This window comes from Pedobacter sp. KBW06, from assembly GCF_003852525.1.
In the GTDB taxonomy this organism is placed as follows: Bacteria; Bacteroidota; Bacteroidia; order Sphingobacteriales; family Sphingobacteriaceae; genus Pedobacter.
Genome location: NZ_QAJL01000006.1, coordinates 116,843 through 347,528 on the forward strand (window position 1 = coordinate 116,843; position 230,686 = coordinate 347,528).

At 44.0% G+C, this 230,686-nt stretch carries 153 protein-coding genes (2 of these 153 cut by a window edge); 60 read left to right on the top strand and 93 right to left on the bottom strand.

All coding sequences use genetic code 11. The features are described 5' to 3' along the window. From DBR43_RS30450 to DBR43_RS30475, 6 genes are all read right to left on the bottom strand, one after another. Positions 1–487 carry the beginning of a SusC/RagA family TonB-linked outer membrane protein gene (locus DBR43_RS30450; protein ID WP_124587126.1) on the bottom strand. The gene continues 2,780 nt to the left of window position 1, outside the view, so the window shows 487 of its 3,267 coding nt (coding positions 1–487); it begins with the start codon at positions 485–487; the stop codon falls past the left edge of the window. Positions 488–910: 423 nt separating this feature from the next. Then, a complete protein-coding gene (locus DBR43_RS30455; RefSeq protein ID WP_158622640.1) occupies positions 911–2,035 on the bottom strand; it encodes a FecR family protein in 1,125 nt (374 codons plus the stop codon). A gap of 126 nt (positions 2,036–2,161) precedes the next feature. Next, complete coding sequence (locus DBR43_RS30460; RefSeq protein ID WP_124587128.1) at positions 2,162–2,737, bottom strand: RNA polymerase sigma factor; 576 nt, start codon at positions 2,735–2,737, stop codon at positions 2,162–2,164. A gap of 115 nt (positions 2,738–2,852) precedes the next feature. Further along, complete coding sequence (locus DBR43_RS30465; RefSeq protein WP_124587129.1) at positions 2,853–3,308, bottom strand: META domain-containing protein; 456 nt, start codon at positions 3,306–3,308, stop codon at positions 2,853–2,855. 83 nt (positions 3,309–3,391) lie between these two features. Continuing rightward, positions 3,392–3,880, bottom strand: coding sequence for a hypothetical protein (locus DBR43_RS30470; protein ID WP_124587130.1), 489 nt, complete (start codon positions 3,878–3,880; stop codon positions 3,392–3,394). A 121-nt stretch (positions 3,881–4,001) separates the two neighbouring features. Beyond that, the gene (locus DBR43_RS30475) at positions 4,002–5,018 is read right to left on the bottom strand and encodes a LacI family DNA-binding transcriptional regulator (protein ID WP_124587131.1); all 1,017 of its coding nucleotides are present in this window, start codon (positions 5,016–5,018) and stop codon (positions 4,002–4,004) included. A gap of 158 nt (positions 5,019–5,176) precedes the next feature. Between DBR43_RS30475 and DBR43_RS30480 the strand changes: the two genes are divergently transcribed. Further along, complete coding sequence (locus tag DBR43_RS30480; RefSeq protein ID WP_124587132.1) at positions 5,177–6,067, top strand: inositol oxygenase family protein; 891 nt, start codon at positions 5,177–5,179, stop codon at positions 6,065–6,067. A gap of 138 nt (positions 6,068–6,205) precedes the next feature. Beyond that, entirely contained in the window at positions 6,206–7,834 is a 1,629-nt protein-coding gene (locus DBR43_RS30485; RefSeq protein WP_124587133.1) for a sodium/sugar symporter, read from the top strand. On the opposite strand, the gene DBR43_RS30490 is transcribed toward DBR43_RS30485, so the two are convergent. The 4 genes from DBR43_RS30490 to DBR43_RS30505 all read right to left on the bottom strand — a co-directional run bounded on the left by DBR43_RS30490 (position 7,794) and on the right by DBR43_RS30505 (position 10,440). Beyond that, positions 7,794–8,270 (bottom strand): luciferase family protein, encoded by a 477-nt coding sequence (locus DBR43_RS30490; RefSeq protein WP_233603283.1) that lies wholly within the window; start codon positions 8,268–8,270, stop codon positions 7,794–7,796. The genes DBR43_RS30485 and DBR43_RS30490 overlap by 41 nt on opposite strands. Beyond that, entirely contained in the window at positions 8,257–9,171 is a 915-nt protein-coding gene (locus DBR43_RS30495) for an SRPBCC family protein (protein WP_124587134.1), read from the bottom strand. Before DBR43_RS30495 ends, DBR43_RS30490 begins: the two co-directional genes overlap by 14 nt. An 82-nt stretch (positions 9,172–9,253) precedes the next feature. Further along, entirely contained in the window at positions 9,254–9,760 is a 507-nt protein-coding gene (locus tag DBR43_RS30500; RefSeq protein WP_124587135.1) for a GbsR/MarR family transcriptional regulator, read from the bottom strand. 158 nt (positions 9,761–9,918) lie between these two features. After that, positions 9,919–10,440: a sigma-70 family RNA polymerase sigma factor gene (locus DBR43_RS30505; RefSeq protein ID WP_124587136.1), complete on the bottom strand. Its 522-nt coding sequence runs from the start codon at positions 10,438–10,440 to the stop codon at positions 9,919–9,921. A gap of 687 nt (positions 10,441–11,127) precedes the next feature. Here DBR43_RS30505 and DBR43_RS30510 point away from each other — a divergent pair. Then, positions 11,128–12,300: a GNAT family N-acetyltransferase gene (locus DBR43_RS30510; RefSeq protein WP_124587137.1), complete on the top strand. Its 1,173-nt coding sequence runs from the start codon at positions 11,128–11,130 to the stop codon at positions 12,298–12,300. Between the two features lie 7 nt (positions 12,301–12,307). Here DBR43_RS30510 and DBR43_RS30515 read toward each other — a convergent pair whose 3' ends face one another. The 5 genes from DBR43_RS30515 to DBR43_RS30535 are packed head-to-tail and all read right to left on the bottom strand — an operon-like array spanning position 12,308 to position 21,910. Next, positions 12,308–12,997 carry a DUF5703 domain-containing protein gene (locus tag DBR43_RS30515; RefSeq protein ID WP_124587138.1) on the bottom strand — a complete coding sequence of 230 codons (690 nt, stop codon included), beginning with the start codon at positions 12,995–12,997 and terminating at the stop codon, positions 12,308–12,310. Then, entirely contained in the window at positions 12,997–15,333 is a 2,337-nt protein-coding gene (locus DBR43_RS30520) for a family 20 glycosylhydrolase (RefSeq protein ID WP_124587139.1), read from the bottom strand. Before DBR43_RS30520 ends, DBR43_RS30515 begins: the two co-directional genes overlap by 1 nt. 13 nt (positions 15,334–15,346) lie before the next feature. Continuing rightward, positions 15,347–17,719: a glycoside hydrolase family 36 protein gene (locus DBR43_RS30525; RefSeq protein WP_124587140.1), complete on the bottom strand. Its 2,373-nt coding sequence runs from the start codon at positions 17,717–17,719 to the stop codon at positions 15,347–15,349. A 52-nt stretch (positions 17,720–17,771) separates the two neighbouring features. Next, complete coding sequence (locus DBR43_RS30530; protein ID WP_199757174.1) at positions 17,772–19,985, bottom strand: glycosyl hydrolase family 95 catalytic domain-containing protein; 2,214 nt, start codon at positions 19,983–19,985, stop codon at positions 17,772–17,774. A gap of 17 nt (positions 19,986–20,002) precedes the next feature. Further along, positions 20,003–21,910 carry a right-handed parallel beta-helix repeat-containing protein gene (locus tag DBR43_RS30535; RefSeq protein WP_124587142.1) on the bottom strand — a complete coding sequence of 636 codons (1,908 nt, stop codon included), beginning with the start codon at positions 21,908–21,910 and terminating at the stop codon, positions 20,003–20,005. A gap of 419 nt (positions 21,911–22,329) precedes the next feature. Between DBR43_RS30535 and DBR43_RS30540 the strand changes: the two genes are divergently transcribed. Together DBR43_RS30540 and DBR43_RS30545 are read left to right on the top strand one after the other, a co-directional pair. Next, entirely contained in the window at positions 22,330–23,073 is a 744-nt protein-coding gene (locus DBR43_RS30540) for a helix-turn-helix domain-containing protein (protein ID WP_124587143.1), read from the top strand. Positions 23,074–23,105: 32 nt separating this feature from the next. Next, complete coding sequence (locus DBR43_RS30545) at positions 23,106–23,537, top strand: YjdF family protein (RefSeq protein ID WP_124587144.1); 432 nt, start codon at positions 23,106–23,108, stop codon at positions 23,535–23,537. A gap of 60 nt (positions 23,538–23,597) precedes the next feature. Here DBR43_RS30545 and DBR43_RS33365 read toward each other — a convergent pair whose 3' ends face one another. From DBR43_RS33365 to DBR43_RS30635, 19 genes are all read right to left on the bottom strand, one after another. Next, positions 23,598–23,918, bottom strand: coding sequence for a hypothetical protein (locus DBR43_RS33365; RefSeq protein WP_233603285.1), 321 nt, complete (start codon positions 23,916–23,918; stop codon positions 23,598–23,600). Then, positions 23,851–24,384 carry a hypothetical protein gene (locus DBR43_RS33370; RefSeq protein ID WP_233603286.1) on the bottom strand — a complete coding sequence of 178 codons (534 nt, stop codon included), beginning with the start codon at positions 24,382–24,384 and terminating at the stop codon, positions 23,851–23,853. The genes DBR43_RS33365 and DBR43_RS33370 overlap by 68 nt, the downstream gene beginning before the upstream one ends. Before the next feature lie 233 nt (positions 24,385–24,617). Then, positions 24,618–26,174, bottom strand: coding sequence for a glycoside hydrolase 43 family protein (locus tag DBR43_RS30555; protein ID WP_124587145.1), 1,557 nt, complete (start codon positions 26,172–26,174; stop codon positions 24,618–24,620). Between the two features lie 27 nt (positions 26,175–26,201). Then, positions 26,202–27,566: a hypothetical protein gene (locus DBR43_RS30560; protein ID WP_124587146.1), complete on the bottom strand. Its 1,365-nt coding sequence runs from the start codon at positions 27,564–27,566 to the stop codon at positions 26,202–26,204. A 38-nt stretch (positions 27,567–27,604) separates the two neighbouring features. After that, on the bottom strand, positions 27,605–28,864 hold the full coding sequence (locus DBR43_RS30565) for a DUF2264 domain-containing protein (RefSeq protein WP_124587147.1): 1,260 nt from the start codon (positions 28,862–28,864) through the stop codon (positions 27,605–27,607). Between the two features lie 97 nt (positions 28,865–28,961). Further along, a complete protein-coding gene (locus DBR43_RS30570; protein ID WP_233603288.1) occupies positions 28,962–30,248 on the bottom strand; it encodes a glycoside hydrolase family 105 protein in 1,287 nt (428 codons plus the stop codon). A 350-nt stretch (positions 30,249–30,598) separates the two neighbouring features. Beyond that, positions 30,599–32,332, bottom strand: coding sequence for a RagB/SusD family nutrient uptake outer membrane protein (locus tag DBR43_RS30575; protein WP_124587149.1), 1,734 nt, complete (start codon positions 32,330–32,332; stop codon positions 30,599–30,601). 6 nt (positions 32,333–32,338) lie between these two features. Next, positions 32,339–35,377: a SusC/RagA family TonB-linked outer membrane protein gene (locus DBR43_RS30580; RefSeq protein WP_124587150.1), complete on the bottom strand. Its 3,039-nt coding sequence runs from the start codon at positions 35,375–35,377 to the stop codon at positions 32,339–32,341. A 30-nt stretch (positions 35,378–35,407) separates the two neighbouring features. Next, the gene (locus DBR43_RS30585) at positions 35,408–37,042 is read right to left on the bottom strand and encodes a RagB/SusD family nutrient uptake outer membrane protein (RefSeq protein ID WP_124587151.1); all 1,635 of its coding nucleotides are present in this window, start codon (positions 37,040–37,042) and stop codon (positions 35,408–35,410) included. A gap of 11 nt (positions 37,043–37,053) precedes the next feature. Beyond that, positions 37,054–39,984: a SusC/RagA family TonB-linked outer membrane protein gene (locus tag DBR43_RS30590; RefSeq protein ID WP_124587152.1), complete on the bottom strand. Its 2,931-nt coding sequence runs from the start codon at positions 39,982–39,984 to the stop codon at positions 37,054–37,056. A gap of 252 nt (positions 39,985–40,236) precedes the next feature. Next, positions 40,237–44,232, bottom strand: a complete 3,996-nt coding sequence (locus DBR43_RS30595) for a hybrid sensor histidine kinase/response regulator transcription factor (RefSeq protein ID WP_124587153.1) — start codon at positions 44,230–44,232, stop codon at positions 40,237–40,239. A 131-nt stretch (positions 44,233–44,363) separates the two neighbouring features. Beyond that, complete coding sequence (locus DBR43_RS30600) at positions 44,364–45,575, bottom strand: FN3 domain-containing metallophosphoesterase family protein (RefSeq protein WP_124587154.1); 1,212 nt, start codon at positions 45,573–45,575, stop codon at positions 44,364–44,366. Between the two features lie 566 nt (positions 45,576–46,141). Continuing rightward, positions 46,142–48,427 (bottom strand): hypothetical protein, encoded by a 2,286-nt coding sequence (locus tag DBR43_RS30605; RefSeq protein ID WP_124587155.1) that lies wholly within the window; start codon positions 48,425–48,427, stop codon positions 46,142–46,144. 254 nt (positions 48,428–48,681) lie between these two features. Continuing rightward, positions 48,682–51,237 (bottom strand): hypothetical protein, encoded by a 2,556-nt coding sequence (locus DBR43_RS30610; RefSeq protein WP_124587156.1) that lies wholly within the window; start codon positions 51,235–51,237, stop codon positions 48,682–48,684. Positions 51,238–51,306: 69 nt separating this feature from the next. Beyond that, positions 51,307–53,325, bottom strand: a complete 2,019-nt coding sequence (locus DBR43_RS30615) for a glycoside hydrolase domain-containing protein (RefSeq protein WP_124587157.1) — start codon at positions 53,323–53,325, stop codon at positions 51,307–51,309. A 13-nt stretch (positions 53,326–53,338) separates the two neighbouring features. Beyond that, a complete protein-coding gene (locus DBR43_RS30620; protein WP_124587158.1) occupies positions 53,339–55,066 on the bottom strand; it encodes a discoidin domain-containing protein in 1,728 nt (575 codons plus the stop codon). Between the two features lie 6 nt (positions 55,067–55,072). Continuing rightward, positions 55,073–57,685, bottom strand: coding sequence for a glycoside hydrolase family 3 C-terminal domain-containing protein (locus DBR43_RS30625; protein ID WP_124587159.1), 2,613 nt, complete (start codon positions 57,683–57,685; stop codon positions 55,073–55,075). A 193-nt stretch (positions 57,686–57,878) separates the two neighbouring features. Continuing rightward, positions 57,879–59,678, bottom strand: coding sequence for a RagB/SusD family nutrient uptake outer membrane protein (locus tag DBR43_RS30630; RefSeq protein WP_124587160.1), 1,800 nt, complete (start codon positions 59,676–59,678; stop codon positions 57,879–57,881). A 20-nt stretch (positions 59,679–59,698) separates the two neighbouring features. Beyond that, positions 59,699–62,830: a SusC/RagA family TonB-linked outer membrane protein gene (locus DBR43_RS30635; protein ID WP_124587161.1), complete on the bottom strand. Its 3,132-nt coding sequence runs from the start codon at positions 62,828–62,830 to the stop codon at positions 59,699–59,701. Positions 62,831–63,498: 668 nt separating this feature from the next. Between DBR43_RS30635 and DBR43_RS30640 the strand changes: the two genes are divergently transcribed. Beyond that, a complete protein-coding gene (locus DBR43_RS30640; protein ID WP_124587162.1) occupies positions 63,499–64,365 on the top strand; it encodes an AraC family transcriptional regulator in 867 nt (288 codons plus the stop codon). 9 nt (positions 64,366–64,374) lie between these two features. On the opposite strand, the gene DBR43_RS30645 is transcribed toward DBR43_RS30640, so the two are convergent. Genes DBR43_RS30645 through DBR43_RS30665 form a run of 5 tightly spaced genes read right to left on the bottom strand, consistent with a single transcriptional unit; the run spans position 64,375 to position 70,821 of the window. Beyond that, on the bottom strand, positions 64,375–64,827 hold the full coding sequence (locus tag DBR43_RS30645) for an L-rhamnose mutarotase (RefSeq protein ID WP_124587163.1): 453 nt from the start codon (positions 64,825–64,827) through the stop codon (positions 64,375–64,377). An 8-nt stretch (positions 64,828–64,835) separates the two neighbouring features. Continuing rightward, on the bottom strand, positions 64,836–66,395 hold the full coding sequence (locus DBR43_RS30650; RefSeq protein ID WP_158622641.1) for an SLC5 family protein: 1,560 nt from the start codon (positions 66,393–66,395) through the stop codon (positions 64,836–64,838). Positions 66,396–66,410: 15 nt separating this feature from the next. Further along, positions 66,411–67,583, bottom strand: a complete 1,173-nt coding sequence (locus tag DBR43_RS30655) for an enolase C-terminal domain-like protein (protein ID WP_124587165.1) — start codon at positions 67,581–67,583, stop codon at positions 66,411–66,413. Continuing rightward, positions 67,584–68,492 carry an aldo/keto reductase gene (locus DBR43_RS30660; protein ID WP_124587166.1) on the bottom strand — a complete coding sequence of 303 codons (909 nt, stop codon included), beginning with the start codon at positions 68,490–68,492 and terminating at the stop codon, positions 67,584–67,586. 7 nt (positions 68,493–68,499) lie between these two features. Then, on the bottom strand, positions 68,500–70,821 hold the full coding sequence (locus tag DBR43_RS30665) for a hypothetical protein (RefSeq protein WP_124587167.1): 2,322 nt from the start codon (positions 70,819–70,821) through the stop codon (positions 68,500–68,502). Positions 70,822–71,281: 460 nt separating this feature from the next. Between DBR43_RS30665 and DBR43_RS30670 the strand changes: the two genes are divergently transcribed. From DBR43_RS30670 to DBR43_RS30745, 16 genes are all read left to right on the top strand, one after another. After that, entirely contained in the window at positions 71,282–71,719 is a 438-nt protein-coding gene (locus tag DBR43_RS30670) for a response regulator (RefSeq protein WP_124587168.1), read from the top strand. Positions 71,720–71,731: 12 nt separating this feature from the next. Beyond that, positions 71,732–72,481, top strand: coding sequence for a polysaccharide biosynthesis/export family protein (locus DBR43_RS30675; protein ID WP_124587169.1), 750 nt, complete (start codon positions 71,732–71,734; stop codon positions 72,479–72,481). A 5-nt stretch (positions 72,482–72,486) separates the two neighbouring features. Next, on the top strand, positions 72,487–74,607 hold the full coding sequence (locus DBR43_RS30680; RefSeq protein ID WP_124587170.1) for an exopolysaccharide transport family protein: 2,121 nt from the start codon (positions 72,487–72,489) through the stop codon (positions 74,605–74,607). Then, positions 74,604–75,854, top strand: coding sequence for a lipopolysaccharide biosynthesis protein (locus DBR43_RS30685; RefSeq protein WP_124587171.1), 1,251 nt, complete (start codon positions 74,604–74,606; stop codon positions 75,852–75,854). The genes DBR43_RS30680 and DBR43_RS30685 overlap by 4 nt, the downstream gene beginning before the upstream one ends. After that, entirely contained in the window at positions 75,836–76,951 is a 1,116-nt protein-coding gene (locus DBR43_RS30690) for a glycosyltransferase family 4 protein (protein WP_158622642.1), read from the top strand. The genes DBR43_RS30685 and DBR43_RS30690 overlap by 19 nt, the downstream gene beginning before the upstream one ends. After that, a complete protein-coding gene (locus DBR43_RS30695; protein ID WP_124587173.1) occupies positions 76,948–78,231 on the top strand; it encodes an O-antigen ligase family protein in 1,284 nt (427 codons plus the stop codon). The genes DBR43_RS30690 and DBR43_RS30695 overlap by 4 nt, the downstream gene beginning before the upstream one ends. A gap of 201 nt (positions 78,232–78,432) precedes the next feature. After that, positions 78,433–80,772, top strand: a complete 2,340-nt coding sequence (locus DBR43_RS30700) for a hypothetical protein (protein WP_124587174.1) — start codon at positions 78,433–78,435, stop codon at positions 80,770–80,772. Further along, a complete protein-coding gene (locus DBR43_RS33470) occupies positions 80,769–81,506 on the top strand; it encodes an acyltransferase (RefSeq protein WP_124587175.1) in 738 nt (245 codons plus the stop codon). The genes DBR43_RS30700 and DBR43_RS33470 overlap by 4 nt, the downstream gene beginning before the upstream one ends. Next, positions 81,503–82,780: a glycosyltransferase family 4 protein gene (locus DBR43_RS30710; RefSeq protein WP_124587176.1), complete on the top strand. Its 1,278-nt coding sequence runs from the start codon at positions 81,503–81,505 to the stop codon at positions 82,778–82,780. Before DBR43_RS33470 ends, DBR43_RS30710 begins: the two co-directional genes overlap by 4 nt. After that, positions 82,767–83,915, top strand: coding sequence for a glycosyltransferase family 4 protein (locus DBR43_RS30715; protein WP_124587177.1), 1,149 nt, complete (start codon positions 82,767–82,769; stop codon positions 83,913–83,915). The genes DBR43_RS30710 and DBR43_RS30715 overlap by 14 nt, the downstream gene beginning before the upstream one ends. 85 nt (positions 83,916–84,000) lie before the next feature. Beyond that, a complete protein-coding gene (locus DBR43_RS30720) occupies positions 84,001–85,212 on the top strand; it encodes a DUF1972 domain-containing protein (RefSeq protein ID WP_124587178.1) in 1,212 nt (403 codons plus the stop codon). 38 nt (positions 85,213–85,250) lie between these two features. Then, positions 85,251–86,336, top strand: a complete 1,086-nt coding sequence (locus tag DBR43_RS30725) for a glycosyltransferase family 4 protein (RefSeq protein WP_124587179.1) — start codon at positions 85,251–85,253, stop codon at positions 86,334–86,336. Between the two features lie 60 nt (positions 86,337–86,396). Beyond that, the gene (locus DBR43_RS30730) at positions 86,397–87,743 is read left to right on the top strand and encodes a sigma-54-dependent transcriptional regulator (RefSeq protein WP_124587180.1); all 1,347 of its coding nucleotides are present in this window, start codon (positions 86,397–86,399) and stop codon (positions 87,741–87,743) included. 138 nt (positions 87,744–87,881) lie between these two features. Next, a complete protein-coding gene (locus DBR43_RS30735) occupies positions 87,882–89,024 on the top strand; it encodes an FIST signal transduction protein (protein ID WP_124587181.1) in 1,143 nt (380 codons plus the stop codon). After that, a complete protein-coding gene (locus DBR43_RS30740; protein WP_124587182.1) occupies positions 89,011–91,653 on the top strand; it encodes a PAS domain S-box protein in 2,643 nt (880 codons plus the stop codon). The genes DBR43_RS30735 and DBR43_RS30740 overlap by 14 nt, the downstream gene beginning before the upstream one ends. Positions 91,654–91,665: 12 nt before the next feature. Further along, complete coding sequence (locus DBR43_RS30745; RefSeq protein ID WP_124587183.1) at positions 91,666–94,005, top strand: PAS domain S-box protein; 2,340 nt, start codon at positions 91,666–91,668, stop codon at positions 94,003–94,005. Between the two features lie 5 nt (positions 94,006–94,010). Here the strand turns inward: DBR43_RS30745 and DBR43_RS30750 are convergent, their stop codons facing one another. Further along, complete coding sequence (locus tag DBR43_RS30750; protein WP_124587184.1) at positions 94,011–94,922, bottom strand: lysophospholipid acyltransferase family protein; 912 nt, start codon at positions 94,920–94,922, stop codon at positions 94,011–94,013. Between the two features lie 167 nt (positions 94,923–95,089). Here DBR43_RS30750 and DBR43_RS30755 point away from each other — a divergent pair, with 167 nt between their 5' ends. From DBR43_RS30755 to DBR43_RS30780, 6 genes are all read left to right on the top strand, one after another. Then, entirely contained in the window at positions 95,090–95,698 is a 609-nt protein-coding gene (locus DBR43_RS30755) for an RNA polymerase sigma factor (RefSeq protein ID WP_124587185.1), read from the top strand. Positions 95,699–95,759: 61 nt separating this feature from the next. Continuing rightward, positions 95,760–96,740, top strand: a complete 981-nt coding sequence (locus DBR43_RS30760) for a FecR family protein (protein WP_158622643.1) — start codon at positions 95,760–95,762, stop codon at positions 96,738–96,740. A gap of 126 nt (positions 96,741–96,866) precedes the next feature. Continuing rightward, on the top strand, positions 96,867–100,061 hold the full coding sequence (locus DBR43_RS30765) for a TonB-dependent receptor domain-containing protein (protein WP_124587187.1): 3,195 nt from the start codon (positions 96,867–96,869) through the stop codon (positions 100,059–100,061). 10 nt (positions 100,062–100,071) lie between these two features. Beyond that, positions 100,072–101,496, top strand: coding sequence for a tetratricopeptide repeat protein (locus DBR43_RS30770; protein WP_124587188.1), 1,425 nt, complete (start codon positions 100,072–100,074; stop codon positions 101,494–101,496). Between the two features lie 8 nt (positions 101,497–101,504). Continuing rightward, positions 101,505–102,854 carry an alkaline phosphatase family protein gene (locus tag DBR43_RS30775; protein ID WP_124587189.1) on the top strand — a complete coding sequence of 450 codons (1,350 nt, stop codon included), beginning with the start codon at positions 101,505–101,507 and terminating at the stop codon, positions 102,852–102,854. Between the two features lie 166 nt (positions 102,855–103,020). Beyond that, the gene (locus DBR43_RS30780) at positions 103,021–103,371 is read left to right on the top strand and encodes an RNA recognition motif domain-containing protein (RefSeq protein ID WP_124587190.1); all 351 of its coding nucleotides are present in this window, start codon (positions 103,021–103,023) and stop codon (positions 103,369–103,371) included. Positions 103,372–103,395: 24 nt separating this feature from the next. On the opposite strand, the gene DBR43_RS30785 is transcribed toward DBR43_RS30780, so the two are convergent. Beyond that, positions 103,396–104,520: a hypothetical protein gene (locus DBR43_RS30785; RefSeq protein ID WP_124587191.1), complete on the bottom strand. Its 1,125-nt coding sequence runs from the start codon at positions 104,518–104,520 to the stop codon at positions 103,396–103,398. Then, on the bottom strand, positions 104,504–105,091 hold the full coding sequence (locus DBR43_RS30790) for an RNA polymerase sigma factor (RefSeq protein WP_199757175.1): 588 nt from the start codon (positions 105,089–105,091) through the stop codon (positions 104,504–104,506). The genes DBR43_RS30785 and DBR43_RS30790 overlap by 17 nt, the downstream gene beginning before the upstream one ends. A 235-nt stretch (positions 105,092–105,326) precedes the next feature. Here DBR43_RS30790 and DBR43_RS30795 point away from each other — a divergent pair, with 235 nt between their 5' ends. From DBR43_RS30795 to DBR43_RS30805, 3 genes are read left to right on the top strand one after another with little or no spacing between them, the layout of a single operon-like run. Beyond that, positions 105,327–105,686 carry a c-type cytochrome gene (locus tag DBR43_RS30795; RefSeq protein WP_124587192.1) on the top strand — a complete coding sequence of 120 codons (360 nt, stop codon included), beginning with the start codon at positions 105,327–105,329 and terminating at the stop codon, positions 105,684–105,686. Between the two features lie 11 nt (positions 105,687–105,697). Further along, positions 105,698–106,243: a YceI family protein gene (locus DBR43_RS30800; protein WP_124587193.1), complete on the top strand. Its 546-nt coding sequence runs from the start codon at positions 105,698–105,700 to the stop codon at positions 106,241–106,243. Continuing rightward, positions 106,243–107,196, top strand: coding sequence for a DUF5777 family beta-barrel protein (locus DBR43_RS30805; protein WP_124587194.1), 954 nt, complete (start codon positions 106,243–106,245; stop codon positions 107,194–107,196). Before DBR43_RS30800 ends, DBR43_RS30805 begins: the two co-directional genes overlap by 1 nt. A 75-nt stretch (positions 107,197–107,271) precedes the next feature. On the opposite strand, the gene DBR43_RS30810 is transcribed toward DBR43_RS30805, so the two are convergent. The 3 genes from DBR43_RS30810 to DBR43_RS30820 are packed head-to-tail and all read right to left on the bottom strand — an operon-like array spanning position 107,272 to position 109,740. Further along, positions 107,272–108,093: an alpha/beta fold hydrolase gene (locus DBR43_RS30810; RefSeq protein WP_124587195.1), complete on the bottom strand. Its 822-nt coding sequence runs from the start codon at positions 108,091–108,093 to the stop codon at positions 107,272–107,274. Positions 108,094–108,140: 47 nt separating this feature from the next. Further along, positions 108,141–108,821 (bottom strand): YoaK family protein, encoded by a 681-nt coding sequence (locus DBR43_RS30815; protein ID WP_124587196.1) that lies wholly within the window; start codon positions 108,819–108,821, stop codon positions 108,141–108,143. 49 nt (positions 108,822–108,870) lie between these two features. Further along, entirely contained in the window at positions 108,871–109,740 is an 870-nt protein-coding gene (locus tag DBR43_RS30820; protein ID WP_124587197.1) for a hypothetical protein, read from the bottom strand. 97 nt (positions 109,741–109,837) lie between these two features. On the opposite strand from DBR43_RS30820, the gene DBR43_RS30825 reads away from it, so the two are divergent. After that, positions 109,838–110,680: an XAC2610-related protein gene (locus DBR43_RS30825; protein WP_124587198.1), complete on the top strand. Its 843-nt coding sequence runs from the start codon at positions 109,838–109,840 to the stop codon at positions 110,678–110,680. Here the strand turns inward: DBR43_RS30825 and DBR43_RS30830 are convergent. The 6 genes from DBR43_RS30830 to DBR43_RS30855 form a co-directional block, all read right to left on the bottom strand. Continuing rightward, positions 110,677–111,354 (bottom strand): Imm19 family immunity protein, encoded by a 678-nt coding sequence (locus DBR43_RS30830; RefSeq protein WP_124587199.1) that lies wholly within the window; start codon positions 111,352–111,354, stop codon positions 110,677–110,679. The genes DBR43_RS30825 and DBR43_RS30830 overlap by 4 nt on opposite strands. Before the next feature lie 64 nt (positions 111,355–111,418). Continuing rightward, positions 111,419–112,816 (bottom strand): SusD/RagB family nutrient-binding outer membrane lipoprotein, encoded by a 1,398-nt coding sequence (locus DBR43_RS30835; RefSeq protein WP_199757176.1) that lies wholly within the window; start codon positions 112,814–112,816, stop codon positions 111,419–111,421. Between the two features lie 17 nt (positions 112,817–112,833). After that, entirely contained in the window at positions 112,834–115,839 is a 3,006-nt protein-coding gene (locus DBR43_RS30840; RefSeq protein WP_124587201.1) for a SusC/RagA family TonB-linked outer membrane protein, read from the bottom strand. 169 nt (positions 115,840–116,008) lie between these two features. After that, positions 116,009–116,989 (bottom strand): hypothetical protein, encoded by a 981-nt coding sequence (locus DBR43_RS30845; protein ID WP_124587202.1) that lies wholly within the window; start codon positions 116,987–116,989, stop codon positions 116,009–116,011. After that, entirely contained in the window at positions 116,986–117,915 is a 930-nt protein-coding gene (locus DBR43_RS30850) for a hypothetical protein (protein ID WP_124587203.1), read from the bottom strand. The genes DBR43_RS30845 and DBR43_RS30850 overlap by 4 nt, the downstream gene beginning before the upstream one ends. A 21-nt stretch (positions 117,916–117,936) precedes the next feature. Continuing rightward, positions 117,937–119,214 (bottom strand): hypothetical protein, encoded by a 1,278-nt coding sequence (locus tag DBR43_RS30855; RefSeq protein WP_124587204.1) that lies wholly within the window; start codon positions 119,212–119,214, stop codon positions 117,937–117,939. A gap of 210 nt (positions 119,215–119,424) precedes the next feature. On the opposite strand from DBR43_RS30855, the gene DBR43_RS30860 reads away from it, so the two are divergent. From DBR43_RS30860 to DBR43_RS30880, 5 genes are all read left to right on the top strand, one after another. After that, the gene (locus tag DBR43_RS30860) at positions 119,425–120,048 is read left to right on the top strand and encodes a hypothetical protein (RefSeq protein ID WP_124587205.1); all 624 of its coding nucleotides are present in this window, start codon (positions 119,425–119,427) and stop codon (positions 120,046–120,048) included. Positions 120,049–120,146: 98 nt separating this feature from the next. Then, positions 120,147–120,698 (top strand): hypothetical protein, encoded by a 552-nt coding sequence (locus DBR43_RS30865; RefSeq protein ID WP_124587206.1) that lies wholly within the window; start codon positions 120,147–120,149, stop codon positions 120,696–120,698. Further along, complete coding sequence (locus DBR43_RS30870; RefSeq protein ID WP_124587207.1) at positions 120,674–121,450, top strand: sensor histidine kinase; 777 nt, start codon at positions 120,674–120,676, stop codon at positions 121,448–121,450. The genes DBR43_RS30865 and DBR43_RS30870 overlap by 25 nt, the downstream gene beginning before the upstream one ends. Beyond that, entirely contained in the window at positions 121,440–122,075 is a 636-nt protein-coding gene (locus DBR43_RS30875; protein WP_124587208.1) for a response regulator transcription factor, read from the top strand. Before DBR43_RS30870 ends, DBR43_RS30875 begins: the two co-directional genes overlap by 11 nt. Positions 122,076–122,204: 129 nt before the next feature. After that, positions 122,205–124,148, top strand: coding sequence for an oleate hydratase (locus DBR43_RS30880; protein WP_124587209.1), 1,944 nt, complete (start codon positions 122,205–122,207; stop codon positions 124,146–124,148). A 42-nt stretch (positions 124,149–124,190) separates the two neighbouring features. On the opposite strand, the gene DBR43_RS30885 is transcribed toward DBR43_RS30880, so the two are convergent. The 5 genes from DBR43_RS30885 to DBR43_RS30905 form a co-directional block, all read right to left on the bottom strand. Then, on the bottom strand, positions 124,191–125,078 hold the full coding sequence (locus DBR43_RS30885; RefSeq protein WP_124587210.1) for a helix-turn-helix domain-containing protein: 888 nt from the start codon (positions 125,076–125,078) through the stop codon (positions 124,191–124,193). Between the two features lie 28 nt (positions 125,079–125,106). Then, on the bottom strand, positions 125,107–126,123 hold the full coding sequence (locus DBR43_RS30890) for a zinc-binding alcohol dehydrogenase family protein (RefSeq protein ID WP_124587211.1): 1,017 nt from the start codon (positions 126,121–126,123) through the stop codon (positions 125,107–125,109). Further along, positions 126,120–127,133, bottom strand: a complete 1,014-nt coding sequence (locus DBR43_RS30895; protein ID WP_124587212.1) for an aldo/keto reductase — start codon at positions 127,131–127,133, stop codon at positions 126,120–126,122. The genes DBR43_RS30890 and DBR43_RS30895 overlap by 4 nt, the downstream gene beginning before the upstream one ends. A 9-nt stretch (positions 127,134–127,142) precedes the next feature. Then, positions 127,143–128,798: an alpha-L-fucosidase gene (locus DBR43_RS30900; RefSeq protein WP_124587213.1), complete on the bottom strand. Its 1,656-nt coding sequence runs from the start codon at positions 128,796–128,798 to the stop codon at positions 127,143–127,145. Positions 128,799–128,993: 195 nt separating this feature from the next. Next, the gene (locus tag DBR43_RS30905; protein WP_124587214.1) at positions 128,994–129,785 is read right to left on the bottom strand and encodes a PhzF family phenazine biosynthesis protein; all 792 of its coding nucleotides are present in this window, start codon (positions 129,783–129,785) and stop codon (positions 128,994–128,996) included. Between the two features lie 116 nt (positions 129,786–129,901). Between DBR43_RS30905 and DBR43_RS30910 the strand changes: the two genes are divergently transcribed. Continuing rightward, complete coding sequence (locus tag DBR43_RS30910) at positions 129,902–130,345, top strand: DoxX family membrane protein (protein ID WP_124587215.1); 444 nt, start codon at positions 129,902–129,904, stop codon at positions 130,343–130,345. A 46-nt stretch (positions 130,346–130,391) separates the two neighbouring features. Here DBR43_RS30910 and DBR43_RS30915 read toward each other — a convergent pair whose 3' ends face one another. Beyond that, positions 130,392–130,844, bottom strand: coding sequence for an SRPBCC family protein (locus DBR43_RS30915; RefSeq protein ID WP_124587216.1), 453 nt, complete (start codon positions 130,842–130,844; stop codon positions 130,392–130,394). A 237-nt stretch (positions 130,845–131,081) separates the two neighbouring features. Here DBR43_RS30915 and DBR43_RS30920 point away from each other — a divergent pair, with 237 nt between their 5' ends. After that, positions 131,082–131,492: a hypothetical protein gene (locus DBR43_RS30920; protein WP_124587217.1), complete on the top strand. Its 411-nt coding sequence runs from the start codon at positions 131,082–131,084 to the stop codon at positions 131,490–131,492. A 50-nt stretch (positions 131,493–131,542) separates the two neighbouring features. Beyond that, positions 131,543–132,958 carry a PLP-dependent aminotransferase family protein gene (locus DBR43_RS30925; protein WP_124587218.1) on the top strand — a complete coding sequence of 472 codons (1,416 nt, stop codon included), beginning with the start codon at positions 131,543–131,545 and terminating at the stop codon, positions 132,956–132,958. Here the strand turns inward: DBR43_RS30925 and DBR43_RS33385 are convergent. From DBR43_RS33385 to DBR43_RS30945, 4 genes are all read right to left on the bottom strand, one after another. Continuing rightward, a complete protein-coding gene (locus DBR43_RS33385; RefSeq protein ID WP_233603290.1) occupies positions 132,878–133,276 on the bottom strand; it encodes a hypothetical protein in 399 nt (132 codons plus the stop codon). The genes DBR43_RS30925 and DBR43_RS33385 overlap by 81 nt on opposite strands. A 328-nt stretch (positions 133,277–133,604) precedes the next feature. Continuing rightward, positions 133,605–135,020: an APC family permease gene (locus tag DBR43_RS30935; protein WP_124587219.1), complete on the bottom strand. Its 1,416-nt coding sequence runs from the start codon at positions 135,018–135,020 to the stop codon at positions 133,605–133,607. 33 nt (positions 135,021–135,053) lie between these two features. Next, positions 135,054–136,829: a DUF885 family protein gene (locus tag DBR43_RS30940; RefSeq protein ID WP_124587220.1), complete on the bottom strand. Its 1,776-nt coding sequence runs from the start codon at positions 136,827–136,829 to the stop codon at positions 135,054–135,056. A 130-nt stretch (positions 136,830–136,959) separates the two neighbouring features. Further along, on the bottom strand, positions 136,960–137,862 hold the full coding sequence (locus tag DBR43_RS30945; protein WP_124587221.1) for an AraC family transcriptional regulator: 903 nt from the start codon (positions 137,860–137,862) through the stop codon (positions 136,960–136,962). 270 nt (positions 137,863–138,132) lie between these two features. On the opposite strand from DBR43_RS30945, the gene DBR43_RS30950 reads away from it, so the two are divergent. Continuing rightward, positions 138,133–138,834 (top strand): DUF4240 domain-containing protein, encoded by a 702-nt coding sequence (locus DBR43_RS30950; protein WP_124587222.1) that lies wholly within the window; start codon positions 138,133–138,135, stop codon positions 138,832–138,834. An 18-nt stretch (positions 138,835–138,852) separates the two neighbouring features. Here the strand turns inward: DBR43_RS30950 and DBR43_RS30955 are convergent, their stop codons facing one another. From DBR43_RS30955 to DBR43_RS31010, 12 genes are all read right to left on the bottom strand, one after another. Further along, entirely contained in the window at positions 138,853–141,243 is a 2,391-nt protein-coding gene (locus DBR43_RS30955) for a glycoside hydrolase family 127 protein (protein ID WP_124587223.1), read from the bottom strand. Positions 141,244–141,378: 135 nt separating this feature from the next. Then, positions 141,379–143,226: a glycoside hydrolase family 35 protein gene (locus DBR43_RS30960; protein WP_124587224.1), complete on the bottom strand. Its 1,848-nt coding sequence runs from the start codon at positions 143,224–143,226 to the stop codon at positions 141,379–141,381. A 66-nt stretch (positions 143,227–143,292) separates the two neighbouring features. Then, on the bottom strand, positions 143,293–144,855 hold the full coding sequence (locus DBR43_RS30965) for a glycoside hydrolase (RefSeq protein ID WP_124587225.1): 1,563 nt from the start codon (positions 144,853–144,855) through the stop codon (positions 143,293–143,295). A gap of 97 nt (positions 144,856–144,952) precedes the next feature. After that, positions 144,953–146,650, bottom strand: coding sequence for a RagB/SusD family nutrient uptake outer membrane protein (locus DBR43_RS30970; protein ID WP_124587226.1), 1,698 nt, complete (start codon positions 146,648–146,650; stop codon positions 144,953–144,955). 11 nt (positions 146,651–146,661) lie between these two features. After that, entirely contained in the window at positions 146,662–149,838 is a 3,177-nt protein-coding gene (locus DBR43_RS30975; RefSeq protein ID WP_124587227.1) for a SusC/RagA family TonB-linked outer membrane protein, read from the bottom strand. A gap of 236 nt (positions 149,839–150,074) precedes the next feature. After that, positions 150,075–154,193 (bottom strand): two-component regulator propeller domain-containing protein, encoded by a 4,119-nt coding sequence (locus tag DBR43_RS30980; protein ID WP_124587228.1) that lies wholly within the window; start codon positions 154,191–154,193, stop codon positions 150,075–150,077. Positions 154,194–154,354: 161 nt separating this feature from the next. Further along, entirely contained in the window at positions 154,355–155,593 is a 1,239-nt protein-coding gene (locus DBR43_RS30985; protein WP_124587229.1) for a hypothetical protein, read from the bottom strand. A gap of 16 nt (positions 155,594–155,609) precedes the next feature. Next, positions 155,610–156,434 (bottom strand): family 16 glycosylhydrolase, encoded by an 825-nt coding sequence (locus DBR43_RS30990; protein WP_124587230.1) that lies wholly within the window; start codon positions 156,432–156,434, stop codon positions 155,610–155,612. Between the two features lie 96 nt (positions 156,435–156,530). Further along, positions 156,531–157,784, bottom strand: a complete 1,254-nt coding sequence (locus tag DBR43_RS30995) for a DUF4998 domain-containing protein (protein WP_158622644.1) — start codon at positions 157,782–157,784, stop codon at positions 156,531–156,533. Between the two features lie 30 nt (positions 157,785–157,814). Next, positions 157,815–159,017 (bottom strand): DUF5000 domain-containing lipoprotein, encoded by a 1,203-nt coding sequence (locus DBR43_RS31000; RefSeq protein WP_124587232.1) that lies wholly within the window; start codon positions 159,015–159,017, stop codon positions 157,815–157,817. A 19-nt stretch (positions 159,018–159,036) separates the two neighbouring features. Next, entirely contained in the window at positions 159,037–161,010 is a 1,974-nt protein-coding gene (locus DBR43_RS31005; protein WP_124587233.1) for a RagB/SusD family nutrient uptake outer membrane protein, read from the bottom strand. Positions 161,011–161,016: 6 nt separating this feature from the next. Beyond that, positions 161,017–164,220, bottom strand: coding sequence for a SusC/RagA family TonB-linked outer membrane protein (locus DBR43_RS31010; RefSeq protein WP_124587234.1), 3,204 nt, complete (start codon positions 164,218–164,220; stop codon positions 161,017–161,019). 522 nt (positions 164,221–164,742) lie between these two features. Between DBR43_RS31010 and DBR43_RS31015 the strand changes: the two genes are divergently transcribed. Then, a complete protein-coding gene (locus DBR43_RS31015; protein ID WP_124587235.1) occupies positions 164,743–168,789 on the top strand; it encodes a two-component regulator propeller domain-containing protein in 4,047 nt (1,348 codons plus the stop codon). A gap of 20 nt (positions 168,790–168,809) precedes the next feature. Here DBR43_RS31015 and DBR43_RS33390 read toward each other — a convergent pair whose 3' ends face one another. Genes DBR43_RS33390 through DBR43_RS31040 form a run of 4 tightly spaced genes read right to left on the bottom strand, consistent with a single transcriptional unit; the run spans position 168,810 to position 176,450 of the window. After that, positions 168,810–171,314 (bottom strand): BNR-4 repeat-containing protein, encoded by a 2,505-nt coding sequence (locus DBR43_RS33390; RefSeq protein WP_233603291.1) that lies wholly within the window; start codon positions 171,312–171,314, stop codon positions 168,810–168,812. Then, positions 171,311–173,467 carry a family 43 glycosylhydrolase gene (locus tag DBR43_RS31030; protein WP_124587236.1) on the bottom strand — a complete coding sequence of 719 codons (2,157 nt, stop codon included), beginning with the start codon at positions 173,465–173,467 and terminating at the stop codon, positions 171,311–171,313. Before DBR43_RS31030 ends, DBR43_RS33390 begins: the two co-directional genes overlap by 4 nt. 39 nt (positions 173,468–173,506) lie before the next feature. Continuing rightward, positions 173,507–175,489 (bottom strand): alpha-L-arabinofuranosidase C-terminal domain-containing protein, encoded by a 1,983-nt coding sequence (locus DBR43_RS31035; RefSeq protein ID WP_124587237.1) that lies wholly within the window; start codon positions 175,487–175,489, stop codon positions 173,507–173,509. Position 175,490: 1 nt separating this feature from the next. Next, positions 175,491–176,450 (bottom strand): glycoside hydrolase family 43 protein, encoded by a 960-nt coding sequence (locus tag DBR43_RS31040; protein ID WP_124587238.1) that lies wholly within the window; start codon positions 176,448–176,450, stop codon positions 175,491–175,493. A gap of 190 nt (positions 176,451–176,640) precedes the next feature. On the opposite strand from DBR43_RS31040, the gene DBR43_RS31045 reads away from it, so the two are divergent. From DBR43_RS31045 to DBR43_RS31070, 6 genes are all read left to right on the top strand, one after another. Next, positions 176,641–177,351, top strand: coding sequence for an NUDIX hydrolase (locus DBR43_RS31045; RefSeq protein ID WP_124587239.1), 711 nt, complete (start codon positions 176,641–176,643; stop codon positions 177,349–177,351). An 82-nt stretch (positions 177,352–177,433) separates the two neighbouring features. Continuing rightward, positions 177,434–179,143 carry a ribulokinase gene (locus DBR43_RS31050; RefSeq protein WP_124587240.1) on the top strand — a complete coding sequence of 570 codons (1,710 nt, stop codon included), beginning with the start codon at positions 177,434–177,436 and terminating at the stop codon, positions 179,141–179,143. After that, entirely contained in the window at positions 179,130–179,828 is a 699-nt protein-coding gene (locus DBR43_RS31055; RefSeq protein WP_124587241.1) for an L-ribulose-5-phosphate 4-epimerase, read from the top strand. The genes DBR43_RS31050 and DBR43_RS31055 overlap by 14 nt, the downstream gene beginning before the upstream one ends. Next, complete coding sequence (locus tag DBR43_RS31060) at positions 179,788–181,173, top strand: glycoside hydrolase family 27 protein (protein ID WP_233603292.1); 1,386 nt, start codon at positions 179,788–179,790, stop codon at positions 181,171–181,173. The genes DBR43_RS31055 and DBR43_RS31060 overlap by 41 nt, the downstream gene beginning before the upstream one ends. A 35-nt stretch (positions 181,174–181,208) precedes the next feature. After that, positions 181,209–182,699 carry an L-arabinose isomerase gene (gene araA, locus DBR43_RS31065; protein ID WP_124587242.1) on the top strand — a complete coding sequence of 497 codons (1,491 nt, stop codon included), beginning with the start codon at positions 181,209–181,211 and terminating at the stop codon, positions 182,697–182,699. 35 nt (positions 182,700–182,734) lie between these two features. Continuing rightward, positions 182,735–184,420, top strand: a complete 1,686-nt coding sequence (locus DBR43_RS31070) for a sodium/sugar symporter (protein ID WP_124587243.1) — start codon at positions 182,735–182,737, stop codon at positions 184,418–184,420. A gap of 83 nt (positions 184,421–184,503) precedes the next feature. Here DBR43_RS31070 and DBR43_RS31075 read toward each other — a convergent pair whose 3' ends face one another. The 3 genes from DBR43_RS31075 to DBR43_RS31085 form a co-directional block, all read right to left on the bottom strand. Beyond that, complete coding sequence (locus DBR43_RS31075; RefSeq protein ID WP_124587244.1) at positions 184,504–186,012, bottom strand: hypothetical protein; 1,509 nt, start codon at positions 186,010–186,012, stop codon at positions 184,504–184,506. 186 nt (positions 186,013–186,198) lie between these two features. After that, positions 186,199–187,374: an aldose epimerase family protein gene (locus DBR43_RS31080; protein ID WP_124587245.1), complete on the bottom strand. Its 1,176-nt coding sequence runs from the start codon at positions 187,372–187,374 to the stop codon at positions 186,199–186,201. Between the two features lie 132 nt (positions 187,375–187,506). Further along, a complete protein-coding gene (locus DBR43_RS31085; RefSeq protein ID WP_124587246.1) occupies positions 187,507–188,988 on the bottom strand; it encodes a PLP-dependent aminotransferase family protein in 1,482 nt (493 codons plus the stop codon). 75 nt (positions 188,989–189,063) lie between these two features. Between DBR43_RS31085 and DBR43_RS31090 the strand changes: the two genes are divergently transcribed. Further along, positions 189,064–189,669 carry an FMN-binding negative transcriptional regulator gene (locus tag DBR43_RS31090; RefSeq protein WP_124587247.1) on the top strand — a complete coding sequence of 202 codons (606 nt, stop codon included), beginning with the start codon at positions 189,064–189,066 and terminating at the stop codon, positions 189,667–189,669. Between the two features lie 19 nt (positions 189,670–189,688). Here the strand turns inward: DBR43_RS31090 and DBR43_RS31095 are convergent, their stop codons facing one another. Further along, positions 189,689–190,729, bottom strand: coding sequence for a LacI family DNA-binding transcriptional regulator (locus tag DBR43_RS31095; protein ID WP_124587248.1), 1,041 nt, complete (start codon positions 190,727–190,729; stop codon positions 189,689–189,691). A gap of 119 nt (positions 190,730–190,848) precedes the next feature. On the opposite strand from DBR43_RS31095, the gene DBR43_RS31100 reads away from it, so the two are divergent. The 3 genes from DBR43_RS31100 to DBR43_RS31110 all read left to right on the top strand — a co-directional run bounded on the left by DBR43_RS31100 (position 190,849) and on the right by DBR43_RS31110 (position 195,485). Then, positions 190,849–192,327 (top strand): xylulokinase, encoded by a 1,479-nt coding sequence (locus DBR43_RS31100; protein ID WP_124587249.1) that lies wholly within the window; start codon positions 190,849–190,851, stop codon positions 192,325–192,327. 117 nt (positions 192,328–192,444) lie between these two features. Next, positions 192,445–193,776, top strand: coding sequence for a xylose isomerase (gene xylA / locus DBR43_RS31105; protein WP_124587250.1), 1,332 nt, complete (start codon positions 192,445–192,447; stop codon positions 193,774–193,776). A gap of 20 nt (positions 193,777–193,796) precedes the next feature. Continuing rightward, on the top strand, positions 193,797–195,485 hold the full coding sequence (locus tag DBR43_RS31110; RefSeq protein ID WP_124587251.1) for a sodium/sugar symporter: 1,689 nt from the start codon (positions 193,797–193,799) through the stop codon (positions 195,483–195,485). A gap of 53 nt (positions 195,486–195,538) precedes the next feature. Here the strand turns inward: DBR43_RS31110 and DBR43_RS31115 are convergent, their stop codons facing one another. From DBR43_RS31115 to DBR43_RS31135, 5 genes are all read right to left on the bottom strand, one after another. Then, positions 195,539–196,792 carry a YdcF family protein gene (locus DBR43_RS31115; protein ID WP_124587252.1) on the bottom strand — a complete coding sequence of 418 codons (1,254 nt, stop codon included), beginning with the start codon at positions 196,790–196,792 and terminating at the stop codon, positions 195,539–195,541. A gap of 115 nt (positions 196,793–196,907) precedes the next feature. Continuing rightward, entirely contained in the window at positions 196,908–198,278 is a 1,371-nt protein-coding gene (locus DBR43_RS31120; protein WP_124587253.1) for a RagB/SusD family nutrient uptake outer membrane protein, read from the bottom strand. Between the two features lie 13 nt (positions 198,279–198,291). Beyond that, complete coding sequence (locus DBR43_RS31125; protein ID WP_124587254.1) at positions 198,292–201,585, bottom strand: SusC/RagA family TonB-linked outer membrane protein; 3,294 nt, start codon at positions 201,583–201,585, stop codon at positions 198,292–198,294. A gap of 89 nt (positions 201,586–201,674) precedes the next feature. Further along, positions 201,675–202,700: a FecR family protein gene (locus DBR43_RS31130; protein WP_124587255.1), complete on the bottom strand. Its 1,026-nt coding sequence runs from the start codon at positions 202,698–202,700 to the stop codon at positions 201,675–201,677. A gap of 60 nt (positions 202,701–202,760) precedes the next feature. Further along, the gene (locus DBR43_RS31135; protein WP_124587256.1) at positions 202,761–203,309 is read right to left on the bottom strand and encodes an RNA polymerase sigma factor; all 549 of its coding nucleotides are present in this window, start codon (positions 203,307–203,309) and stop codon (positions 202,761–202,763) included. A 300-nt stretch (positions 203,310–203,609) separates the two neighbouring features. Between DBR43_RS31135 and DBR43_RS31140 the strand changes: the two genes are divergently transcribed. Continuing rightward, a complete protein-coding gene (locus DBR43_RS31140) occupies positions 203,610–204,644 on the top strand; it encodes a GntR family transcriptional regulator (protein ID WP_124587257.1) in 1,035 nt (344 codons plus the stop codon). A gap of 121 nt (positions 204,645–204,765) precedes the next feature. Here DBR43_RS31140 and DBR43_RS31145 read toward each other — a convergent pair whose 3' ends face one another. The 4 genes from DBR43_RS31145 to DBR43_RS31160 are packed head-to-tail and all read right to left on the bottom strand — an operon-like array spanning position 204,766 to position 212,145. Continuing rightward, on the bottom strand, positions 204,766–205,872 hold the full coding sequence (locus DBR43_RS31145) for a DUF4998 domain-containing protein (protein ID WP_124587258.1): 1,107 nt from the start codon (positions 205,870–205,872) through the stop codon (positions 204,766–204,768). 24 nt (positions 205,873–205,896) lie between these two features. Then, entirely contained in the window at positions 205,897–207,072 is a 1,176-nt protein-coding gene (locus DBR43_RS31150) for a DUF5000 domain-containing lipoprotein (protein ID WP_124587259.1), read from the bottom strand. A 15-nt stretch (positions 207,073–207,087) separates the two neighbouring features. Next, positions 207,088–209,010, bottom strand: a complete 1,923-nt coding sequence (locus DBR43_RS31155) for a RagB/SusD family nutrient uptake outer membrane protein (protein ID WP_124587260.1) — start codon at positions 209,008–209,010, stop codon at positions 207,088–207,090. A gap of 15 nt (positions 209,011–209,025) precedes the next feature. Then, positions 209,026–212,145: a SusC/RagA family TonB-linked outer membrane protein gene (locus DBR43_RS31160; protein WP_124587261.1), complete on the bottom strand. Its 3,120-nt coding sequence runs from the start codon at positions 212,143–212,145 to the stop codon at positions 209,026–209,028. 393 nt (positions 212,146–212,538) lie between these two features. On the opposite strand from DBR43_RS31160, the gene DBR43_RS31165 reads away from it, so the two are divergent. The 4 genes from DBR43_RS31165 to DBR43_RS31180 all read left to right on the top strand — a co-directional run bounded on the left by DBR43_RS31165 (position 212,539) and on the right by DBR43_RS31180 (position 217,725). Further along, positions 212,539–213,192 (top strand): DUF1349 domain-containing protein, encoded by a 654-nt coding sequence (locus DBR43_RS31165; RefSeq protein ID WP_124587262.1) that lies wholly within the window; start codon positions 212,539–212,541, stop codon positions 213,190–213,192. 289 nt (positions 213,193–213,481) lie between these two features. Next, complete coding sequence (locus DBR43_RS31170) at positions 213,482–214,444, top strand: hypothetical protein (protein ID WP_124587263.1); 963 nt, start codon at positions 213,482–213,484, stop codon at positions 214,442–214,444. 92 nt (positions 214,445–214,536) lie between these two features. Further along, entirely contained in the window at positions 214,537–216,699 is a 2,163-nt protein-coding gene (locus tag DBR43_RS31175; protein ID WP_124587264.1) for a TonB-dependent siderophore receptor, read from the top strand. A gap of 9 nt (positions 216,700–216,708) precedes the next feature. Next, entirely contained in the window at positions 216,709–217,725 is a 1,017-nt protein-coding gene (locus DBR43_RS31180; protein ID WP_124587265.1) for an ABC transporter substrate-binding protein, read from the top strand. 53 nt (positions 217,726–217,778) lie between these two features. Here DBR43_RS31180 and DBR43_RS31185 read toward each other — a convergent pair whose 3' ends face one another. Beyond that, complete coding sequence (locus tag DBR43_RS31185; protein WP_124587266.1) at positions 217,779–222,437, bottom strand: DUF3320 domain-containing protein; 4,659 nt, start codon at positions 222,435–222,437, stop codon at positions 217,779–217,781. Between the two features lie 322 nt (positions 222,438–222,759). Here DBR43_RS31185 and DBR43_RS31190 point away from each other — a divergent pair, with 322 nt between their 5' ends. Next, positions 222,760–223,152, top strand: a complete 393-nt coding sequence (locus DBR43_RS31190) for a DUF1801 domain-containing protein (RefSeq protein WP_124587267.1) — start codon at positions 222,760–222,762, stop codon at positions 223,150–223,152. A 46-nt stretch (positions 223,153–223,198) separates the two neighbouring features. Here the strand turns inward: DBR43_RS31190 and DBR43_RS31195 are convergent, their stop codons facing one another. Further along, positions 223,199–224,797, bottom strand: coding sequence for a hypothetical protein (locus DBR43_RS31195; RefSeq protein WP_124587268.1), 1,599 nt, complete (start codon positions 224,795–224,797; stop codon positions 223,199–223,201). 219 nt (positions 224,798–225,016) lie between these two features. Here DBR43_RS31195 and DBR43_RS31200 point away from each other — a divergent pair, with 219 nt between their 5' ends. Further along, entirely contained in the window at positions 225,017–225,547 is a 531-nt protein-coding gene (locus DBR43_RS31200; protein ID WP_199757177.1) for a cupin domain-containing protein, read from the top strand. Positions 225,548–225,701: 154 nt separating this feature from the next. Here the strand turns inward: DBR43_RS31200 and DBR43_RS31205 are convergent, their stop codons facing one another. Next, positions 225,702–228,005 (bottom strand): S9 family peptidase, encoded by a 2,304-nt coding sequence (locus tag DBR43_RS31205; protein ID WP_233603294.1) that lies wholly within the window; start codon positions 228,003–228,005, stop codon positions 225,702–225,704. Between the two features lie 300 nt (positions 228,006–228,305). Between DBR43_RS31205 and DBR43_RS31210 the strand changes: the two genes are divergently transcribed. Continuing rightward, positions 228,306–230,686 carry the 5' portion of a beta-L-arabinofuranosidase domain-containing protein gene (locus DBR43_RS31210; protein WP_233603295.1) on the top strand. The gene runs 679 nt beyond the window's last position, so 2,381 of the gene's 3,060 nt are visible here — the first part of the coding sequence; its start codon is at positions 228,306–228,308; the stop codon falls past the right edge of the window.

Genomic DNA, 230,686 nt, shown 5'->3' on the forward strand with positions numbered 1-230,686 from the left:
AGATCACCAGGGTGGCCTGCTCATCTACATTTTTCAATGCAAAATTTCCATTTTCGTCTGTGCTGACTACCTTATTCGTTCCTTTGACACTTACAGAGGCACCCGGCAACGGCTTTTTGTCTTTATCCATTACCGTTCCGCTGATGTCGATATTCTTAAGGACCGTATTGATTTGCTCAAAGGCATTTGGCCGGATCTTAATCAGGATATTCTTACGCTCCATTTTGTAAGTCAGGTTTTGGTCCTTTAATAAAAATTCCATCACCTGGGCCAATTCTGAATCTTTAAAATTGGCATTGATTTTCGTCTGACTGTTTAGGTTCTGATCAGAATAGAGCACCCTGAAACCAGTTTGTTTTTTGATTTCCAGAAAGACCTGCTGAAGGGTGGTATTCTGTTTTACATAATTGACTTTTTGAGCAAAACCTGCCGCACTGACTTGTAATAAGCAGGTTGTAATGATGGCGATGATCAAATTAACTCTCATTAATAGTCTTCTTTTATTTGTTGCCAGCGCTTGCGCAACAACAAAGTTCATAGCTGATAAAAGTCCAGGCAGCAGCCACCGGCAGAGCACACCTAGGTTAAAAGCATTTAATTTCATACTTTTGTTGGATTGGGTTAATACGTGAACGGATCTCAAATTTGTTTTTTGGGTTAACTCAGATCTTTGCCATGGAAGTGCTGATACACTTTCATGGCTTTTTTCTTAAAAACCTCCTGAAGTATTAACTGGCTTTGTGTTCGGTTCTTTTCATGTGGTTTGGTTAGTTTTTGATGGTTTGGTTAGTTGTGTTGATGGATCTCTTGCTTGTCTTGATGGATCTGTTGGTTGTGTTGATGTTTTTTTTGCTTCTGTTGATGGATAGCTTGGTTAACTATCGGACTGGTTAGGCCCTGGTCATCTCTTTTATTTGGTGCTTACGCGTACTTGTTTTCCTGCGATCGTAAAACGCACATTACTCGTTTCTTCTAACATATTTAAAACACTGGAAATATTTTCAGCGCGGGAAACAGAGCCCGTAAATGTGGGGATTCTGACCAGCTCATTGGTATAGACAATCTCGACGCCATACCAGCGGGCAGCTTTTTTCATGATGCTCGTTAAAGGCTCATTATTGAATACAAACTCCCCGTTTTTCCAGTCGGCCGCATCATTGGCATTCACTTCTTTCACATTGAACTTTCCATCGCTGAGCACAGATTGTTCACCCGGTTTTAAAGTCAGCTGTCCGTTTAATTTCACGGAGCCTTCCATTAAGGTTGTCTTAATACCCTGCTCATCCGCATAGGCATTCACGTCGAAATGGGTGCCCAAAACTTCCACTTCCTGCCCCCTGCTTTTTACGAGGAAGGGTTTCGTTTTATCTTTTGCCACTTCGAAGTAGGCTTCACCGGTCAATTCTACGCTACGTTCTTTGAGTGCAGAGAAAGAGGCCGGATATTTTAAAGAGGAAGCTGCATTTAGCCAAACTTTGGTACCATCCGGCAATTGCAGTTCGTACTGCCCCCCGATCGGTGTTTCGATGCGGTTGTATTTTCCTGTTGATTTTGTTCCTTCATCCGCAATGGTATACACCAGTTGCCCGTCCGCAGTTTTGGTAATCTTTACCCCTCCCTCCTGGGCAAGCATCCCGTTGGTCGCACTGTTCAGCAGGATCTTTTTTCCGCTGGCCAGGGTGAGGTAAGCTTTATTGCTTCCTGCGGGAACATCATTGGCATATTGTTGAGGAGCTTTTACCGGATCAGCAGTTGGGGCCTTGTAAAAATACAAACCCAGTCCTGCCACCAAAACTACCGATGCTGCAACTGCAATATATGGCCACAATTTTCCGGTCTTAGGCAAGGATGGACTACTGTTTCTTTCCAGCGATGCCCACATTTCTTCACTAACTTCGTTGAGTTCTTCTTCTGAAAGTCCGGCTTCATCATTTTGATGCAATTGATGCAGCCAAAGTCTGGCCATCGCTTCTTCTTCAGGACTTGCATTTCCCGAACTGACTTTTTCCAATACTTTTTTGATGTCTTTCTTCATTGAATTCCGTTGCTCTTGTTGCTCAACAATAAGTAAAGGCGATTCAGGAACAGGGATTAGGTACATCCAAATAAAAAAAATTGAATAAAAAACCTAAAACACTGATATACAGTTAAATATTTTTTCCTAATGAAGGATCCATAGAATGAACACTACAGTCCCAAGTCTTACCTTAAGGTGCTTCAGTGCTCTTTTGAGTTGAGTGGATACGGTATGGGCAGAGAGCCCCAGTTGGCCTGCGATTTCTTTGGTACTTAAAAACTCTCTTCTTTTTAAAGTATAGATCTCCCTCATTTTAGGAGGCATGGCGGCAATTTCATTTTCTATTAAGGCGGCGATATCTTTTTCCCGGATCAGGTAATCCGCTTCTGTAGCATCCAGCTCGATATAATGCTCCCCGCTTTCAGCGTATTTTTTAATGATGCCTTTATGCTTAAAGATATCCAGAATCTGATGCAGGACCGTTTTATAAAGATATCCCGACAGACTGCTGTTCAGCTGAACCTCATTACGGTGATTTAGAAGCCAGGTAAAAGAATCCTGCACCACATCTTTGGCCTCCTCTCTGTTTCTCAGCTTTTTATAGGCATATAAGTAAAGCAGCTTGTCGTATCGCAGATAAATTTCTCTAAATACGGCATCATTACCTTCTTTCCATAAAGCAATCAACTCGCTATCAGTACAGGTACTATAATTGGCCATAAAGAATACAAGTTATTGAATTTATCAGCAATAATATAAATTAAATTGGAAAGCCATAAAAAAAGCCCGCACCCTTTTTTGCGAAAATGGTACGGGCTGTAATTTAAATCCTATTTTATTTGACCGCCTTAAAACGGGCTAAGGGAGCCATTCTGGCTTTATTTAAAGAGAGGTTGTCCCCGCTAAGGCTATAATTATCTGCAGCGATTAGCGCAGCGTTCAGCCCATGCTCGATCTCCATATTTTCACAAGCCATCATCGTCGACATGCCCTGCTCAAATTTTATTCTGCCATTGTTTTCCAGGGTATAAGCACCTCCTATTCCGTTACAACCTCCGGAAGCAGAATAACGCCCCTCGCTTTTCTGAAGCAATAGAAATGGTTCTTTGCCATTTACTTTATCAGCTACCGGCTTACCGGCAAGCTCCACCAGTTTCCATTTCCGGTCGGTGATGACATTGCTTTGTTTGCTGTCTTCAGCAGTTTTTTCTTTAGCTGGTTTTTTAAACATACTACATGCGCTCAAAGAGAGTACGCATAAGGCTAAACTTAAGTATTGGGTTGTTTTCATAACAGGGTAAATTAAAGGTAAAAAGCAATTAACTACTACAAATTAATAAATTTCCGGCACATCTGTGTGATTGTTCCCGCTGCTTAGCTACTGGTATTCAAAAATTGAAGACGCTCCTTATGCGCAGTTGAAATACCTTTTAGCCTAAATTCGACATTGGTACCGATAAAGCCTGGCTGAACAAATTCAATGTAAATGTCTCCGCCAAATGAATTGAGGTTTATAGTTTTTGGTTTTATGAGTTTGGCACCAGGTAATTTGAATACATAACCTGCTGAGTTGCTGGTTAAAATTAACGGATCGCTAAGCTGCCTGAGCCATTTTATTCTGCCCAGTCCGAAAATAACCAGGGCATCTTCAGTAATAAACAGTTCACAACGGGAAAAGTAATATCCCTTCCCCTTCATGCCTGAAGAAAATGTTTCACATTTAACATGGTCAAGATGTATGGCATCCAGCCCTGCAAGCACATCCGCTGATAAGGCATAATTTTTATCGCGATTCTTATTCCTCAGGTAAAGGATCAGCAGAACGATTCCAAAAAACAACACATAAAACAGTACAATATCCATATCGCTAAATGACCATCATTTCTTTTATACTACAATTAAAAGACATCTTTTTTATGGGTGTAATTTAAGTTTATTTTTCGAATCCTGCAGCCAGTCCGGCTTCCAAATTCTGGAGATTTACTCAAAAAGCAGCCGACGTGGAATTCCTCAAAATCAGCTGAGAAGGAACAACGGTACTTTCTTCGCTCAATACCAGATACTTTTTCTTCAATGCTTTAAACAGGACTTTGGCAGCCAATTCCCCCATTTCAAATGCAGGCTGGGTAATGGTCGTTAAGGAAGGGTTAAGTATGGCAACAGTAGCGTCGTTAGAGAAAGAAACCACTTTTAAGTCGTCCGGGATCCGAAGGCCCAGTTCCATACAGACCAGATAAATGTCTGTCGTCATTTTACTGACGGTAGCCACAATACCATCAGGTGGCTCTGCGGTCCGAAAACATTTTCTGAGCTGTTCCAAACTTTCATCCGGATCTTCGCTGTAATCAATGATACAGGATGCCTCAGGTTTTCTGCCATTGTCCGATAGCGCCCGCTGATAGCCCTGAATTCTTTTCGCATTGATCGACAGGGACTCTGAAACGGAAAGGATGGCGATCTTTTTACAGCCCCGGTCTATCAGATGCTGAGTGGCCTGATAACCACATTCCTCATCATTTGTGGTGATCTTTGCCGTATCGATTTCCTCGCATACCCGGTCAAAAAAAACCATTGGAACCATCTTATTCAAAGATCTCAAATGGTCAAAAGTATTGGTTTTCGTGGTCACAGACATGATCACACCATCCACCCTTCCGGATTCCAGGTCTTTCAGAATCGTTTTTTCTCGTTCAAAACGCTCATGGGTAAGGTAAATCAGGGCATGATAGCCATTTTCTATCGCGACCGATTCAATGCCGTTTAAAGCGAGGGAGAAAAAACTGTCTGCCACTTCTGGAATGACCACTGCAATGGTATTGCTTTTCTTTTCACGTAAGCTCCCTGCATAGGGATGCGGTACATAATTTAAAGCGGCGGCCAGTTCCAGTACGCGTGTTTTAGTGCGCTCACTGATCTCGTGGCTATCCCTTAAAGCTTTTGACACAGCAGCAGTTGACAGGTTCAGTTCTTTAGCCAACATTTTAATGGTGATGTTACCCATTTTACTAAAAGTGCTTTGGTTAATTTGGTTAGGTTGACCATTTACTTAATCGGTTAAGTAAATAAATCCGGATAGAAATGAACATCTACCCTTTCAAAACTACAACTTTAATACTATTAAATGGGCTGAATTAACAATTAAGATTAATCTACAATCCTATGAATACTAACCAAATCAATGCGACAGCACAAGACAATAGTCCTCTGGAGAACTTAGATGAATGGGAACACGATGTGTTGAACCGATACCCGGATCCCGCTGAAATCAACAAAGAGAAAAAAGAAGAAGAATTCAGAAATTATGAAGAAACGGTAAAAGACGGGGTAAAGGAATTTTACCGCCTCAACCATACTTACCAGACCTATGATTTCGTGATTCAGAAAAAAGCAGATTACCTGAAGTTCGATAAAAAAGAAATGCCGATCTGGAAAGCGTTCGACTTTTTAAATGAACTGGTAGACGATTCTGATCCGGATACAGACCTGGACCAGATGCAGCACCTCCTTCAAACCTCAGAAGCCATCAGAAATGACGGACATCCGGACTGGATGGTATTGGTGGGCCTGATTCACGATATGGGAAAGGTACTTTGTCTGTTTGGCGAGCCGCAATGGGCAGTAGTAGGTGATACTTTTCCGGTTGGATGTGCCTATTCCGATAAGATTGTTTTTCCTGAATTTTTCAGTCAGAACCCGGATTTCAATAATGAAATTTATCAAAACAAACTCGGTGTTTACAAAGAAAACTGCGGTCTTGATCAGGTCCATATGTCCTGGGGACATGATGAATATGTATACCATATGATGAAAGATTATATTCCTGAACCGGGTTTATACATGCTTCGGTACCACTCCTTTTATGCCCAGCACCGGGAACACGCTTACGATCACCTGATGACTGAAAAAGACCATGAAATGTTTAAATGGGTGGACCTGTTTAATCCCTACGACCTCTATTCCAAGAATCCCAACCAAAAAAGCTGGGAGGAACTGAAACCTTATTATCAGGCACTGGTCAGCAAATACCTGCCTGCTACACTAAAGTTCTAAGCCACTGAGCTGAGATACCCCTGCCTGCTGTTGTACGAAAGCGCCACATTCGTGCAGCAGCAAGGTATTTTGTGAGCGATCACCACGTATACTGAAACCACCACCACGCCAAATATAAATTTCCGGAAAGCTCAAACCATGAACCAATTACAAACTTCAGACTACATTGTTTTTTTTGTTTACCTGATTGCCGTATCTGCCTATGGCTATTACATTTATCATAAGAAAAAATCCGCCAACATCAGCTCAAAGGATTTTTTCCTCGCCGAAGGTTCCTTAACCTGGTGGGCAATCGGGGCTTCCTTAATTGCGTCGAACATTTCCGCAGAACATTTTATTGGGATGTCAGGTTCCGGCTTTGCATTGGGACTCGCCATTGCCTCTTACGAATGGATGGCGGCGGCGACTTTAATTATTGTGGCCATCTTTATCATTCAGGTTTACCTGAAGAACAAGATCTTTACCATGCCCCAGTTTTTATCGAAACGTTACAACGATAAGGTAAGCACGGTCATGGCCGTATTCTGGTTACTGGTGTATGTTTTTGTAAACCTGACCTCCATTATTTACCTCGGTGCACTGGCCATTTCGTCGATCTCTACCCTGAGTTTTGAGTGGTGCATTGTTGGCCTGAGTGTTTTTTCAATGCTGGTCACCTTAGGAGGAATGAAGGTGATTGGCTATACTGATGTGATCCAGGTCGTTGTGTTGATTCTTGGCGGTTTGATCACCACCTATCTTGCGCTTTCCCTTCTGGCTCAGGAGTATGGATTTGGTCAGGATATTTTCAAAGGACTCTCCATTTTAAGGTCAGAAGCTCCAGGGCATTTTCATATGATATTTGATTCCTCTCACAAGTACTATAAAGAACTTCCGGGCCTCTCTGTACTGATCGGCGGAATGCTGATCAACAACCTCGCCTACTGGGGCTGCAACCAATACATTGTACAACGGGCTTTGGGGGCAGACCTCAAGACGGCGCGCAAGGGCATTCTTTTTGCTGCATTTTTAAAATTGCTGATTCCGGTAATTGCCGTACTTCCCGGAATTGTGATGTATGTGCTGCACAATAAAGGATTGTTTCATGCAGAAATGTCTGATGGAGGGATCATTAAACCTGATCATGCCTATCCGACGCTAATGAATTTATTGCCGCCTGGTGTAAAAGGGATCGCATTTGCCGCACTTACTGCAGCGATTGTGGCTTCACTGGCAGGTAAAGCAAACAGCATATCTACCATTTTCTCTCTGGACATTTATAAGAAATACTTTGAAAAAGAGGCCAGTGATAAAAAGATGGTCCGCGTGGGCCGTTGGGCAGTTGTGGTTTCCCTCACGGTTGCAGCGCTGGTTACCCCCGCGCTAAAATCACTCGATCAGGCTTACCAGTTTATCCAGGAATATGTCGGATTTATTTCTCCGGGTGTATTGGCCATTTTCCTACTTGGCTTTTACTGGAAACGCACTTCAGCAGCAGCGGCCATGACCGGGGCCCTATTGACCATTCCCATTTCTACGGTATTGAAATTTCTTCCGGTATGGACAAATGGCGCATTTCCCGATTATGCGTTCCTGGACCGGATGACCATTGATTTTGTTTTAATCCTGGTCATTATGGTGATGATTAGTCTCTGGAAACCAGAAAAAGAAGCCGACAGAAAGGCCATAGAAGTGGATCCGTCCATGTTTAAAGTCAACACCGGCTTCATCATTGGGTCTATCCTGATTATGGGGATACTGACTGCGCTGTATACGGTTTTCTGGTAGCAAATTTCTTTTGAACCTGGTCATAGGCTATTTTTAAAAGCTCCTTAGCATAATTTTTATCCTCCTTAGTCAGGATGTAAAAACTGATCCAGCCCGATTTTTCAAAAACATGATGGGGCTGGATCCTGCCTTCTTTCAGCAATAACAACTTCATCTCTCTGGTATATAAAACATCCAGTAATCCATTGCTATGTAAGTGCCCGATTTCCTTTCCCTTATGGTCAAACTGAATTCCGCCATATTGATGCAGGCCAACCACCGTTCCCTCCCATTGCAAGACCTCTGCTTCGATTTCGTCCAGCCAGTCCAGAAGGACCGGATTCCTTAGAAACACCCTGAATTTCAGCAAGCTATCGAACACATGGGGCAACAATGGAACATCCTTTAAAAAGCCCAGATGCCGGACGACAAATGAAAATACCTTATCCTTTTTCACTTAACATTTTAATGTGTTCCATTACCCTCAAATGCACATTTCTGGTGATGCTTTTTGCCCAGATATCATAATACCAAATGGGAAAAACATGGAGGCGGTACCAACTGTTGCCAATTAAGGTAGTGGTTCCGTTTCCGTTATCTTTCAACAGAAATTGCCCCCGGAGGATATCGATATGCCCCATAATTTCCGGGTCAAGAGGTTGGCCAATGATGTCAAAAGTAAGGTCCTTATTGGGTTCATAGGTGACAATCTTTTCATCAAAAGTATAACCGTTGCTAAAAATACATTTTCGCCCAGCGCCTTTATAGTACCCCTCTACGGTGGTTTGGGCCGGACTCGGCATTCCGATCTGAAACAACCAGTAATCATCTTTCTTTTCTATCTTTTCAAAGGCAACAACATGCTTCCAGATTTGTTCCGGTGTGGCATTGATGACCATTTCATCAGCAACGAGATTTACATAATTGTGCTCAGATAAGGAATCGGTTACAAAAACGACAAAGAGCAGGGAGAATACGCTGACGTTTAGCGTCTGGTTATTTTTTTGAAACATCCGTTTCCCCAGAAAAGCTCCGGCAATGATAAATACAAAAATAAGCGGCGAGACGATCAGCAGACAAATTACCCCTTCACGCAGAAAAACATAACTGAACAGAATGGCCAGGGAACCATTTATCAGAGAATATCCAACAAGCGCATTGCTCTTCAGATTAATTTTCATCCAGAACCAGGAACTGACAATCCCCATTAATATAGGCACAATCACAAATATCGAAAACACCAGTGCTCCGCTGTCCTGTAATTTGGTGTATTTAAACAGGCCTACCATTAGGAGTGCCAAAAGATTGGACATAGCAAAGCCCTTGAGCAAGGTTGCTCTATAAAAATTCGTTGTCATATTTTTTTATTTTGAACCACTGGTAATAGGAAAATCCCGGTACTCAGAATGTCTTTTGTCTAAATTTTAGCCTGAAAAATGGTTATCTGAACATTTTAACAATAGATCCCCAAAACCAGCTCTCCTCTGCCTTGATCATGGTATCCAGTGTTTTATCTACGTTCTTAGCCAGTTTATTAATGTCGGTCACCGATTTATGGAAGGTCAGGTATTCCGGATCTTTAGGGTCTCCTTTTACATTGGAAAGTTCGTCCAGAATTTTCACAACCGGATCAAGTTCTCTCTTTCTTCTTTCTTTAGCGACTTGTTTAGCAATGTTCCAGGTGTCTTTATCTGCAAAGAAATACTCTTTACGCTCGCCCGCCCGATGTTGCTTTTCGACCAGACCCCATCCGATCAGGTCCCTCAGGGTCATGTTTGCATTGCCCCTGGAAATACTGAGGGCATCCATGATCTGTTCTGTAGTGAGGGCCTCAGGCGAGACCAGCAACAAGGCATGCACCTGAGCCATGGTACGGTTTATCCCCCATTCTGAACCCAGTTTACCCCAGGCTTCTATAAATTTCTGTTTTGCTTCTGCCAGTTCCATAATACAAACATAACATAAGTTATCAAACTTTCAAAATATACTGAAAGTTTAATTAAAAAAATAGAGCGTGGATTGGAGCGTGCTGCCAAATGAGTGTTGAAATGACCAGCAAATAAAAAAACCCGCCTGAGCGGGTTTATGTATGAAGTCAGCCTCGGTTAATTCAGTTTAACCCGATCCTTGTACATTTTTAATTGTTCTTTCAGTACCTGTCTGGCCACATGGATTCTTGTTTTCACCGTACCGATCGGGATCTCGAGTTCTTCGGCTATTTCATGGTATTTATATCCCTCAAAATACCTTAAAAAAGGACCGGAATATTCAGGCTGTAATTTCGCCAGCGCCCTGTGGATATCCTCCATCACAAATTTATTCTCCGCCTGGTTGTTCGCAGCACTGTTGCGCAGCTGGTAAGGAGTTAAATCGTCTGTGGTATCAATCAACGCGAGTTTTCTGCTGCTTTTACGGTAATCATTAATGAAAGTGTTTCTCATGATGGTATACAGCCAGCCCCTCAGATTGGTACCTTGCTTATACATGGCATGATAACGGATGGCTTTGATCAGGGTATCCTGAACCAGGTCATTAGCGTCCTCCACATCATTCGTAAACTTCATGGCGAAAGCTTCAAGGCAGGAACGGTGATCACAAATCTGATGATTTAAAGAAATATTTTTCATAGGTAGATGATTTTTAATTGCTTTTCAATAGGTAAGCTGTCAGATTCAAATGATGTACCAAATTCAAGCTCAAAAAACAGCCAAAACATACAAAAATTTATTAATACACCTCTTTTTCTCAATTTCAGGCTTAGTTTCAATGAAATTTCCGGTAAGCTGCGATAAAAGAGCAGAAAAAAAACCTCCGGGAACACAAATTGGCATCATTGATGTCTGGGGCGCAGGTGTATATTATCCAAGACCCAATCCCCCCTCCTTTCGATCTTAGTGTTCCGGATTTCCGAAAAACAAGAGATGAAGATCTGATAAACACCCGGTAGGCATCCCATAGACCGGGAAGCATAAATCCGGGGGGATTTACAATGACTATCAGTGAACATAAGAGAACCGTAAAGTAAAACAGGCCAGCTCCATGCCCTTCCCGGAACACAATGGGGCTGGCTTTAAAGATTAAGCGCTTGCTTCCTGACTGCAACTGAGATGCCCATCATTTCCTTTTAATTTTTACTGACGATCATTTGATCATTAACAGGTAGTTGATAGGTCTGTCATTGGTCAAACTGACCTGTTAACCATGCATTTAAAGTGAGGTGAATATTAATTTTAATAGACAACATATCATCATCATATAAAAAACATTTCGTAACTTGTGTTAAAACAAATTAATAACTTAATTAATCAACAGATATGGGAAAATTAATAAACGGTATATTTGGCGGTTTTCATGGCAAAATCGGCAACCTCGTAGGTTATACCTTAAAGGGTAAATACGTCATCAGAAAAATAGGGAAAAGTTCCAAACCGCTTACTCCGGGCAGACAAGCAAACTGTCAAAAAATGACCCTCGTAAATGAGATGCTGAGCCCTTCGCTCGAGGTGATCCGCAAAGGATTCCGCATGAAGGTAGCAGGAACGGACAAAAACGAGTACAATGAAGCAGTTTCTTACAATAAAAAGAACGCCATTCAGGGAGATTATCCAAACATCAGCCTGGACTATACCAAGGTAATGGTGAGTATGGGAACACTTCCTGTAGCCATCCATCCTACCCTTAGTCAAACAGACGATAAAATCACCTTTAACTGGGAAGTATTAGCCGATCAGGCCGATCAGTATGGGAAAGATCGTGCGATGCTGCTGATCTATTTTCCGGATTTAAAAATATCCTGGTACGAATTGATCGGTTCAACAAGAACTGAAGGTACATATACAGTCGAGATGGGTGAAGGATTGGCAGACAAAAGGATGGAAACCTATATCTCTTTTGTAAAAGACAATGGAAGGGCTGTTTCGGACAGTGTCTATGTGGGTGCCTTAAATGCAGATAAAGAGATCACAATTTCAGAGAAAACCGATCCGGAAAAGGCGCAGTCAAACCGGGATTTCAGTTATGCAGGCCAGGATTTTGACATCATCAGCTATAGGAACTATCTTTTGGCCTCGGGTATAGAGATCCTGCCACCCGCCAAAAGGCATCAGAACAAGATCATATCTGATTCCTGGTTTAAACATGTGCTAAAAAACACCGTCAACCAGGAGGTTATTGGCGATTGCTCCTTTAAACTCAAAAAGAACGAGCACTGTATCGCCGAAATGAAAGTCAATATTTTTCCTGCCGAAAAACGCAAAGGTTATGCAAAAGAAGCTTCATCAGCCATGATCTCCTATCTGTTTGAAAAAACAACAGTAAACCGGATTGTGAAAATCGTGGATGCTCAGGATGAGGCCGCAATGGCTTTGCTGAAAAGCCTGGGCTTCAGGGAAGAAGAATATTTCAAAGACAGTGTATTTTCAGATGGTAAATGGGTTAGTGAATACCAGTTTGCGCTATTAAAATCGGATTGGGATTTACGCGGATAGCAGGTTGCTATAAGATCAAATTTGCAGAGATCAGGGCAAGCAATTCCGAAATTGTTACTGTAAAGGGAATCCGTTGGCTATTGACCAGTTCTATCAGTTTATTTTTCTTGTCTATTAATTTAATGCAATCCCTGTTTATCACTACACCCTCACTGAAAGCACGGGTGAACCAATCGGCTTCCCCGGATTTTCCCTGCTCCAGCCTGGCCATGTTGTTTTTTGGAGCGCTGAGTCCAATTGAAATCTTCGTTGCGTTTTTTATCGCTTTCAACTCCATAAAAATAAGGTTCTCCGTAGCGGAGACCCATGATTTCAATTCCAGTTCCTGATCATTTTTCTTCAAGTGAACGGTCGTTACCCCATTACTCAATAATTGTTCGGCGGTAAAATCTGCCTTTTCAAAACCTTCGGTCTTCAGTACCAGAATACCAGCTAAGCGTGGCCCGGATAAACCGTCGGCTTTTGACTGTAAGCGCCAAAAGTCATTTTTAGCCAGGTAAAAAGACAACTGTTCTCCTTTGTAACCAACGCTCATGGTTAGATCGCCATTCCCCATTAAAGGTGCATCTATTGCGACATCAGATGGTGTTCTGGCCAGTGCTTTTGTCCAGCTGTTTTTATAGCCGGGCGATTGGGCAAAAGCAGATAAGCTCAGTAAATGAGCAAAAATAATTACGGACCAAATTTTAAACCTCATTATTTCGTTATTTTTGAAATGGATAATTCGCCCAAACGTTTGTTATAAACCTGAATATCCGAAATCATTTGACTGGCTTTGGCGCCTTCAGGCTGACTTAACGGAAATACCAGGGTTTGCATGCGGCTGATTTTTCCATCTGTATTTTCAAAGCTGATTTTCTTTCCTTCCATTTTCTGCACCAGCTTTCCATCTACGTATAACCAGGTGCCTTTTTCATTTCCCGTCAGCAAAATTTTATAAGCTTGATTTGCGGTAAACAGGAAGTCAAAAAGATCGGTATAATTCTCCCTGCTAAAACCTAACCTTAGGCCCTCTTTCTGATCTAAAAATACCTGCGCATTTTCAGATTCAAACAGCGTCACCTCTTTATTATCTCCCGGATTGGGTTTGAAGGTAAACGAAACAGAATATGGGTAACCGATTTCTTTAAGTGGTAAGGACAAGGCCTCAAATCCTTTAGCGGGTTTACCATCCTGCAAAACCAGGGAATCTGCGGTAGCCGAACGAACAACCGCACGCATGTTCAATCCAGGGCCTTCTCCTGTTCCTGCACTGTTTTTAGCAAAAGTATCCCAATCGGCATGATCTGATTTTCCGGTCCACATTTTCTCCGACAAAACCTGCATCGCCGGAAAAACCCGCTGATGGACATCTTTCATCGTAATCCCATTGCCAACATGGTCATTCCATACCGCAAACATCCCTCCTCTGATTTTAGGATGTCCCATCAAAAAGACTTCTTTGCCAATCTGGTTTGGTTCCCAGCTCTGATAAATGCGTTTGACATTCAGGAAATCGTAATAATAGCCTGCCGCCGGAACGATGTACAACCACCCATCCGGTGTACTGATCTGGTCGTAACCCAGACGGACCATTTCTTTCGGCTCTGCGTAACCATTGTACCAGGCGTTCATGGTTACCCCTTCAACGCTGACCTTTGTGTTGCCCTGTGCATGAGTTAATGCACCCCACATACGTACCTTTTTGCTATAACCCTGTACAAAACGGATATAATGATCTGTAAATGCCCTGAAACTCTCTGCTTCCTTTTTTGAATATTCATCTGTTCCGATATGCACTTCCGGATCTACAAACACAGGATCCTTTCCACTGATGTATTCTTTAAAAACCTGGTCTATGACCTCATAGGTTTTGGGATTATTGATGTCCAGGTGATCCATTCCATAAGCCTTGCTTCCGATTTCCGGAAAGGCTTTGGTAAAAGCCAGGGAATGCGCAGGTACATCAATTTCAGGAATGATGCGCATGCCGTACAACTGAGCTGTTTTTTGCAATTCGCGGAAATCGGCTTTCGTATAATGGCCGTCTGTGGCCGTCAGCTGAGGATAAGTCGTGCTTTCCAGTCTGAATGCGGAGTAGGTTTTATCCCAATCACCACCAAAAAACTGCTTGAAACCATTGTCGTTCAAATGAATATGAAAATCACCCATTTTGTAATAAGCCATCATCTTCACATAGTGTTTTAAAAAGTCGAGGGTGAAAAACTTACGGCCAACATCAAGCACCAGGCCCCTTACTTCATATTTCGGATAGTCATGTGCCTTCCCTTTTACAATCATACGATGTGCAGGATCCTGCTCCAACAACTGCAAAATAGTTCTCGTTGCCCAAAAAGCCCCTTTATAATAGGCGGCACTAATGCGCAGGCTCTGATCAATATCCAGGGTATAGCCTTCCTCGCCTAAATTTTTCAGCTGTGGGTTGAGGCTAAGTATAATGTCACCCGGTTTTGCTTTACCTGTAGCAATGCTTAAAGCAGTATATCCTGTTAATTTTTTAAGGTCTGCCAGGAAGATCTCAGCTGCTGATCCCAGCAGCTTCCGGTCTGCTGGGATCAGCACAATGCGACTGCCGGATAACAATTTAAAATTCCCCATTCCGCCATTCCATTCCCGCAGAGAAGGAATGACAAAAGGTTGCTTGTTGATCCCTGTCTCCGGACGAAATTGCCCCCTTACCTTTATCACCTGTGGAAATTCATAAGAACGGTTGTTCTGCGTATTTTTTAGTTTCAATACCAGTTGGACTTCACAATCGGTTAGGGGACGATGTACTTTTCCATCTGTACCTATGACTGGTCTTCTATCCGAACCGTAAAGCGAGAGTTCATACCCCTGCCCCACTTTTGGGAGCGTTAATGAATGGGTATCCCCGGCTATTTCATCCGGAAAAGAAAGCGTGGAGACCAAAGCTTTAAAGGCAACTGAATCCCCGGCGCTGAGTTTTTCTTCCTGTGCATGGACCCCGCTGCAGGTAAAGAGTAAAAGCACAATGGCAGGTGTTATTTTTTTAACAAAAACAGATAACTTCATTTATGATTAATTTTTACTTTTTAAATTCCAGGCTCCACTTAACAACCTGACTGTCTTTACTTTTAATGAGCACCCTAATCCAGCCACTTTCTGTCTGAGGCAAGACTTTAATCGTTACGCCGTTCGCATTTCCAAGGATAGCGGCCTTATTTAGCTTCCATTTTCCGCCATCATTCATTCCTGCAATGCGAAGTTCATAGTCGTCCCCGGCAATGAGCTTACTTGTTCCTGAAAGGTGGTTTCCCTTCCAATCTTCTTTAAGCAAATCGATCATACCCTGAGTGATGTGCTGAGAAGTGGAAACCACTACCGGATGATTTGAGCTGGCACGAAGGGCGATCACTTTGCAGGATTCTGAAGGAAGTTCTTCTTCAATTGGGCCATGAATGTCCTGAAGTGCTTTGTTTCCCCAGAAATCAAAGGCATAATAGCGGGTTTTAGCATTTAATCCGGCATAGCTCAGCGAAGTACGAATCTTTTGTGTACTGGTTTCCCAATTAAACAAGCCTAGTACGGTACGGTCTGTACCCGACTTTTTATCCTTTGCCAGCCAGATCGAAGGCAGCATTTTATCAAAGGCATCAACTGGTCTGGCAATCCCGGTATGGGAAGCCATACAACGCTTCATAATTTCCAATCTGTCTGATGGAAGGTCCGGAAGCCAGTCGCTGCTTAAAAAGAATTGTCCGGAAACCGCAACGAAAGAAGGAAGCAAACGGGCCCTGGTCAGGCTGCCAATTCCCTCTGCCGCACCATCAGCTGTTGACTTGCCTTTTTCTCTTAACATCGAAGGATCAGGATCATTCCACCATACTCTTCCGTTTAAGAAATAAAGTCTGGAAGCGCGAATTGCTCCGGTGCGGATACTTTGTCCGTCGTGGTTAAAATCCGGCCCGATCCGCATGGCATTGACCAGGCCAATAGAAGCCCCGAAAGACCTCATGTTCTGACTCACGCAGCATCCGGAAAGGAACATATTTTCACCCGTACATTTTCTTATCATTTTCAAACCATCTCTGAAGGATTCAATCTGCGTTTTAAATGGATCGAAAAGCGGCTTATTGTTCCCTATGCTGTCATTTTTGTATCCATCATTGATGTAAATCTGTTCGGTCACCGTTCCGGTCCATAATCCGTCCATTTTGAAATAGTCATAGCCCCATTTCTGCATCGTACTGGCATAATGGGCAAGGTGTTCCTGAACTTCCGGATTGGTCAGGTCAAGAGAGGTCCCACCCCAGGTGGTTTCATAAGGTTTGCCATTTTTTCTTTGCGCAAACCAATGCTGACGGTCTTTATATTCCGGGGCCTGATGGTTACGGCTAAAAGGCATCCACCAGATTCCTGCCGTCAGCCCTGCCTCTTTAATGGCAGTGGCAGTGGTGGTCATTCCATTGGGATAGCCACCCTTTGGATCTACCCGGTCAAAGCCGCGGTGAGGACCATTGTATTGACCTCCTGCCTGCCATTGATCGTCGATCTGAAGCACGCCCAATCCAAAAGGTTTCAATTCTTTTTTAATAAAACCAGCCAGTTTAATCGTTTCAGATTCTGTACCGGCACCTCCATTTTTTTCGGAGTACCAGGTGCAATACACGGCGGTTCTTGGCTTCAGTTTAATCTGTTGCTTTTTGGCGATGGCATCGGCAAATTGTTCTTCACCCAAACGCGCATCATCAAAATAGCCGACCAGCAAGGTTTCTGTGTTTTCCGTTTTGGCCAGCGGGATATTAAAACGGCCATAATCGATCTGAGGAGTGATTTCCACCAGGTTATTTTTCACCTGGGAAAACAACACCCCGCTTCCTTTTTCGTTCGTTAACCAGCCGCTGACTACCCCATTTCTGGAAGCAGGATCAACCGTGGTCAGAAAGACATAACTTCCCGGGTTTTTGTCCGGATCCAGCAGCCCTCCGGTTCCCAGTGTTTTCAACCTGTTGACCGGTTTTCCCAGATCTACCAGAAAAGAAACCGGGTTAAGCTTAGGAATGTCAAGAATATTGTTCCCGGCATTTCTTACCTTTTGAGTGATAAAAAGAAAAGGTTGCGAGGGGTACAGGACAAAAGATACGGAAGAACCGTCGGGGCTGCCTGCAGTTAAAGCCTGGCCAATACCGAAAATCGGATCTGAGATCTTTTCGTTGGTCACTTTAATGAAGTTCAGGTTTGGAACGAGCTTTTTAACAAATGCTTTCCCCGTAGACCTGGAGCTGATGTTAAAATCACGGGTTTGGGGATTGTAGGTCAGGATTAAACCCGAATTGCTGATGCGGTTACCGCTCCCCTCCCGAAGCTCAATGTGAGGAGCGGATGCTTTGGCCAATGGACTCTGAAAGCTCAAAGCACAAAAGACGATTGCCGCTGAATGTAAAAAGAATCTGATCATTATGTTTGGTTTTTGTGGTTTATGGTGAATGTGGTTTAGGTGTGGATTCGTTTCATTTCAGTTTTGAAGAAAGCAGCTCCTTTAGCTCGCCGTTGATGCGGACTTTTACTTTCTCCGGTTGTTTGGAATAGATCTGATAGCTCGTCACTTTCCCCTTCTGCCATTTACAGTTTACCGTAAAGCCACCTCTTGCTTTAAGTCCGTAAAATGCGCCTTCTGTGGCCCATTCTGCTGGAATTGCAGGCAATAGCTGGATTTCTCCGGCATGACTTTGCAACAGCATCTCTGCCATCGCTCCGCTGATTCCAAAATTTCCATCCAGCTGGAAAGGAGGATGATTGGCAAATAAGTTGGGCAGTATATTATAGGTCAATAAACCCCTGATCATCATCCCTGCTTTTTCCCCCTCACCTAACCTTGCCCATAAGGCACATCTCCAGGGCCAGGTCCAGGAACGCCGGCTATCCCCCACCGTTGATTCAACGGTGAAGGGTGTATTTATGTTTTTACCATAATTTCCGCTTCTGCTTCTTAAGGAAATGATGGCTGCATTTGCTAAATCCGGTGTATTCTTCCTGCTGATTTCCCGTCCAGGAAAGACCGCAAAAAGGTGGGAAGTATGGCGGTGCTGATCGTCCGGATCATCCCGGTCTTCCTGCCATTCCTGCAGCTGTCCCCATTTCCCGATTTTATTTGGCGCAAGCTGATGCTGCATTGAAGCAATCTTTCTTTGATAAGCCGTGTCAATATCAAGTGCTTTAGCCGCCTGGAGGTAATTTTGAAATAAATCCCAGACCAATTGCTGGTCGTGCATCACGCCGTCTTCTCTTGGTCCATGTTCCGGCGACCAGCCATTGGGAACCATTAAGGTTCCATCTTTGGAAAGCTTTAAACGATCTTCCCAAAACTGACAAATTTCTTTCAGGACCGGGTAAGCGGTTCCCTGCAAATACGACCTGTCTCTGGTAAAATCCCAGTGTTCAAATACGTGCTGGGCATACCAGGCACTGGCCGGAATATTCCATTCCCAGCCATTTCCGCCAAAAATACTCTGACTTGTTCTTGCCGTCCATCCCCGGGTCTTTTCCCCAAATGCTTTACGTGTGGCGATCCGGCAAGGTTCCTGTCCGGCCACAATGAAATCAATCAGCGGGACATGACATTCCGATAAATTGGTCGATTCGGCAGCCCAGTAATTCATTTGAATATTGATGTTATTGTGATAGTCGCTGGCCCATGCAGGCGTATTGCTGTTGTTCCACAGTCCCTGCAGGTTTGCAGGCAAACCGCCCGGTCTGGAAGAACTCACCAGCAGATAACGGCCGTATTGAAAAAGTAAGGCTTCGAGCGCAGGATCTTTAACTCCATTTGCATATGCTTTTAACCTGGCATCAGTTGGGAGGTCCAGCTGTGTTTGCGCTGTTTTCCCAAAATGAATACGGGCAGCATCAGTCAGTTTGCTGATGTCATGAATATGGCGGGCCTGTAATTTAACATAGCCGATTCTTTGGGCAAGTGTCAATTCTTTTTCTATCTGCGGCATCGGATCATCCCTCCGCCATCCGGAATGATAATCAGGTTTATAATTGGTCCGTACATCCAGGTACAGGGTGATGGAATTACAGTTTTTAAAATCCAGGGTGTTGCCTTCGACCGCAAGGACTCCACCTTCCTTTATCAGTTTTAGCTTTGCGGCATATTTCAAATGATTGGGCATCTCCCCATTGAAACTCAATCCATCCGGACTTGCAGTACTCACTGCACCTTGCGCAGATTGCATTGCCATTTTGCCGGATAGGGCTCCTTTTTTACTGGCAGTATACCTGAACACCATCACCTGATCAGGATAACTGGCGAAAGCCTCACGGGTAAAGATCACGCCGTTGACCACAAAGGTAGTGGTATGAACACCTGTCCGGATATTCAATTCCCGACGGTAGGCTTTTGCACCTTCTATTCCATCAAAATTCAGGCTGAACTCTCCGAAGTTCCTGTAAGAGCCAAATCCATGATCACCAGTCTGGTAACCACCGTCCCAGTTGTTGTCTCCAGACCAGAGGCTTTGTTCATTAAACTGAATCCGCTCTGTCCGGATGCCCGCAAACAACATCGCACCCATGCGGCCATTACCAATCGGCAAGGCTTCGGCATCCCATTTTTCGGCAGGTTTATGATACCATATTTTATCGTCATTTCCCCTGTCGGCTTTTACTGCGGTTGTGATGACCGACAGCAAAAAGATCACTACATATATAAGTTTTTTCATTGTTCTCATCACTATAGCTATTTTAAGGTTACCTTCAAATTAGTTTTCAGCTCTTTATTCGTCATCTTAGCGGCGTTCAGCACAGGAAGTTGAGCGGTGTCAAAGTTATTCTTCCTGATCGACACGTTTTTACAGGCCGTCAGGTTCATCACCGGAGCGGTATTTTTTCCTGGCAAGAGACTTGTCCAGCTAATTTTATTGCCCTCAAATACGAGACCGTCGACACTTCTGGCATTGAGGACTCCATCTCTATACAAAATGAACGTATTGTCAATGATGCGGATATTGCGGTGTACCATATTCCCAGCCAGCAGTTCATGATTTTCGGGGGCAATATTTATGGCGCCGCTCCCCGAGTTAAGGCCGCACTCCTGGAAAACATTATTTCGGATCAGCACATCCCTGACTGCCCCGGATTCAAACCAGCTGGAAGCATCATCGGCAATCAGAATGGGATACATTCCGGTCCGGTAAAAGAGGTTGTTTTCAATGCGCACTTTGCCTCTCGTGGTGAGCAGCAAACCCCGGGTATTTGTTCTTTCAAAGCGACTGTTCCTTACGATGACATCCGGAGTCCAGGTCAGGTTCTCGATGCAAAGTCCGGCAGCAACAAAGGGGGCTAAAGGACCTTCCAGTTCAATTTCCATTTCCCGCTTGTTGATCAGTTTTGCGGTTTTTAATTTTCCTGTTCCCAAAGGCATTAATGTTTTCGGATGGATGAATGCAATGCTGTCGCCGGCAAAAAAAGCTTCAAACCCATAGGTTTGATGGTGCATGAAACGAAGGGTAATTTTATGCTCCTGAACTGAACTGATCTGCAAATGTGTACCATGCACATTCACCGGATCGTCATGAGAACCTGAGGTAAAACAACTGTCTAACTGAACCAATCCTTTACATCCGGAAAAATGAAAACAATCTGCAAAAGAAGCAATGATCCGGCCTGAGTTTTCTCTCGGCGCCACCACCACTTTCAGCAAAGAAATGTTTTCTGAGAACTGGGATACAATGCCCAATCCATGCATAAAATGCATTTTTAGATTTTCCAGTTTGACGTCTTTACTTCGGGAGATAAATCCACCGCAATTGTCGCGGTATGGGTCCCTGATCGTGAGTACATCTCCTGCCTTTAAAGAGGTTTTACTAAAGTTGCCTTCAAATCTCACCTGGAAAGGACCCGTCTCGATGGCCTTACTTTCTAACAAAGGATTAAAGGAGCTGTAGTGCATCGAGTTTTTCAGCGGGTCAAACAGGATGGTATGGTAAGATCTGGTTTTCCAGCCTTCTCCATATAAGCTGATCCGGCCGCTGTCGATGGCGTACCTGGTATCCCGGTGAATCGTAGTTTCCAATGCATTTGAAGATACTGACTTTATCGTCAATTCTGAAATGGTTGGCCTTTCATAATCAAAACTGATGTTCTTCAATTTCACATGCTTACTGTTAAGAATGGCAAATGAAACCATTTTACCATGCAGTATAACCAGGGTATTATTTCCTTCAAGGACCAGATTCTCCAGGTCTTCTAAAAGAAAAGCAATGTTTTTCACTTTGGAAAGGGTATCATCTTCCGTGCAATTAGAGACAAACAATTCACGCTTTGCACTCCCCTCGGGCCAAACGTCAATTCTCCCTCCAGGTAATACTAAAACCGCATTCTTTTCTTTCTTACAGGCATGAATCGCCTTTTGTATGGCAAGGGCAGCATTTTCAAAGCTGTTTTTCTTCAGACCGAAATCAACTGCGTTAATCCTGGTTTGAGCTATACTGCTTATCGCGGACAAAAGTAAAAAGCAAAGCACGCAAAGGTGCTTTGCAAATGCGACAAAATACGGCCGGAGCCGACAATAAATTTTAAGGTCGTTCATCATGTTTGCTAAGTTTTCATGGAGCTGATCTCCCGGGTTCATTTGTGTGATAGACAAACCGAAAGGTGAGTTATACCGGACGTGGGGGGGATTCCGGATAAGTCACCAATCAGTTTATCAAATGCCAAAATTAAATAATTTCAGCCCCATTAAACTTGCTGTAATTTGATCAATACTGATGCTATTTTTGCTCAAATACCCGCATTAGCAGTTTACAACATTGATGAATATCAGACATGCTTCGGCCCAGGATTACTCTGGGGGGCTTTAAAGAAAATAGCGTGATTGTTTTGTTCGGTGGTGTGTTTGCAGCTAGTTATCTTTGCATTAACATTTATAAATCAATTCATTACAACTTTTCTTAATTTTAGAATTTCCTGTTGGATTTACGATTAAACGCTATTTTGCGTAAATTTAACAGGTAGTAATAATGGCTGCCTATTCTTGTCTGATTAAATAAATCAAAAAAACACCATTTGGAATACCAACTCATCAAACCGAACGATTCGCTTTCCGACTTTGTGGACAGTTTCTGGATGCTGCACAATGGTTCCGGCAATGATAAAGAGGTGGTCATTGTTCCCGATGGAAGAGCTGATCTTTTTCTTTCTCAATCGCCGGTACAGCCCTTTCGCATGGCCCTTTTCGGACTGGAAACCCAGCCCGAAAAGACCGCAATTACGGCCGGGGCTTTGATTTTTGCCATCAGTTTTAAACCACCTGGAATAGAATACATCCTTAAAGAAAGCATTGCCGGTTTGCTAAACCAGGCCAGGCTTTTACCAACAGGCTTTTGGGACTTTAGTGCCGCTGACCTTAGCAATTTTGAGCTTTTCTGTAAAAAAGCCACAGGAAAGATAGCGGAACAGCTCCCCGGCAAAATTGATGAGAGAAAGCAAAAGCTCTTTGAGCTGGTTTATGCTTCTCATGGTTCATTAACGGTAAAAGAAATCGCTGAAAAAGTATGCTGGAAGGAGCGCCAAATCAACCGTTACTTTAATTCACAATATGGCATTTCCTTGAAATCATATTGCAATCTGCTTAGGTTCCGAAATTCCTTTCAGCAAATCAAAGAAGGGAAACTGTTTCCAAGCGAAGCATTTACCGATCAGCCACATTTCATCCGGGAAATCAGAAAGCTCAGTGGTGTATCTCCAAAAGTACTCCATAAAAACCAAAACGACCGTTTTATACAATTTTCCAGGTTCGAAGCACAGTAATTTTGCTGCCTCAATCAAGGAAAATTGTACCTATGAAAAGCGAGCACCAGGTCACCATATTATTTGATCAGCCTTTTTGGATTGCTTTATTTGAAAGAACCGAAGCCGGTAAGTATTGCGTTGCCAGGTTTGTGATCAGTACTTCAGAACCCGAAAGTGCGGAAATAAACGAGTTTCTGGATCGTCTTGACTTTGGCAGGCTTACATATACCCCGGCTATGGTCAATGAGCGGGGAACAAAAGAGAAAAAGAGTTTTAAAAAACAGCAAAAACGAATTCAAAAAAACGCGACAGACAGCCGGGTAAAACACGTCTACAGTAAAGCTCAAATCTTATTGAAGGAACAACTTGAAACCCTGAAAAAAGAAAGAAAGGCGCTGTCAAAACTGGACAAAGCAATGGCAGAACAAGCTAAGTTTGAGCTCAGACAACAAAAGAAAAAGGAGAAACACCGGGGGCATTAATTGAAATGCCTCCTGTATTTCTCCTTCCAATATCTTTTGTGATCATGGTCAGGCTTAACCTTAAACCTTGTAATATTGCTCCCAGCCCTTGCGTGGCGGCGGGCCAATCAATAATGCATTGGCTACCTTATGATTGGTAATGACCTTTCTTTTACGGTCAAATTCAAGTTTTGTATTTAATTTCTGAGCAAGTACCCCCAGACAGAATACCTGACTCAGCGGCCCGGCTATCGAAAATGGTGATCTTGTTTTTTCTTCCCCTTTACAAGCCTGAAGAAAATTCTTAAAATGATTTGAAGGGCTTAATGGCACTTCAGGAAGCCTGCCTGCCTGCCATGGCCTTCGCTTTTTCTTCAGGAATAATTGATAAGGTGCTGCCATGAGAGCCTCCTTTAAAAGTCAGTTCCTTACTGTAAATGATCTTTCCGGGATTTAATTTTGCCGGTGCAATTGCCCCGGTGCTTGGTGGCAAATTATTGATGCCATCATACCAGTTTACATCCAGCGCCGGCATATCGCCCCTCTTTGGAAATTTAAAAGCTAAGGTAGAAGAGGTAGGAAAAAAGAAATCGTTATGCCCTTCTAAAACCGGATTGATCTGATATGGCAGGCCCAGATCAAGAAATTCATGTGCAGTGTCCAGAATATGTGCACCCCAGTCGCCAAGCGCGCCCATACCGAAATCAAACCAGCAGCGCCATTGCCCGTTCACAAAATCCTTATTATAATTGTGTCCTGTTGTGGCCATTTGCCAAAGGTCCCAATCCAGGCTCTCCGGCAAGGCCTCGGCAGCCGGAAAAGATTTGAGATGGATGTCCCATCCATGCCAGCGCCTTGGGGAATTCATATGGGCGGTTATCGAGGTCACATCCTTAATGATCCCGGCTTCCTTCCAGGCCTTAAACTGAAAATAGTGTTTGCTTCAAAAAATGTCGTCTTGATGATTCTTTTGTTCTCATTTTTTATAATTGTTACAAATGTGATAAGGTCGGGGTGCTTAGTCCCGACAACTTACCTAATTGCCTCCCCCCTGTTCAACTGTTATTTAGTAAAATAAATACGTTATCTGATCAGACCGCGTTATTTTAGGTCAAATCGAAACCAATTGAAATCCGCATGACCGTCTATGCCGGAATCCTCAGTACTATAATTAAATAAAGCAAAGCGATTTGCCGTCCAATTCAACCCCAGCGCCATATTTAAGGTATCGCCGATGGGCTGATATTTTTTGCCATCTATACTGTACGCAAAAGAGGCCTTGAATCCAATATGGGTAACATTCGACTTAAACCAAACCTTTTTTCCTTTAAAAGGTATTGACGTGACGGTACGGTCTGCATTCATCATGATGATCGATTGCTGTCTGTCTTTTTGTTGAATTGCGACAAAGGCATAGGGAAGCTCAAAAATACCGAAACCGGCTATATTTCCATCCTTCAAACCACTGACATCCATTTCGACTGTGCCACTTGAGAATGGTCCCTGCACCCTTTGTGTCAGCGTATTTCTCGCTTCGGAAAGTTTTGCCGCTTTACCTGCTTTCAGACGTAAATAACCTTTACGTTCGTTTAAAGACCATTTTTGATCATCAGGATTATGGTTCCACTGCCATTGTAATCCAAGCTTTGCCGCAGCAAAATCCTCGGATGTTGCCGGAACAACGATAGGATAGGTTTTTCCTACATCTGGTTTTTTATAGGTTTCCACTCCTTTTCCGTTTTCCCCCAGCATTGGCCAGCCATCTACCCAGGTAACCGGCTCCAGATTAGGCACCCGGCCTATAGCACCACGATCCTGCATAATGATGAACCACCAGCTGCCATCCTTCATCTGAACCATCCCACCCTGATGTAAACCATTACCCGGATAAGTATGGTCGTCCCTGATGACTTCCTTTGATTCATAAGGTCCATAAATATCATCTGACCTCAAACAGATCTCCCGGCCCTTTTTACCTCCGGTAGTACTCATTAGATAATATTTCCCATTAATTTTATATAGATGAGAACCTTCCAGGTAAGGATACTCCTTGTTATTATAGATCTCTTTCCGGGGAGTTTTAACCGATAATCCGTCTGCATTCAATTCCGTGATAAACAACCTTTCCTGTCCATGTGCGACATACACTTTGCCGTCATCATCAAAAAACAAACCCGGATCATACATGTATTCTTTAAAAATGGTTCTGGTCCATGGACCTTTTACATCTTTGGCCGTACACATGGAAAAGCATCCAGGTTCAGTACGGGAAATATTAGGCGTACAAAAGCCAACATAAAAAGTACCATTGTGGTAGCGAATGGTATTGGCCCATGAGCCTTTTAAATAGGCATTCCCGCCCTTCATGTCATACCGGGGATCGTCATCGTACCTGGGCACCGCATAACCTGCCATTTCCCAATTCACCAGGTCTTTAGACCTGGCAATGGGGCTGCCCGGAACATAATGCATACTGGTAGAGATCAAATAAAAATCATCCCCTACCCGAATGACATCCGGATCCGGCCAATCCCCCCACATCAAGGGGTTGGTAAATGTCCCGTTCCCATTATCGGGTGTATATGCGGTATTTCTTTTCTGGGCCAGCAATACATTGCTAACCATCATTAATAGAAAAAATAAAATGTATTTGTTCATTTAAGTTCAATATTTTCTGGTAAAATCTTATTTATAAACAGGTTTATTCTCATAAACCACAGGGAGCTGTTGCTGTAACCAAATCGTCATCCATGCAGATCCCATTCTGCTGGCAATTGCTTCTTCTCTACCCGGATAGCTATTTTCATGATCACCGTCATAGGTATGTTTGTCCGCAAAACGATTTTGTTGCGCCAACACTTTGTCGACATGCAGTTTTGCCCAATATGCTCCTTTATGTTTTTTACTGAGGTGATCCCAGCCATAGGAAAAAGCAGCAATATCCAGATTGGCATAAGTATCATAAACGCCCGTACCCCAATCAGAACCTTCGGGATAATAAACTTCCGGACTTCCTTCCTGGTACATGGTGCCCCCCGGAGCGCGGTATGGCGGAGCAGAAAAGCGGTGTGTCGTTACTGAGTAGTAAATTTTATCAAGATTGAAACGGGCCGCCTCAGGCGTTGTTTTTCCGGCCAGGGAGAAAACGATTGGTGCATTGATCATGGAGGCGAGCGCATTGTACATTGGATGAATGATCCCATGGTTGATGACGAAGCCAGGTTCCTCCATATTGTAACCCTGCAACCAGCTGCTCACAGGACGTCCATGGATCATTCTTGAATTGTGCAGGTCTGAAGGCAGTGAGGTCGCTGCGATCAGATACTCCAGGGCCTTGTGCATCCATTGATCTGAATGAGGATGTTTGGGTAACATGACCGAAGCCAGATACAAGAGTTCCGCATTCCAGGCATCTTCTTCAATTTTAGAATCGCCTTTAAAAATCACCTTTCCGGTACTGTCTTTATAGTAAGGCGGGGTTGTTGGAAGAAAACGGTCTGCTTCTGCAACGATCATTTTTATCACATTAGATTGGTCTTTTACGGAAAAATCCTCCCATAAAAGCCAGGCCGCATATCCGGAGTAATAAGCCCAATGGGCCGCCTGCCAATCTCCTCCCCAAACCTTGCGGGTCTGGTTCACTTTATGGTCGTAAGCCACAGCGCGGACCATCAGGATGGCTTTGTCTTTAGCCTCCTGCAATGAAACCCCGGTTACTGAAGGATCATAGATCCCGGTTTTAATGGAGATGGCGATGCCAAAGGCCATTGCTGCAGGAAAACGGTAACGGTATTCATTGATCTTCGATTTGCTTTTCAGGTCCAGATAACCGCTGGAATCCGGCTGATATTTTTTGAGGTCATTGTACCAGGTAGTTAGTGCGAACCGATTCGCATTCAGCAATGTTGTTTTTACCACATTTGCCAGTTTATTGCGGGGGGCTTTCTTTTGAAAACTAGCCCAGTTGACAGGCATCACCTGACTTTTCCCTGAAATGACCGATGCGATCAGGAATAAAATCAGGACAGCTGTTTTTAAACTATATTTCATTTGGGTTACTTAAATGCTGTTGATTAATATGTCGTTGATTAATATTCTACATGATAATCCTTTTTAAAAGGCTGCCCGCTCCAGGCTTTCTTAGCCGTCCATTCTGCGGCCGGTGTTGTCCAGAATGCATTATCTGCCGGCAATCCTAACGGTAAAAACCCCAATGTGGCCATGTACAAGCTACCGGTAGACGTATATCCATCGGCAATGCCAGGTTGTGAACCACAGAAACCCAGAACCAACCATCCGGCTTTATCAAAGTTGTCGCATTGATCAAACATCCGGTGCATGACTGCCGTAAGACCAGATCTGACTTGCGCAGGGCTGATCTCTGAAGGCAACTTTTCCATTAATGCGACCTGGCCCAGGGCCTGAAAAGCAGCCGTCCGGTAAGTTACAGACCTGCCCATTGGCGGATATGTGCCATCCGGGCCAATGATCCGTTCTGAAAACTCTGAATAGCGAACCATGCGTTTTACAGCGGTTTCATACATTTCTTCCTTGATCCTTTTCTTGTCTGACAAGACTTTGAAAAAATCAACCAGCATCGGATGGATCACATAGGAGTTGTAATAATCAATACTCAAACTAGGTCCGTCGCTATACCAGCCGTCCCCCTGATACCATTCCTGAATTTTTCTTTTGGCAAATTCCAGTCGTGCGGGATCCGGCTGTTCGCCAATCGTCATTAAGAAAGCTTCGTTAATTCCAGCGAACAGTAACCAGTTGTTATAGGCCCCTGTACGTGTGCGCAAGGTCTTAAACTCTTCTGCAATTCTGGCTTTTGTTACGGCATCCAATGGTTCCCATAATGCTTTTGGCGCTCTTAAAAAGGCCTGTGCCATATAGGCTGCATCTACTATAGGCTGACTTTCGGTTCTGAAATTTAAGTAATCCGGATTTGCCGGATCAACTGCATTTGCAATCCCTTTTAATAATGCCGCACGAAGTTTCCTGCGCAGCAGGCCTTCTTTCGTGTCGTCATCGGGAAGTGCCAGCCATGGTGCCACTCCTGCCATCGTACGTCCGACAGCTTCGAGATAGGTTACCTTTTTAAAAAAATCTGTTTTCTGACCTGGTGGAACTTCTACCGGCATGTTTTGTTTTAAGGTACTGTTCGCCAGATTTAAGATGACTGGAGATGCCATTTTATAGAGCAGATTTGACCAGTACTCCCGGTCTTGCCCACCTGTTGTGGTCGCACCTGGTTTTGCTTTTTTTAATTGCTGCGCATACAGGGCTGGACTGGCGGTTAAAAATGCCAGGCCTACCATAAGGGCGTATTTATAATTTTTCATCCGTATATATTTCATTTTTGTTGGTTATGAAGCGATCATGCGTCTATTTATTACTTTTTGTAAGCAGTATGCTTATGATGGTTTCATCTTGATCATATTATTTGGTGCTGATTTCAAAAAATCTGCTGGATCCCGCTGCAACATTTACCATAATTTGTAATGCTGAAGGTTTCTTCTGTTCGTAGTTAATTTTTAAAGGAACAATTTCCCCGGTTGCCGCATCTCTTGCAATTAAGCGTTTTGGATCGCTTACCTTAATTTTTCTTTTGACCTGATTCCATCCTATCCGGACGGTTTGCTCCTTGTTAATGGAAGATAAATTATATATTTCACTAATAACTGTGTTTTTTTCATTCATCAGATTGAGGCGAAAGACTTCAGTTCCTGCCAAAAGAAATGCCCCTACCCCGAAAACATCCGTATCCTCATAACCCACTTTATCAGGTGCGGCTCCCTGTGGCTGTACAAAACCTAATTTTCCGTCCGGATGTACCGCACTGCTTAATGCGCCCCATGCCCTGGTAATTACAGGCTCGTATTTTTTATAAGAAATAAGCCCGTTGTTGACCCCCCATGCCATGGCATAACAGATCAATCCTGTACCGCTGGTCTCTTTGGAAGGATAACTCTCCGGATCAAGTAAACTCGCATGCCAGGCCCCATCCGGCTGTTGCAACGCTGCCAGCCGATCAGACATTTCAATAAATAAATTTTCAAAACGTTTGTAATCCGGATGGCCTTTTGGCAATACCGACAAGACTCTTACCAATCCACCAATGACCCAACCATTGCCCCGGCCCCAAAATACTTTAGTCCCATTTTTTTCTTTTTTATTGAAATACCGGCTGTCTCTGTAATAGAGTTTTTCCTCCTGATCAAACAGATATCCGGTAGATTTCCACCACAACTCAACCGCCTTGTCCAGGTATTTCGGATCGCCGGTAGCTTCGCTAAGAAAGGCAAGCGCCGGAGGCCCCATAAACAGCGCATCGCACCAGGCCCATTCCCTTGTATAGATTGCATTTTTCCATTCCAGTGATTCCAGGTGAGGTAATTTCAGGATTGAATCACCAAGGCTTTTCAAGTCTGCGATGAACTCAGGTCTTTTATAGATCAGATACAACTTTGCATACAATTGTCCGACACAATAATCATCTGCGAAGTAGCGGTATTTCCCTATTTTCCACTGGTTATCTGCGCCAACCTGAAGGAGCTTTTTATAATAAACATCGTCGTTTGCCAGCTGACTCCAGGCCATCATACCGGCGTACATTGCCGCATTCGTCCAGTCTTTCTTTTGGTTTTTCCATCCCCCGGTTTCTAAATTATGCCATTGCCAGTCTGCGACCTTTTTCATCTGACCATATATTTGATTTGCTGACATTTGCTCGTTTTGAGCATGACTTCTTTTAAAACAGAGCAGAACTAACAAGGATAGGAATATTGATTTGTGCATTTAATTATTGGTTTTGATGGTACTTTATGTTTATTAATTAACGTTCATTTATTTGTTGCATAGAAATTGGTAAAACGGATCCCCGTTCTACCAATTCTATAGATATAGGCGCAGAGATTTCGCCCCCCAACCTGGATCTCCACAGCCCATATCCTCAACATAAATTATCATTACATTTCGCAATTCTTTGAACAGCTACCACCGACCATAGTGGTTGAACAAAGCATAGGGACAGAAATGTAATCAAGCGATTCGCTATTTTCATTATGTTGTTCTTTTTACCAGCCCGGGTTTTGAATCAGTTTATCTGAAATGTTTACCTGAACAGCCGGAATGGGCAACAGGTTCATTTTTGGTTCTATAAACACCGAAGCTGGCTTTGGCAAATCGAATTTCTCATAGCTATAAGTTCCGTTTGTGTTTTTGATGATCTTCATTCCTCTAAGTATAGTTCCATAGGTGCTGGCCCCAATCTTCCACCTGCGGATATCCCAAAACCGGTGATCTTCAAAAGCAAGCTCAATCCTCCGTTCATCTCTGATGAATTTACGCATTTGTTCCTGGCTTAGTCCTGAAGGTAAAGCCGCTGGTGAGAGCCCGGCTCTCTCTCTGATTTGCCGCATAGGCTCATAAGCATCAGTGGTTTGCCCGGATTCATTTAAAGCTTCTGCATAATTCAGCAAGACTTCCGCATATCTTAAAAAGGGAAAGAAATGTTGTGTTCCTCCCGTTGAACCCGTCACATCTTCACTCATCATTTTTCTATTGTAATAACCCGTCTGTGTTCCGGGGGTAACAAAAGGAATGCTCAACCCGTCGCTTGGTGCATTGAAATAAGTAAACACCGCCTGTTTGGTATTGGTGGATGGATTTAACCAAAGTGCGCCGTTGTAAATAACGGAACGGTAAAATCTTGGATCGCGGTTTACATAAGGATTCTGAGGATCATAACCTGATCCCGGTGTATTGATGGGCATCCCGTTGCGCATCGGATAGGCATCCACATAATCTCCGTTAGGTGAAGTATGGTAGGCTCCGCCCCTGCTTGATGGCAGGTGTGCATTTTCATAGGTCCGGTTACTTCCGGAGAGTCTGGCAAAAATCAGTTCCTTATTTACCCGTTGCAGGAAGACATTATAAAATCCTTCGGCCGTGGTATTGTTTCCCCCCTCACCCTGTAAAAGGCCATAAAAATTCAGGTCTATCACCGCTTTAGCAGCCTGGGCAGCCTTTGTCCAACGTGCCTTGTCTTCGGTAGGATATCCAAAAACAGGATTTTGATCAGCTGCACCTCCGTTAAATAAGGGGCTGGCAGCAAACAACAATACCCTGGCTTTTAAGGCCAGACAAGCTCCCCTGGTAATCCGGCCATAGTTTTGTCCTTCTGTTCCTGTGTATTCCATTGGAAGGTCTGCGGCCGCTTCGTCCATTTCCTTAACGATGTAATTCACACCTTCCTCATAACTGTTCCGGGGAAGGTTAAAATCGTCGTCGATGGTCAGCACATGGTCGACCAATGGAATTCCCCCATAATGTTTCATCAGTAAATGGTAATACCAGGACCGCAGGAAACGGGCTTCGGCCTTCATCCTTTTCCTTGTTTGCGCAGACAAAGGCGATTCGTCTACCCTGTTGATGAACAGATTGGCCTTTCTGATCGACTTATAGCTGTCTTTCCAAACCGTATTAAATGGTGCCGGCAGGGAGCTCGCGCTATAATTTCCTTTTTGGAAGGTTCCGGCCGGTGTGGTCGTGGTGGTGGCCCAGCGTTCATCAGATTCATCGCTGAATTCAGACAAAGAATTTGAGGTATTGATGCGCGTGGTATAACTTTCCGGCCCCAGGTCTGCGTAAACACTGGTCAGCACCTGCATGGTACGGACACTATCGGTCCATACGTCTTTATCGAAAATATCGGATTGGGTATCTCCTGATAATACACCTTCTTTTTTACAACACCATAAGGTGCTGACTGCCAATCCAATTAATGTAATGTTTCTTAGTAATTTCATGAATCTCTAAAAATTAAGGTTTAATCCAAGACTGTAAATTTTCTGCTGAGGGTAATTCTCTCCACGGCCACTCGGTGATTCCGGGTCAAGGAGTTTAAGCTTGTCCCAGGTGAATAAATTGGATCCGTTGGCATAAACGCGGAGGCTTCCTACCCCAATGCGTTTAAGTATGGAAGGCGTTAACTGATAGCCGATTTCAAAGTTCTTTAAGCGCAGGTAGTTGCCGGAACGAAGCCAGAAAGTTGAGGTGGTTGGCCTGTTGTTCGCCCCTCCACTTGCCAGGTGCAGCTTTGGATAAGTCGCATTAGCCGCATTTTCTTCCGTCCATCGTCCAAGATGAAGCTCCTGAAAGTTCCCGATGTTGTCGTAAATCAATTCGTCTGTAGGCCTCACACTGTTATTGGCTGCGCCCTGAAATAAGACACTGAAGTCAAAGCCTTTATAGTTTAAACCTAAAGACAGACCGAAGGTCGTATTCGGTATTACGGGGAAACCGATGGGGCCTTTATCATCATCATTGATAATGCCATCACCATTCAGGTCGGCATATTTCAAATCTCCGACCTGAGGGTTAAAGGTGGTCACCGCGCTGTTTTTAATGTCGTCCTGACTTTGATAAAAACCAATCCATGTCCAGCCAAAGGGTTGGTTTACCGGTTGTCCGGTTGCCTGCAGCCATGGATATTTTTTATGCTCTTCATCACGCTCCAACACTTTGTTTTTGGCGATCGCGATGTTTCCCTTTACAAAATAGCCCAGCTCCCCGATCTTGTTGTTATACCCTATTTCGAGCTCCATTCCTTTATTGCTCACTTTGCCCATGTTCACCTCCGGTAAGGTAATTCCGACCACATCACCTACTGTTGTACGGGTGGTGATAATGTCGTAGCGGTAGTTGTCAAAATAGTCGAATGTGAGGCTTAGTTTAGATTTAAACAATTGCATATCAAAGCCGATATTGGCCTTTCTTTCCTTTTCCCAGGTGAGTCTGTCGTTACCCAGTTTTCCTTCCGCCAATCCGTTATAATTGGTATTGGACTCTCCGAACTGGTAGCTACCGGAGGGCACGTAAGTACTCAGATAGGCATAGGTGCTCAGGTCCAGGCCAACATTATCGTTTCCGACGATTCCATAGGAACCTCTGATTTTAAAATGGTCCAGGAATTTAAGGTTCTTCTTTACAAAAGATTCTTCGGAAAGGACCCATCCTGCAGAAGCTGCCGGAAAAAAGCCGAACCTGCTTTTGTTGTTAAATTGGTTAGAGCCGGTATAACCAAGGTTAAGCTCCAACAGGTAACGGCTTGCATAATTATAGGTTGCCCTTCCTACCCATCCCAGATAGCTGATTTTACGGGTTGGATCCGGAACTCCGCTTGCATTGACATATACCCTGGTATTTTGGTTGTAAAGGCCAAGAACGGTTAAATTATGCTGACCAAACTGATTGGCATAATTAAGCGAACCTTCAAGATTGGTCGCTACTCTTGGTGCCAGGTTATTGGTGCCCAACTGATAAGGCCTTAACACCGGATAAGAAGCGTTAAATAAATTATACGTATTATTAGTCGGATTATACCGGTAAGTTGGATAGCCATTTCTGAACAGGTCTTTTTCTGAAAACTGGGTATTGTTGAACGCAAACGAGCCCTTTGCAGATAAGCCTTTCAATAAAAAGTCGAGTTTATGAACTGCAGTTAAATTAGAGGTAAGTACGGTATTGTAAGTCCTGTCGTAACCCGCCAGTGTTAACTGGGCAACCATATTGGGATGTTGATTTCCCTGAGGTGGCGCCGCAAATGATCCGTCCGGATTGTAAACCGGGAAGGAATAGGGTGCAAAACCGGTCCGCAGCAATTGGTTAAAAACCGATCGTCCTGCTTCACTGGGATGCGGTTGATTGATGTTCTCTAACCTCGAAGACAAATCAAGGCCGATATCCAGGTTATTGTTTACCTTAATATCCAGGTTTGACCTGAAATTATAGCGCTTCATGTAATAGGTATTGTCCGTTTCGCTTTCCTTAAAGTTTTTAAATAATCCATTCTGGTTCATCATTCCGGCAGATACAAAGTATTTTACATTTTCTGTACCTCCGGAAACGTTCGCATTAAACTGTGTTTGCAAAGAACTTGGGCGCATCACTTCCTTATACCAGTTTACATTCGGGTAAACAGACGGATTTGTACCCAGACGGAATTCCTCCAGCTGGCTGTCTGTATAAGGGAAATTGGCCGCCTGACCATCATTGACATAGCTTTCCTTCAATAATAGCAGCGAGTTATACGCATCCAGCAATTTCGGTAAGCGGGTAGATTGCTGAATTCCCGTTTGGTTGCTGATGGAAACTTGTGCCTCTCCTGTCTGCCCCCGTCTGGTGGTGACGATGATGACTCCGTTTGCTCCGCGGATCCCGTAAACTGCGGTTGCCGATGCGTCTTTTAAAATGGAGATATTTTCTACTTCGTTCATGTCTATCTGGCCAATATTATCCTGCTGGATCCCATCTACGATAAGGAGCGGCCCTGTACCCGAGCGGTAGGTACTGACGCCTCTGATCTGTAGTGCAGACTCGTCCTTCCCAGGTTGCCCGCTATTCTGCTGGGCAAAAAGCCCAGGCAAGCGGCCGGATAGCGCATTGGTAAGATTGGCTACCGGACTTTGTTTCATTTCTTTTCTGCTGATGCTCGCAACAGAACCGGTCAGTGTTGCTTTTTTCTGCGTTCCAAATCCTACCACCACCACTTCATTCAATCCGTCTACGTTCTCTTCCATCTGCACGTTATAGGTAGATTTGGATTGTAGTTGCTCCGATCTGGATTTATAGCCCACCCCGCTAAATATTAAGCGGCCCTCTGCGGGTGCATTTTTAATCACATAGAAACCCTGCTGATCAGTAGTGCTTCCAATAGTGGTACCTTCTACTTTAATGTTTATTCCCGGAAGGGGGCCGGTATTGTCCGACACCCGTCCGTTTATGATTCTGGTCTGGGCAAAGCCCATCAGTACACTCAGTGTACAAACCAGCATGATGTATATCTTCTTCATGATATATTGACTAACAATTAATAACCTGACTTAATTCCAACCTTGATTTTGAACAAGGGCACTGTTTTTCTGAATTTCCAGATAAGGCACCGGATAGAGGTACATTCTGGCGGCATCAAATGTGACCGTTTGTACCACCATATTTGGATCATAGCTCAGCGTTTTATCGGGATTCATCGTAATTTTCATACCTTTCAGCGTGCCATTTAAAACGGTTTCTGCAATTTTCCACCTGCGGATGTCCCAGAACCGGTGTTCTTCAAATGCCAGTTCGATGCGTCGTTCGTTTCTGATCATCGTCCTCATTTGTTCTTTACTCAGTGAGCCTGCAGTAAGCAGGACGGTAATGCCTGCCCGTTTTCTGATGTCGTTAACGGCCTTATACACGGAAGCGTCCGGTGCAGCGAGCTGCTCATTCTGTGCTTCTGCATAATTCAGGAGAATCTCGGCATACCTGAAAATTGGAAAATTATGGGTAGCATTTGAAAATCCGGTAGCAGAACCACTCGTTGTCATGAACTTACGCATGTAATATCCGGTCTTTGTTCCCGTTCCAATACCGATTCGCGTATTGTTTTTTCCTCCGGTAAAGGTTTCCACCGGAGTACCCAGCCAGGAATAGCCATTATGAAATATCGTCAGGTAAAAGCGGGGATCACGGTTTTTATATGGATCTGCGGCGCTGTAGCCGGAACCAGGTTCGTCGATACCTTTACCATTGGCCATTGGAAATGCATCCACCAGGTTTTGTGTAGGATTGGTCTGTCCCTGTCCTCCTCTTTTGTAACCCGGTGGCTCATTTAAGCTTTCGATAGTGGTGTTATCTGCCTGCTGATAAGCCAGGATAAATTCTTTATTGCTTCTGGTGGTGAAAAGTGTGGAAAGGTTGGTTTCCAGTGAATAGCTGTTCAGCTTGATCAGGTCATCAGCTGCTTTGGCAGCAGCCTGCCACTTTAACAAATCGTTAGATGGGTTGTATAGCGGACTTGCTTCATATAAGAGTAACCTCGATTTGAGTGCAAAGATGGTTCCCTTTGAAATCCTTCCCAGCTCACCCGCGGTCAATGTAGCCGGTAGTTTATCCTTCAGAAATTCACACTCTGACAGGATGTAATCTACACATTCCGCTCTGGAATTTCTGGCCAGCTGAAGGTCATCTTCCAGGCCAAAAACTTTATCGCCCAGTAAAGGAACTCCTCCCCATCGTTTTACCAATTCAAAATAAAAGATGCTGCGCAATGCCCTTGCCTGAAAACGGATGGCATCTTTTCTTAAATCGGGAATTCCGGAGCTGCCAATGTTTGCCAATAATATATTTGCCCTCCTTATTGCGCTATAACAGGCAACCCATGGGTTTTCCGGTAAGTCTGAAGGGCCCCATTGCCCCGTCTTAAATTTATCTACAGCGGTTACAGATATATTGCCGCTTAAGGCATCATCTGTTCCTGCATCAAGTAAATTGTTTCCGATGCGGTTAAAACCAGTTGGCAGCTGAGCGTATACTCCAGCCAGGTATTCCTCAATTAATGTTCCTTCTTTATCCTTTGGATTAAAAATATCGCTCAGGTCTGTACGTTCTACTGGAAGTTGGGTTAAGACATCTTTTTCACAAGATGAGATGAGCAGTACCAGCAGTACTGCCGTTAATAGGCCATATAATTTCATAACTTATTCCTTTAGAATTTAGCGGTTAAACCGATGTTATAACTTTTGTAAAGGGGATAATTGTTGAATAACGATTCCGGATCCAGGTCTTTAAGCTTGGTGACCGTAAACAGGTTAAAGGCGGAAGCAAAGATCCTGACATTGCTCAGACTTGCGCGTCGTGTGACCGAAGAAGGAAGCGTATAGCCCAATTGTACATTTTTAAGTCTCAGGTAGTTTCCGTTTCTGATCCAATACGTAGAAGTTCTGTGGTTATTGGTATTGGTTCCAAAACTTAACCTGGGATAATCTGCGGTAGCCGCGTTTGATGGGGTCCAGCGGTTTAAGTGGTATTGCTGTACACTTCCGTTGTTCTGGAATTCCCAGGCATTGTTCCCTGTAAAATAAACGTCTCTGCCAGACACCCCCTGCAACAAAGCACTGAAATCAAAATGCTGATACCTCAGTCCGGCAGAAGCACTGTAATACACCGGTGCACCTTTCTTTCCTATTGCGGTGACGTCATCTTCATTAATTACGCCATCGCCGTTCTGATCCACATACCTGATGTCGCCGGGCTGCAGCGTACTTGAAAATTGCGCCGGACTGTTGTCGATTTCCTGCTGACTTTGGAAAAGGCCGGCGGCAACAAGGCCGAATGACTGTCCGATTTGCTGGCCTGTACGTTGCTGATAAGCATATTTTCTGGGCAGTTCATCTGTATACACGACCTTGCTGCTGGAAAACTGAAGATTTCCATTCAGGCTCAATTCCAACTGGCCGATTTTTTTATGGTAATCCAATCCCAGCTCCAGCCCACTGGTGTTATAAACACCTATATTCTCTAAAGGATAGCTCGTTCCAAGCAAAGGATTGGACAGGCCTCTTTGCTGCAGCACATCATACCGATGCTGTCTGAAATATTCAAGAGAGAGTCCTAAACTGTTCTTCCACATCCTGGCATCAACACCGATGTTAAAGACCTTTGTTTTTTCCCAGGTGATTGCCGGATTTCCCAGCGCAGACTCGTTCCAACCGGCCATTCCGGTAGCCGTACTTCCAAAATAATAGGCATTGCTGCTGGTACTGTAGTATGGCTGATAGGCAAAATTAAAAGCCCTGTCAAAACCAAGCAGACCGGCGGAGGCCTTTAGTTTTAACTGATCAAACATACTGTTCTTCAGAAATGCTTCTTTACTCAGGTCGTAACCTACAGAAAGTGCCGGGAATGCCCCATACTTCTTATCTTTCGGGTATTGTTCAGTTCCCTGGTAGCTTACCGAAACACCTGCAAATATTTTCTGGTCATAATCATAGGATAGGCTGGCATCCATACCCTGATAAGCATGTGTTAAGGTAATCCCGATATCGTACTGGTCCCAGGTATAGCGTAATGCCGCATCGATATGGTGTTTTGAAAAACTTCGGTTATACTTTAAGCCGGCATCATAATTTAAACGCCTGGTAAAACTGTTCCCATAAGAATTCGATTTGTCGTAACTGCCATTGGTCCCAAACTGCAAATAGCTTTCCGTTTGGGTAGCCGGATCATAAACCGGTTGAAAGACCGCGAAATTAGTCCGGTTTCTCAATACCGTATTGTTATAATAGGACGTATAATGTATGGAACCTGCCAGGGAAAGTCCGCTGGTGATGAAATTCAGTTTCCGGTTCAGGTCTGCATCCACCAACAGGTTCCTGCGGTTATCCCTCATATATCCGGTATTGTAAAGCTGACCGTAGAGGTTTTTAGTGTACAATGAATTTCCTGACAGCGAGCCATCTTTATTAAAAATGGGATAAGCATTTGCAGGTGTTTGTCTGATTTGATCTAATATATCGTCTATTCCGGCACCGGGACTGTTTGCCTGTTCATATTTTCCGGCCAACCGTAAAGTGATGCTTAGGTTTTTGTCAATATCCACATCCACATTTGATCTGAAATTATAGCGGTTGGTGGTGTTGTTGGTATTGAAGTTATTCGGCCCTTCTTTGAAAATACCACCTTGATTCTGGTTCTCCAATGCGATAAAATACCGGGCAGATTTCCCTCCACCTGAAACATTCAGGTTAAAACGGTTGAAGCTGTAACTGGGTTTAAGTGTTTCCCCATACCAGTTTACGTTCGGATATTTGTAGGGATCAGCACCATTCTTATAGCCTTCCAGATCTGAAGCACTGTAAATCTGAGGCCGGCCATCATTAGCTGAGGCCTCATTGGCCAGCAATGCATATTGATAAGCATCCAGGTATTTAGGCAGCTGGAGTGATTCCTGCAGTGCAGTTTGCGCGGAAAAACTAATGATGGGTTTGCTGGCGGTACCATTCTTTGTACGCACCATTACGATTCCATCCGAACTGCGCATCCCCATCGTTGCCAAAGAAACCGCGTCTTTAACCACAGTAATGCTTTCTATTTCATTCAGGCTTAATCCGTCAATATCTCTGACGGCTCCATCTACCATTACTACCGGAGTTCTTCCTCTCAAAAGAAATGAACTGCGGTCCGTGCCAGTAAAAATAGACGGTGTGGTGATCAGCCCGTTTAGCCTCCCGGTTAAAGTATTGCTTACATTGGGCACAGGGATGTCATAGAGCGCTTCGGCTTTGACCTGGTTCACAGATCTTTCTTTGCCATTTTCCTGCATAAAAACATCGATGCTGTTCCCCCTGACCTGTTGTTCCTGTGTGTCGTATCCGGACAGTTCATAAGTCAGCACATCATTGATGTCTGCTTCCAGGCTATAATATCCCCTGGCATCCGTCGTCGCCTTTCCGGCTTTCCCCTTTACGTTGATCTGAACACCTTCCAAAGGGAGACCATATTGGTTCTTTACCTGGCCCTTAATTAATTTTAGATGATAATGGTTCCCGGCTCCTCCATTAAACGAGGCAGCGCTGACTTCATTATAGGTAAGCAAGCTGACGGTTATAATGAAAATTGTTGCGTAAATTTTCTTCATAAGCTTGCTATAATTTGGTGAATACCAATTAAACAATTACTGTTCATACGATTATTTGGTTTAGTTGTAGGTTTAGAAAATGAAGTATCCCCCCTCAATTCTCATAGGATAAAATTGACGTTAACATTTGAGATGCGATGTCGACAATACTGTTTAATTTGTAGGAATATTTTATGTTTTATGGCCTTTTTTAGCATAGCGCGGCCTTTTCCTGTTGCGGGAGCAACAAGAAGAAATCATCCTTACAAAATTTTAGGAGTTTAAATATTCGCGTGGGGTTTGCCCGAATTGCTTTTTAAATTCTTTGGTAAAATAACGGGAATCGTTAAAACCGATCAATTCCGAAACCTCCGAAACAGGATAACCAGATTCTTTAAGCAATTGGGCGGCTCTCTTCAGGCGGATACTTTTGGAAAAATCGTTTACCGTCATCTCCGTTAATGCTTTTACTTTTTTATAAAGAACGGACTGACTCATCCCCATCCTGTCGGCCAGCAGATCGACTCCAAACTCCTTGTGCTCCATCCCTTTCTCTATGACGGCAATCAGCCTGGAAAGGAACTGCTCGTCCATGGTATCCAGTAGCGTGTTGCTTGGAGCAAAAATGAACTGTTTGCGGTATTTCTGACTGATCTTTTCTCTGGAGCCGATGATGTTCCTGACGTTTAGCTGCAGGATCTTTATGCTGAATGGCTTGGTCAGGTATAAGTCTGCTCCTGTACTCAATCCGCTAATCTGATCAGACTGGGTGTCTTTTGCTGTTAACAGGATCACCGGAATATGACTCGTACGCTCATCTGTTTTAATTTCGCTGCAAAGTTCAAAGCCATTTTTGTTCGGCATCATCACATCACTGATGATCAGGTCCGGGATCTCCGTTTTGGCCAGCTGGAGTGCCATCTCCCCATCACTGCATTCCAGTACCCGGTATTCCGGTTCCAGTAAATCCTTAATAATTGCCCTTAATTCGTTGTTGTCTTCTGCGATTAATATCGTAAAGCTTTTATCATCCGGAACTTCCGGAGCAGCTTCGCTGTTGCTTTTCTGCTGCAAGGCTCCCGCTAAAGGTAAACTCACCGTAAATCTTGTAAATCCAACTTTACTGCTTACTGAAATCGTTCCATGATGCAGTTCGACAATATGTTTGCTCAGTGCCAGGCCAATGCCATAGCCGGTATTCTGTAAGGCATCATCGACCTGAAAATAATTTGTAAACAGTTTATCAAAGTAGATTGGGGAGATCCCTTTGCCCGTATCCGAAACGCTAATGACCACTTCATCGTTTAAGATGCCGGCCTCTAAAGCAATCTGCCCTCCTTCCGGTGTAAATTTGAAAGCATTGGAAAGGAGGTTGAAAATCACTTTTTCCAGCTGTTCCTTATCAAAAGGTACCAACAGCGATTCTACAGGGTGTATAAATGACAGACTCAGGTTCTTTTTCTCTGATGCCTCTTTAAATGAGCTGTAAATCTCGTTTAGAAAAGCGATCAGGTCATTTTCCAGCAGGTGAAGCTTCAGCGTTTTCGATTCTGCTTTTCTGAAATCCATTAATTCGGTTACCAGGCCCAACAGGCGGTCTGCATTTTTTTTAATGCCGGTTAGCGGTTTGTTCAGGAAATGATAAGGTTCACTTTCATCGATCACCTTTTCAAGCGGAATCATAATCAAAGAAAGATGTGAGCGGATCTCATGAGAAATGTTTGTAAAGAAATTCAGTTTGATCTGATGAAGTTCTTCATCTCTTTTGAGGAGTTGCTGCAGGTAGAAAAAACGGACCACAAGAAAAACAAGGCCAACGATGGCCAGGGCATAAATGAGGTATGCCCACCAGGTTCTCCAAATTGGAGGAAGAATGCGGATACTGATCGTTTCCACTTTACTCCAGATGCCGTCGTTATTTGCTCCTTTTACACTAAAGACATAATCTCCTGCGGGCAAATTCGTATAAGTTGCCTGTGGCAAAGGGCTTTCATTCCAGTCCTGATTAATTCCTTCCAGCCGGTAAGCATACCTGTTTTTATCAGGCTTAATCGTGTTTAGCAATGCGAATTCCAGTGTAAAAATATTTTGTTTATTGCTGAAAACGAGTTGAGGTCTAAAAACAATATTCTTTGGCAACAACTCCTGCGTTTGATCCGGTAAGACGTTCCGGTTGAACAGTTTTAGTCCGGTAAACACCAGTGGAGCCTGGTAATTGTTGCGCTTTATGTCTGCAGGAAAGAAATGGGTTAAACCATTCATGCCACCAAAAAACAATTCTCCATTGCTGGCCTTATATACGGAGTTGTTGTTAAACTCATCTGAGGACAGGCCGTCTGCAATGGTATAATTCCGAAAAGTTCCCTCTCTTGTATTTAATTTAGACAGGCCATTTATCGTACTGATCCAGAGGTCCCGGGATTCATCTTCCACAATCCCCAACACATTGTCGTTGGACAGCCCATTCTGAGTGGTATAGGTTTTGAAGATCTTTTTTGTTACCGGATTATAACCGTACAGACCACCATGATAGAGGCCGATCCAGATGTTTCCATTGTGGTCTTCCCCTAAACAATTGAACAATTTTGCATCTCCTCTTTGGTTACGGATGGTGATTTTTGAGATGAGCTTATTATTTGCGCTCAGCCGATAAATCTCTGTTCGGGTAACGGTCCATAAATTTCCTCTTCTATCCTCAAAAAACATCATGATCGTCTGATCTTTCAGTTTTTCCGACATCGGAAAATTCCTGATCGGGTTCAGCTCAACACCGTTGCGCCGATATACACCGTTGGTGCCTATGCCTCCAATCCAGAACCGATGCTGTGCATCTTCCAGCATATAGGAGATGGCAGAACGTTTGGACTCAAACATGCTGCGTCCAACCAGAAAATGTTTGAATTTTCCGGTTGCGGGGTCTAAAAGATTTAGTCCGCCTCCGCTGGTTCCCACCCATGTATTCCCGCTTTTATCGAGGTAAACGGTTTTTACGAAATTAGAGGCCAGTGAAGCCGGATCTTTGGGATTATTAATATAGTACCGGAATGTTTTGGTCTGTTTATCAAGATAATTCAGCCCTCCCCCTTCTGTTCCGATCCATAAATTTCCTTTTTTATCGTGTACGATGGACCGGACCACATTGTGGTTCATCCCTGAATTGTTTTCTTTATGGGTAATGGTATTAAATAAAGTCCGGGTACCATACCAGACATTTACCCCGCCAAAATAAGTACCGACCCAAATGTTGTCAGTTCTATCCCTGTAAAGGCTGTATATCGAATTTTGGTTAAGGCTTCCGGGATCATCCACATGATTCTGATAAGAAGTAAAAGTTCTGCTGATGGGATTAAACACACACAGTCCTCCCTGGGTTCCGATCAGCAGATTCCCTTTCCCGTCGGCGATCATTTTTCTTAATGAATTATGAATGAGTCCGTTTGGGCTTCCGGACTGTTGCTGGTAATGTTCAAAAGACCTGGTATTTCGGTTGAATAAATTGAGTCCACGGCCCTCTGTGGCCATCCAGATCTTACCTTCTGCATCTTCGAGAATAGATTTAACCGGACTATCGCTGATGCTTCCCGCTAAATCAGGCTGATGAACGAAGGATTCGACTTCAGTGAAGGATCGGTTAAAACGGCTTTTTACCAATCCTTTTCCTGTTCCTATCCATAAATACCCCAGACGGTCTTCGTATACACATAAAATTTCAGTGCCCGCAAATCCGGATTCCAGTCCCAGCTTAGCTGCATTTACAAAATCAGCAGCGGCGGAAGATCTTACAAAAAGGCCTTTATTGGTCCCTACCCAGAGGTTCTTTTTTTTGTCTTCATATACACAAAAAACTTCCGGCTGTATCATGCCCTTTTTAGGAGCCAGGTCAATTCTGTTAAATTTATCAGTGACCGGCTCGTAGCTATTCAGACCTTCTGATGTGCCCGCCCACAGGACTTTCCTGCTGTCAAAAAATAAGGCATTAATGTAATTGTCGCTGATTGAGCGCTTGTCTGCGGGGTTATTGATGTATAAACTGAAGCGGCTGCCATCGTATCTGTTGAGCCCGTATCCTGTTGCGAACCACATGAATCCGAAGTTATCCTGAACAATATCAAGGACAGAGTTTTTCGAGAGCCCGTCTTTAACTGTTAAATGTTCAAAGTTTAACTTTTGTCCGTTTACAGCTAAAACCGATCCCAATAGGGAGCATATCAGAATGATCTGACGGGTGGTGCGTTTCAAATGTTCATACATCAGTTCAAAAGTCGGCAAAAAAGGTAAATTTTGTCTGACTTCTGTAAGTCTAATTTACAAAAAAATAGTGGTTTTCATTTATCGAAATTGTCAATACCTGATGGGATCAGACCTACAGAAATTAACTTATGCAGCAGCTATATTTAGGGTCATTTTTTTGAGATTGAATAAGTACCCACCTCTTTCCCGGCATCGTCTAACATGCTCAGGAGGATTTGTTTCCTGGTCGCTTTTATTTTGGTTATTGTCCTGGTCCCTTCCTGAGGCCCCCCTCCGATCACAATGGGATAATTGTTCAAATTTTTAGCCGGCTCATGTATTTTGTATTCGTGGGTATGACCGCTTAAAACCAGGTCCACCTTTCCACGGTTCATGATGGGTTCAAAAAGGCTGGTACAGTGTGTTGGACCATGCCAATCGCCTGAGTAGCGTGGTGGGATGTGCATCATGACAATACGGAAAGCCGCATTTTTAAACTCCTTGCGCTTAATTTCATTTTCAAGCCATTTTGCCTGTTCTTCACGATATTGATCAAAGTCTACTATACCTGCATATACGGGGTGTGCATCCGGTTTATCTTCTCCGGAATCCAGGATGACAAAACGAACAGGTCCAAGGCTGAATGCAGTATAGCCTACATGGTCAAAATAGGCAGGGAACTCCCGTGCAAATTCCCCTCTGGTTTCATGGTTGCCACGTACGTACACAAATGGTGTGTTTTTAGCAAAATGATCTACACAAGGCTGTAACATGTGGTCTATGATCTGCTGTTCATCCGCCTGGTAGTCAAAGATGTCGCCATTAAAAAACACGAAATCACGTTGATTGCCTTTATCCAGATTTAAGAGATGGGGAATAGACTTTGGCCTGTCATGAATATCATTCAACATCACAAAAGAAACTTCATCTTTTGCATTGTCAGGATTTAAGAAGCTTTCTATTGAACCCGAAATCATTTCCCCGTAAGTAAGTTTATAGGGTTGAAAATCTTTGATTTCCTTAGAGACTATTTTATAATAATAAGTCGTTCCCGGTTTTAAGTTTTCAAGTTTTATACAATTCAGGCGGTTTGCAGGCTTAAAACCTAAATCACTTTTGCCAAATGCTTTTTGATCCAGCTTATCGGGAGAGGTTCCATATTCCACCCAGCTCGAGCTGTTTTTACTGGTGATCCATAGCACGGACATACTGTTTCCAAAATTCGTTTGCAGGTATGGTCCTGTGATGATCCTGAATTCATTGTTCCGGATGTTTAATGAGTTAGACAGCGCCTTTTCAGGGCTAAGTAAAGCCAGTCCACCGAGAACAAAGCCCCCCTTTAGAAATGCTCTTCGTTTTTCTTTCAATAAATTTTCTTTCATTTGGTCTTTTCGCATCAAATTATAATAAATCCTGTTCCTATCCAATGACAGATTTTGCCAGTCCATTTTAACAAAACCATGTGCCGGTATCTTTCAACAATGCTAGAGAGAAACCGGCAGCTTAGCAAATGCGCCGAAGCGCAAACGATTGCACAATCTGGTTGTTGCATGCTAAAACCAAAAAAAGAAGATCATTTCAGGCTTTGGCTCCCGGTTCAACATGAGTTGCTTGACCAGGTCCTGTATCACCGGACCTGATTACTCAGATTTAACAAAAATCGTTTGATCGTTATTCCACATCGCTACTGACAAACAGGAATTTACTACCGATTCATCGATAGTTTACAAAATTGCGGGAATGACTTAACAGCTTAAACATGTATGTACAATAATTTTGCAAACGTTTGCGCTATGTTTATACCTATTTCTTATTATTTTTTTGACTTCGTTTAACCATCAGCAAAACCAAAGGTATCCATTTGACATTGACATGGAATGCCACCGTTCCATGTCCTAAAAAAGTTCCGAAGACACCAAAGCGCGCAACCCATTACAAGGAGTCCTGACTAATACCCTTGAGCCCTTTTTAAAACTACTGGATTGGATTTTACTCCTTGGATTTTCTCGTATAATTTCCAGGTATTGCTGTCGATCGTTTCTAAAGTCCAGCTTTTCATTGGATCTGTGAGCTGCTTTTTTACTAGACGGGGAAAAGCATTTGCTGCGCGGGCATCTTCCCATGTTCTGATAACTTTAAAAATGGCATCTTTCTGAGGACAGCTTTCCACATCTTTTTGACTCAACTTCAGACTGTAGGTTGTTCCAACCCCCACAGAAATTGCCTGTATGTGCTCGTATTGTTCCACCGTTGAACTGGCCGTGATCGGAAAATTACCTCCCATTCCTACCGGAAAAAAATTGGCATAGGTGACATCGCGGAGATCTTTACCCTGACTCGTGCTGCTCCCCCATTCCCTGGTATCCACATCGTATAGATTTTTTCCTCCTCCAACATTCCAGATACTTTGGTAATGCCATGAACCTTCCGACAAGGTTGAGCCGGTAAACCGGATGTCCGGAATGCCATGTTTTGCAGCTCTTTCAAACATTTTGCGAAAGAAGCGCTTTGTCGAGTAGTAACCATGTCCATTATTGAACAAAAATTCCTGCCCGTCGAAATCATAATAGCCTAAACCATTGATCTGGCAGGCATCTGCATAGTACTCCGCAATTTTATCCTGTAAACCCATATTTGGGATCAGCCCGTCATATCCGTAATCTATGGTTACCTGAAGTTTATAAACCGTATCCTGAGCTTTATGGCTTGTTGCTGTGGTATTCCAGTATCCACGTTTTACTTTCAAAAGCCGATAAGGTTTTTTATCGGAAACACCCAGATAATGGATCAGTTCTTTTCCTATTTTAATCATGTTCAGGCTTTTGACATGCCCTTCCCAGCTGCCAATTTCTTCTAAATGTGTTGGATCATCCACGATAATAATCGTATCAGCCGGGCTGATTCCATTCGCCAGCAAACGTTTTTGCTGGTAACACAGACTGTCACTTGGGATTGGGCTGGCATCTTTGGTACCGGGAGCCAGTGCATTTGAAATTGGTGTCCGTCCTATTGTAATTCCGTATTTGGCCGCCATTTCAGCAAACTCTTTCTGCGATTTATTGCCTGCAGTTAGCTTCAAAGGCTTTTTCTCAAAATTCTTTCCATCGATATAACCCTGATTCCCCCGGTCCGGTCTTAAAAAGCCCTGATCATATAAACTGATCGTTTTAAAACCCAATCTGGCAGTGTATGGTATGATACTGTCATACAATCCCCCATAGGTTAACGCGTCGGGTACAAATGCAGCAGGATCCTTTACCCATTTGCCATTTACTGTTGGATGAGGCAGCTTTTCGGACAACACAATCTGGTGGACCACATCCATCAATGCGGTACTGTCCGGACTCCCCCAAAGTGCAACGGAAGAACCGATATAATCTACACCTGGCAATGGTTCTACCTCAATATGGTTTGGAATGTTCGCAGACATATGTGGTATTAAGGAGTAAAACACCTCTCTTTTGACAGACCTGTTCCTGGAATTATAGTGAATTGAGATTCTTCCTTTATTATCGACCACCGCACTATTACCATACAATATTCTGTAATACGGTTCCTTATGGGCATAAAAAGCAACATCACTAATGCCGTTGCCACCAAGAGAAAACACCTGTCCTTCCTGCAAATGAGCAGGTAAAGGAAAACGTTTGGCATCTGGTGTATGAATGAGGTATTGAAAGGGTGCGGCATCGGCGATCGTTTCGGAGGTACCACCAAGCGTGTTGTCGTTAAGCGCGAGCATACCAATGGCGTAATTGTTAACTTCGCTGGTATCGCGGGCCACCCCAATGATTTCACCAAACAGGTTGGTGATATTGGTATGATAGGTACCCCATTGAATGCCATCAATCCCTTTACGTGGACTCAGGGATTGTAAGGTCAGTTTAAAATATTTTTTTTGACTGACCAAGGAGATTTTGGCAACGGAACCGTTGGTATAGTTCAGGGTAATAGATTTAGTAGTCTTATTATAAGATGCTTTATAGGGTTTATAATAGACCTTTTTCCTGCTGTCGTAAAGAGACATCAAAGGGGAAGGTTTATCAGCAGGGCTAAATTCCCGGTTGGGGCTAACCGTAATGTTTTTCATACTGGTGATAAATCCCTTATTGTTAACCTGGATTTTAAAATAATTCGTACTGAAGCTCCATTGCGCCTGTGCGGAGAAATTGAAAACCAGCAGTAACAGCAGCAATTTTAAACTCCGGATTTTCTTTAATTTTATCAATTTCATTTGCTTTATACGGCATTTTATTTCCATCATGATCAGTGACGGGAATAGTGACAGGAAGTAAACCACTCAAATAACCGGAATTTACAGCGCTTTTATCGATGCTAATTTGACCAATAACAGTTTTTTTTTGCCCGACAGACCTGGTTTGAATTAAAATGCCAGGGCACCAATTCTAATGAATTGGTGCCCTGGCAAGTTGTTCGAAAATAAATTCCGTTTATGAATTGATTTTGATTACTGTTTCATGAGCATCATTATATCTTCTCGCCCTTTCCGATCGTATTCACAACCAGGTCAAGCCTGATTTTTTCATTCTCTTCCTGTAGCGCTCCTATTGTAATTTTCGATTGACCTTTTGACAAGATCAGGTTAGGCTCAGAGGAGAGCTCTTCCCTTTTTTTCCTGAATTTATCTGCTACATACATTGAATTCCCTTTCAGGATCACAAATTCACCATCAGCCAATTTGCGGTCAATGGAAACCTGTTTTCCGTTTGGCAGAACCATCCTGATTCCGTTAACCTGTACTCCTTTAGGCGTATGTACACGCACTGAAAATTCCAGCGGCTGCTGATCAAATTCATTATTGATCTGGTACGATTTGCCTGCTGTGGTGTAAGACTCATTGTCGAAACGGTTTTCACGAACCGGATACAGCATAAAGGATTTCTTCCCGGTTTGTTCCAGATGAAACTTATAATTCAGGTCTTTCAGTTTTTCTTTCAATGCTTTTGAAAAGTCCATTTCATTCCTCAGGTTTTCCCAGGTTCTATAGGCCTTAAAAATGGCTTCTTTCTCTCCGCAGTTTTCTACCGATTGTTCACTTAAACCCAGCATGTAATTTGCATCCCATCCGATTGACTTGGCCTGAAGATTTTCCGCATCATACATCGTCCATTCGCTGCCCAGATTGATGATTCCGAAGGTAGCCGGAAGGTAACTGCTTTGGAAAACATAGCGCATGTCTTTTCCTTCTATCCCCCATTTATTCTTTACAGGACTAAACATATGGTCTCCGCCACCAATATTACATACACTCATGTAATGCCAGCTTCCTTCTCCAACAGCACTTCCCATTACTCGAAGAGACTTACCACCGTTTTTCTTGTAACTATCAAAAAGTCTGCGGAAAAAACGCTTAAACGAATATTCTCCATATCCCTGGTAGATGCAGCTTTCCAATCCATCAAAATCGATGTAATCCATGCCCCCGTCTGCAAGCCATTTCCCATAAAAATCTCCATATACTTCCTGCAAATTCATATCCGGTGCAAATCCATGATAACAGTTGGGCTGAAGTTTTACGATGGTGGTCCCAGCGGCAAAAGATCCGCGTGTAGTGCCATGAAATCCACGTTTAACCTTCAGGAAGGTATAAGGCTTGGTTTCGCTGATTCCATTGTACTCAATCAGTTCCTTGCCGATCTTAAGTACATTGGTATGGTTTCCTTCCCAGCCTCCGAATTCATTAAAGTACGCCCGGTCTGCAACGGTGATGATCGTATCTGCGGGCGTTAACGCTTTAGTGATTACGGTACGCTGCATAATGGCCAGGCTATCGTTAGGCACCGGCGACACATCAGCATTGCGTCCCGGCTGTAAAAACTCGCAAAGGGTATGTAAGCCCCAGCTGATGCCATTTTTTTGCATCAATGCACCGAAATCGGGAATCGTCATTGCAGGTCTGGATTTAAAGCTGACCTTATTGTTAGCCCATCTGTTTACCCGGTCAGGATAATATTCTCCCCATCCTTCATCCTGAACTGATTTAAGGCCAAGGCGGTTCATATAATTCACCAGGCTGTCGTGCGAACCATGCCATGCGACATCAGGGCGATAAGCTTTGGGATCCTTAACCCATTTTCCGTTAACCTCAGGATGTGGAAGCCCCTCGTTCAACACAATGCGCTCTATTGTATTTAAGCCCAGCGAATCCGGACAGGCATACAAAGCCATTGCAGAGCCGATAAATCCTGCATCTGTTGGCATCACAAGCTGATATCTTGCGGAATTTACTTTTCCATCCATATGTTCAGGGTAAACGGGGAAACGGATCATCTGTTCCTTCCTCCTATCCCTCGAATGCATGCATATCGTGGAACCAAATGTTGGCTCAAGGTGTGCTGCATTTCCATAATTCATCCGATAATACTCTTCCGGATGAGAATAGAACGCCACATCATTATGCCCATCTCCACCAATGGTAAATGTCTGGCCTTCTTTCAGGTGCGGAGGAAGCGGAAACTTTACCGGATCCGGTGAATGTATAAAATAATACATGAACGACATATCACCATCTGTAGGTGGGCCGCCTGTGGTGTTGTCATTTAGCCCAAGCATACCTATTGCAAAATTGTCATCTCTTACCACGCCGATCACATCGCCGATGGTTTTTGAAATATTGGTTTTATAAGGTCCCCAGATGATGTTATCTATCTGCTCTTTTTTCGTAAGAGAAAGCAACTGGAACCTGAAGTATTCATTTTTCTGTTCTGCTTTCAACGTTGCCACTGCCCCGTTCTTAAAGTGGAGCAGGATGGTCTTGCTTTTCGCGTTATAGGCGGCTTTTACCGGATAGATATAGCCTTTGCTGTCGGAAAGGCTCATGAGTGCTGATGACAGGCCTTTGGGGTTGTATTCCTTATGGGTTCTGCTGTCTTTAATAGAGGTAATAAAGCCCCGGTTATCAATACCGATTGAAGAATAGCGATTTTTTAGATGGATGGTCTGGGCATGGGTCAGGATACCGGAACTGATGCCCATCATCAGGATAAGGGATATCCTGAGCAGCCGAATGCAATAATAATTCATAGTGTTAAGGTTTCTTTGCGAATTTTCGCGGTTTCATTTATTTGTGTGTGTGGTGTTTGCTAGCTTAAATTAATACTCCAGACAAAGTTCTCCTCCCTGTGTCAATGCGTTGTGATCTATCCTGAAATCGTTGATCTGACTGCCGTTAAAAGTGATCGATTTAATCTGATCATCCAATGAATGACGGTTGATCACCTTTATTTTTATTGCTTTTCCATTAACCGGTCTGATCTCGATATGATCAAACAGTGGTGAGGTAATCTCATAAGACGGTTCGCCAACAACCAGGGGAAATAACCCCATGGCAGCGAAAGTGTACCAGCCGCTCATCGTTCCGTCATCTTCATCCATTTCAGGCAAAAAGCCAACCGGATCATTTTTAAATATTTTGCTATAAATCGGCTTCGCATATTCTGCGTTTCCACCGTAAAGGTGTTTAACCTCTCTGGTGAGCAGATTCCTTACCGTTTTCTGAGCAAGGTCAGGTCTGCCCAGGCGATTAAAAATAAAAGGCGCATGAATCCCTACCTCATTTCCCTGATTATAGAAATGATGATCGAAATAATAGGCAAGTTCCTTTCCTAAACGCTCCTTTCCTTCAAATGTCAAAGTCATTCTATCCAGGTATTGTGGCAATGCCCATCGGTATTGCCATTTTGTGCCCTGATAAAGTCCACTGCTCCGCATTTTACCAAAAGAGGCATCCACATTTTTCAGATAAAGATTCCAAACTTCATCAAAGAGCTTTTTAGACTGTTCTCCATATTTTAGCGCATCCTTAGGTTTACCTTCAATTTCGGCAATCTTTCCCATCGCCCATAAGTCAATAGAAGCTTCCAGGACCTGATCCGGACGCTTCCTTTCCAGGCTGTCGGCTTCTCTTTTTAAGCCAGGATAAGCCAGAGGCAAATCAATATCCGTGATTCCTTTACGGTAAGCATCTAAGAGTACTGAGATGGTATGTTCGGTACGGACCGTTGGTGTAGATTCAAAGGCAGTAGCCCAGGGTTGTTTCCCATATACATATAAACGGGACAGCGACTTACACATTCCCCTCATACCCGGAGGATCCAATAGTGTGATCATTGGGAATTTGGTCCGGTAAGAATCCCACATCGACCATGAGCTATAATAGGTAAAATCCTTAGCTTCCTGAATGGTGCCATCTGTGGCAAAAAAGCGCTGATCAGCGGAGGTCGTGTTTACAGGACTTAAAAAGACACGATATAAAGAAGTATAAAAAAGTATACGCTGTTCGTCAGTTCCTCCCGAAACCTTCACCCTTCCCAATAAGTCTTCCCATTGTTGCGCCGCCTGAGCTTTGACTTTATTAAAGCTCAGTTTACTGATCCGCCCGTTCTCCATAGCTGCCGTTTTGGTATCTATCGGCGACAATGCGATCCGGACTTCTACAGGAGCACCATCCCCCATACCAAAAGAAAGTTCAAGCATCTTTTTTGTGCCGGATACTTTTTTAAAATCCCTGCTGGTGCTCAGGTTAAAATAAATTTTATACTTCCCTGCATCACAGGTCGTCCCCGCCCAGACATAACCTTTGAGCTCTCTAGCCGACACGATTTCGTAACCTGCATCATACACCGTATTGAATGCGGATCCCACATTTAAGGTCATCAATGCCTCCTGCCCTTTCGGGTAATGGTATTTTTCAACAGCTACCTGCTGCGTAGCCGTAAATTCAGTGATCAGGCCATTGGTCAAACCGGTTTTATAATAGCCCGGACTGGCAGACTCCGTTGTTTTCTGTATTTTTAATCCCAGATTTCCGGCGCAGGGCTTGATACTCAGGTTTCCTCCGTTTCCGCCGCAACCAATTCCTGATAAGCGGTTTACAGAAAATCCGGAGATCGAATCAACGGCAAAATCATAACCACTGTGACTTCTTGGTTTTGAATCAGGGCAAATCCTGACCATCCCATAAGGGACACATGCAGCAGGATCTACCTGACCATTGTCGCCGCTTGTCCCCATGAAGAGGTTTACATATTTCCCTGTTTTTTGTGCATACAGCTGACTGCAGCTGCAAAGAAAAATGAAGATAAAGACGATTAAATTATTCCTTGTGTTCATTATAAATAATTGATTATTGCGGAATACCCTGGGTTACTCCATTTTCATTAAAGGCATCTACTCTAAAAAAATAGGGAACATCCTTATTTAAGCCCCTGAGCTCCAGCGAAGGATTCCCATAAACCATTGCAGATTGATACAATTTATTTTTGGTGTTTCCGAAATAAACCACATATCCTGTAGCTCCTTTGATTGCTTTCCAATCCAGGCGGGCATGACGGGTATCCTGAGCATCTCTTTGTACCTGGCAAGTTTTCACCGCTTCCGGTAATCTGCCATTTCCCTTTCCAAAAACCCTTAAGCCTGAGATAGAAAAACTCCCGTCAGGTACCTGATGATTGATGATTTTCACATAACGGGCTTTAACCGCTTTACTCAGCACCTGATAATCATGGGTCACATCGGCTGTATTTGAGGATTGATCAATAATGCGCTGCCATTTCTTTCCATCTTCCGATACGGAAATGGTATACTGATAAGGTTTTAGGTGATCATTTGCTTTCAACTTAGCTCCTTCATCCGCAAAATTTACCTGGATCGCATGTATGGACGATGGTTTTTCCAGATCAATCTGCAGCCATTCCCCTTTGTTGCCGGTGGCAGCACTCCACCAGGTCCTGACTTCTTCATCACAAGCCAATTCCGGCTGATTTGCGGAAAGCGCGGAAGAAGCAGAAACAGGTTTGTTATAGGATAATAACATCCAAGCCGGGAAAGTCGATTCCTTTTCAAAATTCATCTTACGGTTAGGCATCAATGATGGATAATCCCCAAAAGCCGTATTACAATGCAGCTGTCCTTCCCGGTCGAAAAAGGCAGGGAACAATCCAACGCGACGTTCGAACATATGCCGTACGGAGATCGTCATGGTAGCCACATGCCAGTAATTGCCGTATTTGTCCTGAAATGTGCAGCCATGGCCGGCACCGTTGATAAAACCACCTGGCTTATAAGAAAACGGACTGTTGGGCATATAGGTAAATGGACCTAATGGTTTTTCAGCAACATAAACTCCATCCCCATAGACCTTAAACTCCGTTCCCGGAGAGGAATACTGAAGGTAATATTTGCCATTGTATTTGTTCATCCAGCTGCCTTCATTCCAGCCTTCCTTTCCTCCGTCGTTTCTTTCCCCCGCTTCTTCCCAGCCATATTCCTTAGACTTGTGTCCGATCAGGACTTTGGAACTGCCCAGGGTATCGAGTAAACGGGAGCGGTCCAGTTCCACTCCCCTGATCGGATCATGATTGGAACAGCCATAATAAAGATATACGCGGCCATCATCGTCTTTAAATAAAGCCGGGTCGGTCATGAAGACCTGGAATTTAGGATTATAAACCTTCCAGTTGTCTTCCAGCGGATTCAGGTTATAATAAAGCTTCCTGGCACCTTTGGATGCCAGAAAAAACACCGTATCCCCAACCGTTTCAACGGTAGGCGCATAATCTTCTACCGGTAAAGTAGCCGATGGCCTGAAAGTCCATTGGAGCATATTGTCAGAGTACCAGTATCCACCCGACTTAGAGGCGTAGAGAAAGTATTTGTTTTTGTACAAATGTATCACCGGATCGGCCGCTTCCCGGTAAGAAGATGAATTGTCGTAACTGAACCGATAATTCAGGTTAAGCGGATTGCAGAAGGTCTGATTCTTTTGCTGCGCATTTGCAGGCGCTTGAACTGCCAGGCTAAAGAAGCCTAACAGGAAGATTATTTTATTTCTGATTAATTCTCTTTTTTTCATCCGATGTTAATAGGACTTGCTTATCATTATCTTTTGCTCCAGCACGTTCGAAGTGGTGACCTGTTTTACTCCCGGTTGTCCTCCACCTACACTGATGGTCAGTGCCCCCTCCGGCTGATAGCGGTTTCCATTGCTGTCCACCAGCATCAACTGATCTGCAGTCAGCTCAAAACGTACTTTCCCGAAGCTGCCCGGCTCCAGTGCAATGCGGCGAAATCCTGCTAAGGCCCTGATTGGAGCCATTTGTTTCGATCCCGAATGCGCAACATACAATTGAACCACTTCCTCTCCTTTAACCTTACCTGTATTTGTTACCATTGCTTCTACGACTAAAGGTTTTCCTTTTTTAAGCTGTAGCGGTGCTTTAATGTACGAATAGTGGAATTTGGTGTAACTCAAACCATAGCCAAAAGGATATTGTACCGCTCCTTTAAAATAACGATAAGTGCGCCCCTTCATGTTATAGTTCAACAGGTCAGGAAGGTCTGCATCGCTTTTATAGAATGTTACCGGCAATCTTCCTGCAGGATTATAGTCGCCAAACAATACATCTGCAACTGCAGTTCCGGCACTTTGACCACCATACCAGGCGTTGAGAATTGCCGGAATATGCTCCGTTTCCCAGGGCATGGCAATAGCACTTCCGGTAAGCAAGACCAGCACAACAGGTTTTCCTGTCGCCTGTAAACGCTTCAGCATTTCCGTTTGTACTGCGGGAAGTAAAATCGAGGTACGGTCTCCACCATGAAAACCTTTTGCATTCACCGACATTGCCTCTCCTTCCAGTTCAGGAGAAATCCCACCCACAAAAACGATGACATCTGATTCGGAAGCATGGTTTGCGATTGCAGTCATGTCTGCCTTTTTATTGTTTCCGCTTTTCATCCTCATGGTCGCATTCCCATTGCCCTGCCAATATTCCAATACAATTTTATACGTTTTATCTTTTTCGACTTTTAAGCGAAAATTACGTTGCCCCTGACTTCCATTCCAGCTGTTCAGCATCAGGGAATCGTTTACCTTCAGGCGATATCCGTCGTCGCCTTCCATTTTCCAGGTGATTGTCTGGCTGGAGGCAGGTTTAATCGTGGCACTGAAACGGATCGAATAATTTACGTTGGAAACACCAGGTGCCGGAGCCTGTCCTTCGGCCATCGAAAAATCAATCTGATGTGCCACTGTATTGTAAATGACAGGTCCTTCGAGTTTAGTATTGTTATAATAGGCCATTTCTACTCCTCCCTGAAATATCGGTTGTCCTTCATCAGGAACAAATAGCGTGTCAGAAGTAAAATTTACCCCTTCATCATAAGAAACAGCAGTCTGCGGACCGAGTTTCTCTTTAATCGCATCCAGAACAGATACATTACGGGTCGGAAAACCGTTATAATTTCCCAATTGTGCAATTTTATTATCGGCATTGGGCCCGATTACCGCAATTCTTTTTGCGGACTTTGCAAGCGGCAGCAGTCCCTGTGTATTTTTAAGCAGGACGATAGATTGTCTGGCCATTTTAAGCGCATGCGCTTTATGCTCCGGTGCCTCCAATACATTTTCTGAGATTTGTCTGTATTTTACTTTTTCTGCGGGATCAAACAATCCCAGGCGATACCTGATGGTAAATAACCGGGCTACAGAAACATCAATTTCTTTTTCCGTGATGATACCGGTTTTCACTGCTTCTACCAGTGATTTGTAAACGGAGGTTCCGCATTCTACATCTGTACCATGAAATACGGCATCTGCAGAAGCGGCGGCTGTGCTTTTATGGGTTTTATGGTTTTTAACAAAATCATCAATGGCCCAGCAGTCGCTCGTTACATATCCGGTAAACTTCCATTGACGGCGCAGAATGTCGTTCATCAGCAAATCGTTGGCACAGCAAGGCTGACTGTTCACTGCATTGTAAGCACACATCACACCGGCCACCCTGGCGTTGACCACCAGTTCCTTAAAAGCGGGTAAATAAGTATCCCAAAGGTCGTAAGTACTTGGGTTGATGTTATCAGAGTGTCTGGTCGGTTCAGGTCCGCTATGGACCGCATAATGTTTTGCGCAGGCGGCAGCGAGCAAATAGTTTGGATCATCGCCCTGCAGGCCTTTCACAAATGCCGAGCCCATTTTAGCAGTCAGAAATGGATCTTCTCCATAAGTTTCCTGTCCTCTGCCCCATCTTGGATCCCGGAATATATTGATGTTCGGTGTCCAGTAAGTGAGGCCCAGATAGCGATCGCCGGTTTTCCCTTCCCGGATTGCTTTGTTGCTGATTCCCCTGCCCTCAATAGCACTATATTGCGCCATAAGCTTTAAAGAATTCGCATCCCAGGTGGCCGCCATGCCAATGGCCTGAGGGAACACTGTGGTTTTATAGGGCGTACGGGCAACACCGTGCAGCACCTCATTCCACCATTCATAGGCCGGAATTCCTAAACGAGGAATGGCGGGAGCAGCATTTAACATCTGCCCCACTTTTTCCTCTAAACTTAACCGACCAATTAAATCCTTTACTCTCTTTTCAACAGGAAGTGTACTATTCCACATTGGGTAGGTTTTAAAATCCTGAGCCCTCAAAACTACAGGAAGTAATATACCTACAACTAGTATGGCAATTCTTTTCATATTTCTATATTCATCTTGTGTGTTGCAATTCTTATAGGGTAAAGCTAGCGGTATAAAACCGCTGAGACCACTGCTAAATTGACAAAAACCAATGCTATCTTTTCCCCCTATACGTAAAAAAGCCAGTAATGACAGACCCGGGTCTGTCATTACTGGCTTGGATTAATAAATAAATATTAAGCGCAGTATTGTTTTAGTTTAAAGGATCGAAGGTACCTCCCCATTCCTTATTTTGCTGTAAAACACCTTTCGACTGCGAAATCTGGGATGGCCTGAGCGGATAAAACCAATGGTTCAGATCAAGGTTAAATTTAAATGAGGGATCCCCGTCTAGGTTGTCGATATACCTCGCGGTGAGCTTAGTCCGGGTTGCCGCATCCATAATTTTCTCAGAAGCCAAAGGCAGGTTGTTCATACTTTTTACGGTAATGTATAAACCATGCCGGCTGCCCTGATTATTGAGGATGTCGAAACGTTTCCAGCGGCGCAGGTCATCAAAGCGCTTGCTTTCGAAAGCAAACTCGACCTGGCGTTCTTTAATATAAGCTTCTCTGATGTCGTTCTGTCCCACTGCAGTAATGCCATAATTTCCGGCACCTGCGGTAATCCCTGCACGCTTTCTGATGCTTTTCAAAACCTCTAAAGCCTCTGTTGACTTGCCCGTTTCATTGGCACATTCGCCATAATTCATCAGCAACTCGGCGTAACGCATCTCCACCCAGTCGGTCTGGGCCTGGCTATTGTTTACTACAGCAACTGTGGTATCCAGGCCTTTCCGCTGGTAGAAACCTGTAAAGCCTACAAGACCGGAAAAATTCGCATGAATCACATTAGTGATGTTAAAGTAATTTTTCAGTACATCATCATAACGCCAAATGTTCCAAAAGCCATTCCCTTTCACATAACCTGGAGGTTGTTCATCCGGTGTAGGGTACACCATACCACCACAATGAACGGTTGCATAAAACCGATCGTCGCGATTGGTATAAAAATCGGTCATGAACTGCGTGTTATAGGCAGGATCGCTCAGTTGATTGATATCGAACTGCATCGGAGAACCATCCTTTTTAGGGAAAGCGAGTAACAGCGTTAACAAGGGCTGATTGTTAGAACCCTGAACAGGACGGACATCTTGAAAATTAGTGGGATGGCCAGGGTAAAAGAACTGATTCACCATCACCACCTCCTTATTGCGCTCGTCGGTCCAGATGGTATGGTACCTTGGGTGCAGGGCATGACCTTGTAAGGCACCATAATCGACAGCAGCTTTACAGGCATCATAAGCCGTCTGCCAGCGCGCAGCGTCATTTGAGGGATTAAATAAAGGGCTTGCATAATTCAGCAAAACCCGGCCTTTCATCGCCATGGCAGCAACTTTAGTGATACGGCCATAATCCACACCTGCATTGGAATAAACACCCGGAAGTACAGCAATGGCATCATCCAGGTCTTTAACAATCTGGGCAATACATTCAGAGGTTTTATTGCGCGGATGGAACAAACCAGGTACATCATTAAAATCCTGTTTGTGTAAAATAAGCGGAACTCCCCCTATCTTGCTTACCAATCCCCAATAATGCCAGGCCCTCCAGAATTTGGCTTCGCCAATGTATTGTTTTTTTACCTCATCGGTTAACACACCTGGTTTCAGATTGTCCAGTTCATCTAAGAAAAAGTTTACTTTATCTATATTTTCATATTTTATTTCAGAGCCCTGATTGACTTCAGTAATCATTCCCCGCAGGTTATCATTAAAGGATTTAGGGCTGTTTATTCCCTCATCAGAAGTAGGTCCGTTAAAAGGCCATCCAGGCATTGATTTCCCATATATACCACTCAGAAAGGCTTTTATCATTACCGGATCACCCCATACCGCTTCGGGAACAATCGCCCCGTTATTCGTATAATCTAATCCTTTCTTGCAAGACGACACTGTTAACAGCACCATGATATTGGCAAGAAATAGCTTAAAAATTTTATTATTCAGTTTCATATCTTCAGAATTTAGTATTGTTAAAGTGACAGATTAACGCCGAAATTGAAAGTCTTCATCACGGGATAATCAAAACCACCACCCATTTGCGGATCGTAATATTTATTATTGAACTTGCCGATTACAAACAAATTGGATCCGCTGAAATATAACTTCAAGCCGTTAATCCCCATTTTATTGGTAATTTTTGCAGGGATTGCATAGCCTACATTCAGCATTCTCAATCTCAAATAATCCGCTTTCTTCCACCAGAAAGTACTCTGTGAAGTAACTACATTCTTGGTTCCATCATTCGAAGAATAACGTTTTGGCAATGAAGCATTTGGGTTCTCAGGCGTCCAGGCATCATCTGCCCATGGCTGCCACATTCGGTTCCACTCTACACCTTCTGCCAGGTTTTCAGTGTTTTTGTAATTGTGCAGGCTACCTGCAAAACTTGCGTCAACACTAATTCCTTTCCATTCGAATCCAAGGTTTAATCCCAATACTACAGGATTGGTATTTTTAAAAATGACTTTTTGGTCCCATTCGTCGACAATGCCATCAGGAGTACCGTTTTTACTGCTCAAATCTGCATAGGTTAACTGACCTAAGGCAGGCGCAATCCCCTTAAATTTATACGTTGGATGAGCAGCAACAAACGCATCCAGATCGGCCTGCGTGCGGATAAAGCCTGTTTGCACATAGCCGACCTGTCTTGATATGGATTGATTGATTTCTATATCTGTTGGATAGGTAATGTTTTTGTCCTTAATCAGTGGAGTCGCATTGGAGTAACTGGCATTCACATTCGCATAGTAGTTCAGCTTATTGATGCTGTTACGGTAACCAACTGTCAGCTCCAGGCCTTTTGTATTGTAGGCACCATAATTTGATGCCGGCAATGTGCGGCTAAAGGTCGGAGGTACCTGCGCTTCCCTTTTGGTCAGAATGTCATAAGTCTTGGTGTAGAAATATTCTGCAGTCGCATTAAAATGTTTTAAGAAATTCACATCAACCGCCGCATTGTAGTTAATTGATTTCTCCCAGGTAATGTCGGGGTTAACCAGGCTACCGTAAACAATAGCAGGATTAAGCACAGGTGTGGTTCCGAAATAAGCAGAACTACCTTCTACTCCGTACTTTTGCTGGTATTGCCATGCATCTGTATTATCAGCACTGGTGGTACCGACAGAACCTCTTATCTTCAGCATTTCAATTCCTTTTACCTTAGTAAAGAAGTTTTCACGGGAGATTACCCAGCCGAGTGAACCTGAGGGAAAGAAACCCCAGCGTTTATCAGGCGCAAATTTATACGATCCATCATAGCGATAGGTAAAGTTTGCCAGGTATTTACCGCTATAGTCATAGAAGAACTGACCAACATAGGATTTTCGTCCGGTAGTTTGCTGGATATCGCCATCTGCCCTTTGCCATAGCTGATCCGTACTGGCAGCCCACCATTGATCGGTCTCGTACACCGGAAAAGTTCTCCGTCCGGCTACCGCACCACCACCGGAATTTTCGGCACGCTCATAAGCAAGCCATCCCTGTACATGGTGTACGTTGGCAAAAGTATGGTCGTAGTTCAACTGGAAATTCAATTGCGCATCCTCGTTCCATCTGTAAGCTTCCTGTATCAAACTATTTGGAATCTGTGTTGATTTTTTATAAGTTAAAACATCCGCATCATTTGTACTGATCTGATGTGTCCCGACCGTTTTCATCACCGCCATATTGTAACGCTTATAGAACTGTTTATCGCGGTTATTGGTAAAGGCTTTGATGTACTGCGACGAAAGACTCAATCCCTCTACAAATGGCACTTTATAAGTAGCCTTCAGGTTGATGACCGGCTTTAAATAATGTGTATTAAGGTATCCGGCGTCGCCGCGGATTTCAGCGCCGACATTGCCAATCCAGCCATAATCAATCGGCTGACCGCCATCCGTCCATACCGGTTGATAAGGTTGCCAGACCAATTGCTTACGATACATATCAGCTTCCTCTCCCACTACACCCGGGGTTACTGCGGGTCTCGTCGTGACGTTATTATTGACAGTAAGACCTGCAAACACGCTCAGGTTTTTAGCGATATCTGCGGTAATATTTGCCCTGATATTATATTTCTGATATATGGAATTTTTCTGGAAAGCACCTTGTTTTACATAAGAGCCCCCGATGAAATAACTCAGCTTTTCACCCCCGCCTGATGCACTCAGGTTATGTGTGGTGGTATAAGGATCCTGCCAGACTGCATCGACCTGATTATAACCATAGCCATTATTGATATTTTTGAAATACTCGAAATCTGCCGGTGTCCAGATATCAGATGCAGTCGGATTAATCCGGTTAAAAATCTGCCCTACTTCAATGGCGCTCGTTAAGGCCGCATTCTTTCCGCGCTTATCGAATCCGCTATTGAAGGAATAATTGATTTTAGCTTTTTCGTTTCTGGATCCACGTCTGGTGGTCACCACAATTACGCCACCGGAAGCCCGGGCACCGTAAGCAGCCGATGCAGCAGCATCCTTCAACACCGATATGTTATCGATGTCGTTCGGACTAAGGTTATTGAAATCCTCTGCGTTGGGGGTGACCAAACCGTCGATCACAAACAGCACATTCACATCGTTAAACATGCTCAGCTTTTGCATTCCGCGAACCACAATAGAAGGTGCCTGTCCGGGACGGGCATTAGCAGTAGCCACATTTACACCCGCCATCTGCCCCGCCAATAAGTTCGCTAAAGAGGTTGTCGGCGAATTTCTCCTGGTATCATCCATTGTCATGGTGGCGACCGAGCCCGTCATCAAATCCTTTTTCCGCGTTCCATAACCGATGGTTACTTCATCAAGACTGACCACTGAAGATTCGAGTTCGATGGTCATTCCCGAACCGGCTTTTACACTTTTAGTTGTATAACCGATCATAGAAATGGTCAGTACCTGACCTTTGGTTGCAGAGATTTCAAATTTCCCTGCTTCATTACTTATTGCTTTCCCCGAACCACCCTGGGCTACGATAGTAGCGCCGGGAATCGGGCTCTTGTCCTTTCCATCAAGAATGGTCCCGGACAGTCTTTCCTGCGCGAGGACATGATAAGGTTGCGTCAACAGCCAGATCAATCCCAGCAGGCTCAGCGGCATTTTTAGTACACGTTTCATCATCATAATTTTATGAGTTTGGTTATTAGGTTCGTAAAACTCAGGAGAATATCAGGGCGCAACCACCGTTTATTTGACGGTTTATCCTGTTTTTTTTGCTGTAGTCGTGAGAAATAAATAGTATGCCTACCTAAAAAGCATTGGATTTCTTTTTAATAGCAATGGCACAAATTTCCTTAGATTACAAATGGGTTAAATACAGTCAATTTTACTGTCCATCCTCTTTTTTTTGCGGCAATGGTAATAAAGAGCTGGTTCAGGCTAAAAAAAATTAAGGGGATTTTTCCGATGGCACCGGAGCGGAGAACGTTAAAACAGGGGCAATTAACTACCTCTAATTTGACCATTTACAATGCTTTTTTTGCACAATTCATCCTAAATAACGGTTTATTTGCATGGAAAATTCAGGATGTTTTTCGCGACTCTTGGCCTATCTCCTGGTTTCCGGTTTTAAACCATCATGCCTCCCCGCTAAACATGTAAAATACATTTTTAGGCAATCGATTGCATTTTTTAAAATATTTACTTATTTTTAGAATACCAAACACGTAACGACCAGGACACCATGAAAAAAAAACTGATTATTCCGGACAAAAAATTGATCGGCCTGGCCTGCAAGAATGTTGCGGGATCCGGTATGATCAGCTTATCCTTACATTCAGATTTTATTTAAAATGCAATATATATACGAGAACTTTACCTTCCCACCTGATCAGTCTTTTACGGTCAGGTCGGAAATTCTGGAAATCAAGAAATATACTTCTTTGAAATCTCATATCAATTTTGAAATTGTACTAATGGAAAATTGTTGTGGGAAACGTTTTGTAGGAGATCACATTCAGGATTTCGAAGGGACTGAACTGATTCTGCTTGGCAGCTTTTTACCACATTGCTGGCAGTATTACAATGCCATCGATGAGCAGATCAATCCACAGGCCATTGTAGTTCATTTTTTTCCGCATTTTCTGGGTAAGGAATTATTGGATAAACCCGAAGCCCAGCACCTGCATCAACTTTTTACAAATGCAGCAAAGGGAGTTCAGTTTTCAGGAGCCACGGTAACCAGGGCAAGAAGTATCCTTCATCAGATGCTGTTTGAAACCGGGCTCTCCCGCGTGGCCTTAATGCTTCAGCTATTAGACCTTCTGGCCCAATCAGAGAATTACCGGACCCTATCCTCGCCTTCTTTTAACATCATTGAGAATTCTGCGGAAGCCACCAAAATAAACCGGGTATTTGACTATATCTTCAAGAACTTTACCGAAGACATTTCGCTACATGATGTGGCTGCGATCATCCCCATGTCTACCGCAGCTTTCTGTAGATTTTTCAAGTTGAAGACCAACAGGACGCTGGTAGACTTTATTAAAGAAATCCGGGTTGGACATGCGGCAAAATTACTCATTGAGGGCAACCATAATGTAACAGAAACCTGTTACAAAAGCGGGTACAACAACATCTCCAATTTTAACAAGCACTTCAAAGAAGTAAAAGGCTTCTCGCCCAGAGATTTTGTCAAACAATATAAAAACTCCGCCTGAGCTTAAGCGTTAATTACTAAATTCGTAAAAGGGGGTCACCTCTACCCATTTCTGGTCTTTCGAAGTGCCATTAACGCCTTTTTGGTACCCATTCATCAGCGCGTTCCATTCCGCACAGCGTGGACTATAAGATTCTGCGAGCTTCCCCATTTTGTTTAAATTGGCATTCCGGGGAACCCTGATCTTCATCACAATCAAGTCATTGAAGCGGTAAAGCGTAATGTTTTTATAACCGGCTTTTTTAAAGCCGGCCTCTACTTCCGGCCATACCTTTTTATGGTAGGCCAGGTATTCCTCCATTTTCTTACCATTGTCCAGGGTATTGACCACAAATATCTTTTCTACAAATTCATTTGTAGTTGCACAATTATCCCGGTAAAGGATTTTACCCAGCACCAGACACAGGATAAGTGCGCAGAAAAAAACCACTAATGTTGATTTTAAAAATGTGCTGCTTTTCATAAACGTGTTTAATTAAAAAGAATATAGATCAAAACCATTACGGCTGCAAGGCCCATCCAGATCATCCAAATCGACCTGGAATTGTCCACCACCTCAGCTTTTGCTTCAAGCAAGGAAGGGATGACCGGATTTATCCTCGGTTTTGTAATTAAGGTACTGATTACAATTACGATGCCCAGGGCCAGAAATATATAGAAAGAAAGGATTAGAAAATGTGGCCAATATCCTTTATATGGATAATTTAACACATGACAGGCACCCAATATCAGGCAGATCAATCCCCCACCATAGAGTACGGTTTCTACAGAGATGCTATTTACACGTTTCCACAAAATACCTGCTAAGAAAACGACAGATAGCGGAGGTGCAAGTATAGACACCAGGCCCTGGCTCAATTCAAAAAAGTCCTTTCCGGAATAAGAGAAAAGCAGGGCAATCCCTACACCTGCTACCGCTGCGACAACCGTAACCCATCTTCCCATCTTTACCTGCTGCTCCTGATTCAGCACCCTGAATTGCGTCACCACATCCAAAGTAAACACCGTACAGAAAGCGTTTAAACTCGAGGACACCGTATCAATCAACGAGGCTATCAGTGCCGCAATGCTTAAGCCAAGTAAACCATGAGGCATCAGATTTTTGACCATGGTAATATAGGCGCTGTCGGGCTGAGCCGTATCTTTAAATAAAACATAACACATGATCCCCGGAAGAATGAAGATTAAAGGCATGATGATCTTGAGAACGGCAATAAATATTGCCCCATATTGTCCTTCTTTTAAATTCTCTGCTGCCAGTACTTTTTGTACAATCGTCTGATCCGCACACCAGTAATAAATGGCCACCACCGGATAGCCCAAAACAATGGCAATCCAGTTATATTCCGTGTTTGATGCCGGAAGAAAAAGTTTCCAGTACGAGACCGGTGTCTGGCTCAGCAAACTGTCTATATTTCCAATTTTCTGAAGGCCTAAAAAAGTAAGTACAATGGAAGATACAATGATGATCACCGATTGAAAGACACCCGTCCGGACAACCGCTTTTAATCCACCTACAGCAGTGAAGCTGGTGGCTATCAGTGCAATGATGACAATGGCCGTCAGTAAAGAGCAGTCGAATATCCCCGAAATCAATAAGCCGCCGGCATACAGGGCACTGCCCAGCCAAACCACCAATATGGAGATCAGGCTATAGATGACCAGAAAATTATAAGACCGTTTTCCAAAGCGAATGAGTAAAAATTGCGGGATGGTGCTGATTTTGGTTTTCAGGTAATAGGGCAGGAAAATCATAGACAACAACATCAGAAATATCCAGGCCAGCAATTCAAAATTACTACCAACTATCCCATGGGAAAACCCTATCCCTGCAAAACCAATTAACATCATCGGGCCGGCATTGGCACTAAATATAGAAAAACCAATCTGCCACCATTTGAGGGTTCTTCCACCCAGAAAAATATCATTCTGACTTTTCTCTTTTCTATTCAGGTAAAATCCAACAAAGAACAAAACCGAGATATAACACCCCAGGACTAAATAATCAGCTTGATTAAATGATAAATTCAAAATCTATTTGGTTAATTACATCGACACTACAGGATTGTACTTATGGATATTTTGCTTTTCCCATACCCTTTCCCGTATGATCTTATTTTCTTTATAACAATAGTCCCAATCTATCCTTACCGGAAATCCTTCCGTCTCCGGCAGGATAAATTTCCCATCTTTCCATATTGGAGACACTAAAAAATACTGCCCAAGGCCATGCATAATAGAATAAAGATATTCGACCATCCCCGTCTCTTCTGCCGAGGCCATAAGCGCCGTTGAATATAGGGAATATCCGCCAGAAGAAAACTGGATTTTATGTTGCTGACAAAGATCTCTGACTTCCATCCATTCCTTTACCCCACCTATTTGTGTGGGAACCGGTTGCAGGTGAGTTACCCCGCAGTTGACCAGGGTAGGGAAAATTTTAGCTGTACGCTCAGATTCCCCATAGGCTACGCTAACTGATACCCGCTTACAAAGTTTCTCGATCTGCTCATAAGCAGCCGAGTGCACCGGTTCCTCCAGCCAGCAGAGCCCTTCTTCTCCAACACCATCTATAAACCGGTACACGTCTTCACAAGACCAGATCTGATTGGCGTCTACTGCCAGTTTCATGCGGTTACCCAGGAACTGCTGCACAAATTTTACCCGGGAGATGTCTTCTTTAATCTTAGTCCCAAAATCCTTTCCGACTTTCATTTTGTAACAGCTTGCTCCGGCATCTATAAAAACCTGTAACTCCTGCTCCAATTCCGCATAAGTATAATTGGTTCCTCCTCCGCTTCCGTACATCTTCACTTCATTACGCTGAGCACCCATGTACCGATACAAAGGGGTCTTTTTTCTTCTCGCTGCCAGATCATATAAGGCCATGTCAATCTGACCAAGCAAAGCTGATGCAGTTCCCTTAAATCCTTCATTTCTGATAGACCAATAGAGTTTGGGATAAAAGTCTTTGTAGGGAACGGAATGGCTGTGGAACAGAATTGGAAATAAACAGGATTCCAGGATATTGATATAGGTATGATACACTGGTGCTTCTCCAATATTCCCATCTTCATCCTCGATGGTAATGATCGAAATCCCGAAATGCGGGAAAGGTCCCATCGTGGCGTCCTGAAAAGAAGTAACCGAAGGAACTTGCTCTAAAACCCTGATACGGATTTTTTGTATGTTAAAAATTTCGTGATCTATCTGATGCATTTAAGTTTTGATGAGTGCCTGAAGGATGATAAAATATAGTGCTGGTGTTAACGGCCCTGCATGGAATGCAGAGAGCGTATCTGTCAGTTGTTGTGGGTTTGCTGCTCCGATCACAATTTTAACCGGATAAGGAAGACTGATCAAAAACCGATGGGCAAGCACGGATAAGGGCATATTGTAGGCTTCTGCAATTTCGTTTACCTTTTTGGCCTGTTCCACACTATCTGAGTTGAGCCAATCGGGAGGAGCAGCCGTAAACGCGGAAAAATTGCAGCCCAGTAAACCCATATTCAGCGGGCTGGCGGCATAATATTCCTTTCCGCTTTCTATATAAAAAGGGACACTGGTACATAATGCATCTATGCAGCAGGCATTGAGTTTATTGTATTCCATAACCACATCGAACAGCTGACCTTCGAGATAAGGTTCCAGGAACTCTGGCGCATTTCCACCCAGGCCTAATTTCCTGGTATACCCCTGATTTTTAAGGTCCTGCATTTGCTCCAGGATCCGTTCTATTTCGGCTTCCGGAATGGCAGAGGGATCGTGTAGAAAAAGTACATCAACAGCGGATACACCAAGCGTTTGAAGACTATTTTCCAGGCTTCGTTTCATGCCATCTGCACTGTAGTCATAACGGGCTTCAGTTGCCAGGTAGCTTTTTAAACGTCCTACCTTTGTGCTGATCAATGGCTTATTGCCAGTCCATTGTCCCAGTGCCTGTCCGATAAACTCCTCTGCATCCCCATAAGCCGGGGCCGTATCTATGGCTGAAAGGCCCTGTTCCAAAGCATTCAGAATGGTTTCCACAGACACTGCTGCCTCCACGTTCCCCCAAACACCGCCTAATCCGGCAGTGCCGAGCACCAATCGATTTGTGAAAGAGAATGCCATATCCTGTTTTGTCATTTACAATTTACAATAAGCCAGGCACACCTGCCTTATTAATTCTCACTTTAACCGTTTCTCCGGCCTTTATGTTTACTTTAGGCCAGTTTACAAATGCCGTATAACTCAGCGGCCTTAGCGACTGTTTTTCGGTCTCCCTGAGCATGGAGACACTGGCATCATACCTTGTTGGGTTATGTATGGAGAGTATGGTTTCTGATCCGTTATTTTCAAGAATTTTAGCCTCGACATGGTCAAACACATACATCTTTTTACTTTCCGGCCGTAAATAAATACCCGGCAGTTCCATAGCCATTAATATGCCGTTGGTTTCGGTCCAGCTGTTGCGGGTATTGATGAAATTACCGATACTCCCTTTACCCTCCGCATCACTTGGCTGAATCCGTTCCATTGAAGATCCGATCAGGTTATTGGTGGTGATATGTCCCGGCATGTTCACTGCCTCTGCCTGTGCATGCTGGATATCTCTGATCAGATCAGCATATTTTACGTTTCCTGTAGCGCGGAACAATTTGAAAAGGTAGTCGCCGGAAGCCGTACAGATTCCGGGCGCTGCATGTTTATTCTGGATACTTGCCCATACCGCCCCGGCCATATGGGATCCAAGCTTTCCAATGGCACTGTTTTCAGGAAAAACGGGATCGTAAGAAATGGCCCAGGTGGAACACAAAGCGGCTTGCACTTCTGCCATTTTCAGCCATTGTTTGTCACCTGTATAGTGGTACAGGGCCATGAGTGATTCCAGAAAACCAAATGCCGATTCTGAGTTGGCATCCTGGGAGATGTCTCCGCAGTCGCCACCGGTTAGCCCTTGTTGCTGAACATCCCGGCGATAATAAAATTTCGCGGATGCAGCAGCAACGGTCAGGAATTCTTTGTTTTGAAAATAGTCGGCAGCCAGGGCTAAACCCGCCGGCACAATAGCCGCCGCAGTAGAGTTATATACCGCTATTTCTCCTGTTTCTGGTGCAATGTATTGACCAAATTCTCCGGAACTTTTCCAGGTCCGTACAAAGGCCTTTGCCAACTTTTCGGCTGCAGTTTCCCATGCTGCTTTAATTGTATTTCCATGCCCCTGTGCCTTTAGCAACATCAGGTGTTTCATAAACCAAAGTAATGCATCTGAATTTTTCCTGACCATGGCTTGTACGGGTTTAAAATCAGGATGCATTTTTTCCGGTCTGATCTCCCCGTTTGCTTTAATTCCCCCATAGAAATAGCCACTCTTTCCCTGGAGTTTGTTCACTACAAAATCCAGCTCAGCGGCCACCCGGCTGCGTTCTTTTTCATCGTTAAGCGCAAGCATAGGATAAGTATTCATCATTCCGCTCACCCATCCCAGTTGAAAATCTTTGTTGTTTTCCGGTGTATAATAAGAACCTGCCGGAACCTGCACAAAATTGCCCCTGGTAATTGTGGAAACCACTTCAAATAATTTACTCATGGGCAACAGGTTACGGGGCTGATTATCGCCTGAGAAATCCTTACGGACCTCCATAAATTTGGTCAGCAAGGCAGGGATACTTTCGGCTTTAAAAACGTAAACCCTAAAATTCAGGGTAACTTCATCACCTGTTTTCCAATCCGGGGCGATGTCTCCACTGTTGTGAAAATCTCCAAATCCAGGTGCAAGCTTGCGTACAGCAGGTGCAGAAATGCCAAAACGACAACTGTCCTTTTCTGCATTTTCGGAAATGGTCAGGCCATTATTACCTAATTTTGTCAGTTGTCCCGTCAACACGATAAAGCCGCTCTTTTCCTTTTCGGAAAAGAAGCACATGGCTGGTGTGGCAGCATTCCCTGTTTGCAATTGAACTGTAGAGGGCATGCCTTTTTCAATCGATAAACGTGGGTTATTGGAAATCGTCAGCGGAACGGAGGGATTATAATACATATCCTTCGGATAGGCCGGACTGTATCCATCGCCTATAGCACGATAGCGGTTCCCATTGTATACCGAGGCGGGTACCAGCACATAATTTTTCGGATTCCAGCGGCCAAAATCCAGGGAAGCTTCCACTGCCGACGATGGTGCTGTCCCCTCGCTAACCCGAAAGGATGCGGCAATATCCACCGCTTCAGGATGTCCGGAAACCGGTGTATGTTTAAACTGTAACTGCCATGTTCCGGTATTTGTTTTTAACGGGCTGTTTTTACTAAAAAACTGCCGTGAAACAAGATCTGTTCCCTTAAACTGACTGACTGAAAAGTTTAAGGAACCATTTAAATTTCCTAAAATTTTATTCAGCGATTCTTGCTGTTGGGCCAGGGAAACAACGCTCCATGAACAACAGACCAGGACCCCGAAACTCTTTCTTAAAAACATCATTTTAATCATTTGTGTGTGTAAACAAATATTCCATTGCAAACAACAGGATACCACATCTAATTTGATTATTACAGATGCTATTTTTGCCTTTATGTTTTATCAATTGATGAATATTGAAGGCTTCCTAATCTCGTGCCCAGATCAAAGATTTAAAGGATTGATTATGGCGTCATGTCATGATTCTAAAATTACTTGCTTATATTTAGTATAAACCGTTCTCAAAACTCATCCGAATGACTAATCATCCTTCAAGCCAGCAGGAATCCCAGGTTACCGGCCGTTTTCCTTCCATTTTTATTCGAAAATTGAAATTTAAAGTCCAACCAGACTGTTTCCATAATCTGGAATTCAGCTCCATCATTTGGAACCTCTAATCCTCCAAACTTCCCCTAAACTGAATTAAAAGCTATTTATTGGTTTGGCACCGGTTTAGATTAACACTCATCAAAACCTATAAATCATGGAAACAACAAGTCCCAAATTCAAAATATTTCTGGTAGATGACGATACCTTTTGCCTGAACCTGTATAGAATCTATCTTGAAAACGCTGACTATAAAGACATCAGCATTTTTGAGAACGAAACCACCTGTCTCAATCATTTAACAGAAAAACCAGATGTTATTTTTCTGGATTATGGATTGAACAACCTAAGTGGTATTGAAGTACTGAAAAAAATAAAAAGGTTCAACCCAGACATCTTTGTCGTCTTTCTGTCCGGACAAGCAAATATCGCGACCGCAGTAAACGCTTTAAAATTCGGGGCTTTTGATTACATCGTAAAAGGGCCGGAAGAATTAATGCAAATCACGAAGGTCCTGCTTAAGGTTAAGGAAATTCAGGAATTGATGAAACAGAAGAAACCTGGTTTTTTCAGCAAAATAGCCTCCTTATTCTAATCATAAAAAATCATGAAAACGTCATTCCCTTGCGTCATTGTAATGTTCACAGTCTTATTCTTTTCTTCCTGTACCACTCAGAATTTACTGTCAGGGGCCAGGCAAAACACCCGTTTTACAGATTCGCTTTTCGCCTATAATCCACATTACGAATACACACTGGAAAAAGACGACAAAATCAGCATTAGCGTGTGGGATCATGATGACCTGAGCGTTGGCTCTGTTTACGGGATTTACAATTCCAATGAAGTCTACGGCAAATGGTTAATGATCAATACCGAAGGCACCGTAACCGTCCCTAAACTTGGGGAAGTAAACTTATTAGGATTAACTGTTCCTCAGGCAAAAGAAAAACTGACCCTGGGATTTAAAAAGTGGATTGTCAACCCGATCATTGAAATAAAGATCCTAAATAAAGAGGTGTCGATATTAGGCGAGCTTAAAACTCCCGGAAAATATCTGCTGGAAAAAAGCAACACCACCTTACTGGACATCATCAGCCGGGCCGGCGACTTCGACTTTTATGCCAATAAGAAAAAGATTCAAATTGTAAGGATGGTCGATAATAAACCCGTAACGCATATTGCAGACCTGACCACTATGGAAAATTACCTGAGTTCAAACATCCAGATACATCCTGGAGATGTGATCTATGTACCTAGCCGTAAAGGTAAACATTGGGATAAAAGAGTCGGCTCCACCATTGTACCTATTGCTTCGGCGATCAGCTCGATAGTATTGATTTGGGGGATTTTAAAATAAAGGTCATGAGCAATTCAAAAGATAGTTTAGATGCACTTCGCCCACTGTACCGGGGATTACCCATCATTTTACTGACGATATTTTTTGCTGTTCTTATTGCAAAAAAATACCTGAAATACACGACTCCTGAATATGAAAGTACCGCCAAAATAAAACTGGCGGATATCCACGAAGGCGTGAATAACAGCAATCTTTTTAAAGATTTTGATGTCTTCGCTACAAGCAATAAAATCGGAGCCGAAGTAGAATTGCTGAAATCTAAAGCACTGGTATCAAAAGTCATCGCTAAACTGCCGCTAAAAACATCCATTTACCGGGTGGGTGAAATCCATAAAACAGAGCTCTACAATAACTCCCCTTTTATCGTTAGCGCAGACATAAAAGACAAGAAATGGCTCGACGGGAATTTCAGTTTACACCTTCATAACGATTCGCTCTTTAGCCTGACTACCCCTACCGGAGAAAGCATCAGCGGAACAATGAATCGCCTCATTTCAAACAGGATGGGAAGCCTCATGATCTCCAGAAACAACCGTCTTTTGCAAAGCAGACCAGGCCTGCAGGTAAATGATAATTATGCCTTTGTGGTGCACTCTGATGAAAAACTGGCAGATGACCTCATCGCCGGATTGGATGTGATGGCGGTAGACAAGGACATCCCGGTATTAAGAATCAGTTATAAATGCCCTGTAGCACAAAAATCTGCAGATGTGGTCAATACACTTTCTGCAGTCTACATTGCCGACTACATCGAGCAAAAATATAAATCCGCAGATACCACAGAGGATTTTCTGAACAAACAACTCCATAACTATAGTAAAAAACTGTCCTCAAGTGAAAATGCCATACAGCAATACCGGGATCAGCATGACATCATTAATATTCCTCAGGAAACAGAAACAGACCTCAGGAAAATTGCCGACTTAAAAAAACAACTTGCCAGTGTCAAAATGAACTTAAATGCGGTAGACAGCCTGAACGAGTATATGAAAAACGGAAAGGAAAAGTTTCTTCAGCTTGCACCCAACTTTGAGGCATTTACAGATCTGCTGAGCACCGAACTGGTAAAAAAAGCGAAGGAGCTGCAACGGGAAAGAAGTGACCTTCTTTTAAGGTTTACTCCTGAACATGAGAACGTAAAAGTGATCGACGAAAAGCTGAAAGATATCAGTGATTATATGTTGGAAAGCATCAAAAACACGCAAAGTAACCTCCGCATTAAATACCGGGACCTCGATCAAAGCATTCAGGAATCGGAAAAAGTATTTTCCGGCCTTCCGGGCCGGGAGAAAAACATGACGGTTCTGGAAAGAAACTTTGGCCTCAATGATCAGGTATACCGGTTTCTACAGGGAAAGCGGACAGAAGCAGAAATCGCAAAAGCAGCAACCATTTCTTTTCATAGGGTCATCTCAGCAGGGGAAGTTCCGAACAAAGCCATCTCTCCTAACGTCACGATCATTCTGATCCTTTCGATGATTCTTGGCCTGATGGCAGGAATTGGACTCGTATATATCGCTCATGCTTTAAAATCAAGGGTAAATAACGAACATACCATTAACCGTTTATCAGATTTACCCGTTATTGCATCGGTCCCTTACTTAAAAAAAACGATGGAAAAAGCGCATTTTTTTAAAAGCTGGGTATTGCAAATGGAATTGAAAGGCCTGCTCAAAAAGGGAACAGTAATCGTGGTTTCTTCATTTAACCAACTGGAAGGAAAATCTTTTATTGCCGGGGGATTATGTGCCGAATTACAGGCTTCAAATCAGCATTTACTTTTCATTGATGCAGGAAAAGAGGCAATTTCGGAAATGAACAGACCTGATTCCTGGAAAACCTACCTGGAAAAGGCAAAAACAACCTACGACCTCATTCTGATCAGAAACTTTCCACTGGAAGAAAACCCGACAGGTTTACTATTAATGGCGACCGCAGATCTGAACCTGTTTGTATTGGATAGCCGCCGAACAAAAAAGGCAAGCATCACCGCAGCAGATTTAATTCATGAAGACCTGAAAGTTCCTGACCTTCGGTTTGTACTCAACAGAGCCGGCTATATTCCAAGCTTATATAGCCAATTGAAAGAAATGACAATGCTTATCCTGCAAAAAAGAGCATCATGAAATTATATAAAACGATAGCCGAAAAATACTGGGTACTGGCAGACCAGATCGTGGTAAGTGGTTCCGCATTTTTAACGAACCTGATGCTTGCAAAAGCAATGGGCCTGCCGGAATATGGTAAATTTTCGATCATCGTCATGATCCAGCTGTTCATCCTGTCTTTAAGCATGGCTTCCAGCTCGCAGGTCTATCAGGTGTCCTACCCTGCTTTGCCCACCGCTGATCAGCAAAAATTAACGCCCGGAATGTTAGGTCTTCAGTTTGTGGCTGCAATGACTCTATTGCTCGGCGCAGTTGCTGCCTGGTCTGTATGCCGGATTGCGGGCTTCAAATCCATCCATTTCAGCAATGCTACACTGATCATGGCTGCACTCTCTACCGTTCTGTATGTGTTACAGGATTTCCTTCGCCGCGTTTTCATTACCAGGGTTCAGGGCAGCTATGCTTTTTTAATCGACAGCTTAACCAATGTGATTCAAATCACTGCTTTACTGGCAGCCTGGTATTTCCACATATTGGGACAGCTGATGGCCTGGAGCATCATCGGCCTGAGCTTTCTTCCATCGGTCATCACAGGGATTATTTTGATGAAACCGGGAAAGATCAGCCTCGCAGTGATCCGGTTTTCCTGGCAGCTTCAGGTACGAAAAGGCGGATGGCTCATCGGTTCTTCTTTGCTCCAGTGGGGCTCCGGATATTTCTTTGTGATCGCTGCAGGATGGTGGCTCGGCGCACCGGCCCTGGGTGCCTTAAGACTGGCCCAATACATTTTCGGGCTATTGAACCTGCTTTTACAAGCTATAGAAAATTATGTATTGCCCAAAGTTGCAGCCATTAAAGGCGACCTCTCTGTTTATTGGTGGAAGCTGATGCGTAAATCTTTACTAATGATCGTTCCTATTCTTTGCCTGCTCAGTTTGTTTGCAAAAGACATCTTCAGCATCATAGGCGGCCAGGCCTATGAGCAATACACTTTTGTCATCTACGGCTTAAGTCTGGTGTACCTGCTCATTACGATAGGTTATCCAATCAGAATCGCCATCCGTTCTTTAGAACTCAACAGGGATTATTTTATAGGTTATATTTTATCGGTAAGTACAGGCCTGCTGATCGCACCATGGCTAATTAAAACATGGGCGTTACAGGGGGTACTTGCAGGAATTTTTCTCACACAGCTGATCATGATCTGCTATTGGTCCTTCATTCTTCAGCGCAAATATGCCATATTATGGAAATCATACATTTGATATTAGGTAAAGCCAATCCGGAAAGGATGAATGGGGTAAATAAAGTGGTACATGAAATGGCGACCAGACAAGCGGTATCAGGGGAAAACATTGAAGTCTGGGGAATTACGGAACACCCGGTTCATGATTATCCGGCAAGAAACTATGTCACCAGGCTATTCCAGTCCGGAAAAAATGCATTTTCATTAAGTGATGCCCTGAAAAAGGAGATCTGTGCAAAAAAAGCGGGAACCATTTTCCACTTACATGGAGGTTTTATTCCTCAAATGTATAGCGCTTCAATGTGGCTGAAAAAGCACAAAATACCTTTTATTATTACACCACACGGCAGTTACAATAAGATTGCGATGGTAAAAAGCAAGTTGATTAAACAACTCTATTTCCGACTCTTTGAACGAAAAATACTCGTTGCTGCGAGCTCAATTCATTCGCTCGGACAATCTGAAATTGATGGTTTACAATCGGTTTTTCCAAATGATAAATCGGTACTCATCCCCTATGGGCTGGAGCCTGTAAAAGACATGATTCCATGGGAAAACAATGGAAATTTTATTGTCGGCTATTGCGGGAGACTTGACCTCTATACCAAAGGACTGATCGAGCTCCTGCAGGGATTTGACCTCTTCAGACAAACGCAGGAAGAAGCGAAGCTATGGATCATAGGCGATGGGAAAGAAGAAGACAAACAAAAACTCGTCGAAATTGCCGCAGAGCGGAACATGCAGCATTCCATTGTCTTTTTTGGATCAAAATATGGAGAAGAAAAGAACAACCTGCTGCGGAAGTTCAATGTACTGGCAGCACCGAGCAGAAATGAAGGCCTGCCAACAATTGTCCTTGAAGCAGCAGCAATGGGTATCCCTTGCCTGGTGACCAAAGCCACCAATACCGGCGATTACATCGATCATTATATTGCCGGTATTGTGATAGAAAAGACTGATCCAAAGGAAATATGCCATGGATTGAAAATGCTGCATCGCGCCATGCAAACAGAAATCGGCACCAACACCATCCGGGCAAATGCCAGACGCATGGTAAAAGAAGCTTTCGACTGGAAGCTGATCTTAGGCCGCTTTCGTAAATTATACGAGGCATGAAAGCCTTTGAAAATACAGACCAGCATGCGCGTTTTCTGAAAAGAACGGAATGGCTCTTATTGGCCATCCTGTTTTTAATGGTTGCCGGTTTTTTTACCTGGAGTGAAAATATCGGCATCACAAGGGTCATCAAGGTATTCAGCAGAATAGGGATGACCACCGCTGCTTTCCTGATCCATCAAATGATCGTAAAAAAGGGTGCAATTGGCGCTTTCGAATGGAAAAATCAATGGTCTCCTTTTCTATACTTCGCTTATCTTGGCCTTGCATTCATTTCATTTTTATGGAGTACCGATATTGCTTATAGTGCGTTACAGTGGCTAATGGACCTGGAAAGCCTGGTTTTTGCTTTCTATTTTATGAAATCCCTGATGCTGCTGGATGCTTTCTTCCCGGGTAATACCATTAGATTTTACAACCTGATGGGCAATACGGTTTTCCTGCTGATGCTCATATTTGTTGTCGGTATGTGGGTTAATCCCGGCGACTTTATGCGCCTGGTAGAAGGAGGAGAAGATCAAAGGCTCGGTGGTTATATTATGAATCCAAATGAGCTGGGAATGCTTTGCGGTTTGGGCATATCCTGCCTTATCTTTGACCTCTACCGCAACCATGAACGTTGGTGGACCATCCTTAAAATAGCCATACTTGCTTACGCATTGATCATGACCAAATCCAGGTCTTCTTTGGTTGGCCTCCTCCTCATCGTTTATTTTCATTTGCGCAGGTCGGAGTCTAAAATACTTAAATATGCCATCTATACCTGTATCCTTGGGGTGATTCCAATAGCGGTAGAAAAACTCATCTTACGAAAAGGAGGAATTGACGACCTGCTTTCTATGACAGGCAGAATGCCCTTCTGGAAAGCCCTGATTAACGAGGGTTTGCCCAGAGAACCCTGGTTTGGCTTCGGTTTTATGCGGATTGATTACAAGGATCATTTCGAAAGTGTCCATACCTATGCCGGCCACATGACCCACAATACCTTTATGCAGGTGCTAATGAACCTCGGTTTTGCCGGCTTCCTGCTCGCTGTTACCCAGCTTTCCTTTACCATACGTGGATTTTTAAAAGAACCGGAAGAAAAAAAGCTCATGCTCCTGGGAATCCTTATTCCGGTCATTATTAATTCCTTTACGGAATTCGGAATTTTTGGAGAAACAAATTATGGCATTCTATTTTATCAAATGTTGATTTTCTCCATCAGTTTGAAAAGATTTGACCGGTTCACTGTAACAGAACGCCTGTACTTAAAGAGACGACGACCGGATCTTTCCTGATAACCGGGCAAGAGCGCTCTTTTCCATAATTTGGAATCCCCTTCCCTCTTTTGGATTCCAACGCGACACAACCAACACACAAACAACTGATTAACAAGTATTTAAACACAAAACAAAAGACTGGCACCATTGTGGAATTTATCATAGAAAATTAAAGCTATGCATCCCGATATAGAAATTTTCATTCAATCGTTAAGGCAGATGGGTTTATCTCTGAGCTTAAATGCCAACCTGCTGAATTCAAGCCAAGTTACCTGTTACTATATCTGTAACCCGGATGGAAGTATCCGATGGATCTGGCCTGCAACAGCCAAACATGCGGACTTCCTCAAATTCTATCACCACAATAGCTTCAGGGCGATGTGTTTTGTGATCGTTACGACAGTTCTGGCAAAGACCGGCCTGCTGTCTTATTTAAAAAAAGGCAGTTTCTCCATTTACACCTCCAAACAAAGTGCATCCGGCAACAGATGGGCCTGGTTTTCCGGCACGGTTGGCCCAGGTAGAAAAGCCATTTTATGGCAATGGAAACCGGGATTTAAAACCGCTGTTTTTTTCAAAATTCCAATCGGCCCTTTGGCAGCATCCTATGTCCATACAGAGGCAAAACAATTACAATACCTGCAACAATTCCAACTAAGTGAGGTAATCTTGCCAGAGTCAGAAGAGCTCAGCAATCACATTTTAAAAATCACCGATATTGGTCATGGAACGAGCCGTACCAACAGGTTCGGTAAACTGCCATTCCATGCAGTGAAAATCTGGATGGAAACAGGCTTAAAGGTACAACCCTATCAGGATTCTCTCTTCCGGGTGGAACTTGAGAAAATGGTCAATAAATTAAGTACGCTCAATGACCACAGGATTCCAAATCAAATGCTGACTAAAATGGAGCTGTTGATCAAAAATATCAGCATCCCGTCGAAATTCAGCAGCAGCTATGCACATGGTGATTTCACGCCATGGAATGTCATGGTAAAAGCCGAAAAGCTTCAGGTCATTGACCTTGAGCTTGGCCGGAAAGACATGCCGCTTTTATTTGATTTGTTTCATTTTGTATACCAGTCTAATATATTAATCGGCAATCATGGATATGCAGCCATCAGAAAAGAACTGGACCTGCTCTTTGCCAACCCGATGTGGGATGCCTTTCTAAAGGAACATCAAATTGATTCCAATACTGCCGAAACTTTATATCTTCTTTACACCGTAGCGTATTACCTGAATGTTTATGCCCAACAACCACAATGGCATACACAGGTAAACTGGTTATTGAAAACCTGGAATGAGGCTTTAAGTCTGCAATTGCAAAAGCACGGGATTTCTACCGTCAGAAAGATCATGCTGACAGATCTCGGCCTCTTGCTAAGCACAAAAAAATATGCCGTTCTAAAATGGATGTACGAGGAAATTGACACCTTACCTGAAGATTCGGACATTGACATTTGCATCACCCGTAATGGCGCAAATGAGCTCATCGAAGCACTGAAAACTCACCCCTTGATTTCTAAAATCATCATTGTTAAAAAGAGTTTTATGGCCCAGCTGGAGCTGATCTGTATGGACGGAAGCCTGATCCATATTGATTTGATCCACAGCTTTAAAAGGAAAGCATTCGTATTTTTAAATGCAGCTACTTTACTTAATCATACCCGGATACACCGCGGCGGACTACAGGTGCCAAGCCCGGAAGAGGACGCAGAATACATCAGGCTTTTCTACCTATTAAATCATACAGAAGTTCCGGAACGTTATCAATCATTGCTCCGCATTCATTTTTCATTTCCCGTACAAAATCTCAGTCATGAATTTCAAAAGGGCAGGCAAAACAGAGGTTGGAGAAAATGTCTGCACCTGTTTCAATATTATATGGACACGTTGAAAAGTTGCTTTTCAAATAATGGTTTCATTATTACTTTCAGCGGTGTCGATGGTGCAGGGAAGAGCACTGTTATCGCACATGTGCATCGCCTGATTGATAAAAAACTGAGACGGAAAGTCATTGTGATCCGCCACAGACCTGGTCTGCTCCCCATTATCAGCTCCTGGAAGTATGGCAAAGCCCAGGCGGAACACAAAGCGGCAAATACGCTACCAAGATTAGGCAGCAATCATAAAAAATGGTCCTCGCTTTTGCGGTTCGGTTACTATTACCTTGATTATTTAATTGGTCAGTGGTATATACAGTTGCGCTATGTATCTCAGGGATACATTGTGTTGTACGACCGTTATTATTTCGATTTCATCAACGATGCCAAAAGGAGCAATATCGTTCTTCCCTCCTCCTTTACCGGATGGTGGTACAAATTCCTGATCCAGCCAAAACTCAATTTCTTTCTGTACGCAGATGAAAAACTGATTCTGGAACGAAAGCAGGAGCTTGACGGACCAACGATCCGCAGGCTGACAAAAAGCTACCTGCTGTTATTTAACAAGCTAAAAAGAAATTCGGTGGACGCACATTATGTACCACTCGAAAACCTTCAGCTGAGCAATACCCTTTCCGTAATATTTACCTATATCAAAACTCAAACACGATGAAAGCTATCATTGAAAAAATCATCAGATTCAGAAACCCGTCTTTTCGTTTCGATCAGAACTTAGGCCTCAGGATTATACTTCATTTTGCTTTCAAACAGTTTGCAGCATTGACCAGAGGACTTCGCATCTGTTTTTACTTAAGAAACCCAAAAAGAATGATGTTGGGAAGCGGGGTACAGTTCTTTGTGCTCTCCCGGATCCGTTGGGGACAATATCTTAAACTCGGCGAACATGTGGTACTGAGTGGCCTTGGGGAAAAAGGCATTACACTTGGCAATAACGTAGGGATCGGCGCATTCAGCAGATTGATCCTCGCCACTTCGTTCCATCAAATCGGAAAATATATCGAAATCGGAAATAATGTAGGCATCGGTGAATTTGCCTATTTAGGTGGTGCCGGAGGCCTCCATATCGGAGATGATTGTATCGTTGGTCAATATTTCAGTTGCCATCCTGAAAACCACATGTATCAGGATTTAACCACACCTATACGTCTTCAGGGCGTAAGCAGAACAGGCATTCATATCGGCGCAAACTGCTGGATCGGAAGTAAAGTAACCATACTCGATGGGGTAAACATCGGGCCCGGAAGTATCATTGCTGCAGGTGCAGTAGTCACAAAGTCATTTCCTGAAAACTCGGTCATAGGCGGAGTTCCGGCACGCCTGCTTAAAAAAAGAGCAGAACTTATTGAAAATGAAATCAATGAATTCCATAATGCTTTAAATGTATGAAAAAGATACTCCTCACCGCTTATGCGGTAAATCCTTATAAAGGTTCCGAAGATGCCATGGGATGGAATATGATCCTGCAGGTGGCACGTTATCAGGAAGCGATTGTGGTGACCCGTAAAAACAACCGCGCAGCCATTGAGCAATATATGGCTGAACATGACGAGCTTAAATCGCTCTTTTCAAGATTATCATTTCTGTTTTTTGACTGGCCGGAATGGACCATCAGCTGGAAAAAAGGCCCTGTTTTAAGCATGCTTTATTACTATGGATGGCAGTTTACCGTTGCTTTCTGGTTAAAATGGAAAAACTATCCTGCAGATGTGGTTCACAATTTAAATTTTCACAACGACTGGACGCCCTCTTTTCTCTGGATATTGGGCAAGCCTATGGTTTGGGGACATGTAGGTCATCATCCAAAAACTCCAAAAGCCTATATCCTGCCTGTATATGGAAAAGCAGCATACCTTAAAGACCGGGCGCTGTGGGTTCTAAAAAACTGCTTCTGGTACCTTGACCCCTTTCTTTATCTCTGCAAGGTTAAAGCCGATATGATCATTTGTATGAATTCCGAAGTGGTCAAACATTTACGCTTAAAAGAAAAATTTATCATCCATCCTTCTGTTGCAGCTGAACAGGACCAGGCGCCTGCCCTTTCCACAAAAAACGAGTGCTTCCAGGTCATTTCTGTGGGAAGGTTTGTCCCGCTTAAAGGCTTTGATTTAACCATCAGGAGTTTTGCCGCATGCTATAAGCGCCTAAGCCCTGTAGACCGTAAAAAAGCCAAACTGACTTTAATTGGTACAGGACCTTTAAAAAAAATGTTGCAGGAACTGGTCATTGCGGAAGAAATTGCTCAGGCAGTCACCTTTATCGAATGGTTGCCCCGGGAAAATCTAAAGGAAATCTATGCTTCAGCATCGGTATTCCTCTTCCCTTCGCATGAAGGCGCAGGCATGGTGGTTCCGGAAGCCATGAGCTATGGATTACCAGTAGTTTGTCTGCAAAACTGTGGCCCCGGCGAATTGGTTTCAGCAGCATCGAACCTGATTGTTCCCTATGGTGATTATAGCGAAACCGTACAGATGCTCGCCGGTAAATTAACCTCACTAATGACCAACCGGGCCTATATGACCACAGAAAAACAGCTTGTGCAGGAACGCTATGAAAGCCTGCTCAACTGGAACGTCCGGGGAGAAATGCTGAAAAATGTTTACTCCGAAGTGCTAAAAACAAAAATTGTCAACCTTAAAACTTACCGCAATGAATACGCCTAAAAAAAGAATCATCGCAGTTCATATGCTCAACGACTTCAGTGGCAGTCCAATGGTGCTCAGACAGGCCCTTGAAGTGTTAAAACAAAATTTTGACATCCACTTGTATACTGCCACGCCATCGGGAAAGGGCGTATTGAGTGATATTGAAGACATCACTATACATCCCATCTTTTACAAATGGCACCGGAATAAATTCATTACCCTTGCCTTCTACCTCTGGGCGCAATTGATTTTATTTAGCCGGCTGTTGTTCTTTTTAAAAAGAGAGGATACGGTATACATCAATACTTTACTGCCCTTCGGGGCGGCATTGGCGGGTGTTTGTGCAAACTCAAAAGTAGTGTATCATGTTCATGAGGTGAGCATTAGCCCTGCAGCATTTAAAGCCCTCCTGGTGAAGGCAGCCAAACTCTGCGCAGATGAATTGCTGTTTGTCTCCAATTACGTTAAAGCGCAATTTGATTTTGCAGAAGAAAAAACCACCGTAATTTACAATGCTTTGCCCGACTCCTTTTTGGAGAGTGCAGCATTGAAAACAAAGGCACGTCCCGACCGGACCTTCACTGTACTCATGTTGTGTTCTGCAAAAGCCTATAAAGGCATCCATGAATTTGTAGAAATCGCAAAAAAGCTTTATTTCTTAGAGTTCAGATTGGTCCTAAATGCATCAGTTGCGGAAACCAATGCTTTTAAGCAAGCCGCAGCTGTTCCCTCCAACTGCCAGATATTTCCTGTGCAGGAAGATACCAGCAGCTTTTATTTAAATGCAGATTTGATTGTCAACCTGTCCAGACCGGAACAATGGGTAGAAACATTTGGAATGACGATCCTGGAAGGCATGGTCTATGGCTTGCCCTCTATCGTCCCTCCGATCGGCGGCATTACGGAAGTTGTGGAAAATGAAATTGAAGGCTTACAAATCGATGTAGCTAATATCCATGAAGTTGTCTGGGCAATTGTGAAGCTTTCCTCTAATAAAAGCTATTACGATAAACTTGCGGAAGCAGCCAGAAAAAAAGCGGAGAAGTTCTCCCAGCAGGCCTTCAGCAACCAGATCGGGCAGTGCTTCTATTTTGTTAAGAAAACAACAGAAGTAACATCAGATGGAATACTAGTCCAAAAAATGGAATTCTAAATTACAAAAAAGTGCTCACAACAGCCATAAACCGCACATTAACGCTTTGGCCCGGAAAATGAAAAGCAAACAGAAACAGCGCATCATGAAAAATCAGAAAATTGCCATCATCGGTACCGTAGGCTTACCCGCAAAATACGGCGGCTTTGAAACCCTCGCCGAGCATCTGGTAGAACATCTAGGCAGCAAATGGGACATTTCGGTTTATTGTTCTGCCAAAGCCTATTCCAAACAAGAGCAGGTAAAAACATATAAAGGTGCCAGGCTGTTATACTTACCCTTTAAAGCCAATGGGATTCAAAGCATTATATACGATTGCATCAGCATTGTGCATGCCTTATTTTATGCCGATGCACTCTTAATTTTAGGAGTGAGCGGAGGTTTTATCCTTCCATTTGTAAGGCTTTTTACCAATAAAAAGATCCTGATTTCTATAGACGGCATAGAATGGAAACGCAATAAATGGAGTAAGCTTGGCCGCCTCTACCTTTGGATGGCAGAATGGATGGCAGTCAAATCTTCTCACGCAGATATCGCAGATAATGAATCCATTCAGGACTATACTGCCATTCGCTATAAAACACTCAGTAACATTATAGAATACGGAGCAGATCATACCTTAAATGTAAACTCAACCGATGCCGACAAAAAGAACTATCCTTTTTTAAAAGCACCATATGCTTTTAAGGTTTGCAGAATTGAACCTGAGAACAACATAGGAATGGTACTTCAAGCCTTTTCTATGCTTCCTAAACACACCCTGGTCCTGGTTGGAAACTGGAATAACAGCGACTATGGACAAGAGATGAAAAGTCAATATGGCAATTTTCCAAACATCATCTTACTCGATCCTATTTACGACCAGCGCGCGCTGGATGTGCTGAGAAGCAATTGCTATGTTTACATCCATGGACACAGCGCCGGGGGCACAAATCCATCACTTGTAGAAGCCATGTTCCTTGGTCTTCCTGTCATCGCCTACGGAGTCACGTATAACAAAACAACCACAGAAGGTAAAGCAATGTATTTCAGCAACGTCAATCAGCTCTGCTCACTGATCAAAGAAAAAAGCATCACAGAGCTTAAACAGTCGGCCCTGGTGATGAAGGAAATTGCAAACCGCAGGTATACCTGGAAACTGATCGCAGACAAATATGAATATATGATCATTGAGGTGATCAGAACTTCTGAGAAAAAGAAACTGACCTCCCGCTATGCGACCCTGAATAAAAAAAGATTGCTTGAACTGGAATTGGGTCATTTGCAGTCGACCGTACATTTTTACGAAAAACGATAGTTCACCTTAACCTTCATTCTCATTTAACCTTCATTCTCATGAAAACTATGCTTTCAGACTTTATGCCCCTCGCTTTGCTTTCCATTGCCTCGGCCATTTTCTTTTTCCCGCTCCTGATCAGATTAAGTCCACATATCGGTATGGTAGACAAACCCAATAACAGGAAGGTACACAGCAGCCCGATCCCCGCAATAGGCGGATTTGTCATTGTTCTTTGTATGCTTACACCGGCCCTGTTTTCAGGCCTGCTACGGTCTTTCATTGCCACACATCAAATGATCTACATCACCATGATCACGCTCATGCTGACCGGTCTTTTAGATGACCGTTGGGACCTGCCTGTAAAATTACGTTTGGTTGTTCAGCTTGGCTGCGCCATTGCAATCGCCGTTGCAGGAATAAGACTCACTTCACTTTATGGATTTATGGGCATCCAGAACTTACCCGAATCCGCTCAATATATTTTGACCGTTCTGATCATTATGGGTGTGGTCAATGCCTTCAACCTTATTGACGGCATTGATGGGTTAGTGGGAAGTTTAGGAAGCATCAGCGTAGTTGTGCTGATCGTCATGAGTGTCCTGTCCCATCATACCGAATGGCTGCTGCTCTTACTCCCGCTTGCTATTGCCTTAGTGATCTTCTTAAAGTACAACTGGAAACCCGCCAAACTGTTTATGGGCGATAGCGGTTCATTGACCATCGGCTTTGTCGTTTCCACTTTAGGGATTTATTTCATACAATCTGCACAGTCGGCAACCCTTCACCTCGCCCCGGTTTTTATTGTGCTGGTTACCGCCTGCTGTATGATTCCCGTTCTGGATTCCCTGAGGGTCTATCTGACCAGGATGTGGAAAAGAAAATCTCCCTTTTCGGCAGATAAAACACACCTTCATCACCTGCTGATCCACCACCACCTGATGCATTCGAATGCCACCGTAAAAATCATCAGGCTGCAGATCATCTTACTCTTGTTCTCCATTGCTGCCATTTGTCTGGTCAGTATAGCCTGGGTCATTGTTGGTCAGGTGCTGGTCGTGATATTTTACATTTATACCCTACAGCTAATGACTTATTTCTACCGTTGGTACCGCTTTATCAAAAAAATGGAAATTGCCAATTAAAACAATTGAGGCTTAAGACGATAGTTCAGGATAAATTCTGTAATTTAGAGAAAAGCTCTTATGGAAAGTTATCGCATTTTCATCGTGGAAGATGATCCCTGGTATGGAGAGATCCTGGATTATCACCTCTCTCTCAACCCAGACTACCAGGTATCCAGGTTTTTAACCGGAGAAGACTGTCTGAAAAACTTACATCTGAATCCGGACCTGATCAGTATTGATTTTTCCTTACCCGATACTACAGGCGATAAATTCTATAAGAACATCCGACGGATCCTGCCGGAAGTTCCCGTTATTGTGATCAGTTCGCAGGAAAACATCACCACGGCAGTTAACCTCCTTAAGATGGGGGTTTCAGATTATCTGGTCAAAGATGAAGCTACTAAAGACCTCCTGTGGAACAGCGTTATCCGGATCCGTGAAAACCAATGTCTGAAAAAAGAAGTACAGGAGTTAAGGGACGAGCTGGGACAAAAATTCTCTTTTGAAAAGACCATCATCGGACAAAGTACTGCCATCAAAGGCATATTCGGCTTAATGGAAAAGGCGACCAAAACCAATATCAATATTTCCATTACAGGGGAAACAGGAACCGGAAAGGAAGTCGTTGCAAAAGCCATTCATTACAGCAGCTTACGGAATAAGAAAAAGTTTGTAGCCGTAAATATGGCGGCCATCCCCAGGGAACTGGTGGAAAGCGAATTGTTTGGTTATGAGAAAGGGGCATTTACGGGAGCAATCACCCGCAAAGCCGGGAAATTTGAAGAGGCGAACGGAGGAACCATTTTCCTGGATGAAATTGCGGAACTTGATTTAAACGTACAGAGCAAAATACTAAGGGTGCTTCAGGAAAGAGAGGTTACCCGCGTTGGTGGAAATGAAACCATTAAATTTGATGCCCGCCTGATCGTAGCCACGCATAAAGATTTGGCAGAGGAAGTAAAAAAAGGGAACTTCAGGGAAGACCTTTATTACCGGATCATGGGTTTACCCATAGAACTGCCTCCTTTAAGGTTCCGGGATCAGGACATTCTCATTCTGGCCAGGCATTTTACCGACGAATTTTCTGCAGCAAACAAGTTAGGCACCGTCAGCATTTCAAACGGCGCTAAGGAGAAATTGTTAAAATATGCCTATCCGGGCAATGTAAGAGAACTAAAAGCAATTATCGATCTGGCAGTTGTCATGTGCGATCAAAATGAGATCAAACCGGAAGACATCACCTTCAATACCATTCGTCGAGACAATGTTTTAATCACTGAAGAAAAAACGCTTAAAGACCACAATCAGGACATTATCAAATTTTACCTTAAGAAATACAATCACGATGTCATTGCCACTGCAAAAGTCCTGGACATCGGCAAAAGCACAATTTACAATATGATTAAGGCCGGAGAATTAGAATAAATTCCATAAAATGGATGTTATTCCAGTTTCTGGAATAGAAAACCCGTAAAAAAGCAACAAAACATCGCAAATAAGGCAATGAAGAGGCATCAGGCGTTTTGGCACAATAATCGTTTCATCAGGGAAAACCGCCAGATCATGAATGCATCACTTTTTCAGTTTTTAGACCATAAATGGCAAAACTCCCCTTCCGGTTCCAGTATAAAACCAGATCGGGTACAGTTAGTATTGTGCTTTGCAGGAAAAGAAAGAATGACAGATCCGGATCTTTACCAAAGTTTGCAACCGGAATTTCCCAATGCGGAACTCGTGATGTGCAGCACTGCCGGAGAAATATTCGGGCAAAATGTTCAGGACAATTCTATCATAGGTGTTGCCTTAACATTTGACCATAGCCGGCTGAGCACATCTTCCGTCTGCATTCAGGACTTTCCTGACAGTTACAGTGCGGCGGTAAAGCTGATTGATAACCTGGAGAAAGAAGAACTGTGTTACATCATGGTTTTCTCCGACGGCAGCCTGGTGAATGGAAGCGAACTTGTAAAAGGATTGAACAAAGCTGCAGGAAATAAGGTATTGATCACCGGAGGCCTTGCTGGCGATGGACCAAATTTCAAATCCACTTTATTGGGCTTAAACGATTCTCCTTCAGAAGGTAAAATTATTGCCATTGGTTTTTATGGAAAAAACCTATTGGTAACCCATGGCTCCCAGGGCGGCTGGGATATGTTTGGCCTGGAAAAGGAAATCACCAAATCTGAGGCCAATGTCTTGTATGAAATTGATCAGGAAAATGCCCTCGATCTCTATAAAAAATATCTGGGACCCGAAGTAGAAAATCTGCCCGGTGCCTCTCTGCTCTTCCCCCTCTCGGTTACCATTCCCGGAATTGAGAAACCGGTGGTCAGAACGATTTTATCCATTGACGAGGGGGCCAGAAGTATGACATTTGCGGGAGATGTGCCTGTAGGATCAAAAGTCCGGTTTATGAAAGGCAACTTTGATAAACTTACTGCAGCTGCCGCAATTGCTGCTCAAAAAACGATATCTTTTCAGAAGACAAATCCCGACTTCTCGCTCTTGGTGAGTTGCGTTGGCCGCAAACTGATTTTAGGATCACGTGCAGAAGATGAAGTGGAGGCGGTTAGCGAAATTTTTGGAAATGAAACCCCTTTGGCCGGTTTTTATGCCTATGGGGAGATCTCTCCATTTAACGAAGGAGGCGACTGTCAGCTGCACAACCAGACCATGACCATTACTTCATTTTATGAATTACCATAAACTATTATCCAGGCAAATCAAAAAACACCTGCCCGAGGAACTTGCTTCCGATCCGGCCATCCTCCGTTTTTTATTGATCATCAGCGATTCCTACACTACCCTGGAAAGAGATACCGAATTGGCTGAACGGGCATTCAGAATAAGTGAAGAACAGTACCTGAGTCTGAATACCAAACTAAAACATGAGCTTGAGGTAAAAAGGTTATCCCTGGAGAAGTTGAAATCCGCTGCCGGTTTTTTGGGCTCTGAATCACAAAACGACTCCGATGATCTGCTGATTATCACGCAGCAGCTCCTGGATGAGATTGACAAGAGAAAGAAGAGTGAGGCGGCATTGCGGTCCAGTGAAGGCTTATGGCAGTTTGCTTTAGAAGGTGCAGGCGATGGAGTTTGGGAGTATAACTTCCTGAATCAGGAAGTCTTTTTTTCCAAACAATACAAAAAAATGCTGGGCTATACAGAGGAGGAATTTAAAAATGATACTGCGGAATGGTATAGCCGCATCCACCCTGAGGATCTGGAATTGGTAAACAAGATCGACCAGGATTATGCAGAGGGTAAAATATTAAGTCATCAGCGTGAATTCCGTTTGAGGCATAAAGAAGGTCACTATCTTTGGATATTGGACCGTGGGATGGTCATTGACTTCACCAAAGACAAGCTGCCTGAACGTATTGTGGGCACCCATACCGACATCACCGAAAGAAAGCTCGCCGAACAGGCATTAAAGATCAATGAAGAAAAATACCGGGGGATTATCGCCAATATGAACCTTGGATTAATCGAGGTAGATAACACTGAACTCATACAATATGCAAACGATAGTTTTTGCAATATGAGTGGATTTACCCAACAAGAGCTGCTGAAAAAGAAAGCTTCAGAAGTACTGATTTTAAATGAAGAAACAAAAAAGACCATTCTTCAAAAAAATGAACTCAGAAGGCAAGGCATCTCCGATACCTATGAAGTTTCAGTAAACCATAAAAATGGACAGAAAAGATGGTGGCTGATCAGTGCTGCGCCGAGATTTAATGACAATGCAGAATTGGTCGGTTCCATCGGTATTCACCTGGACATCACCCAGCAGAAACGGCTTGAACTTGAACTCATCAATGCCAAGGAACAGGCTGAGGCCTCTACCCTTGCCAAAGAAATGTTTCTGGCAAATATGAGCCATGAGATTCGTACCCCTATGAATGCCATCCTGGGGATGTCAAATCAACTTAGAAAAACTCATTTGGATGAAGAACAATCTTTTTTCTTAGATACCATAAAAGGAGCGGCGGATAACTTACTCGTCATCATCAACGATATTTTAGACCTCAGTAAAATTGACGCCGGTAAACTGAGCCTTGAAAACATAGGATTTGAAATAGAGCCGCTGCTTCTCAGGGTCATACAGGTGATGAATCACAAAGCGGAAGAAAAGGGAATTATACTGAGCAATTCGTTGAATGATCCCGGATTACAAGAGGTATTAATTGGTGATCCATACCGAATCAACCAGGTACTCCTTAATCTGGTCAGTAATGCCATCAAGTTTACCCCCAGAGGCAGTGTGGACCTGACTTGCAGGCTCATCAAAGAAGATGCTGCAAAACAGACGATAGAAATTGCGGTTACAGATACCGGAGTAGGTATGGATCAATCATTTAAAGAAAAACTTTTTGATAATTTCTCTCAGGAAGACGCCTCTGTGACCAGAAAGCATGGCGGAACGGGCCTTGGTATGAGCATTACCAAAAAATTAGTTGAATTGATGAATGGTAAAATCGGGGTCGACAGCAGAAAAAATGAAGGCACCAACATTTCTATCTTATTGGAACTGAATAAGGGAAGCCTCAATGATCTGCCACAAATTGATGCAACCGAAACAGATACTTCAATTTTGAAGGGAAAGTTGATTCTGGTCACAGACGACAATGAGATCAATCGTTTATTGGCTTCAACGATATTACAAGCCTATGGTGCGGAGATATTGGAGGCCGTAAATGGTCTGGAAGCCATCGAAAAAGTGATGAATTGTGACCCCGACCTGATCTTGATGGACATCCAGATGCCGGTAATGGATGGTATGGAAGCCATTAAAGAAATACGCCGCAGGTTGACAAAAAAAACACCGGCAATTGCTTTAACTGCGTTGGCATTAAAAGGAGACAATAAAAAATGCCTGGAGGCAGGATTTGATGATTATTTATCGAAACCTTTCGAAGAGACACAGCTGCTTCATATCGTATCTGCCTGGCTTGGAAAAGAGCTCAAAAAATTGCCGATATCCGAACTCAGCATTACTCCGGTAACAGATCTGCCTTTGTACGATTTAACCCAATTGACGACGATTGCAAGAGGTAACCAGGATTTTATAGACAAAATGAAGTCTCTTTTCAAAGAACAGGCGCCAGCATCAGTTCAGGAATTGAAATCGGCTTATCTAAAAAATGACTACGCCCTTATGGCCAGGATTGCCCATAGAATGAAGCCTTCTGTAGACACACTGGGAATTGTTTCCCTAAAGGAGGTATTAAAAGAAATTGAGGAATCGGCCAAATCAGAGGGAACATCATTAAGAATGGATGGACTCCTCTGGAACCTCGAAAATACCATCGCAAAAGTAGTATCTAAATTATAAGCGTAATTTAAGATGAAAAAGAAGATCAGTAGTAAAGGAAAACATAATATTATTGAACAGGTTGCAGACAGGGAAACTGAAGAAAACGTCGCATTCGGACAATTTTTCAATTTGTCACAGGATTTAATCTGTATTGCGGGTACTGATGGATATTTTAAAAAAGTTAACCCCGCTTTCCAGACCATGCTTGGCTGGGATGCGGAATCGCTCCTGAGTATTTCTTTATTTGAGTTTATCTATCCTGAAGATGTGGAACTGACCATCCTGGAGATGGAACAATTGAAAACCGGCAGGAATACCATTAACTTCACACACCGGTTTAAAACGAAAGGCGGTGGTCATAAAGTACTGCAATGGACCGCTGCACCTGACTTAGCCAGCGGTCATATTTTTGCTATTGGCCGAAACATTACTGAAGAAGTTGAGAATAAACATCAGCTGGAGATCAGCGAAGAAAAATTAAAACGCTTCTTTGAAAATTCTCAGGGATTGATGTGTACCCACGACCTGCAGGGAAAATTTCTTTCCGTAAATGATGCCGGCGCGGCTATTTTGGGCTATTCAAGACAAGAGGTCGGCAGGATGAGTTTATTTGATGTGGTGCCGGAGCAGGATCATCCCCGCTTAAAGGCATACCTGAAAACAATTACAGAGAACGGAAGTGCGACCGGAAAAATGCTGACCAGAGATAAATCCGGAAACAAAAGGGTCTGGATTTTCAATAACATTTTGGAGAAGAGCATTAATGATCAGCCTTATGTGATCGGTAATGCCGCAGACATTACGGAGCAGTATTATCTGGAACAGGATTTGAAAACCGCCAAGATACAGGCTGAAAAAGCGAGCATGGCCAAATCCGAATTTCTTGCCAACATGAGCCATGAAATCCGGACTCCCCTGAACGGGGTCATTGGCTTTACCGACCTGGTCTTAAAAACAAAACTTACCAAAACCCAACATCAGCACCTGAGCATTGTTAACCAATCTGCGACTGTTCTTTTAGAAATCATAAACGATATACTGGATTTTTCAAAAATAGAGGCTGGCAAGCTCGAGCTGGAAATTGAAAAATGTGATCTTTACGAAACCTGTGCTCAGGCCACCAACATCATTCACTACCAGACTCAAAAGAAAAAACTGAAAGTACTGTTAAATATCGCTCCAGAATTACCCCGATTTATCTGGACAGATGCCATCCGGCTAAAACAAATTCTGGTCAATTTATTAAGTAATGCCACTAAATTTACGAATGAGGGTGAAATCGAACTTAAAGTTGAAGCGCTGGAAGCCAGCGAAGATCGAACGAACATTCGTTTTGGTGTCAGGGATACCGGCGTGGGAATCAGACCGGAAAAACATGATCAAATTTTTGAAGCTTTTTCACAGGAAGACAGTTCTACGACTAAAAAGTATGGAGGAACCGGACTGGGGCTTACCATTTCGAATAAACTATTGAATATGATGGATAGCAAACTCCAGTTGATCAGTACCGTTGGAGAAGGCAGTCTGTTTTATTTTGACCTTAGCTTAAAAACAGAATCAGGCGAAACGTTTTTCGACCATAAAAGCATACCGTCTTCCATCCCGCAATCTTCTGCTGTAAAACCATATGCAGGCGACAGTTACAGGATCATGATTGTTGAAGACAATGAAATCAATATGTTCCTGATTAAAACCATCATTTTAAAAATCCTGCCGCAATCTGTGATCACTGAAGCCGGAAACGGAGCGGAATGCCTGAGCAGATTAGAACATGAAGCGGTAGACCTGATCTTTATGGATGTACAAATGCCCGAAATTAACGGACATGAAGCGACAGCTAAAATCAGGGAAATGAATCGTTCAAGTCAGGTCCCTATCATTGCACTGACAGCCGGAAACGTTAAAGGAGAAAAGGAAAAGTGTATCGAAGCCGGAATGAATGATTTCATTTTGAAACCCATTGTAGAAGAAACGATCGTTCTGGTGATTGAAAAGTGGCTGCTTAATATTTTACCTGGCCATGGGTCTGAAAATACCTCGGCCTCCAACCCATCTTCGCATCTTAATCTCGACACTTTAAAAATTTATTGTGAAAATGATGAGGAAAGTATGAAGCGCTTACTGGAGATGATTAAACAACAGCTCGAGGACTCTTTGTCCCATTTAGAACACTTCGTGAAACAGAAGGATCTCAAATCAATAAATAGCTTCGGACATAAACTTTACGGTACTGCAGCAGCAGCAGGTATGGGTATTTTAGCAGAGCTTGCTACTCAATTACAGGATATGGATACCTTTCTTGCATTCGATATGGAACTTCTACTGGCAAAGACGAAACAGGAAACGGATATTATTCTTAGCTTGTTGTGAAAAGCTTAAACCATATCTGCAGCACGACGGCTTTCTTCCTGCGGTACAGGTCGTTTATGTTTCCATCTGCGATGGCTCCATAACCAATAGGCAGGCTCCACGTTGATCATCTCTTCAAGAATGCGTGCCTGAAGTTCTGCAATTTCGAATTCCACCGTTTTTGAAGGATCCAAACAAACCGGAATACAATCTACTTCATAATAACCACGTTTTACATAGCTTGTTTTCAGGTAAAATACTGGCCTGTTGGTTTTCTTTGCTATTTTCTCAATCCCCAGCTGTATAGAACTTTCCTGATTTAGAAAAGTAGTCCAGTAGATGGACTCATCTTTTGGCGGCGCCTGGTCACTGCCGAAAGTAAACATGGTGGTGATGTTTTTATTTGACTGAATTGCTCTTAATGTCTGACGCATGGATATCATATGGTTGCCAAATCTGCTCCTCATCTTCAGGAACCAATTGTCGAAAGGTTCGCTGGTCAGAGGTTTGTAAATAGGGAAATGCTCACCGGAAAATGTCAGTCCTATGGCCATACACACCCACTCGTAATTACCATAATGTGAAGAACAGAAAAGTACACTTTCCTTATTTTTCAAATAGGCTTCCACTAAGTCTACATTCTTAAACTTCACCCTTTTATTCAACTCGCTTTTTGAAATGTTTTTCATTTTCACAATTTCGATGACAAGTGAAGCCAGGTATTTGAAAAACGTATTTTCAATAACTTTGATTTCAGCAGGGCTCTTTGCAGGAAAAGACTTGCTCAGGTTCTCTCTAACCACCTTTTTACGGTAGCCAAAAACATGATATACCAGCAGATAAAGCACATCTGCCAGCCTGTATAAAATAAATAAAGGCAAGAGTGAAATCGATGTCAGTAGAAATATACCAATATGGGAGAAACCTCTTCTAAGCATTTTGATTGAATTAACATGCAAAATTAAACTTAGGCTCAAAATTAATTGCCATGGAATTGTTAGATTTTTACAACACTCAAAATCAAACTGACCTGGCAGGCATAGATCGGGTATTAATTTAAATTTAATATGGAGTTTATAGTACCCTTGTAGTTTTGCTTCAGTTTATGAATCCGTCCTCTGATACCAGTTTGATTGCGTCAATAAAAGTCGATAACCACCTTGCCTATACCGCATTGGTGGATAAGTATTGGGCAGATTTATACCGCCATATCTGGCAAAAAATTAAGAACGCTGATGAGGCGAAAGATATCGTTCAGGATATTTTCCTTGGTCTTTGGAAAAACAGGGCCAAAATCCGGACTGATGAAAGGGACAGTTTAGCGCCTTATCTATTCAGGGCAGCAAAATATGCGATCATTAACTACTTTTCCAGACCAGGAATTACGATCAGCAATGAAAATGCCTTATCTGCTGCGCTCAATTCTCCGTCGGGGATAAGAACGGATGATTCGCTGCTGCTTAAAGAACTTGAACAAATTGTAGAGTTGGAGGTGAGTAGCCTTCCGGAACGCTTGCAGGTACCCTATCGCCTGAGCAGGGAACAGGAGCTAACGATCAAAGAAATTGCCCTCAGCCTTTCTGTTTCGGAACAGACCGTGAAGAACAACATCAGCTCTGCACTCCATAAGATCCGGTTTAAACTTGGTCAGCACAATTCGGATGTTACGATTGGTTTTATTCTGGCAGTGGCGGCTTTCCTCCATCACAAATAATTGATGTACTGATAACATTGACTTAAAGTACCTCCTGCCCTTCTGTGTGATATCTATGGTAATGATGTCAGACAAAAACAAGGAGAAGGAGCTGAAAGCTGCCCTAAGGAACTATCTCAAAGAGGAGACAGATGTAGCATTGCGCAATGCCGTAGATTCCTGGTACCATAGCATTGGTTCCACAGCCGAAGAAGCGCCCTTATTAAGTGACCCGGATTCAAAAGCGGAACTGGCAGAAAATATCAGGTTTTATTTAGCCGGTCAAATACATCCCGCTAAGAAATCCTGGTTTAACCCCACTTACCTTAAATATGCAGCAGCAGTACTACTGATGTTGAGTACTGGTGTTTTGGGTTATACCTACCTCAGTCAGCAGAGACAAGCCTCAAAAAAAGAAATTGCCTTATTTTCTGATCTCCATAAACAAAAGGAATTGTTACTTCCTGATGGTTCTAAGGTCTTGCTGAATGTAGGCACCGAACTCATCCTGTCTAAGGATTTTGGAGAAAGCCAGCGCAGGGTTTCCCTTCGCGGGGAAGCTTTTTTTGAAGTGGCCAAAGACAAAAACCGCCCGTTTATTATTCAGTCGGGTGATTTGAGCACCAGGGTTCTTGGAACATCGTTCAACATCAATGCTTATCCTGATATGGATAAGATAAAAATAGCCGTATTGACCGGCAAGGTCATGGTCGCGAAAAATATTGCCGGCCGGGAGAAGACCATTGCCCCCGGGATGACAAAAGGTAGCACATTAAGTTTCTATAAAGCCACAGGAAAAACAGAACTCAAGACGGAAGATACGGCACTCTTTTCCTTCTGGAAGGACAATAAGCTTTATATAGACAACAGTACCATCAGCGAAATCGCCAGTCAGCTCGAAAGATATTACCACCTGAAGGTGGTATTTAACACCAAAACAGACCGCGGCCTGCGCTACACGATCAAATTCAATAAAGAACCGGCCAACAGGGTCATGGAGATCCTATCCATACTGACCAAAAGAAAGTTTAGTTATCAAACCAATCAGATCACCATTAAATAAAGATTATGTAAAAGAACCAAACATAAAAAAAGCCGGAAATGCGCTAACATTTTCGGCTGTTTATGAGCATTGCAGCAATGCTCATCATTTCCAATGATCGTTCAAACATTAAAAACTTAATCAAAGATGCAAAAATATTACCCGGGTTCCAAACACCCGACATGGTCACTTTTTAACCTCAAAATGAAGCTAACACTAGTCCTGCTTTTTCTTTCAAACGCGTTGCTCTATGCAGGTTCAACCGCCGGGCAATCGATGAATGACATGAAGATAGACCTATCTGCAAAGGATCTTCCTTTGAGAAAGGTTCTTGATTTAATCGAAAAAAGAACACCTTTTGTAATTGGCTATGAAAACAATAGCCTCAACGCCGGCAGATTATTCAATATAGATGCCAGGCAAGAATCAGTAGCTCAAATATTGAAACAGCTGATGAAAAATACCGGGCTGGAAATCCGCCAGATCAGTGATAAATACATCCTGATCAATACCCAAAAAGTATGGCCTCCAATGCTGGTCTCCGGTATCGTCAGGGATAAACGTACAGGAGAAACGCTTCCCGGTGTGAGCATCAGGGTGAAAGGTACTACAGCTGCCACCCAAACTGACAATAAAGGCAGCTACCGTTTATCCATTCCGACCGACAAGGATGATGTTGTGATCGAGGTGCGGTCCATCGGTTTTAAGGCCAGGGAATTCAATATCCCTCGAAATTCGGCAAGCCTCAGCATCGATATCCAACTGGAAGAAGACCTTTTGGGCCTGGACGAAGTCGTGGTAACCGGTCAGGGGATTGATGTGAGCAAAAGAAGGCTATCCTCGAATGTGGTGAGCATTTCTGAAAAAGACATCAGAGACATCCCCGCTTCCAGAATCGATCAGCTGCTTCAGTCAAAATTGCCAAATGCACAGATCAGGTTAACCGGCGGACAGGCGGGCGCAACCTCGATCATCCGCTCGAGGGGTGTCAACTCGGCTTTCATCAGCTCTACCCCGATCATCTATGTAGATGGGGTAAGAATGGACAACCTCAATACCAGGGCTGCCCTGGGCGGCGGAAGCGCGACGGGCGCGGCCATCAGTTCGATTTCCGATATCCCTATGGACAACATCGAAAAAATTGAGTTTGTGAACGGTGGAGCAGCCACGACCTTATATGGCTCTGACGCGGCCAATGGGGTCATTCAGATCATTACTAAAAAAGGCGGTGCCGATAAGACAGACATTACCCTGGAAACACAGCTGGGTGTGGAAACACCTACTGCGGATTATCTGCATTTCAAAAGAACCAAAGACCTGCTTTTCCAGAACGGCTTTTATCAGAAACATAACCTTTCCTTAAACGGTGGCGACGGAAAGTTCGGGTATAGCTTTTCCGGTGGCTATCAGAACAGCTCAGGAACACAGATCTACGATCAGAACAGCAACAGACGTATTGACCTCAGAACGGGATTAAGGGCCTCATTGGGTACAAAAGTTACTTATGAGAGCTCCTTCAGTTACATCAACAATAAATATAAACGCAGCCGTAACGGAAACCAGGGCGGTTATACCGGTTTATGGTTTGCGGAGAGTGGTGCATCTGCAATTACCGGCCCAAAGTTTAAAAATGACCTGGATGCCATGACGGATGAAGAATATGCAGCGATTAAAGCCTATGTTGATCAGGCAGAGGCCCTGCAGGACAACGGCATTACGATCAACAGGTTCCAGACCTCTCAGGTGTTTAAATACCAGCCCCTCAAAAACCTGACGTTCAAAGCAACCGGTGGCGTTGATTACCGCGCACAACGCCAGCAGATCATTACCACCAATAAATACCTTTCCCATACCACCAATACCTCGATAAATGATCAGGGAAGCATCGATAATTTTGATAGAAATTACCTCGGCCTGACCTTCGAATTCAACGGACAGTATGAGGTAAAAGCAGGCGATTTCTCTTTCATTACAACTGCCGGCGGACAGGTTTTCAGAAATGAGGACCATCAGATCCAATACCTTGGCTCCAACATCCGAGACGGTGCACAGACGATCAGCATCGCGGCAACCCGGACAGGTGATGAATATTATTCTGCGGTAACCAGTTATGGGATCTACCTTCAGGAAAACGCAGGTTATAAGAACAAGATCTTCCTGGATCTTGGTTTGCGTGGAGACGGCAACTCTGCCTTTGGAAAGAACATTGGCACACAGTATTATCCAAAAATCGGAATTTCTTATATTCCAAGTGCAGAACCTTATTTCAAGGCGATTTCCGGGGTCGTTTCCTCCGCAAAAGTCCGCGGTAACTACGGGATTGCCGGAAACTTCCCTACCCCTTTTGCAAATGAGCGTACCATATCATTCATCGGTTTCAATGGTGCACAGGCAGCCTCTTTCGGACAACCCGGAAATCCGGATTTAAAACCCGAAAAGACCAATACCATAGAAGCAGGAATGGACCTAGGCTTTTTTAATGACCGGGTGGTCATTTCGGCAGGATTCTATCATTCCATTACCAATGATGCCTTATTTGTGGTTCCACCGGCACCTTCTACAGGACAGATCAGCCAGTTACAAAATACAGGCAAAATCCTCAACCGCGGATTGGAATTCAATACCGTACTCACGCCGATCCAGACTGCCAGTACGAGCCTGAAGTTTAACCTCTCGGTAAACACCCTATATAATAAAGTACTGAGCTCTGGTGGTGCTGCTGCATTTAACATCAATGGCTTTAGTGCAAGAACCGTTCAAACGGTTGTACAGGAAGGTTATCCGATTGGTTTCATCAGGGGCAATTATGGGGTATTCAATGAAGAAGGACTATTGGTCAGCACTGCCGCACAACAGAATCTCGGTACCACCGTACCCGACCTCTTTGGCAGCATGGGGCTGAACTTCCAGTATAAATCATTTAATTTCTTTGCCAATGCCGATTACCAGAAAGGGGCTAATGCCGTATCCTTTGACAGGCAGTTCAGGTTCAATTATGGGGCATCAACAGAAGGGATTCCGCAGGCAGAAATTGATAAAAGCGGAAGAACCAAATGGCTTGACATCACCAACAGGTTCGTAGAGAAAACAGATTACATCAAGGTAAGGACCATCGGGCTGGGCTACAACTTTAAACCCGGCGCATGGAAAGGGGTCGTAAAAAGCGTTAATGTAGGTTTTTCTGTAGTCAACCCGCTAAACTTCTCCACCTCAAGCTTCGATCCTGAGGCCACCATCAGTGGAAGTTCACAAGGACAGAACGGTGCCACCACCGGAGGTATTTCCTACTCTACCTATTCCGCACCAAGACAATTTGTTGGTTCCATGAGGGTAAATTTTTAAAGAGAAAAAAATGAAGACATATATCAAGAACATAATTATTGCCACCGCACTATCGGGCAGCTTTTTAAGTTGCAAAAAAGACAATCCAAATATTACAGATGAGGTTTACCTGACCACAACAAACGTATCGACAACCTGGCTAACGGGCATGAGGAGACAAATGGCCTTAACCTTGAACCAGGTGATCGTCAATACGGAGCTGGTTTCCGATAACTATTATAACAACAGAACCCTAAGCAACAAAGTATTCGACATTCCCCAGATCGACAATTTTGATCTTGATGTGAACAATATCCAGTCTGCCATTCAAAGGTTACGGGAGTTGTCGGAATACGGATTAACAACGGTTGTAAATGCCGACAAAACGACTACTGCCGTACAAAAAGCAGAGATGTATTTCATCAATGCCTTTTCACATGTGCTCAGTGGAGAACTGTTTACCGGCCTTCCCGGATCAGCAAAAGGTGCTGTACTTAGTCCTGCTGAACACTATGCACTCGCCATTACTGCCCTTGACCAGGCACTGGCATTGCAAACCGATGCCAATGAAAAACTCGCTTATACTTTATTAAAAGCGAGGGTGTATTACGACCTTGGCGATGCGGTACAGGCAAAAACATTTGCCACTGCTGCCATGGCAAATCCCTTACTACTGAAACAGCAATCTTTTGACGGACAGAATTCTGCTGCCAACGATTTCCAGACCTATCTTTTTTCTTCCACAACCAATGAGTTTGCGCCGCTTCCACGCCTGGATTTCTTAGATCCCAAGTACTACAATACGGGAACCATTGCGCTTGATCAAAAACCGGTAAGCTATATCAAATCGGAAGAAGCCTACCTGATTATTGCAGAGGCACAGGCTTCCGGCAATGAGCTGACGGCTGCACAAACTACCTTAAAAAACCTGTTAGCCGATGTCATCGCCAAACGTCCGGTGGTCTCCCTGAGCGATGTGAAAGAAACACGCAACGGAGGTAACAGGACCGATTATCCTTTAACTGCTGTAAAAGTCCGCTTCGATGAAAATGACGTGGAAAGAAGCGGTTATGTATTGAACAGAAAAATTGCCAACATCAACATTTCAACCGTTTCCGGCACGATGGTTACCGCCGATGACATCAATTCAGCAACCACACAGGATGCAGTTTTATACCTGGTTTATAGAATGAGACAGGAGATTTTTATTTCCGAAGGAAGAAGAATGACCGATCTGGGCATCAGGTTTCCGGTCTCACAAACGGAACAACTGAACAATAAAAATGTAAAACCTGCCGACCTGATTGCGCAAATTCCGTCTTTTATCCCAAAAAACAGGGAAATGGATGATTTTACAAACAACATTACAAGTGGTGTGGTCACCATGAAACACGATATGAATAAGGTGCTCGTAGCCAACAAAAAAGCTAAGGAAATTTTCCCGTTTATTAATTAATCCGAAAGATGAAAAAACACATTTTAAAAAAATACCTGGGTTTAATCCTTTTAACCGCAGCTGTTTCTATTAATGCCCATGCACAAACCAGCAAACATGTTATTTTGGTTAGTATCGATGGTTTCCGTCCTGACTTCTACCTCGACAAAAGCTGGCCAACACCCAACCTGCAGCAGTTAATGAAAGCCGGATCTTATGCAAAAGGTGTGCGCTGCATATTCCCAAGTGTGACCTACCCTTCCCATACCACCCTGATCACAGGCACTTTCCCCGCCAAACATGGCATTACCTATAACACCATGCCCAATGAGCAGCGGATCTATGAATGGACAACGGATAGTAAAAAGATCAAAGCCGAAACCTTATGGCAGGCGGTAAGAGCAGGAGGAATGAAATCTGCGTCGATATCCTGGCCGGTATCTGTTGGTGCAGAGATCGACTATAACCTGCCCGAAATATGGTCTGCAACGAATATGGCCGACCGCAAAAGCGCGATCTCCGAATTCGCAACGCCAAAAGGTTTACTGGAAGAAATGGAAAAATATGCCATTGGAGCAGTCGATATGGAAGACCTGAACCTAAGTTCATTGGCGATGGACGAAAACAACAGCCGGATGGCGGCCTACATCTTCCGTAAATACAAGCCCAGCCTGTTGACCATCCACATTGCCGGCGTTGACGGGGCAGAACATAAGGAAGGTCGCTCGGGACCAGGAGTGAACAAAGCTGTCGCCGCGGCGGATCATGCGGTGATGAACCTGGTCGATGCCGTTAAAAAAGCGGGATTGGAAGACAGTACCACCATTATCATCACAGGTGACCATGGCTTTTTAGACCTCAATAAAGTACTTTCGCCCAACGTATGGTTAACAGAACTCGGCATTGACAGTAAAGTGGGTACAGAGGAGCCTGTAGCAAAATTTCAGGCTGCAGGTGGAGCTGCGTTTTTTCATCTGAAGGACAATAACGATTTGAAAACACTGGCTAAAGTCCGTAAGAAACTAGCGGAATTGCCTAAAGAATACCAGCTGATGTTCAGAATCGTGGAGCGGGATGAGCTGGATAAGATTGGAGCAGATCCGCATGCCAAATTTGCTTTAGCTGCTTCAAAGGGCGTTTATATCCACGATGCGGCCTCAGGACCAGTTGTTGGCCCAAAAAAAGGGGGTGCTCACGGTTTCTTCCCCGATGTACCTGAAATACAAACTGGTTTTATAATTGCCGGAGCCGGTGTTAAAAAGGGTGTTGTTCTTGATTTGATCGGGCTCGAAGATGTGGCCCCCACTGCTGCTAAACTTTTGGGCATCAGCTTAAAGAACGCGGATGGCAAAGCGGTGATCCATTTTTTACAACACTAAGAAACAGTGGTTGGCGTCTTTAAGCAGGCCTTAAAGACGCTTAACCTCCTGTTTCCAGTTGAGCTGACGGCATAAGAAAAGACCTGTTTTTGATGATAATTCGGACGTAAAATGCGGCAAAATTGGGCAAAGGCCTTATATTTGCAGTTACATAAACAGGATATTGATGGAAAAACTTTTTGTAGGTGGATTTCCGCCTGAGATCCATGAAGTACAGCTCGCCGAGCTGTTTAGTCTGCATGGAGAAGTGAGCACTGTCAAGTTTATTTACGACCGGGCAACTAAAAAGTGTAAGGGCTATGGATTTATAGAGATGTCGAGCACGGAAGTGGCCGAGAATGCGGTTTCAGCACTGAATGGCACCTTACTTGCAGGACGTGAACTGAGTGTTCGCATTGCATCAAAAGAAAAAAGCAGTGAGGAAGAAAGTCCTGCACGCTCCTCCCCAAAGGAATACTTAAAAGTAGAAAGAAATTCCCAGCCTGCTAAAAAGCGGCAGAGAAGGCCGAGGTTATAGGAACATTCCTGATGCCGGTCTGATTTACCTATCGTTCAGTCTGCTAAAGCTCAGAAAGACGGAAACACCAGTAGAATTCAGGCGGACATCGTAATTTCCCACGCCCCTAAGCGGCAATTTGACAAATGGCTGTATACCAATGCTTAATGAGGAATTTACTTTTTGCTCCAGGCTCAGCGACAGGTTGGTGATGCCAAAAATATGCTGATTTTCATTACTGATTTCCAGCGTTGACCTGTTATGATCCGGGCCGCTCCTTAAGTCATAACGCTCATTTAACATCAGGTAACTGGACAATCCGGTATTCACACTTATTGCCAGTTTTTTTCTTTTGAACACCTGATAGTTGACATTCAGGGGAATATCCAATACCCTGCAATCGGCATTCACTTCCCACGACTGATTCCCATATCCGTTATTGATTGCAGCAGGCCCCGCCGAGTTGTACAGCTTCTTTGCATAAATCACCCCGGTGCTCAGGCTTATTTTTTTGCTCAGCGGATAAGTTAACAGTAACCCGATATTCGTACTGACTTTCGGGGAAACGTTTGCTCCTGTACCGGAGATGTCCGGAGCCGCCATGATGCTGAGCGTTAAACCGGAATGCTTCAGGCTGGCATATCCGGGCACTTTAGCTCCGGAATATACTCCGGATGCTTTCATTGGAATAAACTGTACGGTATCGCCTTCTGGCCTGCTTAACCGAAAATGAGCAGCCAGAACCTTTGCTGGCAAGGGATTCGTGGATACCAATTGAATTTTTGATTCCCCGGGCTCCCCTCTTTGAGGTCCCGGCTTCAGCCTGTTTACCTTTTTATCCAGATCCTCCGACAGGGATACACTCCTTTTTTTCTTTACAGGTTTTTGCAACTGAGCTGTTTTTTCTATCGGCTCTTTGTCTGGATTCAGGATTTTAGCCTTGAGCAGATCTTTGTTTACCGGCTCTTCCTCCAGGAGCATTGTAAACAGAAAAATCAGTACTGTGGCAGCAATGCCAGCGCCAACAAACCACCAAAGCGGCAGCATGCGTTTCTTCTCGTGGTCATCAAGCTTTTTGGACATCTTCTCCCAATCCATTTCATTGAAAGGAATTTCTGGATCACCTAGTCCAGCCTTAAACAACTGGTCTATGTTATGCTCGTCTTTCATTTATGCTGATGTTTTTATCTCTCCCCATTACAATTTTCAATCCTGTTTCCGCCTGATCGTTTGCGTTTAGCATTTCCTGCAATTTCTGCCTTGCCCTGAATAAATTTGATTTCGATGTTCCTGTGGATATGTTTAGTGTCTCTGCAATTTCTTCGTGTGAATACCCATCTATCGCATATAAATTAAAGACAATGCGGTAAGCGGGAGAAAGGGTTTGAATCAGTTTCAAAAGGTCAGCATAGGCAAGCTGGTCGTACACTGCTGCTCCCTGGCCGATATGTCCGTGTTCAGTGATGTCATCATGATCCGAAAAGCGTAGTTTCATGCGGTAGTGATCGATTGCCGTGTTGGCCGTAATCTTAGCCATCCATGCTTTAAAAGGTTTATTCACATCATACTTTTCAATGTGGTTAAATGCTTTGAGAAAGGCATTGTTCAGCACCTCTGCAGCATCAGCATCATTTATTACGTAGCGCTTACAGATACCCATACAGTAGCCATAGAATTCTTTATAGAGCAGATACTGACTGGACCTGTCTTTCTGAATACACCCTTTAATAATTTCCTGCACCTAAATAAATGTGATTACCTTTTTTAAACTGACCATTTTCTATCTGCTCTTACGATGTAAACCTATAAAAGGTTGCGCGGGATAGCGAAAATATATTTTTCAGTAGACATCAAACTGATATACAGGTGATTATTTTATTTTCTGCAATGTATTTCAAAGCAGCAAGCAACCATCGCCCCGGGCTCCCCGTATCACTTATAATTAAACACATATTTCATCCTAAACCTTTCCGCCCATGAAGCATTACATCCCCTATCTGAGCCTGACAGTCATCTACCTCCTGTTGTTCAGCTGCTCTAAAAAACAAGCTGCAGAAATGAAACCCACACCAGTTCCGCCAGAAAAACCAGGGACTACAGTTACCTACACCAATTTTGCCCAGGCCCTCTTTCAAACCAAATGCGCCAGATGTCACGGTGTAGGCAGAGGCGCAGCAGCCATCTGGACTTTCGACGGGCTCGCATCTGTCAGCAGCAACCAGAACAGGATCCGGCAGTCCGTACTGGTCAGCAAATCCATGCCTCTGGGAGGTAGTCTTTCTGCTGCAGAGTTGAAGTCTTTACAAGAATGGTTCGATAATAAAATGCCTGAATAATACAGATGACCATGAAAAACACCTTTTTGCTTATCCTCTTTACCCTGATCAGCTCCAGGCTGCATGCGCAGCAAATCCTGATCTGTAATAACGCCAAAGTCTCTTTCTTCTCCAGCACTGTCATGGAAGACATCGAGGGGAAGAGTGCTGTTGGAGGTTCCGTTATCGACACCAAATCCGGTAACCTCATTTTCAAAGTTAAGAACACCTCCTTTCAGTTTAAAAAGAAACTGATGCAGGAGCATTTCAACGAGAACTACATGGAGTCCGACAAGTACCCGGTTTCCGAATTTAAGGGAACAATTAAGGAGCCGGCTAACCTGACCACCGATGGAACCTATAAAGTCAACATCGAGGGCAACCTGAACATTCACGGGGTCAGCAAAACTTACAAAACCCAGGCCGATCTGCAGGTCAGTAAGGGAACGCTGAATGCCAGTGCTGTGTTTAAGGTCAAAATCGCCGATCATGGTATTGAGATTCCAACCCTTGTATTTAAAAACATTGCTGAGTACGTTGAAGTGCGTATTCAGGCCACCTTTTTAGCTAAGAAATAATGAAGATAAAAACATTTAAATCCCCCTTACCCGTTTTTTTTGTCCTGCTGTTGTTAACCGGACGGTGTGCATTTGCACAGGAAGAGCTTGAAAAAGAACTGGCAGTTCCTGCTGCCGGCAGAGAGAAAGTAAGTGCAACTTTCAAATCAACCAAACTGATCAACGGGCATACCAATGAAACCCTTTACAAGAATGAACTGGATTTTAAAGTTGACCATCGTTTTGGCGATATCGCCGGCAGTAACGGAGGAATCCGTAAATTTTTCGGACTGGACAATTCCACGGATGTCCGGATTGGATTTGAATACGGAATAACCGATAACCTGACCATAGGCCTGGCCAGAGCAAAAGGTGCAACAGCGGTACAGCAACTCTACGAAGGAAGTTTGAAATATCGCCTACTCCAGCAAACTACCGACGACCACATTCCTGTTGCGGTGACCCTGTTTGGCAGCAATACCATTGCGGCAGTAAGCTCCAACAAGGATGATCCTGCTTCTCCTATTGCTTACGATGGCTTTAAGGACCGTCAGAATTGGGTAGCCCAAATTATCATGGCCAGGAAATTCAACGCAAACCTATCCTTTACACTTACACCAAGTTACGTGCACCGAAACTTTACCGCGTTCCGTGATCAGAACGATATGTTTGCGATTGGTGTTGGTGGAAGATTTAAATTTACGCGCCGCATGGCACTGGTTGTAGATTACTTTTTGCCGTTCCGGAACAAGTCAGACAAAGCCTATCTGGAACAGGTTACGGCCAACAAATTTTATAACCCTTTAGGCGTGGGGCTGGAAATGGAAACCGGCGGACACGTATTCCACCTGAACTTCACAAATGCCACCGCCATTCAGGAGATGCAGTACATTCCACAAACTACCAGTTCATGGCTCAAAGGACAATATCGCTGGGGATTCAGTATTTCCAGAAGGTTCTCTTTTGCACACTAAATTCCCGGATATCACAAAAAGAGCGGCCGGCAATGTGATTGCCGGCCGCTCTTTTTTGAATCAAATGCTTTGTATTTAAGCCTGAATAAAAGCCAAAAGGTCTGCATTGATGGTTGCTGCTTCTGTAGTTGGCATTCCATGAGGAAAACCAGGATAAGAGATCAGCTTTCCATCTTTTAGCAGCTTCACCGCTTTTGCACCGGTAAGCGCAAATGGAACGATCTGATCGTCCTCACCATGCATCACCAATACCGGAACATCCACACTTTTAAGGTCTTCTGTAAAATCTGTTTCTGAGAAAGCTTTGATACAGTCGTAATGTGCTTTTATGCTGCCCATCATGCCCTGACGCCACCAGTTTTCTTTAACCCCTTCAGATACCTTTGCGCCTTCACGGTTATAACCATAAAATGCAGTGGTAAAATCCCTGAAGTATTGAGATCTCTGTGTGGCCGTTCCCTGACGAATTTCGTCGAATATGGCTATTGGAACACCCTCAGGATTGTTTTCAGTTTTTGCCATGATTGGTGTAACCGCACTGATTAATACGGCTTTGGCCACACGGCCTTTGCCATGTTTGGCGACATAACGGATCACTTCCCCCCCACCTGTCGAATGTCCGACATGAATCGCATCTTTCAGGTCAAGTGCAGCGACCAGTTCCGCAACATCTGCAGCATAGGTATCCATGTCATGGCCATCTGCAGTTTGAGAAGACCTTCCATGTCCCCTGCGGTCATGTGCGATCACCCTGAATCCTTTATCCAGGAAAAACATCATTTGTGCATCCCAGTCGTCGCCCGACAAAGGCCAGCCATGATGAAAAACGATCGGTTGTCCTGTACCCCAATCTTTGTAGTAAATTTCTGTACCGTCTTTAACTGTGATCTTGTTCATGTTCTTTGATTTAATTTTAAGTAATTAATAGAGGCTATAAGAAAGTTTTAATTTATTTCCTGTACGGATCTCATTGAAAAGTAACAAATCACCATTGTTGCCCCTGGCAAGAGCACTCCTGCCAGGCCAAAGACCTTCCCCGCATAAGCACCCAGAAAGCAACCCAATAAAAATCCGCCCAGGGTAACTACACCTTTTTTCAGGCCTGTCAGATAGCTACGGTCGACAAATCCGCTGCTCAGCAAAGCCCTCAGATCAAGCGAAAACTGGGTGACATTACCCGTCATCATCGTAGTAGGCCCGTAAGTTTCCTTTACATAGAGTTTTCCAAAAGTGTTCTGAAATCCCATGGCAAAAACAATCAGCATCGTGACGATATACATTTGAACGGTCATAAGCGAATTCACTGTACCTGTTGAACTATACGCAAGTATCCCTGCAGCAATCAGCAGAATCCCTTCACAACAAAGCAGGAAATGGCTGTTTTTGAATCTGGATGAAATCCATCCTCCCACAATCACAGCGAGTATAAACACGGGAAAAGTAAGCAGTTTGACCCAGTCCCCTGGTTCAGCACCTTTGATCATCTGGTAGGCAAATACGATAAAATTTCCGGTTACATGCGCTGAAAAAATCCGGTCTGCCGCCACGAAGGTAATCGTATCACAAAAGCCTGCAACTGCGGTCAGCAGCAGGGTGACGAAATTAATGTTCTTACCGGTTTCCATATCTCATGTGTCTTTATGATTCTTGACATCAGCAGTTTCTTTGAAGTCCTTATTTACGTTTTTTAAGCAATTCTACAACGGTCTTCGCCCTTTCGCTGGCAGCATCCAAATCTTTTGGGTCCACACGTTCCATTAATAAACTTTCAATGCGAAATCTGCGTGAGCGCTCTTCATCAAGATAATCTTTAAAAACCGTAAAATTCATATTGAATGAGCTGTCAAAAGTAGCTGTCAGGTTTTCGTTTAAAATCACCAGCGTGATAGATTCGTATTTGTCGGCCCCTTCCTCTTTTAAGTTCATATGGAACTGAAACATTTTCCCATTCAAAAACCAGATGTCATATACCAGAGGATAATGGACCGGACCACCATTATCGTCCGTAAAACCGCTGTAAGTAACTTTAGGATTCCCTAATTTTTCGCGAAGCAAGGCGATATTTTTTTTATAGTAATCGGTTTCCGCATGATTTCTTGTACTAAAAACAGCACCCACTATTTTGTGATTGCGCTTGTCTGTGATAAAGCTGGCGTAGTTGAACTTTATATTTTTGAATTCGGCTATTTCCGTTACCGGGGTAACGCCAAATACCCTTTTCTCTTTGATGTCTTCTTCTGTGATGTGGTCCTGTGTTTCTTCCGTTTGGCTATAGTAGCTATAGTCCGGATAACATTGGATTTCTTTAGGATGGGCATCAAAAGGATGAAGTTCATATGATCCTCCGATTAAGGTGTCTCTATTATAAGCTCTTAGCGAATCTACATTCACTTTTTTCGAGTTGAGGATGTGGTAAGTGTTATAAAAATTTTCAGGAGATAAATGATCAAAACTGATCTTTTCTATGTCTGTGAGTTTACTGCTTTCTTTCTGACAGGAAATGATAACCGCTAAAATGGGGAGGAGGAATAAAAATTTTTTCATTAAGGTTTAGGTTTGTAATCGCGGTTTAATCGGACTAATTATTTGAATAGCAATAAAAGTACCTAAAATATGAAACTGATCTTTTTATATTTAACCGATGAAAAGAATTCTGACCAGTATATTCCTGTTGTTGAGCATTGCTGTTGTACATGCCCAGCCTTTCGACCTTAAATCAGTTGGAGAAACCAAGACATTCCGGCTCCGGATTTACTTTGGAACCAATGGCAAAGGTGCTTTTGTACAATATCATGGTCAGCAAGGGATCATTCCATTACTGGTGAAAAGCCGGACTGTGGACAGTACGGAACGTAAAAGCGGTCAGCCTGATTTTACAACTTATGTGTGGAATGAGGTGGTTAATGGAAAGGTAACCGGAAACTACGGACTCACACTGGGTTTAAGAGAAGTCCTCGACATCTGGTATTTGAGAAAAAAAGATGGCAAACGTTTTTCATTGGAATCTATCGTGCAAAAATCAGAAAGTTACGACGGAGCGGATCAATACCTTTTGCATGGCGCTTTACTTTCCTTCAACCATACTCAACATAACCAGCTTCGCATCTCGTATCCGGACGGGACGAAAAAAACAATGCAATTGCCTGATTTTGACAACCCGAATCAGGCGAGGCAGGGCATTATTGCCGATTACAATTTCGATGGTTACGATGATGTTGCCTTTTCCATACCCGATGCCGGAATGGGCGTATACCGGATATTCAGCATCTGGCTCTACCAGCCAAAATCAGGTCAGTTTGAAAAGTTGGCCGAGCCGGATTATTCCAGGTCCAGATGCTCCGAGCTTTGTGACGTCAGGGTCGATAACAAGAAGAAACTATTGTTTAGTTCTTGTCGCGGTGGAGCCAGCTGGTGGCTGGATGTATACCGTTTTAACAGCCCGAATAAACTCGTATGGGTAAAATCCAGCCAGGCCAACCATTAAACTCCGCTTGCCAGACTGATGATTTCGTTGATTTGTTTCAGCTCTTCATCACTGTGCTGCTCATTTCTTTCTGAATGGTTGCGACTGGTGGTCAGGCCAATGTTTTCTTTAGGTGTGAATATGTTTTTCCGGCTATCGCCAAAAATCAGGTGACTGCTCAGCATTTTGGTGATCTCCCCCAGCTGTGTTTCATTTAAATCCAGTGCCGTCTGTTGTAGCACAGCAGAAATCTTAGCTTCAATTCCCGTCCTTTCCGAGTCATTGCCGATCACCAGGGGGAGCAACAATAAAAATAGCGGAGAAAGCTCCGTCCTGTCATTTTCGATGATTTCTTTTAACTCTGTCCAGGTCAGTAAAGACAGATGAACATGTCCTCCGCTATTCCCCAAATAGATGTCATTAAAAAAATAAACGGTGTTGTAGGCATGAAATTCAGCAAAAAGCGTCACCTTGTCATTGACTTCATGAACATAGGTATATCCATTCCAGGGATCCAGCTCCCCTCCGTTTTCATCGGTCTGGCCTGACAGTTCTTCCAGCCACTCTTTGGAAGGCATTTTAAAATGTGCCATCATATAATCAGACAGCATTGTTTCTTTTTCCTCATCTGCGGCAAAAGGAAACTGAGTGATGAGGTAGATACAGAAGTCCTGGTTTGATAGGTTTAGTTTCATTGGCAAAGCAGAATAAAAATTATACCACTTATTTGTGATATAATTTTTATTCGACGAATTTGTATTAATTTTTATCCCACCATACCCTATCTATCAATTTTGCACTTTGCTGTGGTTGTGGATTGGAGATGATTTCTGTGTTCGGATACAATACCCTGCGTGGAATTTCCGAGAGTGCATTTTTAACCTTTGTCAGTGCCGGAAATCCTGTCCGCCGCCAGTCTGTGTAGTTCTCTGCGTTCAGGAAATTGGCAATCGATTTTTCCTCGATAATCAGTCTTACTGCATTTGCTGAACTCAAACTCCCGCGGCTGTTCAGGTAAAGATCCGCATCCCCGGTGCTTACTCCTACTTTTGTCATGTGTGCTTTGACTGCCTCGGTATATATCGGTTGAGCTGCTGCAGCGCCTGATATGATGAATGTGGCCTCCGCTTTTAAAAACAAGGCTTCCGTATAGTTAACCAGGTAATTAAATGCGCCTGGGGCTGCATAGAACGCTGCAGGGATCGAATAAGATTCCAGACTTCCAATTTCGTCCAGGCCTGCTTCCCTTCCCGTAAAGAGTCCGGTTTCTTTTGCCGGTGCAATCATTTTAGTTAATCTGGGATCATTTCTTGTTTTAAATCCGTCTACAAAAGTATTGGCAAGTACCAAAGTGCTTGCAGGAAGAAAATTCTGCTGCCATGGGTTTTCAGTACCCGGAGTCCCTGTAAAGACCATCTTAAGGTCATCGGCATTCGTTGTCATCCCGTTATTCAGTGCCGTTAAGGCCAGCTGAGCCTGTGTGGTGGCACTATATCCAGGAGCTTTGGTCAGGTGCATCAGGTAACGGGCCTTTAAAGTATAAGCCAGTTTCGTCCATTTGTCCATATCGCCACTGTAAAAGTAGTCGTCGCTACCTGGCTTCAAACCGGTTTTCTTTGCAATATCTGCAATTCCCTCCTCTAACAAGGTATTGATTTGTTTGTACACCGACTCCTGACTGTCATATACCGGGGTCAGGTTACCTTTACCGTTAAAAGCCGCCGAGTAAGGGATATCCCCCCAGGCATCGCTCGCTGTTCCTATGCAATAAGCAGTTAAAATTTTAGCAATCCCTGAATAATTGGCGTTACCATTACCGGCAGCTTTGGTTTTTAGTATGGAAAGGTTGTTTAATGTCCTTACGTACATGTTGTTCCAGTCGCCATCCATATCCTGACTGTACATTAAATAAGTACCGAAATTCGGGGCTACCTGATTGAGTGCAATCACCTGTATGTATTGCTGCAAAACGATGCTTAAATTGCCATCACCGGCAGCATTTATATTTTGAGAGATCAGCATTTCAATCGGTGCCAGCATTAATGGTTCATTGACATTAATCGGCCTGTTGGGATCATTATTTACATCAATATATTTCTTACATCCTGAACCCATCACCAGACTGATGACGGTTAAAGCCAGGGCTATCTTTTTCATCTTCATCGTATTATAATTTACAAGGTTAACTTTAAACTGAAATCAAAGGAGCGCGATGTTGGGGTCGAGAAAGAATAGATTCCCTGCGATCCGTTTGAAGAACCAAATGAACTTACTTCAGGATCACCACCTGTAAAATGCGGGGCATAGATCCAGAGGTTGCGGCCGGTCACGTTAAAAGAGATCGCTTTGAACGGGCTTTTTGCAATCCAGGAAGGTTTAACCGTATAACCGAGACTTACATTTCTTAATTTAACATAGGTTCCATCCTGAATTACAGATTCCAGGATCCCGTTGATGCGCTGGTAATAACTCTGTCCGTTCACTTCTACCTGATTTGGGTTTCCGGTATTGATATTTACGCCATCCACTACCCTTGGGCCACGGTTTTCAGTTACCTTAGGTGTCCCATAGAAGTAGCCGTAACCATCTACGTTGTTCTGAATGTCCCCGCCTTTTTTCATGTCAAAAGAAAAGCTGAGGCCAAATTGTTTGTACCGGAAATTGTTCACGATCCCTCCCATCCAATCGGGGTTGATATCGCCAATGATTCCCTGTCTTTCTGCTACTAACGGCAATCCGGCATCATCGATGAGGAGTTTTCCTTCTGCATTTCTGTCGTACCTTGTTCCATAGATTACGCCATATGGCTGATTGAGTATAATATTGGTAAAACCGTTTCCGATTTGTTTCACATCTCCGTAGATCGCCAGTACTTTATTGCGGATCCGGCTATAGTTCAGGGTAAAGTCCCAGCTAAAGTTTTCTGTTTTTACCGGTTTAACATTTAACAGGACCTCTATCCCGCGGTTGCGCATTTCAGCAGAATTTACACTCGTGGAATTGTAACCCGTTGAAGGGGCAATTGCTACATTTGGAATGATGCCATCAACTGTTTTCTTGTTAAAATAGGTCAGCTCCAGGTTGATCCTGTTCCGGAAAAATCCGGTTTCTAAACCCAGTTCAATTTCATTGATCCTCTCATTCTTTAAATTAGGGTCGTTTAATACGCCACCGATTAAAAATCCTGACTGCCCGTTATACGGGAAAGCGATGTTCCTGACGGTCTGGCTCTCATAAGGAGTGAGCAAACTGTAGGCACCTATACTTGCATTTCCAACGGTGCTATAAGAGAGTCTCAGCTTACCGAAATTCATCACATCGGAAAGCCCTTTGGAGAAGAAATTAGAGAAAATAAAACTGGTTGCGGCTGAGCCATATGGATAAAAATTACTCTGTTTGGCCAGTACGGAGTTTCCGTCATATCTTCCTGTTAAGGACAGCACTAAAAACTTCTTATAATCGACATTGGCCTGTGCATAAAAACCAATTTTTCTGCTCGTAAAATTTTCCTCTTTATAAGTGACATTAGAGGCCGCACTCATGTTGTCAAGTCCGGGAACTGTAATTCCCAAACCATTCGCATAGATGTTTTGCGTATAGGTGGAGATGATGTTGTTTCCCAGGAGCAGGTCCATAGTGAAATCTCCAAAGGTTTTGTTGGCATTGACCATGAGGTCGTTATTGTACTGTCTGAAGTTTACATTATTGTCTACCAGACGGCCGTTCGGATTAGAGACCGAAAGTCTTGATTCTTTGTATTTATCCTGTTCCACATAAACGTCTGCACCAAAGCGTTCGGTGATCGTTAGCCAGTCTAAAGGTTTGTAATCGGCTGTAAAAGTTGGGATGAACCTGTTTACTACCGATTTGTTTTTGATGTTGTCCGTTACCCAATATGGATTGTTGCGGGAAAAACGGAACAGGCGCTGGCTACCGTCTTCATTCAGCGAAGGCTGTAAATCATAGGATACCGGTGCAGAAAATATCGTCCAAACCGGACTTTCCAAGGCATATCCCTCCGGCAGGCGGTCGTTTTTAGTATTTGCATAGTTCAATGAAAAGGTCATGTTCAGGTCTTTGATCACCTGCATGTTGTACTTTGCAAAAAGTGTGTTTCTGTTGAATGAGGTCGAACGGATTGTTCCTTCCTGCTTCAGGTTCGAATAGGAAATGAAGTAAGAAGCGATATTGCTACCTCCGTCAACGCTCATGGTATTGCTATAGGTTTTACCTGTTTTAAAGAACAGGTCGGATTGATTGTAGACCTTTGCAGGCTGTCCGTTAATCTTTAAGGTATCCATCAGGGCTCCCCAGGAGGTGCTTGTTTTTTGGGTTACACCATCAAAATATTTTCCGTTGGTTCCCAAAGAGTATTTGTTCTGTAACTGGGGAAGCAAGGGGTTCTCAAATGAAAAGCCAGAGCTGAAATTCAAGCTTGGTTTTCTGTTTTTCTGTCCGGCTTTAGTGGTGATAATGATCACTCCTTTTGCCCCGTCTGAACCATATAAAGCGGTTGCTGCACCGCCTTTCAACACGTTGATGTTGTCGATGATATTTGGGTCAAGATCAGCGATCCTGTTTGTTCCCGGCCCTGAATTGAGGTTTCCCCTTTCGCTGTTGTCGACCGGAATCCCGTCGATGATCATTAAGGCCTCGTTGTTGCCATAAAACGAATTTGCGCCCCTCACCACGATACGCGATGAACTTCCAGGGGTACCTGAAGAACTCGTGATTTGTACACCGGAAACTTTGCCCGCAATCGCATTCACCAGATTTGGTTCTTTGGCTTGTGTCAGCTGATCACCTTTTACTTCCTGCGAGCTGTAAGTCAGGATTCTTTTTTCTCTTTTGATCCCCAGTGCCGTGACCACCACTTCGTTCAGGTCCTGCATGTCGCTTTTAAGGATTACCGTAAAATTTGGCTCATTGTTAAATACCACTTCCCTGGTCAGGTAGCCGATACCGGTTACCACGAGTGTAGCCGGAGCCGCATGTTGAAGGCTGAAATTGCCGTTTGCATCTGTTGCTGTTCCAATGGAAGTGCCTTTTACTTTTACCGAGATACCTGGTATCCCGCCCCCGGTATCAGCGGAGACTTTTCCTCTGATGACGTTGGTTTGTGCCTTTACGAGGTTGATCGCGAAGGCGCAAATAAGTAACATAATTAATTTGATTTTCATCCCTGTTTGTTTTTGGTTTAGTACTCAACCAAAACTAGAGGCAAAAACGCAGATACATGATTAGCATATTGGCCGATATTCCCAGCATATTAACTTTTATGTTACAGAAAAAGGGCCTGATCATTATGCGTGATGCAGGCCCTGACTGAGAAGTTTCAATTAAAATGATTTATTCCTTTGGTTTTGGCACGGCGGCCTCTACTATTGCCTTTAATAACGCGGTGCCAGACTCAGCGGTTGAATCGACAAATGCTTTACGTTGCTCAGCTCTGATCTTAAAAGGATTGGTTTCTGTTACGATAACTTCAACCTCGTACAATTCGGAGCTCTCCTTTTTCGGACGTAGTACCTTTACCCCGTAAGTTGAGCTCGCTTTGCTCTCCATAGCATGCGTAGAGAGCTTATTTGTTAGCAAGTTTTCTGATTTGACAAGCTGAGATACCTTATCCACCTTGGTAACAACTGAATCAACAGTGGACCTTGGGGGAAAAGGAATCCAGCCAGAGTAGATGTCCTCTCCGAATTTAGTGGTCGCATTAACACGCACCATAGGAATCGTCACCAAGACCGATCTCAGCTCGTTCAACTTATATTCCCCAGCTGCAACACTCAGGTTTTTCACCTTGATTTCCACAGTGAGGTCCAGAAGATTATATCCAGACCTGATTTTGGCGATGGAATAACGGCATAGGAAAGCACCTGTATCTAACTTATACCTAAAGGCAGTCTGATCTTTCGACAGCTCGGGAATGAAGGTAATCTTCGCAGCAGTGACCGGTTGGCCGCCAGCAATAAATACCTTTCTTTCAACCTCGATAATTGGAGGTTTAACGTATCCGGAACTGGAATAGAATCCTTGTGCAGAATTAGCTGCTTTATAGGTTCCGGTATATTTGAGTGCTTCATTTTTTAATTTTTCCTGTACGGTCTTAACTCCCAAACCAATCAGAGCCGGGGCAATGGTACCTACCGCAGTCAGCAGTCCCGCTGCTTGCTGTCCCTTTTCCAGGTAAATCTCTTTTTCCGTCAGTCGAAGGATTGTTTTTTCTCCGACAATCTTAATGGATCCGGAGTTGTCATAATTTTTAATCTGTGCACTACTCTCTAAGCAAAAGAGGGTTGCGAGTGCCATAATGTAAATTGTTTTCATAATGAATGTGATTCTATGTGATTTAAAATAACTTGAAATGCATGACCATAAGCTGTTCCCGGAGATTCTCTCCCCGAGTGAAGAACGGCCAGACGGGCCTGCTCAGTCACCTCGTTAATGATCCAGGCCGAACCCGAATCTCCCGGATTTGAGATCGGTCCTTCAGGTGCCTTAGGATCCGGAATGATGGTAAATTTCCCTGGATAAAGCAGAGACCGGCCATCAACAAGGCCAAAGGTTATTCCAGTCGTCACACCACTCTTTTTCACCTTAGTCACCCCTATTTTCAACCTGGAGACCGGAGCGATGAGTATCGGATCGGTATGTCCTCTAAACCCATTGATCTCTGGAATCCGGTCTACACGGGGATCAATCTCGACGGTTGCATAATCGGTCAACATGTCAAAGGCCTGAAAACAGAGGCCAATGGATTTGCTCGCCGGATTACCATTGTTTTGAAATACGCGTTCTCTACCTACCAGATCCCTCATTACGGTTTCCTCGCTCAGGCTACCATAAAGGACATGATAATTGGTAAGGGCAAGAAAATGCCCATTCACATTGAAAATACAGCCCAAAGTGCCATAATGGTCGCTTCCCAAATACCTTTCTGCAAAAATCTGTAAACCACCTCTCAATGGCCTCACTGCATTGGTTGGATCGACCCATGGACTTTCCGGCTGGGGATCAATTTGCAGCACATCAGTACTAAATTCTCCAATCTTTTTTGGCAACATGCGATGGGATTCCAGCAAATTCATTTGGATTTTCTCTCTTAGCTTAAAGCGGATAGAAAGTTCGCCGGTAGAGCGGTCAGCGACCCTTTTCACTCCAAAATCGATATCAATTAAACCAGGTTGGTCCCGGAAAGGCATTGCCAGCTTCTGTGCCCGCTTGTAAAGTCGCTGTTGTTCTCTGAGTGTCATAAAAACTCCTTTCTATCTAGATTAACCACCTCTTTTCCAGCTCAATACCACATCATCAGTACTTGGATTTATACTTAACGAGAAGTATTTATTGCTTTGGCTTGGAACGATTTTTAATTCCTTATTGTCAAAAGTCAATATGGATACGTAGTTTAAATTTGGCCTTCTGTTATCCACCGGATCCGGCATTATCAACACGAAAGGGTTGACGGAAGTAATTTGATTTTTTTCGGAAACAGATTTTTTAGCTTTATATACGATTTCAAACTCCCGGTAAGAAAACTTCAGTGTGGCTGATCCACCACCGCCAAACCTCCTGTTTTGTGATTCAGAAGTAAGCCTTCCGGCTATTTGCTGCTCAGTAATTGTATTAAATACATGGCCTCCTCCGTATCTCCGAAAGAATGCCAATACATTTACACTTGCAGGATCTATAAACCTGCCATTTGTTGGCAAAAGATTAAACACAGTACTGTTTCTTCTCACTCCTCCTCCTATTCCACTTCCACCTACATGTGACTCACACGTATACTCGATGGGGTTTTGATATTGTTTTTCCGGAAATTCCTGCTCGTAAAAGAAGGTGGCAACTCCGATATTCAGAGGAGTAATTGAGATGATAAAAGGTTCCTCCGTAGTCATCCTTTTATTAAAAAGCCCCTTTCTCCATTCAAAGAGAATACTGGCACGGGCGTAGAAATTATTTTCACCGGAATCTTTGATGTCCGCAGAATCGATTTTGAAGATCATCTCCTGAAAATTCCGTTCTACCGGTTCAATTTTTTTGTTATTTATGGAGATGTAGACTTTATCCGACCTGCTAAAATTGTTGCCTTTTATTTTTAAGGTATAATCTTTTGAATAGTCTCTGATAAATTTTCCCGTGATAAACTGAAAAACATTTGGCTCCGCCTTTCTGAATATCAGGTCCTGGGCAGTTTGAGAAATCCTTACAGAGATCAGGTCTACACTTTCTATATGTTCAGCTATTGCCGTATTGAATTCTTCAGCCAGATTCCTGACCTGATTAAAAACCAGCAGTTGATTCTCCCTCAACACTTTATCTGTATTACCAATGGTTTCATTGATATCTTTTCTTAACCGGTTAGTTATAGACAGCAGCATGTTGCCGCCATTGCCAATTCCGTTGGTGACCAGGTTGTCGATAGATTGCATTTGAGTAGAAACCTTGCTATCGATTTCATCTAATACCATCAAGGCAGATGCCCCGGAAATCTGGGCATAGGAAAACTGGCTGATACTTATTAGTACCGCGAGAAAAAACATTATCTTTTTCATGATTTTGAGATTTTGGTTAATTGATTAGAACTACCCAAATTTCTATAAATCAGGATTCGGGAACCATGTGGATTATCTCCATCTTTTCATCGCTCTTTCCTGCATACCAACAGGGGAAATTTCCCGTATGAAAAGGGGCTTTTCTCTCCATTGCAGATGTAAATTAATATCGCCAACTTGGACTATCCATTAACGTAAATCAAAAAAACGATGAACAGACCAAACGAACTCATGACTATGAAAGGCTTTGACCTTCAGGGCCGTAAGCGAGACCTTACCCTGGAACAACCCTTTTCCAACACCGATGACAAGCATTATGGAATGCCAATCACGCCATGCGCGGCTTTAGAAATGATCCGAAGATTTAAGGAGCAGATGGAGCAGAATCCCCATGACCTCTTTGCGAATGTATACTGGGTAGAATTCAGTAAAGCTTCTATTTTCAGAATGTTGTCGTACGAAAACTGTGAGTATATAAGATTCTATCTGGCCATACCTGAAGTAGATGGTAAAGATGCAAGTCTGAGCCTGGAATGTATTAATGCATCAAAAGAGGTCATTGGGGAAAAAGCTTTACTGGAAATTGCCGGTAAAATGGAATCACACATAGTTTCACAGAGCCAAGAGCCATTTAATGAAGACAGTGTATATAAGGAGTTCAACAATGAATTACCACCGAAAGAAGAAAAGGGAAATGGAGGCAAAGGTTTTTTGGAGACCACGAACGTGAAGTCGATGAGAGATTTTTTTGATAAAAAAAGTGAGGAGCTGAGCCAGGGAACCTTCGTAGAATTTTTAACCGCTTTTTATAAACACGCAGAAGAAAAATTTTAATCATGATAAAGCTCCAGTATTTTTATTACTTATTAATGGTTGCGTGTTTTATAAACAGCTTATTTTATCTGAACATTAAAAGAATAAAAATACTGGCTTTGCTATTACTGATATCCATCATTACCGAAGCCATTGTTGAGGTGTACATGAGTAAAGGACTAAATTATTATAAATTTTACCACATCTTTAACATCCTTGAATACAGCCTGATTACCTTATCATTTATCGAAGGTATTAATCTAAAGCCCGTTAAAAGGCTAATGTTATACTCTATTCCGGTATTTATTAGCGCTGCATTGTTCATCGGTTTAACCGTACAGGGCTGGGAACAGATGCCCAGCATCAGCAATAGCATTGAAGGGTTACTGATCATCACCTGGTGCATCATTGCTTTGTGGTGTATTGAACCAAATGATGACAGGTCTATTTTCCGGCAACCCAGCTTTTGGTTTATCATGGCCTTTTTTATCTATTTTATCTGCACCTTACCTTTTAATGGTATATTTAATTACCTGATTACCGTTAAAGCACACTATAATAAAACAAAGGCCCTTTTTTCACTCATAAATTCGGTGAGTAATTATTTATTATATATATTTCTTTTAATTGGTTTTTCACTTTACAGATGGAAGAAATCTACGCCACAATAATTATCATCTCAATCATCCTTCTCATTCTATGTATAGGGATTGTATTTGCCATTGTAAATTATAAAGTAAAGCAGCGGGTATACCTGGAGGAAAAGAAAACCATGCAGGAAGATTTTGAAAACCAATTGATGAAGTCACAGATTGAAGTCCAGGAAATCACGTTTGCAGAATTGGGTAAGGAACTTCATGACAATGTAGGGCAACTATTGAGCAGCACAAAGATGCTGCTGGGGGTAACTCAGAGAAGTCTTGATGAAATCCCGGAGACTTTAAACCTGGCGGAAGAAACGCTTGGTAAAGCCATTCATGAACTCCGGGCCCTGACGAAATCCCTGGATAAAGAGTGGCTGGAACGATTTGACCTCATCACCAATCTTCAGGCAGAAATAAACCGTATAAATGTCGCAAAGACAACCCGCATAAGTTTTGCCCATTGTGGCAAACTCCCTATAGATACTCAGAAACAAATTATTCTTTTCCGCATCATACAGGAGGCGCTGCAGAACGCAATAAAACATGCTGATGCAGCAAGCATTGAGATCAACATTACCATGGTGTCAAATGTGATCAATTTAAAAATTTATGATGACGGAAAGGGTTTTGAAATGCAATCGGCCAATACCGGCCTTGGAATAAACAACATGAAACACCGTACTGCTTTATTGGGAGGAACCATCAGCTGGAATGTATCTGCAACTGGTTCCAGAGTGAATATACAATTACCAGTTAAAGATAATGACCATGAAAATTAGCATAGGAATTATAGATGATCACCAGTTATTTTTGAAATCATTGGTATTGATGCTGCACACTTTTAAGAAGTATGAGGTTGTGGTACAGGCTACAAATGGCCAGGATCTGCAAAACAAAATGAAAGCAGACACGAGCATTCCGGAAATCATGTTAATTGACGTAAATATGCCGGTGATGGATGGTGTAGCAACTGCTTCATGGCTTAATCAGCATTATCCGGCAATGAAACTGGTTGCCCTTTCGATGAATGATACGGATAAGACCATTATAGAAATGATTAAAGCAGGGTGTTGCGCTTATCTTTTAAAGGATACACATCCCAATGATTTAGAAAAAGCCCTTAATGAAATCCAGCTGAAAGGATACTACAATGCAGATGTCAGTAATATTAATTTCAGACGTTTGCTGAATTATGAACAAGACCTGATTAAACTCAATGAAAAGGAAAAGACATTTTTGCAACTTGCCTGTAGCGACCTGACCTATAAGCAGATTGCCGCGTTAATGTTTCTTAGTGAAAGGACAATTGACGGCTACAGAGAAAGCCTGTTTCAAAAATTAAATGTGCAAAGTCGTGTCGGAATGGCATTAGAAGCGATCAGAAAAGGCTTTGTTAAATTATAAATAACTTCAATGATATGCATCACCAAATTATATGATGCTGTGCATTTAAAGCACCTGCCTTCACCGCTACTTTTGCTTTGAACAGAGAACTATATTTTCTTTTTTCTGTTATCATTAAAATCATAAAAGATGAAAGCAATCACCTCTAAATTCAGCAACATTTTAAACACTTCCCCTGACAATGGGAGGGTGAATCATGAACCAGATTCCAGCAAAGAGCAACAGCGCAATACCCCACAAAAATCCATGCCCTTTTCGGATCAGATTGGAAATTATCAACGCAACAGGGGAATCCCCCGTCAATCCTATAAAGACAGTAAGATTTATATCATAGGCAGTGGTATTGCCGGCATGGCTACCGCTTATTATTTCATTCGCGACGGACAGGTACCGGCTAAAAACATCACATTTTTAGAACAATTGCACATCGACGGAGGCTCATTGGATGGTGCAGGAAATGCGAAGGAAGGTTATATCATCCGGGGTGGCCGGGAAATGGACATGACCTACGAAAACCTCTGGGACATCTTTCAGGACATACCGGCGCTTGAAATGCCGGCTCCTTATACCGTGTTAGACGAATACCGTCTGGTCAATGACAACGACTCCAATTACTCCAAAGCCCGCCTGATCCATCAACAGGGCGAAATAAAGGATTTCAGCAAATTCGGTCTGAACAAAAAAGACCAGATGGCTATCATTAAGCTGCTGCTGAAGAAAAAAGAAGAACTGGACGATCTGACCATTGAAGATTATTTTAGTGAAAGCTTTCTGAGCAGTGATTTCTGGACCTATTGGCGTACGATGTTTGCCTTTGAAAACTGGCATAGCCTCCTGGAATTAAAACTTTACATGCACCGCTTCCTTCATGCGATAGATGGATTGCATGACTTTTCGTCGTTGGTATTCCCTAAATACAACCAATACGACACTTTTGTAACGCCTTTACGTAATTTTCTGAAAGACAAGGGCGTAAACATCCAGTTTAATACCCTGATCAATGACCTGGATATTCACATCAATACCGAAGGAAAAGTAGTGGAAGGAATCATCACAGAACAAAATGGAAAAGAGGTTAAAATACCTGTTGGAAAAGACGACTATGTGATTGTCACCACAGGTTCGATGACCGAAGATACTTTCTATGGCGATAACAAAAAAGCACCTGTCATCATTGTCGACAACAGTACGAGCGGAAAGAGCGGCGGGTGGAAGCTCTGGAAAAACCTTGCTGCCAAATCTGCGGTCTTTGGTAAACCGGAGAAATTCTGCAGCAATATCGAAAAGTCGGCCTGGGAATCCGTGACTTTAACCTGCAGGCCTTCTGCCCTGGTTGAAAAACTAAAGCAATATTGTGTGAATGACCCCTATTCCGGAAAAACAGCCACAGGTGGAATCGTGACGATTACAGATTCAAACTGGTTAATGAGTTTTACCTGTAACAGGCAACCCCATTTCCCGGAACAACCGGACGATATTTTAGTCCTTTGGGTCTACGCCCTGTTCATGGATAAGGAAGGAAATCACATCAAAAAAGTAATGCCTGAATGTACAGGAGATGAGATCCTCGCCGAATTGTGTTACCATATGGGCATCGTTGATCAGTTGGATGATGTAGTAAAGCATACCATCGTCCGTACGGCTTTTATGCCCTATATCACTTCGATGTTTATGCCCAGGGCAAAAGGTGACCGCCCGAAGGTGGTTCCGGAAGGCTGCAGCAATCTGGGACTGATCGGACAGTTTGTGGAGACCAATAATGATGTGGTATTTACCATGGAAAGCTCGGTAAGAACAGCCAGAATTGCCGTCTATCAACTGTTAAACCTGAATAAACAGGTACCTGATATCAATCCTTTACAATACGATATCCGCCATTTGCTCAAAGCCGCAAAAACACTCAATGACAATAAGCCATTTTTGGGTGAAGGAATCTTACGGAGCGTATTGAAAGGAACTTATTTTGAACACATCTTACCGGCAGGCCCGGATGGAGAAGAAGAGCATGAGTCTTTTATCATGGAGCAAGTCAACAAATTTAAAGACTGGATGAAAGGACTAAAAGACCATTAAGCTGATGCAAACAAAAGCCCTCTAAATAACTTAGAGGGCTTTTTAACTGATCAGGTTCATTGTTTTGTTCTGTGCCCTGTATGCTCCTGGTGTGAGACCGGTAAGGCGTTTGAAAATTCTGGAAAAATACTGGGAATTTTCAAAGCCCGTTAACTGGGCAATGTCGCCGTATTGATGATTTGTAGTGATGATCAGGTATTGTGCACGCTCTATTCTTTTTTCCAGGATATAGCTAACGGGGCTTTTTCCGGTATAACGGTGGAATATTCTGGAAAAGTAATCGGTGTTCAGATTTGCGCGGTCTGCCAGGTGGCTCACCTTTAATACCGAACTGATGTTGATCTGTATGTAACTTATCGTTTCAAGAATTACCGATGGGATTACAGCGAGTTTATCATGCCTGAATAGCTCGGGTTTTAGGAATCTGGAGATTAACTGTAAGATAATGCCCTGCGTTTCATATTGAGCAGATACGCTTTGTAAATTATTGAGCTCCGTATATTCTTTATAGTAAATGTCCTTTTCATAAACTTTAGGATCATCAGACCGGTTGATGCCCCTTCCCGGGTTTATGGCCAGGATCCTGTTGATATTTGCAATGTCAATTGGTGTTGCCTCCAGCTGCATGATTTTTCTGCAATTTGCGAACAGCGATAACCCATCAGGTGACTCCTCAAAAAACTGCACAAAATACTGACTTAAAAAGTGGCTGCAGGAAAGGTCACAAAGGGTGAAGCTCGGAATAAGGTATAGGTTTCCGGGTGTTAAAATCACATTTCCTGCTAAGCTGGAAATCACTCCTTCTCCCTCATCAATATAATATATCCTGTAGTATGGACTCATCACATTGTTGAAGTTCCATTTGGCCCCCAGTTTAACATAGTCTGTATTTAACAGATGAAAATAATTTTTGATGAGTTTTCTGGCCATGGCGAATTGCAGTTAAAAATAAAAACAATTATCCAAATTCCACCAATGCCTTAATGACCGATTGCTGTGAGTTCAATAGTTTTTCGAAATTCTCCGGTAAGCGCTCAAAAGCGACGCGGTGGCTTATAAAATCCAGCGGGCGAATCCAGCCTTTCCTGATACAGTTAATCACATGGGAAAAATCATCAGATAAGGCATTCCTGCTGCTTTTCAATGTCGCTTCACGTTTATGAAACTCCGGATGGCTGATGATGATCTCTTTTTTCTGCAATCCGATCAGGATTAGTTTTCCGCCATGAGCGAGAAATTTCAGGGCTCCGTTTATGGCCTCCTGATTTCCTGTACAGTCGATGATCACTGTGGGCATATCAGCACCGGTAATTTCTTTCAGGCGGGTATGCATGTCGGTTTCTGAAAGGTTAATTGTATGGGCGATATCGAGTTTACTGCGGCAAAAATCCAGCCGGTTGGTGTTGTAGTCTGCAACAATCACTTCCCCGCCGGCTATTTGTGCTAAGCTGGCAGTTCCGAGTCCTATCGGACCGGCACCTAAGATCAAAACAAATTCACCTGCTTTGAGCTCAGCAAGTTTAACCCCATGGGCGCCTATGGCTAAAGGCTCTACCAATGCCAGCTCATCAAAACTCAGGCCCTGCCCATGAATGAGCGATGATTCCGGTACTGAAATATACTCCTGCATGCCGCCATCTTCGTGTACACCAAATACGCTGATGTTTTCACAGCAATTGGGCTTGGCATTTCTGCAGGCAATACATTGACCACAGGAGAAATAAGGGTTAATGGTGACCTTTTCTCCGATATGGAATTCCTGTTCATTTTCAAGATGGGCGATTTCTGCAGCAATTTCATGACCGAGGACCCGGGGATAGTTAAAAAAGGGCTGTGTGCCTTCGAAAGCGTGATAGTCAGTTCCGCAAATGCCTATTCTCCTGATTTTCAGGAGCGCAAATCCTTTCTTTGGTCCTGGAAGGATCATTTCTTTAAATTCAAATTTACCGGGCGTTTCGCAAGATAGTGTGATCATGATATGATGGGTGTTTCAATTAATCCTTGTTGATACATTGTTGTCCAGAATTCGGGAGGCACCTGCTTGGAGGTCATGGCCAGGTTCTGCGCTACTTTTTCAGCTTTTGTCGTACTCATCGCAATGCTTTTTATGCCGGAGAAATGCGAGCAAAAATTAAAGCAGGCTTCGGCTGGTAAAAGTCCATACTGACTGCAAATGTCAAAAAATTCATTACGCCAGGTCAGCAGTGCCTGGTCATCCGCATTGTCGTCATCGATCTGGCGGTAATTGTAAAACTCGCTTCCGGTTAAAAAGCCACCATTAAAAATGGCAGAATTGATGACCGGGATATTTTTCTGATCCAGCGCCTCAATAAACTGAATGAGTTCTTTCGGATGAGATTTAACGGTCAGGCTATTTGCGATCATCACCCAATCCAGATGGACATCCTGTTCGATTTTCCTGATGACCTTCCAGTCTTTGGCACCAATACCAACCGCAGCCACTCTTCCGGCCGATTTCAGTTCATGTAATGCCTGATAGGCACCGATGATGTCCGCATATCGCTGCCGGCTTTGCCTTTCATTCTTTGCAGACCTCAGGTATTCGTCGGGATCATGAACAGAAACGAAGCTTGCAGGATAATCTCCAAGCAGCTGGTTTCCCTGTTCAAAGCAATCCAGGATCCCCTGATAGCTGATGCGCTGTAACGCATCATTTTTCAGATTTTTCCATACACCGGGTTCAAATGTAGGGTCAGGCCCCTTAAGCTCCGTCTGGTACCATCCCAGTTTATTGCTGATCAGCACCTTTGAGGGATCAATTCTCAAATCTTTGAGGCAAGATCCCAGCACTTCAAGGGCCAGTCCTGCACCGTATTTACCAGCGGTATCAAAAAAAGTAAGGCCAGCTGAGGAAGTCAGGCATGCATTGACGATTGCCTTTTTCTGTCCGTCATCCGGGGCATGGTAGAGGTTTCCCAAGCCGCTGGTCCCAAATACAACAGCGGGGATTTTAATATTCGCCATTTTTGATTTTTAGCTTAGCCTTAAGGCATTTGCGTAAGCAGCTTCGGGAGCCTGTTCAGGAAAATAAACCTTTAACCCTGCTGCATTTCTTTCAAACTTTAACTGCTGTCCGGTTGACACCAGTTCAACCTTGTTGATTTGTCCGGGATAATAGTTACTGTTTTCTTTAAGACTGGTGATCAATGCCGAACCAGAGGCCGGCCAGCCCATCACGGTAGCAAAAAGCTGTTCCCCTTTAACCGCAAAACGAATATCCGCTTCCGTGAAAGGTTTTCCTTTTCCTTCATTAAAACCCTGTTCGCTGAGCTTTGCAGCGCCCTGCTGCGCTGGTCCCTCCCCAAATATTTTCCAGGGACGGGTACCATAAATGCTTTCTCCGTTTGCTTTCATCCATACCCCGATCTCTTCTACAACCTGACGTTCAAGTTCATCAATTGTGCCATCTCCCCTCACCGGAATGTTTAACATCAGGTTGCCATTTTTGCTCACCACATCGACTAAGGTGTGAATCACGGTTTTAGCTGTTTTATACCCTTTTCTGGTGTAAACACTTCGGTCATAATGCCAGTTTCCGATACAGGTATCGGTTTGCCATGGCTGCGGTTCGATAGCATTGCTCTGGCCTCTCTCAATATCCCAAACCATTGCTTTACGCTGATTTTCATCCAGGATTTTTCCGGTGATGACCGCATTCAGCTTCCCTTTTTCTTTTATGCTTTTGTTGTAAAGGTGCGCAGCGATGCGGAGCCCGGCATCGCTAACCGGCCACAGCGGAAGTTGGGAGTCGTCAAAATAGACCAGATCCGGATGATACTTGTTGATCAGGTTGATGGTCCTGTTGTAGAATTTTTCGATGTAGGCTTTGGTTGGCCGGTTCGCCCCATTTCCCCAATCCCATTGCCTGCTGATTGCTCCGTTATCCAGGCTGTTTTCGCTTAAGGGATGGTTTTGGGCGTAAAGTTCCTGTGGGTCTAAACCCGACCACCATTTACCTCTGCCATCGGCCTTTGTTAATTTGCCATCATAACTTATCCCCGCATATTTCCCGCTTTTGTCGGAACGCTGGGCCGCTTCATACCAGCTCCATGCATGGGCGGCATGCACACTGACCCCGAAGAAGAGACCGTTCTTTTTTGCTGCTGCTGCCCAACCGGCTATCAGGTCTTTTTTAGGTCCGATTTTTAAAGCATTCCAATTTTTCTGGTATTTACTATCATAAAGATCGAAATTGTCATGATGGTTCGCCAGTGCCATAAAATACCGTGCGCCGGCATTTTTGTATAAGGAAACCAATGCTTCCGGATCCCATTTTTCGGCTTTCCAGCTGTGAATTACGTCTTTAAATCCGAATTCGGAAGGATGTCCATATTTTTCAAGATGAAATTTGTACTTATGACTGCCCTCAATGTACATCTCCCTCGCATACCAGTCGCCGGCTTCAGGTTGACACTGAGGTCCCCAATGTGCCCAGATGCCAAATTTGGCATCCCTGAACCATTCGGGGGTCTGGTACGACTGCAATGACTCCCAGGTAGGCTTGAAGGGGCCTGAGGAGACTTCTTCTGAAATTTCAGGAAATTCATGAGCCAGTGCAGCAAAATTTTTAGATAGCAATAAACCAGGGATACCAATAGCCATGCTTTGAAGCAGCTTTCTTCTGTTCATCTTTTTAATTATTTGGTTAGGTTGTAGCGTGAGCCTGGTTACAAATTTATCATATGCCCGATATTATCTTTTGTAGGGAATTGACTCATTTGTATACAAATCCGACTATTTGCAAATTACACCTGACCAGAAAAATTAAGATTTATCCTGTTGATGGAGGACTTTTGGAGATGACTGAACTAAATTTTTTCAGTTTCAGCCGGGAAGCACCAGTACGCCTTTGGAATACAACCGCGCCTTTCCGCCGATCAATACACGTTCAGCTGAGTTTTTACAAAGCAATGTACCTGTCCGCTCCGACAACTGCCGGGCAATCATTTCCTGTGTGTTTAATTGTCCGGCCCAATACGGAATCAGGGAACAATGTGCGGAACCGGTAACCGGATCTTCCAGGATGGAAGCCTGTGGCGTAAAGAACCGGGAAACGAAATCATGCTCCGCTCCTTTCGCTGTGACGATTACCCCACCCGGATCCAGGTTTAAGCGGTCAAACAACTGCCGGTCTACCCTGATATTTCTGATGGTTTCTTCGTTTTCATAGACCAACACATAATCTCTGGATTTCAACACTTCGATTGGTTTAATGTTCAGTGCTTCTGCTATTTGCCATGGCAGTGATGACGGCACAGGAAGTCTGGAAGGGAAATCCAGCCAGAACAAGTCCTCTTCTACGGTAACCACCAAAGTATCGCTCTGGGTATAAAAGATGATTTTATCAGCAGGATAATTCTGACATCTTTTGAGTACAAATGCAGCAGCCAAGGTCGCATGCCCGCAGAGGTCCATTTCTGTTTCAGGCGTAAACCACCTCAAATGAAACCCATCACCCTGTGGAAGAAAAAATGCGGTCTCTGCAACGGCATTTTCCTGAGTAATCTTAAATAAGATTTCGTCGGGCAACCATTCCTCTAAAATTACCACGCAAGCTGGATTTCCTGAAAAAAGTTCATCAGTAAAACTGTCGATCTGATATAATGCTAACTCCATTTTCAAAAATAAGGATTCCGGATCTATTTATTCAATTACTGGGCTATAGGATTTGATGAATCTGGTATGGTAAAGCCCTGCTTATTGGAGATAGCTTTGTCTTAAATATTTAAATTATGGAAGACTCATTTAAAATCCCGCAGCTGCTTTTAAGATGTGCATTGGGGATCACATTTCTAATTCCTGTTCTGGACAGACTAGGTATTCTCGGCCCTGCGGGTACCGGAAGTATCGAGTGGGGTAACTGGGGAAATTTCATCAACTATACCACTACGCTGATGCCTTATTTAGACCGGTCCATGACCAATGTAATGGGTGGAATAGCGACCGCATCAGAGTTGACCATCGCGGTCTGCCTGATCATTGGTTTTAAAACGAAATATGCCGCTATAGGAAGCTGTCTGCTCACCTTTACCTTCATTTTGTTTATGACCACTTCTGTCGGTATCCAAAAGCCTATAAATTATGGCGTGTTTACCGCATCTGCTGCCAGTTTGCTGCTTTCTTATGTTCCGGGTTACAAATGGAGCATAGATGAGATGAATCATAAAACAGTTTAGAAAAAAGCTCCCTGAATTTCATTTCCAGGGAGCTTTAACATGGCGTTTATCCGGCATCCGGGATTTCAGGTTCCACCAGTTTAATCAGTTTTTCCAGGGATTCCTGCCAGCCCAGGTAACACATTTCGGCCGGAATCACCGCAGGAATTCCTTCCTGTAATACTTTCAGGTCTGTACCTACCATTGTCTTTTGAAGGGAAATGGTCGTGGTCATGACACCTGGTAAATTCGGATCATCAAAGACGTCTGTGTATTTAAGCAACTCATTCGGTTTGAGTTCTAGATACTCCCCGCCAAATGAATGACCGTTACCGGTGGTAAAATTCTGGAATGACATTTTGAAAGTCCCTCCTACTTTAACATTCATTTCCTGTACGGTACAAAGAAAACCATACGGAGGTAACCATGAAGCGATCGCTAAACTTTCGGTGAAGGCACGATACACCTTTTCGGGACTGGCCTTAATCACTCTGTGCAATGAAACTTTATTCTCTGACATAAGCTTGTTTTTTAGTTTTTGGTTGTGGTAGCTGTCCTACCTTTGCTTTTAATAAAGATCCTGGTTAAAATAGAAATTAAAAGGGGGACAATGCGACAAATTAAAGGGGTTTTGCGACAGCATCCAGATAGACAGAATAAAGCTATCCAAATAACATCTGTACCCTAAAATAAACTGTTTTCTGTATCTGTATCTACATTTTATTCCTGACTAGATTTGTGATCAAATACCAGGGTTATGAAAGAACACAATCACAACAGTACAAATTTAGAATTTCGAAAAGTGTACCTGTCCGACATGAGGTCGGTCATCAATCTCTATCAAAAAACGACTGAGCGCTCCGTTAATAACCAACAATTACCACAAGATCAAACCATAAAATTAACCGCAGATTTTGGCCTCCCTTTAAGCATCGTCAGCGATGATAAAGAGGTCATCGGCTTCGCTTTTGCAACCATCAATGAACAGGATGAAGTGGTATTGAATTCCCGCGGTCTGCAACAACATATCCCTTCATCTATCGGCGATGAACTGATCGAAGAAGCAAAAAGAACACTTGATGCTACGTTTGGCGACTTACAGGAGAACAACACCAAATTAAAGCACTCCATCTATAAACTAGTTGACTGGCTGAATACCTGCCAATAAAACACAGATCCATTTTTCGTAATTTTACAGGATACAGAATGATAGCTCGAATGAAAAAGGAATCCTTATACCTTAAAATTGCGAAAGTAATGGAGGAACAGATTGCCAGCAAGACTTTAAAACTTGGAGACAAGCTTCCCTCCATCCGGACGGTACAAAAGCGCTACAATGTAAGTCTGACTACCGTTAAACAGGCCTATCTGGAACTGGAAAGTAAATCGTTGATTGAACCCAGGGCCAAATCAGGATATTTTGTGAGCAAAGCATCGATGAGAAAGTCACTGCTTCCCTCGGTAACCGCTTTAAAAACCTCCGCGCAGACAAAGGATCCTGAAGATTTGATCAGTAAGGTTTTCAATACCCTGACCAATGATCAGATTACCCAATTTTCGTTGGGTGTCCCGGACAAAAGTTTATTGCCCATCGCAAAACTGAACAAGGGTGTGATCAGTGTGGTACAGCGTCTGGCTGATGGCGGGACCACTTACGAACCGGTACAGGGCAACCTGAACCTCAGAAGATCGATCGCCAAATGGTCCTATGTCCTGGAAGGTAAACTGACTGAAGACGATATTGTTACCACATCCGGTGCAATGAATGCTATTTTCAACTGTCTGATGGCGGTGACGAAGCCTGGCGATACTGTGGCTATAGAAAGCCCGGTTTACTTTGGTATCGTCCAAATCATAAAATCATTGGGATTAAAAGCAATCGAAATCCCGACACATCCCATCACAGGGGTAGATTTAGAGGCCATCAAAAAAGTACTGCCCCGGTTAAATGCCTGTTGCTTTATCAGCAATTTCAGCAACCCACTGGGTTGCATGATGCCGGAGGAGCACAAAAAAGAACTCGTCAGAATGCTGACCGAATACGATATCCCTTTGATTGAAGACGATTTGTATGGGAACCTTTTCTTTGGCGCAACAAGACCTAAACCCTGTAAAGCCTTTGACGAGGCCGGAATCGTGATGTGGTGCGGATCAGTTTCTAAAACGCTGGCTCCAGGGTATCGGGTGGGCTGGGTTGCTCCCGGAAAATATAAAGAGAAAATCATCAGGCAAAAGTTGTTACAAACGATTTCCACCCCGACCTTATATCAGGAAGTGATTGCTGATTTTCTGGAACATGGCAGATACGACCATCATTTGCGGACCATCAGAAGTAAGCTGTATACCAATTGCCTGAAATACCAGGGAGCGATAGAGGCCTATTTTCCGCATAATACCAAAATCTCCCAGCCTCAGGGTGGTTTTATGTTATGGCTGGAACTGGACCAGAAAATTGATACTGCCGAATTGTATGACCGCGCACTCCAGCAAAATATCAGTTATGCACCCGGCCGGATGTTCAGTCAATACAACCAATACAACAATTGTATGCGGCTAAATTTTGCCCTGGGATGGAACACAAAACTGGAAGCTGATCTTAAACGCCTGGGTAAAATTGTTAAAGCAGCGATGTAATTTCATTAAAGTCTCTGTCCAGTGGTAATAGCTGTTTTTTTCCTTCCATAAAGGTGGCATATTTCCTCCGCAACCCCAGGCTTCATTTCCTACTCCCCAGAATTTTACTTCCCATGGTTTTTCCTGTCCGTTTTTAACCCGCAGGTCGGACATCGGGCTCCGGCCCTCAAAATTGACATATTGCACCCAGTCTGCCAGCTCCTGAACGGTACCACTTCCGGTATTCCCGGCCAGGTAAGGTTCCGTACCCAGCAGTTTACACATGTTCAGAAAGTCGTGGGTCCCAAAACTATTGTCTTCTGTTATGCCACCCCACATGGTGTTTACAACTGAAGGGCGCTGGTCTTTAGGTCCGATTCCATCTTTCCAATGGTACCGGTCTGCGAAACATCCACCAGGCCACCTCAGGTTGGGAATGCTCAGTTTTTTTAAAGCGGCAATGATGTCATTTCTTACGCCTGCCGTATTCGGGATTTTGGAATTCTCCCCTACATAAAACCCATTTGTCCGGAGGCTTGATCTGTTTGCAGGGTTACCGTAGTTTACTGTGCGTTTAGTGATTGGCTAATGCCCAGAATAATCAGGAAAACGCTGAGCTTATGAAATAGATTTTTTTTGAACATCATGATGAAATGTATAGCAGGGACTAGCGCTCTTTGTTGGTTTTAAGTTTAGCAATCACATAGTAAACCGGAATCCCGATCAATGTGATGATTAAACCTGGCCAGGTAAAACGGGGTTTATAAATGATCAACAGGATACAAAAGGCAAGTCCCATCACGATATAGATCAATGGCAAAACCGGATATCCGAAAGCCTTGTATGGCCGTTCTATACCAGGTCGCTTTTTCCGGAGGATAAAAATCCCTCCTATGGTCAGCATGTAAAACATCACCACCACAAAGGAGATCATGTCCAGCAAATCTCCATATTTGCCACTAAGGCACCAGAGGCAGGCCACCAAACACTGAATCCAAAGGCCAAAAGCCGGCACCGAATTCCTGTTCAGCGTACCCACTTTTTTAAAGAAAAGGCCATCTTTAGCCATGGAGTAATATACCCTGGCCCCTGCCATGATCAATCCGTTATTGCATCCGAAGGTAGAGACCATGATCATCAGTGCGATGATCACTGTTCCGGATGAGCCGAAGATCACCTGGGCAGCAGAAACCGCTACCCGATCCTTATCCGCATGTCCGATATCATGAAGGCAAAGGACTCCTGTATACATGATATTGGTTAAAATGTATAAGACCGTGACCATGATCGTCCCCAGTGCCAGACTCAGACCGATGTTTCTCTTTGGATTTTTAATCTCACCGGCTACGAAGGTCACATTGTGCCAGGAGTCGCTGCTGAAAATGGAACCGACCATTGCTGCTGCAATGGCACCAAAGGCGGCCAATGTTGTATAAGTACCTATCCCTGTTGATCCTGCAAGTGGTTTTAATTCCCAGGCATCTTTCCAGTTGAGCTCCCAGACTTCTTTTTTCATAAAGAATAAACCGAATACAATCAGGCCGAAAAGACTGAGCAATTTAGCCATGGTAAAGAAAGTCTGGATCGATTTGCCTGCATTTACCCCCCTGCTGTTTACATAAGTTAACACCACAATGATGACAATGGCCAGCAGTTGTGCAGGAGAAATCTGGAGGAAGCCGAGATCAAACAAGACCTGATCTTCGCTAAACTGAGGCAGCAGGTAGGCCGTAAATTTGGCAAAAGCAACCCCCACTGCGGCGATCGTTGCCGTTTGGATTACCGTAAAAAAACTCCAGCCGTAGAGGAAACTGACCAAAGGATTGTAAGCCTCTTTTAAATACACATACTGTCCTCCTGCTTTCGGATACATGGAACTCAGTTCTCCGTAACTTAAGGCCGCTGTTAAGGTCATAAATCCGGTGATCAGCCAAACCACCAGCAACCAACTCGAGCTCCCCACATTTCTGGTAATGTCTGCACTGACAATAAATATCCCTGATCCGATCATGCTGCCCGCAACGAGCATGGTCGCATCGATTAGCCGGAGTGAAGACTTAAATTCTGTAGGTTGTGGTTTCATGAAAGTTTGGTTGGTTTGGTCTATGGTTGCTGCTTACCTATTGAAATTGTAAAATTGCCATTGGGTGCTGAAATCCCTTTTTAAAGACTGTCCGGTTAAGGCTGCCCTGACCATCTCTATAGGAATCAGGTTTTCCTTCATCACCCGCTCATGAAATTCTGTATAAGTCATTTTTCCGCTGTCTACCAGTTCGTGTTTCAGCGCCATCAGCTGCAATCCTCCAATCATATAAGCCACCTGATATAATGGGCTGTAGCCCCCTTCAAAAGACCTCCGCACTTCTCCTTCGGCATTGGCCGGCTCATGCCCTACCCGGTCTACCAGGAAGTCGACACACTGCCCTGGTGTCCATTTACCCAAATGATAATTGAGGGAGAAAATGATCCTCGCGCAGCGGTGCATCCTCCAGAACAACATGCCGATCCGCTCTTCCGGGCTTTTAGCAAAACCTTTATCGTACAACAGCAGTTCCCAGTAGAGGGTCCATCCTTCGATTCCAAAGGGAGTGGTAAAAAGCTCCCGGTAATTCTTGTACCTGCTGTTCATATAATATTGCAGGTGATGCCCCGGCAATAACTCATGCTGAACTGTCCCTCTTGAAAAATAAGGATTGTTGCCCCGCATGCTCATCAGTTTATCTTCATCGGTCATAGCCGCTGTCGGATACGAAATACTGATTTCCCGGCCTCCTGTAAAAAAAGGGTTGACCAGCTGCCTTTCTGCCGACATCATGACCATGCCCCAGGTTTCTTTTGCCAGCTCAGGAATGTTCATTAAATTCTGTTTTTTGATAAAATCCAGCGCATCGTCCTGCAATTGTACAATCAGTTCGGGCTGTTTGCCCGGTGGCACAAAACTTTGTTTCACCTTCTCCTGGGCTTTCTTCCAGTCTTTGCCGAAACCCATTTCTGCCGAGGCCTTTAACAACTCCTGGTCGCAAAATGCAAATTCCTTCTCTGCGATTTTAAGGAGTTCCTCCGGGCCATAGGGAATCATTTCCGCCTTCAATTGCGCAGTCAGCTCTGCCTGCCCTATCGGGTTTCCTTTTATTCCATAATTGCTGTCTTTTGGAGCAGCAGGTGCTTCGCTTTGTTTTTCGGAAAACAGGGAAGCATAATTATTTAAGGCCAGCGTCAATGTTTCATAGGGCTTCGGCAGCCACCAATCGAATAAAGGATCGTAACCTTTATAGAATTCATAAACACCTCTTAATCTCGTTTTCAGGCCATATATTACGTCTTTGATGGTTTTTATCTGCGCTTTGTTCAGCGTGTTTTTTTGGAGCGATGTGGCATTAAAAGCCGCTACTTCTTTTGTAACCGCATTTAACTTTGCAGCTACCGCCGGCCAGTCCATGGCTTTTCCCCTCCGCCTTTCCTTTTCGATCGCATAAATTTCAGCAGCAAAGGGAATGTATTTGAGGATCGCCTTTTCATTCAGCTCTGCTTTTTCCAGGCCTGCGATTTCTTTATTAATTTCCTTTTTCAGCAAGAGGTAATCTACTTTTCCATATACACTGAAAGCGTCAAATTGCAGCTGTTCCATTTTTTTCAGGTATTCTTTTTGAACGCTGAGCAGACGGCTCCGCTGTTCAGGCGAATACCAGACACGCGCGATGTCCGGATAAGTGCCCTCAATCACGTAGGGCCAGTAAAAATCCTGAATGGCTTTGACATCCTGTTGATAGGTAATGATGGTGGTCCCCATTTCGCTGGTTTGCTCGTAGAGACTGGATGCTGCTTTTTCCTGTGAAAAAATAACTGAGGGCAATAAGCACATCATGAGCAGTAATTGGTATGGTTTATTCATTTAGTGGTCTTTGGTTTGGTTGGTATCAGGTGTTGAATATCAAGGTACAGATATTAAATTTCCGGTCAGAAATTCGACCGTAATTGGTTAGGATACGGTCAAAAGACGTTAATATCTGTTGTATTTAAGGTCAGCCGGCAATGCTGTTTATTCGGCTAACGTTATTGTACTCATCGATATAGGCTCTTGGCGAGCGTCCGATTAAATTCTTAAATACCCTGTTGAAGTTGGCAATGCTATTGAAGCCGGCTTTATAAGCAATACCTGAAATACAGTCGGGTTTATCATCAGAGACCAGGCTTTTGCAGGCATCATTGATCCGCACCTCATTTAAAAAAGAGATGAAGGTATGTCCGGTATGTTTTTTGAAATAACGGCAAAAGGCCTGAGGGGTCATGTAAGCGGCATTGGCCACATCTTCCAGGTCAATGCGGTTGTTATAATTGCGCATGATGAAATTAATGATGTTGCTGAGCCTCATGCCTTCGTGTTCTGAAAGATTGGAAGAATAAAAGTCGGGGCAAAGGGGTTCTACCTCTTCCTCTACCCTTTGCAATCCTTCCATTAGATTAAGAAAAGCGAATAAAACAGCCGATCCGCTTGCTTCATGTAATTCCTGCATGCGTTCAGATAACAGCGCAGTATAGCTTTCCGGAACCTTAAAGCCATGTTTGTTGTTCTTCAGAAAGGAGCTGGCCGTATTCAGTTCAGGCATTTTGAACAAGCCAGCTAACCGTCCGTCAGGGTTGAAATAAACAGAACTGGCCTTGATGCATTTACTTTCATCCCCTACAAAATATTCGGGATTACTCTTGAATAAATGAGGAAGGTTTGCGCCGATTAAGAAAAGGTCCCCGGAACGGAAGGCATGCATGTTATTGCCGGCAATAAGGGTACCCTCTCCCCGCTCTACCCAGGTAATCTGCCATTCCTCATGACGGTGAAGGTATTGATAGAAATAAGGCAATTCAATCTGTTCGGATATTACACTTTTATCATCCGGTACAAGCAAAGTAAAAGGCAGCACTTTCATGGTCGGTTGTTTTGGTTAGCAGTTTGATTATTGAGCATCAATTGAGCATTAATGTACAGATATTAACAGGTCTTGAAGAATTCTAGGGCAAAGAGGTTAAAATCCGGTCAACACCTGCTAATATACGTCAAGTTAACGTTTATTAATCAGGATATAAAATCAGTTTTATAACTTTCAAAGTTCAGGTGTTTAAAAATGACATCCGTTCAAATTAGCGTATCAAAGAAATTAATTTTACTTTAGGCGCATAAGGAATAAAACTATTTACCAATGAAGAGAACGTTTTTAAATCAGGAAGGAGAATCGAACAAACTTTGGACTGTTGAATTATCAGGCAGTAGCTATACGGTTACCTTCGGTAAAGTAGGTGCAAAGGCCAGGGAAAACACAAAGCAGTTTCCCGATGAAAACAGTTGTACCAAAGAAGTGGAAAAGCTGATTGTGGACAAGCAACGCAGTGGTTATAAAGAATTATCTGAAGGTCAGGCCATCCCTGAAAAGACAGTTTCTGCCTATCGCCCGATGGACGAAGCCTTATTCTGGGAGGTCATCGCCGCTTTCAATTGGAAAAAAACCGGAGATGATGATGCTGTATTAAAACCGGCCTTAAAAAAACTGGTTGCAATGGAAGTAACAGACATTCAGCAATTCGCTGAAATTCTTTCGGAAAAGCTGTACCAGCTGGATGGTCTTGCTTATGCCTCCAATATTGGCCCGGATTCTTATCAGGATGGCAAACATTTTTCGGTGGATTATTTCCTGTATGTGCGCTGCTGTGTGGTGGCAAACGGAAAAGAATATTATGAGCTTGTACGTCATAACCCAACTGAAATGCCGGAGGAAATGGACTTTGAGGCTTTACTATATCTGGCAGATGAAGCCTATAATCAAAAGATGGGAACGGAAGATGAGAATTTGTTCACCAGGCTTTCCTATGAAACCTATAGCAATGAAAAAGGCTGGCCGGCATAACTGCCGGCCATTGCTCTTTTATTTCACTTTCCATTCATGAATACCTGAGGATTGTTCCTTTGGAAGTTGAACTTCAAGTTTCAATGCACTGGTGTTTACCGGTTTAAATTTCAGCACATTAAATTTGTCTTTAGCGATTCCCGAATCATTGATGACTTCAACCGGCAGCCATTTCCCTTCTTTCAAATACAGGACCTGATAAGAAACCGGAATGCGGCAACCTCCCCAGGGTTGATCGTCATACCAATAGACTGCAGATTCTGAAACGGTTTGCGCTTCCGCGAAATCATATTGTACATACTCTTTACTGTTCTTTTTTGGCCACCAATGCAGATAGGGATAATTGGTGTCTTTTGAATCTACCGGCTCGTACTGATCTCTGATGGCTTCCATCAGTCGCGGGTTATCTGAGGAAGAGCTGACCTTGCTTAGCGAAGCAATGGTGGGTGCAGGTTGTGGCCTGGCCGAAGAAGCTTCATAAGGAATCCAAACGGTCATGTCGCTTGGGCCGCGATTGGCCCAGGCATAATATGGAATGGCAGTTACCTTTTGCTTTACTTCAATCAGTTCATCCGAATTCAGCTGTCTTTTGGTACCGGTCCCTTCTACCGAGATCTCCTGGATTTCATTTAATTTATCTTTGTTAAATGCAGTGCTTACTTTCGCATTTTTGTCGACCATGATGTTTTGAACCAGGCCATCTTTATTGTCCGGTCCTTCCAGGCAATATACGATTGGTCCGCGCTGAAAAGCAAATCTGCCCACATCGTCTTTTACTTTTGCATTGGCTACGACCTTTTCTACCTCCATCGGCAGGTCGAGTGTCAGCTGATCTCCTTTTTTCCATTTGCGTTCTACAACTGCATAACCTTTGATCATTTGATAAGTGGCAGGTTTGCTATTGAGCAATAATTTAAAGGATGCTTTAGAAGGATTCATATAGCTATACAGATCACCAGGTACCGGCGAATGCGCAGCCCATCCCGGAATGCGGATATGGAGGGCGAACGTGGATGACTTTTCAGGGTCAATGGTTAATGCTACTTTTCCATTCCATGGGTAGCCGGTGGCTTGACTAAGCTTTACTTTTGTGGCCTTAAGGTTTATATCAGCATTATTGCTCATGAACAAGTTCACATAAAGGTCATTGTTGTTCTGTGCATATACATAGCCCGGTACAGAGGGCAAAAACCGTGTCATGTTAGAGATACAGCAGGCACAGGAAAACCAGGCACTGCGCTGGTGCTGATGCATAGAAGCCAGTGGATTCGGGTAAAAGAAGCGGTCGCCGCTTAAAGATACTCCCGAAAGTAAACCATTGTACAGTGTTCTTTCCAATACATCCATGTATTTCGCATCCCCATGCAACTGGAACATTCTGCTGTTCCAGTAAATGTTGGCGATGGCCGCACAGGTTTCCGCATAGGCAGACATGTTTGGCAATTGGTAAGCTTCGCCGAAAGCTTCTCCATTACCGGTAGCGCCTATGCCACCTGTGATGTATAACTTTTTATAGACCACATCTTCCCAGATTTTATCGATGGCATTCAGGTAATTCTGATCACCGGTCAGCGCGGCCACATCAGCCATTCCGGTATACATATAGGTGGCACGAACAGCATGCCCCACAGCGGTTTTCTGATCAACGACCCTGGCATTTGCCTGATTGTAGGCATCGCCTTTGGGGCCTCTCACATCGAGGAAAAACTTGGCCAGATCCAGGTATTTTTGATTGCCGGTAATGCGATACAGGCGAACAAGACCGATTTCGACAATCTGATGGCCAGGATAGATCCGGAGTTTCCCCGGACCAAAATCCCTGACCAGCAGATCGGCATTTTTGAGCGCGATATTTAATAAGGTACGTTTTCCTGTTGCTTCAAAATAAGCAGCTGCAGATTCATATAAATGGCCGGAATTGTAAAGTTCATGGCTCAGGTCTTCTTCCTTTTCCCATCTTTTGCTACCCACCCATTCATGGGGCTTCTTTACATTTGCCGTCCGGAAGGTATACAGGTAACCGTCCTTTTCCTGTGCTTTGCCGATGATTGTAATCAGGGAATCGATGTAAAGTTCCATTGCCGGATCTTTCTTCACCTGCATCGCGTACGAAGCGCCTTCAATGACTTTGTAAACATCGGTATCATCAAAGGTAAACTGAGAAAGCGTCCCTCCTTCCACTTCATGTGCTGCCATCCGGAAATTGTTGATCCGGCCGTTCTCTTCACACTTCTGCAAAGTATAAGGAATGGTAACCGCAGCATTTACCTGCATTTTCGGTGCCCAGAACTGATCATTTACATGTACATGCGTAAAAGCAACAGGCTGGATCGGATAGTCTTTTTTCTGCTGTGCCCCCGCAGGGAGTACAGCTGTTCCGGCAGCCAGTATCAGGAGTAATGATTTCATCTTGGTTGGTTTCATGTGGTGTTTTCTTGAAGTATTGGATCTATAAATCTGAATGTAAAAGTATAGAACCCGCCGGTTGATCAATGCTCAAAATTTAACCAGATGGGGTTGTATCTTAACCCTCCCCCGGATTACCTATTTTACACCGGGTTTTACCTGATCCAGAATCGGTTTGGCCAGTCCGGATAAAGCAGCTTGTTCCGGTTTAATGAGTTCCAGTACCACAATTTCATTTTTCCCTTTCTTTAACCATTCTGCAGGCAGGTAAAGCGTTTGTTGCGGTCCTGCTTCCCAATATTTACCCAGGTTATTGCCATTTACCCAAACCATACCTTTACCCCATTTCTGCATGTCCAGATAGGTATCGGCAGTGCTGCTCAGGGTAAATGTTCCTTTTCTGATGACCGGGGTATTACTCGCCTTGTAAGCGGTCTTGAATTTCAATTGGTTCACCGTATTGAAAGGCAGCTTAAACATCGTCCAGTTTTTGACTTCAATACCTGCAAAACTAACCGATTCCGTGATTCCCTTTTTATTCTTAAGCAGGTTCGGTCCGAAATTGATCCTTCCCAGGTTTTCTACTAAAATATCCAATGTTACCTTTCCTTTCGGCAGCGTGATCGACAGACTATCCTGAGCATGGCGGCGATCCAGAATGCCCACACGTTTTCCGTTGACCATGATGACCGCGTAATCTCTCAGTTCCTTGATTTTCAGCGTGCCTGTTTTGCCACCATTTAAGGTACTGCGGTACCAGACGAATCCGTAAGCCTGGTTCAGGTCTTCGAAAGTCATGGGTTTTAGATTGCGTACGGGATTCGTTAAAAGATCAGCTACCCTGATGGCAGATTCAAACTGAATTGCCGGAATTGCCATGGAAGGCTTGGCTGCAGGAACTTCAGGAAGTGTTTGTCCGGCAGGCAGATTGTTTTGAATCACGGTCCTGAATTTCATAAACTTATCCGTTGCATTGCCCGCTTCATCCAATGGGGCATCATAATCGTAACTGCTGATCTGAGGTTCATAAGGAGTACCTTCTTTATAATTGGCGCCATTCATAAAACCACGGGTACTGCCTCCATGGAACATGTACATATTGATGGAAATGCCTGCTTTTAGTACGGCATCAAGTTTACCCGTATATTTTTCTGCAGGAACCGTATGGTGTGCTGTTCCCCACCAGTCGAACCATGCAGGGTACCATTCTGCAATAAAGAACGGACCTTTACCTTCGTTTAAGGCTTTAATTTTACTTTTCACGATGGCAGGTTTGTCCTGCCCGTTGATGGCTGGCAATAAGCCCGGCAGGTGTCCGTTGCTCAGGTCTGCTTCAGGATCGCAGGTATACAGTAATCCGTCGAATCCGGCTTCCTTAAATAACTCCCTGTTGATGGAAAGGTATTCTTTATCATTGCTGTAAGATCCGTATTCGTTTTCCACCTGTACCATCAGGATGTTGCCCCCATGGTTGATTTGTAAAGGCGCCAGTTGTTTTCCTACTGCTTTGATATAGGTTTCATATTCTTTCAGGTACTGCTTTTCTTTGCTTCTGACCTCCAGTCCTTTTTCATTCTGCAGCCAGTAGGGATATCCTCCAAACTCCCATTCTGCGCAAACATAAGGGCTCGGCCTCAGGATCACCCAAAGGCCTTCTTCTTTGGCAATTCTTACAAATGCGGCGATGTCGTTGTTGCCTGTAAAATCGAACTTGTTCTTTTCCGGTTCATGCAGGTTCCAGAACACATAAGTTCCGATGGTATTGAGTCCCATGGCTTTTGCCATTTTCATGCGTTGTCTCCAGGCTGCTCTTGGAACCCTGGGGTAATGGATTTCTCCGGAGATGATCTGGAAAGGTTTATTATCGAGCAAAAAAGTGCTGTCGCTCAGGGCGAAAGTATGTTGCTGGGCATTGGCTTTTTCGGTATTCGTCAATATCGCTAAAGGAAGGGCTAACAGACAAAAAAGGTATCTTAAAGTTTTCATTTGGGCTTGATTAAATTTCATCAGTCATTATTGTTATTCATCGGTTATGAAGCTACCAGAAGCATGTTAATTGCTATTTTTAAGTGGTATGCTTGTGGTGGTTTGATTTGTGATCAGTGTGGTGATTGATTCCGGCAGAATCTTAATAACATTCGAATTGACTGTTCCGGCCGCCAGACTCAAACCCGCCGAGGTCGTATATGTTTTTATTTTTCTTTGTTTTTTGCTGATGCCCTCGATTTCCAGAGAGACCGCTTCTTTTCGGGTATTGACAATTACGGTGATGATTTTACCCTCATGGCTGTAGCTTGAGGTATACACCTGATCGCCATTTTCCATTTTTATGGGTAACCGGCGACTTCCTTCAGGTATGAAACGGCTGTAATTTCCCATTCCCCAAAGCAATTTGCTTTCCACCACAGTTCCGTCGTTTTTGTCTTTGTTTTTATCCCGGTCGAGGTACACCAGGCCATCTTTATAATCCCCTGCTGAAATGGCCAGCCACCATTGCCAGGAAGTGGCATTGGCATAGCTGAAATCATGGTGCATCAGTTTTGCAATAAACAGTGCGGTGGTCATTCCTGTATCCCTGCCCTCTCCTTTCAGCAGTGCGTCGCCGAGCACACAATATTCCGACATCCAAAAGCGGAGATTTCCGGCTTTCTCCACTTCAGCGGCGACCTTGGTTCTGATGCTGATGGAACGTTCTTCAGGGCTAGTGGTAAAATAGCTGTGTCCTGAAATGCTCCGGTCCAGATTGGGCAGATCTGCAAGATAGCCCGGTGATCCGGCATTGAAAAAATAAGAGATCTGCTGGCTTTTAGGGGTGTCTTTGTGATCCGTCAGGTAGTCCAGTTGTCCGGCATCTGCAATTTGTATTTTGGTATTTACGCCGCCATTCTTTAAGGCCGGGCTCAATGTCCTCACCAGCTCTGCGATTTCAGCATTGGTATAAGGACATCCTTCCTGCTTACCTTCATCCCATTTCCATTGGGGCTCATTTACCGGGCTGAGGTAATCTAAAGTGATTCCGCTTTGCTTTTTTATGATCTGAATGGTCTTCAGAACATCCTGAGCAAAAGCATTTTTCTTATTGAAGTCGAGGTTGCTTTTGCCATCGCTGGAATACGCTTTCCCGTTTTTTGTAAAGTTCACATGTGGGCTGTTCACGAAACCCAGGAATTTCTTTACCCCTCTTGCTTTGGCGGCATGCATGAACCACATTTGTCCTCGCATTGCAGCCTCATCATAGGTTCCGTCGAGCTTTAAAAAAGAAGCTTGCCGGCGGTCCTGATCTCTGATGCCACTTTCAGCACCTTGCTGATCACTTCCGGCACCGATGCTAAAACGCCATAAGTTCAGTCCGATTCCCTTTGGATTTCCTTTGGCATCAAGGTCATTGCTAAATAACAGATCGGCCATTTTCTTTTTTTTCTCTTCCGGCCAAAGGCCGGCATACTGACAGGTCCAGGCATCGGAAGCGCCAAATCCTTCTATCGTTTGCATCGGATGAGCAGCGTCTATCCGGACTTTAACCGGAAGTGCATTCTGGCTTTTCACCAGAGCGGGCAACAGCAGCAAAACTGCAAAGGTCATCTGAAGCATGACCCGGTTTTTATTCTTATACATATCTTCTCAATTGGGATAAAAAACATCCGGAAAGCCAGGCTTTCCGGAGTTTAGGTATTCAGGTGCGTGTGTATTCAGGTGTGTGTATTTAACAATGCTAATAAAGCGGGTTTTGGTCCAGTTTATTTCCCGAAGCAAGGATTTCCGCTCTCGGGATCGGCAACCAGTAATGCTTCGGTTCAAATTTGCGGCCGTCCAGTGCGATCTTACCCGCAAAACTGAAACTGCCATCGTTATTTTTGGTGATGATGATTCCGCGGCAAGGCAGGTTTTCTGTTACCTCAGCAATTTTCCACCTTCTCACATCATAAAAACGGTGTTCTTCGAATGCCAGTTCGATCTGACGTTCATGTCTGATGGCCGTACGCATATCCGCTTGTCCCACTGCTGCTACTGCCGGCATGTTTACACCCGCTCTGGAACGGATCATATTGATGGCCTGACGGGCGCTGAAGGAAGCTCCGGAAGGTACCGCATCCGGACCATAGGCTTCATTCGAAGCTTCTGCAAAATTGAGCAGGATCTCTGCATACCTGAAATAGATCCAGGGTTGAAAACCTGCATTGCCCCATGGGTTTTGCAATGGATAAGCATCGTTCATGAACTTTTTAAGATAGTAACCCGTTTTGGTCGTGTTCCAGTTGTCGTTTCCATCTCTGCTGTCTTTTCCTCCCGGGATAAAGGTTTCCACATTACGTTCGCGGTAAGCTGCCCCATTGTACAATATCGTTGCTTTAAAACGCGGATCACGGTTTTCATAAGGTTTTGCCGGATCGTATAAAGGGTTCGTTGTATTTGCCGGTAAACCATTGGTCAGGTCATAAGCTTCTACCATCGTCTGCGTAGGTGTATTTCCTGCCCATCCCCCATATCCATTTGGTCCGTTTGCAATTTCCAGGTGTACATGGTTGGCATTCTTGGTGTATACCCTTTCGAATATAGATTCTGTGCTTTGGTTGATCAGGAATAAGTTTGCGTAACCGCCCTGATAAAGGTTGTATTTGTTTAATGCGATCACCTGTTGTGCTGCTGTGGCGGCAGCTTCCCAGGTACCTGCAGCATAGAGAGGACTCGCTGCATATAAGGTTAACCTGGATTTCAGTGCCAGCGCGGCTCCTTTAGTGGCCCTTCCACCAACCCATGCCGCACTATTGTCCAGTGGTAATTTTGATGCGGCATCGTCCAGCTGGGAAACCACATAGTCGATTCCTTCTTTGATCGTTGCCCTTTTGAACAAGTCCGGGTTCTGTAAATCATCTTTTAAACCCAGCACCTGATCCCCCATCAGGACTACTTTTCCATAGTTTCTGATCAGGTCCTGGTAGCGAAATGCCCTGATGAATTTGATTTCCCCCTCCAGCATCGTTTTATGTGCAGCGCTCATCTGGATCTTTGAGAGCACAGTCAATGCATAATTACATTCGCGGATACTGCGGTAACTTCTGCCCCAGATTACGCCCAATGCACCCAGGTTTTCCGGGGCTAACTGTCCCCGCTGGATGATCCAGGTGGCATCGTCATTATTATAGATAGATTCGTCGGTTAGCGAACTCCACATGCTGTATTCAAAACCACGGCCAAATCCGGGATTGGTACCATCGGCCTCTTTATCCTGAAGTTTTGTCCCAATGTATCCGTTGGTCACAAAAGCTTCAAATACCGCGGTATCCGATTCCAGTGTATTGGTAGGAATCCGGTCTGTCGCCGTCACGTCCAGAAAATCTTTTTTACATGAACTCAGTGCCAGTACACCGCTGATTAAGATAAAAACTGGTATGCTATATTTGTACTTCATTTTGACAAGATTTAAAATTTAACGTTTGCACCTAAATTGATGATCCTTTGCTGAGGGTAAAACTGACCACTTTCGCTGTTTCCTTCCGGATCATAATCTTTTACTTTGGTGATGGTGAACAAGTTGAATGCACTTGCAAATAAACGGACTCCGGAAATCTTGATTTTCGACAGGAACTCCCCTTTCAGGTTATAGGCCAGCTCCACGTTTTTAAGTCGCAGGAAGGAGGCGTTGTTTAACCAGAAGGTATTTCTATAGCCACCGCCACTGATCGCATTGGATGCCCGTTCGGTCACTTTCGGATAACTGCCGTTCGGATTGGTTGGACTGAACCTGTTGTCTGCCCAGCTGCTGTAGAAGTTCCCGATGCTGCCCGACTCCGGTAATACATACTGGCTTACCTGTGTCTGACCTGCAAACAGCACCGACAGGTCGAAGTTTTTATAAGAAGCGTTGAAGTTAAAACCGTAAGTGATCTGAGGGATGTTGCCATATTTCTGACGCGTCATGTCGTCTGCATTCAGCACACCATCTCCGTTAAAATCCTGGAATTTCAGGTCCCCTACCTTAGCACCCGGTACATGCGGATAATTGTCCAGTTCTGCCTGTGTGCGGAACAATCCAACGGCGTTGTACAACAGGTAACTGTTTAAAGGCCCTCCGGTTTCTCTCTGGTAAGCTAAAGTACCCGATGCCTCATCAACGAAGATGATTTTGCTTTTGGCATAAGTGAAGTTACCCGATACGCCCCAGTTGAATTCAGATCCACGCCGGGCATAACCCAATGTACCTTCAAAACCTTCGCTGTTTACTTTACCAATGTTTTCTGAAGGAACCAATGGGTTGTAACTGGCACTTTTATCATTATAAGGATTCACAATTCCGGATGATCCCGGAAGAGAAGCATTACGTGCCGCCAGGATATCAGACCTTTGTTGTTTGAAATAGATCGCCTCCAGGGTAAAGTTCTTTAAGAAGGTAGCATTGATCCCGATATCCAGTTTTTTTGCAACTTCCCAGGTAATGTCGGGATTGGCCAATTTTGACAAGCCTACGCCCGGCTGAATGGTTGGGCTTCCACCCGGTGCCTGTGCGACAAATCCGTTGTTGATCAGGATGTAATTGTCGTAGAACTGAAATCCTTTCACATTGTCATTTCCCAGTGAACCATAGGAGGCCCTTAGTTTCAGTTCATCAAAGAACTTCACGCTTTCGCTAAACCATTTCTCTTTATTGATGCGCCATCCCGCAGAAACCGAAGGAAAAGATCCCCACTGGTTGCCTTTTGCAAAAATGGAAGATCCATCACGGCGAAGCTGACCTTCAAACAGGTATTTGTCGTCGTAAGCATAAGCGATTCTGCTGATGATACTTCTGCGGGTATAATTAGAACTATACCCCGAATTCAGGTAATCTGTTGCCGCTGTTCCACCCTGCGACAATTCCGGCAATTGGGTAGAGAGGTAATTGAAGCGTTCTGCATCAAAATATTCGATGTTGTTTTTACTCTGCTCATAACCCACAAAAGCATTGATGTCGTGAAGACCAAAACGACGTGTGAAGTTCAGTTTGATATTGGAAGTCAGCAGGGATTCCCTTTGCTGAGATTCTTTAAGCGTCGCTTTTTTGTTGTTTCCTCCATAGATGTCAGATTTATAACTGTCTGAGGAAGGCTGATATTCGTACAACAGGTAAGGTTTATTAAAGGTCTTGGTGAAGACATTGGATTTATCAACAGAGAAAAATCCGTCTGCAGACAATCCTTCAATCCCAGGGATCTGGTAGCTTCCTTTCAGGATCGCATTTAATACCTGTGTAGGGTTGTTGCTCGTTCCACCTAAATCTGTGGCCAATACCGCAGGGTTTGAGCCTTCAATTCCTCTGGTCGGAAATCCATTCGGGTAGTAGGCGGCAACGATCGGTTTGGCCCTGTAAATGGAGCGGAACAAATCACCCGCACCGGTAATCGGGAATTTACGGTCTTCCTCTCTCCCGGCAAGTGACAAGCCTACTTTCAGGCGTTTGCTGATGTTGGCGTCCACATTTGAACGGAAATTGTATTGTTTATAATTGGCCACTCCGTTTTTATACAAACCATCCTGGTTGATCATCCCCATGGAAACGTAATATTTCACATCTTCGGTTCCTCCGGTTACGGAAAGACTATGTTGACTTTGTTTGGTGACATCTTTAAGCACCGTTTTTGCCCAGTCGGTATTTGGATAAAGCAAAGGATCGGAACCATCTCTGAATTTCTGGATTTGCGCTTCGCTGTAAGACTGGTTCATGCCTCCTGAAGGACTGGAGTCGAAATTGATCTCATTCATCAGTTGCGCATAGGTTGCTGCATCTGCCAGCTTTGGCAAACGTGTTGGCGAGCTGAAGCCCTGGTTAAAGCTATAGCTGATGGAAGGTTTGCCCGTCTTCCCTCTTTTGGTGGTGACGAGGATGACCCCATTTGCGGCGCGGTTTCCATAGATGGCAGCGGAAGCATCTTTTAAGACCGAAACACTTTCGATGTCGTTCGGATCCAGACGTTCCAGTCCGCCGGTTTGGCCCGGAATTCCATCAACGACTACCAGAACACTATTGCTTCCTGTAGTTGCTTGTCCGCGGATGGTGATGTTTGAGCCATCATAACCAGGTTCCCCACCTCTGTTATTGACGATGACTCCGGAGAACCTGCCCGCCAATGAATTGGATAAATTGGGTTGCGGACTTTTTACCAGATCTGCTCCTTTGATCTGAGAGATCGATCCGGTTACTGTTTCTTTCTTTTGCGTACCGTAACCCACCACGATGAGTTCGTTCAGCGAGCGGGAATCGGGTGATAGTCTGGCATCGAGCACCGCTTTTCCGGAAACCGGAAGTTCCAGGTTGGTATAGCCCACATAGCTAAATACGAGTACCGAATTGTCGGCCGGAACTTTAATGGAATACTTTCCCTGTGCATTGGTAATGGCCGCGGTTGTCGTTCCTTTTACCAGTACGCTAACGCCCGGCAAGGTACCTCCCTTTTCGTCGTAGACAGTTCCGGTGACTACATTCTGGCGAATATTGACAGTCAGCCGTTCGGAGGCTTTTGCAGACTGGGCGGAAAGCAGCAACGCATTCATAGCGGTGACCACAAAGACCCTTTTCGTCATCAGCCAAAACGGAGCATACACGTTTTGTATAACTTTTCTCATATCGTTTATATTTGGTTTTAGGATTAGCTCATCAACGGCTATATCGGAAATCCGGCTGTGCGCGCAGCCCTGTTAAGGAGATCTGTATGGTGTTGACAGAAGCTAAATTCGATGGTTTTGCAGAGAATACAGGGGGGCAAACTGAGAATATGTGAGGGGTAAAACATCCATTTTACCCCTAAAAAGCCAAAAAAGGCAGAATAAGGGAAATTTAATCCCGGAGAAGCAGTGCCGGATTATTTTTTCTTGAGCTCTTTACTCAGGGTGATGTTATTGGAAAAGTTCTTCCTGTATTTCCGGATATAATCGGAAGGGTTCATGTGGAACAGTTTATTGAATTGTTCCCTGAAATATTTGATGTCGTTGATGCCGACCATGAACATCGTTTCCGAAATGGTATTGTCTGTATTGATAAAAATTTCCGCTGCTTTTCTCAGGCGGATGAAACGGATGAAGCTGTTGGATGACCTTCCGGAAATGGACTTTATTTTATTGAACAGGCTGGAGCGGGAAATGCCGATTTCCTCCGCCAGTACCTGGATATTGAAATTGGGATCGGTGATGTGTTGCTCAACGATCCGGATACATTCCTGTAAAAAATCCCGGTATTCCGCAGAGATTTTTGATGTTGTGGGGTTTAAGGTGATCTCGTTATAGAAATACTTCTGCAGGCTGTTCTTGCTTTTCAGGATTCCGGCCACCCTGGCGATGAGTAAGTCTTTGTCGAAAGGTTTGCTGATGTAATCGTCCGCTCCGGTTTCCAGTCCCTTCAGTTTAATCTCGGGAGATGAACTGGCGGTGAGCAATACTACCGGAATATGGCTTAAAGCAGCATCTTCTTTCACCAGGCTACAGATTTCAATGCCGCTGATGCCCTGCATCATGACATCACTGATGATGAAATCAGGCAGTAATTCTCTGATCATTGTCATTCCCTCTTCCCCGCTTGTGGCGAGATGCAAATGATAATAAGGTTTGAAAATGCTCATCAGGTAATCCCTGATTGATTTATTATCGTCGATGATCAGTATGGTTTTCTTTTCTGAAGCCAGTGCTTCGTCCTGAGCTTCGGCAATGACCGGTTCTTCCTCCCGTCTGGTGTTGTCCTGCTCTTCTGCCAGCTCCATCAGCAACATGGAAGTACTTTCAGAAACAGGGATGACCTGATCGGGATGGATGTGTTGTTTTCCTTTTTTCAGGCTGATGACAAAGGTAGTGCCCTGATTGGGTACACTCGTATAGGTAATGGAACCGCCATGGTTTTCGATGAAATTGCGGACCAGGAACAATCCGATTCCAAAACCGGTTCTCAGGGAAGTATTTTCATCCGTTTCCTGGTAAAACCTGTTGTAGATTTTCTCTCCTGCAGCCTCAGGGATGCCACAACCGGTATCGATCACTTTAATATTCAGCTGATCCCCGCTTTCCAGGATTTCAAGCCTTACACTTCCACCTTCAGGTGTAAATTTAATCGCATTTGAAAGCAGGTTAAATATAGCGATTTCCAGTTTCTCGCGGTCTGCATAGATCCAGATGTGCTCCGATGAGCTTACAAAATCGTAGGCAATTCCTCTGGAATTGGCCTGATGGGAAAAGCAAAGGTAAACTTCCTTACAAAGGTTGACCATGTCCAGATCTGTGGCCTTCAGTTTGTCTGCCTGGGCATCCGCTTTCCTGAAGAGCAGGAGCTGATCTACCAGACTCAATAGCCGTTTTGCATTCCGGTAAACAATATTGAGGTTGCTCGTATCCACATCTTTATCGTCATGGTACAGCAATTCCTTAATTGGATTGATGATCAGGGTTAAGGGCGTCCGGAACTCATGGGAGATGTTTGTAAAGAAAGAGAGTTTCTTTTCACTGAGTTCTTTTTCCTTTTCACTTTCTATGCTCGCAACTTTGATTTTGTATTTCAGATCGGCCTGTTTATTCCGGTAAAGCAGGTACAGGTAAATGAGCAGCGCAATTGTGGCTGCATAGAGTGTATAGGCCCACCAGGTCCAGTACCATGGCGGACGAATGTTGATGATCAATACTTTTCCCTCTTCATTCCAGACGCCATCGTTATTTGAGGCCCTGATCCAGAGCTTATAGGTTCCCGGGTTTAAGTTTGTATACGTCGCTTTTCTTTGTGTCCCTACATGGTTCCATTTTTTATCAAAGCCCAGCAATTTATACGCATATTCATTTTTTTCCGGATAGCGGTAATTGAGTCCGACGAATTCGAAGGAGAATACGCTTTGCTCATAATCCAGAGTCAGCTTGGTGCTGAGGTTCAGGTTTTGTTTTAATGGTCCCTTTGGATCCGGGAGCACCGGCTTATTAAACAATTGAAAATCTGTAAAATAGACCGATGGAACGATTTTATTGAAGGGAATGGCCAGCGGGTCAAATCTGATCAGGCCTAATGCTCCGGCGAGGTAAAGGTCTTTCCCCCCATTCACCAGTACGGAATTCACATAGATGCCATCCGCCTCATCAAAATTCCGGACCTTACTGTTTTTTGGATCAAATCTCGAGAGTCCGCTTTCCGTAGCCACCCAAAGGTTGCCATTGCGGTCTTCTGCAATGTCCCTGAATACATTGCTCGCAAAGCCATCCTTTTTGGAGTACACCACAAATTTCTGATCCCTGGCCTCAAATCTATTCAGTCCGTCCGGGGTGGCTACCCAGATGTTTTGCCGGGAATCCTGAAACAGGGCCCTGATGATGTTGCTGCTGATTCCACCATTGGAACGTTCCTCTGAACGGAAAACCTCGAAGCGTTCTGTCCGGGGATTGAAACGGTTCAGACCACCTCCGTAAGTACCGATCCAGATGTCTCCTTTCTGATCCTTTAACAAAGAATACAAATGGTTATTGCTCAGCGCATATTTATCTTTTTTATTGCTGTAATAATGTTTGAAGGTATGGTTATGGCTGTTGTAAACTTTAAGCCCTGCATCTGTAGCCAGGTAATAGATTCCGGGTTCAACCTCCAGGATATCCCGGAAAACATCCTCATTAAACAGGCTGCCCAGGGCAGAATGGTGGTCATGATGCGAAAATGTCTTATTCACCGGGTCATAACTGTCAAATCCATCCTCCGTCAGGATCCACAGTGTTCCTTTGGCATCGAAATAAAGCTTACTGATGTCGTTACTTTCCAGGCTGTTGTGTGCGCCATTTTTCTTAAATGCCGAGAGCTTTCCTGATTTATAATCGAAAGTGTACAATCCTTTATTCGTTCCCACCCAGATCTGATCATCTTTGGCGGCCAGACTTTTCACTTCGGCCCCGGCCAACTGAAGCGCTTTCAGGTCAAATTTGTATTGTTTGCTGTCGATCTTTACAAAGCCATTCTTAGCATTGATCCAGATGATGCCATCCCGGTCTTTATAGGCATCGCCAAAGGCATAGTTGACCAGATTTTTTACCGGCTCCCATTTGTTGCTTTCGGTATCCAGCCAGTGAAAACCATTGCTGCCGCCAACCAGTAAGGTATTGCCCGATACGGGAAGGATGCTATAAATTCCCGGATTGTTTTTATCCGGAGCTTTAACCGGGCTGAAGGTATTATTTTTAAGGTCAAAGCGAAACAATCCACTCCAATAAGTGCCCACCCAGATCGCTCCCTTTTCATCGTAGGCGATTGCCCATACATCGTTCGGGTTTTTCAGTCCGGGCAGTTGTTTCTGCGGAAAGTTTTTGAATTGCTGTGTGCGTTTATCGAAGCTGTTTAATCCTCCGCTCCAGTTCCCCAGCCATAGCCTGCCCTGCCCGTCTTCAATAATTGAGTTGACCGATTTACCCAGCATGGCATTTGGTGATTTTTGATTGGGCTGATACACCTTAAAGGATTTTGAGGCTTCCTGGTACCGGTTAAAGCCATCATCCGTTCCTACCCAGATGTTCCCCTGTTTGTCGCAAAGCAGGGACCATATCTTGTTGTTACTGATGGACGAGGCAATGGATTCCTTGTGGTAAAAGGACTGGAAGGTTTCTTTCAGCGGATCCATCACATTTAATCCATCCATCGTTCCTACCCATAGCCTTCCTTTGTGGTCCTCTACGATCGTACTGATGAAGTTGTTGCTGATCGAGGACCTGTCGCCGGGCTTATGGTAAAAGATTTTGAAAGTATACCCATCAAAACGGCAAAGGCCATTTTCAGTCCCTACCCAGATGAATCCCCTTTTATCCTTAAACGTAGCCGTCGTGTTTTTAGAAGGAAGGCCATCAGAAATGGTATAGGTTTTAAGCGCATAATTGCCATACGGAGATTTGCCATTATCCGCTGGTCCTGACTGCCCTTTAAGTCCTGCAGGCTGAACCAAAAAATACGTAACAAGAATAAGAATTTGCAGTAAACGCATTTTTGGCCGGCTATTGTTTTTTTAGGATTCAAATGTAACAAAATAGTCGGTCGACCAGCCATATTAAACAAAATCGCCAGCATACTTCTTTCCCCGGATAAACTGGAGTGCGCAGTATGCTGACGAAAACAGGAGTGTTAATTTATTGACTAAAGGTTTTATTACGGTGTATAAGCACCACTATAGGAGGTCATTCCATCTTTTCTCATGGCTTCGATAATGAGACAGTTGTATACATAATCCCAGCTTGAGGTTACCTCCGAATTCTGGTTCAGGCCATAAGGCCACCAATGTTGGGTATCGCCACTCAGCTGCACATCAACATTGCTGTTCTGGATTTTCTTCAATAAAGCATTGACATGCTCGCCCTGATATTTACCCCCAACAATTTTCCCTGACCACCAGGCAGAAGTGCCTGTCCCCAGGGTATGGTTCATTTCATGCAGCATTGTCCGGATGTTCTGCACGCCTGTACTCGCCCCAAACCTCATCCAGCCTTCATTGTTGGCATCGGCAGTGGCTACTCCCGGATCATAATTCAGGTAGACATGCTTAGTGGCAGAGGTGAAATTTTTAATATACCAACTTGCACTATCCACCGGCATTTGCAGACGGTCGTAGGCTGCCAGTTGCTCCGGAGTAGGGTTTGTAGCTTTATTAAAGGTATAAGTCATTTTGCCTGCCGGGATCGTTTTAAAACTCACATCGGCACTATAGCTGACGCCTTTGGCATTGACTGCGTATGCGCGGACATGATAATCTGTCTTTTCATTCAGTCCTTTGATCATTGTCCGGAATTTACCTGTCCCGGTACTGTTGTGTTTTAACTTGTTATTGGCGATGGTCGGGTTTGCGGAAGTACTCCAGCAGATTCCTTTTTCGGTTACTGCATTGCCCCCATCGGTCAGCACCTCAACATCTGTTGCTGCGAGGGTAGATCCGATGATAAACATTGGGGTAAAGGAGAAAGTCGCGCTGATGATATCCGCGGTGTTGAGTTCGATTTCATTGCCATAGGCAATGCCTGCACTATTTTTAGCGAATGCCCTGACATAGTATTTGGTAGAAGCTGTCAGTCCGCTAAGCCTGGCCACAAATTCACCTGAACCTGAGACGCTCGTTGGCGCGACAGTCGAGCTGGCAATCGTCGGATTAGGGCTAAGGCTGTAACAGATTCCTCTTTCTGTAACCGATGCTCCGCCATTGGCGGAAATCATTCCACCGGTACTTGCTGAAACTGTGGTAATGCTGGTAAATGCAGTGGTCGTCAGGGTTGGAATGATGGCCGTACTCAGCGTTGATGCCGTGTTTTCTTTTTTGATGGGAAGGACTCCCTTCTTACAACTTCCGGCGACGATCGTCAAAATTACAATATTGATTATCAGTAAATTATTTTTCATAATGTTTATTAATGATTTAATTAGTATAGGCGGCTACATAGACATTTCTTCCCTTCATCACTGCGGTCTTTAAAGACCGGGATGCGGTACCGCTATCCCCTCCCATCTGCATATTGATGATCAGCCAGAAAGGCTTGCCGACAAAGTTTGCGGTGTGGGTATCGGTCTTCACATTGTCGATATAATATTCAATGCTGACCTCTGTAGCTGAGGTCTTTTCCATGATGATTTTATAGTTGTGCCAGTCCTGAGGCTTAGCAACTGCGCTTAACTTATTTTGCCAGGACAGGTGTTTCCAATCTGGTCCGGTTGCGGTATTTTGCCAGGTGGTATCGGTCCCTTTAAACTCCATAATGTCGCTCTCCGGTGGCCAGCTTTCTGAGCCTGTGATCCAGAATGCAGGCCATGTCCCTTTAGTGGAAGGCACCTGAAAATCGCCACTGATGACCCATTTGGGTTTCGCCTCAGTGACCATGATCTTCTCTTTCAGGTGCACTGCTCCGGAATGGTAAAAGATCCTTAGTTTGGGATCAGCAGTACTCTTACCTTCCCAGGTTTCGTGGCGGTTTGCTTTAATTTGCAGGACACCTCCGGAAAGTATGGTTACCTGCTTTTTATACATCCTGGCTGCACCGTTATGGTCTGTGCCCCAGGGATAGAACATATTCCAGTGTGTTTCAAATTTAGCCTGATTGCTAAACGAACTGGAATCCAGTAAAACCATAGGTTTTTCGCTGCCGGCAGCGGAGGAGATCGCCGGCTGCTGCTGTGCAACTGCGGCTTCTTTTGTGCAAAAAAGCAGGGACATCAAACCGATGAAATGTATCTTTTTGTAGCGCATAAATGATAAATGAGGGGGATTAACTTTAATTGAGATTCAAAGGTCCCGGGTATCTGGTTTAACACCAAAACACCCGGGCCTTTAATTCAGAACAGCTTACAAATTCTGAATGGTATAGAGGCGTACATTTCCGATTTTGGTATAGATATTACTGGCCGGCATCGTAGCCGCGAACCCGATAGACACCTGGGTGGTTTTGGTTAAAGTAAACTCCAGTTTCACCGTAGCCGTAGCTGGCTGAGGATTCAATACCACGTATTTAATGGCAGCAGCCGGAATGTTGGCTACCAGTGGCAATGAACTGCCTTCAGCTACTGCGATATACCTGGTTCCCCCGGCATTCTGGTCCAGACCATTTGCTTCAAAGGAATAGGTTCCTGCAGGCAGGCTCAGCGTTTGATAAATCAAAGCATCTGTGATTCCGGGAAGGCCCCAGCCCGCTTCGAAGGAGATGACCCCAACGGAACCGTTTCTGAATTCATAGCTTCCATAGGTATTGTTCACGTTTTTTGCTCCGGCGCTTGTGGTCCAGTCGGCCACCAAACCCCATCTGGAATTATCCCAGACAGATCTGGAAAAATTAGGGCCTGCATTCTTAAGATAGGTATTGGTCACGTTGATCTTTATGAATGCGGGTGCAACGATCTGTCTGCTGCTGACCGCCGAATAGAAGGTATCGACACTGATCGTATCCGGTAAAAACAAGGTTTTGTAATTGATCGTGGAGCCGTATTTGAAATCCTTCAAGGCGATTCTGGAAGAATCTATAGGAATTCTTACGGTGGCCGGTTGATTGTTGAGTTTGGTATAGGTAATATCTGTGGCAAATACCCCTGTTAAGCGGTCCATCCCGAGCCAGTCTACCGTAGTGATGCCGGTAGTTTCATCTGTCTTTGCAGTGGTAATGTCCCTGTTGGTCAATCCACTCTGGTATCGGCTGCCATAAGTCCGTCCGGAAGTATTTACAGGGATCGAACGGTTTCCTGCTGCATCGTAGGTATAAATCACAAAGTTCTGAAAACCTTCATTGGCAATGTTCACAAACCTGTGGATGGTATCTGCAATCATGTCTTTGGTTACCGGAATCACCAGGGAATCTTTTTTATTGTTCCAGAAGACCCGGCATTCTACAATTTTAGGGTCTGAGGTGATCATGCCTTTGATCATGACCCTGTTTTTTCCGGAATATACCTTTACAGAGTCCAGTTTACCGATATAGGAGATTTCGCCATCTTTAACGAATTCTTTGTATTTATCCGCTTTTTCGCAAGAGACAAGGAAGAGCGTCATCAGCGCGGGCAGTAATAAGCAGGGATGCTTAAACAGGCGGCTTAATATATTATGTTTCATCTTTATGAGCTTAAATTTTGGGTTCATTAACTATCTTGGGTCACCATAAACCTGAACTTCCGCCACCGACATAAAGGTGGTTCCCTGCCAGTTTTTGTTGTTCTTGATGCGGAGGTACCTCACTTTGGGTGCGCCAATTTTCAGGCTATAGCTGAATCCGGCATTTGCCGCGGCATAGTCCTCTCCGGTCTGTATTCCGTACGCACTTCCGGATGGTTTCTTAGCCTGGAAGGTTCCCATCAGGGTCCAGTTGTTAAAACTTCCGTCGGCAGGTGGATTATCTGAGCCCCATATTTCAAACTGGTTCACTCCTCCTCCATAATAATAGGTTCTTCCCGCGTTCAGGTATTCCGGGTAATCCCAGATTACAATTCTGCTCAAAGTAGCAGGCTTACCCAGGTCGAAAGTGACCCATTGTGGCGTCAGGATTGTTGTCTTGGTCAGGGAGATCCTTGGCCAGTCCATGATATTTCCATCCCACATGTAACTCAGGCTGGTTGAAGTATATTCCTGTGCTGCATCCGTAGGCAGGACGATCGGACGATAATCTGCTTTAGGAAGTGCCGTTTCATACAGCGGCTTAAGCGTTGCATATAAAGTATCACTATAGTTGAGCCAGCGGTCTCTGATCGTGATCGCAAACTTCTGTGAGACCGTATCAAAACCACGGATCGACTGATCGATGTCTACCACCTTGGTATAGATGTTTTTTGCACTCTGCACATATTTTCCGTCTTTCTGAACCAGAACTTCAATCGCCAGATCAGACTGAAAAGTATTCTTTGCCGTCAGCTTAATACCTGCAAAATCAGCGATCACACCCAGGCTTCTGTATACCGACCAGATTGCATTCTCCAGCGGTTTAACTTTTACCTCAACAGGTGCTGAAGCGACTTCACTGCGGTTTACCGAATATAGCTTCACCGTATGTTCTTCTGTATCACCGAAACCAACCACTTCCAGGGAACTGTTATAGATCGATGATTTGACCTCGTATTCCTTTCCGCTGTTCAGCGTATAGACTGCTTTCACGTACAAAAGGTCTTTCTCATTTGGCAGGGAATAGGTGATTTTGGCCTTTCCCGGACCATTTTCCACGCTTACATTGCTGACCAGGCCCGGTGGCGTCTGGTTGTCTGTTAGCGGCAATATTTCATCCTCTTTGCAACCCTGGCCCAGTATCATCAGTCCCAGAAAAGCGGAGACCAATTTTATCATATGCTTATTTCTCATGTTCTTGAATTTAAATTAATTACCATCCGGGATTTTGTACCAGTTTTGGATTGACTGTAATGTCGTAGGTCCTGATTGGCCATAAATAATCTCTTGGCGCAATAAAGCTTTGAGGGTAAATGGTCCTGACCTTATAATACTCCTGTTCTGTACCCTGAGATACGCTCCAGCCGGTAATGTTTTGGTTGAACATCTCGGTGGCTTTTTTCCATCTCAGAATGTCCCAGTAGCGGCTTCCTTCAAAAGCCAGTTCTATCAGGCGTTCCTGATGGATGATTTCGCGCATTCCTGCCTGGTTCCCGTATTTTGTCGGGTTGCTGGAATAGTCTGTCCATGCTTTTTGAACATCCAACAGGCCAGCACGCTTACGAACGCGGTTGATGTATTCAAAAACCTCTGCATCAGGTGCAGCAAGTGTTTCGTTTAAGGCTTCCGCATACATCAGGTACAGGTCTGCCAGCCTGATTTGCGGCCATGGATAGCTGCGATAGGAAATATTGGAAGAGCTGCTCGCCATGTTCCAGTCGACCACCTTTTTAATGAAATATCCCGTTTCATTGTACCAGCCATAGTTGTTGGCACCGGCAAGTTGAACAGATTTTCCTTCCAGCACATAAGTTGCTGAATCAGAACTCGTAGGACTATCATATTTATACCATACCCCTCCGTCAAACCCCAGGTCTGCATAAAACCTCGGCTCTCTGTCGAAATTCAGGCGCGCTGTAGTATAGCCTTGCTTGACATGAAAGCGCTCTCTTCTGATGGCCGTTCTCAGCGAATATTTATTGTTAAAATTCAAGGTTTTATCCTCGTTGATGGGAACGCCATTTACGGTATAAAACTGTTCCGCAATTTTTATCGGTACGCTCAGTTGTTGTCTGGCGGCACCCACTCCGATATTGGTATTGATTCTTGCCATGGCATTTCTTTGCAAGCCTTCTGCTGCCAGGGAATTGGGATTTGCCCATACGTGCTCGGAATTCCATCTTTCGGTGAGCGCATTCCGGATCGACATTTGTCTTTTCGTGGTGTCAGAAAGCTTAAAAGCCGTTGCCGGAAATTCATATAATTTGAAACCCGCCGCTGTAGCAGATTCGATGGCTGCTTTTGCCGCATCGGATGCTAACTTCCATTTGTTGGCATCGTAACCTGCGTTAAACAGACTGACCCCATCCTGATCTTTGAAACTGGCATAATCACTGTTTCCATTGAACAATGGACTTGCGGCCATCAACAGCACTTTAGCCTTAACCGCCAGCGCAATTGGCTTTGTGACACGGCCCAGTTCCGCACCTCTGTCGGAAATGATTACCGGTAAAACTGTCGCAGCAGAATCCAAAAGACTGGTAATATAGCTCACCGACTCATCAAAAGGCGCTCTTTTTACCCGAACTTCATTTTCCGTAGCACTGACATCGATGTTGCGTTTCACCAGTGGGATCGGTCCATACATGCGCAGCAGGTAAAAATGATAATAGGCTTTTAAGAACTGTACTTCGGCAATCCAGCGTTCCCGCTCATCTGCCCTCAGGTCCAGTACTTTTCCAGGATCTTTTACATTTTCCAAAAAGATATTGCAGTTCCGGATCCCTGTAAACAGTCCGTAATATCCTACGCCCTGATTGTTTTGCGGGCCTCCACCCCCTCTTCTGGAACTCCAGGCATCGGAATAAGGATCAGCGGCATTCTGGGAGCCTCTGGCAATCTGCCAGGCACTGGGGCCAAATTCTCTTTGATCGTAGGGAATCCAGACTTCATCTCCGGCCATGTAGCCAATATTATAGGTAGGATCTCCTTCCCTTGGAAGGTAGGAATAGCAGGTGTACAGGTATTTCTCGGCCTCATTGCGTAAGGTAAAGGCATTGTCTATGGTCGGAAGATTATCCGGGACAATGTCCAGGTATTTCTTGCAGGCGGAGAAAGTTGTGATCAAAAACACGCTTATAATGAAATAAGGTATTTTACCCGCTTTATTTAGGATTAAATTATTCATGTTTTCTTAAAGTTCTACGTTTATACCAATGTTATAGACCACCTGGATCGGATAGCCCAATCCTTTTCCACCCATTTCGGGATCCCACAATTTGAAGCTGCTGAGGGCTGCAAGATTGGAGGAGTTCACGTACATCCTGAGACTGGACAAGCCCAGTCTTTTTGCGGTCTTGTCTTTTAAAGAATAGCCGAGTTCGACAGTTTTCAATCTTAAAAAGGATCCGTTGCGCATCCACCATGTAGAGGTTTTATTGTTGTTGGCCACAAAATTCTGGCTCAGTCTTGGCCAGAATGCATAGATGTTACGGTTTTCTTCAGACCAGTAACTGTCTTTAATTACATCTAACAAACCATTCTGATTGCCATTTTTGAAAACGAAAGGAGCGATATTCTCAGAATTGATAAAGAAAGAAGAACGGGCAGATCCTTGAAAAAATGCGCTCAGATCGAAGCCTTTGAAACCAAATGTTCCACCAAAACCATAAATGATTTCCGGTGATTCCGGATGTCCCAGAGGAACCATATCTGCATCACTGATGACCCCATCCTTGTTTACATCACGATATTTGATGTCTCCTCCACGGTAATCCACTCCTGCTACTGCACCAAACTGCTGAGGGGAGTTCATGGCTTCCTGATCATCGATAAAAAGACGTTCTGCGATGTAACCAAAGCGTTGTGAAGAAGGACGTCCTACATGGTATCTGTACGCTTCCTTGTCCGAAAAGCTGGGCTCGTCATAGACTAAGATCTTGTTGTTCGCATAAGTGAAGTTACCCCTTCCCTGAACGTACATCCCATCGCCAAAACTTTTATTGTAATTCATCGAAATATCTACGCCCTGACTCTGCATTTTATTGGTATTGGCCCGGACCGGAGCCTGCAGGCCCATACTTGAGGGCAAAAAGGTACGTTCGGTAAGGATATTCGATCTGGTATTCCTGTATACTTCCAGGGTCACATCAAGCGCATTTTTGATGTTAAAATCAAGTGCGAAATTGATCTGTTTGGACCGCTCCCAGGTAATGAGGTTATTGGCATATCTGGATAGAGAAATCCCATTTCTGTATCCTTCCAGAAGCTCACCAAACCGCGCACCATAGGTACCATCATTCATATTGACTTCAGACAGGTAAAAGAACCTGTCCTCGGACCTGCCAATCTGGTCATTTCCTACAAGGCCATAAGTTGCCCTTAGTTTCATGCTGGGTATAAAAGACTTCAGCGGCTCAAAAAACTTTTCGTTGGAAACGACATAGCCCAGACCAAAAGAAGGGAAAAAGCCATATCTGTTCTTATCCGCAAAACGCTCAGAGCCATTGTAACCGAAGCTAAATTCTGCGAGATACCTGTTGTCATAACCGTAAGTAGCCCTGCCGGAAACCCCGAGGTTCCTGGACGGTAAAGAAAGTTGTAAGGAGCCTGCATTTCCGGAAAGGTAATTCCTCATGGTGGAAATGAGCATGCCCGTAACCGCATGTTTTTCCTGGAAGGTCCTGTTGTAATTTACAGCAGTCTCCATATAAAAAGTAGAGTTGAGTTCTTTATCACCTTCTCCATAACTTAAATACTCGGTACCTACCGGCGATAAGGATCCGATCCCTCCGTCATTTAAAGGAGACAAACTGATCTGTCCGTCGGGCTGAACGTTTGAGCTGTAGTAAAACGGACTGTATTGTCTGCTGACGTTAAAGAAGGAATACCTGCGTGCATAGGCCATCATTCTGGCACTTAATCCCCTGGTAAAGAAATTTAAATCCTGTTTCAGTTCCAGTTGGGTTTGCAGCGTGGATGCATTCCTATCCTCATAGCCCTTTACCATCTCTGCATAGGGGTTCACATAAAAACCGTCTCCAATGGTCCTGGCATTCCCAAATAAAGGGTGTTTGCTGAAAGGGGAATAGCTCGCCGGATATACCGCAGGAAACATCACCGGGTTTGACCAGATGGCCTGATTGAAGATTTTCTCTCCCCCGTTGATGCGGTTGTTGTTCTCATCTCTCCCGCCAACCGGTCCTCTATAATCATCAAACTGACCATAAACCCGGATAATTGCTTCTGTAGTGGGTGTGATGTTTAAGTTGACATTGGACCTGATGGCGTAGTTTTTCATCTTGATGTTGCTGTTGAAATTGTTCAGCTGATCAACTTTCAAAACCCCGTTGTCCACGTTATAGGTACCAGCCACATAATAACGTGCCCTGGCACTTCCTCCTGTGGCACTGATGTTATACCTGTTGTTGATCGTCCGGTCTTTAATCAGTTTGTCGATCCAGTTGTTGTTTGGATACAGCAATTCGTTTTCTCCGGCAGCGGTAGCATCAATTTTAGTCTGTAAATATGGGAGAATGGCTAAAGGATTTCTCGTCAGGGAGGCTTCGTTTGCCATTTTCATATAAGAGATGTTGTCTGCAAACTGAAAGTTCCGCACATTGCCCGACAAAGAGGTCTCGGCCCTGAAACTGAATTTCGTTTTTCCATCGACCCCAGATTTGGTGATGATTAAGATGACCCCGTTCGCACCGCGCGCACCATAAACCGCAGAAGCAGTTGCATCCTTTAACACGTTAAACGAAGCAATATCGTCGGGTTGTAAACGGGCCATGTCGTTGTTGCTCGATTCGATACCATCAATCAGAATTAATGGATCCTGCTTTCCGGCACCGAAACTTCCCAATCCGCGGATAAAGAAATTGGCATTGTCGCCTCCCGGTTCACCGCTCCGCTGATAGGCCACCATACCGGCTACCCTACCCGCCAGCATGGTGGTCAGGTTACTGGTTGGGCCTTTCAGTTCTTTCGGATTAATGGAGATGATGGAACTGATCACACTTGTTTTCCTCTGGGTTCCAAAACCGACCACGGTAACTTCCTCTAAGGAACTGTTATCGGGCAAGAGGGTTACTGAAATCACATAGTTCCCTTCTGCATTGGGTTTATAGTCAGCAACGGCAATGGTTTTTGATTTATACCCGATGAAAGAAAACACCAGTTTGGAAGTTTTAGGAACCTTTATCGTGTATCGGCCATCCTGATTGGTGGTTACTCCGTTTTTTGAATCGGTATGTTTTACTGTTGCGGAAGGAATTCCACCGATACTGTCTTTTACGAATCCCGTTACCGTTACATTCGTTTGTGCAGATGCGGTAAAAGTAATGACCATCAAAAAGCAGCACAGATACCAGCTGTATTTAAGTAGCGTTTTATTCATTTCTGCCTGATTTGATTTGGTGAATTAATTTTTTGTTTGCATTCTGCAAAATTCTGCACCCTGAGCGGGGACAGTTCTTTTTTAGTTCGGAAGCATTGGGGCTTCCATCGGTTCGTTTCATACTGGTTTGCTTGGTTTGTTAATTATTTATTTTGGTTTAGGTATTGCGTATCTGAAGCAGGTATTCCCTGATAAAAGGAAGGCCGGCAAACCCAAATTAAGCGTCAATACAACGTTTATTAAATCCGGCAAAAAAATATAGCCGGACCAGGGTTATATCTTAGTTTATATCATTAAAAAAAAAGGATAGGTCATCAACAGGACAAGGGGTCTGGTTGTGGTGTGGCTATACATGGTTTTAATATTTGGTGGTATACAAATCTAACGACGACAGCTGCATAAATATGGGGGGTATAATGGTAAAATATAAGGGGTGAACTCGTTTTTAAGGGTTATTTCAGGCAAAATTGATTAACTTGTGTCAGTTAATTCTAACCAAATCAGGGGGTACTAAACATTTACATGAAGGGATATTTTTGTCTTGTTCTCATTCTTTTGAGCAGTCTCTATTCGAGCGCCGTTAATCAACCGTATTTATATTATCTGGGAATTGAAAATGGCTTGTCAAACAACGCCGTCACCAGCATCTATCAGGACAAATACGGCTTTATGTGGTTCGGAACTTATGAGGGATTAAACCGGTATGATGGATACAAATTTCAGGTATTCCGGAACAAGCTGAACGACAACACTTCCCTGATTGATAACCGCATTGTCTGCATTCAGGAAGATGCCCGTCACAACCTCATTATCGGCACGAAAAAAGGAGCAAATTTATACCATGTGGCCAGCGGTAAGTTTAGCATGGTCAGGTTTCCCCATCAAAAAGGTTTCAAAAACATATCTTATGCAGTGAATGGATTGGCCAGGGATGAACAGGATCAGGTATACATTGCAACTGATGGACAAGGCCTGCTGGAATATGGAAAGGATAAAGATCTTGCCCGGCAAATTCTTTATAAAAAAGGCAGACACCAAAGTAATTCCTACCATGTTAAATCTATAAAAATAGACCAGGATAAAAACATATGGCTTTATATTCAGGAATATGGCCTGTGTTTGTATCGTCCAAAAACAAAGCAAATTATACAAGTACAGGATTTTGCAATGGATGTACAATGTATTGCCCCCGATGGTCTGGGCAATATCTGGATTGGCAATGAATCCGGTCTTTATAAATATGAGATTGGGACAAAAAGAATACTGCCCTATAACCATAAGAATGGGATTCAACTGAACAACACGGTATTTGACTTGTCTGTAGATCAGCAGCATCAGTTATGGATCAGCACCGATGGTGGCGGGATCATTATTTACGACATTCAGAAAGAAAAAGCAGAGCACTTAAAGTCCGGAAAGGAACCGGGCATGTTAACCAGCAGTGCGGTGACCACTGTTTTTGAGGACAAAGACCAAAGGTTATGGATTGGCACTTTAAGGGGTGGGATCAATATCATAGATAAACATAAAACCAGGTTTAAAACCATCAACTCCACTCCTTTTAAAGCCAGCGGACTGATCAGCAATTTCATTCTTTCCTTTTGCGAGGATCAGCAGGGCAATGTATGGGTTGGCACAGATGGCGAAGGATTGAGCTACTGGGACCGCAGGAACAATCATTTTACGAACTATGCCCACAGACCTGCTGATCCGAATTCGCTCAGCAACAACAACATTGCGGGGATCGTTAGCACTGAAAATGGCAATTTATGGATGGCCACTTACGGCGGAGGCGTTAACCGGTTTAATCCAGGCAGCGGTCAATTCCAATACTATCCCTGCTTCAATCAGGAAACTAAAATCATAGATAAAAACGCCTGGAGCATTTACCAGGATAAGTCCAGGCAGATCTGGGTGGGGACCTGTTCCGATGGCGGAACTTACAAACTCAATACGGCAGGCAATAAATTCGAGTTATTTGATGCCCGGCTTAAAAATGTGATTTCCATTAATGAAGACCGGCAAGGCGTATTGTGGATGGGTACTTTCTCCTCCCTGATCCGGGTAGACCTTAAAAACAAAAAGCATATTTTCTATCCCATGAATACTGCCGTAAGGGCGATTTATGAAGACAAAAAAGGCCATTTCTGGATCGGTACAGAAGGTGGTGGTTTGCTGTTATTTGACCGCAGGACCGGGGCTTATAAAACCTGGTCTCAAAAAGATGGGTTAAGTGGCAATGCTGTACTGAATATCCTGGAAGATGAGACCGGCAGCCTTTGGATCTCGACCTTTAGCGGATTGAGCCGGTTTACCCCTTCGAACGGGCAGTTTAAAAATTTCCATGAAATGGATGGGCTGCAAAGCAATCAGTTTAATTACAATGCCGCCTTGAAACTGAAGTCCGGAGAATTTTTATTTGGAGGCATTAAAGGGTTCAACCTGTTTCGACCGGAGCAAATCAAGCCGCATTCGATTGAACCTCGTCTACTCATTACCGATCTAGGGACTAACAACATCCCTTATGAGCAGGACGACAGCTTTGAAGATAAAAAAAGCGTATTTGAGGTAGAAAAAATCAGCCTGCCCTACGACAAGGCCGTCCTTTCTGTGGGTTTTGCTGCTCTGGAATACTCCTCCCCTAACAAAATTTCCTATGCCTATTATCTTGAAGGCTGGGACAATACCTGGAACGATCCCGGGATCAACAGAACGGTGAATTACTCGAAATTACCCGAGGGCAGTTACCGCTTGAGGATTAAATCGACGAATGCAGAAGGCAAATGGCTTCAGAATGAGCGGATCCTGCTTATTGAAGTGATGCCCCCATGGTGGAGGTCTTACTGGGCTTACTTCTTATACGCGGCTGGCCTTGCCGGTTCCATCTATATTTATCTGAACTATCAAAAACGACAAACTGCCCTGCGGTATCAGGTAGAGCTCGCCCATCTGAAAGTGGCCCAGGAAAAAGAGCTCAATGAGAAAAAACTGGGATTTTTCACCAATGTATCCCATGAGTTCCGGACTCCCCTCAGCCTCATCATCAATCCACTTAAAGACATCCTGAACCACCAGACTCAGGTGGATGCCAAGGAATTGACCGTTGTTTACAGAAATGCCAGAAGGCTATTGAGTTTGGTGGATCAACTGTTGCTTTTCAGAAAGTCTGATGCGGAAAACCTGAAGATCACAAAAACCGATCTCGTTGTTTTTTGCAAAGAGGTCTATTTTTGCTTTAGTCAGCAGGCCAAATCAAGGAATATACAGTTTGGTTTTTCCAGCAGTGCAGAACACATTGACCTTTATATGGACCGGGAGAAAATCGAGATTTCTTTGTTTAACCTGATTTCCAATGCTTTTAAATTCAGTCCTGATGGCGGCAAAATCGAAATGTCCATCAAAGAAGCAGAAAATGAGGTCGCCATTCACATTACTGATACAGGAACCGGGATCCCGGAGGATGTCGGGAACAAACTATTTGCCAGGTTCTACCAGGCAACAGAGAAAAACCAGACTTCCAAACCAGGGTTTGGCATTGGACTTTACCTGGTCAATAAATTTGTGAACCAGCATTTTGGAAAAGTAAGCTATTCCAGTACGCCTGGAAAAGGGACAGAATTTCTCCTTAAATTGTTAAAGGGCAAGGCCCATTTTCCTGGTCAGCAGATTCATGAACATACCGATGAAACCCCTGTATTTCTGGAGGAATTGATTGTAGAGTACCATTTACCTGTTGTGAAACCAGTGCAGGAGGAAGTATCAAATGAACTTAGCACCGATAAGCCGGGAATTCTCATTGTAGATGACAATCAGGAAATCCGTACTTACATCAGGCAATTGTTTATTCCTGATTATATCGTATACGAAGCAGAAAGCGGAGAAGAAGGATTGACCATGGTCAGGGCAAACATGCCGGATATCGTGATTACCGATGTGGTCATGAAGGAGCTCAGCGGTGTGGAACTCTGTACAAAGATTAAGGAAGATCCTCATCTGAGCCATATTCCGGTGATCTTACTGACTTCCAGTTCTTCCGCAGAAATTAAGCTGAAAGGAATTGAAGGAGGTGCGGACGATCACATTACCAAACCTTTTGACAAAGAGATGCTGCTGGCGAGGGTGGCCAATCTGTTGAAAAGCAGAAGTACTTTGCAAAACTACTTTTACAATGAGATCACCCTCCAATCCGACAATTCCAGGGTATCAAAAGAGAACAAAGAATTTTTAGAAAGGTGTATAGCGATTACAGAAAATCATTTGAACAATCCGGATTTCAGCATCAAAATACTTGCTGATGAAGTGGGCATGAGTCATTCTGCTTTGTACAAAAAGGTGAAAACCATTTCCGGAAAAACCATCAATGAATTTATCCGGTACATTAAATTGCGGAGTGCTGCCCAGTTGTTCATCCATTCCGAGCACAATGTAAATCAGGTGGCTTTTCAATCCGGCTTCAGCGACATTAAGTATTTCAGGGAGCAGTTTCAGAAACTATTTGGTTTGCGGCCTTCCGAATACATCAAGAAATACCGCAAACCATTTGCGAAAGGTTATAAGCTAACCAGGTAATGGTTGACCAGCAATGCAGGTTATTGTCCGGGCTTCCATTCCAGGACCTTTACCGGACCTGGTTTGTTATTGGCCCTGCCCTCTCCGTCGACCTGTTCCACGCGTTGCAGGAAAAGGTCGAGTCTTCCTTTGTTTTTCCATAATTCGGTATCATAAGCTGGCTCCCAGTCGCCCACCGTGCTTTGACTGAGGTCGGTAAGGGCCCAGTTATTTTGCTGCAGGTTCCGGCACCATGCCAGGGACACCTTATTCCCCCGTTCTATATCTCTGAAAATCAGGGCTGCATTTAAAAGGCCTTTGCTTTTCCAGGCGATGACCTGTGGCCTGGAGATCGGGATGCGTTTTGTGCCTGCGCCGCTTAGTGAAAAATCGGTGCTGCGAAAGTCCAGTACATTTACCTGCCAGTTTTTACCATCGTGATAGACCAGGTGGTATTGTGGCGCCGCCGCTCCTTTGTCTTTCCAATATCCGGCAATATAGGGATTTCCGGCATCGTCGGCAAACATGGAAGTCTGATTGATCAGCTCCGATTTTTGAGGGATCATTGCTGCATATTCTGCATTTTTATGATGGATTGGAAGTTGGTAAGCTAAGCCGGCGGCATTTTCCCAGCTTAGTCCCCCATCTTTAGACCGTGCATAACAAAGGTCATGGTTACTGCTCACATCCGGACTTTCACGCCATACCCAGGAAAGGTGTATCGTTCCCTGATCGTCTATTGCAGTTTGCCAATAGGCATTGCGTTTCCCTTCCCCATCAATCAGGTTATCTTGTATCCGCTGCCATTTTTTTGTTGCGGGGTCGTAACTGTTGATCATCAGGTTTCCATTTCCTGATCCCCCATCCCGGTACATAAACAAGAGCGTTCCATTGGCCAGTTTATAAAATTCAGGATAACTGACTTTGTTTTCTTTGGTACCCAGCATGGCTTCGGGTGTTCCCAAAGTTAAAGAACCGGCAGTAATGCTTTTGACGTAATTGAGCCCGTTGTTGTGCTGGCCCCATGCCACATGAAGGTAGCCTTTATCGTCCACCATAATGCTGATGGATTTATGTGCGTCTCCTGCATCGGCTTTATAGGCAGTCCGCAAAACCTCCCATTCCTTTTTATGGATGTTGCGTTTGGCAAGCACCAGGTATTGGTCTGCATCATAGTAGGCCGCATATTGCGTATTTTTAAAGGTAACCAATGCGTTTTTCCGGAATACTACCGCGTTTACAGAGTTGTTGGCCCAGCCATTTTCGGCGATGGTACTGATGCGAATTGCGGATCGTTCTGGGGTATTGCCTGATTGATTCTGTGGTTTATCCAGTTGGTTATCCTGTTGTTTATCCAGGTACCGATACCATTCTGCACCTGCCAGTAAAAAAGCGCCCACTCCGAAATTGGCCGTAGAATTTGCATCTACGATCTGTCCGGGAATCGCTTTTTCCCCTATGGGCTGGATATAGCCAACACGGCTATCTTTCTGTAAGGCAACTTCCGACAAGTATTTCCAGCCTTTACCTGCGGCATTCAGGAATATTTTTTCTTTCAGGTACCCGTTATTAATGCCCCAGAGCAAGCCATAGGTAAAAAAGGCCGTACCACTCGTTTCCGGCCCTGGTGCATGGTCTTTATCCAGCATACTTCTGGTCCAGTATCCCTCCTCCTGCTGACTTTTTAAAATGGCCTTAGCTAGTTTTTTGTATTTGGAGACATATAAATTGTAATGCGGATCCTCTGCAGGCAAGTCCTTTAAGACCTTCGCCAGACCGGCAAAAACCCAACCATTTCCCCTTGCCCAGAAATCCTTTTTATGATTTACGGTCTTGTGTCTGGGATATACATATTTCGCATCTCTGTAATACAAACCTGTTTTCTGATCGTACATGATGCGGTTCGCATATTCAAAATATTCGTGTAGTTTTTCCAGATAGCGTTTATCGCCGGTTGTTTTATACAACTTGGTCATTACCGGCATCACCATATACAATCCATCCGCCCACCACCAGTAATCATTAGCCGCAGTGCTCATCTGGTATTCCATGACCTCTTTGGCCCTGGCTATTTTGTGTTTTTCGGGATGTAAGTGATAGAGATCGATGTAAGTCTGGAAACAGATTTGCCAGTCGCCGAAAAGTACGTAATCCTCCTTTTCTCCATATTGGTATTTCCAGTTCGGTTTATCTGTAGATTTAGCGCCCATCCATTGGTTATAATTGGCCCAGCGTTCCGAATAACGTCTGTAATTTTCCCCGCCCGTAATGGCAAACAGCTCCATGTTTCCGGTATGGTAAGCCGCTTCGTCCCAGAACGCCCAAACTTCAGGTTTATGGTTGGCCTGCCAATGATCATTTACTTTTTTCAGGCTTTCCAGCAGGCTTGCTTTGTCTATATTTGGTTGCTCTTCTTGTTTTTGCAATCTTTTTTCCTGCGCTTTAGGCAACTGTTGCCCCTGTTGTTGTTGTTGTGACTGCTCCTGTGCAGAGAGCTGAAGTGCAAACACCATCAGCAATGAGGTGATGATGGGCTTTCTCATCATTTCACCAGGTAAATGCCTTTCAATGTGGGCTGTACTACCTTTATATTTCCATGGGCATCGAACTCCAGTTTATCTATGCACACTTCGCGGTGATAACCTGCAGACTGTCCCATTTCCAATCCATGCGGACGCGTGAAGCGATGGTAAACCATATACCATTCGTCTTTTCCCGGCACCTGGATCACCGAATTGTGCCCCGTTGCATAAATCCCCTGGTTTACATCTTTAGAAAGGATCAGGTTGTTTTCAGGCAGGTTGATCTTGCCCGTTGGTGAATCAGAAACCCCGTACCTTACCCCATAGTCTGCATCTCTGGTATCGTTCTGAGACCATAAAAAATAGTATTTCCCCTTCCGGTAAAACACTTCAGACCCTTCTCTGTAGGTGTCATCAGGAGTGATCACTTTAACTGAGGAGGAATCTATGGAGATCATGTCATCATTTAATAACGCCACGGCCATATAGCCATTCCCCCAATACAAATAGCTTTTACCGCTCTCAGGGTCTGTAAAAACATCAGGGTCTATTTCCTGTCCGCCTTTAACGCCCTTAGGTTTTCCTGCAATGAGTGCTTTTCCGCTATCTTTAAAAGGGCCGGAAGGATCGTCCGCTACTGCAACTCCTATTTTCTGTGCGGCAGTAAAATAGTAATAGTATTTATAGCTGCCATTGACCTTCTTTTCGGTGATCGTTGGTGCCCAGGCATTTTTCTTTGCCCAGCTCACATCCCTGGGCAGATCCAGAATGACACCTTCATCTTTCCAGTCTGCCAGGTTTTGTGAGGAGAATGTTTTGAAATACGTTCCGGCCCAATCTGTAAAACCATCGCTGGTAGGATACAAATGGTATTTTCCGGTTTTATGGGAATACAGGATCTCCGGATCCGCATAATAGCCATTCAGGACCGGATTCAGGTCTGCCGAAGCAGTCAGTTCATAGACTTTGGGCTTGGTTCCGGGGAAGCTGACCTTTAACTTCACAGGGCCTTTGGTAAAATCATAAGGCGCTTTGGGGCTGATGTCCATGCCTGGAAAAATGACGAAACCCGGATCAAATGATTTAAGGGAAATGCCTTGTTTTACCGGTAAATAAAGTGTTGAATTCGTCGTATCCAGCACCACATTGTTTTTTTTAATTGCGGCAGACTGGAAAGAACTCAACAGGTTTTCAGGGCTATACCATTTTTTTAGTAATGCAGTTGTTTCCTGCGTAGTAATGGGCAGCACGGTACCATGACGGGGATGAAAATTCATCTTTACCTCATGATCCACCACGGTAAATTGCTTCAGATCTTTTGTCTTGGTAAACTGGTACCGGCCTTTGGTATATACATCGTACATCAGGATATAACCTTCCCCGTTATTGAGCTTGAATACTCCCGCACCTTCTACCGGATCTTTTGTCTGCTGCACATTGCCTTCACGCAGGACATAACCTTCTTTTAACTGATCAGAAACGGCAACGCGAATGCCCAGTCCTTCTCCTTCTGTTTTAAAGAACAAATGGTATTTTCCCTGGTCAAAGATGATGTCGCCATCAATGCAGGCACCATTCGTTGGGCTAAAAAACAGTTGTTTGGGTTCAGTTTCCAGATCTGTAAAATCTTTATTTGCATAGGCCCAATAGATCTTATCCGGATCTTTGCCATGTTTCATCGACCAATAAACCATGTATTTACCCGCTTTCTGATCATAAATCGTTTGAGGTGCCCATACCCTTAACAGGTTTTCCTGCCCCGGAAAGCGTGTCCGGATATTGACGATGCTTGAAGTCCAGTTGATCAGATCGGTAGATTTCAGCAAAACCATCGCCCGGTTTGAGTCCCAGCCTTTGGCGGAGACCATATCGGTAACCACCATATAGAAAGTTTTACCATCCGCTCCGCGTAAAATGTGCGGATCGCGTACGCCTCCTGTAGAACTGATTGCCGCAGCACTGATCACCGGCTGATCGTTATTCAGCGCCCTGTAGGTATAGCCGTCAGTGCTGATGGCAAAACGGATGGACTCTTCCAGGCCGGTATTGCCGGTGAAATAGGTAAAAAGATAGGCTGTATTTTTTTGTTTCTGGGCCAGTGCAGGTAAAACTGTCAGCGCAAGAATGATACCGCTCAGCAGTAATCTGGTATAGTAAAAGTTGAGTTTTATATTCATTATGGTTCATTTATCCGCTATCCTCGATTTGTTGCGCCCTTATTTGTAGCTCACTTTAAGCATTACAAAAGAACTGGCCGGCATTTTTACGACTGCATTTTTCCCCCTTAACTTCAGCGATGAGACTACCGGAGTAATGTTTGAAGGTTTTTCCATGGAATTCTGTTCGGTAAGCGCTGCCTTAACTGTGGTCAGGTTTCCCTGCGCAGCCAATTTCTTTATTCCTTCGAAAGTGACCTGTTTGGTTCTTTCTGTGGTATTGGTATTGACCAGTTTAACGATAACCTCTTTTTTAATGCTGTCGACCACTGCAGAAACGTATAGCCCATCCTGACCGGAAAGTGATTTACCATCCGCTAAGGCGGGTGAAACCTGAGTGCCTTTATTGGTAGAAAAGAGTTTCTGAACATGGTAATTGGGAGTCCCGTAAATATTCATGTTATCCACCCAAATCAGGTCCGGAGCCCATTGCCAGCCCTCTGTATTTGCAAACAAAGGCGCATAAGATGCCATGTTTACCACTGCTGCATTGCGTTCCAGTCCGGTCATGAAAGCGGCTTCAGCAAGTGCTGCCTCCCAAATGTTTCTGTTGCTTCCTGTCGCGTCTCCTTTGATGTGCGCCGCATATTCTCCTGCAAAAATCTTTGCGCCCTGACGATCGTAATTGTCATAACGCGCTGCATTTTTAAGGAACCATTCCGGGGAACGGTAGTAGTGTTCATCTATAATGTCTGCTTTCATCCCACGCAGTTCTTTATCCAGGTAACGGAACTCGTCGTTATCAGGACCAGTTCCTGAACTGAAGATCAGGTTCATCTTTGGATATTTTGCTTTAATGGCCTGTTGAAACGCTTTCGCACGTTCGATATACTGAGGGCCCCAGTTCTCATTACCTACGCCTAAGTATTTCATATGAAACGGTTCTGCATGGCCCATCGATACCCGCACCTTTCCCCATTCAGAATCCGCATCGCCATTGGCAAACTCGATCAGGTCCAGGGCATCCTGGATATAAGGATCCAGCTGGTCCAAAGCAACCACCTCAGCGGTATTAAACTGACAGGCCATGCCGCAGTTCAGGATCGGCAACGCTTCCGCACCAATGTCTTCCGCCAATTGAAAGTACTCAAAGAATCCAAGCCCGAAGGTTTGAAAATAATCAGGGGACGGACGATGGTTAAACTCCACATTCCAGCGGTTCATGATCAATTGACGTTCTTCTATAGGTCCAATTGTTTTTTTCCATTGGTACCTGTTGGCCAGGTCAATTCCTTCAACGATACAACCGCCCGGAAAACGGATAAAGCCTGGTTTCATATCGGCCAGCATCTGGATCATATCCCTGCGCATGCCCTTTTTACGGCCTTTCCAGGTATCTGCAGGAAATAAGGAGATCATGTCCATATCCAGCACGCCATTTCCTTCAAACCAGATGTTCATTTTTGCTTTCGCTGCTGTGGCATCTGCGGTAAAGCTCAGCTCCTGGCTTTTCCATTCGCCTGAAGCGTCGATGGGTTTCATTGATCCCGATGCCAATACTTTATTCTCTTCATCCAGCAGTTCCACATGTAAAGTGATGCCAGGCGTTATTTGTCTGTACAACAGCGAAAAATCATACTTCAGACCTTTTTTCACCCCCATCCCTCCTTTGAAACCTTCATTGCTGATCCCTGCTTCCCCTTTTGCAGCACCTTTGATGGTCGCCCTCAGGTACCTTGGATTTGCCAGGTTTGCACCCTTTCTGTTCTGTACGAGCAAGTCGCCCTCCCCGATCTTTTTTCCTTTTACAGACCAGCCCATTAGTGGTTTCAGAAATTCAAACGAGCGGTTCTTTACCATTTCGGCATAGATACCGCCGTCTGCCCCCATATTGATGTCTTCAAAAAACACGCCCCACATTTCAGGTGATACTTTCCCTTCGGATTTTGCGGCATTGACCACAATAACTTCCGGTTGCTGTGCTGCTGCACTAAAAAATGTCCCGGCCAAAAGCAGGGCGATTAAGTTGCTTTTATATTTCATATTATTTTATGCCTTCAGTAGTCATGATGATTTTTTTCATACTCCCATCTTTACTATAGTATAGTCTGTCGATGCAAACGGAACGCCTGTAACTGCCTCCATTGGGATTAATAGCGCCATTGTGGTAAATGAAATAATCTTTTCCTTTAAACTGGATAATGGATTGGTGGTTTGTATTGGAATTGCCGGCGATTTCGTTTAAAATGCCTTTGTAAACCCATGGCCCATTGATGTTTTTACTCATGGAATAGGCAATTTTTTCCGGAAATTCTACTGCATAGGAAAGGTAGTACCAGTCTTTGCGTTTATGGATCCAGGGTGCTTCCGTGAATTTTGGCAAACCCTGAATCGTATGAACAGGGCCATCAAATTCCAGCATATTTTCTTTTAGTTTTGCATAATAGCAGGCGGTATTTCCCCAGAAAAGGTAGGCTTGTCCGTCGTCATCAATGAATACGGAAGGATCAATGTCATCCCAGGTGATTTTGGTGGAAGTGGTCATTTCGTTGGTGACCAGTGCTTTACCAATCGCATCTTTAAAGGGGCCAAGGGGATGACCGGCCACTGCAATACCGATCGCTTTTCCTCCGTTCTGGTGCTCTACCGCAACATACCAGTAAAATTTGCCTTTACGTTCTATGACCTGTGAGGCCCAGGCATCCCCTTTTGCCCATTGAAAAGCTTTTACGTTCAACGGAGAAGGATGCGCTTTCCAGTTGCGCATATCTGCCGAGGAATAGACCAGCCATTCTTTCATTTCATAGTAATTTTTCGAATCCGGCGCTTCATCATGGCCGGCGTACAGGTAAACACTGTCTTTATAGACCATTGCCGCGGGGTCTGCGGTAAACTTATCGGTTACAATTGGGTTGCCGTCTTTTTTAATCACCTGAGCATTTGAAAAATCAGGAGCAAGAATTGCTAAAATCAGCAGAGCTGGCTGGTACTTTAAAAAATTCATACTTGGTTCTGGTTCGTTGGTTACCGGATTGCCTGATGGCCTGGTTGTGTTCCATAAAGGACCTGCCAGGCCATCATCCCCAGCCCGGCTAATGTATGAATTAATATATTAAACGTCAAATCAACGATTATTATTTTTGTAGCTTTGCCTTAAATTTTTATAAATTGCTTCTGCTAAATATAACTACTCTATGATTACCTATACTGAACAGACGCGCGTTCTGGTTGCAGTCGACTGCATCATCTTTGGCTTTGACGGCGAACAATTGAAAATATTACTTATCAAAAGAGGCTTTGAACCGGCAAAAGACCAATGGAGCCTGATGGGTGGTTTTGTGCAAGCCAATGAAAACTTATATGGCGCAGCGGAGCGCATTCTCTACCAACTGACCGGGCTTAAAGATTTATACCTGGAGCAGCTAAAGGCTTACGGAAATCCGGATAGAGATCCGATAGAGCGTACCATTTCTGTTGCTTATTTTGCATTGATAGACATCAATAAGTACAAAACACAGATCAGTGACCGCTATCATGCGGAATGGTTCCTGATCAACGATGCTCCTTCACTCATCTTTGATCACGATACTATGGTCGAAGAAGCTAAAAAAAGAATTCGTTATAAAGCAGCCCTGCACCCTATTCTGTTTGAATTGCTGCCAAAAAAATTCACCATTCCTCAATTGCAGAACCTTTACGAACAGGTATACAATACGAAAATTGACAACCGGAATTTCATCCGCAAAGTCAATTCTACAGACCTGCTCATCAAACTCACTGAAAAAGATAAATCCAGTTCCAAACGGGGCGCTTTTTATTTTACACTTGATAAAAATAAATACAAAGCCAAGTTCCAGTCCTTCTTAAATTTCATCCCTAATCCCGAGCATCTGATCAGTATGTAATCCGGCAGATCTGAAAGAAATTTCATAATAATTTTCATTTGTCAAAAAAATAAACGTTAATTAGACGTTTATTGTAATGACCATGAAACTAACCAAATATGTCATCGGTATTGATTACGGCTCAGACTCTGTGCGCTCTGTAATTGTGAATGCCGAAAATGGAGCTGAGTGCTCCTCTTCCGTCTATTATTACAAAAGGTGGCAAAAAAACCTGTATTGCGAACCTTCCTTAAATCAGTTCAGGCAACATCCGCTGGACTATATCGAGGGACTCGAGCATACCATTAAAGATTGTATTGTAAAAGCCGGCGGCGCAGCAATCGCACAAGCCATACAAGGAATTTCTGTAGACACCACAGGTTCCAGCCCGGTAGCCGTCGATAAGACCGGGACCCCTCTGGCCCTTATTCCCGGATTTGAAGAAAATCCCAATGCCATGTTCGTCCTTTGGAAAGACCATACCGGAATCAGGGAAGCTGCAGAGATCAATGAACATGCGGCCAAATTTGAGACCAATTACCTCAGCTATGTAGGTGGGATTTATTCTTCCGAATGGTTCTGGGCAAAACTCCTTCATGTACTAAGGGCAGATCCTGATGTTCGTGAGGCGACCTTTTCATGGGTAGAACATTGCGACTGGATTCCCTTCCTGCTGACCGGTGGTAAGGATGTGTTGAAGATGAAGAGAAGCCGCTGTGCGGCAGGCCATAAGGCCCTTTGGTCTGAGCAATTTGAAGGCCTTCCACCGGAAGCGTTTTTCAGTCAGCTGGATCCCCTCTTGTCGGGATTCAGGGAAAGACTTTTCGAGGATACCTATACCTCAGATGAACCAGCCGGAACATTAAGCGAAGAATGGGCGGCACGCCTGGGACTCTCCACAGCGGTGGTGGTTGGTGTAGGTGCTTTTGATGCACATATGGGTGCTGTGGGTGGACAGATTGCCCCCTATCACCTTTGTAAGATTATGGGTACCAGCACCTGTGACATCCTGATAGCACCTGCTACAGATCTGGATGGCAAGCTGGTAAAGGGCATCTGCGGACAAGTAAACGGTTCGGTTATTCCCGGGATGATGGGGCTCGAAGCCGGACAATCGGCCTTTGGCGATGTGTATGCCTGGTTTAAGAACTTAATCAGCTGGCCATTAAACCTGCTCCTTTCAGAACCCGATCTGATCCATCCAACGACAGCAGCTGCTTTAAAAGAGGGACTCGAAGCGAAAATCATTTCCCGTTTAACTGAGCAGGCTCAGCTCCTGACCGATAGTGATGATGCAGCATTGGCCATTGACTGGTTAAATGGCAGAAGAACTCCGGATGCCAATCAGGAACTCAAAGGCGCCGTTACCGGTTTAAGTCTGGGAACTGATGCCCCCCGCATTTTCCGGGCCCTGGTTGCGGCAACCTGTTTTGGTGCAAAAAGCATTGTTGACCGTTTCAGGGATCAGGGTGTCCCTGTAGAAGGTATTATCGGTATAGGCGGAGTGGCCAAAAAGTCCCCTTATATCATGCAGATGATGGCTGATGTATTGGAAATGCCCATCAGAATTCACCGGTTTGAACATACCTGTGCACTGGGTGCAGCCATGTTTGCAGCAGTAGCGGCAGGAATCTATCCAAATATTGAAGCTGCAATGGAAGCCATGGGGACCGGTTTTGAAGTAGAATATCAGCCAAACCCGGAAAAACAAACGCACTACCGCAAGCAATACCAGGAATACCTTGCCCTTGGCAATTACCTGGAACACCATCATCAAAAAGAGATCAAACCGATGTATCATGAGCATTTATAACACCATACGTGAAATGGCCTATGAGGCCAACATGGAATTGCCAAAGTTAAACCTGGTGCTTTTTACTTTTGGAAATGTAAGCGCCGCCGACCGGGATCTGGGTGTTTTTGCCATTAAGCCCAGCGGCGTGCCTTACAAAGACCTTTCGCCGGATAAAATGGTGATCGTAGATTTTAATGGAAACACCGTAGAAGGTACACTCCGGCCCTCTTCAGATACCCAAACCCATGCTGTTCTTTACAAACATTGGGAAGGGATCAATGGCATCGTACATACCCATTCCACCTATGCCACCTCCTGGGCCCAGGCACAAATGGATGTGCCTATTTTTGGTACCACCCATGCCGATCACCTGACGGTGGACATTCCCTGTGCACCGCCAATGAACGATGAAATGATCAAAGGAAATTACGAATATGAAACCGGTTTCCAGATCATCAACCATTTTAAGAAACTGGGCTATAGTCACCATGAAGTGGAAATGATCCTCGTTGGAAATCATGCCCCTTTTACCTGGGGAAAGACCGCAGAAAAAGCAGTCTATAATAGTGCTGTTCTGGAATCTGTAGCGCAAATGGCGATGCTGACCAATCAGATCAACCCAAATTCTCCAAAACTGAAGGAGGCATTAATTAAGAAACATTTTGAACGTAAACATGGTCCGGACAGTTATTATGGTCAATAAAAAATTAGTATGGGCAGCAGCGTTTCTGCTTGGAACGCTGGCCACGGTAAAAGCACAGCAAAAAGATTTTCATGACTGGGCCAAAACGCCTCCGATGGGCTGGAACAGCTGGGACTGCTTTGGTCCCACTGTTGTAGAAGCTGAAGTCAAAGCCAATGCGGATTATCTGTCTAAAAATCTGAAAGCATTTGGATGGGAATATGTGGTGGTAGACATCCGCTGGTATGTAGGTAACGACAAGGCACATGGATACAATGAAAGCAATCCGGATTATGTGCTCGATGAATATGGCAGGTTTCAACCCGCTGTCAACCGTTTTCCCTCGGCAGCAGGCGGCAAAGGATTTAAGCCCCTGGCAGATTATATCCACAAAAAAGGACTGAAATTTGGCATCCACATCATGCGTGGCATTCCGGTAGAAGCGGTAAAACGCAACCTGCCCATCATGGGCAGTAAAGCTACCGCCAAAGACATTTACAGCACAGAATTACAATGCCTGTGGTTACGGGATATGTATACCGTAGTGGCCGGCCGTGATGGCGCCCAGGAATATTACAACTCCCTGTTTAAGCTCTATGCTTCATGGGGTGTGGATTTCATTAAGGTGGATGACCTTTCCAGACCTTACCATACCGGAGAGGTAGAAATGATCCGTAAAGCGATCGCATTAACGGGTAGAAAAATTGTATTGAGTACTTCACCTGGTGAAACCCCGATCGCCAGTGCTCCCCATGTTCAGGAGCATGCCAATATGTGGCGTACCGTAGACGATTTCTGGGACAACTGGCCGATGCTGAAAGACCATTTTGATGTTTTTGAACGCTGGAATAAATACCGCGCAGCCGGTGCATGGCCGGATGGTGATATGCTTCCCCTTGGAAAAATAGGGATTCGTGCAGAGCGTGGAAATCCAAGGATGACTGCCTTTACCAAAGATGAGCAATATACCCTGATGACGCTCTGGACCATCTTCCGTTCTCCCCTTATGTTTGGTGGCGACTTGCCCGGCAATGATGCCTTTACCCTTTCCCTGCTGACCAACAGGGAGGTGATCCAGGTCCTGAACCACAGCAGCAATAACCGGCAACTGTTTCGTAATGAACAGGGAATCTGCTGGGCAGCAGAGGATCCAAAAACCGGAGATCAATACCTCGCCCTTTTTAATCCTGGCGACGGGGAACAGCCCGTTCAAATTTCCGTAAACCTGAATGATCTTGGTTTGAGCAAGGCCTGTAAGGTCAGGGATCTTTGGAGCAAAACTGACAAAGGCACCGTTAAGGGCAGCTTTACCGCAACTATCAATAAACACGGAGCAGGACTTTTCCGTCTCTCTGCCATTAAATAATCAAGTAACCTATAACACAAGATAAGCTAAGAAATATGATCAACTTAAAAGAATTAGAAGTCTGGTTCATTACCGGGAGCCAGCACCTGTACGGAGAAGAAACCCTGAAACTGGTAGCAGAACATGCACAGCAGGTTGCCGGATCGCTGGATACCGCTCCGCAGATCCCCGTTAAGGTCGTTTATAAACCCATCGTAAAAACACCGGAGGAGATCTTTGAAACCTTACAGCAGGCCAATATTGCTGCAAATTGTATTGGCGTGATCACCTGGATGCATACCTTCTCCCCTGCTAAAATGTGGATCAGGGGATTGAATATTCTTCAGAAACCTTTACTTCACCTGCATACCCAGTTTAACCGTGACATCCCATGGGATACCATCGATATGGATTTCATGAACCTGAACCAGAGTGCACATGGGGACCGCGAGTTTGGATTTATGGTGACCCGCATGCGCAAAGACAGAAAAGTAGTGGTAGGCCACTGGCAGGATCCCGAAGTATTGAAAGAAATCGATACCTGGACAAGGGCGGCTGCAGGCTGGCACGACTGGCAAGGCGCTAAATTTGCCCGTTTTGGCGACAACATGCGTTATGTAGCCGTTACTGATGGTGATAAAGTAGAGGCTGAGCTGAAGTTTGGTTTTCAAGTCAACACCTACGGCATTGGTGACCTCGTTGCAGTGATCAACAGCATTCCTGAAGCATCCATTCAGGAACTCCTGAAAGTATATGAAGCCAGCTATATTATGACTCCTGACCTGCTGCCTGGTGGCGACAGACATCTTTCTGTATATGAGGCTGCAAAAATAGAGCTTGGTCTGAAGAAATTCCTGGAGGATGGCAATTTCAAAGGTTTCAGTGATACATTTGAAGATTTACACGGCATGATTCAACTGCCTGGCATCGCCGCTCAGCGATTGATGGCTGAGGGATATGGTTTTGCCGGAGAGGGCGACTGGAAGACCGCAGCATTGGTGCGTGCCTGTAAGGTAATGGGTGCCGGATTACCGGGGGCCAATGCTTTTATGGAAGATTACACCTATCATTTCGATCCGGCCAATGCGATGGTACTGGGCTCGCATATGCTGGAAGTTGATGCTTCCCTTGCCAATGAAAAAGCAAGACTGGAAGTTCATCCATTAGGCATTGGCGGCAAAGCGGATCCAGCCAGACTGATCTTCAGTGTTGCTGCAGGAAATGCACTCAATGCTTCTATTATCGATATGGGCAATCGATTCCGCTTGCTGGTAAACGAAGTGGAAGCGGTAGCACCGGAACACCAGTTGCCAAAGTTACCCGTTGCACAGGTCTTATGGAAACCACTCCCTGACATGAAAACCGGCTGTGCTGCCTGGATCTATGCCGGAGGTGCACACCATACCGCTTATAGTCAGAACCTGACCAGCGCACATTTACTTGATTTCGCCAACATTGCCGGTATAGAATTCATCAATATTGGTGCTGATACCAGGATCAACCAGTTTAGAAATGAGCTGCAATGGAACGAAATCTTTTATAAATAAGCGGACACCTGTTCAACCTAACCAAATAGAGCCATATGAACAATAATTTAGTAGCTACAGATTATGTAGTTTTCATCATTTACTTTTTAGTCGTTTCCGGCTATGGGTATTATATCTACCGACAGCGTAAAAAGAACGAGCATGATGCCAAAGCATTCTTTCTTGCTGAAGGAACACTGACTTGGTGGGCCATTGGTGCCTCTCTGATCGCCTCTAACATTTCGGCAGAGCAATTTATCGGCATGAGTGGCGAAGGTTTCTTTCTCGGGATTGCTGTGGCAGCCTATGAATGGATTGCCGCCATTGCCTTGATTATCGTTGCCGTTTGGTTCATTCCGGTCTACCTTAAGAACAAGATCTATACGATGCCTCAGTTTCTGAAGACCCGGTATAACGAATCTGTTGCCCTGATTATGGCGGTTTTCTGGTTGTTTTTATACGTATTCGTAAACCTGACCTCTATCCTTTACCTCGGTGCTGTAGCCATCAATGGGCTTACAGGCGGAGATTACCTTCATGTAATCATGATCGGACTTGCTGTATTTGCCTTGATCATCTCTTTAGGAGGCATGAAAGTAGTCGCTTATACGGATGTGATTCAGGTGGCCGTTCTGATCTTCGGAGGATTGGTCACTACCTATATCGCCTTAACCGTTGTGGGCGAGAAATTTGGGGTTGGCGTCAATGCCATTGCCGGATTCCAGGTTTTGATGGACCATGCTCCTGAACACTTCAAGATGATCATTCCAAAACCGACGGCAGAATCGACACAGAATGAGATCAGTAAATACCTGACTTTCCCAGGACTCGCTTCTTATGTAGCGGGCATCTGGATCATCAACCTCAATTACTGGGGATGTAACCAATACATCACCCAGCGTGCATTGGGCGCGGACCTTAAAACCGCAAGAACAGGGATTCTTTTTGCGGGTCTTTTGAAACTGATGATGCCTTTAATCGTGATGTTGCCCGGAATTGCGGCTTATGTTTTGTACAAAGGCGGGCATTTACCGCAACTGATCGGTGGAAAAGACGGGGCTTATTCTGCGATACTTACCTTTTTACCGACCGGTCTTAAAGGACTGTCTGTGGCGGCATTAACGGCTGCGATCGTGGCTTCACTTGCCGGAAAGGTCAACAGCATTTCGACGATCTTCACCCTGGACATCTACGCCAAGTATTTTAAGAAAGGTACAGAAGAAAAGAACCTCGTTCTTGTGGGAAGAGCAACGGTATTTGTGGGGATGATCCTGGCGGTCCTTTTCACCTGGAATGACCTCCTGGGGATTGGTGGTGAAGGTGGTTTTACCTTTATCCAGAAATATACAGGTTTCATTAGTCCCGGTGTATTTGCGATGTTTATCCTGGGTATGTTCTGGAAAAGAACAACAGGCAGTGCAGCCATTGCAGGTGTACTGGCCGGATTTCTGTTCTCCGTTTTCTTCAATGAAATGGCACCCGGCCTGTTGGGCAATGATACCTTCCTGTATACGGCCTATCCAAATGGCAAAGGTGGTTTCGAGATTCCATTCCATATCTGTATGGGACTCTCCTTCTTCTTTACAATGGCGATTATGATTCTGATGAGTCTGGCCGGACCTAAAGTAAATCCTAAAGCTTTTGAACTCGATAAATCCATGTTCAAAGTTGCCCCATCTACGATGGCGCTGATTGTGGTGACACTACTGCTCATTGCCGCGTTGTATGTGAAGTTCTGGTAGTTGAACTGCTGCAAATCACTGCATAAAAAAGGAGATCCGGGTTTTTCGGATCTCCTTTTTTTGAATATGATGTGATTTAAAGATCAGGCTTTACCTTTCATTTCCTGCTCCCAATCCCAAAACGCATCAGAGAATTTTTCCCGGGCCGGATCTATAATCTCTTCATAAGGTTCTTCCACCGGTGTTATTTTAAAATTATCGGAGAGCCAGGCAATATAAGCGTCTATGTGATTACTCAGGGCATAGCTATGCCTGTCATTGCTGAGTTTGACACATTCGTCATCCAGCACAGGTTCAATGTCATAAGTCAGCAAGCGCAGGAGTTGCCTTACGTTTTCGGCAATGATATCAATTCCGTTTTCCTTATCCAATACCAGTACCGGCATGTCTTTGGTTTCTTTGCCAAGGCCTTCATCCCATAAGGCGTAAAATGCACCAAAACTAGTCGCCCTGGCAAAGGGTATCACTGCATTTATAAAAGCATCGTTCCGGTTCCATGTTTTCAAAATGGAGGAATCATAGCCCCTCAGCAGAAAATACTGTGCATAATTGGCATGCTGCTCCTGAAAAGTATACAGTGAAATTAGTTCCTGAGGGATGACCCTTCCCTGAAAATTTCTTTCAAATGCTTCAAAACTCCGGTGTTCCTGCAGGTTTTCGAAGCCCTCTTCCACATCAATGTTGTATTTTATTAAAAAATCATATAAACTGTCGGCAAACTGATCATTGGCCTCTTGTATAATGGCCGAGGCTTCTTCATCTGTTTGCACAGGTTCCAGATTCAGATTTGTTTTAGACCAGGCCCAAAAAGCCTCCCGATTTTCGCTCTCGTAATCCTGTTCCTCATCTTTATAAAAATAAGCAGCACTCCAGCCGACAGAAATTTCCTGGTCATAACCGATCAGACGGATCAAATCTTCTGTGTTTTTTGCAACCAGATGTATACCGCCTTCATCGCCGAAAACCACAACCGGGCATTTGTCCAGATTTTCATTGATCACCCAAATGGCATAAGTGCTTCCGCCAGCCGTTGCTGTTGCAAACTCTATAAAAGAATTCAGAAAACTTTCTTCTTCTGAATAAGTCTTTAATCCGGTATTGTCAATCAGGTTCAGGCAGAAGCCATCTGCATAGCTGCCTCCGGCATACTCCTGCTCAAATCTAAATAGCTTTTCCAGCTCATCAGGAACCCCATAGATCCCGAATTGATTCTGGAAATCATGAAAAGTGATCCTGCCGGAGGCTGCGTCCTCAATATAGTCGACAATTCCGGTCCAGATTTGCCAGGCAAATTCTTTAATGCTATCCGGGCTGGCCGCCTCCAGGCTTTTAAAACTTTCTTTTTCATTTTCCCTGTAAAAAGTAAACAAAAAACCGTCTTCCAGGCGCATGGAGATACACAAGGCATTATCCTGCCAGATGAAGATGCTGTTGCCCATCGTCTCCCCATCAGTATCTACATAAGGCTTTTTTATGGTAATTTCCGTGTTGCCGAACTCAAGATCCAGTCCGCTGCGATCATGGGCAGGAACGATGTCCGAATTAATGATTCTTGTGAAGTTCTCAATAGTAAAGTCGTATTTCTTATCCATTTCTTTCCGTTAAAATTGAAGTTGGGTTATTGCTCAGGTAAAGCTACTGCTCCTGAAAATAACCGGCAAATTCAACAGGTTAATTTTACCGGATGGTCATCTACAATTCGTCTACATCTTGCCCGATCAGCATAAAAAAGGGGTATCCAAATCTGAATACCCCTTTTTTATGCTTGTTTTAAGCGACTATTTCTTTATTGAAAACCGGTAAATGGTTACTGTTTTGTATTCCTGTCCAGGCTTCAATGTAGTTGTCGGGAAAGCGGGTTGATTTGGTGAATCGGGAAAATGCTGTGTTTCCAGACAGAATGCAGAACGGTGCGGATAACTGCTTTTTCCTTTTCCATCATGATCTGCTCCGGTTAGAAAATTACCACTGTAAAACTGAAGGCCGGGCTCTTCTGTCAGGATCTCCATCACAATCCCTGTTTTCGGACTGCTCACTGTGGCTACTTTCTGCAGGCCTGCTGCTTTTCTGAGCACGAAATTATGATCGTAGCCTTTTCCATATTTCAATTGCTGATGGTTATCATTGATCCTTGCGCCAATTAGCGTTGGTTTATTGAAATCAAATGGTGTACCTGCAAGTTTTTCAATTTTTCCCGTTGGGATTAAGGTTTCATCAACCGGTGTGTAGGTATCCGCGTCAATACTTAGCAAATGATCGGTAATTGTCGGATCTCCTGCCCCATTCAGGTTAAAATAGGCATGATTGGTCAGGTTAACCACGGTATTTTTATCGGTTGTTGCAACATAACTGATTTTGACCTCATTGTTGTCTGTCAGCTCATAAGTTACCTTAACCTTTAGGTTGCCCGGATAGCCGCCTTCTCCCTCTTTAGAAAAATAGCTCAGTTCCAGGCTCTGGTCATTAATTTTTTTAGCTTCCCAAACCTGTCCGTAAAAACCACTGGAGCCACCATGCAGGGTATTTACCCCGTCATTGAGTTCCAGCTGATAATCTTTTCCATCCAGACTGAACTTCCCTTTTGCAATCCGGTTTCCATAGCGGCCGATTAAGGCACCGAAAAAAGGCTCCCCTTTCTTCTGATAGGTTTTCAGGCTATCGTAACCCAACACCACATCTGTAAAGCCATTTTTAGCATCAGGCACCCATAGCGAGACCAGTCGTCCTCCGTAATTGGTAATGACTGCTTTTGCGTTATTCTTATTCACCAGCGTATAGAGGCTCACGGTCTTCCCTTTTACTTCCCCCTTAAAAGCTCCGGAATCGGGCACAGAGAGGGCTGATACAGCCGAAGTGTCGCTGACTGCCGTATTTTTATTTAAAGAGCTGGTACATGCACCTAAAGCCCCGACAAAAATGAGGGCCAGGCAGGTTGGATAAAATCTGTTGTTCATACGTTTGTTGCTATATTTGATCGCATCTCTAATGTAGAAAAAGAATATTAAATGTCAAAATAACATTTAATATTCAAACCTTGGTCCTTTCCGATTTTCTATGCCTTCAGCATTGATCGATACCGGTTTTAGTTAGCGTATTGAGTTTTTGAGAATTTCAACACTCCTTATAATTTCTTCTTTTGATGAAGAGGCAAAGCCCAGACGGATGCCATTGGTTGTATAGCCGGGATATTGGTGTGCTTTGCCATCGGAGATATACAAACCTTTACTCCGGGCGCTTTGTGCCAGGTTTTCCAGGTTGATGGATGGATCGAATTCCGTCCAGACGGTCATCCCTCCTTCAGGAATGGTAAAATTCACCAGACCTGCCAATTCAGTGCTTAGCAAGCGGCAAAAAAGATCCCTTCTCTCTTCATATACCGACAATGCCTTCCTCAGGTAGCGCTGAGTGGTATTGTCATTCAGCAGTTCGGCCATTGCATTGTCTAAAATATGGTCTCCCTGCCTGTCCAGCAAAACCCTTACCCTGGCAAGGTGTGTGATTACATTTTCTGCGGCCACAAGGTATCCCATCCGAAAAGCAGGGGAAAAGCTTTTTCCGAATGATCCGCAATAAATGACCATCCCATTTTCATCGGCACTGGCCAGTGGCAATAGCGGGCGGTGCTTATAGTGAAAATCATAATCGTAATCGTCTTCAAAGATGATGAAACCATATTCATTGGCAAGCCGCAATAATTCTAATCTCCGGTCGATCCGGAGCGACACGGTAGTCGGATAATGGTGATGTGGTGTTACATAAACCATCCTCACTTTTTGTTTGCTGCAGATTTCCCGCAGTTCATCTACGACGATTCCATGTTCATCGACCCTGATGCCGATATGTCTGGCCCTGGCGTGTATGAAATTGTGTTCTGCTCTCTTCCAGCCCGGAATCCCGGAAACAATGACATCACCGGGTTTAATGAGTGCAGTACAGACCAGGTTAATGCCCATTAAGGTTCCTCTAACCGAAAGGATATTGCTTTCCTTTGCTTTTAAAGCCCGGGTCTCGTTAAGATAGTTCGCTATCGCTGCTCTGTAGTAGCCCGGACCAGCAGCATTGCTGTAACTTCCAAACTTATCATATAATCCGCTTCGTGTCAGCTGAGTCCGGTAAGCCCTGTAAAATTCCTTTAAGGGGGCCAGCCTCGGATCAGGATAGCCATCGTCCAAATGAAGTTCTGTAACCGGATGATCAGCAGCGGTGTCGAGGTAGCTCATTTCCGGGATCACAAAGCCTGCCTTTTTTAATGAAGCCGGTACAAGGCTTCCACCCAGATTTTCCGGTTCGTGATCGATGAGGTGTGAAGAGACAAAGGTGCCATTGCCAATGCGGCTCTCCAGCCAGCCTTGCGTTTGCAGTTCTTCATAGGCCTTAGTAACGGTGAGCCGGTTGATTTGCAACAATTCGGCTACAGCTCTGGAACCTGGCAATTTTTGCCCGGAACGCAATTTCCCTTTTTTGATGAGGGACAAAACTGCATCTGAAAGCTGGAGATAAAGCGCCCTGCCGGAAGAAGGGGCAAATGAGAGCTCAGTGAAAAGCTGCAGGGAAATTGGACTACTCATTTTATTAAGATTGGCCTGCAAAGGTAATCCAATTATCAGGTATTTTTGAGGAAACAAAAGAAAGGGGATCAATTTATGTACGTACCGAATCAATTTCAGTTTAAAGAGGAGACAGAAAAAATTGCTTTTATGAAGCAGTATAGTTTTGCCACGATCATTACCAATAAGGAGCAGGTCCCCATAGCCACACAACTGCCCTTTTATATTGACGACCGCGCTGATAAACTGGTCTTAACTTCTCATTTTGCCCTGGCCAATGAGCAGGCGAAATATATCGAAGCAAATACTTCTCTGGTCTTGTTTACAGAACCACATGCCTATATCTCGCCCGTTCATTATGATAAAGCCGAGAGTGTTCCTACCTGGGATTACATTTCGGTACATGCCTATGGGAAGGCAACAATTCTGGAGGAGGAAAGTTCAAAAATCAGGGTTCTGGAAGAGATGATCAGGTTTTATGACCCAAATTATCTGGCACAATGGGACAGCCTCTCCGATAAATTCAAGAAAGGAATGATGCGGGGTATTGTGGCCTTTGAACTGGAGGTAACTGATCTTCAGGGACAAAAGAAATTGAGCCAGAATAAATCTGAGGCAGAGCGTCAACGCATCGCTGAGCACCTGGAAAAAACGGAGAATACTGTTGAAACTGAACTGGCAAGCTATATCCGAAAGTTATAGCTCGGGAAATCAAAACATATTATGGAACATGTGATTTCCGAAGACTGGAGTTTCTGATGATGAGTTCCGGTCTTACATTAACAGTCTTTGTCTTACTTTCCGGATTGAAATTCTCCAGTTCCTGAAAATGCAGGTTGCCTATTTTTCTGCCCATTTCCACACTAAACTGGTCTATGGTCGTGATCGAAGGACTGGTAATTTCGGTGAAAGGTTCGTTGGAATAACCGCAAATCCCCAATGCTTCGGGAATGCGGATTCCTTTATTATTGGCCACTTCCAGGACACCTAAAGCGGCAAAATCAGAAGTGGAGGCAAAGATGGCATCCGGTGGATCTGGCATATCTAACAATTGGGCAGTGGCTGCTGCCCCCAGTTCTTTTGTCCAGGCATTGGCATACATCAATTCGGAAAGTACCGGAAAACCATGGTCCTGTAAAGCTGCGATATAGCCTTCTTTACGTTCTCTGAAAATTTGAAGCTCCTGAGGCCCTTCCAATAAAGCAATCCTACGGTATCCCTGTTCAATCAGATGCTGCACCGCTTCATAAGCCGCCTGCCTGTTGTCGTTCAACACCTTAAAGGTTTCTAACTCTTCTACCACCCGGTCGAACTGAATGAGCTGAATGTTCCGGTCTAACACTTGCTGAAGGTGATCAAAACTCCCTTTTTCTGCGGCAATAGAAATGACGATACAGCTGACATTCTGGTTCACCAGGGCATTTATCCCTTCCACTTCCCGGGCATGAAGTTCATTAGACTGGCAAATGACCAGGTTGTATCCCGCTTTAAAAGTCACCTCTTCCAATCCTGCAATCACATTGGAAAAGAAATACTGATTGATCCGGGGTACCACCACCCCAATGGTTGGATTGTTCCCTTTCCTGAGGTTAGATGCCATCGCATTTTGCTGATAGTTCATCTCTGCGGCTGTTTTCAACACCAGGGCTTTTGTTTCTGCATTGATCTTATTGCTATCGCTTAAAGCCCTTGACACCGAAGAGGCTGCTAAATTCAGCTGCTGTGCAATGTCGTATATCGTTGTTCTTTTCTGACGCTTCATAGGTCCCGTAAAAATACAAAAATATTTTAGGCAATCGATTGCAATTAGCAAACATTCTCCTAAATTCGTTTTCTGATAACCAAATATTCATCCAATAAAAGCCATAGCCACAACACGATATGTTATTACTAGGAATAGACGTTGGTACTTCTTCTGTTAAGGTGGCCATCGTAGACTCAGCCTCGCAAAAGGCCATCATTACGGCACAATATCCGGAGGAAGAGCGTGCCATTCAGGCCCTGCAACCGGGCTGGGCAGAACAAAGTCCGGAAATCTGGTGGGAAGATGCCCAACAGGCATTTTCGATTTGCAAAGCGAAAGGTCTTTTTAATCCACTGGACATTTCCGCCATCGGTATTGCCTACCAAATGCATGGTCTGGTATTGGTAGACCAGGAACAACAGCTCCTGCGGGACAGCATCATTTGGTGCGACAGCAGAGCTGTAGCGCTGGGAAATGCCGCATTTGACGAACTGGGTCATGACTATTGCCTCAGCCATCTGCTCAACTCTCCAGGTAATTTTACAGCTTCCAAACTGGCCTGGGTAAAGCAAAATGAACCGGAGGTTTATGCGAAGATTCATAAGGTCATGCTTCCCGGTGATTTCATCGCGATGAAGCTGACTTCAAGTATAAGCAGCAGCATCCCTTCCCTATCCGAGGGGGTATTCTGGGACTTTAAGACAGACAGCATATCTACCTCATTGATGGAGCATTATGGCTTTGATCCGGAACTAATTCCAGAGGTTAAACCAGTGTTTTCAGAACATGGAAAGGTCAGTTTAGCCGCCGCAGCACTTCTGGACCTGAAGCCCGGAATTCCGGTCTCTTACAAGTCAGGAGACCAACCCAATAATGCATTATCCCTCAATGTGCTGGAGCCCGGAGAAATAGCCGCTACTGCCGGCACATCGGGTGTGATTTATGGCTTGAGTGATCAGCTGAGCTGCGATCCGCAATCCAGGGTAAACACTTTTGCACATGTCAATTATACACCTGAGCAGAAAAGACTAGGCACCCTGCTTTGCATCAATGGCACCGGAAGCATGAACCGGTGGACTAAGAACCTGCTGGCATCCGGAAGCTCCTATGCAGATATGAACAGCGTTGCGAAAAAGGTGGCCATTGGTGCTGAAGGACTGCGGGTATTGCCTTTTGGAAACGGTGCAGAACGCATGCTGGACAACAAGCTGATTGGAGGCCATTTTCAAAACATAGATTTCAATCTTCACTGTCCTGCTCACATCTTCAGGGGTGTACAGGAGGGAATCGCCTTTGCCTTCCGCTACGGACTGGACATCATGCGCAGCAACGGGCTTCTTCCAAATGTGATCCGTTGTGGAAAAGCGAACCTCTTTCTCAGCGAACTCTTCCTCGAAGCCTTTGTGAACAGTACTGGTGTGCCGGTAGAATTGTATGAAAATGATGGCAGTGTAGGTGCTGCATTGGGTGCAGGAATTGGTGCCGGGATCTATGCTCATCCAGCCGAAGCTTTCAGCCTGATTAAACCCATTCAATTCACGGAACCAAGCCTAACCTCCAGCTACGAACCAATTTATCAGGACTGGCTCTCAGAGTTAAATACAAAAATAAGATAAGCAACACTAAATTCTGAATATCAATAGTTTAAAATTTTATTTAACTATAAAGAAACCCGATAAAACAGCAAAATACCAGATTAAACCTTATTAAATCAACCAAAATAAAGACCCAAAATGATTACAGTAACGACAGGAGAAAAGGAATTTTTCAAAGGAATAGGACCCATAAAATTTGAAGGATTGGCTTCAGATAACCCACTGGCATTTCGCTGGTATGATGAAAACAGAATGATTGCAGGAAAGACAATGAAGGAACACTTACGTTTTGCCTGCGCCTACTGGCATTCTTTTGTCGCTACCGGTGGAGATCCCTTTGGTGAGGCCAGTATTACTCATCCATGGAATGAAAAAACCGATGCGGTAGCCCGTGCAAAAGACAAAATGGACTCGGCTTTTGAGTTCATCAGCAAGATGAACCTCCCCTATTATTGCTTTCATGATGTGGATCTGGTAGATTATACCAATGACATCCATGAGAATGAGCGGCGCTTGCAGGCCATCGTAGCGTATGCCCGGCAAAAACAGGCGGCAAGTGGCGTTAAACTACTTTGGGGAACGGCAAATTTATTTTCTCACCGCCGGTACATGAATGGCGCGGCGACAAACCCGGATTTCCATGTCCTGGCACACGGCGCAGCACAGGTAAAATCTGCCCTGGATGCGACCATTGCATTGGATGGGGAGAATTATGTATTCTGGGGCGGTCGTGAGGGCTATATGAGCTTGCTGAATACCAATATGAAACGGGAACAGGAACACCTGGCAAAGTTCCTGCACCTGGCAAAGGACTATGCCCGTAAGCAAGGTTTTAAAGGTACTTTCTTCATAGAACCGAAACCATGTGAGCCTTCCAAACACCAATACGATTACGATGCGGCTACCGTGAGCAATTTCCTTCGTCAATATGGTCTGCTGGAAGACTTCAAACTAAACATCGAGGTGAACCATGCCACGCTTGCGGGCCATACCTTCCAGCACGAATTACAGATAGCGGCTGATGCAGGCCTGTTGGGCTCTATGGATGCCAACAGAGGCGATTACCAGAACGGATGGGATACCGACCAGTTTCCGAACAACATCAATGAACTGACGGAAGCCATGCTGATTGTACTGGAGGCCAACGGGCTTCAGGGCGGAGGAATCAACTTCGATGCTAAGATCAGAAGAAATTCAACAGATCCTGCTGATTTGTTCTACGCACATATTGGCGGAATGGACACTTTTGCCCGGGCCCTGATTACTGCAGATCAGATCCTGCAGCAATCCGACTATAAAAAAATCAGAACCAAACGCTACGCATCATTTGATGAGGGTGCCGGTCAGGATTTTGAAAATGGCCTGATGGACCTGGAAGCTCTGCGCAACTATGCCCTTGAAAAAGGAGAGCCGCAAAGCATCAGCGGCCAGCAGGAGCTTTTAGAAAACATCGTTAACAGATTCATTTAAAACCTGATAAAGCCAATCACATGAACTCATTGAGTACCTACGACTATATCGTTTTCCTGGTTTACTTCCTGATTGTTGCGGTCTATGGATGGGCCGTTTACCGTAAGAAACAAGCCCATAAAGAGAATTCCAAAGATTTCTTTCTCGCAAAAGACTCTTTGACCTGGTGGGCAATTGGAGCCTCTCTGATCGCCTCAAATATCTCGGCCGAGCAATTTATCGGAATGAGTGGTTCGGGCTTCACCATGGGCCTCGCAATCGCTACCTACGAATGGATGGCTGCCGCTACCCTGATCATTGTTGCGATCTTCTTCATTCCGGTATACCTGAAAAATAAAATCTATACCATGCCCCAGTTCCTGGGACAACGGTACAACAATACCGTGGCCATGATCATGGCTGTTTTCTGGCTGTTGCTATACGTGGTGGTCAACCTGACCTCCATCCTCTACCTTGGCGCCTTGGCGATCAACAGCATCTCCGGTATCAATACTACGGCCTGTATGTACGTGCTGGCGGTATTTGCGATCATCATTACCCTGGGCGGAATGAAAGTAATCGGATATACCGATGTCATCCAGGTTTTCTTTCTCATCTTAGGAGGACTGGCCACAACCTATCTTGCATTGGAGCTGGTGGCCACTCATTTTGGCAGCTCGGGGGTATTGAACGGATTGGCGATGGTTAAAGAGAAAGCTTCGGATCATTTCCACATGATCTTCCGCCAGGAAAACCCACATTACATGGACCTTCCGGGTTTAACCGTACTCATTGGCGGGATGTGGATCGTAAACCTGAATTACTGGGGCTGCAACCAATACATCACACAAAGGGCTTTAGGCGCGGATTTAAAGACCGCACGCTCGGGATTACTTTTTGCCGCAGGACTGAAATTGCTGATGCCCGTAATTGTGGTCCTTCCGGGAATTGCCGCCTATGTATTGTACAAGGAAGGCTATGGAGATTTTAAAACGGCTATGGTAAAAGACGGATCTTTAAATGCAGATTCTGCCTATCCTGTCTTGTTAAACCTGCTTCCTTCAGGATTGAAAGGGCTTTCTTTTGCCGCACTGACCGCAGCAATTGTGGCTTCACTGGCCGGTAAAGCAAACAGTATTGCCACCATTTTCACACTGGACATCTACAATAAGGTGATCAATAAAGGAGCGAATGAGCACCGGCAGGTGGTGATTGGCCGGATTACGGTGATCGTTGCGATGTTGCTGGCCATTATCATTGCGCCCCAACTGGGAATTGATAAAAAAGGAGGTTTTCAATTTATTCAGGAGTATACCGGATTTGTATCGCCGGGCATCTTTGCGATGTTTATCCTTGGATTTTTCTGGAAAAGAACCACTTCCAATGCAGCCCTTTTTGCGACCATCGGAGGATTCCTGCTTTCTGTAGGTTTTAAGGCCCTTCCCAATTTCTGCAATCTGGAATGGCTGAGCAATTTTGGCTTCGCAAAACTGGCAGAACAGAAAGATGGCAGCATGTTGTACGAAATCCCCTTCCTCGACAGAATGGGCTTTGTGTTCCTCATCTGTGTGGTCAGCATGGTCATCATCAGTTTATTTGAAAACAGAAATGGGGTAAATCCCAAAGGATTGGAAGTTGACCGCAGCATGTTTAAAACCAACGCAGGTTTTGCTGCAGGCGCTTTGATCATTACAGGCATACTGATTGCGCTTTACAGCATTTTCTGGTAAACCGGTAAAAGTTGTTGAAGGATGGACAAAACCTCCATCCTTCAACAGCTTGTTTATGGATCCATAGGCTCATCGAAATCAATTTGAAGGGACATCACATTTGGGAAAAATTCCAGTGCCGTGTCCGACAAACGTTTTCCGATCCGATAAGGTTCGTATCCCAATTCTTTGATGCAGCGTTGCGGCATCACCTCACTGATGTACCTGCTTTGAGAGTTGACCGTTACCGTTAGTGCGGCCTGATCCATAGGTATGCCATACCTGAACATGATCCGTGCTGCATTGCGCAGATTCGTCGTCGTATGTCTGGCATGAGGCTCCATAATGATTACACTTTCAGGAATTTGCAGGGTATTCATCAAGAATCTCTTCATCTCATATGCTTCACTGTATTTCGTTTTGTAGGGATGAACCCTCCCACCCGACACCATGATAAAAGGGGCCATTCCATTCTTATATTGCGCTGCTGCCAGCCGGCAACGCAACATTCCTCCGGCACTTAATTCGGTATCCTGTTCCTCCGGGCCTTCACCCGGCACCAGGATCAGGCTGTATTTGTATTTACTAAAATTTGTCTTTTTGATAGCGCTGAGGCTTGCTTTGTTTACCGTAGTCATCATTGGCTCATAATCTCCCGCATCTTTCCGTTCGTTAATTTCCAGGGCAATCAATGCAAATTGCATAGCTGGCTCAAAGAACAAACTGTTAACGGTATTCAAACTCAGGAGGGCATTCGTATTCACCAGCTCCGGGTAGCTTTTATCCTTCACATTAAATCCTATAGAATCTATTTTCGGATAATTGGCCTTCGCTCCCTCCACATAGACCGCTATGGTATGGTTAATCGCCTTCGCATCCTGAGCCCAGGCTTTGGCCAGCATTTCTTCAGGCTTGAAATGACCGTATAAGGCATAACAGCCGGAAGGAATAATGTCATTATTCACCAGGGCATTTAAAGCGGCATCTTGTTTAGAGATCTGGCCTAAACGAACACTTACCGCCGCAATTTCATCTTCAGTGAATTTAAAAGCAGCTGCAAAACAAGCAATGCCGGTAGCACAGGATTTAAGGGCATCTGCTATTTTAAGGGTTTTGTTTTTAAACAAAGTACTCAACTCAGGGTCATTTTTAATCGCCTGTTTCACCCTTTGATCCTGCTGCAGCAAGGTAAGCAGGTAAAAGTTTTTATACTGAACAGGGTTAAAGGTAGTTTTGAGCTGATATTGTGGGTTTGGCTGCTGCTGTGCTTGCGCGCAGATGCTTATCGTGCAAAGACAGCCACAGATTAAAAGGAAAATGGATCTCATGTTCATTGCTGTTTATAGGTGGTGTGCTTATGATGGCTTCGTTTCTGATCAGGTTAAACCGATCTAAAATAAAAGGCCGGTACTTTGATCGTACCGGCCTCTGTTGGCTAAGCGCCTAGTTATAGCCAGCGTTCTGCCAGCCGTTTTTATTATTGATGTTGTCAATCTCTACCTGAGGAACCGGATAAATGCTCCTGAAAGCAGGGATACCAGGAAAAATAGTTGCCATTTGGCTTGTTCTTACGATATCAAACCAACGGTCTGCTTCCAAAGCCAGCTCCAATCTTCTTTCCAGATATACTGCGGTACGGAATTCATTCTGCGAAGTCAGCGTCAATGCCGTTTTCACAGAAGCACCTGCATTTGAACGCACCGCGTTGAGTGCTTTAAATGATTCGGTGTTTCCGTAGGAAACTTCATTTAGTGCTTCGGCGTACATCAATAATACCTCTGCGCAACGGATTACCGGGAAATCACTACTCGTTTCATTGTTGGCCTGTGGTGCATTAAATTTCCCCGGGCGTCCACCTGTACCTGTTATGGCCACTAATGCTTTGCGGTTATCCGTCGCCTCAAATAAGGCCTGAGGGATGGCGATGATATTGGTGTTGTTGTTATTTCTGTAACGGTTATCCTGGTGAACAAACTCTTTTAGTCCGCCTGCAAGGTATTGAACCGCAAAAATAACATCCTTACTCGTTTTCAGGTTATTGGGAAAGGTACTTGTTTGCGGCACAGTTCCGATTACAGTACCCGCATAAATCGCTGCAACAACCGGCTGCAATGCAGTCACTGCAAGATCAAATCTTTTCTGATACAGGTAGACTTTGCCCAATAATGCCGATGCCGCATAATTCGTTGCCCTGCCGCGTTGGGCATCCGGCCATGAAGCAGGTAATTTTGTTGCCGCATCAGTCAGGTCGTCGATCACCTGCTGATATACCTGTGCAGCAGTAGCGCGGGTATTTTGTCTGGCTTCTTCCGTTTTTTGAACTTTAAGCACCAGAGGTACATTGCCCCAAAGGCGGGTTAAATTAAAATAGCTTAAAGCCCTGATAAATTTCGCCTGTCCGATGATCTGGTTTTTAGTCGTTTCATTCATACTGATTGCCGGGGCACGGTCTAAAATAATATTGGAACGGTATACCGCCCGGTAACTTCCCATCCAGACACCGGCAAGAATATTATTGGCGGAAGTTTCGGAGAACACTTCAATCTGGTTGCGGACACCAGCACCTGATCCCGGATCATTATCGATCAGGTTATCGCCCCTGAGTTCGCCTAAGGTCAGGAAATGGTTTCCATAAAGACTATCAGTCTGCAAAGCATCGTAACAGCTGATCAGACCACCCTGTAAGCCCTTCTCATCATTATAAAAGGTATTTTCCGTATAAGAATCAAGCGGTTTTAAATCCAGGAACTTTTTACATGATGTAGCCGTGATCATTAAACCACAAGTAAGGATTGCTATGATATATGTTTTCATCTGTTTATATTTTTTATAAAGTGATATTAATGCCTATTGATGTTGTTTTTGCAGTTGGATATACGCCATAATCTTCTCCGTTTGTTGTAGCATCTGCCCTGTTGGTCACCTCCGGATTATACCCTGTGTATTTGGTAAAAGTAAAAGGGTTCTGCATCGACACGTATAACCTGACTTTAGTTAAAGATGCGCGCTTCACGAAGTTCGCAGGAAGTGTATAACCCAAAGCAATGTTACGGATGCGTAGATAAGATCCGTTTTCTACATGCCAGGTAGAGGTTGTACCGTTACTTCCTTTAGATGCGCGGTTTGCCCTTACGTCCTGACCACTGCCTGGATTACTTTCTGAAACCCAACGGTCCAGAGAACTCACCATATTGTTCATGTTTCCTTCTTTATTTGCAAAATACCTGCGGGATAGGTTAAGAATTTTGTTGCCATAAACACCTTGCATCGATACATTCAGGTCAATCCCCTTGTATTCTGCAGAAGTGGCAAAACCGTAAGTAAACTTAGGCAGGTAATTTCCTACAATTTCACGGTCTTTGGTCAGATCAATGATGCCATCGCCATCCACGTCTTTAAATTTAAAATCACCCGGCTTGGAGGTATTCAGGTCATAATTCCCCTGGGTATCGGTATAATGAGGATAAGCATTCACTTCTGCCTGATTTTTAAATACCCCTAAAACTACCGGCAAATAATAAGAGCCGATGGGCTCACCAACCCTGGTAATAAAGTAAGCATTAGCTACGGACCCCGCTTTGATGATGTCTGCATTTCCCGGCCCCAACTCTACTACTTTGTTGATATTTTTAGAGAAGTTTCCACTTGCTGTCCATTTAACACTACCAAACTGCTGTTGTGTACCTAAATTAATGTCGATCCCTTTATTGTTCACTTTACCAATATTTTTCAATTCCGTAGCAAAGCCCGTAGAGATAGGAACCGGAACATCCAATAAAAGGTTATTGGTGTTACTGTTGTAAACATCAACGGATAAAGTCAGCTGATTCTTAAAAAAAGCAGCATCAAAACCCAGGTTCAGCTGTGCTGTTTTTTCCCATTGCAGGTTGTCGTTGGGCTGGGCTATCGGAGCTGCGCCATTGACCACTGCGGGAAGTGTACCACCAAATACATAACCATAATTATACATTGTACCCTGGGCAGCATAATTCGGAATATTAAAGTTTCCCGTTAAACCGTAACTCGCTCTTAATTTCAGGTCAGATATGGTTTCTGATTTTTTAAGAAAATCCTCTTCCGATAATCTCCAGCCTACAGAAGCTGAGGGGAAATAGCCCCATTTGTTGTTTTTCCCAAATTTTGAAGAACCATCCGCCCTCATTGAACCTGTAAACAGATACTTTCCTTTATAGCTGTATTGCAATCTGGCGATTCCTGAAGCCAATGCCCATTGTGTTCTCGTACCCGTTCCATTGGTCACGATCCCTGCCTTTATAAATTCTACCTGATCACTGATAAAACCTTTGGAAGCAAAAGCATAATTGCCACTTAAGTCATCTTTTTGAGTAGACCAGCCGATTAAGGCATTAAAGTTATGATCTCCTATAGTTTTGGCATAGTTTAAGGTTTGCTCCAGCAACCAGTTCGTTTCTTTTATCGTACGTGAAGAACCTGTTGCATCTGACAATGGATTACCTGCGGTATTGGACTGTGGAAGTGTAGATGGTCTGAACATGTCTTCAGAACTACTGGATAAGTCAATACCCAGCTGCACCTTATATTTTAAATCCTTGATTATTTCTGCTTCCAGAAATGCGCTACCCGTCATCCTGGTCGCAGCTACGTCGTCTTTCTGAAGCATCGCCAATGCAACCGGGTTCCAGGCCTGTGTTTCACCGTTGCCCGTTGCAGTAGTATTGTTTGGTAAAGTGGTGATGGTGCCCGGGCTCCAGGAGTTTTGAGCAAAATTATAGGTTCCATCTGCGTTATAAACCGGGAAAATTGGTGAATAATGCAGGGCAGATGCCACAATACCTCCACCATTTGCGTTGTAAGCACCATTGGCGTTTACTTTCTTTTCATTGATGACTGAAGGGCTGAAATTAACCCCATATCTGACTACTCCTTTTTTTCCTTCCAGGTTTAACCTTCCGCTATACCGTTTGAACCCACTATTTAAAACGATCCCGTCCTGATTAAAATACTCTAATGAACCGTAGTATTTTAAAAGCTCACTTCCGCCTGCTGCAGAGATCGAATGGTTTTGTATCGGTGCGGTCCTGAAGATCTGATCCTGCCAATCGGTATTCGTCAGTCCCTGCTGACCTTGCAGATAAGGCAAAACCTCCAGAGGCATCACCGTATTCGTATTGTTACCGGTATTGAATAAACGTACGCCATTGTTATCGTTCACACTAAAGTTGACCACAGGTGAGCCTAAAGCTACATTCTTTCTGTTGATTGCTTCCATTGCATCGGTATAGGAATTATTTCTGGAATCCAACACCATTTGTGCGTACTGGTAAGCATCCATCATCTCTATTTTGTGCGCCAGCGTCTGCCAGCCGGTATAGCTGTTTACGCTGATCGTGGAGACGCCGTTCTTACCTTGCTTTGTAGTGATCAGCACTACCCCGTTGGACCCTCTGGAACCGTAGATTGCAGCAGATGAGGCGTCTTTTAACACCTCAATAGAGGCGATATCATTGGTATTTAAGGTATTGATGTTGTCATTCGAGATGGGCACACCATCAATTACATACAGGGGATTTGAACCTGCGGTGATCGTACCAACCCCACGAACTTTAATTGCCAGCGGGCTGCCGGGACTTCCGGAGCCCTGGGAAACCTGGACACCCGCCATCTTGCCGACCATCGCCTCTGCCGCATTGCTAATGGGCTGGTTTTCGAGATCAGCCGCTTTAATGCTCGCAATAGAAGTTGTCACATCCTTCTTCTTCTGACTTCCATAGCCCACAATCACCACATCCGTTAAGGAGGTAGAAGTGGGATTCAACTGAATCAGCAAGGTGGCCTGTTCGCCTGCCTTGAGTACATAATTGTCTATTGTTTTGGTCACATAACCAATAAATGAGGCGCTGATGCTGTAAGGTACATTTGCAGAAAGGCCTTTGATCTGAAACTTGCCTTCAGAATTCACCATGATGCCCTTTTTTTCATTGGTTTTTGTATTGAGTAAAAGTATGGAGGCGCCCAGCAAAGGGAGCCCGGTCTCATCTTTTACAATCCCTGTGATCTCCGATGTCTGGGCCCAGGACTTTGCCGACACTGATATCATCAGCAGGCAAAAGAACAAATGTGTAGTAAATTTTCTAAGCATAGTCTGTTTTTTTTGGTTGTTTTTTTGGCAAAAGAATCCCCTTCCCACCTTTTGCTATGGGTTCAATTTATTTTAATATGGTTTTGGATTTACTTTCTAATCAGGTAACCTTCAGCTGTTTTAGTTTGGTTAAGTTTGTTTAATTCGGCAATTTCTTCTAAAATAGAAGCTATGGATTGGGTTAGTTTTAAGCTCCCTGTAAACGACATTTCGGCTATGTCAGCACGGTCGTAAGCAATCTTCACATGGTAGTATTTTTCCAGTTTATGAAAAACATCAACCAAAGGCTCCTGTGTAAAGTTTAGCTCTTTGACGGCATTTTCCTTTCTTGCGAATAAAGATCTGGAATCCGAAACACGTACCCGGTTGATCTGACTGTTGTATACCAACTCTTTCCCCGGAAGCAACACCTCGTTAAATGGTGAAATGTGGTGCGTGGAATCTACGTTTTTCACGAGCACCTTACCGGTATGCAGCTGCACTTTAATAAACTTGCTTTTGCCTAGGGCAGTAATGGTAAAGGAGGTTCCTAAAGCCGTGGTGGAAATTCCTTTGGCATAGACTACAAAAGGATGTTTACTGTCTTTAGCCACCTGGAAAAAGCTCTTTCCGTTTAAATATACTTCCCGCTTATTTTTCACGAAAGGAACGGCATACCTCAATTCAGCTCCCGGAAAGATGTTGACTGTTGAACTATCCGGCAGGGTAAATGACTGATTGTTTTCTGTATAATTTGTAATTGATTTCCAGCTGATGGCATTTAGGTCTTTAGCATTTGAAATCTTGTTTTTGGCAAGATTGAGATCTGCCGGGGTATTCTTCCAGTTAAAGAGCGCAATTAAAAGTACGGCAAGGACAACTGCCGCTGCCGAGCTGATTTTAATCCATTTTAAACGATACACCTTAGCCAGGGTTTGTTTTTTTATCACTTTAAACATTTCCCCGCTCTTTACTTCAGCGATTCCGGCATCCGTGGTTTCATCCCAGTCGGCTTTGCTTAACAAATGGTCTGGCAGGTCGTCAAGATCCCTTAAATAGCCCGACACCTGAAGCCTTTCTTCGGGGCTGCAGGTTCCTTTAAAATATTTATCTAACAACTCATCAGACACATTCATACTACTAATACGATTGAATCAGGGATAAACCCGTAACGGGTAAAAAATATTTTTTTTTAATTAACGCAGGTATTCCGCAAGAATGAGGAACATGGGCAGATAAGCATATCCATCCAGCTGTTTTACAGCAAGTGAAATGTGTTTTTCTACCGTTCTCGGCGAAATAGAAAGCTGCTCGGAAATCTCTTTATAAGAGTAACCCTGTAATCGGCTTAAAATAAAAACTTTTTTGCGTGTCGGAGGAAGGACACTTAAGGCGACTTCTAATTGCTGACTGGTTTCAAATTTCTGATTCTGGTCAACAGCTTCTTCGGAAAGGTTGTGGTAATAAAGCTTGAGGTTCCGCTCCTCATTACTCAGCTTTTTGAAATAATCGAGTAAGGTTGTTTTTGCAATCCTGAACAATTGTAAGTCGAGCTCATGTTCTTCAGAAAGGGTATGCTTAAAATTCCATAATTTGATAAAAGCAAGCTGAGTCAGCTCCTGAGCAATATCTTCGGATGCTGTCTTCTTTAAAAAGTAGGCATACACCTTTTTATGACATAGTGTAAAAACTATTTCAAAAGATACATGATCCCCTTCTTTTATATTATGGATATAGTTCAACATTGCTGCACAAAACTATTTGCTGCATATTAGCCAAAACTAAATATAGTGTTAATTCTGATTTAAATATGCGTTGTTTTCTGAATCGCGATTAAAATTTCGCGGAGCGGCAATAAAAAGGAGCAGCTGATTATCAATAGCCAGCACTGCCCATGACAGTTGATACAATTTAGATTGATATCATTGTATACACACCCGAAACCAATATATAACCTTAATAATATCTATTTAAATGGCACGACCGGTATTCCCCTGTTATGCCGTCGGATTTAATAAATAGTTATGAAATTATAATTTTATAAAATGGGTAGGACGAAACTATTTGACCATATAAAAATTGACGAACATTCGTCGACACCTAAATATTTACAGCTTTCAGATGCCATCATAAATGCCATCGAATCGGGGATTTTAAAATTAGACAATGTCCTCCCCTCCATTAATGAAATCAGCTGCAGGCTCGACATGGCCAGGGACACTGTAGACAAGGGATACCGGTATCTGAAAAGTACAGGCGTGATCATTTCTGTCCCGGGGAAAGGTTTTTATGTGGCTGAGATCAAACCAAAGCGCAGATTTAAAGTACTTTTGTTATTCAACAAACTGAGTACACATAAAAAAATCATTTATGATGCTTTTATAGAAGCGCTGGACACTGATGTTTATGTAGACTTCTATGTCTATAACAATAGCTTCATGCTGTTTAAAAGACTGCTTACAGAAAAGCAGTTGACACAGTACTCACATTTTGTGATTATCCCACACTTTATCAATGGCCATGGGTTTAACATGGAGATCATCAACGCACTGCCTAAAGAAAAGCTCATTTTAATGGATAAGCTTGTTCCTCAGGTCAGCGGAAATTACGGTGCTGTCTATGAAGACTTTGAACAGGATATTTATAATGCGCTGCAAAAAGCACTTCATGACCTTTCCAGGTATAAAACATTAAAAATCGTCTTCCCTCAAAAAAGCTATTTCCCTAATGAAATTCTGGGAGGGTTCCTGAATTTCGCACAGGAATATGCCTTTTCACATGGAATCGTTACCGATATCATGAAGGAGCCGGTCAACCCGGGCGATGTATTTATTGTGCTGATGGAGGACGATCTGGTGCTTTTGCTGGAACGGATCGTGAATATGAAACTGAAGATAGGCAAAGATGTCGGGGTCATCTCCTACAACGAAACCCCAATTAAGAAAATTTTGCTAAATGGTATTACTACCATTTCAACTGACTTTACCTTTATGGGAAGTACTGCTGCAAAAATGCTGATGGAAGGACCAATGGAAAAAATAGCCATCCCCTTTAAGTACACCAAAAGAAACTCTTTATAAGGTTTATTGCCCTCCTTTCTTAGCAGGTTCCGATTCCTACAGTACAAAACCTGAAAGCCTCAACTTCTAAGGGAATGTTGAGGCTTTCAGGTTAAAGCTATTGCATTGAAATGAGCTGCTCTTAATTATAGGGAATGTAAAGTGTGATCTCCCCCAGAACGGTGTAAGACTGAGGGCCCGATACTCCGACAACTTTAAAATACCTTGCTGCTGAAGGGTCGGTCATCGTAAATAGCTGCTGATCATTAATTTTCCGGTTAAAGTCAAATACCCCCTGATTGATCCAGTTCACATTATCCGTACTGGTAAAGAACTGCAGCTTATCCGGAGCTCTGTCGTCATCTTTCATCCTCCAGATGCCTAGCTTTTTAATGGAACGCAATGCCCCAATATCTATTGTACAGTGGTGAGGATACCTCGAGCTGCCGGCATTGGTATGCCAGCGGGTGCCTGCATTATCGTCAATAAAATTAGTCACTTTGTTTTCATCTCCGGGATGCTGAGAGGAAAAATCAATAATCTTCCATTCCGATTTATCCAACAGGAGTTCTTTGGTACTGACGTATGGGGTATAAAAGAAATCTATTCCTGTGGTATCCGGCAGGAAGAGGGTTCTATACCTGAATTGTGTGCCCACCTTATAATCATCGACGTTAAACTCGCTGATGTTTACCCGAACCCTTTTGGTCGTTAACTGCCCGCTGTTATTGGTGTATTCGATCTCTGTTGCGTATGCGCCAGTCGCGATATCGGCTGCTTCCCAGGTCGTAAACAACTTATTGCTCGTCTTTAAAAGCGCAGCTTTCAGTGGCCGCAGCAATAACCTGTCCTGATAGGCATCTCCATATATTGCCCCTGGAACTTCTACGGGTACGGAAGAGTTTCCGGCCAGGTCGTAAGTCTTGATGATGAAAGTATAAAAGTTCTCCGGTAGATTATTGAACATATAACTGATCGTATCTTTCTCATTGGAGATGGGAATTTCTACGGAATCAGCATAATTGTTCCAGTAAATCTTTGCTTTAACTGTTTTGGGATCTGCATTTCTAAGCCAGTAAAGCCTGCCTCTTTTGTTTCCGGCCTGAAACCTGGCCCCGTTTGCCCTTCCGGGATAATATTTACCACCGGGAACAACAAATTGTTTGTAAGTGCTGTCCATCTTTTTACATCCGGAAGAAAAGGCACATCCGGCGAGCAGGAGGAATACATAGTAAAATCTGGTTTTCATTTGAATATTTTAAGTTAGGCCCATTTATAATTTTCCCCAGAAACTCAGTTCTGCGATGGTAATCTGTGCTCCGCCGCCATAGGTCTCCAGTGTCTTGAAACGCAGGTATCTATAAGCAAGCGGGATCTCCTCTAGGTCAAAATCTTCCCCCTGTGTATGACCATAATTGTTGTCTTCCGCAGTTGCTCTGCCCAATGGTAATCCCGAAGGTTTGAAGGATTTAAATGTTCCCAGGAGTTTCCAGTTGGTAAATGCCCCATCCAATCCCGGATCATTTGTGCCCCATAATTCAAACCTTTTCACATTGGCACCGGTATAGGTATAATCCGGGTGCCGCTGATGCATTTTCATCCTGCTGATGACCACGGCTCGTCCAAGATCGAAGGTAAACCATTGCGGCGTGCTGGTATTGTGACGTGAAGCAAATACACCATTGTCTACTTTATCATCCCACATCCGGTCCATCGGATATTGTGATTCTACAGGTTCGTACTCATCTGTCGGAAGTTTCAGTGCTTTAAACGGCTTGGGAACTTTCTGTTCAAATAAAGGGGCTATGGTTTTGACCAGGCTTTCGGATTTATTATTCCACCTGTCTCTCAGGTAAACCGAAAACTTCTTCGGTGCAGACGTTAAGCCCCTCACCGCAAAAGTACCTGCAACAGTCTTGGTATAAAAAGTCTGAACCGGCAATAAAACGTCATTCCCAACTGTGTCTGCCATCACTACTATCGCCATGTTGGCAGCGAATTCATTCTTAAATTTGATTTTTATCCCCCCAAAGCCCGGCTCCATAACCAGCTCTTTAAATGAGCTTTCTATTGGCGGCGTGAGCGGCGTGACTTTCACTTCTACCGGTGCGGAGGCTTTTTCATTTTTGCCTATACTGTAAACCTTAACCGTATACTCCCTGGTATCGCCAAAGCCCTCCAGCTTAAGGCTATCCGTATAAAACGATGATTTACCCTCCCTAAACACTCCTGGCTGGATTTCGTAAACCGCCTTTACATAAGAAAGGTTTGGGTCTGCCGGCAATTTATAAGTCAGTATTGCCCCTCCGGGTTTGCTTTCAGATTTGATGCTATACACCTGCGCCGGTGCTGCTGCATTGGGATCAAGATGATCCAGCCTGTCTTCGGTTTTACATTGCAGCAGAAGCAAAGACAGGCATCCTGCGATTAAATACATTAGTTTTTTCATTTTTCTGATTTTACGTTACCAACCAATATTCTGTACCAGATTTTTATTAATTAACAGGTCCCGGTCCCGGATTGGCCAGAAATAATCCTTCACACTAAAGTTCTGCACAAACATCACCCTTCTGCGGTAATAATAGTCCGGATTAGACTGTTCTATATCCCAGCCCTGTATCGGCTTCCTATATTCGGCAACTGCCTCTTTCCACCTCCTGATGTCCCAGAAACGGGCTCCTTCAAAAGCCATTTCAATGAGCTGCTCCTGGTGAATGATCTGGCGCATCCCCGTTTGGGAAGTATATTTTGAGGGGTTGGTGGAGTAGTTATCCCATGAAAACTCCACCGTCGGAAGTTTGGCACGTTCCCTTACCGCATTGATGTATTTGAACATCTGGGTTCTATCTCCATTGGCTTCATTTAATGCCTCGGCATAAAGCAGGAACAACTGGGCCAGCCGGATGATTGGCCAGGGATATTCAGTTACCTTGTAATCGTTTACGCTACTTCCCTGTACGTTTTCCCAGTGCACATATTTCTTCACATAATAGCCTGTTGGCGATCCGTAATCGGCCTCCACTTTTCCATTCGGCTGTCCTTTTCTTGAAGAGACAAAAAAGAGAGAATTTGGATCAGCATCATTCTCCGATCCCTGTCCATACCAGACCCCACCGTCAAAACCAAGGTTAGCATAAAAACGGGGTTCTCTGTCAAAATTCAAGGCAGAAGTCACATAGTCTTTCCTGATGTACCGTTCCTCTTTTGCAGTTGCAGTACGCAGCAATAAATTGCCGGTATTCCAGGTCTTGTCTTCGTTTATAGGAACCCCTTTGTCTGAGTAGAACATTTCTGCGATTTTAATGGGTGGCGCCAGTTCGGAGATGATCCTTGGATTGTCCAGATAGCGGTGATCTACTTTTACCGCGGCCACTTTCTGGATCAGGTTGGAGATGCTTTGGGTATTGGCCCAAATGATTTCCTCATTCCATCGCTCTGCAAAGGCGTTTCTGATGCTCAGTCCCGTTCTGGTAGAATCCGAAAGCTTAAACCTTGGAACCGGCGGATTAAATTTATACAGTTTATTCCCTGCCAATTCGCAGATGTCGATTGCTTCTTTACAGGCAGCTGCCGCCAGCGTCCATTTCTCCAAAGACACTGCAGGATTAAACAGGGCTGTGCCGTCCAGGTTTTTCAGGGAAGTCAGGTCTGTGTTCCCATTAAAAAGCGGACTTGCAGCGGTGACCAATACTTTTGCTTTTAATGCATAGGCCACAGGCTGAGTAATCCGTCCCAGCATTTTATTCCGGTTTCCAACGGCCTTTGGCAGGTCTGCTTTTGCCTCATCCAGGAGGCTGACAATATATTTAAAGCAAGTATCTACCGGAGCTCTCGGCACTTTGGTATTTTCAATGACTTCGTCGATTTTAAAGTTTTCTTTTAATAGTGGAATCGGGCCGTACATTCTGACCAGGTAAAAATGATAGTAAGCTTTCAGCGTTTTTACTTCCGCAATCCATTCCAGTTTCTCCAGTTCGGTGAGGTCGGGTACTTTTCCAACATTTTCCAGAAACACATTACAATCTCTGATGGCGCGGTACATATCGCCCCAATAAAAACCTACGATCGGATCTACCGTTGCCTGTCCTCCCCTTGCCAATCCATCAAAAATATAATGGTTAAATTCAGGCCGGCCGGATTGGTAAAGTGCCCAAATTTCATCCCCTCCAAGGATGGCCGGGTCGGCACCCAGGTTTCCATCCCTGGGCATGTAAGAATAGCAGGTGTATAAATACTTTTCTGCTTCGGTGCGCATCGCGAAGGCGTGGTCTATGGTAGGGATATTATCAGGGATCACATCCAGGTACTTTTTACAAGAACTGATCATAAAAAGTACCGCAAGAACCGTGATGATGAGGATCCGGCTTTCTTTTTTAATATTTCGCATGACTAAAAATTTAAATTAATTAAAGGTGATGTTTAAGCCAAGGTTGAAAACCTTTTGAATCGGGTAGCCCAGTCCATTTCCTGACATCTCCGCATCCCACATTTTAAACTTGCTCAATATGAACAGATTGGTTCCGCTGGCATAGAGTCTGAAGTTGGAGACCCTGATTCTTTCCAGGAATTTCTTTGAAAAAGTATAGCCCAGTTCCACCTGTTTTAGTCGCAGGAAAGCTCCGTTTCTCATAAACCAGGTGCTTTGGTTATTGTTGTTGGCATTTAACGTTGGACTTAACCTTGGCCATATCGCATAAATATTTCTGTTGTCCTCAGACCAATGGCTATCCGCATAAGCTTTCAAAAGCTGGGTTTGATTATTAAAAGGTGAGGTAGCGCCCTGATCTATCCAGAAAGACTGATTGGAAGAGCCTTGTGCAAAAGCTGAAATGTCAAACTTTTTGTAGCTGAAAGAGAAGCCAAAGCCATAGATGATTTCCGGAACTGTCGGACTACCTATAGGCACCTTATCCGCTTCATTCACCTTCCCATCGCCGTTTACATCCAGGTATTTGATGTCTCCACCGCCATACTTCCCTACAAACTCCTGTTTAGGAGAATTCAGTGCATCATTATCGTCGATAAACAGCCGTTCCGCAATGTATCCGTATTCCTGCCGGATCGACTGCCCGATTCTTGACCTGTAGAATTCCGGGTAATTCGGCTCCTCAAAAGCGACAAATTTACTTTTCGCATAAGTCATGTTCCCTCTTACGGAGATCCACATGTCTTTATTCCAGCTGTGCTGCATGTCGAGGGAAAGGTCAATCCCGTTTCCTTTGGCTTTTCCAAGATTCGCCTTTGGTACTGCAGATAAACCAACATTACTCGGAATGGCCGAGCGATCCATTAAGATCTTGTCCCTGTTTTCAGTATAATATTCCAGGATCAAATTGGCTTTTCCAAACAAACTCAGCTCCATCGCAATGTTTTGCTTCTTCGATACTTCCCAGGTAATCTCATTATTGGCATACCTCCGGATCTGCACCCCAGGCCTGAATTCGTCCAGGTCCCTTCCAAATCTCGCCCCCCGGTCGTTGTTATTTAAATCCACATTCGACAGGTAGAAAAAGCGGTCTCTTTCATCCCCTATCTGATCATTTCCGACCAGTCCATAGGTGTACCGAAAGCGAAGGTTCGTGATGACCTTTTTTAGAGGCTCAAAAAAACGTTCATTAGAGACACTCCAGGCCATACCCGCGGAAGGAAAGAATCCATAGCGTTTGGATTGAGAGAAACGTTCGGAACCGTTGTATCCAAAATTAAATTCTGCGAAATAACGTCTGTCAAATGCATAGGTAGCACGACCGGACAGGCCCAGATTTCTAAAGGGAAGCGATTGCTGGAGGTCTCCGGCATTGGCATTCAGGCTTTCCCTGGTAATGAAAACCAACAGGCCGCTAACGCTATGTTTCGCTCCAAAAGCAGCATTATAATTTAACATAGATTGTGTATCGAAAGTAGACCTGAGGTCCTTACCTCCCTGTTCAAAACCTAAGTATTCTGTACCGTTCTCATTGATTTTGGAAATCTGATATTTATCGGTAATGCTGTCATAACCTGCCAGCTGATAATAGAACGGATCATATCCTCTGCGGTATCCGAAAGAAGCAGTCCGGGTTAAATTGACCATAGACCTGACTGACAGGCCCTTCAAAATCGCATCCAAGCCCTGTTTAACTTCAAACTGCGCCAGCATTTGCGACCTGGATTCATCTTTATACCCCCGCACCAGATCTACATATGGATTTAAATAGGCATTATCCTTACCATAATTTCCAAACATGATGTGTTTGACAAACCTGTTCTGATCATCTGCAGGATAGTAAGCAGGAAATAGTACGGGATTAGAGCGGACTACCCTTCTGTACATTTCCTCTCCCCCTTCGAGCGGGCCGTTATAATCGTCAAAATTGCCACTTAACCGAACAATCAGTTCTGTAGATTTGGTCAGATCGATATTTACATTGGAACGTAAGGTATAGCTTTTAAGGTCGATGTTATTGTTGAAATTATTCTTATTGTCGACCTTGAGTACACCATTGTCTTTATTATAGGCACCGGACACAAAATACCGGGCCACCGTTCCCCCTCCGCTCACACTCAGGTTATAACGCTGGTTAATCGCATAGTCCTTAAACAACAGCTTTCTCCAGTCGTTGGCGGGATACACCAATGGGTTCTTACCGGCCAGCGTATTGGCAATTTTTTCGTCCGTATACAACAGCGTTCCCAGGGGATCTCTGGTTGAAATGGCTTCATTTGCCAGTTTCATATACGTAACCGGATCAGCAAATTTCACATCACTGGTGGAAGTTGAAGCTGAACTTTCTGCACGGAATGAAATCTTGGCCTTCCCTGCAACCCCTTGTTTTGTTGTCACCAATATTACCCCATTTGCGCCCCTGGCACCATAAAGCGCCGTTGCCGTCGCGTCTTTCATAATGGAAAATGTAGCGATATCATCCGGCTGTAACCTGGCCAGGTCTGTGGTACTCAATTCTATGGCATCGATTAAAATCAGGGGTTTGGTATTGTTGCCGAAGGTGGTAATCCCACGGATAAAGAAATCGGCATTGTCTCTGCCCGGCTCTCCGCTTCTCTGATAGGCAATCATTCCTGCCACTCTGCCCGCTAAAGATGTGGTCAGATTACTGGAAGGTATTTTAAGGTCGCCCGGTTTTACTGTAGTGATAGAACCGATCACACTTTCCTTTTTTTGCACACCAAAGGCAACGACAGCGACTTCCTCGAGTTCTTTTTTGGGATCGGGTAAAAGTTTCACGTCTATTACTTTCTTTTCTCCGACGGTTATTTTCTGGCTCAGGTAACCAATAAAAGAAAATACCAGAATTTCTGAATCGTTGTTGCTTTGTATCGTATACTTTCCATCAGAATTGGTTACGGCACCTCTCTGGCTTCCCTCGATCTTAACCGTAACACCAGGAAGGCCCAGCCCCGACTCATCGTAGACCGTACCCGTTATGATCCGCTGTGTGGGATTCCAGAGACCAGAAATCCTTTTAGCAGAAACTTGAGTACTCAGCAAAAGGGACACCATGAGCATCAATATTATTCTCATATTTATATTTTTTTTAAACGTTAATGGATTGGGGGGCAGGTCAAATGATCGGAAGAAAATTCGCGCCCCTCAGATTTGGGAGGTTCAATAAGGTCAGGTACTACTTATTTCATAAACACACTCCTTCCTTTGAAAAGATTTGCATTACACATTCGGATACTTGATTGGTTTATATTTAGTTGGTTGTACAATGATATCCCAAACCCCCAGTTTCGGCAACAGGTACAGTTCTGCTCCAAATGATCAGCGTGAGTCCTCCCTTTCGCCTGTTTTCCGGGAATGGAGGGACCAGACCAGGATGATTATGGTTATTAATCAGTATTGCAGCGCCATGGACCACAATCTAGATTTGCGGAGTAAATATGACATATGGTTATTAACTCAAAACAACAAATGAAAAAGATTATTTTAAGTGTAGTAATGTTCGCAATGGCGCAGGGGGGCTTTGCACAACGTCTGGAAAAGATGCAGTGGTTTAACGAGCCCCAAAAATGGGAGATTAAAGACAATACCCTGAATATGTTTGTCACCCCTCAGAGCGACTATTGGAGAATTTCACATTATGGCTTTACGGTTGATGATGCGCCATTTTATTACAGCACCTACGGAGGCGAGTTTGAAGTAAAGGTGAAGATTACCGGGAATTATAAAAACCGTTTCGATCAGATGGGTTTAATGTTACGTACGGACCATGAAAATTACATCAAAGCGGGAATTGAATTTGTAGATGGGAAATACAACCTAAGTACCGTAGTGACCCATAAGACGAGTGACTGGAGCGTAATCACACTGGATAAAGCACCTGAATTTATATGGATAAAAGCGGTAAGAAGACTGGATGCTGTTGAAATATTTTATTCTTATGATGATAAAACCTATACCATGATGCGGAACGCCTACCTGCAGGACAACAGACCGGTAATGGTTGGCTTTATGGCGGCTAGTCCCGATGGAGTTGGGTTCAATGCCAAATTTGAAGGCTTTGCAGTAAAACAACTGGCCGATCAGAGAAGGTTAGAGTGGCTGAAGAAAAATGCCAATCGATAAGATTTCAAGTATAAGACAAAACAAGCTTTTGCTCCTCAGTTTTGAGGAGCAATGCTTATTCGGGCCCGAAGATTAATCCGGGAAAGATTATTTTCCGGGATTCACCGCAGAGCAAATTCCAGCCCTTACTATAATAAAGGTGGCAGGGAATGAATTCTGAACATGCAACACCGCCATGAATCAAACAAAAAAACAGCCGGAAAATGGTATATTGACGGCGGCAAGGTTTGATCAAATCATGAAGAACATATTATCCAATATAAAAACCCTATTATTAATCATTTTGGGTATGAGCCTTTTTACACTTGTGTTTTTTAGCCATTTTATTATCCCCATCTTCCCGGTTATTGTAGCTATTTTTATAATTTATGTAACCAGAACCCAACGCCTGTTATTAAAAACAAAGCAAACACCCATTTATAACCTTAATACCGGCCTGGTAAAAATACAAGGGACTGTGGAGGCCCTGAAGATCCTGGAAACACCTTTTTTTAAAGCGCAATGTATCTGCTACAGCTATGAAAACGCAAGCGTCTCGTATACTGAAGATGGTAGCGACCATGTCACCAATGCCACACAAAGCAATGATTTTCAAGACTTTTATCTTGTAAACGAAACAGGCAGGATAAAGGTAATTGCAGACCATTTAAACCTTTCATTTTTACCTGCACAGGTCAAAACAATTCATAGCATCAAACAAAACGAAAGCGACATCAGGCATACTGAAAGAACATTAAAAAATGGCGATCTGATCAACGTTATGGGAAATGCTGTAAAAAACGAACAGCAGCATTTCGAGTTAAGGGCTGAGCCTAAAAGCCCTCTGGTGATCAGCACCTCCGCCATTGAAAATCGTACTGAAAAAGGATTCAGAGCCATGAGGTATTTAACGCCCTATATCCTCCTGATGTACATTTCTGTAAATTATTTCCTATTTTTTGCCCCTGTAAAATTACATCTGGAGAAAAATACGGCTTTCATCCTGTTTAGCTTTTTTGGAATGCCAATACTGGCTGTTATTCTGGGTCTGGCAGGCAACAGAATGTATGGATTTCTAAAGGTTTTTTTCTCCAACCTCGCAGGTATTTGTTTTAGCGTTTCGATACTCAGCTTCCCCCTATTATGCCTGCTCTTTGCTACAGAAACAGAATTTTACCGGATTATATGCATTTGGCTAAGCGTATTTTCCTGTACCACCCTGGCTTTTGTCATCAATTACAGGAAGCTGGATGAAATTTTCAATACGGATTAACCATCTTCTCTCATCTCGTCTTAATATAGTTCTTATTGTGCCCTAATCTCTTTCTTTTTTCTTTGTAAGAAATAAAAAAAGGTATTTCATACATGATCAAACACAAGAACAGTATTATTCCAGCCCTTGTCTTAAGTCTTTCTTTTTCAGCCAATGCGCAGCAAACACAGCAAGACAGTTTAAAAAACCACCATTTAAAGGAGATCTCTATCTTCTCAAAATATTACAAGAAGTACAAATCCTCTCAACTGTCTGATATGTTGCGATTGACCACTCCCCTGTTAAATATCCCACAGAACATTCAGATTCTTAATTCGGAGATTCTCAGAGATCAGGCTGTTTACAATATCAATGAAAGTGTGACCCGCAATGTCAGCGGCACACTACGGGAAGAACTTCACAATGGCATCTCGCCGGATATTTACTCCCGGGGAGGCTATATTAGTGCACAAAGAAACGGCGTAGACATGCGCCCGCTTGGCAAAGGACCATTATCAGATGACGTCTCTATTATAGAAAGTATTGAGTTTTTGAAAGGGCCCGGGAATTTCATGCACGCAATGAGCGATCCCTCCGGCTCCTATAATATCGTCACCAAGAAGCCTACAGGTCAAAGCAGAAAAAGTGCAGACATCTTATTGGGAAGTTTCAATATGCTTCGTGCGGCGCTGGACCTGGACGGCAAGTTAGACCAGCATAATAAACTCCAGTACCGGGTTAATGTAATGGGAATGGGCGCCAATGGATTTTTAAAACACGATCGAAGCAGCAGAATTCTACTTGCTCCTTCCTTAAAATACAACTTCAACAGCAATGCCTCTTTAACGGGAGAATACATTTACCAGCACCTCAATTACCTGATGTTGAGTGAAGCCCAGTCTTCCCCATATGGCTACGGCACACTCCCGGGAGATTTTAGTATGACAGACCCCAGTATCCGGCCTTTCATCGGAAAAGACCACAATGCCTTCCTGACCTTTCAAAATAAGTTCAAAAAAGACTGGCAGCTGACCGCTAAAGTATCCTATGTAAACAGTGCTTATGATGGTACCTTGTTCTGGGTATACGGTGCTAACCCTGCAAATAAAGACATACTGGATCGGAACCTTGTTTACGATTCCAACAAATACACCATTTTTTCCACTCAGGCCTACCTGAATGGTGCTTTCAAAACAGGAAGCATCAACCACAAATTTATTGCGGGGCTGGATGTAAACAATAAGTCTTCCCGCAGCCGGGATACCTGGGGAACGGCCAGCACAATTTATCCGCTCAGCATCTCCAATCCTATTTATGCAGATGTGACCCTAAACAATGGAATTGGAGGGAATTTTGAATCGGAGAACAGTTCATCGGCTGTTGCCAATAAAATCCATAGAAGATTGAATTATGCCTCTGTTTATGCGATGGATGAACTGGCCTTACTGGACGAGAAATTAAGAATTTCGCTTGGTCTGCGTCTGACTTCCTCAGATGGAGAAACAGATGATTATGGCCAGCAAAGTAAATCCAGGGATTGGGCACTTACCCCCCGCCTTGGCCTGAGTTATGCACTTGGCAGCAGTTCTTCAGTATATTTTCTATATGACCAGACTTACCTTCCCCAGGCTGGTATGTCCATAGAAAAAAAGGCGCTTAAACCGCTAAAAGGAACCAATTATGAAATCGGTGTCAAGAGAGACTGGGCAAATGGCGATTGGAATACTACGTTATCGCTATATACCATAGAACGAAACAGGTTGGTTACGCCCGATCCGATATCCAATTTGCTCTATCAAACCGGCAAAAGCCAGTCTAAAGGTGTGGAGTTTGATCTGAAGGGCCGGATTGCAAAGGGATTAAATGTGATCCTTAATTATGCCTATACAGATTCCAAAATTACTGAAGATGAACAGCATCCCGCAAACATTGGCAAAGCGACCCCTAACCGGGTGAAACACATTCAGAATACCTGGATCAATTACTTGTTGCCCATTGAGAAAGTGAAAGGATTAACTGCATCTATCGGATATCAGCTATTGAGCGGAAGAACCGAGCGCTTTACGAGTACCAGCCCCGATCAACTGAAAGACATTTTCAGACTGGACAGTGGAATAGGCTGGAGCAATGAAAAATACAACGTCAATCTGCTGGTCAACAATGTACTGAATACTAAAATGTATTCCACTGCCTGGAAAAATAATGCGGGAGATATGTACTATTGGGTACAACAGGCTCCTGTGAATGCCAGACTCTCCTTACGTGTTAATCTTTAAATCGCCATCATGATGAACAAAACTATCGCAACGCTACTGCTCCTAAAAATGATGATCTTCCCTGGCTGTACCAATCCTGCTAAGGAAAATTCCCCAAAAGGGAAAGCAATAGTTGTAAAAGATGCTACCGGCATCACCGTAGCGCTCGACAAGCCTGCCGAACGAATTGTCTGCCTGTATGAACCTGCACTCGATGCACTTTATATGCTGCATGCAGAAAACCGCATCGCCGGTATTTTTAACGATGTGTATACCAGCGAAGAATTGTATCCTTATTACTCCAAACTGGACGACAGGATCCGGAAGAAACAGCTGTCGACCCCCGGGAGTAATGGCAGCGCCAATATTGAGGGCATTACGATGCTTAATCCTGATCTTGTGATTGTACAATCGGCACATGAAGATCTTGCACAGGCTTTAAGATCGGTTGGCATCCCTGTTTATACCACAAAAGTGGAACAATATGCAGAGGTGTTTCAAACCGTCCAAGACCTTGCAGTGCTGACCGGGACCCAGAAAAGAGGCAATGAACTGGTGTCTTATGCCAAAGATGAGTATACCATGATGGAAAACAGGGCCGATACCATCACTTCCAGAAAAAAGGCTTATTTCTCCTGGGCCTATGGCCGTATTTTTTCCACCACAGGACGCAATAGTATGATGCATTTTTGCCTCGAAGCAGCAGGTGTTGAAAATGTATGTAAGTTTGACTTAGATCAACCCAATATCAATGCAGAAACATTGATCGGCTGGAATCCGGATATGATCATTATGTGGAACGACAGTCCGAATGAATTCTACAAAAAGAAAGAACTGGGCGAGGTTTCGGCCATAAAAAACAAGCAGATCTATAACCTGCTGCCTATGTTTTTCTATAACCCGCATACGTTAAAATCTCTGAATACTGCGATTAGCATCCACAATTGGGCCTATCCAAATAAGGAGGTCGATATCAAGGATAAAATAACACAAATTACCTTACAGCTCTATGGAGAAAAAGGTAAAAAACTGATTCCCTTAATTTGATAAAAAATCATGGAAGAAGCGGTGTATGGTGAAAAACCATACACCGCTTCCTTTTAAACCTCTTTCAGCAATTCTCCGTCTTTCCTGATTTTGCCTGCCTGTACGTTCTGCTCCAGCACCAGCAGCAGTTCGTTCTTAATTTCTTCGGTAACCCTGCTGAAACCAAATAACCTCGCGATTAAAGGAGCTGCTACTTCCGGCTGAATGGCCACAGATTCCTGCACCACTTTCTGCACCGCCTGACTCATTTCTTCCGGAGCAATGTAAACCAGTTTTCTGGACGTACTACTTAAGCCCGATCTGTTACGGATGATGGCAGTTTCCATTTCGGGATGCCAGAGAAAGTCGTCCTTTTTATTGATTAAACCGGAACTTACGGCATAAGTAGTGGCTGCTTCTAAGGTATATCTTGCCCTGGAGCCGATCTTGGAAAGACCTGCTGCCTCGGCGATTCTTCTGGCCATCTCTTCAAAATGTACCGGGCTTTCCTTTTCAACCACTTTGGCAATCCAATTGCCTATTTTATCAAAAGGCAACAGGTGCAACTCTTCGGTATTCTTACCCAGCGACAGTTTTGCTTGCTCATAGACTGGAATACTGAGGTCAATTTCCTCCGGTTCGGCTCTTAATAGTGTGGCTGGTTCAATATGGTTCTCTTCTTCCTCCTGATCATCAAGCGATGTTTGTGTTTTTACTTTTTCCAAAAAATCCAGCAGGCGCTGAAATTCCCGTTCGGGATTGCGATACCATTCGGTACTCCAGACCTGGTACATTTTCCAGCCAATTCCCTGCAGTACTTGTTTACGCAATCGGTCACGGTCGCGGGCAGATTTAGATTGGGCATAGGACTCCCCATCACAATCAATCCCCAGCAAATATCTTCCCGGGTGTTCCGGGTCCACTACCGCCAGGTCAAGATAAAAACCTTCAGATCCTATTTTATTCCGAACCGTATAACCTGCAGCGGTTAACCGCTCTGCAACCATTTGTTCGAATGGCCGTTCAGTAAGGATCGGTACATCCTGATCTACCGCAAACTTACCATGCTGTGCAAAATACAGGAAGCTCTTTAAAGCCCTGATGCCAAATTTGGTGCTTGCGGTGGTAACGATATCATCGGAAGTAATGTTTGAAAACACCTCACAGCGGTATTTTGCTCTTGTGATCAAGACATTCAACCGCCTCTCCCCACCTTCATTATTTAGCGGACCAAAACTCATGGGGACCTTTCCATCTTCAATTCTGCCATAGCCGATGCTGATAAAGATCACATCGCGTTCATCTCCCTGTACATTCTCCAGGTTCTTCACAAAGAATGGTTCCTCCACATGACTCCTGAAAAAAGGCTCTGCTTCCGGATTCTTTCTGCGCTTGATCTCCAGCACATTTTGTATCGCCTGCATTTGCGAAGTACTGAAGGCCACTACGCCAAGACTTTGTTTTGGGTTGCGCATGGCATGCTGGATAACCGCTTCTGCTACGGTTTCCGCTTCTATAGGGTTACTTCTTGTTTTACCCCGGTCGTACACCGCATCCGGCAGGTGATGAAAAGCCAGTCCCATCTGCTTTTTGGAACCCGGGCTAGGGAAAATCACCAGTTTATTTTCGTAAAACTCCTGATTGGACAAACTGATTAATGATTCATGGCGACTTCTATAATGCCAGCGCAACATGCGTTGCGGTGCACCCTGACTATCTGCCATTCCAAGAATGCTCTGCATATCGGCAGTTACATTGTCCTCATCTTCCGTTTCGGTATTTAGTTTATCAAAGAAACTTGTAGGCGGCAATTGTTTGGTATCCCCAACCACTACCAGCTGTTTTCCACGCAATACCGCACCCAATGCTTCCACCGGACGCACCTGACTGGCCTCATCAAAAATCACCAGATCAAAGTCAATAGCCCCCGGAGGGAGAAAGCTGGCGATCGACATCGGGCTCATCATAAACACCGGCTTAATCGCCTGAATGGCCAGACCTGCTTCCTGCATCAGCTTACGGATCGGCATGTGTCTCGCTTTCCGGTTAAACTCCGTACGCAATACACTCATTTGTCCTCCGCCTTCAGATTTGGGCAGGGACTCAAAATGCGTCAGTGCCACACGGGCCCTGTTGTAAACCAAATTCAGTACATCCAGTTTTTTAAACTTCTCTATCGTCTCTTCATGACCCGAACGCTCGAAACCACGTAAAGGCGGTCTTTCGGTCATGATCTGGGTAATCAGGTGTTCATACCATGTTTTTTGTAAGGAAACTTTTAAATAGGCCGCGGCTCCCTCCCATTCTGCAGCAAGTGTAGTCAGGTAAGCAAAGCCTTCCTGTTCGGTGCGCTCTACCAGGTTGTTCCACTGTACCGTGTGATGGAGTTCCACAAAACGATCAGACCAGCGTTGCAGCAAATCAAGTTGGGCATTGAAATTCAGGTCAGTCAACCGCCTGTCTTCAGCAACCAGGTTACTGTCGAAATTCAGTTTTCCCAGGAGTACCTCAAAACTTTCCTGCTGTCCGGATGAGGCCGAACTTAGTTTAGCGGCCAATTCGGCAGCGCGTGCAGGGTTTTCATTTTTGCTCAGCACCTCCAGCATTGTAGCCGGATACACCCTATTGGAAATGTCACTGTGTACTTTAGAAAGGAATTGAAGAATCTCGTAGAGTTCCTTCCAGCGGGTTTTTAACTTCTGCCACCTCGAACCGAACACTTTTAGTGCCAGGGCTTCATGCTCGGTCACCGTAGCAGTCAACCTGCTGGCTTCCAGTATATCATCAGTATACCTGATTTTAGTGGCCAGATCGTCAGGTAATGGTACCAGAGAAAAGGAAGCCAGTTCCTTTACACTTCTCTTATAATCGCCGATCAGGAATTTATACCATTTCTTTCCATGGGTCAGCAGGTTTTGTCTGATCTGCAACACGTTCTGACTCCAGGCTTCCGGTAAAAGAATCTGGTCGTAAGAATGTTTCAATATCGTCAGCCGATCGCCGGTCTCCAGCAACTCCCTCAGGTCTTCATAATTGGCCGTCCAGGCAATATCTTTTACTGCGATCTCTCTTAAATCCGGGCTTTCTGCAACCAGGTTCGCCGCAGCAACCAGGCCTTCAATCTCTGTGGAAATTACCGGTTCGGGCATCAGTAATGATGCCGAAACTTCTTTGGCAGTATGTGCTAAATCTTTGGTGCTTTTAAGTGCCCTGTCTATCAAAGCCTGATAAGCTTCCTGTTCATGCGTCAGCAAGAGTTTAAGTTTGCTGCCGTAAAACAATAAACTGGCCGGAACTCCGATTTCTTTCAATCTCGCCTCGATCTCTTCCGCTCTTTTTTCCGCCTTGCTCATACGGAGCATATCCCAGCTTTCGATATCGGAAACCGGCACATTAGCCAGTTTGATCTGCTTATATTGATCCGCGATGAGTTGCAGATAGCCAATTACTTTCTGTCCGGATAATCCACTCCTGCCGATCTCCTGATTGATCGAATTGCAATAGACGTTAAGTCTGTCCCGATAGGCATCCAGTTCGACCAGCTCATTTTCCAGATGCGTTAAAGTGGGTTTCCCCAGGTCCAGAACGCGTTTTAATTCCGCATGTAACTCTCTTTTATTGGCCTTATGACTATGCAGTTCCAAACAGGCTTCTCCCAGATGAATGGAATCCAGCCGGCGCTTCACGACCTCCAAAGCCGCCATCTTTTCTGCGACAAACAACACTTTTTTACCATGCCCCACTGCATTGGCAATCAGGTTGGTAATCGTCTGGGACTTGCCTGTTCCCGGAGGCCCCTGAATCACCAGGTTCCTTCCTTCATGAACGGCCAGCATTGCCAGTACCTGCGAACTGTCTGCATCAACCACATGAAACAGTTCATGGGCTTTGGTCTCTTTATCGAGATTGTGTTCAGAATTGGTAGTTGGTTCAGGTTCTGTAAAACCTGCACCAAATAAAGAAGTAAGAATCGTATGGTCATTGGGTTTACCATCTTCCGGCCATTTGCTGCTATCCAGATCATGATAGATCATAAATTTACCAAAAGAGAAGAAACCAAGTTCAATTGCATCCTCGTCTATACTCCATGCAGCATGATGTTTTACTCTTGCGGCGATGTCCTCCATGTAAGCCTTAATGTCAAAATCTTCCATATCTCCCAGATCCGGAATAGTGACGTTGAAATCTGTCATCATTTTGGCCTGCAGAGAGAGGTTGGCTCCAATGTCTCCACCTGTATATCTCAATCTGAAACGTTCGCTTGCGCTGGACCTTTCGAGGGTTACCGGAAGTAAAACCAGGGGTGCCTGATGCGGCTCAGTTGTATTGCCCTGTTCATACCAGTTCAGCATGCCCAGCGACAGGTATAAAATATTAACACCTTGCTCCTCGATGCTCGTACGGGCAAAGTAATAGGTATTGAGAATCTTAGTTTGAAGTTTCTGCTCGGTATCGGCCGTTTGCAGTCTTGTATCATTGTAAGCGTATTCCAGCTCCTCTGCGCTGAGCTGGGGCATTTCAACCGTATCATCGTCCTCTTTTCCAGCGCTGCTCAGAAAAGTCATGGCTTTGTTTTGCCGAACGATAATCTCAAAAATTGAGGTTGATTTTTCCTGCACCACATGGATGCCTCTTGCCTTTTGTACCTTATAATTAATTAGGGTATTGCGCATGCCCAAATCCAGCAGCTCTTTTCTTGAAGCTTCTAGTTTGGGAAGGATGGATTCCTGCATATATCGATGGTTAGGGGTAGAAAATTCTAATATCTCCAAATATACTGGATATACCAATAAACGTGCCCATTCCCCTTTTGAAGATCAGGACATTTTTTTACCAGCGGATTAGGACTATTTCTTTCTTTTCTTGTCCTGATAGTGAAATAGGCAAGTTAGGCCGATGTGCGATGCGCATTAATATAACAACCGGTGAACCTGCGGATGCAGGCCACCGGCTTTTTTATGATTTGAAGGGGCGCTATCTATCAGGCCGTTAATCGACACCAGCCATAAAATGATCTTTTTTATTCCTATTTTAGGGATAAGATATCGAATTGTTATGAATAAGGATATACAGCACTATAATGATGTTCAGTCGGTTCTAGATCGTGAAATCTGTCAGCTGCTATCAGCCGGGATTAATCTTCAGCTTAGCGAGAAAGAAAGTAAAATCTGGCATGCACATCCGGTCTGGTTTATAGATGGCAATCCCATTGTTGGTTATAGCAAGCTCAAAGCTGGTATCCGTTTGATGTTCTGGAGCGGTGCTGATTTTGAGGAAACAGCGCTAAAGGCAGGTACGGGTAAATTCAAGGATGCCTCGGTTACGTATACTGATATTGAACAGGTTAACCTGGATGATCTCGCCCGCTGGATCGAAAAATCAAAGGTAATACAATGGGATTATAAAAATGTGGTGAAGAGAAAAGGCGTTTTAATACGTCTGGCCTAATGGTATCCTATCGATAGTTTTTTATTTCCCAACGAAATTAAACATATTATGGCTTTTTTCTGGGGGTTTTCAGGAAATCACCCAGTTTATTTAATGTTTCCATCGATCTGGCTGCTTTTTGTTTCTCTTGTTCTATAGCTTCAAGTCTTTCCTGCTCTTTTCTTCTCGCAGTTTCGGCCTGTTGCTGTTCCTGCCCCGCAAGTTGCTGCGCTCTGACCGCCCTGTCCATGAACCAGATCTCATCAAAATCACTGGGTTGTTCCACAATATTATTGTCCTTTTTTATCATGTAAACATATTTCGACCTGGAAGGGCTGTTCTGATATTGTGACAGGATGTCTTTCAGGTATTGTATATCCCTGGAGTAAAGATACATGGCGAGGCTGTTGTTATCATTTAATGAAACTTTGTAGTTGAAGATACATACCGCAACAGGAGCGTTGGGAGTTTTAAAGTAAAATTTAAGTTTATCGGCAAGCGGATCAGAAACCCATTTTTTTAAACCATTATCATACTTTATTCCATTTACATAATTGCCCGTTATCGTCTTTATCACCTGTTCAGGCGAGCCGGACTGATAAAGAGCAGCCAGGTTATCAAATCCCGGCGTCTTTGTATTCTCCAATCTTGAAGTCATATCGTCTTCCAATGGTTTAATCTCCAGCCATATAAACTTTGCACTGGAATAAACATTGCAGTGTATATTTTTGGATTCATAGAAATCGGCGCCGAGCTCAGGATTACTGCCGGTTTTGGTCCATTGCTGAATCCCAAGGGCTTTTTTCAGTTTGGAAAAGGTGATGGGATCCTTACAGGTTAGTTCTATCCTATTCATTTTCCGTAGTGCTGAGGTCGTAATTGTCACCAAAAGGGAATTGCTGAATTGATAATTCCGGCTATAGCCCGACAACTCTCCCTCCATTGCAAAACTCAGCTCATAGTCCTGATAAAGCAGGTTTAGCCCTATTTTTTTCATGAACTCTACCACTGCATAACCTACATCCTCGGCATTATCATGCACAATAATGTCCTGGGGATCGAACAGTCGCAATTCTTTGGGTACATAGGCGTAAGGACTGATCCGTTTTATGCTCAGCGCAAGCCCATTCTTACCCGTTTCGTCTCCATCCTCATTCAGTGTTTTATAAGAAAAAGTCGTTGCGACCAGGTTTCCGTTCCTAAAGGTGGTATCGGTCTCATTCTGGGCTATGACCGGCCAGGCAATCAGTCCCAGCATTTTTTTTATGGCCTTAAAATGTCTTCCGTTACCATTGTTCAGTTCAAGGGAAATTTCAGTGATATAATCATTCTTATCCGCAACAACCGATGCGTTGAGCGCTTTGTCGAAGATCAGCCTTTTCGAAGTTGAAGCTATGCTCCGGAGTTTCTTACCCTTCGCATCATAGTCGTAGGTAGTTGTTTCCTGAATATCCCTGAGTACGATCTGGAGCTTTTTAAGTTCATCATTGAAGATCTGTACCACCCCGTCAGGCGTCTGGCTAAAAAAATCAATCTTGTTCAAAACCGGCTCTTTGGTAACTTCCGGCTTCCCTTTAGGTTTTGCTGCAGTCTTTTTGACTTGTGCATTTAAATGGTTGAAAAACACTACGCCCAACAGGACGCCAACGAGAACGAGCTTTTTCATCTCTTTAGTTTTTACTTTTTGACCAGCAAACATTTGGGTGCTCGTTTGCCTTATATAATTTAGCGATTATTTGATCAAATACCAAAAAATGACAACAAATATGATCAAATGCCAAGGACCTGCATAGCGCTTAAAAAGGCATGCCTGCTGTTCAGCTGATGGCGTTTTCGCATTTATCAATGTCTGTTTCAGGATCAACTTTGCCCGTTTCAACTGATTATGGATTTTACCGAGGCCAGTATAGCCATAGGTTTGACTAAGAAATCAAAGCGGTTTCTGATCAATAAAAGAAAAATTAAACAATTAAAAACAATGGAAAAGCATAGAACTTTTTTAATGGGTGCAATCACTATTTTTAGTCTTACATTATACTTCAGTCCGGATCATGCCATAGCGCAGCAGCCTGGAATAAAGCGCACAGCACTTCAAAAACAAGACCTTAGCGTCCCTGGACACGAGGCTGTTCAGGTAAGGATAGATTTTGAAAAGGGAGCTTCATTCGGAAAACATTCTCACCCGGGCGAAGAGCTGATCTATGTTCTTGAAGGCGTATTCGAATATGAGGTTGAGGGTAAGCCGCCGGTAAGGCTTAAAGCCGGAGAGGTGCTCTTTATTCCCGCAGGTACAATTCATGCGGCGAAGAATGTCGGTAGTAATAAAGCAGTTGAACTTGCAACCTACATCGTGGAAAAAGGGAAGCCAATAGTGGCATTTGCTTCCGGCCACAAGACAAGGAGATCAAAAACGTAATTATCAGCGTGCTGCTCATGACAGTAGATAAATAAAGCCAACTTATAAATTAAGTTTGACAGTACCCCCCAAAGGCTTCACAAAAAGAAACCTAAAGCACGGTAGATTAAAAATTCCGGATGACCAATTTGTAGTCATCCGGATTTCTGTATTGTTATTTGGCAGGCCCGGTAGTCACATTACGTAAGGGTGGTTCAGCATGAAGTAAATGTTTTACAAAAAAGTCTCTTTTACGGCGACGGCCATAGCTGCCACCATCACTATGCCCCATTCCGGGCACACATAGAAAATCAAAATCTTTATTTGCTTTTATTAAGGCATCAGCCATTCGGAAAGTCGATTCAGAAGGCACATTTTCGTCTGCCTCCCCAACAATCAGCAAGAGATTTCCCCGTAGTTTTGCGGCATTGGTCACATTCGATTGCTCCTCATAATGCGCAGCCACGGGATAGCCCATCCACTGCTCATTCCACCATTGCTTATCTACGCGGTTATCGTGACACCCACAAGCAGAAACAGCGGCTTTGTAAAATTCAGGGTGAAACAGTAACGCAGCGGTTGAATTTTGTCCACCTGCAGATGTACCATAAATGCCTACGCGGCTAATGTCGGCATTGGGGTATTTTTGGGCCATGGCCTGCATCCATAAAATGCGGTCCGGAAAGCCGGCGTCTGCCAGATTTTTCCAGCATACATCGTGAAAAGCTTTGGAGCGGTTTGCAGTCCCCATTCCGTCGATCTGCACCACGATAAAGCCCAGCTCGGCCATGCTTTGCAGCTCACTGTATGGTGTAAAGCTTTTGGGCACAAAACTATCCTGGGGACCCGCATAAATGTATTCAATCACCGGATAAGTCTTTGAACTATCCATTTTTGAAGGCTGGCAGACGATTCCCCAGATATCCGTTTGACCATCTCTGGCCTTTGCCACAAACACTTCCGGCAACCTAAGTCCTGCCTCACCGAAAGCTTTGGTATCTCCACGCTCCAGCTCCAGGATGGTCTTTCCGTCCGAAGTTCTTTTCAACAGTGTTACCGGAGCCAGATTCACTTCCGAATAGGTATCTATAAAGACCCTTCTGTCAGGGGCATAAGATAAGCGATGGTTTCCTTTTTCCGGACTAAGTTCTACCTGATCTTTTCCATTAAAGCCAATCCTGTAATAATGGATAAAATAAGGATCTTCTGCTACATTTTTCCCACTGGCACTGTACCAAATCTCTCTTTTGGCAACGTCAATACTATCCACATCCCTTACGACCCAATTTCCTTTGGTTACCTGCTGCTGCTTTCCGGTAATGGTGTTGACCAGATAAATATGACGGTAACCTCCCTGTTCGCTGGTCCAGATCATTTCATTGCTTTCGGGCAGGTAATGGGTATATATCCTGTTTTCATAAATAAAGGTCTTTGTCTGCTCATCCACTATATTTTTTGTCTTCCCCGTTTGCGTATCTACTTCAATTACACGAAAGCGCTGATGCCCCCGATCTACCTTTTCGTAGGTAAAATAACGGCTATCACCATGTCTCCAGTGCAGTGGCTGCGGGCCAAAGAAATCAATTGCTGACGCATCTACCTTAATGCACTTTTTTGTAGCTACATGAAAAATAAAAGGTTCATAGCTGGTAAAATCATCCCCGGGTTGAGCATACTCCCGGGATTTCAACTGACCACGGGTGGTTCCCGGAACTGAGCTAAGGACATAATGAACCTCTTTAATTTTCTTCGGATAGATTTTGTAGCCGATGATGGTCTTGCTGTCCGGCGACCAGCTGAACTCGCCGTAAGGACAGGCTTCAGTTCCATCCTGCGTAAGCTGAAATTCCTGACCCGTCTTTTTGTCTTTCAGGAAAACATTTCCGGCCTTCAGCGACAAGCTTGCATTGCCGTCTGGTGAAATCAAAACAGAACGTACGCCCTCCCATCTCGACCGTGTTCGCTGTAAATCGGCTTTCGGATTGTAGACCAAACCAAGAGTGTCCTTTGTTGCTTTCAATGCATAGCTTTTAAGATCAGTCTCCAGCCATTGATTACCGGTTTTAAGTACAAGCCTGCTTCCTGAATTCCGGAAAAACATATCGCTGATCCTTAAACGTGCAGCAGATATGGACTTTCCTTGCAGCTGCTCTAAAGCTGCCGCAAGCAGGGTATGGTCAAATGCCTGCCGGCGCTTACCTGCAGTAACATCTACATAGATATACTCCCAGTTCTTGCCGTCGAGATTTTTCCTGTACCAGAAGCTCTGTTTATCTGGGTTCCAGTGAGGCGTAATGTCTGTGTTAACAGCAATTTTTCTTGCTGCAGTATCCAGAAGGCCGGCTTCCTGATAGGTTCTGGCCATCTCTACCGATGTGGGACTAAAAGGAACCAGTTCTCTTTTTTGGGCATGCACCGATACATTCATTCCGCAAATCATGCTAAAAGTACCGATGCTCAGGTAATGTTTTATTTTCATGTGATAACTTAAATCAATCAAATATTTTCAAAGTTAAAGCAGGAATAAACTTAATTATGGTCTGATATTAACCGATTCAACCCGCATTTACACCTATTCTGCCTACTCTAAAAAAAGCTTTGCTCATCCGCGTTGTCATACCTCTAAGGTTAATGAGACACTGTTTCAGCGCCGTCAGAAAGAAGATACCAATCCATATCTTTGATTTTCATAGAGGATACCTGTTAATATCATGGGATTGTTAGCTAAAATAGACTTATAGAAACCTATGGATTCTCCCTAGTTTTATACAATATGAAAATGTACAAAATATTCCTGCGTGCCATCCTGTTTACTGTTGTTTTGAGCCAGAGTATAAACACCGCCCAGGCACAAAATGGAGACCAGATTTTGGATGGGATCGGTGAAACCGGAATGATTGCGCGTTATGTGCTTGACGGAAATGTCAAGGACTGGTCCCGAAATAATTTGCACGCAAAATTTCAGGGTACAGAAGCGACTTTTATCAATGACAGCCGGTTTGGAAAAGTTTTGTCCCTTTCCGGAAAGCACAATTCATTTGTCACGATCCCGGGAGAAGCATTAACAGCTATAGAATCGCTCAGCATATCAGGATGGATATACCTGCGTTCACAGCAACCCGGACAGCATTTTTTTGATTTCGGAAAGGATATCAGCAAACATTTTTTTGCAGCTCCGGTTGGTACAAATTCCGGGGAAGGATATCAGGCGTCAATAACAACGGGAAAAGGCAATAATAACGAAGCGGTTTCTCCCGCTATAACACTGAATAAATGGGTGCATCTTGCCATAGTAATAGACATTCCGTCAAAATCTATGCTGGCTTATGTTGACGGAGCAGCCGTAGCCGAAACCAAAAACATTCCAATGGAGCTGAGCACTATATTTGGTCAGCAACCAGGAGAAAGACTACTTTACATCGGAAAATCGTTCTTGCCGGGAGCCCCCTATCTGGATGCCCTGATACATGATTTTCGAATTTACCGTGTTCCCCTGAGCAAAAGGCAGATTGCCGGAATTTATAACAATTCTCAAAGTGGTGCCAATCAAAGTTCTGTAAATACTACCGGGAAGCCTGAAGATGATCTTCCACATTTTTCTAAAACTGAAGCACAGCTTTATAACAGTTATTTAATACAGGTATCCGATACTGAAGTGGAAACAACAATTGGCAATTTGCCACGGTTACCTGCGTACGTAAAAGGAACTTACGAAAAAGGAAAGACCGGCCCAAAAGTACGCGTGCTCTGGCCTTCTCCTACCGACAATACCGCTGTGCTCCAACCAGGAAGCTATACCGTTACGGGGCATGTTGCGGGAACAGATTTTCAACCAAAAGCGTTTATCACGATAAAGGAGTCAAAAAAATCAACTACACCAGCTTCAAAACTGCAGGCATTTGATCTGGATCAGGTTATATTAAAAACGGATGCCCATGGCCATGAAACCAAGTTTATTGAAAACCGGGATAAGTTTATCAAAACATTAGCTACGACAGACCCGAACTCTTTTCTCTATATGTTCCGTCATGCCTTTGGCCGCAAACAACCTGAGGGAGCACAGCCATTGGGCGTATGGGACAGTCAGGACACGAAATTAAGAGGCCATGCTACGGGTCACTACCTTACTGCAATTGCGCAAGCCTATGCCGGCACGGGGTATGATAAGGTACTTCAGGCCAATTTCTCAAAAAAAATGGAGTATATGGTCAACACGCTTTATGAGCTATCGCAATTGTCCGGAAAACCAAAAAAGACAGGTGATACCTATGTATATGATCCAATAGCTGTGCCGCATGGTCCCGGCAAATCAGATTTTGATTCAGATCTTACTGATTCGGGCATCCGTACCGATTATTGGAACTGGGGAAAAGGATTCATCAGCGCTTATCCTCCGGATCAGTTTATCATGTTAGAAAACGGAGCCCGGTACGGCGGACAGAAGAACCAGGTTTGGGCACCGTATTATACCTTGCATAAAATTTTAGCCGGCTTAATGGACGTATATGAAGTAAGCGGTAATAAAAAAGCACTTGAAGTTGCAACCGGCATGGGTGATTGGGTGTATGCCCGCCTGAGTCAGCTGCCAACGGAGACAAGAATAAGAATGTGGAATACCTATATCGCTGGTGAGTTTGGAGGAATGAATGAAGTAATGGCCCGCCTGTACCGGATTACCGGCAAGCCGAATTACCTGAAAACCGCCCAGTTATTTGACAATATCAAGGTGTTCTTTGGCGATACTGCACACTCACAGGGCCTGGCCAAAAATGTAGATAATTTCCGTGGATTGCATGCCAACCAACATATCCCTCAAATTGTGGGCAGTATTGAAATGTACAGTGTCTCCAAAAATCCGGAATATTACAAAATTGCCGATAACTTCTGGTATAAGACCGTCAACGATTATATGTACAGCATTGGCGGAGTTGCCGGTGCACGTAATCCCGCCAACGCAGAATGTTTCATCAGTCAGCCTGCAACATTGTATGAAAACGGGTTTTCTGAAGGGGGACAGAACGAAACCTGCGCTACTTATAATATGCTAAAATTGACAAGTGACCTTTTTCTCTTTGACCAGCGGGCAGAGTTAATGGACTATTATGAGCGTGGCTTGTACAACCATATTCTGGCTTCAGTAGCCGAGAACAGCCCTGCAAA

Coding starts and splice junctions, on each gene's coding strand:
- DBR43_RS30455 (WP_158622640.1), bottom strand. CDS start 2,035: ATGAAGAAAGACATCAAAAAAGTATTGGAAAAAGTCAGTTCGGGAAAT.
- DBR43_RS30460 (WP_124587128.1), bottom strand. CDS start 2,737: ATGGCCAATTATAGTACCTGTACTGATAGCGAGTTGATTGCTTTATGG.
- DBR43_RS30465 (WP_124587129.1), bottom strand. CDS start 3,308: ATGAAAACAACCCAATACTTAAGTTTAGCCTTATGCGTACTCTCTTTG.
- DBR43_RS30470 (WP_124587130.1), bottom strand. CDS start 3,880: ATGGATATTGTACTGTTTTATGTGTTGTTTTTTGGAATCGTTCTGCTG.
- DBR43_RS30475 (WP_124587131.1), bottom strand. CDS start 5,018: ATGGGTAACATCACCATTAAAATGTTGGCTAAAGAACTGAACCTGTCA.
- DBR43_RS30480 (WP_124587132.1), top strand. CDS start 5,177: ATGAATACTAACCAAATCAATGCGACAGCACAAGACAATAGTCCTCTG.
- DBR43_RS30485 (WP_124587133.1), top strand. CDS start 6,206: ATGAACCAATTACAAACTTCAGACTACATTGTTTTTTTTGTTTACCTG.
- DBR43_RS30495 (WP_124587134.1), bottom strand. CDS start 9,171: ATGACAACGAATTTTTATAGAGCAACCTTGCTCAAGGGCTTTGCTATG.
- DBR43_RS30500 (WP_124587135.1), bottom strand. CDS start 9,760: ATGGAACTGGCAGAAGCAAAACAGAAATTTATAGAAGCCTGGGGTAAA.
- DBR43_RS30505 (WP_124587136.1), bottom strand. CDS start 10,440: ATGAAAAATATTTCTTTAAATCATCAGATTTGTGATCACCGTTCCTGC.
- DBR43_RS30510 (WP_124587137.1), top strand. CDS start 11,128: ATGGGAAAATTAATAAACGGTATATTTGGCGGTTTTCATGGCAAAATC.
- DBR43_RS30515 (WP_124587138.1), bottom strand. CDS start 12,997: ATGAGGTTTAAAATTTGGTCCGTAATTATTTTTGCTCATTTACTGAGC.
- DBR43_RS30520 (WP_124587139.1), bottom strand. CDS start 15,333: ATGAAGTTATCTGTTTTTGTTAAAAAAATAACACCTGCCATTGTGCTT.
- DBR43_RS30525 (WP_124587140.1), bottom strand. CDS start 17,719: ATGATCAGATTCTTTTTACATTCAGCGGCAATCGTCTTTTGTGCTTTG.
- DBR43_RS30530 (WP_199757174.1), bottom strand. CDS start 19,985: ATGAAAAAACTTATATATGTAGTGATCTTTTTGCTGTCGGTCATCACA.
- DBR43_RS30545 (WP_124587144.1), top strand. CDS start 23,106: ATGAAAAGCGAGCACCAGGTCACCATATTATTTGATCAGCCTTTTTGG.
- DBR43_RS33365 (WP_233603285.1), bottom strand. CDS start 23,918: ATGGCAGCACCTTATCAATTATTCCTGAAGAAAAAGCGAAGGCCATGG.
- DBR43_RS33370 (WP_233603286.1), bottom strand. CDS start 24,384: ATGAATTCCCCAAGGCGCTGGCATGGATGGGACATCCATCTCAAATCT.
- DBR43_RS30555 (WP_124587145.1), bottom strand. CDS start 26,174: ATGAACAAATACATTTTATTTTTTCTATTAATGATGGTTAGCAATGTA.
- DBR43_RS30560 (WP_124587146.1), bottom strand. CDS start 27,566: ATGAAATATAGTTTAAAAACAGCTGTCCTGATTTTATTCCTGATCGCA.
- DBR43_RS30565 (WP_124587147.1), bottom strand. CDS start 28,864: ATGAAAAATTATAAATACGCCCTTATGGTAGGCCTGGCATTTTTAACC.
- DBR43_RS30570 (WP_233603288.1), bottom strand. CDS start 30,248: ATGTCAGCAAATCAAATATATGGTCAGATGAAAAAGGTCGCAGACTGG.
- DBR43_RS30575 (WP_124587149.1), bottom strand. CDS start 32,332: ATGAAATTACTAAGAAACATTACATTAATTGGATTGGCAGTCAGCACC.
- DBR43_RS30580 (WP_124587150.1), bottom strand. CDS start 35,377: ATGAAGAAGATATACATCATGCTGGTTTGTACACTGAGTGTACTGATG.
- DBR43_RS30585 (WP_124587151.1), bottom strand. CDS start 37,042: ATGAAATTATATGGCCTATTAACGGCAGTACTGCTGGTACTGCTCATC.
- DBR43_RS30590 (WP_124587152.1), bottom strand. CDS start 39,984: ATGAAGAAAATTTACGCAACAATTTTCATTATAACCGTCAGCTTGCTT.
- DBR43_RS30600 (WP_124587154.1), bottom strand. CDS start 45,575: ATGAAAGAAAATTTATTGAAAGAAAAACGAAGAGCATTTCTAAAGGGG.
- DBR43_RS30605 (WP_124587155.1), bottom strand. CDS start 48,427: ATGAAATTGATAAAATTAAAGAAAATCCGGAGTTTAAAATTGCTGCTG.
- DBR43_RS30610 (WP_124587156.1), bottom strand. CDS start 51,237: ATGAATTATTATTGCATTCGGCTGCTCAGGATATCCCTTATCCTGATG.
- DBR43_RS30615 (WP_124587157.1), bottom strand. CDS start 53,325: ATGAACACAAGGAATAATTTAATCGTCTTTATCTTCATTTTTCTTTGC.
- DBR43_RS30620 (WP_124587158.1), bottom strand. CDS start 55,066: ATGAAAAAAAGAGAATTAATCAGAAATAAAATAATCTTCCTGTTAGGC.
- DBR43_RS30625 (WP_124587159.1), bottom strand. CDS start 57,685: ATGAAAAGAATTGCCATACTAGTTGTAGGTATATTACTTCCTGTAGTT.
- DBR43_RS30630 (WP_124587160.1), bottom strand. CDS start 59,678: ATGAAACTGAATAATAAAATTTTTAAGCTATTTCTTGCCAATATCATG.
- DBR43_RS30635 (WP_124587161.1), bottom strand. CDS start 62,830: ATGATGATGAAACGTGTACTAAAAATGCCGCTGAGCCTGCTGGGATTG.
- DBR43_RS30640 (WP_124587162.1), top strand. CDS start 63,499: ATGCAATATATATACGAGAACTTTACCTTCCCACCTGATCAGTCTTTT.
- DBR43_RS30645 (WP_124587163.1), bottom strand. CDS start 64,827: ATGAAAAGCAGCACATTTTTAAAATCAACATTAGTGGTTTTTTTCTGC.
- DBR43_RS30655 (WP_124587165.1), bottom strand. CDS start 67,583: ATGCATCAGATAGATCACGAAATTTTTAACATACAAAAAATCCGTATC.
- DBR43_RS30660 (WP_124587166.1), bottom strand. CDS start 68,492: ATGACAAAACAGGATATGGCATTCTCTTTCACAAATCGATTGGTGCTC.
- DBR43_RS30665 (WP_124587167.1), bottom strand. CDS start 70,821: ATGATGTTTTTAAGAAAGAGTTTCGGGGTCCTGGTCTGTTGTTCATGG.
- DBR43_RS30670 (WP_124587168.1), top strand. CDS start 71,282: ATGGAAACAACAAGTCCCAAATTCAAAATATTTCTGGTAGATGACGAT.
- DBR43_RS30675 (WP_124587169.1), top strand. CDS start 71,732: ATGAAAACGTCATTCCCTTGCGTCATTGTAATGTTCACAGTCTTATTC.
- DBR43_RS30680 (WP_124587170.1), top strand. CDS start 72,487: ATGAGCAATTCAAAAGATAGTTTAGATGCACTTCGCCCACTGTACCGG.
- DBR43_RS30685 (WP_124587171.1), top strand. CDS start 74,604: ATGAAATTATATAAAACGATAGCCGAAAAATACTGGGTACTGGCAGAC.
- DBR43_RS30690 (WP_158622642.1), top strand. CDS start 75,836: ATGGAAATCATACATTTGATATTAGGTAAAGCCAATCCGGAAAGGATG.
- DBR43_RS30695 (WP_124587173.1), top strand. CDS start 76,948: ATGAAAGCCTTTGAAAATACAGACCAGCATGCGCGTTTTCTGAAAAGA.
- DBR43_RS30700 (WP_124587174.1), top strand. CDS start 78,433: ATGGGTTTATCTCTGAGCTTAAATGCCAACCTGCTGAATTCAAGCCAA.
- DBR43_RS33470 (WP_124587175.1), top strand. CDS start 80,769: ATGAAAGCTATCATTGAAAAAATCATCAGATTCAGAAACCCGTCTTTT.
- DBR43_RS30710 (WP_124587176.1), top strand. CDS start 81,503: ATGAAAAAGATACTCCTCACCGCTTATGCGGTAAATCCTTATAAAGGT.
- DBR43_RS30715 (WP_124587177.1), top strand. CDS start 82,767: ATGAATACGCCTAAAAAAAGAATCATCGCAGTTCATATGCTCAACGAC.
- DBR43_RS30720 (WP_124587178.1), top strand. CDS start 84,001: ATGAAAAATCAGAAAATTGCCATCATCGGTACCGTAGGCTTACCCGCA.
- DBR43_RS30725 (WP_124587179.1), top strand. CDS start 85,251: ATGAAAACTATGCTTTCAGACTTTATGCCCCTCGCTTTGCTTTCCATT.
- DBR43_RS30730 (WP_124587180.1), top strand. CDS start 86,397: ATGGAAAGTTATCGCATTTTCATCGTGGAAGATGATCCCTGGTATGGA.
- DBR43_RS30735 (WP_124587181.1), top strand. CDS start 87,882: ATGAATGCATCACTTTTTCAGTTTTTAGACCATAAATGGCAAAACTCC.
- DBR43_RS30740 (WP_124587182.1), top strand. CDS start 89,011: ATGAATTACCATAAACTATTATCCAGGCAAATCAAAAAACACCTGCCC.
- DBR43_RS30745 (WP_124587183.1), top strand. CDS start 91,666: ATGAAAAAGAAGATCAGTAGTAAAGGAAAACATAATATTATTGAACAG.
- DBR43_RS30750 (WP_124587184.1), bottom strand. CDS start 94,922: ATGCTTAGAAGAGGTTTCTCCCATATTGGTATATTTCTACTGACATCG.
- DBR43_RS30755 (WP_124587185.1), top strand. CDS start 95,090: ATGAATCCGTCCTCTGATACCAGTTTGATTGCGTCAATAAAAGTCGAT.
- DBR43_RS30760 (WP_158622643.1), top strand. CDS start 95,760: ATGATGTCAGACAAAAACAAGGAGAAGGAGCTGAAAGCTGCCCTAAGG.
- DBR43_RS30765 (WP_124587187.1), top strand. CDS start 96,867: ATGCAAAAATATTACCCGGGTTCCAAACACCCGACATGGTCACTTTTT.
- DBR43_RS30770 (WP_124587188.1), top strand. CDS start 100,072: ATGAAGACATATATCAAGAACATAATTATTGCCACCGCACTATCGGGC.
- DBR43_RS30775 (WP_124587189.1), top strand. CDS start 101,505: ATGAAAAAACACATTTTAAAAAAATACCTGGGTTTAATCCTTTTAACC.
- DBR43_RS30780 (WP_124587190.1), top strand. CDS start 103,021: ATGGAAAAACTTTTTGTAGGTGGATTTCCGCCTGAGATCCATGAAGTA.
- DBR43_RS30785 (WP_124587191.1), bottom strand. CDS start 104,520: ATGAAAGACGAGCATAACATAGACCAGTTGTTTAAGGCTGGACTAGGT.
- DBR43_RS30795 (WP_124587192.1), top strand. CDS start 105,327: ATGAAGCATTACATCCCCTATCTGAGCCTGACAGTCATCTACCTCCTG.
- DBR43_RS30800 (WP_124587193.1), top strand. CDS start 105,698: ATGAAAAACACCTTTTTGCTTATCCTCTTTACCCTGATCAGCTCCAGG.
- DBR43_RS30805 (WP_124587194.1), top strand. CDS start 106,243: ATGAAGATAAAAACATTTAAATCCCCCTTACCCGTTTTTTTTGTCCTG.
- DBR43_RS30810 (WP_124587195.1), bottom strand. CDS start 108,093: ATGAACAAGATCACAGTTAAAGACGGTACAGAAATTTACTACAAAGAT.
- DBR43_RS30815 (WP_124587196.1), bottom strand. CDS start 108,821: ATGGAAACCGGTAAGAACATTAATTTCGTCACCCTGCTGCTGACCGCA.
- DBR43_RS30820 (WP_124587197.1), bottom strand. CDS start 109,740: ATGAAAAAATTTTTATTCCTCCTCCCCATTTTAGCGGTTATCATTTCC.
- DBR43_RS30825 (WP_124587198.1), top strand. CDS start 109,838: ATGAAAAGAATTCTGACCAGTATATTCCTGTTGTTGAGCATTGCTGTT.
- DBR43_RS30830 (WP_124587199.1), bottom strand. CDS start 111,354: ATGAAACTAAACCTATCAAACCAGGACTTCTGTATCTACCTCATCACT.
- DBR43_RS30835 (WP_199757176.1), bottom strand. CDS start 112,816: ATGAAAAAGATAGCCCTGGCTTTAACCGTCATCAGTCTGGTGATGGGT.
- DBR43_RS30840 (WP_124587201.1), bottom strand. CDS start 115,839: ATGAAAATCAAATTAATTATGTTACTTATTTGCGCCTTCGCGATCAAC.
- DBR43_RS30845 (WP_124587202.1), bottom strand. CDS start 116,989: ATGAAAACAATTTACATTATGGCACTCGCAACCCTCTTTTGCTTAGAG.
- DBR43_RS30850 (WP_124587203.1), bottom strand. CDS start 117,915: ATGACACTCAGAGAACAACAGCGACTTTACAAGCGGGCACAGAAGCTG.
- DBR43_RS30855 (WP_124587204.1), bottom strand. CDS start 119,214: ATGAAAAAGATAATGTTTTTTCTCGCGGTACTAATAAGTATCAGCCAG.
- DBR43_RS30860 (WP_124587205.1), top strand. CDS start 119,425: ATGAACAGACCAAACGAACTCATGACTATGAAAGGCTTTGACCTTCAG.
- DBR43_RS30870 (WP_124587207.1), top strand. CDS start 120,674: ATGGAAGAAATCTACGCCACAATAATTATCATCTCAATCATCCTTCTC.
- DBR43_RS30875 (WP_124587208.1), top strand. CDS start 121,440: ATGAAAATTAGCATAGGAATTATAGATGATCACCAGTTATTTTTGAAA.
- DBR43_RS30880 (WP_124587209.1), top strand. CDS start 122,205: ATGAAAGCAATCACCTCTAAATTCAGCAACATTTTAAACACTTCCCCT.
- DBR43_RS30885 (WP_124587210.1), bottom strand. CDS start 125,078: ATGGCCAGAAAACTCATCAAAAATTATTTTCATCTGTTAAATACAGAC.
- DBR43_RS30890 (WP_124587211.1), bottom strand. CDS start 126,123: ATGATCACACTATCTTGCGAAACGCCCGGTAAATTTGAATTTAAAGAA.
- DBR43_RS30895 (WP_124587212.1), bottom strand. CDS start 127,133: ATGGCGAATATTAAAATCCCCGCTGTTGTATTTGGGACCAGCGGCTTG.
- DBR43_RS30900 (WP_124587213.1), bottom strand. CDS start 128,798: ATGAACAGAAGAAAGCTGCTTCAAAGCATGGCTATTGGTATCCCTGGT.
- DBR43_RS30905 (WP_124587214.1), bottom strand. CDS start 129,785: ATGGAGTTAGCATTATATCAGATCGACAGTTTTACTGATGAACTTTTT.
- DBR43_RS30910 (WP_124587215.1), top strand. CDS start 129,902: ATGGAAGACTCATTTAAAATCCCGCAGCTGCTTTTAAGATGTGCATTG.
- DBR43_RS30915 (WP_124587216.1), bottom strand. CDS start 130,844: ATGTCAGAGAATAAAGTTTCATTGCACAGAGTGATTAAGGCCAGTCCC.
- DBR43_RS30920 (WP_124587217.1), top strand. CDS start 131,082: ATGAAAGAACACAATCACAACAGTACAAATTTAGAATTTCGAAAAGTG.
- DBR43_RS30925 (WP_124587218.1), top strand. CDS start 131,543: ATGAAAAAGGAATCCTTATACCTTAAAATTGCGAAAGTAATGGAGGAA.
- DBR43_RS33385 (WP_233603290.1), bottom strand. CDS start 133,276: ATGTGGGGTGGCATAACAGAAGACAATAGTTTTGGGACCCACGACTTT.
- DBR43_RS30935 (WP_124587219.1), bottom strand. CDS start 135,020: ATGAAACCACAACCTACAGAATTTAAGTCTTCACTCCGGCTAATCGAT.
- DBR43_RS30940 (WP_124587220.1), bottom strand. CDS start 136,829: ATGAATAAACCATACCAATTACTGCTCATGATGTGCTTATTGCCCTCA.
- DBR43_RS30945 (WP_124587221.1), bottom strand. CDS start 137,862: ATGAAAGTGCTGCCTTTTACTTTGCTTGTACCGGATGATAAAAGTGTA.
- DBR43_RS30950 (WP_124587222.1), top strand. CDS start 138,133: ATGAAGAGAACGTTTTTAAATCAGGAAGGAGAATCGAACAAACTTTGG.
- DBR43_RS30955 (WP_124587223.1), bottom strand. CDS start 141,243: ATGAAATCATTACTCCTGATACTGGCTGCCGGAACAGCTGTACTCCCT.
- DBR43_RS30960 (WP_124587224.1), bottom strand. CDS start 143,226: ATGAAAACTTTAAGATACCTTTTTTGTCTGTTAGCCCTTCCTTTAGCG.
- DBR43_RS30965 (WP_124587225.1), bottom strand. CDS start 144,855: ATGTATAAGAATAAAAACCGGGTCATGCTTCAGATGACCTTTGCAGTT.
- DBR43_RS30970 (WP_124587226.1), bottom strand. CDS start 146,650: ATGAAGTACAAATATAGCATACCAGTTTTTATCTTAATCAGCGGTGTA.
- DBR43_RS30975 (WP_124587227.1), bottom strand. CDS start 149,838: ATGAGAAAAGTTATACAAAACGTGTATGCTCCGTTTTGGCTGATGACG.
- DBR43_RS30980 (WP_124587228.1), bottom strand. CDS start 154,193: ATGCGTTTACTGCAAATTCTTATTCTTGTTACGTATTTTTTGGTTCAG.
- DBR43_RS30985 (WP_124587229.1), bottom strand. CDS start 155,593: ATGAAAAATAATTTACTGATAATCAATATTGTAATTTTGACGATCGTC.
- DBR43_RS30990 (WP_124587230.1), bottom strand. CDS start 156,434: ATGCGCTACAAAAAGATACATTTCATCGGTTTGATGTCCCTGCTTTTT.
- DBR43_RS30995 (WP_158622644.1), bottom strand. CDS start 157,784: ATGAAACATAATATATTAAGCCGCCTGTTTAAGCATCCCTGCTTATTA.
- DBR43_RS31000 (WP_124587232.1), bottom strand. CDS start 159,017: ATGAGAAATAAGCATATGATAAAATTGGTCTCCGCTTTTCTGGGACTG.
- DBR43_RS31005 (WP_124587233.1), bottom strand. CDS start 161,010: ATGAATAATTTAATCCTAAATAAAGCGGGTAAAATACCTTATTTCATT.
- DBR43_RS31010 (WP_124587234.1), bottom strand. CDS start 164,220: ATGAATAAAACGCTACTTAAATACAGCTGGTATCTGTGCTGCTTTTTG.
- DBR43_RS31015 (WP_124587235.1), top strand. CDS start 164,743: ATGAAGGGATATTTTTGTCTTGTTCTCATTCTTTTGAGCAGTCTCTAT.
- DBR43_RS33390 (WP_233603291.1), bottom strand. CDS start 171,314: ATGATGAGAAAGCCCATCATCACCTCATTGCTGATGGTGTTTGCACTT.
- DBR43_RS31030 (WP_124587236.1), bottom strand. CDS start 173,467: ATGAATATAAAACTCAACTTTTACTATACCAGATTACTGCTGAGCGGT.
- DBR43_RS31035 (WP_124587237.1), bottom strand. CDS start 175,489: ATGAAATATAAAAGCAACTTAATCGCCCTGCTTTTGGCCGGGACATTT.
- DBR43_RS31040 (WP_124587238.1), bottom strand. CDS start 176,450: ATGAATTTTTTAAAGTACCAGCCAGCTCTGCTGATTTTAGCAATTCTT.
- DBR43_RS31045 (WP_124587239.1), top strand. CDS start 176,641: ATGATTACCTATACTGAACAGACGCGCGTTCTGGTTGCAGTCGACTGC.
- DBR43_RS31050 (WP_124587240.1), top strand. CDS start 177,434: ATGAAACTAACCAAATATGTCATCGGTATTGATTACGGCTCAGACTCT.
- DBR43_RS31055 (WP_124587241.1), top strand. CDS start 179,130: ATGAGCATTTATAACACCATACGTGAAATGGCCTATGAGGCCAACATG.
- araA (WP_124587242.1), top strand. CDS start 181,209: ATGATCAACTTAAAAGAATTAGAAGTCTGGTTCATTACCGGGAGCCAG.
- DBR43_RS31070 (WP_124587243.1), top strand. CDS start 182,735: ATGAACAATAATTTAGTAGCTACAGATTATGTAGTTTTCATCATTTAC.
- DBR43_RS31075 (WP_124587244.1), bottom strand. CDS start 186,012: ATGGATAAGAAATACGACTTTACTATTGAGAACTTCACAAGAATCATT.
- DBR43_RS31080 (WP_124587245.1), bottom strand. CDS start 187,374: ATGAACAACAGATTTTATCCAACCTGCCTGGCCCTCATTTTTGTCGGG.
- DBR43_RS31085 (WP_124587246.1), bottom strand. CDS start 188,988: ATGAGTAGTCCAATTTCCCTGCAGCTTTTCACTGAGCTCTCATTTGCC.
- DBR43_RS31090 (WP_124587247.1), top strand. CDS start 189,064: ATGTACGTACCGAATCAATTTCAGTTTAAAGAGGAGACAGAAAAAATT.
- DBR43_RS31095 (WP_124587248.1), bottom strand. CDS start 190,729: ATGAAGCGTCAGAAAAGAACAACGATATACGACATTGCACAGCAGCTG.
- DBR43_RS31100 (WP_124587249.1), top strand. CDS start 190,849: ATGTTATTACTAGGAATAGACGTTGGTACTTCTTCTGTTAAGGTGGCC.
- xylA (WP_124587250.1), top strand. CDS start 192,445: ATGATTACAGTAACGACAGGAGAAAAGGAATTTTTCAAAGGAATAGGA.
- DBR43_RS31110 (WP_124587251.1), top strand. CDS start 193,797: ATGAACTCATTGAGTACCTACGACTATATCGTTTTCCTGGTTTACTTC.
- DBR43_RS31115 (WP_124587252.1), bottom strand. CDS start 196,792: ATGAGATCCATTTTCCTTTTAATCTGTGGCTGTCTTTGCACGATAAGC.
- DBR43_RS31120 (WP_124587253.1), bottom strand. CDS start 198,278: ATGAAAACATATATCATAGCAATCCTTACTTGTGGTTTAATGATCACG.
- DBR43_RS31125 (WP_124587254.1), bottom strand. CDS start 201,585: ATGCTTAGAAAATTTACTACACATTTGTTCTTTTGCCTGCTGATGATA.
- DBR43_RS31130 (WP_124587255.1), bottom strand. CDS start 202,700: ATGAATGTGTCTGATGAGTTGTTAGATAAATATTTTAAAGGAACCTGC.
- DBR43_RS31135 (WP_124587256.1), bottom strand. CDS start 203,309: ATGTTGAACTATATCCATAATATAAAAGAAGGGGATCATGTATCTTTT.
- DBR43_RS31140 (WP_124587257.1), top strand. CDS start 203,610: ATGGGTAGGACGAAACTATTTGACCATATAAAAATTGACGAACATTCG.
- DBR43_RS31145 (WP_124587258.1), bottom strand. CDS start 205,872: ATGAAAACCAGATTTTACTATGTATTCCTCCTGCTCGCCGGATGTGCC.
- DBR43_RS31150 (WP_124587259.1), bottom strand. CDS start 207,072: ATGAAAAAACTAATGTATTTAATCGCAGGATGCCTGTCTTTGCTTCTG.
- DBR43_RS31155 (WP_124587260.1), bottom strand. CDS start 209,010: ATGCGAAATATTAAAAAAGAAAGCCGGATCCTCATCATCACGGTTCTT.
- DBR43_RS31160 (WP_124587261.1), bottom strand. CDS start 212,145: ATGAGAATAATATTGATGCTCATGGTGTCCCTTTTGCTGAGTACTCAA.
- DBR43_RS31165 (WP_124587262.1), top strand. CDS start 212,539: ATGAAAAAGATTATTTTAAGTGTAGTAATGTTCGCAATGGCGCAGGGG.
- DBR43_RS31170 (WP_124587263.1), top strand. CDS start 213,482: ATGAGCCTTTTTACACTTGTGTTTTTTAGCCATTTTATTATCCCCATC.
- DBR43_RS31175 (WP_124587264.1), top strand. CDS start 214,537: ATGATCAAACACAAGAACAGTATTATTCCAGCCCTTGTCTTAAGTCTT.
- DBR43_RS31180 (WP_124587265.1), top strand. CDS start 216,709: ATGATGAACAAAACTATCGCAACGCTACTGCTCCTAAAAATGATGATC.
- DBR43_RS31185 (WP_124587266.1), bottom strand. CDS start 222,437: ATGCAGGAATCCATCCTTCCCAAACTAGAAGCTTCAAGAAAAGAGCTG.
- DBR43_RS31190 (WP_124587267.1), top strand. CDS start 222,760: ATGAATAAGGATATACAGCACTATAATGATGTTCAGTCGGTTCTAGAT.
- DBR43_RS31195 (WP_124587268.1), bottom strand. CDS start 224,797: ATGAAAAAGCTCGTTCTCGTTGGCGTCCTGTTGGGCGTAGTGTTTTTC.
- DBR43_RS31200 (WP_199757177.1), top strand. CDS start 225,017: ATGGATTTTACCGAGGCCAGTATAGCCATAGGTTTGACTAAGAAATCA.
- DBR43_RS31205 (WP_233603294.1), bottom strand. CDS start 228,005: ATGAAAATAAAACATTACCTGAGCATCGGTACTTTTAGCATGATTTGC.